The organism is Martelella sp. HB161492, from assembly GCF_013184775.1.
Taxonomy (GTDB): Bacteria; Pseudomonadota; Alphaproteobacteria; order Rhizobiales; family Rhizobiaceae; genus Martelella.
This window is the reverse complement of record NZ_JAATVV010000012.1, coordinates 1-209,202: the sequence shown is the minus strand read 5'-3', so window position 1 is coordinate 209,202 and position 209,202 is coordinate 1. Positions and strand designations below refer to the sequence as shown.

Below are 209,202 nucleotides of genomic sequence, written 5' to 3'. Positions count from 1 at the left end.
GTGCTCAAAGGATAACGCGGGGTGGAGCAGCCCGGTAGCTCGTCAGGCTCATAACCTGAAGGCCGCAGGTTCAAATCCTGCCCCCGCAACCAATGATCCCCGTCCAATAGACGGGGATTTTTTTTGCCCGGAAGCAAAGCGTTGTGCTCTCGATCCTGCTGACGGCCGTCCGCACTTGCGCGCCGGCGCAGCGGTTGCCGTCGCTCTGTCGCGGCGCTAATGTGGCGGGGCCTGAACGGTTTTCCGGTTTCAGCGCGAGATTGTCAGCGAGGTTGAATGACGTCCGGATCCTATGCGCAGCCTGTCGGGCCTTTCCGGCACGATTATGATCTCTCCCATTGCAATACGCTGAAGCTTGTTTCGCGGGCGCTGGGCGGTATGGAAATTACCGGCCTGGCGGATATCATGGCGCTGGATGAGCTGTCGGCGCGCCAGATGTTGCCGCTCTATATTCTTGGTGGCGGCAGCAATGTTGTTCTCGCAGAAGAGATTGACGGGCTCATTGGCCTGATGCGGATCCGCGAGCGGACGCTGCGGGAAACCGGAACACATTTCATCGTTACGGCTGGCGCCGGTGAAGTCTGGGATGACGTCGTGCGCTGGACCGTTGATCTTGGCATCGGTGGACTGGAAAATCTTGCCGGGATTCCCGGAACCGCAGGTGCGGCACCCGTGCAGAATATCGGCGCCTATGGGGTGCAGCTGTCGGATGTCTTCCATGAGCTGACGGCCTTCGACCGCAAAGCGCGCCAGCTGATCCGCTTTGACCGCCAAGCCTGCGCGTTTTCCTATCGGCACAGTGTCTTCAAGCATGAGCCCGGGCGCTATATCATTGTCTCGGTATCGCTGGCTTTGCCGCGCGACTGGACAGCCAATTGCCAATATCCGGGGCTTGAACAGCTGGGTTCAGCGCCTTCGCCGGCCGCTGTGTTTGCGGCAGTCACGGCCCTCAGGGGCTCGAAACTGCCAGACTGGAGACGGCTCGGCAATGCCGGCTCTTTCTTTCACAATCCGATTGTAGCCCCGGCCATTGCCGAGGCGATAGCCGGCGGGCCGCGTTACCCCCAGGATGACGGCCGGATCAAGCTTTCGGCCGGCTGGCTGATCGAACAATGCGGACTGAAAGGGACAAGGCTGGGGCCGGTCGGCATGTATGAAGGCCATGCGCTGGTTCTGGTCAATCATGGTCTGTCGACCACCCACAGGGATGTTGAGGCCCTGGCGCGTCTTGTCACGGAGCGGGTGCGGCAACGCTTCGGCGTGACGCTTCAGCAGGAGCCGGTGGTGTTCGGCAATCCTATGATGCCGAAAAGAGCCTGATCAGCAGCTGTCGCATCGCATCCATCGGGATGTCGGCTGCGCTGCTTGCCGGCACCATGCCGGCGGTGAAACCGTTTTTCTCGAAGCTGTCGACAAGCGGTGCGTCTCTGGTGATGACGTGAACCGGAACATCGCGTGATGCATTGTCGCCGGTAACGAGCGGTGCTGGCTGGTGATCGCCGAGAATGATGAACACGGCGTTGTCGCCATACCGGCTGATATAGTCGCCGATCGTCTGCATCGAATAGTCAATCGTCGCGATATAGTGGCGGCGGATGTCGTCAGGGTCGGACCAGACCTTGGCGGGTGTCTCGCCGCTGGTGGCCTGATCGTCAAAGACCCGGCCATCGCCGACGCTTGCCCAGTCGATCAGCCTCGGGACGGGGGTCCAGGGCGCATGGCTTGAAACAAGCGTCATTTCGGTCATTACCGGCCGGTTGTCGGTGACATCGCCGTGACGCACAAGACGGTCGAAAGCGGCAAGCGTGTATTGATCCGGCATGGTGACCCAGTTGAAGGGCTTGCCCTTATAGCCGAGATCGGCAGCGGTGAAGATGTCATCATAGCCAAAATAGGACGATTCCGGCCAGTTCGCGGTAATGGCGGGCATGACCGCGGCTGTCCGCCAGCCGGCCTCGTGAAACAGCCGGTTGAGACTGTCGCGGTCGCTGATCATCAGCCGGTCGTAGCGGGCCTGGTTATTGATCCACAGGCCGGACAGCAGCGTGCCATGGGCAAGCCAGCTGAGGCCGCCCATGGTCGGTGAAAGGCTCCAGCCGCTGGCCGAGGAAAAGCCGGCGCTATCGAGCTCTCGCTCGATTGCGCTCAGCCGCGGGGCGAGAACGGGCTTGTAGCGGGGGTCCTCAATGGCGCTGCGGCCATAGCTCTCGACGAAAATGACGACCACATCGCGGCCCTTGATCGCCTGGAACAGCTGATCGGTTGGTGGGAGCGCCTCCTGGCGCGACAGCGCATTCTCGAAGCGGCGCATATCTGCGACGGAACGCAGCACGAGCTGGATTCTTGCACTGACATAGGACGGTGTTCTGAGATCGGCAAAGGAGCGCACCGGGACGACCTGGCTCAGCATGATCAGCACGACACCGAGCGCGAGGATGGCGACAAAGGCCAGTGCGGTCACATGTGCCTCAACCCTGCCGGCGCCAGCCATGTGCTTCTGTGTCCGCCAGAAGAGATAGAGAATGGCGATATAGCCGAATATGGCTGCGCCGGTGACAAAGGCGGCCTTGAGTGTTCCGACCGCGCCGGACAGGACATTCCAGCCGTCAGCCAGCATCTTCAGATCTAGATAGGGATTGAAGGGGCGCCTGAAGGCGGTCTCGACGCCGAGATCGGCCAGCTTGAGAAAGAGCAGGATGGCAATCAGCAGGGTGAACAGGGCTGCAAGGGCGAGCGCTGTACGGCGCGGCAGCAGCAGCAGCAAGAGGCCTGCCAGCGGGATTTCCAGCGGAATCCGCAGGAAGGTGGCCGGCACCAGTGCCGCCGGATAATCAGGCAGCGTCAGCACGAAAAAGGTGATGACAACGAAGACGATCGCGGCGAGGCCGACGCTGCCAAAGGACCGCTGGCGATGGCTGTCGCCCTGATCAATCGTCATGATGAACTGTCCTCTGGCTGCCTTCAGGCACAAGTCGCTGCGATCGCATCAGATCGCTGCCCTGTCATTCTGGTGAAGCCGCATGCCTTTGTCGATTCTGGTTTCGTGCCGATCGGGCGATGTCCAAGGTTTCTTCAATAGGCTTTCGGTTCGCTCCGGATGCCGTGGTTTTTGCCGTGTGTGCCCGTCTTGTCAATCCTGATGAACGGGCATCCCGTCATCATCATGGCGATGGGCCAGCAGATAGGCCGTGTCCCGCGAGAAGGAAAAGACAAGCAGCAGGAGCGACAGGCCGGCAATCAGCGAAGAGACGGGCGGCATGACGGATGGCAGGAGAATGACGCAAAGGGCAGCGATCTGCACCACGCAGATCAGCTTGCGGGTGAAAGACGGCGGCAGCGGACGCCGCATGAACGGCGCGATCGATTGGCCGATGACGAATATATAGCGCATCAGCCCGATCAGAAGCACCCAGAAGCCCGTCTTGCCCAGAAGCAGGGCCGCTGCGGACAGGGTCAGGATCATCAGGGCATCGATTTCCATGTCGAAGCGTGCGCCGAAAGCGGACGTCTGGCGGAAGCGGCGGGCGAGCCAGCCATCGACGCCATCGAGGGCAAGTGCCGTGAGGATGATGGCAAGGATGATCTGCAAGGCAGTGCCATTGGCGTTCGGGATCTGGCCGATCAGCAGGACGGCGATGACAAGGATGGTCAGGGCCGCCCGGATGGCTGTGACGAGATTGGCATAGCCGAACCGGTCATGATCATGGGCGGCAAGTCCGAGTGGCAGGAGAACGAACAGCAGCAGCAGAGCGGCGGACGCCAGGGCCGTTGTTATCGCCGATACCGAAAGCCAGGCAGCAAAAACCAGATAGAAGATGACGGAGAGAATATAGATCAGGGCGAGCGAGAAGGCTGTGTCGATCAAAAGGGCGCGTTTCGTCGCTGCTGCGCTTTCACGCCGATGATCTGCGGCGGCTGGCCTTTGTCTGCCTCGTGTCATCCCGATGAGCCTGTTTTGCAAACTGTTTCAGCGAAGTGTCCCGTTTTTACGCGCAGGGTTTTATTCCGGGACGGTCAGGGCATCAGGGTACGAAATTTATGGGGACTGGCAAGTATATCGCAGCAGAATTCGCAGCCTTCAGTTGCGGAGCGGAAAGCTGCGTGACAGGCTGACTTGAGCAGGTGGACGTGACTGGCGGTACGCTGTTTGTGGCCGGCAGGAGGGGGTATCCGTGAATATCAGCCGGCAAGGCCATGGGGAAACGGCGCAGGCATTGTGGGTTGTCTCCGCCGGTATTGCGGAAATCCGCAGCGAAGATCTGGCGCCTGCCGATCAGCATGGCGCGGTGGTGCGTATGTGCTATTCCGGCATCAGCCGGGGCACCGAAGCGCTGGTTTTTCGCGGCGGTGTACCGGAAAGCGAGATGGAGCGCATGCGCGCGCCGAATATGGCCGGTCACTTTTCCTTCCCGGTGAAATACGGCTATTGCGCCGTCGGTCAGGTGGAGAAAGGTCCGCCTGACCTCGTGGGGCGCATGGTCTTCTGCCTTCATCCGCATCAGGATCGTTTCGTTCTGCCGGCGGCCATGCTGAATCCCTTGCCGGATAAGGTTCCGCCAGGCCGCGCCGTGCTGGCTGCCAATATGGAAACAGCGCTCAATATCATCTGGGATGCCGCAGTTCAGCCGGGTGACCAGGTGGTCGTCTATGGTGCCGGCGTCGTTGGTGCGCTTGTCGCCTTCCTCGCCAATGCGGTGCCCGGCACTGATGTTCTGCTTGTTGATGTCAATCGCGATCGGGCGGCGCTGGCCGCAAAGCTTGGTATTGCCTTCGGCACGGCAGATATGGCGTCGGGATTCGATGTCGCCATCAATGCCAGCGGCTCGGGCGAGGCGCTCGGAGAGGCCATCCTCCATGCCGGGCAGGAGGCGCGGATCGTCGAGGCGAGCTGGTTTGGCGACAGGCAGGTCTGTCTGCCGCTCGGCGGCCCGTTCCATGCACGGCGTCTCTCGCTCATCAGCTCGCAGGTTGGCGCCGTTCCGGCGAACCGCCGGGCGCGCTGGCCGTTGCAGCGGCGCATGGCAAAGGCGCTGACCCTTCTGGCCGATGACCGGCTTGAGGCATTGATTTCCGGCGAGACGCCGTTTTCGGCGCTGGCTGCGCATTACGCCGCGATCCTCACCGATCCGGCCACGCTTTGTCACCGTGTTGTCTATTGAAGGGGTAAGTCAATGTTTTCCATCGAGGTTCGCGACCACATCATGATCGCTCACAGCCTGCCAAGGCCGGTATTCGGCCCGGCGCAGGCGATGCATGGTGCGACCTTCGTCGTTGATGCTGCCTTTTTTACCAATGATCTTGATGAAGACGGACTGGCTGTTGATATCGGCGCGGCAACACGTGTTCTGTCTGCGGTGCTGAAGCCGCTCAACTATCAAAATCTCGACGAACGTCCGGAATTCACGGGCAAGGTGACGACGACGGAGGTCGTCGCGAAATTCATATTCGACCGTCTGCGCATGGCTGTTGACGAGGGGCAGCTTGGCGCAGGCAGCCATCGTATCTGCCGGATCCGGGTGACGCTGCATGAATCCCATGCGGCACGCGGATGGTATGAGGCCGATCTTTGAGAGGCACGGTCTATTTTGCCTATCCGGGGGAGCTGACATCCAAGACCGGTGGCTATGGCTATGATCGCCGGGTGATTTCCGGGCTTGAAGCCCTTGGCTGGCGGGTGCATCCGCTGGCGCTTGGCGCGGGCTTTCCGGCGCCGGATCATGGCGTGCGCGCTAGGGCCGAGCGGCTTCTGTCTGAGGTGCCGGACGACAGGCTTGTGCTGATTGACGGCCTTGCCTTCGGCGTGATGGGCGACTGGGCCGCGCGCGAGGCTTTGCGACTTCGCATCGTCGCGCTTGTCCATCATCCGCTGGCGCTTGAAACCGGCCTTGGACCTGACGAGCAGGCGAGGCTGTATCAGAGCGAGAGGATGGCGCTGCGCTACGTCCGGGGTGTGATTGCGACGTCGCCAGCAACGGCACGCCTGCTTGCTGGCGACTATGCTGTTGCGCATGGACGGTTGGCAGTTGCGATGCCCGGAACCGATCCGGCACCCTTTGCCGAGGCCGGTGAGGGCGCGCCGCATATCCTCTCTGTGGGCACACTGACGCCGCGCAAGGGGCATGATGTGCTGATTGCGGCGCTGAAGAGTGTTGAAGATCTCGAATGGAAGGCCACCATCATCGGCAGTGAAGCCTTTGACCGTCAGACGGCCGCCGCGCTGCGGCGGCTGGTGAAAAAGGCTGGTCTCGATCACCGCATCGCGTTCACCGGAGCGGTTGAGGCGCTGGAACCCTATTGGCAGAGCGCGCATCTCTTTGCGCTCGCCAGCCGGTATGAGGGCTATGGCATGGCCTTTGCCGAGGCGCTTGCCCATGGCCTTCCCGTGGTCGGCTGTGCTGCCGGTGCAGTGCCTGATCTGGTGCCCGATATGGCCGGGACGCTGGTGCCGGTTGATGATATTGTTGGCTTTGCGGCTGCGCTGCGTCCGCTTCTGCTTGATGCCGGACAGCGCCGCGCGATGGCTGAAGCCGCGCGGCAATCGAGCCGACATCTGCCGCGCTGGGAGGCAACGGCGGCAATCGTGTCGGATATTCTGGAGGGATGGGCATGAGCCGTTTTCAGATAGACTGGCTTGATCTGCGCGAGGCGGCGGATCGTACTGCGCGGGATCGCGATCTCATTGCCATGCTTGCCGGCCATATTGCGTCTTTGCCCGATCCGGGCGTTGTTGACCTCGGTTGCGGCACCGGCGCGACCTATCGTGCGCTCGCTCCGGCTTTGCCGGATGGTGCACGCTGGCTGATGGTCGACAATGACCCGGCGCTGCTTGCCGTGGCGCGGCGGCGGCTGGCCGGCGTGGCTGCGGCCGGCCGGTTTCTGCAGCATGATCTTGCCGATCCGGATGATCTGCCGCTGACCGGGGACGGGATTGTCACGGCCTCGGCGCTTTTCGATCTGTGTTCGGATGAGTTCTGTTCCAGAATAGCGGCGCATATCACGAGGACTGGCAGCACACTCTATGCCACGCTCACCTATAATGGCGCTGTGCACTGGTCTATGGCCCATCCACTGGATTGCCGGATCGTCGAGGGCTTCAACCGCCATCAGCGTGGCGACAAGGGGTTCGGTCCGGCGCTTGGCCCCGATGCCACCATGGCGTTGGCGCTCGCCCTGTCACGGCGTGGCCGAACGGTCTTCCTGCGCAAGAGCCCATGGGAGCTTGATGCCTCGATGGTGGCGTTGCAGCGGTCCTTTCTGGAAGGCTTCCGCCAGCCATTGCTGGAGATCGGCGCGATCGAGGCCGATGCTCTTGAAGCCTGGCTGTCCTTCCGGCTGGCGATGATCGAAAAGCCGGGAAGCGTCTGCCATGTGGGGCATTTTGACCTGCTCTCGCTACCGGCTTGATAACGGTTGCGGGCGCAGACAGCAGTCAAAAAGCGTGTCGCTGCCGAGATCATAGACCGTGACTGGCGGGCGCATGGCCTCAGCCAGAGTGGCGACAGCGGCAAGATTGATGCCGCTCGGCCCGGCGCCGATGATCAGCGGTGCGACAGCAACGTGCAGCCGGTCGACCTGGCCTTCGGCAATAAAATGCCGGATCGTTCCGGCTCCGCCTTCGACCAGAATACGGTTGAGACCGCGGCTATTGAGCCTTTCAAGCATCGTGCCGGTATCAAGGCCGCCGGAGGTGGGCTGAAGCCGGATCACCTCGGCATTGGCATAGGACCGCAAAGGGGCGTCGCTGCCCTGGAACACAATGACGTCAGCGCCATTGTCGCGGAACAGACCCTCGCTGCCATCAAGGGCAGCATGGCAGTCGACCACCACGCGGATGGGATCCTGCCCCTCCACAAGGCGAACGGAAAGGCGAGGATTATCGGCCTTGACGGTATTGATGCCGACGATCACAGCATCGGCCAGTGCGCGGCAGCGATGCAGGTGTTTCAGACCGTCGGGACCGGAAATATCGCGGGCATCGCCCGCTTCTGTTGCAACCCGTCCATCGAGCGACTGGCCGACCTGCGCCAGCACGAAAGGCCCTTTGGCATCGGCCAGCGGCCCGTAAAGGGCAGCCGCAGCATCAGCGCTCTCCGCCGGCTGTGTCTCGGGGTGGTTTTGGCGTGCAAGCAGCTGTGCCCAGCGCGCCGGCGCAATATCGACAGAATGCATTCTCGTCTCAGAGGATCTTGTAAAGGGTGGCATCACGCCGGATGAGGTGGTGGAACAGGGCCGCAGCAATATGCAGCCCGATCAGCGCCAGCAGGATCCAGGAGCTCCAGTAATGGATGCCGGAGAGCGTCCAGGCAATGTCCGGCGTCTTGCCGATCGGGCTCCACACCGGAATGACGCCAAACCACATCAGCGGGAAACCATGGGCATTTGTGGCCAGAAAGCCGCTGACCGGCATGATGATCAGGAACAGATAGAGCAGAAGGTGAACGGTTGTGGCCGCGAGACGTTCCAGCCCGGACCCTTCGGCGGCGGGGGAATGTGACAAAAGCCGGTTGCCAATCCGGATCAGCATCAGCCACAAAACCAGGAAACCGAGGCTTTCATGAAGGGTATAGAAGGTCAGCGACACTTCGTTTTTCACCAGATGAATCACAAAGCCAAGCGGCCAGATGCACAGGATGAGCGCCGCAATCAGCCAATGCAGAAGCCGCATCGCGGCTGGAAAACGCTCAACCTTGAGGCTGAGCGCGGTCGGGCGCAGCATTGTCATGCCGCGTTTCGGTCCGGTCGTGTCATGCATTCAAGCCTCCTGGCTTCTGTCGACTGGCCGGCGGACAATCCGCCGCAGCTACGGGTTGGATCCTTGTATTCGGCAACCTATGGTGGGACGATAGCAGTGGAGCGGTACAGCGTAAATCCACTTGTCGTGTCTACGGCCGATTATGCGAATCTCTGGACGGCTGATCGTCCGGTTCATTGCCCGCCATAAGCCCGAAGATGGCATGGTGACGATCTTTTAACTTGATTTTTCTTATCAAGAATGAGGAAATGTTGCCCGGAACGTGTCTTTTTGGAATTGTTCCAAACAAGGAAACGCGCTATAGAATGTAGAGACATTCTAGAAGGAGTTTGGCATGCGCCTGACAAAGCAAACCAACTATGCAGTCCGGATGCTGATGTACTGCGCGGCCAATGACGGTAATCTGAGCCGGATTCCGGAAATTGCAAAGGCCTATGGCGTCTCGGAACTGTTCCTGTTCAAGATCATTCAGCCTCTGCACAAGGCCGGAATCATGGAAACGGTGCGCGGTCGCAATGGCGGTGTACGGCTCGGGCGCCCGGCCGCAGAGATTACCCTGTTCGATGTCGTGCGCGTCACCGAAGAAAACTTTGCCATGGCCGAGTGCTTCGATGATTCCGGCGATGTCGACTGCCCGCTTGTGGATAGCTGCGGTCTCAACTCCGCACTGCGCGAGGCGCTCAACGCCTTCTTCGCCGTTCTCGAAAAATACACTGTCGCCGATCTTGTCCGCCGCCGTGCCGATATCTTCAAGCTCTTGAGCATTGACGAGACCGAGCGCAAGCATGCCGCCAAGCGCAGCGTCGAAACCACCGATGCCGAGAGCCTGGTCGGCTGATTGCAGCTTTGGCTGATTTTGAAGCCCTCGCCGTTTCACGGCGGCGGCTCGGGCTGCTGATATCCCTCGCCCCCTTTTGCTGACGTCATGCCTGTGCTTGTCACAGGCATCCAGACGACGCGCGTCTGTGCGGCGAAAGAACCCGTCTATTCAATGTCTTATGAAACTGGATCCCCGTGACAAGCACGGGGACGACGACGGGGGGGGCTATTCCACCTCGACCATGCATGATGAATGGCTTTGTCAGCAGTCTGAGCCCTCGCCGTTTCATGGCGAGGGCTTTTTGTTGTGGCGATGGCGCTCAGGTGAGCGGGCGAGGGGCAGGCGGCGGCTGAAACGCGCATTGTGTGGCCTTTTGGCGCGCGCTTCGATGGGCGCCCCGGAGACCGGACGCCAGGATGGACGCCGCGCTGGGCAGTCGCTTGCCGGCACATGATGATGCAGATCTTCAAGAACCTCTGAAACAATTCGAATATCCAGGCGTTATCAGAAAAAGGAGAATGATATGGCAACCATCTCATCACCTGAGAAGGGTGGCGCGCGCCTTTCTCTTGGCGCCTCCCTTGTCGTTCTGGCCGCAGCTGTGGCCTTGCTGCTGACCGGCTGGCGCTATTTTGCTCCGCTCTCCGGCATAACCGGAACGAGCGGGGCTTTGCTCGCGATGTTCGGCGCTTTCATGCTGATCCTTGCCGGCCTGGCTTTCTTTGTGCTTGAGCCTGGCCGATGGCGCACGCTGTTTCTCGTTCTCTCCTGGCTCGGTGCGATCCTGACCTTGATCGCCGAACTTTTCCTGCATGGCTGGGGATCGTCAGTCGCACTGGCCGTCTGCCTCTGCGCCATTGCCATTGAAACATTTGCTGCCCCATCCAGGAGGAGCGCATCATGAAACTGTCCCATACAGCACTTTTGACCGGCGTTATCCTGTGCACGGCGACGCCGCTTTTCGCGCAGCAGACGCCTGCTGCAACCGCATCATCCTCGAGCACTGCCGACCAGGGAAATAAAAGTCAGACTTACACGCCGCCGGCGCCAATCTTCGCTGACGGCAGCAGCACGACAGCCAATGACACGGTTTCGCCGGCAAGTCCGGACAGCTGGAATACATTTCACGGGCAGCTCAGCGCCCAGAAATATTCGCCGCTTGACGCAATCAACACAGGCAATGTGGGCAAGCTGAGAAAGGTCTGGGAGTACCATACCGGCGACATGGCGGACGGCAAGGGCAAGCTGCCGGAAACGGTATGGTCGGCAACGCCGATCTTCGCCAATGACACGCTCTACATCGGTACGCCATTTTATCGCATCATCGCGCTCGACCCGGCGACGGGGAAGCAGAAATGGGTTTTCGACACCAAGTCGACGCTGAAGGCGCTGACCCAGCCAGCGCTGAAATCGCGCGGCGTTGCCTATTGGCAGGCGAAAAATCCGGTGGCCGGCGAAGCCTGCCAGAAGATCGTCTATCTCGGCACCATGGATGCCCATCTCTTTGCGGTCGATGCTGACACCGGCAATCCATGCGCCAATTTCGGCAAAAACGGCGTTGTCGATGTTGACCAGTGGAACACGGAGAATGCCAAATTCCCGCTGTCCCTGCTGCAACCGCCGACGGTGGCGGGCAATCACCTGATTCTCGGCTGGGCTGGCAAGGACTGGGCCTATGAGCAGGCACCGCCCGGGTCTTTATTCTCGCTCAATGCTCAGACCGGTGCTCTGGAATGGACTTTCAAACCGATCCCGGACGCGATTGCCGCCAAGACAGGAACGGCGAACATCTGGACCGGTGTTTCCTATGACGACAAACTCGGTCTCGTCTACGTGCCGGTATCATCTCCCTCTCCCAATTACTGGGGCGGCAACCGGACCGAGCAGATCCCGCTTGCGACATCGACAACGGCACTGGATGTCAATACCGGCAAGGTCGTCTGGTCGCGCCAGTGGGTGCATCACGACATCTGGGATTACGACATCAATTCCGCCCCGACGCTGATGGATATCACCGTCAACGGAAAGTCCATCCCGGCGCTGATGCAGGCGAGCAAGATGGGTTTCCTGTTTGTCGTCGACCGGCGCACGGGCAAGGATGTCTGGCCGATCGAGGAACGCCCTGTGCCGCAGGGCGATGTCGCGGGGGAAGTCTATTCGCCGACCCAGCCTTTCCCGACCAAGCCAGCGCCGCTTCTCGACCAGTCGAAGAAACCGCCGATCTGGAATGTGGCCAATATCGTCGGCTTTGGTTCGTGCTCGAGGCTGTGGAAGAACCTGAATTATGATGGCATGTACACACCGCCGACAACCACGAAGGACGGTACGCTGACCTATCCGGACAGCGCAGGAGGCGTGCAGTGGGGCGGCGTTGCCTTCGACCCCAAGAACGAGACGGCCATCGTCAATACATCGCATATCGTGCAGGTGCTCAAGCTCTGGTCACGCGAGGATTACGACAAGGTCGCCAACGGTTCGGGGAACGAAAACGGTTTCTCCCCGCAGGAAGGTGCCCCCTTCGGCATGTCGTTGACCAATGCCATGAACTGGGCCGGAATGCCGTGCTGGGCACCGCCTTTCGGCGAGCTCGTGGCTATCGACATGCATGATGGATCGGTGAAATGGCGCAGGCCGATCGGTGCATCACAGCAATACGGCTTCTACATGCCCGAGAGCATGGGCTCTCCGACGATCGGTGGGCCTGTGGTGACGGCCGGCGGACTGATCTTTGTCGGCGCATCGATGGATGCGAAGGTTCGGGCCTATTCGCTCGACGATGGCAAGGAGCTCTGGTCGGACAATGTTCAGGCGCCTGCCGTTTCAATTCCGGCGGTCTATCAGTACAAGGGCCGCGAATATGTCGCCTTCACCGCCGGTGGCAATTCCATCCTCAAGGACCAGGTCGGCGATGAGGTTGTGGTCTACGCCCTGCCGTAATGCCGGACGCCATGACGCCAAACGATGCCGCGCATTCAGCCGCGGCATCGTGCATGTTTGAAGACCATGTGACCGGCCGGATATCAGCTTCGGCAAGATGGCAGGCCATGCACCGCCGTGTGAGGCCATGGCGATCGATCCCGGGCGGCGCCCTTCGCCTGACGCGCCCGCGCGGTCTGTGCCTCCAGCCTGTGCGGTGATTTCAAGCAAATCTCTGATTTTATAATCTTCTATGGCGATTTCGTTCTCAGGCAAGAAGAGCGCGCAAACGCAATCGCGCGAAACAGGTTCAGCCGACACTGCGGCGTGAAGCGCGTGCAAATCCCGGTCGTGTGAAGGAGAATGAGATGGCGCGCCCGACAGGATTCGAACCTGTGACCTTTGGAATCGGAATCCAACACTCTATCCAGCTGAGCTACGGGCGCATGTCCGGTGGAAGCCTCTCGGCAGACCGGGCTGTTGCCTGCTCTTTATCTCAGCTTCGGTCGGGCTTCAACCGCGAAAATGCCAGCCAGTGCAAAAAGCAGCTGTGCAGTGGCGTGCTCAGGCATGGCGGGCGGCACTCCTCAGGCTCGGTCAGCTATTACCTCTGATCGGCTCAGGTTGTCCTGGCGGCCTGTTTAATGTTGCAAGCTTTAGGCGATATGAATGCTTGATTTCTAAAGGATATAGCGAAACTGCTATATCAATATCGGTTTAATCCGTTTGACTTGAAACTGAATTCGACACAATTTCGCCACTGTCCTGCATCGGGAAATCGTGGCTCCGGAGGCTTTGGCGAGTTGCGATCCTTCACCTGATCGTCGTGGTGTGAGGCACTTTTCTGTCGGGTGCAGGGCCGAACAGCACTTGTTGCGACTCATGGGAGAGAGATATGAGAAGAGTGATTTCGGCTTTGGCCGTGGCGGCTGTCGCCGCGGCATCCTTTGCCGTACCCGTTTTTGCCGCCGGCGAGACCGTCGGCATCGCCATGCCGACAAAATCATCCTCGCGCTGGATTTCCGATGGTGAATCCATGGTGAAGCAGTTTCAGGAAGCCGGCTTCAACACCGACCTGCAATATGCCGAGGATAACATCCCCAATCAGCTCGCCCAGATTGAAAACATGATCACCAAGGGCGTCAATGCTCTGGTCATCGCCTCGATTGACGGCACGACCCTTTCCAACGCGCTGGAAAATGCCGCTGCTGCCGGCATCCCTGTGGTCGCCTATGACCGCCTGATCCGCAACAGCCCGAATGTCGACTATTATGCGACCTTCGATAACTTCAAGGTCGGCGTTTTGCAGGCCACCAGCCTTGTCGACGGCCTGAAGGAACGCTTCCCCGATGCCGAGACGTGGAATGTCGAACTGTTCGGCGGTTCGCCGGACGATAACAATGCCTATTTCTTCTATGATGGCGCCATGTCGATCCTGCAGCCGCTGATCGATTCCGGCAAGATCGATATCGTTTCCGGCCAGATGGGCATGAACCAGGTCGGCACGCTGCGCTGGGACGGCGCTGTGGCCCAGGCGCGTATGGATAACCTCCTGTCGGCCAACTACACCGACAAGACCATCAATGGCGTTCTGTCGCCCTATGACGGCCTGTCGATTGGCATTATTTCCTCGCTGAAGGGCTTCGGCTACGGTTCGGGCGACCAGAAGATGCCGATCATCACGGGGCAGGATGCGGAATTGCCGTCAATCAAGGCGATCATTGCCGGTGACCAGTATTCGACCGTCTTCAAGGATACCCGCGAACTGGCGAAGGTGACGGTTGGCATGGTTCAGGCGCTGCTTCAGGGCGGCAAGCCGGAAATCAATGACACGACCACCTATGACAATGGCGTCAAGGTTGTGCCCTCCTACCTGCTTGCTCCGGTGTCGGTCGATGCCTCCAACTGGCAGCAGATTCTGGTTGATCAGAGCCAGTATTATACCCTTGATCAGATCAAGAACTGATCTTTGCCAAGACCGGCCCGGTGCCTCTGGCGCCGGGCCAAACCAACAAATCTAAAGCGATTTAATGCGGCACTGCAAAATGGACCTCCGCGACGTAATTCTGGCTTGCTGCGGGTTGCGATGAGAAGGTCAGCCGTTCCGGCATGAAAAAATTGCACTGGTTTGTCCGAAGTTGAGTATAAAAGTCCGTACAATTCCCAAGCTAATGAAGAAAGTCTGGATCGAGCGCGTGATTTTGCAGTGCATTTAAACTTTAGTCTAAACTAAATTTTTGCAATGCGAAAAATAGTATCGAATTGTTGCGCAAACGAATTGACACACGTTCCTCACGCTGTATCGTCCGATCTGTCCTGCTGCTTCTTCTGAAACGGGAAATGGAGTGAAGATGAAGCGCAGGACTGTCCGGAAACCGTTTGGTCGATCTCCAGTGGAAGGAGTGGCGATGGTCCGGGCAACTGAAACAAAGTCTGATTGAAGTCTTTGATTTCAAACGGGAGAGAGACATGAAAACCATTACATCCTTGCTCGCGGCTACGGCAATCGTGGCTGCTTCTCTTGCTGTTCCGGCTTTTGCCGCGGACAAGGGCTATGTCGGCATCGCCATGCCGACGAAGGGACTTGACCGCTGGAACAAGGACGGCGCGTCCATGGTCGACCAGTTCCAGTCCGCTGGCTACAAGACCGACCTGCAATATGCGGATAACCAGATCCCGCAGCAGCTGTCTCAGGTTGAGAACATGATCACCAAGGGCGTCGACGTCCTCGTGATCGCGGCCATTGACGGCGGCTCGCTCACCAATCCGCTGGCCAATGCCGGCGCTGCCGGTATCCCGGTCATTGCCTATGACCGGCTGATCCTCAACACGCCGAATGTCGACTATTACGCGACTTTCGACAACTACAAGGTTGGCGTCATTCAGGGCGAAAGCCTGGTTCAGGGATTGAAGGAACGCTTCCCCGACGTTCATCCGTGGAATGTTGAACTGTTCGGCGGTTCGCCGGACGACAACAACGCCTATTTCTTCTTCAATGGCGCGATGTCTGTCATTCAGCCGCTGATCGACTCGGGCGATATCGTCGTCAATTCCGGCCAGATGACCATGGACAAGATCGGTACGCTGAACTGGTCCAATGCCGCTGCCCAGGCCCGCATGGATAACCTGCTCTCCGCTTTCTACACGCAGAAGGAAATCCAGGGCGTCTATGCTTCGAACGATGATCTTGCCATGGGCGCGATTTCCTCGCTCAAGAGCATCGGCTATGGTTCGGGCGACATGAAGATGCCGATCATCACCGGGCAGGACTGCAATATTCCCAACGTCAAGGCGATCATTGCCGGCGACCAGTATTCCTCGATCTTCAAGGATACGCGCCAGCTGGCAAAGGTTACCGTGGAAATGGTGCAGGCCATTCAGGACGGCAAGCAACCGGAAATCAACGACACCACGACCTATAATAATGGCGTGAAGGTTGTTCCCTCCTATCTGTTGGCACCTGTCGCGATCACCAAGGACAACTGGAAGCAGATCCTGGTCGACGACAGCGGCTACTACACGATGGACCAGATCGAAAACTAATCGGTCTGCCTGATGTGAGCGGGCCGCCCGACCTGCCTTTAGAGGCGGGCGGCCTTACGCAACTGCGAGTGAGGGTGCCATGTCCACATTGCTCGAAATGCGATCAATCACGAAGTCATTCCCCGGCGTTATGGCTTTGAAGAATGTTGATCTGACCGTCGAGGAGGGTGAAATTCATGCTCTCGTCGGTGAAAACGGCGCCGGCAAATCAACCTTGATGAAAGTCCTCTCGGGTGTCTATCCGCACGGAACCTATGGCGGCGATATCGTCTATGACGGTGAAATCGCAAGCTTCGGGCGGATCGTTGACAGCGAGAAAAAGGGCATCATCATCATCCACCAGGAGCTGGCACTCGTCCCGCAGCTTTCGATCGCCGAAAACATCTTCCTCGGCAACGAAGTGGCCAGGGGCGGCGTGATCGACTGGCCTGAAGTTTATCAGAAAACCGAGGCGCTGCTGAAGAAGGTCGGCCTGAATGACAGACCGGCGACGATGGTCGAGAAGATCGGTGTCGGCAAGCAGCAGCTGGTAGAAATCGCCAAGGCGCTTTCCAAGGATGTTCGTCTGCTGATCCTTGACGAGCCGACGGCTGCGCTTTCAGAGAGTGATAGCGCAAAACTTCTCAGCCTGCTTCTGGAACTGAAATCACACGGTATCACGTCGATCCTGATTTCCCACAAGCTCAACGAGGTCGAGCAGGTCGCCGATCAGATTACGGTCATTCGTGACGGCGCGACGGTGACGACGATTGATTGCCACAAGGAGGAGGTCTCGGAAGCGAGTATCATCCAGGCGATGGTCGGCCGCGATATGGAAAACCGCTACCCGGAACGCGAAAGTCACATCGGCAACATGCTGATGGAGGTCAAGGACTGGACCGTCTGGCATCCGGATCAGGCCGAGCGCAAGGTCATCAAGGGCGTGAACTTCAATGTTCGTGCCGGCGAAATCGTCGGGATCGCGGGACTGATGGGATCCGGTCGCACAGAGCTCGCCATGAGCCTTTTCGGCCACTCCTATGGCCGCAACATATCGGGCGAAGTGCATCTCGGCGGCAACCGGGTCGATACCTCGACCGTGCCGAAGGCGGTGTTTGCCGGTCTCGCTTATGTGACCGAAGACCGCAAAGCGCTCGGACTTATTCTTGAGGAGCCGATCACCAAGAATATCACGCTCGCCAATCTGAAGGGTGTTTCGCAATACGGGGTGATCAACTCGGGCGAGGAAGCCCAGCGCGCCGAGCACTACCGGCAGGCAATGAATATCCGCACGCCGAGTGTGGCGCAGAAGGTGATGAACCTGTCCGGCGGCAACCAGCAGAAGGTTGTTCTGTCGAAATGGCTGTTCACCCAGCCGGATGTGCTGATCCTTGATGAACCGACGCGCGGCATTGATGTCGGCGCCAAATACGAGATCTACACGCTGATGAACCAACTCGCGGCGGAGGAGCGGGGGATCGTGATGATCTCTTCCGAGATGCCGGAACTGCTCGGCATGTGCGATCGCATCTATGTCATGAATGAGGGGGAACTGGTTGCGGAGCTGACTGCTGAAGAAGCGAGCCAGGAGCGCATCATGTCCTTCATCGTCAGAAAATAGAAAGTTACGATGATGAATACACCCGTTGAAAATGAAGGCGTTGCGAAGTCGTCGATCCGGTCGTATCTGACGCTGCGCATGCGCGACTATGGCATCCTTCTGGCGCTGATTATCATCATCGCCTTCTTCCAGATCATGACCAATGGGGTGCTGCTGCGCCCGGTCAACATTACCAACCTGTTCCTGCAGAACTCCTACGTCACCATCATGGCGCTCGGCATGTTGATGATCATCGTTGCGGGGCATATCGACCTGTCGGTCGGCTCGATCGTCGGTTTCATCGGCGCGCTTGCTGCCGTGATGATGGTGCAGTGGGGCGTGCCCGTCATTCCGACCTTCATCGTCTGCATTCTCGCGGGCATGCTGATCGGCGCCTGGCAGGGCTATTGGGTCGCCTACTGGAAGATACCGGCCTTTATCGTCACACTGGCCGGCATGCTGGTGTTCCGCGGCCTGACGCTCTGGCTGCTCGACGGTCAGTCCGTCGGTCCGTTCCCGGGCGGTTTCCAGCTTCTGTCGACAGGTTTCATCCCGGATATCTTCGGGGTCGGACGTCCGAACATGACAGCTCTTGCCGCCGGTGTCGTTGCTGCGGCCGCCATAATCTGGCTTGCGGTCCGTGGACGTCAGCGCAACAAGGCTTACGGCGTGGAGGACGAACCTCTTTCATTCTTCATCGCCCGCAATGCCATTGTCGCCGCGGTTCTGATCTTTGTTGCCTGGAAGCTGGCTTCATTCCGCGGTCTGCCCAACGTGCTGATCACCATGGCGGTGCTGACGGTCATCTATGCCTTCATCACTGAAAAGACCACGTTTGGCCGTCGCGTTTATGCCATTGGCGGCAATCTGAAGGCAGCGCAGCTCTCCGGTATCAATACCCGCCGGCTGACCTTCCTGACCTTCGTGAACATGGGCATGCTGGCCGGTCTTGCCGGTCTGGTCTTCGCCGCCCGGCTCAATATCGCCACGCCCGGTGCCGGTAACGGCTTCGAGCTTGACGTCATCGCGGCCGTGTTCATCGGTGGCGCGTCGATGTCCGGTGGCGTCGGCAAGATCGTCGGTGCGGTTGTCGGTGCCTTCATCATGGGTATCCTCAACAACGGCATGTCGATCCTTGGTATCGGTATCGACTACCAGCAGGTCATCAAGGGCCTGGTTCTTCTCGCAGCCGTCTTCTTCGACGTCTACAACAAGAACAAGGCCTGATCGCCGGAGCGGCCCGGCGCTTGCGGAGGGGCAGGCGCCCGGCGCTTCGGTAACACCAATCGCCTCCACAATCTCCTTGGGTGGGCGGACCTGGGCGGGGGAACCTCAAAGGTTTCTCCGCTCTTTTTCTGCCGTGAGGGCACATGAAAAACCCGGCTCAGTCGGACTGAACCGGGGTCTTGGCTTGGCTTGCAAGGGCCAGAGCATCGGCTCGAAAATCGGAATTGATTTTCGAAAAGAACGATGCGCCGATTCAATAAGCTAGAGCGTCCTTGTGCGTCCAAGAGGACGCACGGCGCTCTAGATCGAACCGCAGAGGTTGACGGCGATGCCAAGCTCTGCAGCCAGAGCGGCACGGACGGCAATCACCTGCTGTGCGGCCGCCTCGCTTTCGGCATAGGCGACCTGCACGTGATTGGCCTTGTGGCGCCCCATCATCGTGTCGCGGCTGACCCCCGAAAGCGTGGCGCTCATGATCGGCCAGGGATAGTCCGTCGCCTTCGAGCGGCGTTCGCATTCTTCCGGCGGCAGTGTCACGGCCTTGCCGCGGCCGATATCCATGTGAAGCTTGCCGCCTTCGACAAAGATCCGGCTCCAGACGATATCGCCTTCCTTCGCATAGCCTTTGACCGTGCCCCCGCCTGCGGGGAAGAACATGGCCGGCTGGCGATAGCTTTCCGATCCGGCCCAGCCGCCGGGATGATGCGCAGGCGGTGCCGCGCCGGAGATTTCCAGCACCCAGACGAATTCATCAATGGTGCCGGAAAGATCGTCATCGCCCCAGCGGATATCGTGCAGCGTGGTTTCCACCGGCTGGCCGAGCGCAGCATGAACGCGGTTGATCATCAAGGCGTCGAGACCGGCGCATTCATCCACCTCGTTGAAGTGGATGACCGGTTCGCCGTCGCGGATGATGGAGCCATCGGCACGGGTGACGGGAGGCCGCTCCGCATTGTTCAGCATGCCTTCGATGAGATCGGAGGCCGGCCAGAGATCTTTCAGGCCCTGCTGATACTGAATGCCGATGGCCGCGCAGCCGAACTGGTCGGCAAGCCGGACGGCAGCCACATACATGCGGCACTGATCGATCACCTGATCTTCGGTGAGTTCCGTTTTCGGGTCGAAACCGAAATGGAAGGTCATGCCGCGATCGACCATCCACTGATAGGCGGCGCGGCCTTGTGCCACCGGAACCTGCGTTGCCGCATAATAGAGCGCCGACTGCGACAGCCGCTCCTTGAAGATGCCAAGCGGCATCAGAAGCTCGTCGGGGATGATGGCATTATACATGCCCATGCAGCCCTCGTCGAAAATGCCCATGATCAGCTTGTCGCTGCGCCATTCATCGGCAATGGCCTTTGCCGTGGCACGGGCGCTGTCAGGAGCACTGCTGCCATCATAGGCCTTCACATGAGACTGGTCATGGGCAAGCGTTCCGGTTTCAAGCCAGGTCTTCAGGCCGGAGAGGAAGAAGGCATCGTCGAAATCGCGGCTCCACAGGGTCGAATAGGCGATTCCGGCCTTGGTCAGCGATCCGTTGAGATTGAGCATGCCGACAAGGCCGGGATACTGGCCGGACCAGTTGGCAAGCGTCAGGATCGGCCCCTTGTGGCTGGAAAGGCCTGGCAGAACATGATGCGAATATTGCCAGACCGCTTCGGCAACGATCAGCGGCATGTCCGGATCAATGCCCTTGAACACGTCCATGCCTTCGCGCTGGGAGGCAATGAAGCCGTGGCCTTCCGGCTTGACCGGGTGGGCGCGCCACAATTCATGGCCCATGCCGGCGAGAACGGCAGCAAGTTTGTCTTCCATGGCCTTTTGTGCCGGCCAGCACGTGGTATTGGCGCTTTCGCGCAGGTCACCACTGACCACAAGAGCGATACGGGTCATTCAGATCCTCCATCAGGGCGGCGTGTGCCGCAGGCCTTCCATGGCTCCCCCCGGAAGGCCGGTATCGGGGTTGCCGCCGGTATCGCCGGCGGCAGGGCTGGCTGTTACCAGGCGGTGAAGCCGCCATCGACCACGACATTCGAGCCGGTCATGTAAGACGAGGCATCCGAGGCCAGGAAGCGGATCACGCCGTTATATTCGTCCACTTCGGCCTGACGGCCAAGCGGAACCCGCTCGAGAAAGGCATCGATGAACTCCTTGTCATAGGAGCCGGTCTTGACGCCGCCAAAGGAGACGATGTTGCAGCGAACCTTCTTCGGTGCCCAATAGGTCGCGAGATAGCGGGTCAGGTTCAAAAGGCCCGATTTCGAGGCGGCATAGGAGACGGCCTTGATGAAGGGCACGCCGTCACGTTCCAGCCGATAGGCATAAAGCGCCTGATTGGGCGACACCATGCCATACATGGAGCCGACATTGATGATCGAACCGCGCATCTCTTCGGCCATCTTGGTGCCAACGACCTGGCTGGTCAGCATGACGCCGGTGAGATTGGTGTCGATGATTTCGTCCCAGTATTTCTGCGGATAGACCTCGAAGGGGGCATTCTGGTCGGCGGAACCGTCGGGCTTGGAATCAATGCCGGCATTGTTGACGAGGATATGCGGCACGCCCCAGTCGGCGATCACCTGATCCGTTGCAGCGGCAAGACCGGCCTTGTCCGTGACCGAGGCTTCATAGACGCGGATATTGTCTTCGAGGCCGGGGAATTTCTCGGCAATCTGTTTGGCAGTGAAGGGGCGGCGCGAGTAGATCGCCACCTTGGCACCGGCAGAGGCCAGCGATTTTGAAAACTGGGTGCCGAGCTGGCCGAGGCCGCCGGTTACAACAGCGACACGTCCCTCAACGGAAAACATCTTGTCCATGGTTCGTCCTTTCATGTGATGCCGGGCGGATATGCTTCATCCAGCGCTCGGTTCATGCAGTTGATTGTGAGAGGGCTGTTCCGGCGGCATGGCGCTCCTGTCGTCGGCGCGTCGGGGGAGGTCTTTTCAGATGCCGCCGGAACAAACCTGTTCAAAGTGCTTCGTCAGCCAGTTCCTTCTTGTCCGGTACCGGTTCTCCGGCACGGCGATAGGTGAGGATCGACCGCACGGCTGTGGCGACAAGGATCGCGATGATGGCGATACCGAGCCCGCAGGCGATCGGGCGGTAGAAGAAGGCGAGCAGATTGCCATTGGCGATCTGCATCGACATGATGAAGTTGCGCTCCAGAACGGGGCCCAGTACCAGGCCGAGAATGACCGGAGCGATCGGGAAGCCGTTGCGTTCCATGATATAGCCGACAACGCCGGCTGCCAGCATGATCCAGACGCCGAACAGAGAATTGTTGACGGCGTAAGAGCCGAGGAAGCAGCAGATCAGGATGATCGGCACAATGACATTGCGCGGAACCGCCAGAACATGGCGGGCCAGCTTGATGGCCACGAAACCGAGCGGGAAGAGCAGCAGGTTCGAGATGAAGAAGGTCATGATGATCGCGGTCGGCATCGAGGGGTTCTCGACAAACAGCCGCGGCCCCGGATTGACGCCCTTCATGAAGAGCACGCCGACGGCGATTGCGGTGACGGCGTCGCCCGGAATGCCGAAGACCAGCGCGGGGATCCAGGCACTGGACAGGCCTGCATTGTTCGATGATGTCGCTTCGATCAGCCCTTCGGGGTGACCGGTGCCGAATTTTTCCGGCGTCTTCGACAGCCGCTTGCTCATGCCATAGGCAATCCAGGCAGCAAGGTCGCCGCCAATGCCGGGCAGAGCGCCGACCACGGTGCCAAGCGAAGCGCCGCGGATGAAGGAGAAGGGGTACTTCTTCAACAGGCCAAGAACGCCCTTGAAGGGGACGATCTTGCCGAGTGCCGGCATCTCGCCGCCATTGCCATGCTGATTGGTGGTGAAGCCGCGCAGGATCTCGGAAAAGGCAAACATGCCGATCATCACGGGAATGTAGGAAACGCCGCCCATCAGATCCATGCTGCCGAAGGTGAAGCGCGGCGCACCGGTGGTGATATCAAGGCCGACGGTCGAGATCAGCAGGCCGAACAGAAGTGAGGTGAGGCCGCGCGCGGCATCATTGCCGGAGACCAGAGCACAGGTCAAAAGCCCGAGAACGGCAAGCCAGAAGAACTCGAAACTGGAAAAGTTGAGCGAGATCTTGGCGAGCAGCGGTCCGGTGACAAGCAGCACAAGTGCACCGGTCAGGCCGCCAAGGGCGGAGAAGAAGAAACCGAGCGACAACACCTTGCCGGCCTTGCCCTTCAGCGTCATGCGGAAGGCTTCATCGGTGTAGGCCGCAGATGCCGGTGTTCCGGGAACACGCATCAGGGCACCGGGAATGTCACCGGCGGTAATGGCCATGGCAGTTGATGACACGATCAGGGCAATGGCCGGAACCGGTGCCATATAGAAGGTGACGGGCACGAGCAGTGCCGTCGACATGGTGGCCGTCAATCCCGGCAGGGCGCCGATGAAAAGGCCGTAGATGGCGCCCAGAACAAGGGCGATCAGAACATTGGGCTGCAGCGCTATGTCCAGCGCCTGGCCGATGACGTCAAGACTCATGGAAGGATACCTCCCAGAATGCCGGCGGGCAGCGGAACCATCAGCCCCTTGGAGAAGCCGTAATAGAGGATCAGCACCACAACCGGTGAAACAATGACCGTTGTCAGAATACGAGCGCGCATCAGAAGCATCAGCCCGGCCATATAGATGATGCCGATGAGCGGGAAGCCGACGGACTGGAACAGGAAAATGCCGATAACCAGACCGCCGAGCGTCCAGATGGCGGCGGCATAATTGCGCAGCGGCACACGCCACTCAGAAACGTCGAGGAAGGTTCTGCCCTTCTCGGTCAGAAAACCACCCAGCGCAATGGCAAGGCCGAGGCAGATGAAACCGATCCCGATCAGGGTCGGCATGAGATCCGCACCGAAGCGCACGCCCGGGACCGTGGGGAGCTGCATGGCCCCCACGATCACGACCGCTCCGAAGAGCGACAGAGCGGGCCCGGTGATCCGGTCGCTGATTTTCATGAGACTTACTCCTGCCGGCTTACTTCGCCAGACCCAGGACTTTCATGGTTGCCGCAAGATCATTGTAGTCGGTCATCACCGTCTGCTTGAACGTCGGCGCATCCTGATAGGCAACGGAGAAGCCCTGGGACGACATGAATTTCTGGAATTCGGGATCGGCGCAGATTTCCTCAAGTGCTGCGGAAAGCTTGTCGACCACCTCCGGCGGCAGGCCATCGGGTCCGGCAAGACCACGGAAGGGCAGCGGCGAGAACTTGATGCCGAAGACCGAATCCGTCGTCGGAATGTCGGGGAACAGCGGATTGGCCTCACTGGAAATCAGCGCCAGCGTCTTGGCTTCTCCGGCATCCACAAGCGCACGGGCTTCAGCGGGTGAGGTGGAGACAACATCGATCGCACCGGCAGCCAGCTGCTGCAGGGCCGGAGCCGAGCCGTCAGAGGCAACCCATGGGCTTGCATTGGGATCGATGCCGAGCGTGTTCAGCAGACCGGCCCAGGCCAGATGCGACAGACCGCCACGATTGGCGCCAGATGCCGTCACCGTGCCGGGATTGGCTTTGACGTCGTCAATCAGGGCCTGAACCGTGTCATAGCTGGAGCCGGCCTTGACATTGACACCAATCGCATCGGCATTGTAGCGGCCGATATAGTCGAAATCTTCAGGCGCAACGCCGGGCAGGCCTTGCGTCTTGTACATGGTGCTTTCGATGGTGATGACGCCGATTGTGTAGCCGTCAGGGGCCGCATTGGCGATGGCCGAATGGCCGACAAGGCCGCCACCGCCGGTGCGGTTGACAACATTGAAGGGCTCTCCGAATTTTTTCTGCAGATCGGCCGCAACTGCACGTGCGGTGGCGTCCGTGCCGCCGCCGGCGGACCAGGGAACGATAATGGTCACGGCGCGATCCGGCCATTCCGCATGGGCAGCACCCGCGAGCCCGAGAAGGGCCGCTGCCGCGACCGATGCCTGAATTACGTTCCTGATAGTGGATTTCATCACTTAACCTCCCGTTTGCTGTCTTGCCGGACGACGCCTCCACGCGAACCCGGTAAGACTTAACACTTGACTTATGACTCATGACATAAGTATTGTCAACACAGATCGAAACACCGGGGTGGCTGCTATGGCGAATGACGTTGAGATGACGGAAGGGACGGAATTTCCGCTGCGCCGGCGTGGGCGGCTGCATTCAGTCGTGTCTTCTGTCCTCGAAAGCCGGATATTGAACGGCGATCTGAAAGTCGGCGACCGGCTGGGGTCTGAAAGCGCGATTGCCAAGGAGTTCGGCGTCTCGACCCGTGCCGTGCGCGAGGCGGTTCAGGAGCTGGAGGTCAAGGGGCTGGTGCAGCGCCGTCATGGCGAGCGCACCGAAGTGGTGCGTGACGATGTCGACGGCTATCTCGACACGCTGGCGGTGACGGTCCAGCAGCGTTTTTCCACCGATCCGGATTATCTTCTGCAGCTGATGGTGGTGCGCCGGATGCTTGAAACGGAAGTGGTCGAGCTTCTGACGGAGCGTGACGCGCCGCTGACCGAAGACGTGAAAGACGCGCTTGAGGCGATGCGGGCGGCGCGGGACACGGAGGATTTCGCCGGTTTCGTCGATGCTGATGCCCGTTTTCATCTGGCGCTGGTGCATGCCACCGGCAACCAGATGCTGATGCTGATCTACGACAATCTCGCCGGTCTCATCAACAATGTGATTCACATTACAAGCCGTGTTCCGACCAAATCGCTGCAAGATGCGTATCAGGAACACGCCGACATCTATGACCTGATCATGAAGCGCGACAAGCAGGGCTCCAAGCTGAGACTGCGCGCGCAGATCGACAATTCTGCCGATTATCTGCGTCAGGCGATAGAGAAATCAAACCAGAAAAAGGCCAGAAAAGAGGATGAAAATGGCTGACTTTGATTATTCGGACACCGATTGGGAGGCAATCGAACGCCTGAAGAAGTGGTATTCCGGCGATATTCACGACAGCATGGAGGCGCTCGGCCTCTGGGGCTGCCTTGAAGGGATTTCGCTGCAGAGTGCACTGAAGCCAGGCGAGGTCATCTGCGGCCCGGCGGTGACGGTTCTGTTCGCGCCGTCCACCCGCAAGGGCGAGCCGCAGGATGTCTACCATAACGCCATCGACCGCGCGCCCAAGGGCGGGGTGATGGTATGCGACGCTTCCTGTGCACCGGGCTCCTGCTCGGGCGAACTGATGAGTTCCGGCGCCAAGACGCGCGGCCTGGCTGCAACGGTTGTCAATGGCACGGTGCGCGATCTCGCCCAGGTCCGCGCGCTCGGCTATCCGCTGTTCGGCACCATGCCAAGCCCGATCGGCGTGACCGGCAAGAAGGAACCGAAGGAAAGCCAGGTGCCGCTGACCATCGGCAAGGCGACAGTCAATCCCGGCGATGTGATCTTCGGCGACGTCGATGGCGTGGTCGTGATCCCGAAGGCTAAGGTCAAGGCGGTCGCCGATCAGGCCGACAAGCTTGGCCGCGAAGAGGCAAAGGCGCGCGACCGCATTCTTGCGGGCGAAAAGCTGCAAGAGGTCTGGCCGGTCGCCTGATCTCATCGTCCTGAATGAGGCATGTGAGAGCCGCGAGCCACAGGGTTTGCGGCTCAGACTGCTGACAAACCTCGCCCCTTTTTCTGATGTCATGCCTGTGCTTGGTCCACAGGCATCCAGCCGACGCGCGTCCGCGCGGCGAAAGACTCTTATAATCCAATGCCCAGAAGAGCCTGGATCCCCGTGACGAGCACGGGGATGACGACAGAGGGGGCGGCTATACCACCCCAAACAGGCAATCTGAATGGCTTTGTCCTGTTTCGGCCTTGGAGCCGGCTTGATTGTTGTCAAAGACAGGCGGTGGATTACAAGAGAAATGGAGGGAGGTTTTCTTGCGGCGCGAAGCGCTGTAAGGACTGGAGTATCGATCGAAAGAGCGGGCACCGGTTTTTCGATAACCCGATGCGTCAAAAAAACGATCTGATCGGCCCTCGGCGCCAAAAAGAGCGCCGGATCCGACAATGACAAACGCCGGAAGGACAGGAAAATGGCCAGTCTCGCGCTCAGCAAGCTCGTCAAGAAATATGGCGCCCGCGAAGTCATCCACGGTATCGATCTTGAGATCCGCGATGGTGAATTCGTTGTGCTGGTCGGCCCGTCCGGTTGCGGAAAGTCGACGCTGCTGAAGATGATTTCGGGGCTCGAATCGGTGACCGATGGCGAGATCCTGGTTGACGGCACGGTTGCCAACAAGCTGCAGCCGAAGGACCGCAACATTGCCATGGTGTTTCAGGATTATGCGCTCTATCCGCATATGTCGGTGCGCAAGAACATGGGCTTTGCCCTGCGCATGGCCGGCAAGGGCAAGGCTGAGCGGGACATCATGGTGGAAAAGGCGGCTGAAATGCTGGGCCTTACCGATGTGCTGGAGCGCCATCCGAGCGAATTGTCCGGCGGGCAGAAGCAGCGCGTCGCCATGGGCCGTGCGATCGTGCGCGAGCCGGAAGCCTTTCTGTTTGATGAGCCGCTTTCCAATCTCGATGCCAAGCTGCGTGGCCAGCTGCGCGCCGAAATCAAGGCACTGCATCGCCGCCTTGGCACGACGATGATCTATGTGACCCATGATCAGATGGAGGCCATGACCATGGGGGAGCGGATCGTGCTGATGAAGGACGGGCACATTATTCAGGTCGGTACGCCGCTTGATCTTTATGACCGGCCGGAAAATGTCTTCGCCGCCGGTTTTATCGGCGCACCGCCGATGAACCTTGTCGAGGGCGAGGTGGTGCCTGCGGATAACGGTCTGGCGCTGAAAACGGCAGCCGGAACGATCTGGCCGCTGCCGGTCACCGATGGTCTTGCCGCCGGCCGGCAGATTGTCATGGGGGTGCGCCCGGAACATGTGGCAATGGCCGATGACGGTGTTTCCGGCAAGGTCGACTTTACCGAAACCACTGGTTCTGAAACCCATGCGACGCTGACGGTCGGCGACGATCAGATCCTGCTGCTGACGGCCGAGCGGGTGATGTTCGAGCGTTTCGCACCGATCAGGATCGCCTGCGATACCGCCCATATGCATCTCTTCGACAAGGAAAGCGGCGACAGGATCAACTGAGCCTGCCCGCAGAGGCAATGGACGAACTCGACTCACTTTTCGGCCGGCTGTCTAAATCGCGCTTTCGCAGCCGCTTCCATCTGTCTGCGGCCGACAAGGCCTATGCGATGCAGAAGGGCAGAGCGGAGATCAACGATCATGTCGATGGTTTCATCCGTCAGCGGCTCTCGCCTGCCGACCCGGCCAATGATGGCAAACAGACACCGATGCGCGGCCATCCCTGTTTCGTCGCCCAGCATGCCACCGCCACCTGCTGTCGCGGCTGTCTGGAAAAATGGCATGGAATAGAAAAGGGGCGGGCACTCGATGAGGTCGAGATCGCCTATGTCTGCAGGGTGATTGACCGCTTCATCGTCAGTCAGATGCGCGGCAACGCTCTATGAACGGTGCAGTGCGTCGGCGAGATCGCGGCGGATATCAGCGAACATCGGATGATCACGCCGCATGGTCCCTGCCGGGCCAAGCGCGGGCCGGACGATCTGATCGATATGCCCCGGAGCGGGGCGCATCACCACGATCTGCTCGGCAAGGATCAGGGCCTCATCGACCGAATGGGTGACGAACAGGATGCGGCGTTCTTTCTCCGCATCAAGTACCCGCAACAGCTCGCTCTGCATCTCCTCGCGCGCCAGCGCATCCAGGCTTGCAAAGGGTTCGTCCATCAGAAGAAGCGGGGCGGGTGTCGCAAGCGCCCGCGCCAGTGCGAGGCGCTGCTGCATGCCGCCGGAAAGTTCTTCCGGGTAAAGATCGCCGGCGCCTTCAAGACCGACACGGGCCAGAAGTGCATCAGCCGTGTCTGCCCTGCCTGCCCCCGGCACGACCATGAGGTTCTGCCGCGCGGTTCTCCAGGGCAGCAGGCGGGCATCCTGAAACAGGAGTGCCGTGTCACGGCCGGGAACCGGCGGTCGGCCATCGATCATGACCGTGCCGCTGTCGGGCGCGATAAGCCCGGCGGCAATGCGCAGCAGGCTGGTCTTGCCGCAGCCCGACGGGCCGAGAATGACGGTGATCCGCTCCTTGTCCGCCACAAGCGAGATATCGGAGAGAACCAGCCGCTCTCTCCCGTAGCTGAGCGCAACATGATCAATGGCGAGTGTTTTCATCTCAATCAGCGCGAAATGCTGTCTCCAAGATCCGAGGGGCCGATCGCTTTCAATACGGCATCCATCGGGGCAAAATCGATCCAGTTGGCCGGGTCTACCAGATAGGCGGTATTGGTCGGCTCGCCCTTTTGATACCAGGTCTGGGCGTAGAGCAACTCGTCTTTCTGGAAACCGCCATTGACGGTCCAGCTGTTGGCATAGGCTTTTGCAAGCGCCTCAAGCGTTTCCGGGGCAATGTCGGGGCGGGCCTTTTCCATCGCCGTCACCCAGTGATCGGGATTTTCGGCAAAATCACGCGCCGCCAGCGTCAGCGCTTCAAGCACGTGCTGCAGATCGCCGGCACGGGTTTCAAGGGTGGGACGGCGGACAACATCCACCTTGGTGACCACCGGGGCGGCATCGAAATAGTCCTTCACATCCACCAGAATGTGCAGATTGCTCTTGTCCGGCAGCGCCAGATAGCTGCCGATGGAAAGCGTCGTCGCATCGACACGGCCCGCCATCAGCGCCTGACCGCGCACCGCCGGCTGGCCGAGCGGCATCAGCGTCATGGCCTCAAGGCTGACACCCTTGGTGCCGAGCACGGCAGACGACATGGTCGCGTCGAGGCTGTTGGGGCGACCGATGCCGAAGCGTTTGCCGGCCATGTTTTTCAGCGTCACGTCATCACGCCCGGCGATGATGAAGGGGATCGCCTTGTCGGAGGAATGGACCGCGACAAAATCGGATGCACCCTGGGCATGGAGATCAAGCAATGAAGACAGGGAGATATTGGCCATGTCGCCATCACCGGCCTGAAGGGCGGCGATCGCCATCGGCGTCTGCTGCACCGGCACCAGAGTGACGTCGACACCGGCGCGCTCGAAAAAGCCTTCCTGCTGGGCAAGGTAGATCAGCGAATTGGGGACCAGCGGCGCTTCCGTTTCGGTGACGATGATGCGGAAGGGATCGGCATGCGCCGAAGCGCCGGAGATCAGCAACGCGCCCATGGCTGCGAGAATGAATGTGCGGAACATGGTTTTTCCAGTCATTTCTAAAATTTCAGGAATAGAGCCGCCGGCGTACCGGTTTCGGCGTCAACAGGCGTTCGATGGCCGAGAGAAGCGCGGTCGTACCGACGCCGATGGCGGCCAGGGTCAGCATGACGATCAGATAGTTGCCCATCAGGAAGCTGTTGCCATAGGCAATCAGCAGCGCACCGAGACCGGTCATCGCCATGTAGATGTCGGCAACAACCGCGGTGACAAGGCCGGTTGTCGCGCCAAGTCTGAGGCCCGCCATGATGACGGGGAAGGCTGCGGGCAGCCGGACATGACGCCACAGGGCGATGCGGGAGAATCCATAGGCGCGGGCCATTTCATCCAGTTTCGGATCGGCATTGCGCAGCCCGGCATAGCTGTTGATGATCACCGGCATGATGGCGCCAAGCGTCACGATCAGGATTTTCGAGCCGTCGCCAAGTCCGAAAATCAGGATGACCATCGGCATCAGAGCGATCAGCGGCGTTGCCGCAAGCGCGTTCACATAAGGGGTGAAGGTGCGCCCCATCAATGGCACAGCCGCGAGAAACAATCCCAGCGGAATTCCGATCAGGGCGGAAATGAGAAGCCCGGTCCAGTAGACGTAGAGCGTATTGACGATGGCGCGCAGATAGAGCTGGCGAAAATCCTGAAGCATGTCTGCAAGGGCACGCGCCGTTTCGGTTGGCGTGGTGAAGAAGCCGCGCGGCAGATGCGCTGCGGTGAGCGACCAGATGAACCAGGCGGCGATGAGAACGCCGGCGCGAAGCCAGACATGCAGCGGCCGTCTGCCAACCCATTTCGCCGCTTCGACAATGCCATCGCCGAGATCTGCGATCTCGTGGCGCAGGCCTTTCAGCAGGCCGTCATTGCGGGCGGTCGGCGCGTTCCTTTTGCTGCTATCGTTCTCTTTGGTCATGATGGTGTGGATTTCTTGGTTTGGCGCATCGGTTTCGCCAGGGACCGGCGGTCGCTTTTGTCCAATGCTTTGAGGCCTTCCCGTCAAAAACGGGAAGGCCGGTTCTTTGAGGGATCAGTTCTGATCCGGCAGGGCGTAGGCGATGACGTAATCGCCGCGCTGCATGGACTGGCGGGCACCGCCGGCCGAAATCACGACATATTGCTTGCCGGTCTTCGGCGACTTGTAGGTCATCGGGCCGCCCTGGCTGCCGACGGGCAGGCGGGACTTCCAGATTTCCTTGCCGGTGGCCTCATCCCAGGCGCGCAGATAGAAATCCTGCGTACCGGCGAAGAAGACCAGACCGCCCTGGGTGACGAGCGAGCCGCCCAGTGTCGGCATGCCGACCGGGATCGGCATGCCCATCTTGATGCCGAGCGGGCCGGTATCCTGAACCGTGCCGACCGGAACCTGCCAGACGATCTTCTGGGTCTTCATGTCGATGGCCGAAAGCGTGCCGAAAGGCGGCTTCTGGCAGGGAATGCCAAGCTGCGACAGGAAACGGTTCTTGACGACGGCATAAGGTGTGCCGCCGAGCGGAACTTCACCCATGCCGGCATTCGGGCTCTCGCCGCCATCAGACAGGGCAGCCTTCTTTTCCTGCGGGAACATCTGTACCCACAGGCCAAGGCGCATGTCGTTGACGAAGATGAGGTCGTTGTTCGGATCCGTCGAGAGACCGCCCCAGTTCATGCCACCGAGCGAACCCGGGAAGCTGAGCGAAAGGTCGGTGCCCGGTGCCGTATAGAGCCCTTCATAGCGCATCGACTTGAAGGAGATGCGGCACAGCAGCTGATCGAACGGCGTCGCGCCCCACATGTCAGATTCATGCAGGAGCTGGTTGCCGATCTGCGGCATGCCGACCGAAACCGGCTGCGTCATCGCATAGGGCTCGTTGGGGATATTGGCGGCCTTGACCGGCTTTTCCTCAACCTTGGTCAGCGGCTTGCCGGTATAGCGGTCAAGCACGTAAAGCTGTCCCGACTTGGTGCCGATCACCAGGGCAGGAACCTTGGTGCCATCGGCTTCAGGGAAATCGATCAGCGACGGCGCCATGGGAAGGTCGAAGTCCCAGAGGTCGTTGTGAACCGTCTGGAAGTGCCACTTTTCCTCACCCGTGGTGGCATCAAGGGCCAGAACGGACGCACCATATTTGTGGTCGATATCGCTGCGGGTGACACCGTAAAGGTCAACCGAGGGCGAACCCAGAGGGAAATAGACCGTGTTCGATGCGGCATCATAGGTGCTGCCGGCCCAGTTGTTGGCCGAGGAGCGGGTGTAGTTTTCGCCATCCTTGAGCGCTGCGTTCGGTGTGGCCGAGCCGGTATCGAAGGACCAGCGCTGAGCACCGGTCATGACGTCGAAGCCGCGCAGAACGCCGCCGGGCATATCCACCTGGACATTGTCGGCAACGCGGCCGCCCAGCACGATCGTCGTGCCAGCCATGGTCGGTGCCGAGGTCATGGTGTAATAGGCCTTGTTGCCGAGCGGGCCCAGGCCGGTCTTGAGGTCGACAACGCCATTGGTGCCGAAATCGGTGCAGCTTTCGCCGGTTTGAGCATCGAATTCGTAAAGATTGGCATCGATCGAATTCATGATGATGCGGGTGGCGCAGACGGCGCCGTCCGGCAGGCTTGCCGGCGGAACCGGGGTCGAGCCGTCAACGTTCGGCTGGACAACAGGCTGCGTTGCATCGAAATAGGCCAGACCGCGGCAACGTTCCCACACGCCACCGACATTGGCGTTGACGTCGTGGCGCCAGACTTCCTTGCCGGTATCGGCGTCAAGGGCGATGACGTTGTTCTTGGCCGTGCACAGATAGACCTTGTCGCCAACCTGAAGCGGTGTCAGCTGGTCTTCGGCACCCGAACCCGTGGACATCGGAATGTCGCCGGTGTGGTAGGTCCAGGCAACCTGCAGATTATCGACATTGTCGACATTGATCTGGTCAAGAGCTGCAAAACGGCTGTTACCGGCCGTATTGCCATAATGGGACCAGTTCTTCTGCTCGGTTTCCGGGGTAACGGCGACGCGGCTTGCGGCGGGCTTTGCCGAGGTGATCTCCGGGTGGATGCTGAACATCGAGCCAAAGCCTGCAAGGCCGGCCACCAGGAACACGGCGGCGGCGGCCAGGCTCTTGCCGGTTGCAGCAGAACGGCCGGCCGCCCTGTTGAGAAGCGGCAGCGAGGCGGTGATGACAAAGGCGCCGAAGGTCATCGCCAGAAGGCGCGAGATCAGGCCCCAGTAATTGAGACCGACATCAAACAGCGACCAGATGATCGTTCCGGCAAAGGCGATGAGATAAAGCCAGGCACCGGCGGGCCGCTGCCTGAAAAACTGGATCGCGGCGAGCAGAAGCACGATGCCTGCGATCAGGAAGTACCAGCTTCCTCCAAGTGAGATCAGCTTTCCGCCGCCGATGACAAAGAACAACGCAGCTGCTGCCAGCACGACGCCGAGCAGCCACAGCCATGCCTTTGCCAGCGCGGAAAGCTTTTTTTCTGATTTTTCCATGGGGTTTCTTTCCTTTTTGCCTGCATTCGGGCGGCGAAAAGGCTTCCCGAGACAGGGCTATTTGCCGCACTTAGCGCTCATGGGAAATAAAGTCCATACCAGCTTGAAGATTGTTAGTTTTTGCTGCGACATAAAGAAAACACATAATTCATCAATATTTTCAATGACCTGAGTATTCGCGCCGTCGCTTTGGTGTCAAAAATGTGAACAAAGCGTTCTTTTCTCGATCCACAATGTGAACGCTATCTTCGGGTCGGCTTGCCTTCGCCCAGACGCTGTCGTGCCTGTCGGCTCGACGGGCTTTCGGCCTCCGGCGGCTTGTCTGCCAGGCTTGCGGATGGCACAGATAGAGCGTCCCGGTGCGTCCTTCTGGGCGCAACAGGACGCACTATCTTATTGAATTGACGCATCATTCTTTTCGAAAATCGATGCTGATTTTTGAGCCGATGCGCCAGGGCTGGGCTCCGGTCCGGTTACGCCGCCGGTTCAGCGCCGGATAATGATGATTTGTAGTGGAGGAGAGCGATTGAATGAGGTGACTGCCGGTCCGGCGCAGGAGGGCGACACAAGGCGGCGATTGCTGGACGCGGCGCTGCATGAATTCGCCCGTTTCGGTTTTGATGGTGCCAGGCTGGAACGCATCGCGGCTGAAGCCGGCTGTGCCAAACGGATGCTCTATTATTATTTCGGCAATAAGGAGCATGTCTATCTCGCCGTGCTGGAACGCGCCTATGACGATATCCGCGCGTCAGAAGACGTCCTGCATCTCGATGCGCTGGCGCCACGTGAGGCCCTGCATGCGCTGGCGCGGCAGAGTTTTCTCTACCACCAGAACAATGCCGATTTCACCCGGCTGGTGCTTCAGGAAAATTTCCAGCAGGGCACGATGCTGAATGCACTGCCGGGCGCGGCGCGCCTGCGCGATGCGGCCTTCGCTCCGCTGAAGCGCATTCTCGTCCGCGGTGCCGAAGCCGGCCTTTTCCGCCACGGTGTCGAGGCTGTCGATGTACACTTTCTCATCAGCGCCATTTCCAGCTTCCGTGTCGATCATGCCTATTCGTGGAACAATATGCTGCAGATTGATCTGCTCGCCGAACCCGTTGCGAGCCGGCATCTGGCGTTGCTTCTGGCACAGCTCGATGCCATGACGGGCTATCGGCAGCGTTGAAAGCGGCAGCAAAAAGCCGGTCTGCTTGCATGAGACCGGCTCAGATTGCTGACAAGCCTTGCCCCTTTTTCTGACCTCATGCCTGTGCTTGTCACAGGCATCCAGCCGACGCGCGTCCGCGCGGCGAAAGGACCTGTCTATTCAATGCATTATGAATCTGGATCCCCGTGACAAGCACGGGGATGACGACGGAGGCAGGGGATGACGACGGAGGCAGGGGCCGCTCCACCTCAAGCATGCAATATGAACGGCTTTGTCAACAGTCTGAGCCGGTCTGTTTGCGCGAGACCGGCTCCTGAAATCCGCTGCTGAAAACGAGGGTTAGTTGCCCGGCTCGAGGATCTCGCGTTTGCCGACATGGTTGGCCGGGCCGACCAGGCCATCCTGCTCCATGCGCTCGACCAGCGAGGCGGCACGGTTATAGCCGATCGACAGGCGGCGCTGGATATAAGAGGTCGAGCACTTCTTGTCGCGCTGGACGATCTTGATCGCGCGTTCGTAGAGATCGTCACCATCGTCGCTGCCGCTGCCCATATCGGTATTGTCGAAAACAGCCGTGTCGTCTTCGGCGTCGCCGCTGTCTTCCTCATCGGTGGTGACGCTGCCGAGATAGGACGGCGAGCCCTGCGTTTTCAGATGGGCGACGATCTTCTCGACTTCGTTGTCGGAAACAAAGGGACCGTGGACGCGGGAAATCCGGCCGCCACCCTTCATATGCAGCATGTCACCCTGGCCGAGCAGATATTCCGCACCCTGTTCACCGAGAATGGTGCGGCTGTCGATCTTGGTGGTGACCTGGAAGGAGATCCGGGTCGGGAAATTGGCCTTGATCGTGCCGGTGATGACGTCGACGGAAGGACGCTGCGTTGCCATGATCAGGTGGATGCCGGCGGCGCGTGCCATCTGGGCCAGACGCTGGATCGTTCCTTCGATTTCCTTGCCGGCGACCATCATCAGATCGGCCATTTCGTCGACAATGACGACGATAAACGGCAGGGCGGTCAGGTCCAGTTCCTGCTCTTCGAAAGTCTGTTCGCCGGTGGATTTGTCAAAGCCCGACGGCACGCTCAGCATGATCGTCTCGCCCTTGGCGCGGGCTTCGGCAACACGTTCGTTGAAGCCGTCAATATTGCGCACACCGAGACGCGACATCTTGCGATAGCGCTCTTCCATCTCGCGCACGGCCCATTTGAGCGCCAGAACCGCTTTCTTCGGATCGGTCACGACCGGGGTCAGAAGGTGGGGAATGCCGTCATAGACGGAAAGCTCCAGCATTTTCGGATCGACCATGATCAGCCTGCATTCATCCGGGCGCAGGTGATAGATCAGCGACAGGATCATGGTGTTGATGGCGACCGATTTGCCGGAACCCGTCGTGCCGGCGACCAGAAGATGCGGCATCTTGGCAAGCTCGGCAACGACCGGCTCGCCGCCGATCGTCTTGCCGAGGCAGAGCGGCAGCCGGAAATCCGTACCGACATAGGAACGGCTTTCGAACAATTCGCGCAGATAAACGGTCTCACGTTCTTCATTCGGCAGTTCGATGCCGATCACATTGCGGCCGGGAATGACAGCAACGCGGGCGGAGAGTGCCGACATGGAACGGGCAATATCGTCCGAGAGATTGATCACCCGCGAAGATTTCACGCCAGGGGCCGGTTCGAATTCATAAAGCGTGACCACCGGTCCGGGGCGGACATCGATGATCTCGCCCTTGACGCCAAAGTCCTCGAGAATGTTTTCCAGAAGGCCGGCACTCTGCTCCAGATGTTCCTGGCTCATTTCGGCGGCCGGGTTCGGACGCGGCGACTGCAGGAGGTCAATCGAGGGGAAAAGATAATCCTCCGTCGAGCGGTCACGATGCTTCAGCGCCAGCCGCCGTGCGGGGACAGGCACGGGAATGTCGATCGGCTCGGCCTCAGCCACGGTGTCGCTCGCGGTTTCGGCGTCGTGCGCGGCGGTCATGGTGCTTTCGGCTTCGGCGTCGCCGTCCGTCTCAGCGTCCATCTCTGTCTGATCGTCCGATGCGATAGGGTCGGCAGCGACATCATCGGTATCGGCCATCTGTGCTTCGGTGTCGGGGCTCTGTTCCGGCAGAAGACGCGGCGTGATCTGGCGATAGAGTGCGACCGGCGATGGGCTTTCAAGGCCGTCATCTGCCTGCGTGTCATCCTCGGCGTCAGCCGGAACATCATCAACGCTCTGAGCTGCGGCGGTTTCAGCGGCTATCGCATCGGCAGCTGCGGGGGCAGTTGTGGCCACCGGGGTTGCCTCGTCCAGGATCCCAAGCCCCATCATCTCCCAGACCAGCGCATCGGAAATGAAGCCGAAGGCGGACGGTGCCTCGGTGGCTGTGGCCTTTGAAACCTGCTCCGGCTCGGGCGCATCGGCGGTTTCTGTCGCGGCATGGGTGATCTCTGTGCGATCCAGGGGATGCGACAGGAAATCGACGGCTCTTCGTGACGGGGCCGGCGGTTGAGGAGCCGCCGAGACTGTCGCGGGTTCCTCGCTCAGTGCACGGGCAATGCGGCGCTGCAGATCGCTTGCGGGCGAGGGCGCGGCCCTGAGCTCGGCTGCGGGTCCTGCGGTCGTATCCCTGATGGAGGGGACAGCGGCCGCATCGGCATTTGGTGCCAGCATTTGCGGGGTATGGGGGGCGCGGGCCGGGCCTTCGGGCCGGATCTGCGGTGCCGGATAGGTCTGGCTTGGTGTCCGTGTGAAACGGACATTGGGTGCCAGAACAAACGGCCGCTGCCAGGTCGGCAGTTTATCGGGATCGAGAATGACGGCATTGGAAGCGTTCTGAGCCTCCTCCTCCCGGCGTTCCGCCAGGGCACGGTCATCCGTCTTGCCGCTATCGGCGGGGTTGGAATTCAGGCTGGGAAATCGGGAAAGAGGCATTGTGAGCCGAACCATCAAACACGCTGTGAAACACCTGACTATGAATAGAAAATAAACCTTAACCACTGGTTTCCGAACGCGTGAAAAGAGTGGCGGCCCCTCAGGGGGAGCCATCGGGAAACTCTAGTTAAGAGCATGAAATCTATAATTTTTCTGTCGTGATTGCGCTGTTTTGTTAAGACGCAAAAGGCCTGGCATTGCCGTTGCAATCGCGCATTTATGAAAGCCATCAGCCGGACATGTCGATCTTGCTGGAAAAGCTGTCGATCGGTTCCGGGCGGCCGAAAAGATAGCCTTGGCCGGTCCGGCAGCCGAGAAGCTTCAGGGCTTCGAGCTGTTCCTCTGTCTCGATGCCTTCGGCAACACAGTCGACGCCGAGCCGCTCGGTCATTGCGATGATCACGGCCGAGAGGTTCTGGTAGACCGATTCGACCGTGAGCGTGCCGATGAAGCGGCGATCGATCTTGATCGTGCTGATCGGCAGGCTGTCGAAGTAGCCAAGTGAGGAGTAGCCAGTACCAAAATCATCAAGGGAAATGCGAAATCCGTGTGCCGAAAGCTGTTCGATCTGTCGGGTTGCCACGGTCTCATGCATGGCGACGGCCTCGGTGACCTCGAATTCCAGCAGGTCGGGCGAAAGGCCGAGCGTGTGAACCCTGGCAATCAACCACTCTGCAAAAGCCGGAATATTGAGGTCGGCCATGGAAAGATTGACGGCAACCGGCGGCAGCCTGAGGCCTGCGGCACGGCGTATGCCTGCCCATTGAGCGATTTGGGTCAGCACAAAATCCGTCAATGGTCGGGTCATGCCGATCGTTTCTGCAATGGGAATGAATTCGGCCGGGGAGACGCTCTTGCCGTCCAGCGTCCATCGCAGCAAAGCTTCGGCACCGCATATCAGGCGGTTTTCAAGATTGACCTTTGGTTGAAGGAAGACTTCAAATCCGGCAAAGGCGCGGGTGTGATCCTTCAGGGCCATTTGCAGCATCTGCTGGCGCAGCACGGCTTGATGCTTTTCGGCATCATAAAGAACATGCTGTCCCTGATTGTTCTGCCGGACATGAATAAAGGCGGCTGCTGCCGATCGAGACGCCTGAACCGGGTCTGCCGGTAACTGCGAAAGTGGCACGATAACTGAGGTCGGCTGCGGCGCCAGCTCGACATCATCAATCCTGTAGGGCCGGTTCATCGCTTCAGCCAGCCCCTCCGGTGTCATGCGTCTTTCTTCATCGATGATACCAAGCGCGCCTTCGGCGACCAGCGAAATCCGGCAATAACCTTGGCCAAGCCTGTCCAGTCGCTGATAGGCTTCCTGCATCAGCTGAATTGCGGTCGAGCGCCCGAAGGCTGCGACAAGGGGCTGGAAGGCGGAGACCTTGATTTCGATGACCTGTCCGTCGCTGCCTTTGGCGATGGCCTGCTCCAGAGCCTGTTCAAAGGCATTCTGATTGGGCAGATCCAGCACCGTGTCGCGAAACGCCAGCCGGTCAAGCGCCTCGATCAGCGCCAGGTTCCTGAACCCGATGGATATATTGCTGGCAAACAGTCTCAGCAGATCGAGGTCCTCGTTGTCAAAGCTGCTGTCCGTTTCAAGAACGGCGAACATTTCGCGGCCATTCTCGTTGTGGAAATGGAGCCCCATATAGCCGTCGCTGAAAACCGGTTCATCGCTGCCGCGATGGGTCTCGAAAAGGCGCATCATGGTTTCTCCGGTATCGGTCAGGCGGGCGCCTGTCAGAGCGCAGAAATTGCCGATGCCCAGAATGACCTTCATCTCGGCACTGTCGCCGGACTGGAGGCTGACAAAACCTGACGGTTCCAGCCGGAGCAGGGCCGCGATCTGGGTCAATACACCCTGAGCGAAAAGCTCGAGGCTTGTGCGCTGAAAAATCTGGCGCGCACTCTTGATGATCTGTTCCAGCCCCTTGCGGCTTTTCGAGATTGCTTGAATACGGTCATAAGCGCGGATTGCCGTCGTCAGCACGGCGATCAGCCGCGTCCGGGTCAGCTCTTCCTTGGTGTGGTAATTGTCGATCTCATAATTGGTGGCCACAGAGATTTCCGGCGCATAGCCTGGATAGCCGGTGCGCAGGACAATCCGCATATCGCTCAGGCCGGCGCCACGCAGATCCTCAACCAGCCTGAGCCCCGCATCCTGCGTCTCCATGACGACGTCAATCATGGCTACGGCGATATCGTCGAGGGCGCCGATCTGGGCCTGTGCCTCTTTCCTTGATGCGGCGAAGATGAGCTCAAGTGGCCTGCCGAGAATGGTGAGGCCCCGAAGTGCGAATTTCGTTGCCTGATGCACGTCTTCATCATCGTCAACGATCAGGATCTTCCAGCGCCGCTGCGCCTTGGCGCTCCAGTCGCTCTCCTGCAGGTCATCATAGAGTTCAAGCGGACGTTCATCTTGTCTCATGGCGATCTTCCTCAACGGTATCGGGCGTGGGCGACAAGGGCATCACAAGTGGAATTGAAACGGTCACCGAGGTTCCGCGACCCTCCTGACTGGAAATCTCCAGCGAGCCGCCAAGAACCTCTGTCACGATGGTGTGGACGATTGAAAGGCCGAGACCCGAGCCGCCAGCCTGCGGGCTCGTGGTGAAAAATGGTTCGAGTGACCGGGCGAGGACTTCAGCTGTCATACCTTTGCCGTTGTCAGAGACAGTGATTTCGGCCGTCTTCTGACTGCTTTTGCGGGCCTTGATCGTAATCGTACCGGTGCCTTCGGCGCCAAATCCATGAATAAGAGCATTTTCGACCAGATTGCTGATCACCTGAGCGAGTGGCCCGGGATATCCGTCTATCGGCAATGGCTCGAGCTGATCATAGCGCAGCGAAACCGATCTGCCATTGAAAAGCGGTGACAGCAGATGAAGCGTATCAATGAGATAGCTGTCGAGCACGAAGCGGCGGCGGCGTTCGCTTGTCTGGTCTACGGCGACCTGCTTGAAGTTCCGGATGATGTCGGCGGCCCGAACAAGGGCCTTTTGCATCAAGTCTGTGCCGTCGGAAATTTCCGAGATCAGGCTTTCGATCCGGTTGCGCCCGATGCGTCCGCTGGCCGTTTCGGCTGAAAGCGCTCCAACGTGATCGGTTATGGTTGTCGAGATGGTGAGCGCATTGCCGATCGGGGTGTTGAGTTCATGGGCGACACCGGCGACAAGACCTCCGAGGCTTGCCAGCCGGGCTGACTGGGCCAGCTGTAGCTCGGCCTTGCGAACCTGTGCATCGGCGCGCTGGCTGGCTGAAATCAACCGTGCCACAAAGGCCGCGCTCACAAAGCTGCCGATGATGATCAGCAGAAAGCGCGGCCACATCTGCAGTGACCAGATGCCGGTGGGTTCTGCATAGGTGGTCAGAAGATACCAGCTCTGGTGATCGGCAGTATTGACGCCCACTGCGTTGTCGGACGGCGCCAGGCGGCGAAATACCGCGTACTGACCGGCGCTGAAGAACGTGCCGTCTCCCTGCGATGTCATGCTGGCCCACAAAGCCGGCTTCTCTGTCGCAAGCCTGTCATCGCGGTTGAACATGAAGCCCCACAGGTCTTCCTCTGGCGCGCCGGCCAGCCAATAGCCGTCAGCGTTCAGGAGGGCTATTTCTGAGAGCGGACTTGCGAGGAAGCGGTTCAGGCCGCCGATAATCCTGCCTGCATCGAGGTTGATGACGATGATTCCGGATGGTGCTCCATCGATAAAGTTCACGGGCATGGCGAGGCGCAGCATCGGCCGCCACGGGACCTCGATTGCCCCATGTTCGATATTGAGATCCAATGGCGAGACGTAGATACTGCCTGCCGGGAGCTGCAGTGCAGCAGAAACATAATAGCGCCCGATCTTGTTCTGCAGACCGTCAGGAGCCGTGGCGATAATGTCCGAGCCGCTGCGATCGATACGGACAATCTCGTCTCCGGCAGCATCAATATAGCGAAGCTGAACAATGTCGCGTTTGCTCGCGATCCATGCGGTGAAATTGCCGGCAAGGCGTGGTGGACCGTCCGGACCGCCTGAAACTGTCTTCAATGCGCTGCTGCCGGCGATGACTTTGAGATCCGCGGCATAGCCATCGACAAAGCTGGAAATCCAGAGGCTCGACTGATCAAGGGCTGCTGCTGCAACGAGCTCATCATGTTGCATACGCAATTCACTGTCGAATTGATGGGCCAGTTGCCAAATGATCAGCGCTGTCAGAGAAAATCCCACGAAAAGCATAGCGGTTAGCTTCATTTCGGAGGCAGTTGGAAGGCGAACGATCCGTTTGCTCGCCACGCCCCCCAGCTTGTGCGGGACGCTTGATCCAGAATTGAAGCGGCTAAGAATTTCTCCCATGAAAGTATAATATTATGTTTTCATGTAAGGTTGCAAACTGAATATCGGATTTTGCGTTTTTTTGAATTTAATTGACGTATTTTGTATGTATATTCATTTAGGTAGTTACTTAATATCTGGACTTTTCCTGGGAAAAATGTGTGCATTGCACGATTCCCGTGGAATGGCGGTTTCCGTGTGTGATCTACTTGGATGCCGTCTGGCAGGACTGTTTCGCGCCCGGGTTAATCTTTATCGGCGCAGAGCGGAAAGCTCACGGTCTGGCGCAGGCCGCCACTCTGGCGATTCTCGATCGTAATCGTACCGCCGAAGCGCTCGATGATTTCCTTGGCGATGGCAAGGCCAAGGCCTGCGCCGGGCAGGGTCTTGCGGCGGGCGAGATCGACCCGGAAGAAGGGTTCGAAGACATGGGAGAGCAACTCGTCGGGAATCCCCGGACCATTATCGTCGATCACCAGCCGGGCCGTTGACTGCTGGCGCTGAAGCGTGATGATTGCCCCGCCGCCATGGGTGGCGGCGTTGACGATGAGATTGGACAATGCGCGCTTGATTGCCAGCGGTGCGCCGGAGATCAGTATTGATTTCAGCGTTTTGGCCCTTACGTCCATGCCAAGCGGCTTCAACCCGTCGACCACTTCGTCAATGAGAGCCCCGAGATCGATATCCGTCAGGATGTCGGTGCTGACCTCTTCGCGCACAAGCCGGATGGCGCTGTCGGCAATGGAATCGAGCTCTTCGAGGTCGGAAAGCCATTTGGCCCGCTCCTCTTCATCCTCGATAAATTCTGCGCGCAGACGCATGCGTGTCATCGGTGTGCGCAGATCATGGCCGGCAGCGGCGACGACGCGCATGCGGCTTTCCGTTGCCGCCTTCAGATGCGCCGACAGGCGGTTAAGTGCCGTGGCCGTCATCCGGGTTTCCGTCGGGCCGATCTCCGGCACGTGCGGCAGCACCCCCTCAGGGCCGATGCGCTCGATCGCGGCCTGGATCAGGCGCAGCGGCCTGAGGATCATCGAGGCGGCGAAGACGGAAATCGCCGCGCTGCCCATGACGATCAGCGCCACCCAGATGGCCAGCACGATCAACGCATCGCGGGGCGGTCTGGTGTCGGGAATGGGCAGCACCAGCCACTGGTTGTCCTGCAGCTGCACAGCGGCCTCGAGGCTGGAATTATGCCGATTTTCGGAAATGGTGACCTGATTGGAAAGTCCCTTGTGGCGCATCGCCTTGGTCAGCATTTCGGAATAATGTTCGTCCATGGCGCCGTCAGGCGGCTGTGCCTCCAGCTTGATGCCGAGCTTGGCGGCCAGTTCTGGCTGTGACAGGGCGAGCGTCGAATCGATATGGATCTGATTGGCGATGGGACCGAAGACGGCGGCGGGAAAGGGATGCTCAAGGGCCTTGATGGCGGCAAAGGTGGCGAAGCCGACGACGGATACGATCGACAGGACCAGAAGAATGATGATGCGATTGCGCAGCCAGTTCATCGGTTGATTGCCTGGGTCCTGACCGGAAGCGTCAGCTGATAGCCGCCATTGCGCACGGTTTTGAAGATTGGACCGGCATCGCTTTCGCCCAGCTTGCGTCTGAGCTTGCTCATCAGCACATCAATGGAGCGGTCCAGCGGGTCGCGTTCGCGCCCCTGGGTCAGATCCAGCAGCTGATCGCGCGACAGAAGCCGTCCCGGACGGTCGAGAAACACCGAAAGCAGCTCGAATTCACCGCCGGTGAGCTCGATATCTGCACCGTCGCCGCGGGTGACGCGGCGCAGTTCCGGGTCGACGGTATATTCGCCGAAACTATAGAGCCTTGCTTCCTCCGACGGTGCCGTATTCTGCTGGCTGCGGCGCAGTACAGCGCGGATGCGGGCCACCAGTTCGCGTGGATTGAAAGGCTTGCCCATATAATCGTCGGCACCAAGCTCAAGGCCGATGATGCGGTCGACATCCTCCTTGAGGGCGGTCAGAAGGATCACCGGAATATGCGGGACGCGGCTGTAGAGGCTGCGGCAGATATCAAGACCGGAACCATCCGGTAACATCACGTCCAGAACGATCAGATCGGGGTTGCTGATCTCGATCTGTTCTTCATAGCCGCGCCGATCGCCGGCAAGGCTCACGCGGAAGCCCTGGCCGCCGATATAACGGGCCAGCAATCGGCGAATTTCCATGTCGTCATCGACAATCAGTATGTGCTCTTCCCTATGCATGTTCTTCGCTTGCCTCATTGCACGCGAAATAGGAAGCATTTCGCGTCGCCGAACCAGTGAATTCTTGCGACGAAACATTGCCGGCCGGCATCTGGCAAAGTTCAGTTACAAAAATGGCCGCTCCCGGAAACAAAACGAGAGCGATGGACCAATCGCAGTAACGTAGCCCCTCTAGCATCGAAAACCAATCGGGACCGGCCGGAACAGGTCCCGGTGCGGAGCGTTGTTGCGGATTTCTCGACCCCCCTCGGCAGATGTCGCAGCAACGCTCCACCTTGTTTTCTTATTCGACGAAGCGCCCCGCCGCGACTTTCCTGAATGTCAGCGCACCTGTTCTCGTCGTTGCCGTCCCTGCTGCCCGGCAAGGGTGGATGATCCATGGAGACTACTAGATGCGACTGACCCGATCGACCACACTCCTCGCAGTGCTGGGACTATGTGCTGCACTTGTCGGCTGCAGTGACCAGTCCTCGTCCAAGGTGGGAGCCGGAGCTGCGCCCAGCAAGACCCAGGTCAGCGTCGTGACACTGCACCCGCAATCGGTGACGATCACGGCAGAGCTTCCGGGCCGGACCAGTGCCTCGCTGGAGGCTGAAGTCCGTCCGCAGGTCACCGGCATCATCACCGATCGCCTGTTTGAGGAAGGCAGCGAGGTTGAGAAGGGGGCGGCACTCTACAAGATCGACTCGGCCGGTTACAAAGCCGCTCTCGATATCGCCAAGGCCCAGTTGCAGCAGGCCGAAGCGGCTGTGCCAAGCGCGCAGGCCAAGGCCGACCGCTACGCCAAGCTCTCCAAGAATGAGGCGATCAGCGAACAGGATGTCGATGACGCCAAGGCGGCGCTGGATGAGGCGAATGCCGCGGTTGCTGCGGCCAAGGCCTCTGTCGAAACCGCGAAGATCGATCTCGACCATACCACCATCACGGCGCCGATCTCGGGGCGCATCGACAAGTCATCGCTCACGGTCGGTGCACTGGTGACGGCAAGCCAGAGCGATGCGCTGACCACCATTCACAAGATCGATCCGATCAATGTGGACGTGACCCAGTCGAGCACCAATCTTCTCAACCTCAGGCAGGCGATTGCCGAGGGCCGGGTTCGCATCTCCGGAGACGGCGTCAAGGTCAAGCTGATGCTGGAAAACGGCATGGTCTATCCCGTCGATGGCAAGCTGGAATTCTCCGAATCGACGGTCAGCGAGACCACCGGCACCTACACGCTCAGGGCTGTCTTTGATAATCCTGACCGGCTTCTGCTGCCCGGCATGTATGTCCATGCCTTGGTCGAAGAAGGTGTTGCCGATAATTCCTTCCTGGTGCCGCAGCGCGCCGTATCCCGCAATACCGATGGCCAGGCGACGGCCTATTTCGTCAATGGCGATGGCAAGGTCGAGCAGCGTGTGCTCGATGTCGGCCGCAGCGTCGGCAATAACTGGCTGGTCAATGGCAGCGGCGTTGAAGATGGTGACCGCGTCATCGTCGAAGGCTCGCAATATGTGCGGGAAGGCCAGGACGTCGACACCGTCGAGGTCACGATCGATGAGACCACCGGTGAGGTGGAAAGCCGGGATCAGAGCCTGAACGGGACGGCCCAGTCGTCAAGCGATGTTGCCGCCAAAGCCTCGGCAACCGCAACCAAGGCGAATTGAGGTCCCCGATGTCGAATTTCTTTATCAGAAGACCGAACTTCGCCTGGGTGATCGCCATCATGATCATGCTGGGCGGTCTTTTGGCGCTCAATACGCTGTCTGTCTCACAATATCCCGATATCGCGCCGACGACGGTGCGTATCAATGCCAGCTATTCCGGCGCTGACGCCACAACGGTTGAGAATTCTGTCACCAAGATCATCGAGCAGGCCATGACCGGGCTCGACAATCTTGATTACATGACCTCGAGCTCGACCTCCTCCGGTTCGTCCTCGATCACGCTGACCTTCAACAATGAAGCCGATCCCGACGTGGCGCAGATGGAGGTGCAGAACAAGCTGCAGCTTGTCACCTCGCAATTGCCCGACGCGGTGGTCAATTCGGGCATTTCGGTCAACAAGTCGTCCTCCAGCTTCCTGATGATTGTCGGCTTCGTGTCGACCGATGGCCGCATGTCGGCGGAAGATCTGTCGGACTATGTCGACAGTACGTTGAATGACACATTCAAGCGTATCGATGGTGTCGGCGGCACCCAGCTGTTTGGCTCCAGCCATGCCATGCGCATCTGGCTCGATCCTGAAAAGCTGGCGAAATACCAGCTGATGCCAAGCGATGTGTCGTCAGCCGTTTCGGCGCAGAATACGCAGGTTTCCGCCGGCCAGCTCGGCGCCCAGCCTTCTGTCGCCGGCCAGCAGCTGAATGTCACCGTCACGGCAGCCAGTCAGCTGCAGACCGCCGATCAGTTCCGCAACATCGTGCTGAAAAGCACGACCGACGGTTCCGTCGTTCGTCTGAACGATGTCGCAACCGTGGAAATCGGTGCCGAGAACTACAACTTCACCAGCGGCTATAATGGTCTTCCGACCGCCGGCCTTGCCATCAACCTTGCCAATGGCGCCAATGCCATCAGCACCTCGAATGCGGTGAAGGCGGCGGTTGCGCGGCTTTCTTCGACGCTGCCGGCCGGTGTCGAAGTCGTCTATCCCTATGATACGACACCTTTCGTCGAGCTTTCGATCCATGAGGTGGTCAAGACGCTGATCGAGGCCGTTGTCCTCGTCTTCATCGTCATGCTGGTCTTCCTGCAGAGTTTCCGTGCCACACTGATCCCGACGCTGGCCGTGCCGGTCGTTCTGCTTGGCACGTTCGGGGTTCTGTCGATTTTCGGCTATTCCATCAATACGCTGACCATGTTTGCCATGGTGCTGGCGATCGGTCTTCTGGTCGATGATGCCATCGTTGTGGTCGAGAATGTCGAACGCGTGATGCGGGAGGAGGGGCTTGCCCCCCGTCAGGCAACGATCAAGTCGATGGGCGAGATCACCGGCGCGCTGATCGGCATTGCGCTGGTGCTGACGGCCGTTTTCATTCCGATGGCCTTCTTCGGTGGTTCGGTCGGCGTCATCTACCGGCAGTTCTCCGTCACCATCGTCTCGGCCATGCTGCTGTCGGTTCTGGTGGCGCTGATCCTGACACCGGCGCTCTGCGCCACAATCCTGAAGCCGCCGAAACATCACGCGGCAACCCGCGGGCCGTTCGGCTGGTTCAACCGGCTCTACGATGCCAGTGCCAACGGCTATTTCCGGGCCAATGCCGGCATTCTCAAGCGCTCCTTCCGCTTCTTCGTGCTGTTTCTCGTTCTGGTCGGCCTCATGGGCTTCATGTTCAACAAGCTGCCGAGCTCGTTCCTGCCGGAGGAGGACCAGGGTATCCTGATGGTCAGCGCCACGCTGCCGGTCGGGGCAACCAAGGATCGGACCGAACGTGTGCTGAAACAGGTCACCGATCATTTCATGAACGATGAAAAGGATGCGGTTGAGGGCACGATGACCATTATCGGTTTCGGTTTTGGCGGAACCGGCCAGAATGTCGGCATGGTCTTCGTCCGGCTGAAGGATTTCGATCAGCGCACCGATCCGTCCCTCTCGGCCCAGGCGGTTGCCGGGCGGGCCATGGGGGCCTTTGCCAAGATCAAGGACGCCAAGGTCTTTGCCATGGCACCGCCGGCCGTGCCGGGACTCGGCAATTCGAGCGGCTTTGACTTCTACCTTCAGGACGTCAATGGTGCCGGTCACGACAAGCTGATGCAGGTGCGCAACCAGTTTCTGCAGCTGGCGGGGGAGAGCCCGCTTCTGTCCGGCACCCGGCCGAATGGCCAGGAGGATACGCCGCAGCTGAAGGTCGAGATCGATCGCGACAAGGCGAGTGCGCTCGGCGTCAGCTTGTCGGATATCAACGACACGCTGTCGGCAGCCTGGGGTGGTCAGTATATTGACGACTTCAACGACAATGGCCGCATCAAATCGGTCTACATGCAGTCTGCGCCCGATTTCCGCATGCAGCCGGAAGATCTGGACAAGTGGCGGGTGCGCAATGACGATGGCGACATGGTGCCGTTCTCGTCCTTCTCATCGATGCGCTGGACCTATGGTTCGCCGAACCTGCAACGGTTCAACGGTTCGTCTGCCGTGGAAATTCAGGGTGGCACGGCCGACGGCGTTTCCTCCGGTGAAGCGATGGCCGAGGTCGCCCGTATCGTCGGCGAACTGCCGCCGGGCTATTCCTATGCCTGGGCCGGGCTGTCCTATCAGGAAGAACTGTCAGGCAATCAGGCTGGCGCGCTCTATGCCATCTCGGTTCTGGTGGTCTTCCTCTGCCTGGTCGCGCTTTACGAAAGCTGGTCGATCCCCTTTGCCGTCATGCTGTCGGTGCCGATCGGTGTGCTGGGTGCCCTTGGCGCGGCACTCCTCTTCGGCCAGACCAACGACGTCTACTTCAAGGTCGGTCTGCTGACGACCATCGGTCTGGCGACCAAGAATGCCATCCTGATTGTCGAGTTCGCGATCCTGCGGCAGGAGCATGGCGAAGGGCTGATCGAGGCGACGCTGAACGCTGCCAAGACCCGTCTGCGGCCGATCCTGATGACCTCCTTCGCCTTCATCCTCGGTGTGCTGCCGCTGGCAATCGCCACGGGGGCCGGCTCAGGCGCGCGCAATTCGATCGGTATCGGCGTCACCGGCGGCATGCTGGCGGCAACGGTGCTCGGCATCTTCTTTGTGCCGCTGCTGTTCGTGCTGGTCTCGAAGGTGTTCCGCCGAAAGGCCGGTCAGGCAGAAAAGCCACAGGATGACGGTGCGGGGGATGCCGCTTCCGGGCCTTCGCCTCAAGCCTGAGGTTACCGGTCAGCCCCGTTTGACCATACCCCTTCGCGCAGGCGCGCGAGGGGGTTTTTTGTGTTTCGGACGCTTCCGCGGTCTGCAGGCCTTGACGAATGCGATGTCAATGTCAGAAAAATGCATACTAGTTGCAGATCAGTCATATTAATGATGGTTTTGCTCTGTCATTTGTTCAACGAAAGCATTATGCCCTAACACGCGAAACTGTCGGCTATCACCCATGGGACCCGCAATGTGCGATCTGTTCACGAGAGCGTCATTGTCAGCCGGCGGAGGAGAAGCGGTCCCCCGAGACATTGTGGAGAGTTCGAAATGGATATCCGTTATTCCGTCAATCAGAAGGATTTCAAGCGTTACACGACCGAGGAAGTGCGCGATGAATTCCTGATCGAGAACCTTTACGTTGCCGATACAGTCGTCGCCGTCTACACGCACATCGATCGCATGGTGACGTTCGGTTGCATGCCGGTCAGCGAAGCTGTGTCGCTCGACAAGGGTATCGACTGCATGGGTACGTTCGGCACCAGCTACATTCTGGAACGCCGCGAGATCGGCATTTTCAACCTCGGTGGCGCTGGCTCCATCGAAGCCGATGACGAGACCTACACCCTTGATTTCCAGGATTGCCTTTATATCAGCCGCGGCACCAAGAATGTCGTGTTCAAGAGCGCTGATCCGGCCAAGCCTGCCAAGTTCTATATGGTTTCTGCTCCGGCGCATAAGGCCTGCAAGACCACCTTCCTGAAGATGGCAGACGCGAAGAAGGTTCCGATGGGCGATACCGCCACGTCGAACAAGCGCGTCATCAACCAGTTCATCCATCCCGACGTTCTGGAAACCTGCCAGCTTTCCATGGGCCTGACCCAGCTGGAGCCGGGCAATGTCTGGAACACCATGCCGGCCCATACCCATGAGCGCCGCATGGAAATCTACACCTATTTCAATCTGCCGGAAGATCAGTCCGTCTTCCACATGATGGGCGAGGGCAAGGAAACCCGCCATATTCTGGTGCAGAACGAACAGGCCGTGATCAGCCCGTCCTGGAGCATCCATGCCGGCTGCGGCACGACCAACTACACCTTCATCTGGGCGATGGGTGGCGAAAACCAGACCTTCAACGACATGGATGTCATCCCGATCAACCAGCTGCGCTGATCGCTGACGTTAATCGTCCATCCCACTGAAGATCTCTCAAGAACGGAAAGACCCGATCCATGAGTTTTGCAGACAATTTCTCCCTCAAGGGCAAGGTTGCACTGGTTACCGGCGCGTCCTACGGCATTGGTTTCTCCATCGCTTCGGCGCTTGGCGAAGCCGGTGCGACCATCGTCTTCAACGACATCAACGAAGACTTCCTCAAGAAGGGCCTTGAAGCCTACAAGGAAGCCGGAATCGAAGCCAAGGGCTATATCTGTGACGTTACCGATGAGCCTGCTGTGCAGAAGATGGTGGCCCAGATTGCCGAAGATGTCGGCCCGGTCGACATTCTTGTCAACAATGCCGGCATCATTGCCCGCACGCCGATGCACGAGATGGAAGCCAAGGATTTCCGCAAGGTTATCGACATCGACCTGACGGCCCCCTTCATCGTCGCCAAGGCGGTCCTGCCGTCGATGATGGAACGCCGCAGCGGCAAGATCATCAATATCTGCTCGATGATGAGCGAGCTCGGCCGCGAAACGGTTTCGGCCTATGCCGCTGCCAAGGGCGGCCTGAAGATGCTGACCCGCAACATCGCCTCGGAATATGGCTCCTACAACATCCAGTGCAACGGCATCGGCCCGGGCTATATCGAAACGCCCCAGACCGCACCGCTGCGCGAGCCCGGCCATCCGTTCAATTCCTTCATCCTGGCCAAGACCCCGGCAAACCGCTGGGGCACGACCGGCGACCTGAAGGGTCCGGCCGTGTTCCTCGCCTCGCAGGCTTCGGATTTCGTCAACGGCCACGTGCTTTATGTTGATGGCGGCATTCTCGCCTATATCGGCAAGCAGCCGTAACCGGTTGGCACCGTGAAAACGCGCGTTATATAGACGCTTTATCAATTGCAGGCGGCGGTTCGCGTCGCCTGCATTCTTTATATGGGAAGACCCGAATGCGGCCGTCTCGACGATGGCCAGAAGAGGAGCGGGAAGATGAGCAAGAGCGACACTGAGATTGAAGCGATTGCCGCAGCCTTTGTCGAGGCGCGGCGTCAGGCAACCAAACTCGATGATTTCCCCGGCGATCTGCCGGCCACGCTGGAAGAGGCCTATCGCGTGCAGGACAAGGCGCTGGAACTGGACATGCGCCCGATCGGTGGTTGGAAAGTCGCTGGCGTTCATCCTGATCTGCGGGCAAAGCTCGGCGCAACCCGCATTGTCGGCCCGATCTATGCTGACAACATCCGTCGTCTGCCGAAGGGCGGCATGGCAGAGGTCAGCGTCTTTGAAGGTGGCTTTGCAGCACTTGAGGCCGAATTCACGGTGGTCTTCGCCAAGGATCTCGAAGCCGGCCCGAACGGTTTCAGCGATGATGTTATTCTGAATGCCATTGGCGCGATCCATGCGGGTGCTGAAATTGCCTCCAGCCCGCTTGCAACGCTGAATGCGCTCGGCCCGACCGCCGTCGTCTCCGATCACGGCAACAATGCCGGTGCGGTTGTCGGACCGGTCATCGACGGCTGGAAGCGGCTGACTTTTGATGCGATGACCTCTCGGATGCTGGTCGATGGTGCTGTTGTCGGCGAGGGCTCTGCTGCCAAGGTTGCCAATGGTCCGCTCGAATCCGTCCGCCTTCTGGCTGAAAATCTCGCCAGCCGCGGCCGTATTCTCCATGCCGGCGATATCGTGCTGACCGGCATGACCACCGGTATTCACGAAGTGCTGCCTGGCGCCTGCGGCCGGGCTGAATTTGCCGGCGCTGAAGCTTTTGAGATCGTCGTCAAGGCTGCAATGCCGCGCGGTTGAACCCGGCATTTACCGCCCATTGAAAAGCCCGCCCGGTTGCCTCCGGGCGGACTCAGATTGCCGACAGGCCTCGTCTTCTTCTCTGGTGTCATGCCTGTGCTTGTCACAGGCATCCAGCCGACGCGCGCATCCGTTGCGGCGAAAGACTCGGCCTATTCAATTCCTTAAGGATATGGATCCCCGTGACAAGCACGAGGATGACGGCGGCGGCTATTCCATCTCAAACAGGCCATCTGATTGAGTTTGTCAGTCATCTGGGGCCGGAGCATCGTCTCCGGCCCTTTTGCGCAATCGGCAAAGGCGGCTCAGGCGGCCGGCATGTCCAGCGATGCCATGTCGATGACAAAGCGGTAGCGCACATCAGCGGCTTCGAGCCGCTTGTAGGCCTCGTTGATCTCGTCCATGCGGATCATCTCGCATTCCGGCAGAATGTTCTTGCGGCCGCAGAAATCGAGCATTTCCTGGGTTTCGCGAATGCCGCCGATCGGCGAACCGGCAATGCGCCGGCGACCGCCAAGCAGCGGCAGGCTGCTGAAGGCCGCCATGGGGCCGATCTGGCCGACGAGACAGATGGTGCCATCGACGTCGAGAAGCGGCATATAGGGCGAAACATCGTGCTGGACCGGGATCGTGTCGATGATCAGATCGAAGGAGGAGGCTGCCGCGCGCATCGCATCGGGATCGGCGGAGACCAGAAAATCATCGGCGCCGAGTTCCATGGCATCTGCCTTTTTCGACGGGCTGCGGGAGATCACCGTTACCTTGGCGCCCATGCCGACGGCCAGCTTGATCGCCATATGGCCAAGTCCGCCCATGCCGGCAACGCCGACACGGCTGCCGGGGCCGACATTCCAGGTTCGCAATGGCGAGTAGGTGGTGATCCCGGCGCAGAGCAGCGGTGCCGCGCGTGCGAGATCGAGATTGTCCGGCACGAAAAGCGCGAATTCCTCGCGCACGGTCAGATGTTTGGAATAGCCGCCGAGGGTGTTTTCGCCGGTCACGCGGTCGCGGCCATTATAGGTGCCGGTATTGCCCTGGCGGCAGAGCTGTTCCTCGCCCTTGCGACACTGGTCGCATTCCATGCAGCTGTCGACCATGCAGCCGACGGCCGCGTGATCGCCGACCTTGAACTTGCTGACGGAAGAGCCGACGGCGATCACCTTGCCGACGATCTCATGGCCGGGCATGGCCGGATAAACACTCCAGCCCCAGTCGTTGCGCGCGGTGTGCAGATCGGAGTGGCAGACGCCGCAATAGAGGATCTCCATGACCACGTCATTGGCGCGCGGCGCGCGGCGTTCGAAAGAATAGGGTTCCAGTGGCGCATCGGCCGAAGTGCAGGCAAAACCAATCGATTTCATGATGGGAAACTCTTCTTGACGGACGGTTTTCTGAAGGATGAAGCCGGAAAGCCGCCTGCATCCACGCAGCTAAGATAGGCCGAAATGGCGCGATGGGAAGCCCAGGCATCAACTGCTGCCCGGATGGCAGCACCGCGCACGCAAATTGCCGCAGGTTGTGCCCGTTTCGCAGGCTTGACAAAAGTTTAGGCAATTTTTAGCTTTGATCAACATCACATTCCGACTGCAATGGGTAAAAAGCTTGGCGCCGGAATCCGCTGTATCATCACGGAGTCCAATGCATGGCCAGGAACGGGCAAGCCTATCTCGACAAGATCAACAACGACAACCGCACCGTTTATATCGATGGGCGCAAGGTCGACAATGTCGTCACTGATCCGGCATTTCAGAACGCGGTAAAATCGGTCGCAGGCCTTTACGATTTTCAGGCGCAGCCTGAAAATCTCGAAGCGATGACCTTTTCGTCGCCGAAGACCGGTGAGCGTGTTTCGCAATCCTGGTTTCTGCCGACGTCGTGGGAAGAACTCGTCTTTCGCCGCAAGGCGCTGGAAAAATGGGCGGCGCAGACCTGCGGCATGATCGGCCGTTCGCCCGACCATGTTGCCTCGACGATTTCGGCTTTCCGGATGGGGCTGCCGGCCTTCGAGGAGTTCGATCCCAAGCGGGCTGCGGCGGTCAGATCCTATTATGAATATGCCCGCGACAATGATCTGTTTCTGTCTTACGTGATCATCAACCCGCAGGCGGACAAGGCGAAATCCGCCGGTGGTCAGCCCGATCCCGATCTGGTCTGCCGGGTCGTGGATGAGGATTCCGAGGGGATCACCATCCGTGGCGCCAAGATGCTGGCAACCAGTGGCGTTCTGGCGGACGAACTGCTGGTCTCGGGTTTCCAGGCCCTGCAGCCGGGGGATGAGGCCTATGCCTTCACCGCCGTGACGCCGATCAATGCCAGGGGGCTGACGCTGATGTCGCGCCGCTCCTATGAGAAGGACGCAACCTCGTCTTTCGACTATCCGCTTTCCAGCCGGTTCGACGAGAATGATGCGGTCGTCTATTTCGATGATGTGAAGATTTCCTGGGACCGCGTTTTCGTCAATCAGGATCTGAAACTGGCGCAGGCGCAGTGGCACAATACCCGTACCCATGTCTATCAGAACTACCAGTGCATCATCAGGCTGATGGTGAAGCTGCGTTTTCTGATCGGGCTGATGCGCAAGATTGCCGAGACCAACAACATCATCAACTATCCGCAGGTGCGTGAAACGCTCGGCCTGATGGCCGCCAAGGTCAATAATATCGAAGCGCTGATCACGGCGATGGAAATCTCGGGCGAGGTGCATAACGGCTATTTCGTGCCGGACCGCACCATGCTTTGCACCGCGCAGGTGATTGCCCAGACCACCTATCCGGAAGTGGTCGAGACCCTGCGTACACTCGCCGGTGGCGGTCTGATCATGGTGCCGTCCTCGGTCGAGGATTTCGACAATCCGATTACCGCAGCGATCATCGGCAAGACCCAGCGCTCGGCCATCTGCGACAGCCATGAACGGGTCAAGCTGATGAAGCTGGCCTGGGATGCCGTCGGTTCCGAATTCGGCTCGCGTCATCTGCAATATGAAATGTTCTATTCCGGCCCCGCCTTCGTCACGCGCGGCAATGCTTTCCGGTTCTACGACTGGGATGGTGTGAAGGGCTTTGTCGAGGATTTCATGGGTAGCTATGACCTCGCGACGCCGATCAGCGATGCGGCGGAGTGAGCTGATGCCGACGACTGACGCGATTGCCAGAAGCGCTTTCATCACGCGCTTCGACACTCCCATGACCAAGGGCAGGGTTGGCCCGCTTTCAGGCCTCAGCTTTGTCGCCAAGGACCTTTTCGATATCGAGGGCCATGTCACGGCCTGCGGCAATGTGGACCGTGCCCGCGACGGCAAGCCTTCGCTGTCGACCGCGCCCTCGGTGCTGACGGCGCTGATGAGCGGTGCAAGCCTGATCGGCAAGACCCACACGGATGAGCTGGCCTGCGGCATGTTCGGCATGAACCCGGCCTTCGGCACGCCGATCAATCCCGCGGCCCCGGACCGCGCGCCGGGCGGCTCGTCGTCCGGCTCGGCCGCTGCCGTCGGTGCGGGTATCGCCGATTTCGGCATCGGTTCGGATACCGGCGGGTCGATCCGCGTTCCGGCCAGTTTTTGCGGGCTTTATGGACTGCGCACCACCTTCGGCCGGATTTCCACCGCCGGCGTCATGGCCATGGCGCCGAGTTTCGACACGGTCGGCTGGCTGGCGCGTGATGCCAGCATGCTGGCGCGGGTCGGCGAGGCCTATTTCGGCGCTTTTTCGCGCGATAGGGCGGCACCGCGGCTGATGATTGCCCGTGATGCCTTTGATATTCCGGTCAACGGCATTGGCGAGACATTGCTGCGTGCGGCGCAGATGCTTGGCCCGGCGCAGGATATCACGCTCTATCAGGAGGGCGTCGAGCACTGGCTCGATACCTTCCGGCCATTGCAGCTCCACGATCTCTGGGCAACGCTCGGCAACTGGTGCATGGAGCCGGGCCGGGCGCTGTCGGAATCGGTCGACCAGCGCATCAACCTGTCGAGGACCGTCGATCCTGAAGCCCATGCGAAAGCGGTCGTCAATCGCGAACATCTGACGACGCGGCTTCTTGATCTGCTCGGCGATGACGGCATGATCGTCATTCCGACGGCCCATGATCTGCCGCCTTTCCTTGACGCCGATGTGTCTGCACAGATCGTCTTCCGCGAAAAGACACTGGCGCTGACCTGTGTCGCAAGCCTTTGCCGTCTGCCGCAGATCGCCATCCCTGCGGCCACGGTCGATCACTGCCCGGTCGGGCTGTCGGTGATCGCCGGTCATCGCGGCGAGGAGCGGCTGCTGGCCTTTGCCGAGGCGCTCGGACCGCTGGTGGAGCGCTCATGATCAACGATGGCGACCGCGATTTCATCGGCTATGGCAAAACCCCGCCGGACCCACAATGGCCGGGCGGCGCGCGCATGGCGCTTGTGGTCGTGCTCAATCTCGAAGAGGGGGCAGAGGCCTCCATTGCCGATGGTGACAGCGCAAGCGAGGTCGGGCTCACGGATGGCATTCCCGGCGAAGTGCCGGCCGGAACGCGCGATTTCGTCGCTGAAACGCTTTACGAATATGGCAGCCGGGTCGGCTTCTGGCGCCTGTCTGAGCTGTTCTTCGACCGGGGCCTCAAACTCACCGTCAATGCCTGTGCACGGGCGCTGGAAAAGACGCCGGAAATCGGCCGCGAGATCGCCGCCGCCGGTTTCGATCTCTGCGCCCATGGTGATCGCTTCGCCCGGCATTTCCTGATGACTGAATCGGAAGAGCGCAAGGTGATCGCCCGCACGGTGGAAAGCCTGCAGCGCACGGTCGGCATCCGCCCGCTTGGCTGGCAGAGCCGCTATTCGCCAAGCGCTGCGACCCGCAGGCTGCTGGTGGAACATGGCGGCTTTCTCTACGATGCCGATAGCTATGCCGATGATCTGCCCTTCTGGGTGAAAACGGCCGGTTTCTCGCATCTGGTCGTGCCGCATTCCTTTACCCATAATGATAACCGGCTTGCGACCGCGAAGCTTGGTACGGCCGAGGACATGTATGCGCATCTCGGCTCTGCTTTCCGTGTGCTTTATGCCGAAAGCGCCCGCCGCCCGCGGATGATGACGGTGAGCCTTCATGCCCGCATTTCCGGTCAGCCGTCACGGTTCGAGGCGGTGCAGCGTTTTCTTGATCTGGTCGGGCAACACCCCGATGTCTGGATCGCCGGGCGTTCCGAGGTCGCGCGTCACTGGATCGCAACTCATCCGCCGGAGGCAGGCGCATGAACGACACGGTGCTGATTTCCGGCGGGCTGGTCGCTGATCCCTTGTCCGGTACGGTCGAACATCGCGATCTTCTGGTCAAAGCCGGTCGGATTGATGCCATTGCCAGGCCCGGCACGCTTGTCGGCGAGACGGTGGTCGATGCCTCGCGGCGCATGGTGGTCCCCGGTTTGATCAACAGCCACACGCACGGACATATGAGCCTCAACAAGGGCATGGCCGAACGCTGGATGCTGGAGACTTCGCTCAGCCATGCATCCTGGCTTGCGGGGCGGCGCTCGCCCGAAACCATCTATGCCTCGACGCTTCTCGCGGCTGCCGAGATGCTGAAGAAGGGGGCGACGGCCTGTTTCGATCTCGTCTATGAATATCCGTTGCCGACGGTCGAGGGCTTTTTCGCCTGCGCCCGCGCCTATGCCGATGCCGGGATCAGGGCGCGGCTTTCGCCGATGATCTCCGATCTTTCCTTCTTTCAGGCGATCCCCGGCCTTGCCGATAGCTTGCCTGATGATCTGAAGGCCGCCGTTTCCGCGCCGATCGACGGCGCTGTGGTGCTGGATGCCGTGCGCGCCATCTTCGCCCGGCGCGACGAATTGCCAGCGGGCATTGAACTCGCCATCGCGCCAACCATTCCGCACCATTGTTCAGAGACATTCCTGCTGGCGTCAGCCGAAATCGCGGCTGAATTTTCGGTGCCGATCCATATGCATGTCGCGGAGAGCCGGTTGCAGCGGGTTACCGCCTTCCACAGATATGACATGTCGCCGATTGCCTATCTCAAGGATCTTGGCCTTCTGGGGCCGGAATTCGTGGCGGCCCACGCGGTCTGGCTTGATCCGGATGATCTTGACATGATTGCCGCAGCTGGCGCGAAGATCGCCCATGTTCCGGCAAGCAATATGCGTCTTGGCGTCGGCTTTGCCCATGTGCGGCCGATGCTGGAGCGTGGCATCACGGTCGGACTTGCCACCGACGGTGCCAACTCCTCCGATGCGCTGGACATGTTTCGCGCCATGCGGCTTTCTTCCTTCGGCGCCCGCCTCTATGGCGATCCGGCAGCGCACTGGCCAACCGCGCTGGAGACGTTTCGCATGGGCACCATGGCGGGGGCGGCGCTCATCGGCTGGGCCGATGCGGGCCGGATCGCCGTCGGCGCCGATGCCGACCTGGTTTTCCTCGATCTCGATCATATCGACTTCCTGCCGCTGAACGATCCGCTCAACCAGCTGATCACCAGTGCTGGCGCCGATACCATTACAGATGTCATGGTGGGCGGACGGTTCCGCCTGCGCGATGGCGTGCTGACGGCGCCTGTTTTTGATGATCTGTCGAACCGGGTTTCCGAGGCGGTTGCGCAGCTGCGGACCGATAATCGTGATCTTTCGGCACTTGCCAGCCGGCTCGCACCCTTTGCTGTTTCCCATGCGGAAAGGCTGATGAGCGCGCCGCTGGCCATCGAACGCTTCATCCGTCCGGAAAGGGGTTCGTTTGATGCCTGATCTCTCCCATGTGAGCCAGCCGGATCTGCGCCGCGCCCTTGGCCAGTTCGCCACCGGTATCGCCGTGGTCACCGCCCGCCATGAGGGGCGCAGCGTCGGCATGACGATTTCCTCCTTCACGTCGCTGTCGATGGAGCCGCCGCTGGTCTTGTGGAGCCTGCGCGACAATGCCCGTTCGCGCGCCGTCTTCGAGGCGGCGCAAGGCTTTGCCATCAGTGTGCTGTCGGAGAGCCAGAGCGGGATTGCCGCGCATTTCGCCCGTGGTCATGCCGATCCCTTTGCCGATGTGGAAACGATTGCGGCTGCAAGCGGCCTGCCATTGATTGCCGGGGCGCTCGCCCATTTCGACTGCAGGACCGACCGGATTTATGATGGCGGCGATCATCGCATTCTGATCGGCCGGGTCTCAGCCCTCAGCGTCGATGAGGGACGGCCGCTCGTTTTCTTTGCCAGCCGCTTTTCCCATGGCGTCGTCCCGATGGAGGTTGCATCCCATGCTTGAGCCTGTCCGAACCGGCTGGCGCCGGCTTTCCACCGATGCCGTGGCGGCTTCCGAGCGGTTGGACTACTGGCTCGCCGCGACCAATGCCGTCTTTCCGCCAACCGGCGTGCGGCGCAAGGATCCGGCCGGCTTTTATGGACGCCTCTCCTGGCTCACCTTCGGTGAGATCACCATGGCCGATATTGTCTCCAATGATCTGGTGGTCAGCCGTGCCGAAGAACATATTGACCGCGATGACCAGTGGTTTGAAGTGACGCTTCAGGTCGAGGGTGTCAGCGCCTTCAATCAGGGGGGGCGCGATGTGGTGACAACGCCGCGTTCCATGGTGCTTTATGACAGTCGCAGGCCCTATCGCATGGCTTTCGAGGGGCACTATCGCCAGATCTCGCTGAAAGTGCCGCGCCGGCCGATTGTCGATCGTATCCCGCATGTCGACAGGTTGCTGGCGCGCGCCATTCCGGCGGATCGCGTTCCCGGACGATTTTTCTACGATTTCGTCCTGGCGCTGGCCGATATGCGTCAGGACGAGGCAACAGCCATGCTGTCGGCCCGGATCGAGAGCCACGTGATCGACCTGCTGGCAACGGCACTGACCGGGTTTTCCGAAACCTTGCCGCTTTCGGCCGGGCGCGAGGCGCAGCTTGGCCGGGTCAAGACCTATATTCTTGATCATCTCGATGATGCAGCGCTGTCGCCGGCCGTCATCGCCAGGGCGGAAGGCCTGTCGCTGCGCTCGCTCTACGAGTTGTTCGAGCGCGAAGATGACCGGCTGGTGCCGTGGATCAAGGCCCAGCGGCTGGAGCGGATCCGCGCGGATCTCGCTGATCCGCTTCAGGCAGGCCTCCCCATCACCACGATCGCGCTCAAGCGTGGCTTCAAGGATTTTTCGCATTTCAGCCGCGCTTTTCGCAGTCGCTTCGACGTTGCCCCGAGGGACTACCGTCGCGCGCAACTTTGTTGCGTTGCAAAATAACATGGCTATGCTTTTCCGCACTGATGGACATGTCAGGAAACTGGAAAGCGGGCAGGGTGCAGGCATAGAGTTGGCACCATGTCATTCCGACCGGTTCTCGATGAGGGCATCAGCAACAACAGCAGGCACCAAGGCCATGGTTCATCCGGCTGACAATGGCGGAGAGACCCAGGCGCCCTTTTTCGAATCGCAAGTTTATGGGGAATGAAATCTTGAACGATCAGACCAGACTTTCACAATTGCAGGCCCGCGCCCGCCATGATCTGGAATGCACCGATTATCCGGCGCGTGAATGGGTCGCCCCGCGCGAATATCAGGGGCAGAAGGTCAAGGATGTCGTTATCATCGGCGGCGGTCAGACCGGATTGACGGTGGCTTTCAAGCTGATGCGCGAAAAGGTCACCAATATCGCCGTTCTGGAACGCAGTGAGGCCGGGTCCGAGGGGCCATGGTGCACCTTCGCGCGCATGATCACGCTGCGCACGCCGAAGACCGTGACAGGGCCGGAACTCGGTATCGGCTCGCTGTCGGTGCGCGCCTGGTGGGAAGCGAAATATGGCGTTGAAAGCTGGGATGCGCTCGGCAAGATCCCGAAGGAATTGTGGAGCGAATACCTGCTCTGGCTGCGCGAGACGGTCGGCATTCCGGTTCAAAATGGCGTTGAAGTCACCGATGTCGAGCCGCTCAGTGATGATCTCTTTGCCGTGACGACGAGGTCGGCTGAAGGCGAGAAGGTGCTTTATGCCCGCAACATCGTGCTGGCGACCGGCATTGACGGTTCCGGCCACTGGTCCGTGCCCGGCATCGTCTCTGAAAACCTGCCGCGCGAGGCCTATGGCCACACCTCCGAGATGATTGATTTCGAAGCATTGAAGGGCAAGAAGATCGCGGTCATCGGCGCGGGTGCTTCGGCCTTTGACAATGCCGCCGTCGCGCTTGAAACCGGTGCGGCAAGCGTGAAGCTCTTTGCCCGCCGCAAGCGTCTGCCCGTCGTCAATCCCTATCGCTGGATGGAATATACCGGCTTCCTGCGTCATTTCGGCGATCTCGACGATGCCCGCAAATGGCGCATCATGAAGACGCTGTTTGACCGCAACCAGCCGCCGCCCGCCGATACCTACAAGCGCTGCGCCGACTTTGCCAATTTTGCGCTGAAGCTCGGCAGCCCGATCGACGGTCTTGCCGAGAAGGATGGCAAGGTGCTGCTGACGACCCCGCATGGAACGGAAGAATTCGACTATCTGATCGTCGGGACCGGTTTCGTCAATGATTTCGCCGCCCGCCCCGAGCTTGCGCGTTTTGCCGAGAAGATTGCGGTCTGGGGGGATCGTTACACACCGGAAGCGCCGATGAAGGATGCGGTGATTGCCGGCTTCCCCTATCTCTCCGATTGCTTCCAGATGACCGAGAAGGTGCCGGGCACGGCCCCCTTCCTGCGCCATGTCTTCAACTACACCTACGGCGCCATGCCGAGCCTTGCCGGTGCGGCGGGTATCTCCTCGCTCAAATTCGGCATCGACCGGGTTTCACGCGGGCTGACCCGTGAATTGTTCCTGGCCGAGGCGGATGACCACTTTGAAGCCCTGAAGGCCTATGACGTGCCGGAGCTGGTTCTGCCGGAAGAAATGATGGAAGAACTGCCGGCGGCCAAAGCCTCATAAATGAAATGACGGATAACTGATGGTCTCGATTGAAAACCGTGAGCAGCGGATCGAAGAATCCAAGCGCAAGATTCAGGCTCCTTTCCATGTTGATCCGGAGCTGTGCATCTATTCCCCGCAGGATAATGTCGATGTGCTTGCCCATCCGCGGATCGCGGCATGGCTCGATTTCGTCCGCGACGAATATCAGCCCGACCTGCCCGAGGGGAAACGGCATATCCTGCTCTTCATGCCCTGCACGAAGACAAAGCCCTATCCCTTTTCAACCGAGCATCAGGCCATCAATCAGCGGCTGATCGCCGAAGGGTTCCGCCCGACCGATGAACTGAGCCTGCCGCAAGACCTCGTGGCGCGGCTTGAAGACGGCATTGCGCCCGAGGTGCTCAATCTGTCGCCGCTGAAAAACGACGCCGGCACGGTGATCCACCGCATGGTGATCTCCGAGCCGATGGGCGTCGTTCCCTATGAGCATATCGCTGATTACAAGGGCCTTGCCTCGCCGGCCTGCGCCTATGACGATCCGGGCCTGTTCGAAGGTCGGGGCAATGCGGTCTCGCCCTGGCGGGCCGACTGTACGGCGGTGAAGCTGTCGGAAACCAAATGGCGCTGGGGCGATGAGGAAAAGCGCCACTATGTGCTGATGCATAATGCCATGGCCGATGCCGTTGCCGCCGTCGTTGCCCGGATCGGCGGCAACTATGATGATGTCATTTCATGGGTCGCGCCCGGTCTCACCCATCGCTCCTTTGTCATCGCCGCCGATGAGCGGTCCGAAAACAAGGTTGTCGCCCGGCGCAAGATCGGCACGGTCTATCTGACGCTTGAAGGCGCCAATGATCAGTTGCCGAAATCCGCGCGGATCGAATGCCTGCCGACGCTGGATCAGTGCCGGGATGCCGTTCAGCGGCTGATGCAGCGGCTCGATATTTCCGAAAGCCATGCCCAGGCAATCTATGCCCGTGGTGGCGCCAACGCCACGCCGCTGGCCCTGCCGGAACTGCTCGACGTGCTGATGGCACGTCTTGGCCTTTAGAAGACGTCTCGACAACAATAAACCGGGGAACTGATGAGCGCATTCAAACTGAAGCTGGGGCTTTCCGACAGCGACCGCACCCGTCCGCTTGCCAATGGTGAGGCACCGATCGAAGGGATCGATACCGAGATTTCGATGATGGGGGTGCAGGCGCTGTTCAACCGCCAGCTCTCCACCCATGATTTCGACGTTTGCGAATTTCCGCTGGCCACCTATCTTCGAACGCTGGAAACGGCTGAAAGGCCCTATCTGGCGATCCCGATCTTTCCCTCGCGGCATTTCCGCTTTTCAAGCATTTATGTGAAGTCCGGCCGCGGCTTTGAAAAGCCTGCCGACCTTGCCGGAAAGCGCATCGGCATTCCGGTGTTCGATATGGCCGCCGCCGTCTGGCTGCGCGGCATATTCCACGATGCTTACGGCCTTGACCGGACATCGCCCACTTATGTGATCGGTGGCTTTGAAACACCGCGCACCGGCGATGAACATCCGCAGTTCTATCCGGGAAAATTCACCTTCGAGGACCGCCGCGACATGGGGCTGGCGCAGCTTCTGGCCAAGGGCGAAATCGATGCGCTTTATACCGCCCGGGCGCCGAGCACCTGGCCCTCTGCCGAGGTCGACCGGCTGTTTGCCGATCCAAAGGCCGCCGAGATAGCGTACTTCAACAAGACCGGCATCTTCCCGGCCATGCATGTTCTGGCGATCAAGCGTCCGATCGCCGAGGCCCATCCCCATGTTGTGCCAGCGCTCTTTGATGCTTTTTCACGGGCGCAGCAGATTGCCCGCGCCAGACTGTTCGAGGCCGCCGCCCTTTCCACCATGCTGCCCTGGCAGATGGAAGCGCTTCTGGAAACCGAAGCGGTGATGGGCAAGGATTACTGGCCTGCGGGCCTTGCCGGCAACCGGGTTATGCTGGAAACCATCATCCGTTACATGCTGGAAGACGGGCTGATCTCGACCGCTTTTGCTGTCGAGGACCTGTTTTCCGCCGATATGCTTGAAAGTTGAAATGATGCGCATCTGGATCAAGAACCCCATTGCCATGCTGGCGGAAAACGCCCCGGGCGGCCTGGTTGTCGAAGGCGGCAGGATTGTCGAACTGGTGGGCAATAATGGCCCGTCCGCCCCGTGTGACGAGGTGTTTGACGCAAGCCGCCACGTCATCATCCCGGGTCTCGTCAACACCCACCACCATTTCTTCCAGACGCTGACGCGCGCGCATCCCGGCGCCATCAACAAGGAGCTGTTTCCCTGGCTGAAAGTGCTCTATCCGCTCTGGGGCACGCATCTGAACCGCGACACCTTCCGGCTTGGCGTCCGGCTCGCGCTGACCGAACTTCTGATGTCCGGCTGCACCACGGCCTCGGATCATCTCTATGCGGTTGCCGCCGATATGCCGGATGCTGTCGATATCGAGGCGGAAGAGGCGGAGAAGCTGGGCATGCGCGTGGCGCTGACGCGCGGCGCGGTCAATATGGGCTCCAAGAGCGGCGGCATTGCCGATGAGCGGCTGATGCAGGATTACGATGTAGTGCTTGCCGATTGCGAACGTGTGCTCGGCAAGTTCCATGACCGCTCTGAAGGTTCGATGTCGACGGTCGCACTTGCACCCTGCGCGCCCTTCAATGTCACCAAGCAGCTGATGATCGATACCGCTATTCTGGCGGAAAAGCATGATTGCCGGCTTCACACCCATCTCGGCGAAACGCTGGATGAGGATGAATATTGCATGCATCACTTCCAGTGCCGCCCGGTCGATTATCTGGAGGAGGTGGGCTGGATGAATGACCGGGTCTGGCTTGCCCATGGCATCCATTTCACCGATGACGAGATCAAACGCCTCGGCCGCCATCGTGTCGGCGTCTGCCATTGCCCGACCTCGAACATGACGCTCGCCTCCGGCCAGTGCCGCACCAAGGATCTCGAGGCGGCTGGCGCAATCGTTGGCCTTGGCGTTGATGGATCCGCCTCCAATGACAATTCCAACATGATGGAAGGTGTGCGTCAGGCGCTGCTGCTTGGCCGGCTGACCTATGGCTCGTCTGCGATCACCCATCTCGACGTGCTGCGCTGGGCAACGGAAGGTTCTGCTGCCTGTATCGGTCGCAGCGATATTGGCAAAATTGCCGTCGGCTATCAGGCCGATCTCGCCTTCTTCACGCTGGATGAATTGCGGTTTTCCGGCGCCGGCGACCCGATCGCGGCGCTTGTTCTCTGTGGTGCGCATGCGGCGGACCGGATGATGGTGGCCGGCAAGTGGCAGGTCATCGACGGCAATCCGCTCGGCGTCGATGTCGGCAAGCTCAGGGAAGAGCATGGCAAGGCGGCAAGGCGTTTTCTGGAGGCAGCGACGTCTGCGTGATTGCCTTTTCGCGCTCTGCCGGACCATCTTTCCGGCAGATCTTCCCAGACGCATTCTCCGTCATGTTTTGCCGCTCTGAGCGGCCAGCCGCTTTGCTGGCGGTTGACGTGTGATCACGGCTAAATCGGTGAGAGGCCGCAGCAAGCGGCGAAACCGATTGAGAGTGCCCCATGAATACGTTGTCCCGCGGAACCGAAGCCTGGCAGGTCATGGACCGTGCCCACTATCTGCATCCCTTCACCGATCACAAGGCGTTGCGCCAGGCCGGCGCTCGCGTGGCGGTGAAAGCAGAGGGCATTTATGTGACCGATAGTGACGGCAACCGCATGATTGACGGGCTGTCCGGGCTTGGCAATGTCTGCCTTGGCTATGGCCGGCCGGAACTCGTCATCGCCGCCGCGCAGCAGATGACCGAACTGTCCTATTGCCAGTCCTTCTTCAACACGACCCATCAAAGCGCCGTTCTGCTGGCCGAAAAGCTGACCGGCATGCTGCCCGAGGGGCTGAACCATGTCTTCTTCCAGTGTTCGGGATCGGAGGCAAACGAAACGGCAATTCGCGCTGTCCGGCGGTTCTGGGATCTGGAAGGACGGCCGGACAAGCGGCTGATCATTGCCCGCGAGGCTGCCTATCACGGCTCAACGCACATGGCCGCAAGTCTCTCGGGCCTGACGCCGATGCATGGTGCCGGCGGCGATCTGCCGCTTGGCAATGTCCATCGGGTGAAGACCGCCTATCCCTACCGCAATGCCCCGGAAGGCATGGAGGCTGAGGCCTTTGGCGTTCTCGCTGCGTCCTGGCTGGAAGACAAGATTCTGGAACTCGGCGCCGATAATGTCGCCGCCTTCATCGCCGAACCGGCACAAAGCGCCGGCGGCGCCATCTGCCCGCCGATGCATTACTGGCCGGAAATCCAGCGCATCTGCAAGAAATACGATGTGCTGCTGCTGGTCGATGAGGTCGTCTGCGGTTTCGGGCGCACCGGACAATGGTTTGGCTGCGATTATTACGGCATCAAGCCGGATTTCATCCAGCTCGGCAAGGCGATTACCTCGGGCTATATGCCGCTGTCAGCCTCAGTCATGGGCGACCGGGTTGCTGACACGCTGATCGAAAAGGGCGGTGAATGGGCCCATGGCTATACCTATTCCGGCCATCCGGTGAGCTGTGCTGTGGCGCTTGAAAATATCCGCATTCTCGAAGAGGAAAAGCTGGTCGAACGGGCAGGGCAGGTGCTTGCTCCCCTCTTTGCTGCTGGGCTTCAGGCTTTTGCCGACCACCCGCTGATCGGCGATGTCCGCGTTGTCGGTCTGATGGGCGGGCTTGAAATCGTCGCAGACAAGAAAACGAAGGAGGCTTTTCCGGAGGCCGCGAAGATCGGTGAATATTGCAGCCAGGAAGCGGCCCGGCGTGGCCTTGCCTTCAGGGCCAACGGCGATACGATGAGCCTGATGCCGCCGCTGATCATCACGGAAAACGAGCTTGAGACCGTCTTCGCCATCGCCCGCGAGGCGCTCGATGCGACGGCGAAGGCGTTCGGGGTTCTCTGATGATGCGGTCGCGTTCCTTCTATATCGATGGCGCCTTCGTGGCGCCGCTTTCCGATGAAACCGGCGCGGTCGTCAATCCGGCGACAGAGGAGGTCGTCGAAACGGTTGCCTATGGCAATGCCGCCGATGTCGACCGCGCCGTTGCTGCCGCCCGCGCCGCCTTCCCGGTCTTTGCCGCAACGCCGAGGGCTGCGCGGGTGGCGCTTCTGCGACGGATCGCCGATCTCCTCGAGGCGCGCCAGGAGGCGCTGATGGCAGCCGTCACCATGGAAATGGGCTCGCCGCGCTGGCTGTCACGGGTGATGCAGACCGGTTCCAGCGTGATCTATTTTCGCGAGGCTGCCCGGGTGCTGGAGGAGCACGATTTCGAGCGCCAGCCGCAGACAACGCTTGCCACGACGAAGATCGTGCATGAGCCGATCGGTGTCTGCGGGCTGATCACGCCATGGAACTGGCCGCTGAACCAGATCGTCACCAAGCTCGCGCCGGCACTTGCCGCCGGTTGCACCGTGGTGCTGAAACCGAGCGAGATCGCGCCACTGAGTGCGCTGATGCTGGCGGAGATCCTGCACGAGGCTGGCGTACCGAAGGGCGTCTTCAACCTTGTCAACGGAACGGGGCCCGTGGTCGGGCATGCCATCGCCGCGCATCATGATATCGACATGGTGTCGTTTACCGGCTCGACCCGGGCCGGTGTCGCCGTGGCGATGGCCGCAGCACCGACGGTCAAGCGCGTGCATCAGGAACTCGGCGGCAAATCGGCTAATGTCATCCTGCCGGATGCCGACCTCGATCTCGCTGTCAGCGACGGTGTGGCGCGCTGTTTCATCAATTCCGGCCAGTCCTGCATCGCCCCAAGCCGCATGCTGGTGCATGAGAGCCAGCTGGAACAGGTGCTGGAAATGGCCGAAGCCGAGGCGCAGAAATACCGCGTCGGTGACCCGACGCTTGACGAGACGACAACCGGTCCGGTCAGCGGCATTGCCCAGTTTGACAAGATTGATGCGATGATTGCCCGCGGCGTTGAAGACGGCGCGCGGCTTGTTGCCGGCGGGCCGGGTCGGCCGGACGGTTTGAACCGCGGCTATTATGTGCGCCCCACCATCTTTGCCGATGTGACACCGGATATGGCGATCGCCCGCGAGGAGATTTTCGGGCCGGTCCTGTCGGTCATGACCTACCGGGATGAGGATGAGGCGGTTGCGATTGCCAACGGCACCGCCTATGGACTGGCGGCCTATGTCTATAGCCGCGATCAGGACCATGCCAATGCGATTGCCGGCAAGCTCAGGGCCGGCCGGGTCTTCATCAACAACCCGGACTTCGATTTCAATGCGCCCTTTGGCGGTTATGGCCAGTCGGGCAATGGCCGTGAGCTTGGAGAATTCGGCATGCTCGATTTCATGGAAGTGAAGTCGATCCTCGGTTTCAGGCCCGCCTGACTGATCAGTTGATCCGCTGCCAGCCTGCCGTCTTGCAGATGATCCGTCCGAGCAGGCAGCCCCGCGTTGTCATGCTGTCGTCCGAGGCGCTGATGCTCACGTCGATATGGTAGTTGAGCTTGCGCCGCACGTCGTGGGCCGAGCCTGCGTATTTTTCATCATCGACCGGCGCGACGTCCATCACCAGCATGTCGCCGACCCTTTCGCGCGCGGTGCCGGGCCTGACCCAGATATTGGTGGCGCAAAGCCCGCCATCACATGGTTTGACCTCGACATGCGCCTTGCCGTCATCGCGGGCCCAGGTGCCGGCCATGGCCTCGTTTGCGGTTTCTGCCTGGCCTGAACCGGCCGTGGTGATCAGGGCGAATGCTGCTGCAAGGAATTTCATGGCCGTCGCCTCCTGTGTTCGAACATGCGCTTTAGCTGTTCAAACGTTGAAAGTCGGCCGGCGGTTTGCCCCGGTCCTGCAAAAAAAAACCGGGGCACGGGGCCGCGTCAGTCGAGGCCGATCTCGGCGATCCATTGCTCGATCGTGTCGCCGCTCGACATTTTCGGTGCAATCAGCCCGTCGATCATGAAGGTGGGCGAGACGTGGATGCCGTTCTGGCGGGCATATTTCGCATGCCATTTGATTTCGGTCTCAAGGCCCTGCTGATCGAAGGCAGCCTTCAGCGGCACGCCGGAATAGGACTCGATCCGGGCGATGATGTCGTTCGGCGTAGCATCCATGTTCGGGCCGCGGGCGTGGCCTTCAAATTCAAATTCCATCCGGTGGTCGCCGACAGCGGCAAAGACCTTTTTCGCCATTTCACGGCCATCCGGCAGGGTGGATGCGGCAATGATGCAGCGGGTGATGACACCGGAAAACATGTGCCAGGGCTGTGATTGCAGCCGCAGTTTCACCGTCAACCGGCCTTCGCCGGCCGCCTCCAGCAAGGCATCCAGCTTGCTGAAGGTCTTGACGCAGAAGGGGCAGGTTGGCTCCAGGAAGATCTCGAGAACGCGTGGCCCGTGGCCAAATGTCAGCGGTTCTGCTTTCCAGGGCGTTGTCGTCATGATGGGATCCTTTTGTCAGTCGCACGTTTTGCTGGCGTTTGTGAGGGGCCGGGCGAATTTTTCGTGGTCTTTCGTTGAAGTCAAGCACGATAGCTGTACGAGACTGCGGGTTATCTTGATTTTGCATTGGCGTTGCAACTTGAAGAATAGGCCGTTCCCGGCCATACTCGGTCGTAATAGACGCACAAAAATCCGGAGGCCCGTTCCGCGCGGGCATGAGGAGCACAAAGTGCGCATCAGGGGAATGAGTATGACAGGCAAGGCAATTCGCTGTGTGCTTGTTGCGTTAGCGCTTGCTTTGGGCATGTCTGCCCGGATGGTGCCGGCGCAGGCAGACACGCTTTCCGATATCAAGGCTCAGGGCACGATCCGCATTGCCGTGCCGGAGGATTTTCCGCCCTTTGGTACGAAGGATCCAAGCGGGACACTGATTGGCTATGATATCGATGTTGCACACATCGTCGCCGATGATCTTGCCGTCGATCTGGAGCTGGTGCCAGTCGCCAGCAGTGACCGGATCGATGCCCTTGTCGATAAGCGTGTCGATCTCGTGATTTCCTCACTGGGCAAGACGGCGGAGCGAAGCCGGAAGATTGATTTTTCCCATGCCTATGCCCCCTTTTACAGCGGCGTTTTTGCGCCGGGCGATGTCAAGATCACCGATCCGTCGGATCTTTCCGGCAAGACTGTCGGGGTGACGCGCGGTTCGCTTGAGGAAACGGCGCTGGAAAAGATCGCCCCGGCCGGGGCCACAATCATGCAATACGATGACAATGGCGGCACGATCAGCGCCTTTCTGTCCGGCTCTGTTGATGCGATTGCAACCGGCAATATCATTGCCGCGACCATTATGGAGACCGGGCTTCTGCGCCGGCCGGAACCAAAATTCCTGATCAGCAATTCGCCTTGTTTCGTCGGTGTTGGCAAGGGAGAGCCGGCCCTGCTGAAGGCGGTCAACAGCAGCATCGACAAGGCGCTGAAATCCGGTGCGCTCAACGCCATTGCCTTGCGCTGGCTGCATGTGCCGCTGCCTTCGAAACTTTAGCGCATCGGCTCGAAAATCGGAATCGGTTTTCGAAATGAACGATGCGTAGTTTCAACAAGATAGAGCGCCGCGGGCCTGCCGGTCTCAAAGCTCGCTCTTCTCCCGACCCAGGCACATAATGAGCTGACTACAGTCCGAATATGGCGGGCCACCAGCCGAGCCCGACAAACAGGCTTCCGGCAATGCCGGGCAGAAGCGGCAGGATGCGACGCAGGGGGGAAACCTGCTGTCGCTCGAGAATGCGATAGCCGAGCCATATGCTCCAGATGAGCCCCGTCAGGAACAGCCCGCCACGGATGGCACCGGCACCAGCTTCGCCGAGGCCGGTATAGCGCAAGGGGTCGAGCAGTTCTGCGCCGAGGCCGATGATCAGGCTCATCAGCGCGACCGGGGCATATTGATAGCCAAGTTCGGTGAAGAGCTGGCTAAAGCCGGCATCCGCCCCGGCGCGGCGTGACAGCCAGGCACTTGTGCAGGTCAGTGTGGCCAGAACCGCCGTCAGCACCGCCATCACCGCCAGCATGAAGCCGACAATCATCAGAAAGTCGAGCCAGCGGAACACTTCCGCGCGCGCGGGGTGCACGCTCATCAGGAAAGCCGGCCCGACCTCGGTGACCCATGTCCAGTGATGGCGGATCGCGAACACGCCGAAAGCCTGGCGCCATTGCTGATATTGCGGCAGCACGAGCCAGAGGAAACCACCAAGGGCAACGCCAGTATCCATGAACAGGAACCAGGCTTCGGCGCGGTTGGCGCGGTGGTCGCGGATGTCCTCGATCTCGCGACCGGGACGGCGGATGTCGAGGCGGACGCTGCCGGCAGCATTGGGATGGACGCAGCGAAAGCACTCGATGCAATGGCGGCTTTCTGCCTTGCGGGGCAGGTCGATCATGGTCGGGCAGGCACCCTTTTGTGTGTAGGCATCGCCGCCGGGCAGCCTGATCTTGGGCGTGAACTGCACCGCACCGAGGCGCGAATACAGGCCGAGGACGCGCCCGATCGGACAAAGATGCCGGCACCATACCCGTTTCTTGCGGCCGTAAAGGCCACCAATCGCAATCGCCAGCAGCATGGTGCCGCCAAACAGGCCGGCTGCGGCCTCCGGGTGGTCGCGGACGCCAATGGTCTGGCCGTAGAGCGTCATGATGATGAAGCTCAGGGCCGGCGTTCCCTCCCACCTGATCCAGGCCGGGATCTTTGCCTGAAACCCGAAGCGGTTGGCAAGTTCCGAAGCTGCGCCCATCGGGCACAATATGCCGCACCAGGCGCGTCCGAAGACGATGACAGACAGAAAGACCAGCGGGAACCAGATCCCCCAGAGAAGATATTGCAGTGCAAGCGTCCAGTCTGAGAGCGGCGTCGTCTCCGGTTTCGGTTCCGGCAGGAAAAGCGGCGCGCCGAGCACAATGAGGAATACGACAAACATCAAGGCCTGAATCCAGCCGAAATGACTGCGCCAGCCTACGGCCAAGCCTTCCAAGCGCTCAAGCCAGAGCGGACGCGGGGGGAGGGCCGCGTCGACCGGCGGTTTCCTCACTGCGCGTCTCGGCTCGGGCAGGAAGTCCCGGTGATGATATATCTCTGTCATTTCAAGACTTTCGGCTGTCGGTCTCTACTTTTGGCAAGCAACGGTGCCGGTCGTGTCTTCAAGACGTTATGAAAACTAAATCAGGATAAACATTCTCATGTTTAGCACAGCGCACCAGTAAATGATTTGACAACCATCAAGTGTCGTGTCGGATATTTAAAACTTTCTTTATTGACTCCAGATTTCTTCGGGTGAAACATTTACTGCATCGACGTCATCAACCAGGAAACGCCAATGCACCGCAATATGTTGTTCCGGACCGTACTGCTGTCCTCCGCATTCACCGCCGCATCCGTTCTTTTCGCGGGCTCCGCTTCAGCGCTTGAATATCCAATCGGCGAGCCGCAGGAGGCTGGCGGCATGGAAGTCGCTGCCGTTTACCTGCAGCCGATCGCGATGGAGCCGCCCGGCATGATGCGCGCTGCCGAAGACAGCGACGTGCATCTGGAGGCTGATATTCATGCGGCACGGGATAATGAAAACGGCTTCGCCACCGGAGACTGGATGCCCTATCTGGTCATAAGCTACACTTTGACCAAGGATGGCGCGACGGTTTCCTCCGGGCCGCTGATGCCGATGGTTGCCTCTGACGGGCCGCATTACGGCGACAATGTCAAGCTGGATGGACCCGGCGAATATCATCTGGTCTTTGCCATTGCGCCGCCGGATGGCATGGCCTTTGGCCGTCACGTGGATGAGGAAACCGGCGTGGCGCCCTGGTTTGCGCCGTTCGAGACGACCTATGATTTTGTCTATACCGGGGTGGGCAAGAAGGGTGGCTACTGATCGTCTGCATCATAGGGGCCGGTTCCTCGGCAGCGGCCTTGTCGCTGCCGGCCTGGCAATTGCTGTTGCTGGATATTCAGGCCCGGCTGCAAGCGCCGATGATCCTGTTTTCACGATCACCTTTGATGACGGGGTTGTTGCCCCGCAGCGTCTCGAAGTCCCGGCTGAGACCCGGTTCGAGATCCAGCTGATCAATAACGGGGCCACGCCAGCGGAATTTGAGAGCATTCCGCTGCGCAAGGAAAAGGTGATCGGGCCGGGGGTCACGACCTTCATCGTGATCAAGTATCTCGATCCCGGCGAATATGCCTTCTTTGATGATTTCCACCCTGATGCCGCACCGGCCGTGCTCGTCGCGGTCGAACCGGAGGACTGACATGTTTGCATCCATTGCCTTTGTTGTCTGGCGTGAAAGCGTCGAGGCACTGCTGGTGATCGGAATTCTCGATGCCTGGCTGGTCAGTCAGCAGCTCGCGTCGCGGCAGCCGCGCCTTTATCTGTGGGCTGGTGTTGGCGCGGGTATCATCGTCGCCGGGCTGCTGGCGGCAGTGCTTCTCGTGCTGGGGGACGGTCTTTCGGACGATGCCCAGACCATCTACCAGACCGTGATCGTCCTTGTCGCTGCCGGATTGATCCTGCAGATGGTGTTCTGGATGCGCAGTCATGCCCGTTCCATGCGGCACGATCTGGAGACGTCGCTTGAAGGTGCTGTTGCCGCCAGGCGCTGGTGGGGCGTGTTCCTGCTGGCGCTGGTGGCCGTGGCGCGCGAAGGCAGCGAAACGGTTGTCTTTCTCTACGGCATCCTCTCCGCCGGCGTGCTGGGATCGGTTTTTTCGGGTATCCTTGCCGGGCTTTGCGGACTTGTGCTCGCCATTTTCACCTATGGTCTTCTGATGGCCGGCAGCCGGATCATTTCCTGGCGGGTGTTTTTCCGCGTCACAGAGATCCTGCTTCTGTTTCTCGCCTGCGGCCTGTTGATGACCGGCGTCGATGGTCTGATCGATCTCGGCTTGCTGCCGCGTCTGTCACGGAGCCTGTGGAACAGCAATGCGCTGCTGTCGGATGGCACATCGGCCGGCGGTTTCTTTGCCGCGATGACGGGCTACCGTGCCCGGCCAAATCTGATGGAACTGCTTGCCTTCTGCGCCTATTGGTTCGTTGTCATCGCACTTGTCTACCGTCCGCGCCGGCGGACTGCGATCGCCGGATAATCCTCTGAAGACGAGAGCAACAGGAGGCTGGCGCAGCAATGCGCCAGCCTTTTCGTGCGCCGTTCAATGCTGTGCCTGTCGAAAGAAGGCATGGAGGTGCTCGGCACGGCTGGTGCGGGACGGCGGCATCGCCTATAAAGCTGATAAACGCCAATTGATTTGGTCCTAAAGACATTTCCTGAATTTTGGGGGGCGGCATTGAAGGATATTCTCGTTCGCAACATCGTACCGATCGGCGGGATCCTGCTGTCGGCGGGCGCAATCTCGATTGGGTGGTACTGGGTTCTGATCCTGACCATCCCGGTCATCAGCCTGGCGGCCTATGACCTGTTTCAATCGCAGTGGACCATTACGCGCAATTATCCCGTGGCGGGGCGCATTCGCTGGGGCGCGCTCAAGCTCAGACCCTTTATCCGCGCCTATGCGGTGGAAGATGATACGCATGGTACGCCCTATTCCTATGCCGCCCGCCAGCTGATCAAGACCCGCGCCAATGGCGAACCCGATACGATCCCCTTCGGGACCGAGCGCGATACCTATGAAGAACCGCATCACTGGGTGTGTCATTCGATGAACCCGGAACCGGAGCCGGAACAATCGCCGCGTGTCCTGGTGGGCAATGAGCAGTGTTCCAAGCCCTATTTCGCATCCGTTCTCAATATTTCAGCGATGAGTTTCGGTTCGCTTTCTGCCAATGCGATCCGGGCGCTGAACATCGGCGCGCGTATGGGCGGCTTCTATCATGATACCGGCGAAGGTGGTGTCAGCCGCTATCATCTCGAACATGGTGGCGATCTCGTATGGGAAATCGGTTCCGGCTATTTCGGCGCACGCGACAAGGATGGCAAATTCGATCCCGCGATGTTTGCGGACAAGGCCAAGAATGACCAGGTCCGCATGACCGAGATCAAGCTGTCGCAGGGCGCCAAGCCCGGCCATGGCGGCATGCTTCTGGCGGCCAAGGTGACGCAGGAAATTGCGTCCGTGCGCGGTGTTCCCGCGCATGAGAACTGTCTGTCGCCACGCTCGCATTCGGCGTTTTCCACGCCGGCGCAGCTGCTGGAATTTGCGGCAAAGATGCGTGATCTTTCCGGCGGTAAACCGGTTGGCATGAAGTTCTGTGTCGGGCAGCCGCATGAACCCTTTGCGCTGGTCAAGGCGATGCACACGACCGGCATCTATCCCGATTTCATCGTTATCGATGGCGCCGAGGGCGGGACCGGCGCTGCGCCGCTGGAGCTTGCCGACTGGGTTGGCATGCCGCTCTGGGACGGGCTGCTTCTGATGCGTAACGCTCTTGTTGGCGGCGGCGTGAAGAAACATGTGCGTCTGGCGGCCAGTGGCAAGGTGTTCTCCGGCATGGGTATTGCGCATAATCTGGCGCTTGGCGCTGACTGGTGCAACGCTGCCCGCGCCTTCATGATGTCTGTCGGCTGCATTCAGGCGCAGCGCTGCCATGAGGGAACCTGCCCGACCGGTGTAGCAACGCAGGACAAGTGGCGCCAGCGCGCGCTGGTGCCGGAAGAGCAGGGGCGTCACGCGGCCCGCTTCCACAAGAAAACCCTTGAGGCGCTGGCCGATATCGTCGCGGCCGCCGGCTTCAAGCATCCTCAGGACCTGCAACCGCATCACCTGATGCATCGGGTCGGTTCGTCCGGAACGATCTCGCTCGACAAGCTGCATCCATTTCTGCCGGAAAATATCCTGCTGGAAGATCCGGACAGCACGATTTACGGCGACTGGTGGCGGGCGGCGAGTTCAGACAGCTTCCGCCCGGTCGAGGACCTCGTCAGCATCCGCGCCAGCGTTCAGGCATAATCGACACCGCATTGGGGGTGACGCCGCTGGCGCTGCACCCGGATCAAAAAAACGCGTTTCGGACGGTGCGTTCATCGAGCATGTCATGGCGCATTTTGGCGTCCGAACGGAAGGAAGGCACACGGGCCCGGCGAAGCGCATTCGCCGGGCATTTTGTTGCAACCCATGATATGAACGAAAATCTCGTTCTGATAAACCAAAGCGATTGACATATATCAGATACAACCAGAATAGTGGGGTCTGCGGCCACGCGATGTCGTGAGCAGGCCTAACAGGGGAGGCTGCCGCAAAACCAAGCGCGTAGAGCACAAAGGAGAATAATAATGGCAATGCGACGCGAAATTGGCCTGACTGGCCTGACATTTGTCGCTGTGGGCGGCGTTCTGGGATCCGGATGGTTGTTTGCACCGCTCGATACGGCGCAGATGGCCGGCCCCGCCTCCTTGATCTCGTGGTTGATCGGTGCGGTTGCAATGCTGCTGATCGCTTTGACCTATGCCGAGATTGCGACCCTCTTTCCGATTGCCGGTGGTCTGGCCCGTATTCCGCAATTCTCGCATGGGCGGCTTCTGGCGCTGGCCATGGGGTGGAGCGCCTGGGTGGGCTACTGCACCACGGCGCCGATCGAGGTGAAGGCCTCGCTCGGTTATGCATCATCCTACCTTCCGTGGCTCACCGATGCTTCCGGCAACCTGACGGTGGAAGGCATGCTGGCGGCGGCGGCATTTCTGGCGGTGCTGACCGTCGTCAACCTGTTTGGTGTCACCTGGTTTGCCCGGCTGAACACGAGCTTGACCTGGTTCAAGCTGATCGTGCCGCTGATTTTCATCGTCGTCTTGATTGCTTCACGCTTTGAGAAGGGCAACTTCGCCGATGCGGCGGCTGGCGGGTTTGCGCCCTTTGGTACGGCCGGGATTTTCTCCGCCGTTGCCACCGGCGGCGTGGTCTTTGCCTTTATCGGCTTCCGCCATGCCATCGATCTGGCGGGGGAAGTTCGCAATTCCCAGCGCGTCATTCCGCTGGCTCTGATCCTTTCGGTGCTGATCTGCCTGTTCGTCTATATCGGCCTGCAGATTGCCTTTATCGGCGCGCAGAGCCCGGCCGATATTTCCGGTGGCTGGGCCAAGCTTGAGGCCGCGCACCATCTCGGGCCTTTGGGCGCTCTGGCAACCTCGCTCGGCATTTTGTGGATGGTGAGCCTCCTGAATGTTGCCGCGATCATCTCGCCTGCCGGCAGTGGTCTGGTTTCGACCAGTTCCAATGCGCGACTGGCACTGGCCATGTCGAACAACGGCGTCTTTCCGCGTCTGATCGCCAGGCTGAATGTCTTCGGCGTGCCCGCCTGGGCGCTGCTGCTCAACTATGTGATCGCGCTGGCCATGCTGATTTTGCTGCCCTTCAACGCGATTCTGGCATTGAATGGCTCCGCCGTCGTGCTGTCCTTCATTGCCGGGCCTGTCTCCATGGTGGCGTTCCGCATGCTGGTGCCAGAGGCGCATCGTCCGTTCCGTGTTCCGGCTGTCAAGACGCTCGGCGGTGCGGCTTTCGTCATTGCCACGCTGATGATCTACTGGTCCGGATGGAGCACAATGTGGCTGCTCGATCTGCTTCTGGCTGTCGGTGCTGCATTGTTCTTCCTTCGCCTCGCCTTCATCGGACGTGAGGATCTGGAGCCGCAAAGTGCGATCTGGTTCGGCATCTATATGGTCGGCTTGACAGTGCTGTCCTATTTCGGCGGCTATGGCGGCGGCATCGGTGTTGTGCCGCATCCGCTCGACAGCACTATTGCCGGCGTCTTTGGGCTCGTGATGTTTTTCATGGCGGTGAAGGGGCGGATCACGCAGGACGTGTTCAACCGTTTCATCCATGAGCAGAAGGTCTATGAGCGAGAGGAATATGGCCGCGCTGATGTTGAAAACCAGATAGTCGGGCGCCGTTGACGGATGCGCTCTCCGGCGGCGGCCCGAATTGATCTTTTGGCCGCCGCCGGAACAAGGCTTCCCCTTAAGACGTTTTATCCTTCCACACGTAATCGATGCGGACATGCCGCCTGAAGGGAGGACTCTATGACCGGAAAACAGATCGTCAGTCAGGCTTGCCTGCTGATCACCGCGATTTTCCTCCTGTCGGCTTTTGCGCTTCCTGACGATCCGCCCATTCCGCAGCGGCGGCCCGCGCCGGAGACCGTCTCGCCACCAGCTGCCGCTGCAGACGATGCGGCGGTGACGCCGGAAGATACGCCGCCAGTGCCGGATGCGCGGGCGGACAATCCGCCGGAAAAGGCTTCGGAAACCGCCAAATCCGCAGCGCCGCCAGCCGAAGATCCTCAAGCCTATGCGGCCTGTCTCGCCGCTCTGTCGGCGCTTGGTGCCATCTTCGATGAGGCCGAACCGATCCGTGATGACGGCGGGTGTGGTATCGCCAGGCCGATTGTCCTGAAACAGGTGGCGCGCGGCATTGCCTTCAAGCCGGAAGGGCCGATGCGTTGCAAGACGGCACTGGCGCTGGCCGACTGGGCCCGCGGCTTTGTTGATCCGGCAGCCCGTGCAGCCTTCGGTCCGTCAGTGCAGCTGACCACGATCAATCAGGCTTCGACCTATGCCTGCCGCAGTCGCAACAGTGTGGCCGGTGCCAAGATTTCCGAGCACGCCAAGGGCAATGCGGTGGATATCCGATCGCTCGAATTCTCCGATGGCAGCGAGGTCATCATGAAACCGCGCAAAACCGACAGCGCCCTGATTGGCGCCTTTCAGCGCACGACGAGCGCGTCAGCTTGTCTCTATTTTTCGACGGTGCTCTCGCCCGGCAGCGATGCGACCCATCAGGATCACATGCATCTGGATGTGATGCCGCGAAAAGGCGGCTATCGCTATTGCCGCTGACAGCCCTCAGCTGGCGATGATCCACGCCTTGGCGTTGGCAATCTGTTCCATCGGAAAGATTTTGACCTTGGCAGGGATCATGAAGCCGAAAAGATGTGCGAGCCGGCCATAGGTCGTGTGGTCGGTGACGATGGCGACGCGCTCAAAATCAAAGAAATGACTGAGCCCATATTTGGTGTCGTCCCACAGGGCGCCTGCATCCGCACCTTCGAAGGTCTCAGCAATGACACAGAGAAGCCGGCCTTTGCCACGCGCAAGCATGCCGTCCATGGCGGGAATCAGAGCGTCCTCATAGTCGTCTGATGTCAGGGTGCCTGCCAGCGAAATACCAAGGCAGTTATCGGGCAGGTCGGGAATGAACGAAATCATCAGGCTATCCTCCAGCGTAATCCCCCGGTCCAGTATAGCCGGATTTCCGCGATTTTGGCGCAAATTCGCGGCGAAATTCAAACATGATAAAATTCCTCATCTTTATACTTTACCTTTTTAGTCAAGTTTTGTAGCCTCACATCATCGACATGAAATGCCGCAATGATGGAGGGCAGGATGGCGAAGAAGAACAAGCGCAGGGATGACATGCGCAAAGATGCAACGGAGCTGGTTGCGCCGATGGAGGCGACGGATGACGGGCTTTCCGGCCGCAGCTTTCTCTATGTTGGTGGACGCGACTGCCAGGTTGCCCATCTGCGCCAGATTGCCGAGAGCTTTGGCGCTGAGCTTCTGCATCACGACGGGGGGCTGCGCGAAGCCGTCTCGCGGATCGATCGCGTGCTGCCATCGGTCGATTGCGTTTTCTGTCCAATCGATTGCATCAGCCATGATGCCTGTGTCCGGGTGAAATCCGGCTGCAAGAAGTTCGGCAAGGCGTTCGTGCCGCTCCGAAACGGATCAAAATCCTCGCTTGAGCGTGCATTGCAGACCATGAGCGAGCGCAATAATTGATCCGGGCCGGCTGTGACGGGCACTCTGCCTGCCTGATTGGCCTGCACCGCGCGACCGGTTTCAATCAAGACGGATCGCTTGCGTCGCCCCTTCTTGGCCTTGCCGGGCACTGCGGATGCACCCTTCGGGCTTCGGCAGAGATTCTGGTCTTTCCGCCAGCCGGGCGGCGTCCTGTCCGGCATCTGGCTGGCAAGACGGCCGAGGTGATCGTCCTGAGCGCTGTGATGCCCGTCAGGCATTGCTCCGCGACGGGATCAGGGCCGCAACGGCAACCAGAACCCAACTCAAGATGACGGCCGTGCCGCCGATGGGCGCGGCCAGAAAAAACAGGCTGGTGCCGGCATAGGTCTTGGCGACAATGTCGCCGGCGAAAAGCGCTGTGCCGAAAATCATCACAATACCTGCTGCAAGCGCCGCTTTGAGACGTGCCGACAGCATTGCGAGCCCGATCAGAGCCGGACCATGCGCCAGACAGATGAGCGCCGCCGATTGCAGCATCGGATTGCTGCCATGATAGGCGGCGGCTGCAAGCGCGACACCCGATGCGCCAATGAGGCCGGCGAAAAACAACAGGATGCGGCCGGGAAGGGCGAGGCTTTGCATGCGGTCAGACCTTGTTTTGCATGTGATGGGCGAGCCGCTCGATCGGCGGCAGGATGATATCGTAGAGCCGCGGATTATCGACCACTTCGCCCAGCGCCTGACGGAAGCATAGCAGCCACTCATCGCGTTCTGCCGGCCCGATCGGCGCTGGCATATGCCGCATTCTGAGGCGCGGATGGCCGTGCTTTTCCGTATAGAGCGGCGGGCCGCCGAGATAGCCCGTCAGGTAATCATAGAATTTCGCTTCCGAACCGGCGAGGTCTGCCGGATGGATGGCGCGGCAATGCTGGGCTTCCGGCAGTGTGTCCATCAATTCGTAGAAACGTTTCGTCAGACGCCTGACGGCGGCTTCGCCACCGATTGCATCATAGAGACTGATGGTTTCCAGCTTTTCCATGTGTGATCCTGATTGATGAAGGATGTTCAGCCGGGCACACAATGAAGCGCTATCTGCTTTTCTTCAAGGTCTTCGCGCAGGCCGGGATCAAGTTCATCACCGGTGAAGACGGCGTGGAAGGTGTTGAGGCCGGTCAGGAAATGCAGGCCCGGCCGGCCGAATTTGGTATGATCGGCCATCAGGACGCAGCGCTCGGCGGATGTGACCATCAGCCGCTTTGTCTGCACCACTTCGGGGTCCTGGTGAAAGGCCTCGCCGCGATAGACGGCCGAGACGGAGATAAAGCTGAGGTCGGCCCTGAGCCCGCGCAGCGCGTCTTCGGTCAAGAGGCCGAAAAATCCGTTGAACTTGCCCGAATATTGGCCGCCAAGTGCCAGCAGCTCGATGCCGGCCATGCCGGCGAGGTCGGTGATGACGGTGAGATTGTTGGAGATCACGGTCAGGGGCAGGCGCTCTGCCATGTGGTGGGACAGATTGGCAGCCGTCGAACTGTCATCAATGATCAGCGTCATGCCGGGCTCAATCAGCCTTGCCGCCGCTTCTGCCAGTCGCGCCTTTTCGGCGGCAGCCATTTTGCGGCGATAGCGAAAATCGGCCTGGAACATCGCCGAAGATTGTACCGATGCGCCGCCGCGTATCTTGCGCAGCTGCCCCGCAGCCTCCAATTCGTCCAGATCACGGTGAACCGTCATTTTCGACACAGAAAAGCGCTGGGCAAGCGCCTCAATGGTTGCCGTTCCCTGTTCCATCAGCAATTCCATCATTGTTTGGCGGCGCTGCTCGGCTCTCAAAAACGGGCTCCTGTGTGACCAGATTTGATGTAACACGACATTAGCTGATAAATATCACATCAATAAACGGTTAAAATAACATGGAATGTGATATTTATAAAACCATATTGTGATTTTTATCCAAGACACTATTATTCTACAAGAATGCGGGTCCGCTCCGGGCAAGAATGGCAATCGGCTTGCCGATCCGGAACCGGGCAGGCGTACTCATTTCAGGAGGTCATTCAAATGGCACGCATCACACTCAGGCAATTGCTCGATCACGCGGCGGAATATGGCTATGGCGTTCCCGCCTTCAACATCAACGACATGGAGCAGGGGCTGGCCATCATGGCTGCGGCGGACAAGACCTCTTCGCCCGTGATCATCCAGGCCTCGCGCGGCGCCCGCGCCTATGCCAATGATGTGGTGCTGGCCAAGCTGATTGACGGTCTCGTCGAGATCTATCCGCATATCCCGGTCGTCATGCATCTCGATCACGGCAATAATGAAGCGACCTGCGTCACCGCTCTACAGCATGGGTTCACCTCGGTGATGATGGATGGCTCGCTCAAGGCTGACGGCAAGACGCCGGCCGATTATGCCTATAATGCCGGCATCACACGTCGCGTCTCGGATATGGCCCACTGGGCCGGCGCTTCCGTTGAAGGCGAGATCGGCGTTCTCGGATCGCTTGAGACCGGAGAGGGCGAGAAGGAAGACGGTCACGGCTTTGAAGGCAAACTCGATCACGATCAGCTGCTGACCGATCCGGCCCAGGCGGTGCAGTTTGTCAAGGATACGCAGGTCGATGCACTGGCTGTTGCCATGGGCACCAGCCACGGCGCCTACAAGTTCACCCGCAAGCCGGATGGCGAAGTGCTGGCCATGGATGTGATCGAGGAGATCCACCGCCGCCTGCCCGACACGCATCTCGTCATGCATGGTTCGTCGTCGGTGCCTGAGGAGCTACAGGAGATCATCAACAAATTCGGTGGCGAGATGAAGCCGACCTGGGGCGTGCCGGTGGAGGAAATCCAGCGCGGCATCAAGCATGGTGTTCGCAAGGTCAATATCGACACGGATAATCGCATGGCCATGACCGGCGCAATCCGCAAGGTCTTTGCCGAAAATCCCTCGGAATTCGACCCGCGCAAATATCTCAAGCCCGCCATGGAAGCCATGACCAAGCTCTGCATCGCGCGTTTCGAGGCGTTCGGCACGGCTGGCAATGCCGGCAAGATCAAGCCGATCCCGCTTGCCGATATGGCAAAGCGTTACGCCGACGGTTCGCTGGCGCCGAAGATCGGCTGAGGATTGCTTCCCTCATGGGTAAAACCCGTCATGCCTCGGCATGGCGGGTTTTTCATGGGCATATTCAGCAGCGCTTTGGTCGCGCATCCCTGGTGTCCGGCCGCTAGGCTCATGCGGCATCGGCATTGACTGGCAGGAATACCTGCACCAGCATACCTTCATTCGGCACGGCATGAATGGTGAAGGTGCCACCGATGCTCTCCACCAGCTGACGCGCATGGGCGATCCGGGCATTTTCCGGTTCGGATGTCTTGCCGCTTGCTGTTGCTGCGGCCGGGCGGCGGCGCACCGGGGCAATGCCATTGTCGCGAAACCGCAGCAGCGTTCCGCCATCCGGTGCCCTGGCTGTGGAGACGACGACCTGTCCGCCTGCGGGGGTGAAATGCACTGCTTCGTAAAGCAGGTCGAGCGCGATTTCCTTCAGCCGTCCGGCATCGGCGAGCGTGTCGGTCAGTCCGGGCGAAAGCGCTGCCCGGATGATGATCCGCCGGGCATTGGCGCGGGGCTGCACGATGCTCACGCTTTCGGCGATCACATCGTTGATGCCGGAAGCTGACATGGCCTCTTCCTCCGCGACGCGCGGCGCCGGCATCTCGCCGAGGATGTCGCCGACGACATTGCGGGCCTGCCGGCTTTTCTCCGAAACCGCCTGGGCGATTTCCTTGTAGCGCTGGTCGCCGAGCGCGCCGTAGGGTTCATGACGCAGTGTGTCGCCAAGCGCGATAATGGCATCAAGCGGCATCTTGAGCTCGAGCTTCAGCATGGTGAGGAAACCTTCCCGTTCCTGCTCGATGCGGGCCATGCTGCGGCGCGCGGCGCGCAGCTCATCCTCGTGGCGCTTCCATTCGGAAATGTCGCGCAGCACCGCGCAGGCGCCGCCCGAACGTGGCAGCCGGCCGAGCGTCATCACCAGTGGCAACAGGCCGCCACCGGCCTCGCGCCCCATGACCTCGCAGCCTTCATGCATCAATGCCAGTGATTGCCCGTCGATCACCCGGTCAAGATAATCCTCGATATCGCGGCGCGATTCTTCGGCAAAGAGTACGGTAAAGCGCTTGCCGCAGACGGTCTCGCTCTCGCGGCCGAAAAGGCCGAGGGCCGAAGCCGAGAGCGAGCTGATGCGTCCGTCAGCATCAATGATGACGATGCCGTCGGTGGTGGTGTCGAGAATGGCCTGCAGCGCTTCGCCATCTTCATCATTGGCGTCAAAAACGGCCGGAGCAGCCAGCGCGGGCGCACTGCCGGATAGGGCAAGAATTTCGTGATCGCTCGGCTCAGTCCGGAGCGTCATCGACAGGGCACGGCTGTCTTCAAAGCGGATGGACTGCAGCTGAAGCGAAACCGGCAGCACCGAACCATCGGCACGCATCAGGATCAGGTGGTTCTGGCCATCACGCTGGAGCAGCTGATCCGGCCCGCCGGCAGCGGTGATTTCATCGAGATTGTCATAGCCGCTGAGCGACATCATGTGCGGATTGGCATGGATGATCTGCTCACCGGACTGGATCAGCACGGCATCGGGAAGGGCATCGATGGCGCGACGGTCAAGCGTGGGTCTGTCGCTGCGCTTCTCCGGCGCGGGCGGGGATGCCTCGCTGACGGCTTCAGGCGTGACCGTGCGCCTGAGGACCGGAGAGCGCTTCTCCTTCATCTCTGGCGTTGCCGTCGGTGAACCGGAGAGTGTCAGCGCGATCTCATCAAAGGCCTGGCGCTCGGCGTCATTGAGGCCCGGAAGCGGCGGCTGTTCCGCCGTCACCAGCGCCAGTCCTGTTGCATCCGGGTCCTGTCGGGTGTCGCCGATCCGCGCGAGGCCAAAACCGCGATAACCATTGAAGATCCGGTCGCGGGAAAAGCTGGGCAGGGCGGCGAGGTCGATCGGAATGCGCCTGTCCGTTCCGGCGATGGGCCACTCGACCGTCTTGCCGGACCAGGTGCTGGCCTGTGGCAGCAAGCCGGCGATTGCCTTTGCGCCGCGCACTCCGAGCTGATCTTCGAGATCCTCAAACCGCAGGCCGATAATGTCGGCAGCGTCCACGCCAACGGCATCGGTGAGTTCACGCGAGACTTCGGTGAAGCGTCCTTCGGCATTGCTCTGCCAGACGAATCGCAAGGGGCGCCTGGCAACGACCGGGGCCTCAGCCTGTGGGGCGTCGCTCGTCATCGTGGCAAAGCCCTGGTCAATGGCTGCAATCATGTCGATGACCGAGCGGGACGCCGTTTCCTGCGGTTCCGGCGCGATTTCGAATGCCGGGACGGGGTCTGGTACGGGCTCGGCATGCTGGCCGGAGACATACAGCATCAGGCGTTCGTCATCGAGGCGGGCAAGGGTCGCGTGCCATATTCCGGCCGCAGAATCGGTGAGGCGCTGCAGGCTGGGGGCGTCGCTGTCCTGCAGTGCCAGCCGCATAGCGGCAAGATCGGACGGGTCGAGACTGAGTGCGGCAAAGCCCTGGCTCTCCTCGATGATCCGGCCATCATTGTCAAGGATTGCCAGCTGGGCGCCATCGTCGGAAAAGCCTGCTGTCAGCCTGGCATCGGTCTGGCCAAAATCGGCATCGAAAACAAACAGGTCTTCTCCCTCAAGCGAAATCCGGCTGGCGCGCGCGGGAACGGCCACGCGGCGGAAACCGTCAATACGGTGAATGGTGAAATCGCGCGTGTCGCCGTTATGGGCAAGGCTGCCGGCAGCAGCCGAGAACTGGCGGAGCATGATGCTGTCGGGTGCAAAGGGGGCGTCTGTGGCTGCCGCAATGGACTGATGGCCGAGCAGGCTGGCCCCAGCGGCGTTGCAAAAGGCGATGCTGTTGTCATCGCAATGGACGGCAAAAAGGGTGTGACCCGCCGCGAAGGCTGCACGGACCTGCGGATGAGTCGCGAATTCGACAAAGGCAATCGGCTCAGTGGTCATGCTTTGGCACCCATTTTCTGCGTTTCCGGACGTCATGCTGTCCGGAAGCGCTGTGTTTGCTCGCGGGCGGTCCGGGGACCGCCTCTCGCTTCTGTCAGTCTCTTAACACATTCTTAATAATAGCACGGAAAGGCCGGGTCCAGATCGACGCTCTTGCAATTGCTGGGCAAGGTTAACGTCATTCACTGTTTCAGCCGCTGCTGCAGGTCCGCCTAGAACCGGGCAATGGCGCGCCGGACTGGCACGTGATGCACAATGAATTTGGTTATATGATGATGAGGGGCTTGCAAAAAGTTTCAAGTCCCTCTATGTCAGCCCGCGATGCTTCATGCATCGCCCGTGTGCGGTTGTAGCTCAGTTGGTTAGAGCGCAGGTTTGTGGCACCTGAGGTCGGTGGTTCAACTCCACCCAACCGTACCACTTCATTTTTCAGGACATTGCTGAACTTTGCCTGAGCGTCTCAGGTTTGTGGTGCGCGGATCTGCGCCCCGGGATCGATGTCCGATGCTCCGGATGGCGTTTCCTCATGGCGAGGTCACGCCGTTGTCTGGCGGAGATACGAATTCAGTCCCTCGACGGGCATTGGTTTGCCATAGAGCCAGCCCTGGGCGACGAGCTCGGGATGCGCGGCTGACAGGCGATCCGCCTCGTCCTGCCGTTCAAGCCCTTCGCAGATCAGCTTGACGTCAAGGGCATGCGCGAGTTCGAAGATCTTGTCGACAACGGACATGCCGGCATCGTTGTGCATGGCCATCTGTACAAGCGACTGATCGATCTTGATTCCTGAAATCGGCAGATTGGCGATATAGGACAGGCTGGAATAGCCGGTTCCGAAATCGTCAATAAAGATCTGGAAGCCTGCCTGCCTGACCTCCTGCATTCTGATTGCGAGATGTTCGTGGCTGGCCGTCGATCTTTCGGTCAGTTCAAGAGCGATCTGGCCGGGCAGCACCGAATGGCGGGCGGCCTGCATCTGCATGAATTCCAGAAAGTCCTGCTGGAAAAAGTCATCGGCTGTGACGTTGATACTGACATAGAGATCCCGATCCGCCTGAAGATAGGGTTTCATCGCCGCCAGCGCCTTTTTGGTGACGCTGCGGGTGATCTGATAGGACAGGCCAAGGGATTCTGCCAGTTCGATGAAATGGTAGGGGGAAATCAAGGCGCCATCGATGTCGATCAGCCTCACAAGTGCTTCGGTGCCGACGAGCCGTCTGGTCCTTGACTGCACAATCGGCTGGAACAGGATGATGAGCCTGTCTTCCCTGATGGCGCGATTCAGCCTTTTTTGAACCGATGAACGCCCGTATTCGAGATAGGCAATCGCCAGTCCAAACCATCCGCCTGCCAGAATGCCGGCAAGGCCCACGCCCAGAACCTCGACCGTGCTGGCACCGTAAAACCCATCAAGCCGTGAGCGGGCGATAGCGCAGATATCGATCGGCGAACAGTTGTAGAAAAAACGGTCGCGGCCGAGGTCCAGCAGGCCGGAATTCTTGTCATGATCGACGGCGAGGTCGTCGGCTTTTCCAAAGCGTTGGAAAATATGTGATCCGTCACGGGTGAGAACAACGACACTGAGGCCGGACGGAAGCTCCTCCACCGAACTGAAAGCATTGGGAGCCGTGAAGACGGCGCTGTTGCCGCTTGCCGCTATATCGACGGCAAGGCCAGCCGGGAGGATTCCTGATTTTTCATGCCAGAGTTCGATGTGGCTTTCCGGAGCGATATGGTCAGGCGATGGCAGGGGAACAGGCTGATCGAGCCGTCCCCAGAGCGCTGTACATAGAAGATTGCCTGCCGAAATGCGGCCGACATCCTTCAGATATTCGGCTTGAAAAGCCACGGTTCGTAACATTGCGAGATCCGTGGCGGTGCAGGCTTCGGCTGTCTCGCTGTTCAGCGCCACCAAGGTGTCAGTGCTCTCTTTCCCGATCGAATAGGCAAGTCGCAGCACGTTGCTGCCATAATGGCTTATGATCGCGTCCGCTGTATTCATCCTCGACAAGGCAAAGGCGCAGAGAAAGAGGACAGCGCCTGCAAATGCGCAGGCTGCGATCAACAACCGGTAACGCCTTAAAAGCATCATCTGATCTGTTCCCCGTTCAGCCCCCCAAGCAAACCATGTCTGCACGCTTGCGCAAGGAGTTACAAGTTGTCCCGGGACGCATGTGTGGGTCATGCGGCCGATAAGGGCCTTGAACCGTGACAGCGGTGCCGCTGCATAGGGGCCGTTTCCGAAGATCGCGTCTCGCCGTTCAGCCTGTTCTGTTTACCAGTATAGGACGTCTCAAGCTCCGGAAGGCAGAGTTCCAACTCTCTATAGCTTAAGTGTCATTTTAATTGACTGTCTGAATTGCAATTAAAATTTAATATTTACATTTTTTCTGTTGCTGTATCGCTCCGGATTTATTTTAAAGTAATCACTCGTCGACTTTGGAGGGGGCATCCGGAGGTGGCCGGATCGCCAGGGGATGGGTGCATGATACATAGAAAAACACGTGGTGTTACTGTCCGAGATTGTGAAAAACCATTGCAGCAGCCGGAAAAGGCCAAGGTACGGTTTGTCGCTTCTTCGATACTCTTTCAGTCAACTGCGCTTCTCGGCACGCTGGCCGGGGTGCCACTTCCATTCTATTCGCGCGGCTACAGCCGTGCCTATGCACAGTCCAGCTGCACACCGTCCAGTGTGACAACGGAAACCGGTTCTAATATCGATACCGACCAGTTTAACCAGCGAAACAGTGACATTGCCGTCGAGACGATCACCTGTACGATTGATTCAGGGAGCCTGACGACATCGCAATATGCCTATGCCGGCTCCTATATGGCGGTGATCCGGCCCGGCGAGGGGGGCGGCAACAGCGATACCTATCGCGGTCACATCTATTCGGTTCATTCCAACTGGGGCTGGACCGGTCTCGGACTATCGATCACCAACGATGCCGATATTGCGGTGACTGAGGCAAGCTCCACCGAACTTCTGATGCAGCCGGGCGATGGCATTTCCGTCAGCGATCTCAAGATTGCAAAGACGCAGAGCGCCGGCCTCAGCGCCGTTTCGCTCGGCGCGCTCAACTGGAGCGGTTCGGACGACATGATGGAAACCGGCGCCGGCAATGGCGGTACCGTCAAGATTGTCAGCTCGGGGGATGTGTCGAGCACTGTCGGTGGCGGCATTCTTGCCCTGTCAAAGGGCGGGACGGCCAAGCACGCCCATGATACCGGGAAAAGCTATGGCGGATCGGCCGGGTCCGTGGTGGTTCGCTCGACCGGGGTTGTTTCCGGCACCACCTTTGGTATCGCCGCGCTCAGCATTGGCGGACCCTCCACCTATAGCAGCCATGACGATCTGTCCGGCAGCGGCATCGGTCACCTCGCCTCCGTTTATGTGGCCCAGTCAGTCTACGCCACCACCAGCGGGCCGGCCATCATTGCCGCGTCCTATGGCGGCAACACACCCTACAATACCAATCAGTTTGGCGATGATGTCTCCGGTGGCGACGGCGGTGGTGCCTGGAATGGTGATTTTACCGACCCGGTTGCCGTGATCACGCTTGGCTCTTCATCCAATGCGATGACGGGAACCATTTCGACGCAGTCGGCGGGCGCGGTGCGTTTTTCGACCGCCAACGGTTCGGTGCAATTGACGCGCGAAACCGGCGCTGCGCTGCTGGCGATCGCGCGCGGTGGCGATGGCCTGTCGCGCGGCGGCAAGCTGGCGCCATGGGGCGGGCTGGCGGGGCCCGCAAAGATCGACGTCTATGGTGCGTCATCGACAAGAATCCTGACCTATGGCGACAACTCGCCTGCGGTCCATGCCGTCAGTCAGGGCGGGACATCTTATCAAAGCGGTAAGAAGGACAACGAACAGCCGGGCGGCTATTCCTACGGTGCCAGCGTCAGCATCACCGGCGGCGGCCAGATCCAGACGTCGGGGGCCTATTCCTCGGGTATCATCGTCCAGTCGCTTGGCGGCGGCGGCACGTCCACCTACAAGCACAGCAAGGGCATTGGCGGCGCGGCCATGGCCGTCACGGTCACCAATGATTTTGCCATCACCACCAAGGGTGCGCATTCGCACGGCATCATCGCGCAGTCGGCTTCGGCGGTCGCCGGTGGCGGTATTCTCATCTACGCCAGCGACAATGCCATGACGCTCGGTGATACCAGCTCTGACGGATCTACCAGTGGCGACGTGACGGTCACCAATTCGGGCGTGATCAAGGTCTATGGTGTCGATTCCCATGGCATCGTCGCCCAGTCCATCGGCGGCGGCGGCGGCGCGTTGTCATCTACTGCCACGCTGGCGACGACCAGCTATTCCACCGGTGAGGCGGTGTCCGGCACGAGTGGCGGACAGACGATTGGCGGACAGAGTTCGGGCTCTGTTGCCGCGACGGTAACGGTCACCAACAAGGGCGCGATCTTCACCTATGGCGGCTATGCTTCGGCCAGTACCGCTGCGGCCAGCAGCGACTCCACGGATCTTGGCGGCGGCATCGCCATCCTTGCCCAGTCGATCGGCGGCGGCGGCGGCACCAATGATGGCGGCGGCGCGAGCGGTTCGATCGGCGCCGGGACGGGCGGCAGTTCGGACGGTGCGGGCAGTGATGGCGGCCATGTCTATATCCATAACTATGCCAATCTGACGACGGTTGGTTCCGAGGCCCATGGCATTGTTGCCCAGTCGGTTGGCGGTGGCGGCGGTCAGGGACGCAACAAGAAGGGCCTGTTCCACACGGTCGGCGGTGCGGGGGGGCCGGGCGGTGCCGGCGGGCATGTCTTCGTGCGTCTGGAAGCCGGTGTTGTCATTCAGACGAAGGGTGATTATGCCTCCGGCGTGATTGCCCAGTCCGTCGGCGGTGGTGGCGGTGTTGGCGGCCAGGCGACCGCTTGGGGTATCGGCATTTCCAGCGCCACGGGCGGTAAGGGGGGCGCAGGTGGTAATGGCGGCAATGCCCAGGTCACACAGTTCGGTTCGACCAGCCAGATTATCACCTCCGGTTATCATGCAACGGCAATTCTGGTTCAGTCGATCGGAGGCGGCGGCGGTGTTGGCGGCAATGCCAAATCCACCAGTGCCAGCGTCGGTCTCGGCATTTCCATAGCCCACGGCGGCGGCGGCGGACAGGGTGGTTATGGCGCTGAGGCGCTCGCCTATATCAATGGCACCGTGGCGACCAGCGGCATCGATGCCGATGCGATCGTCCTGCAATCGATCGGCGGCGGCGGCGGCAATGGCGGTCAGGCCTCGGCCAAGGCGATCACGGCGGGCGTTCCCATTGATGAAGAGGGCAACACAATCTCACTTTCGGTATCGGTCGCCCATGGCGGGTCTGGTGGTGATGGTGGTGATGGCGATGTGGCGCTGACACATGTCTACGAAACAGCTGTGGTCGATACCAAGGGCGACGGAGCGGCAGGCCTTGTGGTGCAGTCGATCGGCGCCGGTGGCGGCAATGGTGGCGATTCCACCGCCAGTTCGGTCGCGAGATCCATCACTTCCTGGCTGGCTGAAGGTGAGGAAGATGTCGGCGAGGGCGCCGATTTTGCAGTCTCTGTCGATGTGGCATTGGGAGGCAAAGGCGGCACGGCCGGCGATGGCGACTTTGCTGCAGCCTATATTTCTGGCCTGGTTCAGACATCGGGAGATTATGCCGATGGCCTCGTGGTTCAGTCGATCGGCGGCGGCGGCGGCAATGCCGGAACCGGCTCGGGATCAACCAAGGCGTCCAAGGGCATTAAAACGGCTGCGCTCAATATTTCGATGGGCGCGGATGGCGGTGCGGGCGGTTATGGCGGCACGGTCAATGTCGGTCTGGACGCCACCGCAGCAAAGGTGACGACCGCGGGGCATGTGTCGCGCGGCATTTTTGCACAATCCATCGGCGGCGGCGGCGGTGCATCCTCCGGCAGTGGCGGCATGGGGGATGCCGACTGGGCGTTGACCATTGGACTCGGTGCCAAAGGCTCCGACGGCGGTGACGGCGGAGCGGTCAATGTCTGGAGCAATGGGACGATTATAACCAGCGGCGACTGGTCGGATGCCATTCTGGCGCAGTCGATCGGTGGCGGGGGCGGCGCTGCCGGGTCCGGCAAGAGCTCTCTTTCGATCAAGCAGGATGAGGACGATGATGATGATGACGGTGGCGATGATGCAGAAAGCGCAGCCACCGCTACCGCCACCAGCGACGATGACGATGATGACGACAGCGACAGCACGCTGACCTTCAACGCCACCATCGGCACGTCCGGCGGGAGCGGCGGCAATGGTGGCACCATCACCATCGGCCGGGATATCGCCAATTCGAACGCCATCGTCGGGACGGGATCGATCCGTACCTACGGCACGATGTCTTCCGGTATCGTTGCCCAGTCGATCGGCGGCGGCGGCGGTGCCGTCGCTGTTTCGTCAGGCAGTGACGATTCCGATGATGCCGATACCGGCAGCAGTGCATCCGATTCGAGCAGCTCGACATGTGACACGTCGGATAGCTCCAGCACCGATGACGAGGACAGCTGCGTCTCCCTGACGATCGGCGCATCTGGCGGTGATGGCGGCAATGGTGGCGATGTCAGCATTCATGCCAGCAACATCTATACGGCCGGCTTTTCTGCCAATGGCGTCGTTGCGCAGTCGATTGCCGGCGGCGGCGGCGTCGGTCTTTCCTCGGGACTGGCGGTCTCGAAGGTCAAAATCACGTTTGGCGGAACTGCGGACGGGAATTCGGGCTATGCCGGTACCGTGACCGTCCAGACGCTTGCCGATACCCAGATCGTGACGAAGGGCGATGCATCGCAGGCCATCATCGCCCAGTCGATCGGCGGCGGCGGCGGACTTGCCGGCGTGGCGCTCGGCACTGAGACATCGGTCAATGACGACACGATCAAGGATGTTCTCAGCGTTACGCTCGGTTCCGACAGTGAAGCAGGCTCGGCCCATGGCAAGGCGGTGGTGATCAACCACTATGGCGCGATCCACACTTATGGTACCCGCTCGGCTGGCATCGTCGCCCAGTCGATCAGCGGCGGCGGCGGTTTCATCACGGCAGATGCCACGGTGATGGACAAGATTTCCTTCGTCAAGAAGCAGGCGCCCAACAGTGCCAACCATGCCTATGTCAACCTCAAGGGTGGAGCCTCGATTGTCACCAGCGGTGATGGGGCTTTCGGCATTCTGGCGCAGACGGTGAGCGGCGGCGGCGGCGTTGCCGCCGATCTCGCCCAAAGGCTCAATGCCTTCTACGGCTATTACAACAACTCCCATGCCAAGGGATCCGACTATTACTATAGTGACCATGGCACTTCGGAATCGGTCGGCGTCACGAATGTCTCGCTCGATGCGGATACAACGATTTCGACGACCGGAAAATATGCCCATGGCATCGTCGCCCAGTCCATCGGCGGCTCCGGCGGTATCTTCACGCGCAATGGCAAGACCTATGCCGGCACGCTCGGACGATTCAACAACAAGGAAGGCGGCAAGGCAGACGGCAATTCGCAGTCCGGCGGGGTGGTCGTCACCGTTGGCGGCACAGTCACGGTTGCCGACCCGACAGCCTGGGGTGTCTGGGCGCAGACCACGGGCGAAACGCTGACCATCAACGTGCCGGATGGCGGTTCGATTTCCGGTTCGACGGCCGGAGGATCGGACGGTGATTATACCGGCGGGGCGATCTACACCTCGGCGGCCCACAAGACGACGGTCACGATCAACAGTTTCAGCAATGTCACCGGCAATGTGGTGCAGCATAAATTTGACAGCACAAGTTCGGCAGCGAATGGCGTTGCGCAGACCGCGGCGCTTGCTGGAACCGCCATGTTCATCAATCAGGGGACAGGCACTTTCGTGACGGGGGCGATTGCCGATATCGATGCCGTCGTCAATGCCGGTACCATCGATCTGGGCGGTGAATGGAACACGGTTGAAACCCGGATTACCGGTGATCTGGTCGGTGTCGGTACGTCAGATCTCGGCAGCGTTTACGATGCCGCGAGCCTGGGACTGGCGACTGATTTCAGCGCCTTCAGCTATTATAGCGGCAATCAGGAACGGATCTGGCGCAGTGCGAAATCCAGCAGGGGCGGGCTTCTGGCCGGCCTTGATGTCGACATGGAAAAGGGCACAAGCGACAGGCTGCATGTGGAAGGCGACTTTGCCGGTCGCTGGGGCGTTGACGTCAATGCCAATGCACTGCTGCCCAACACGAGGGCTGAGTTCCTGAAAGTCGATGGCGCCGATCTTTCCGATATCTCGGTCCTGTCCTCGACGGTTTTCAGTTTCTCCGATGTGACGACGTCATCGGATGGCTGGGCCGGTTTCTCGGTCGCCAGTGCCGATTTCACTGGAACCGGGGTCACGCTCGGCCGCAACGCGACATCGGCGGCAGGTGCGCTGCAACAGGCCTGGGACAGGCTTGCTGATGGCCGGGCGAGCGAGGTTCAGTTCGCTGACGACAAAATCTCTCTCGGAGAGGTCTTCGGTGCCTTCCATCAGTCGACGCCGGAGAGCTTCTCCGACATGCTGCTGACTGTCGCATCGCAGACCGCCGCAGCACCGCTGGCGGATTCACCGGCGGCGGCAATCTCGGCGGCCAACAGTGTGCTTTCCTGTCCGGCTTTCGAGACATCCGGTGTCATGACCGACGAAGGTTCCTGTGTGTGGGCGCGGGTCACCGGTGGCGGCTCGACCCAGGACAATGATGGCGATCTGAAAGGCTATCAGAAGTCGACCAGCGGCTTTCAGGCTGGCGGCCAGGTCGATATCGGCGATGGCTGGTTCCTCGGCACCAGCCTTGCCTATGGCAATAGCTGGTTCCGCAATGATGGCGGAACACAGAAGCTGGATCAGGATTCCTTTACCGGCGCGATCGCACTGAAAAAGGAGATCGGCCCCTGGCTTTTCGGCCTGGTCGGCGGCGGCGGCTATAACTGGGGCGATTCAAAGCGCTATATCAACCTCGATACGTTGTCGGCGACGGCAAAGGGGTCGCCGGATTCGGCCATGTTCTTCGCCCGGGCCCGCGCATCCTATGAATTCGCCTTCAGTGACGCTTATTACATGCGGCCCAAGGTGGACTTCGACGTCATCAATATGCAGCAGTTCAGCTATCAGGAAACCGGAGCCGGTGCGCTCAATCTGATGGTTGATGGCAATTCCGATACCGCCTTCAGTGTCACGCCGGGCATCGAGTTCGGCGCGCGGATCGCCTTCCTGGATGATATGCCCGCCCGGCTTTATGCCGATCTCGGTGTTTCCTTCCTGTCCACCGATGAATGGGAGACGACGGCGCGCTTTGCCGGCCTCTCCTCCATGGACAGTTTCTCAACCTTCACCCCGATTGCCGATACGGTCGGTCGTGTTTCGCTCGGTCTTGATCTGGCCAAGCGGCAGGGCATGGAGGTCAAGCTGCAATATGATGGCAGCTTCGCCAAGGACTATCAGTCCCATATCGGGTCGCTGCGGTTCGGCTACCGTTTCTGATTTCCGGTTGTCTGGTGAACAGGACGACATTTTTCCATGTCCGGGATGCTATCCCGGACATGTGGTCCCTCACGGAAAGGAAACGGCAGGCCTTCGCTCAGAGAAACGGCGTTTCGATACAGTGCGATATTGCCCGGTCGGTGTATAAATATATCGTCTTCAATATTTTAAGGAATTCCATTACCTTTACTTGTGGTCGATGATCAGATCTGGGGGTCGCAATGCAGACGGAGCATGGCGTTTATCTGCCATTTTTCATAACCGGGCCGGGACAGACTGATGTTCTGCTCGTGGCAATGATCATTCTGACATTGGTGGTCGTGCTGCTGATTGGCGTATTCTACCTACATCTTCATGCACTGCCTGAACGGATGGCGCACAGAAGCAACAGCATCCAGCTGCAACTTGTTGGTATTCTTGCACTGCTGTCGCTGTTTACCCATAACAACATCTTCTGGGTTGCCGCGCTTCTGATTGTTGCGATCCGCATTCCGGACTTTCTAACCCCGATGGTCTCCATGGCGCGCTCGCTGAACCGCATTGCCCGGAGCAGGCCGCGTCCGGTGGTGGCGGCGGTATCGGCTGAGGCGGCGGCGCCAGAAGCGGCCACGCCTTCCGCTTCGTCCGCCCCTGTGGCTGATGATGCGGCTGGTGCACCGAAGGAGAACGATAATGCTTGAATTATTGTTCTGTTCGATCTTCACCATCCTGCCGGACTATCTTTACCGGCGTTACCGGCAGAACAAGCGCTTCGGCCACGAGATCAACCTCTTCACGGTCTGGTACGAGCTCAGATGGGGTATCACCGGCTGCGCCATGCTGACCGTCATCCTGATCGCCACGGTGTTCTTCTTTCACCCGACCTCGACTGCCGTGACCTCATTTTTCCGCACGGTGACGATCCTGCCGGACAGTCCCGGACGGGTGACGGCGGTTCATGTGAAAAGCGGCGATCTGGTGCATGATGGCGACATCATCTTCACACTGGACGACCGCAAGCAGCAGGCTTCCGTCGATGCCGCGCGTGAAAAGGTTGCCAATGTCGCAGCACAGCAGGTGGTCGCCGAGCAGGATCTTCAGGCTGCAATCGCATCCGTTGCGCAGGCCCGCAGCGTGCGCGCAAGAATCCAGACCGAGCTTGATCGCAATCTCGGTTTGCAGGCGAAGAATGCCAATGCTGTCGCCCAGCAGGTGATCGATACGCTGAGCGGCCAGGTTGAAGAGGCCGAAAGCGCCGTCGATGTGGCGATTGCCAGACAGAATGCGATCGAGGCGCATATCGAGACATTGCTGCCGACGGAAAAAGCCAGTGCCGAAGCGTCGCTTCGAGAGGCCGAGGTTGCGCTCGACAACCGCAATATCCGCGCAAGCATTACCGGGCGGATCCAGCAGTTCCAGCTTCGCCCCGGCGATGTGGTCAATCCCTTCGTCCGTCCTGCCGGTATTCTTGTGCCCGAGCAGCAGCAGGGCGGCCAGTTCATTGCCGGCTTCGCGCAGTTGACGGCGCAGGTCATTCATCCCGGCATGATCGGCGAACTGGCCTGTGCATCCCAGCCCTTTGCCATCATCCCCATGGTCGTCGACAGTGTTCAGGATGTGATTGCTGCCGGGCAGTTCCGTCCCACCGACGAGTTGCTGGACCCGACGGTGCGCACGGCCAATCCGGGTTCGGTTCTGGTGCGCATGCATGAGCTCTATCCCGGACAGGCGTCCAGGATCCCGCCGGGCAGCGCTTGTATTGCCAATGTCTACACCAACAACCACGATCTTTATGATGATCCCGCGATCGGTACGGGCAAGAAGATCCTTCTGCATGTGGTTGATACGGTTGGTGTGCTCCACGCAGCCATCCTGCGCATCCAGGTGCTCACGCTGCCCGTCAATCAACTGGTCTTTTCCGGGCATTGAGAGAGGCTGCAGCGGTTTGTTTCGTCGCCAGGCCTTTTGTTCGGGGCTGATGACGGATAAGCCTGTTGTGTCCCGTGAGGACAGGACGCATCGTCGGGCAGATCAGAAATCGGGAGGAATGAGCGATGGAACAGAAACTGCGTTGGGGGATCCTTGCAACGGGCGGGATTGCAGCCTCTTTCACCGGCGACCTGCTGGCATCGGGCCTGAGCGTTACAGCCGCGGGATCGCGCTCTGCAGACAAGGCGCGCGCCTTTGCCGATCGGTTCGGCATTGCCAAAGCCCATGGCAGCTATAAGGCTTTGGTGGCCGATCCTGAGGTCGACATCATTTATGTCGCGACCCCGCATCCCCAGCATGCCGCTGCGGCAATCCTGGCGCTTGAAGCGGGCAAGCATGTGCTGGTGGAAAAGGCCTTCACGCTGAATGCCGGGGAAGCGAAGACGCTTGCAGATCTTGCGCGTGAAAAGGATCTGGTGCTGATGGAGGCGATGTGGACGCGCTTTCTGCCGCATATGATCCGCATTCACGAGATCATCGATTCCGGTCTGATCGGGCCTGTGCGCTCGGTTCAGGCCGAGCACCGGCAGTTTCTCCCGACCGATCCCAGTCACCGTCTCAATGCGCCGGAACTGGGCGGTGGAGCATTGCTGGACCTTGGCATTTATCCCGTCTCGTTCGCCTTCGACATTCTCGGCGCACCGGAAGCGGTAAGCGCAATGGCACGTTTCACCGGGACCGGGGTTGATGCCGAGATTGCCGTCAACATGCGCCATGCGGGAGATGCCATGTCTTCGAGCGTCTCGGCGCTGGACTGTGCCGGGCCCAATACGGCGGTGATCTATGGCGAGAAGGGGCGGATCGAGATCGACAGCGTCTGGTACACGCCGTCCACGTTCAAGGTGGTCGATTACGCAGGCAGGCTGATCGAGACCTATGACGGCCGGGTGGAACATCGCGGCATGCAGTTCCAGGCCTTCGAGATGGAGCGGCTGATTGCCTCCGGTGCGCGGTCGTCATCGCGCATGCCGATTGCCGAGACCGTCGCCATCATGGAAACGCTTGATGCGATCCGCGCCCAGATCGGCCTCAGCTATCCCGGTGAAACGCCGGCGGCGTGAGGCCGGCGCTCAACTCATCGCGGCCTTGATGAAGGTCGGGCCGGGGGACGGGAACTTGTCGATATCGTCCTGCCTGAGCCCTTCATCGGTGATGATGATGTTGATCTTGTCGATTGCTGCGGTCTTGTGCAGGGCCCGTTCCATGAAGCGGCTTGAATCGGCCAGCAGGATCACCTTGCCGGCCGCTTCGATCATGGCGCGCTTGAGCTGGACCAGCTCCAGCATGGTTTCCGAAATGCAGGTTTCATCGACGGCCGCCGCGGACATGAAGAACAGGTCGCAGCGTATGTCGGCGAGAAAGCTCAAGCCCGGCTCGCCAAGCAGGCTGAAGGAACCGAAACGGCAGGCACCGCCCGGCACGATCAGCTTGATGTTCTGCTTGTAGGTCAAGACCTTGGCGACATAGAGATCGTTGGTGATGACGGTCAGCGGCAGATCGAGATTGGCGATCTCGTCGGCGAGCAGGTGGCAGGTCACGGCGCCGGTGTCGATCAGCAGTGCCTGGTCTGCCTCGATAAAGCGCAAGGCCTCGCGGGCAATGCCCTGCTTCTCCTCCAGCGCCGTGCGCCGCGCGAGGTCGGTTGAGGGTTCATAGGTCGCGCGCGACCGGATGCTGACCGCCCCGCCATGGGTGCGTTTCACCAGACCTTCTGACGCCAGAAGGTCGAGATCACGGCGGATGGTGGAAACCGAAATGCTGAACATCCGGGCCAGATCCTGGCTGGTGCCCGCCTTGTTGTTCTTGAACCAGTCAACAAGTTGCTGGCGTCGTTCGGCGGGCAGGAGCTCTTCGGCGTTGTTTTCGTCGGTCAAATTCAATTCTTCTTATCCGGTTTGAAAGCGCACGGCAGGATCGGAAAGCGCGATTATAACGTGTTCGGCAACCATAAAACAATCTGCGGGAAAACGGCGAGCAATGCTGTACCGATACAGAGCAGCAGGAAGAACGGCAATGCTGCACGTGTTGTTTTGCCGATGGTTTCACCAGTCAGCGCCTGAAGAATGAACAGGTTCAGACCAACCGGCGGCGTCAATGCGCTCATTTCGATCATGATGACGAGATAGATGCCGAACCACAGCGGATCAAAACCCGCATGAACGATCAGCGGCACGGCGATCGGCACGGTCATGACGGTCATCGAGGTGCCGTCAAGGAACATGCCGAGCACGATATAGAGCACGGCCAGGATCAGCAGCACGCCATAGGGCGACAGGTTCATCGCCGCAATCGACTGGGTGATCATGGTCGGCAGATGCAGATAGGCGATGGCCGAAGACAGAAAGGCGGACGCCGCAATCAGCATCAGGATCATCGAGGAGACACGGATGGTGTTTTTCAGGCTTTCCGCAAACAGCGACCAGGAAAACTGCCGGGTGACGAGGGTGATGATAACGGCACCGAAGACACCGACGGCGGCGGCCTCCGAGGGGGTGGCGATGCCGGTATAGATCGCGCCGAGCACGATGGTCATCAGGATCAGCACCGGAAGAAGATCGACAACACCCAGCAGGATACTGCGCCAGTCCACCGGCTCGCCATGCGGCGGCGCGACCGAGGGACGGATCAGCGACACGATGGCGATATAGCCGGAATAAAGTCCTGCCATCATCAGGCCGGGCAGCAGGCCGGCGGCAAAGAGCTTCGAAATCGAGACCTGTGCCAGAACGCCATAAACGATCATGGCGATCGATGGCGGGATCAGCAGGCCGAAACTGCCGGCGCCAGCCAGCGATCCGGAGGCAAGCGCCACATCGTAGCCGCGCGCCTTGAGCTCCGGGATCGTGATCTTGCCGACCGTGGCGGTTGTTGCCGTTGAGGAGCCGGAGATGGCGGCAAAAATGGTGCAGCCGATGACATTGGTGTGCAGGAGGCCGCCAGGAATGCGCGAGACCAGAGGCGACAGGCCGCGGAACAACCGGTTGGAAATATCGGTTCTGAAGATGATATCGCCCATCCAGATGAAGATCGGGATGGCGGCCAGCTCCCAGGAAACCGCAGAGGAGGAGACCACCTTGGTCGCGATCGAGCCGATGCGCGCCCAGCTGAAATCAAGGGCGAAATACATCGCCCCGGCGCCAACCAGCATCAGGCCGGCAAAAATCCAGGTTCCGGCGCCGAGAAACAGCACGAGCAGCAGCAGCAGAACGAGGATGGACATGGAGACTGACATGTTGTGTTCCTTCCCTCTCGCTCAAAGCGTCAGCGCACGCTCTTCGGCATGGCCGACGGCCAGAAGCCTGAGCAGGCGGACGATGATCTGAAGCGCCATCAGCCCAAGGCCGATGAGGAAAAAGCTTTCAGGAATAAACAGCGGGATCGGCAGATAGGTCTCGGAGACGGTGCCCCGGCTCCAGTATTTGTAGACGGTCTTCCACTGATAATGCGCCATGAAGAGGAGCAGCGCCTCAACCGCGATCAGGGTGAAGAATTCACAGGCCCAGGCGATCTTTGGCCCGACACGGTCCGTGATCACCTTCACGCGGATCATGAAACCCTCTTCCAGCGCCCAGGCTGCGGAGAGGAAGCAGACGGCGGCGACGCCATTGCCGACCAGAGCATCGGCCATGAAGGTCGATTTGGAAAACAGCCTGAGGCAGATTTCCAGAAGCGTGAACGCTGTCATGAAAACCAGAATGCAGGCAGCCGCGAAAGCTGCGATGCGATTGAGGACCGTCGACAGATGTGAAATGGCCCTGAGCCATTTCGGATCGTCAGTGGCCTCGGACAGACGGTGGGTGTGGTGTTCTTCAAGCGCCATGATCGCTCTCCAGGCGGCAGGCGCATCTGAAGGCGAGGCCGTCAGGGGCGTCTGCGCTGAATGAAATGCGGGTTGTGGGCGGCCTGCTTTTGATCGGGGCAGCAGGCCGCCGCGACGGGGCTGTTAGCCAGCCTTCATCGTATCAAAGGTCGCAAGAATGTCCGAGCCGCGCGATCCGGTCTTTGCGACCCAGTCATCGCGCACGGCGGCGCCTGCTGCATTGAGCGTTGCAAAGACGCTGTCCGGCACGTCGGCAGCCTTGGTGACGGTCATGCCGTTGTCGCGCAGGATCTTGTAAGAGGCCTCGATACTGTCGGTCATGATCTGCCAGTTATATTTGTCGCAGGCGTCGCCAAGGCCGAGCATGGCGCTCTGGACATCCTGAGGCAGCGCGTCGAAAGCATCCTTGTTCACATGGCACATGAACAGGCCCATGGCATAGTTCAGCTCGGTGAAATCGCTGAGGTAATCCCACAGCGACAGTTGAACGCCACCGTCGGCCGAGGTCAGAACGGCGTCAATGGCGCCGGTCGAAAGCTGCGGAATGAGGTCCGACCAGGCGATCTGCAAGGGGGCGGCGCCAGCCTTCATCAGCGTCTGGGTACCATTGACGTCATAGGTGCGGATGCGAAGCCCGTTCAGGGCGTCCTGGGAAATGATCGGCTGCTTGGCGAAAATGCCCGATGGCGGGTTCGGCATCGCCCAGAGCAGAACCATGTTATTGTCGGCGAAGATCTTCTCATATTCCGGCCGGGCGGCCTGCCACAGCTGATAGGCCTCTTCCGGCGTCTTGGCGATGAAGGGCAGGGATGAGAGGTTGAACAGCGGATCAACGCCACCAAGCTGGGTCATCAGGGTCACGGCGGTCTGAACCGCGCCGTCCTGGACCGCGTCAAACTGGTCGGCTGACTTGTAGCCGAGGGCGCCGCCGCCCTGATAGGTGATGGCAAGCTGGTCGCCGACCTGCTTTTTCAGTTCGGAAATGAAGTAATTGGCGGCTTTGCCCGAAAGGGCGTCGGCATTGTATTCATCCGCCATGTCCCAGCGGATGGTGTCGGCGGCAAAGGCGCTCCGGCCGAAGGCGCAAACGGCACCGGCCATGGCTGCATTGCGCATCAGGGCGCGTCTGGTGATGGTCATTCGGTTCCCCTTTCTTAAGGTTTGCACCCGCCCGCTCTCTTGTTTTGGCGGGGCTCCGAGACGTGTTCGTTTCTTCGGATTTGTCAAAGTAAGCAGCCTTCCCAAAAACTGTCAACTAAAAATGCATAAAAGATCATCAATCCTCCCAGAACGGTCAGTTTTGCTTACTGTTTATGCAGTTTTTTGCCGAAAATGGGCTTTGGATGCGAATTGACCGTTGCAAGCTTTCGTGAAATCGATCATAAACGATCATGTAAGTGCGCAAACATGCGGTATATTTCGTCATAACGTTGCAAGAGAATTTGAAAAATGCAAAATTCGTCACCGGATGCCCCGGTCATCATGATCTCGGGTGCAAATCGCGGCATCGGCGCCGCGATCGTCAGGGATCTTCTCCAGCACGGCTACCGGCTTTCGCTCGGCGCGCGCAACGTCGCCGCGCTGGAAGAGCAGCATGGCCCCGAGACGGAGATGGTGCGTTACCACCATTTCGACGCCTATGATCCGCAGACGGCGACGGATTGGGTGGCGGCGACGGCAGCGCATTTCGGCCGGATCGACGGTCTGGTCAATAATGCCGGCAATGGCGAGCATGTATCGCTGACGGATGACAACGAGGAAGCGCTGGACCGGCTCTGGGCGGTCAATGTCAAGGCGCCGCTGCGGCTGACCCGGCTTTGCCTGCCGCATCTGGAGGAGACCGGCCGCGGGCGCATCGTCAATATCGTCTCCATGTCGGGCAAGCGCGTGCGCAATGCCTTTGTCGGTTACAACATGACCAAGTTTGCCGTCATGGGACTGACCCATACCACGCGTCATGTCGCCTGGGAAAAGGGCGTGCGTGCAACGGCGATCTGCCCGAGTTTTGTGCGCACCGAGATGAGCTCCTATACCAGCAAGGTCAAGCCGGAGGACATGATCCAGCCGGAAACCATGGCTGAACTGGTGCGCACCGCGATCGAACTGCCGAACAATGCTGCAATGGCCGAAATGCTGGTCAATTGCCGCCTCGAAGACATGCTCTGAGGAGTTGTCCCCATGCCGCTTCCGAATTTGCAACGGCCGGGTTTTTCCGCTTCACTTCCCGAAAGCGCCGATGTTGTCGTCATCGGTGGCGGCATTGCCGGCGTTACCACGGCACTTTACCTGGCTGAAGCCGGGGTGAATGTCGTCCTGTGTGAGAAAGGCACGGTTGCCGCCGAACAGAGTTCGCGCAACTGGGGCTGGGTACGCCAGATGGGGCGCGACCCCAAGGAATTGCCGCTGACGATTGAAAGCCTCAATCTCTGGCGCGATATCGACCGGCGTTTCGGCATTGATACTGGTTTCAGGGAAACCGGTATCACCTATGTCTGCCGGACCAGGGCGGAGATTGCCGAGTTCACGGCCTGGGAAAAATATGCCCGCAACGCCGGCATGCCCTCGACGCTTCTTGATCCCTCAGGGCTGCAGAAAGTGCTGCCCGGCATCACCTCCCCCTATAAGCTTGGCCTTTATACCGCCAATGACGGGCGGGCAGAGCCGGAGCAGGCTGTGCCGCAAATGGCCGGTGCCGCACGGCGTCTCGGCGCTCAGATCGTCGAGAATTGTGCCGTGCGCGGGCTCGAGACGGCGGCAGGCCGCATCTCTGCCGTGGTCACCGAAAAGGGGACTGTCGCAACATCGAGCGTTGTCGTTGCCGCCGGTGCCTGGTCGCGACTCTTCCTTGGCAATCTCGGCATCGACTTTCCGCAGCTCAAGATCCTCGGCACGGCCGCGCGGATCGACGGTGTGGGCGCAGTCCCTGACATGCCGGTCGGCGGCGGCAATTTTGCCTTCCGCAGGCGCCTGGATGGCGGCTACACCATCGCCCAGCGCAACGCCAATGTGGCGCCGGTGACCCCCGACAGCTTCCGTCTGTTCTTCGATTTCCTGCCGACGCTTCTGACGAGCTGGCGTGAATTGAAGCTTCGGGTCGGCAGGCAGTTCGTGACCGAACTCAACATGCCGCGCCGCTGGTCGCTGGATCAGACAAGCCCGTTTGAGATGATCCGCATATTGGATCCGGTTCCGCATGAACCGTTCAACCGCAATGCGCTCGTCAATCTCGCACGCGCCTTCCCGGCTTTCTCATCAGCGCGCCTGACCCATAGCTGGGCCGGCATGATCGATGCAACGCCGGACGCCATTCCGGTTATCGGCCCGATTGAGGCGGTGCCTGGTCTGTTTCTGTCGTCGGGCTTTTCCGGTCACGGCTTTGGCAGTGGACCCGGTGCCGGTCGCCTGATGGCGGAACTTGTCCGCAATGAAAAACCTTGCGTTGATCCGGCTCCGTTCCGGTATGAACGCTTCTTGAAGAACGCTGCCAAGGCCGCCTGAAGAGCGGCGCAACGGCTGAGAGCGCGGGCAGAGAAAGTTGCAGGCTTTTTCGTTCGCAACGCGCGTAAAAACAAAAGGGAACATGATATGGCCTGGAGAATCGGCGTCGATTCCGGCGGAACATTTACCGATGTCTGCCTTTTCAACGATGAAAGTGGGGCAATCGAGATCTGGAAGGTCTCGTCCACCCCGGATGATCCGTCCCGCGCGATCGCGCAAGGGGTGGTCGAGGGGCTGGAAAAGGTTGGCGCAAACGCGGCCGATCTCACCTTCCTCGGTCACGGCACCACCGTTGCCACCAATGCGCTGATCGAGCTGCGCGGGGTCAAGACCGGTCTCGTCGTCTCCGACGGCTTCCGCGATCTTCTCGAGATCGGCCGGCAGAAGCGCCCCAATCTCTATGACATGTTTGCGGAAAAGCCGGAGCAGCTTGTTACCCGTGATCTGCGCTGCGAAGTGCCGGAGCGGCTGAAGGCCGATGGCAGCGTTGCCGTGCCGCTGGACGAGGAGGCGCTGCGCGAAGCCTTCCGCACGCTCGCGACGCAGGATGTGAAGGCGCTGGCAATCTGCTTCCTCTATGGCTTTCTCAATACGAAACATGAAGAGCGCGCGCTTGCGATCGCGGCGGAAGAGCTGCCGGATGTCTTCGTTTCGGCCTCGCATGCCGTTGCTCCGGAATTTCGTGAATATGAGCGTCTGTCGACCACGGTCGTCAATGCCTATCTCGGTCCGGTGATGCAGCGCTATATCCGCCGGCTGAAGGACCGGCTGGGGGAGATCGGCCTTCAGGTCGCCCCGCAGCTGACGCAGTCGAACGGTGGCGTGATCGGCTTCGATCAGGCCAGCAACCTGCCGGTGCGCACCGTGCTGTCAGGCCCCTCGACCGGCGTTGTCGGTGCGCAGGCGATCGGCAGGATGGCCGGTTTTGACAATATCATTACCTTTGACGTCGGTGGTACCTCGTCGGATGTGGCGCTGCTGCAGAACGGCCTTTGCCATCTGACCGGTGAGGCTGATGTTCACGGCTATCCGATCAAGGCGCCAATGCTGGATATCCATACCGTCGGTGCTGGTGGCGGTTCGATCGCCCATGTTGATACTGGCGGTCTGCTGAAGGTTGGCCCGCGCTCGGCGGGCGCCCATCCGGGGCCGGTCTGCTACGGGCTTGGCAGCGAGGAGCCGACAGTAACCGACGCCAATATCGTGCTGCAGACGCTGAACCCGGTTGAGATCCTCGGCGGCCGCATGAAGGTCCGCCGTGATCTGGCACTCGCAGCGATCCAGAAGCTGGCCGACAGGCTCAATGTCGATGTGATGGAAACCGCGCAGGGCATCATCGCCGTTGTGACCGCCAATATGGCCAAGGCGATCCGGGTGATTTCGGTGCAGCGCGGTCATGATCCGCGCGATTATGCGCTGATGGCGTTTGGTGGCGCAGGGCCGCTGCATGCGGCCAGGCTCGCGCGCGAACTGGACATGTCAACAGTGATCGTGCCGCTGACGCCCGGAACGCTCTGCGCCCTGGGCCTGTTGCTGACCGATCTGCGATCCGATTTTGCCCTGTCGCGACTGATGGAACTGTCAGACGCGGCCCGGTCCGCACTGGAAGACGGTTTTGCGGCATTGGCGGAACAGGCCGGTGTCTGGTTTGACGCCGAAAAGATTGCCGATGATCGCCGTGTGGTCACCCGGACGGTGGACATGCGCTATGCCGGTCAGAATTACGAGCTTTCGGTCACGGTTCCGGCGGGGCCGGTCACCGGTGAAACCTTCGCGGCGCTTGAAAAGGGCTTTGAGGCGGCGCATCGTCAGCGTTTCGGCTTTATCGCCGAGGGCGAGCCGATCCAGATCGTCACTCTGCGTGTCGAGGCGGCAGGCATTGTCGACAAGGCGGAATTCCAGAAGCAGGATGATGCCGGTCCTGATGCCTCGACGGCAAAGATCGGCGAGCGCGAGGTCTACATGTCCGAAGCCGGTGGCTTCGTCATCTGCCCGGTCTATGAGCGCAGCCTGATGAAGGCGGGCAATGTCATTGCCGGCCCTGCCATTGTTGAACAGATGGATACGACGACCGTGCTGCTGCCGGGCATGACCGGCAAGGTCGACCCCTATCTCAATCTCATTCTGGAGGTTTGAACGATGACCGCCATTGATCCCATTACCGTTGAAGTCATCGGCTCGGCCCTGCAGTCCATCGTCGAAGAGATGGGCGAAGCGCTGGTGCGTGCTTCCTATTCCACCAATATCAAGGAGCGGCGCGATTGCTCGACGGCGCTTTTTGACCGGAACGGCAACACGCTGTGCCAGGCCGAGCATATTCCGATGCATCTCGGTTCCTTTCTCGGCGTCATCAGCGCGATCTACAGCCGCTTCAGGATGGACGATATCAAGCCTGGCGATGCCTTCATGGCCAATGATGCCTATGCGGGTGGGGCGACCCATCTGCCGGATATCGTTCTTGCCGAGCCGGTTTTCGTTGATGCAACGCTGGTGGCCTGGGCGGTCAACACCGCGCATCACTCCGACTTCGCCGATCGCGGCCATGAGCATATCTATCAGGAAGGCCTGCGCATTCCGCCGGTCCGGCTTTATCGGCAGGGCGTGCTGAATGAAGACCTGCAGGAAATGTTCCTGCTCAATTGCCAGGTGCCGCGTGAGCGTCTGTCCGATCTCAGGGCCCAGATGTCGGCCAACCGGCTTGCTGTTCAGCGCATGCAGGATCTCTGCGGCAAATATTCAACCGAAAAGGTGCTGGCGGCAGGAGAGGCTCTGCAGGACTATGCCGAGCGCAAGATGCGCGCTGGCATTGCCGCTATCCCGGACGGAACATACAGCTTCTCCGATCAGTTCGATTCAAATCAGCGTGGCGACCAGATCAGGCTGTCGGTCGATATTACCATCTCCGGTGATGAGATGGTGCTGGCCTTTGATGGCCCGCCGCAGCTCAGGGCCGGTCTGAACCTGATCTACACATCATTGCTGGCGGCCAGCTATTTTGCGGTGAAATCGGTTGTCGATCCGACGATCCTGCCCAATGCAGGGCTTGCCCGTCCGCTGACGGTGGCGGCGCCGAAAGGCTCGATCCTCAATTGCGAACATCCCGCCGCCGTTGATGGCCGTATCGCTGCGGCACAACGGGTCTGCGATCTCGTCTATGGGGCACTCGCCAAGGCACTGCCGGGCAAGGTCATGGCTGCCGGAAACGGCTGCTGCACCGGTGCCATTTTCAACGGCACGCATGAGGACGGCTCGATCTGGGTCTATCTCGAAACGATCGGCGGCGGCGGCGGTGCGCGCCCGTCTTCCGATGGTCTCTCGGGCATCCATGTCAGCCTCACCAACACGTCGAATCTGCCGGTGGAATCGCTGGAACTTGAATATCCGCTGACGCTGCTGCGCTATGAGCTGGTGGACGATTCTGCCGGTGCCGGGACCTATCGTGGCGGCATGGGCGTGCGCCGCGTCTATCGCGCCGAAAGGGCCTGCCGCTTCACCGTCGAGGCCTCACGTGTTTCATCCGAACCCTGGGGGCTCGACGGCGGAACGGCGGCGCGCGGTACGGTGCTCGATTTCGGTGATGGCCGGACCGTGTTTTCCGGCATGGTTGACCTGAAGCCGGGCCAGATCGTGTCGATCACGACGCCGGGCGGCGGCGGCTATGGCGATCCGGCAGCGCGCGACCCGGCTGCCGTCCGCCGCGATCTTGCGGAAGGCCGTATCAGCGCCGATGTCGCTGAACGTCTCTACAAGCTCTAGGACCTATGCAGGGCCGGTCGGCGCCGGCCCCCAATCTCAATCGTCATCCTTTGCCATGCGGTCATGTGATCCTCGGCCGCATGCGCTCTTCCTTTGACTTTTTTCAACTTAAAACCGAACAGGAAAAATCATGGTCAAGATCACCAAAGTCAAATCCGGCTCCGTCTTTGAAACCAAGGAAAGCTATTCGCGCATCGTCTGCGTTGATGACTGGATTTTCGTTTCCAACACCGCTGGCCGCAACTACAAGACCCGCGAAATGTCGACCGATCCGGTTGAGCAGGCCCGCCAGTGCTTCGACAATATCGAGGGCGCGCTGAAAGCGGTCGATTCCTGCCTTGAGGATGTCGTCCAGTCGAAGATCTTCATTCCTTATGTCGATGATGCCAAGGCTGTGATGGCCTATGTTGGCGAGCGGTTCCGCGGCATCGATCCGCAGCGCACCGTCACCTGCTCGCCGCTTGGCGCACCGGACTTCAAGGTCGAGATCGAAGTCACTGCCTATCGCGGCGCCTCCAAGGCCGACGTCGAGGAAATCACCATTTCGCTTGGCTGACGGATCGCGGCAATTCCGGGGGTGAAACTGCGCCTCACCCCCGGTTTCTGGACTGGAGCGCCATGCGTCCTTTTGGATGTATGGCGCTCTATCTTGTTGAATCTACACATCGTTCTTTTCGAAAATCGATTCCGTTTTTCGAGCCGATGCGCTAGAGAAGCGCAACCTTGCCGGTGGCGATGTCGTAAACCCCGGCATAAGACTTGATTTTGCCGCTGGCGGCGAAATCAGACAGGATAGGACCGGTGCTGGCTGCTTTCGCGGCGTTCAGCCTGGCATTTTCTGCCGTGGCCGCGGCCAGGAGGTCCGGCGGGCTGTCCCCCATCACATCATAGACCGCCGGACGGATCGCGTTGACGAGGCTTGGAAGATGGCCGGGCGGCAGCTCATTGCCCTTGATCGACTTGATCGTGGCATCGACCGCACCGCAGCTGGTGTGGCCGAGAACCAGGATTGCCTGGATACCGAGAACTGCGGCGGCATATTCAAGGCTGGCAATGCCATCATCATTCAGAAAATTGCCGGCGACCCGCACGACAAAGATGTCACCTGGTGCCTGATCGAAAATCAGCTCCGGAACAACGCGGGAATCCGAGCAGCTGACAATGGCGGCGAAGGGCTGCTGCCCCTGGGACCGGCTGTAGCGGGCCGCCGAGTGATCGGTGTTGTTCGGCGTGCCTGCCGCGTAACGGCTGTTGCCCTCTGTCAGGCGCTGAAGCGCTTCTTCCGGCGATGCCGGCGGCATCATCTCGCTCTTGCTCATATCCTGTGCCAGAGCTCTCGCAGCAAAAGGGGCAGCGAGCGAAAGCGCAATGCTGCCTGTCAGTAGTCCGCGCCTGCTCATGATGCTGGTCGTGCAGTTTTCGCACATGGTATCCTCCTCCTATCCCATGGTTTGGCGGCTTTAGATTACACTGCAGTGAACGTAATACATATCTATATTTGAACATGTAATGAGATGCCTGTGCCGATGTCTCCGGCGCGGCGTTTCATCATCGAGAAAGCCGAGAGAAGACCGGACGGGTGCTTAGGCGACGATCAAGTCGCGGCGAGCGTGACATGGGTCCGCACTGCCGGGCTTGGCGGCGATATCCACGGCGCATTGAGAAAGGCTCGGTTGCCCTTTGGAAGGCCAGGATCGGTGCATCCGCTCTTGACGGTTATGCTGCCTGTTATCGTGTTTTTGGAAGTGACCATAAGCGGCATTCAATTTATCGATATCTGTCTATCATGTATTTTCTCGAATTATATTCAGATTATACATGTATATTATTGCTTCTTTGAAGCAATGCAACGTAAAACCGAACCCGATAGAAGGAAGGGCCATGTACGACATCTCAATGATGCCCGGGCAGAGTGACTCGCTCGCCAAAATGCTTGAAATGACACGTCTGCAGGACGCGCAGCAGCAGATGCAGACGCGCGAAACTGCCGCGCAAACGAGTCAGAATAGCAAGGAGATCAATGATCAAACCATCTGGATTATGAATTACGAGGCATCAAGATCGATGGCTAACGCCGAAAGTCAGCGTCTTCTATCGAACCTGAAGCAAGTTATGGGACTTATGTCAAATATAACAAGAAACATTAACTAGTTATATTTATTCAATATTATCATGTAAATAAAAACATCAAATAAATATTGAAAATATGTAATGAAATAAAATATAATTCCCTATAGGATTTGGCTGTGTCAGTTTGCAGGCAAGGTGTTACGGAAATGAATGTCGTGAAAGCAGAAACGCCTTTGAATTTGCTGCTGATGCTGACCGCGATCAGTTTGCGGTGTGGCTTTGTGCAAAAGGCTGTTGTCTATGGAAAAGCTGGTCAGCAGCTTTTCCCCGATGAAGCTCGGTTTCTGGAAATGCATGCCTACGGATTGCTGCTGGATGGCCGTCTCGACGATCTGGCTGTGCTTCTTCAGGATGTGGATCTGCAAACCCAAAATATCGCTTACCTGCGTGCTCGTCTGGCAATTGCCAACGGAGATGCGGAAGAGGCAGCGTCTCAACTTAAGGCCTATTGCAGGGCCTGATCGGTGTAGGAGTTTTTCGAAATGTCGATTGCAGATGTTAAAAATAAATCGGTGGAGACGACGGTTCATGCACGGGCACGCAAGGCCAGTGTGCCGGAGCCTTCGACTCCAAGCCCGGCGGCCCAGCTAAAGGAAGAGCTTGTTGCGCGCCGCGATACTTTTGCCGGTTCCTTCTCTGCCATGCTGTCGGAGGCTTATGACGGCGATACGGCGGAGCAGATGCACCTTCTGTCGCACGGCGTCGAAGGTCACGGGGATCACGGCAGCGAAGCTGTCGAATCCACTGAAGTCAGCGAGTCGGAGGAGCGTCCGCGGGCTCAGAAATCAGGCTATCTGGAGCGGAGCGAAGAAGCACTCCTCAACGGTTTGCGCCGCAAGAAGGAGGTGCAATCTGCAGAGAAGGCTGCACCGACCGACCTGCAGCAGGTGCCGGAGCGGTCGCTGGTGGCGGCGCATGAGCGGCTGATGCTGGCATCAACGCAGATGCAGATTTCCGAGGTCGGAACCCATGTCAGCGTGAAGGCTTTCTCGCGTCTCACCAATATCCTGGCCAGCCCTTCGTGGATGCGTGATCCGCACTTCACGGAAGCGCCGCTCAAGGCACATGCTGCGTGAGTGATCTTTAAAGGAGAGGGGGATGACCGGAAGGTTGGCTGCAGCAAAGAGAATTCCGTTGCCTGGCAAGGTGCTGTGTTTCAGCATACTCCTGCTTTATCTGTTGTTGGTGCATGAAGCGCGTGCTGCAGCCGATAGTCTTCTGGTGGAAGAGGGCAAGGGAGTTCTGGTGGGCGGTACCGCCCAGGCATCGGCTTTGTTCGTTGCCGATCCAAGCGTTGCCGATCTGCAGGGCGATCAGACCAGCGGCTATTTTGTCTATGGCGTGAGCAGCGGACAGACGACACTGATCGGAACTGATTTTGCCGGTAATCAGATCTTCAAGATCAATGTTGTGGTGGTGCAGAATCTCAGCGAGATCAATCGTCTCATCGCCGATCGATTTCCCGATTCCTCGGTGACGCTCAGGGCCTCGCGAGGCAGTGTGATGCTGTCGGGTGTTGTGCCTGATGATCGGGTGCACCAAGCTCTGCTTGAAAGTCTGAAACCGATCATCCCCGATGCGCTGATTGTCGATGATCTTGCGGAGCGCGGCAGCGGTATCATTCAGATTGATGTCAAGATCATCGATGTTCGGCGGAGCGGTGGCCGGTCTGGAAATATCAATGGCGCGCTGGGCCTTGCCTGGGGGTCGATGTCCGATGCGGCATCAGTGGTCGAAGGCATGCTGAATTCAGGGGCGGCGAGTGTCGTCAGTGAATCGACTCTGACAACAACCAACAAAAAGAAGGCGACGTTCAACGCCGGAGAGAAGGTTGCTGTCCCGACGGCAATCACCAATACGGGCTCCTATCCGCTTTATGGAGTCGACTACAAAAATGTCGGACTGACGATTGATGTTGCGCCGGACCTGCTGCCTGCTGATCGGATCGCACTTACGGTCGATACTGAAGTGTCCAATCAGAGCGGCACCAGTACAAATCTCGGAAACGGGGCGTCGGTACCCAATTTCAACACGCGTTCATTCAAGACCTCGGTCACGCTGAGGTCAGGGCAGGGCTTTGTCCTCAATACATTGAAGAATGCTCAGTATGAATCGTCGTTGAGTGGCGAAGTCCGGGGAGGGGTAAGTGGCTTTTCCAACTGGATCAGCGGCGCACTTGCGCTCATCTGGGGTGGGGCAAGCGCTTCAAGCAGCACATCAGACACAGAATTCATCATCCTTCTGACCCCCTATTTCGGTAAGGAGCGGCTGGCGCAGGAAATGGATCCGATCGGTCGCCCACAGAGCATTCTCGAAAATCTTTTGACGACCAAGCGGGGTGGCAAGGGCACCGCGGTGCGGCTCTATGGTAATCCGGGGTTTATATACTGATGTTGCAATGGAAGTACCAAAACAGCGCGGCCATGGGGCTTGTCCTGGTAGCTCTCGTATTCGTGCTGCCGGGTGCGCCTTGCACTGTATCGGCGGCACAGACGAACTCTGCCCGTTTGACGGCCAATGGCCGTCTTTACATTCCGCCGGAACTGCCAGATGCCGGAGCAACCTATAGTTTTGCGGGAACTGACCAGACATTGCCGACGGCCCTGAAATATTTTGCGCTGAATATCGGCGTGTCTCTGGTCATGGATCCCTCCGTTCCGGACGTCGGCAATAGCGATGAGCAGACCGGGCTGTCCAGGCTGGATTATATCAATTACCTGGCAGAAAAGTTCAGGCTGGTCTGGTATTTCGACGGAGCGACCCTCTATGTCGATACGACCGATCATGTTGAGCAGAAGGTCTTTTCGTTGCAGAAGGCCGACGGCGAGCGCGTTTTGTCGATTCTGCAGAATCTCGATCTGTTTCAGCCGAAATTTATCTTCAGCTATGACCTGCAAAGCAAGGTGCTTACGGTCTCGGGGCCGCCGAGTTATGTGGGGCTCGTGGAGAACACCGTGAAGGCTGTTGACGTTGCGGACGGGCGCTCGACGGTCGTGTATCGGGGGGCTACGGCGCGAACAGGCTTTGCAGGCGCAATGTCAAGTGCGCCGGGGATGACGTCACCCGCCACGACGGGGCTCGCTGGAAATCTCGAGACAGCCACTCAGCCAATTGCACCTCTCACTCTAGGCGGACAGTGATCTCATGAAAACCGCCAAACTAGGCCATGTGCTGAGCCAGCAGCGTGATATCCTTCTGGTTCTGGTCTTTGCGCTCGTTCTGTTGATGATGGTCTTGCCGCTGCCATCATTGCTGATGGATATCATGATCACGCTGAATATCAGCATCGCAGTGATCATTCTGCTGATGGCGATGCAGACTGAAACGGCCCTGCAATTTTCGACCTTTCCGACGATCTTGCTGGTCACCACGCTGTTCAGACTGTCGATCTCGATCTCGACAACACGTCTGATCCTGCTCAAAGGCGACGCGGGGCGGGTCATTCAGACCTTTGGTGAGGTTGTCGTTGGTGGCAACCTTGTCGTCGGACTGGTCATCTTTCTGATCATTACCGTGGTTCAGTTTCTCGTCATCACCAAGGGCGCTGACCGCGTTGCCGAAGTCGGTGCCCGCTTCACCCTGGATGGCATGCCTGGCAAGCAGATGAGCGTCGATGCTGACGTGCGGGCGGGCAATATGGATCATCAGGACGCCACGATCGCCCGGCGTAACCTCGAGCAGGAGGCCAAGCTCTTTGGCGCCATGGACGGGGCGATGAAATTCGTGAAAGGGGACGCGATCGCCGGCCTGATTATCACCGCGATTAACCTTTTCGGTGGCATATTGATCGGCATGATGCAACGCGGGATGTCGTTCGGTGAGGCCGGGCATGTCTACTCGCTGCTGACCGTCGGAGACGGCCTGGTGGCGCAGATACCTGCGCTGATGATTTCGGTTGCCGCGGGAACGATGGTGACCCGTGTGACGAGTTCGGGCGGTCTCAATCTTGGCTTCGAAATCGTTCAGCAGCTGATTGCCAATGGCCGCACCATTATCATTGCCGGGGTGCTGATCTCACTTTTCGGGTTCATTCCCGGCTTTCCGACGACGATTTTCTGCTCCGTTGGTCTGGGGATGATCGGGGGGGTTGTCGTAACCGGGCGACGGCGACGGCGCTCCATGGTGCTGATGGTTCACGACTGGCGTGCGCGTATCGATTTTCTCAAAGAGGAAGCGCGGCAGCTCGCCCGGAAAGGAACGCGAACCGACATTGTCAGTGTCATCCTCCCAAACACCTTCTGTAGCCAGAATGTCAATGAGTTCTGCGTCATCTTCGATGGCATCCGGGATCGCACCGCTGAAGATTATGGCGTGCCTGCAGGCTTTTGGCGATTTGACGTTAACTGGGGCGATAGCAATGAGTATCGCATCCTCATTCGCGGCGAAGAGGTTGCGCGCGCCGAATACAGAACCGATTGCCTGTTCGTTAAGGCTCATTCCAGCTATCTCGATGCGATCGGAATTCCCTGCCTGGCAACCTACGGTTTGCGTGAAGGCGTGCTCGTATCGACGGAATATGCAGACAAGCTCAGCGAATTCGGCATCGCCTCATGGAACGCGATGGACCTGTTCCTGATGCATCTGAGGCGCGCCGCCGCCGAACATCTCGAGGTCTTCGCCGATTTCCAGGGCACCTTCCGCATCTTGAACGATATGTCGACGGAGCATTCAGCTCTGGTTGCCGATTTGCGCGAAGCCATGCAGAACAATCATGTGAGCCGGATTCTGCAAATGCTTCTGAGGGAGCGTATCCCGATTTCCAGTCGCGTGAAGATCATGGAGGCTATTCTCAAATGGTCGGAGCGCGCCCAGGATCCTGGTTTCCTGCTGCAGAAGGTTCGCAATGACCTCTCGGAGTTTATTACCCGGCGATATGCCAGCGATGGGTTGCTGCAGGTCGTCGTGGTCGCGCCGACGATTGAATCGCTGTTGCGCGAGGGGATACGCAGCACCAATGAAGGAAACTTCCTGGTGCTCGAGCCGCAGCTTTCCAGCCATGTCGCAGCGCAAACCCGCAGGCTGATTGGCGAAGAATATCAACGTGGCCGGCACCCCGTGCTTCTGACGCAGCAGGATATTCGTTTCCCGCTTCACACATTGCTGTTCGAGCAGGGCGTTTACATTCCCGTACTGGCTTATTCGGAATTGCTGCCGGCGACCGTGATATATCCGGTTGGCGTCATCACGGCCGATGCGCCGGAAGAATGACGTCGACACAGGAGTAAGCGTCACGCTTCGGCCTGGTCATCCGGCCCCATACCCGGCTGCCGGGAGCGCAAGAGCGAAAAGCGGACGCAAGAGATGAACGTCCTGCATCCGCTTCGGATCAGGATGGGCGCGAGCAAGCGCATCGGCTCGACAATCGGAATCGATTTTCGAGCCGATGCGTAGATTCAACAAGATAGAGCGTCCGTTGCGTCCAAGAGCACCCGCGGCGCTCTAGATGGCGACGACGCTGTTGCGCGAGATTTCCGAGAAAGTGATGACGTCACGTTCCTGATCGATGAGCTCCAGCAATTCAGCTTTCAGATCCTCATCAAGATCAGATCCGTCGATATGAAGGCTGAGTTCAGTCATGGCGTCGATCATTTCTGAATTTGTCGGAAATCGCTTGTTTATATTTTCGGTATCGATGATATCAAATTGAAAAACGTTTTTCACAAGATTCATATATTCCGGAAATATATCTATTGATATCTCGTTTTTCTTTGGCGCCATGATTAGTCTCCAATGTAATGATTTCGTATTATATTTCAACTTTGCGTATTTAAAAAATAGTTTTTTGTTATGTCTCTATAGGTATATTAATTGTAAAAAAAATAATATTTACAATGATTTGATATCTGTGGAATGGTTAATGGAAAGTTAGTATTGTTTCGGCTCTGCGTCGTTGATTTTTGAGACTATTTTCGCGATCCAATCGTTTCGGGAGAGGTGGGTAAAACATATGGCCTCACAGTTGGTGTGGCGTCGTAAGATGGCGTCTTGTTTTGTCAGTACGATTGCGATTTTCAGTCTCATGACTGGCTGCGCGGGCCCGAACAGCACCTATTCAGCTGTTTCGGACCAGATTGCCGCGGGTGAAAGCGGCTTGAACTCCGGCGCTTATGATCAGGCCTATGGCATTCTTGACGGGGTTGCCCAAGGCAATCCGCGGTCGGAAAAGGCCATGCTGATGCTCGGCAGCGCCTATTTTACCGAAGGCGCCTATCTCAAGGCGCGCACCTATTATCAGCGGGCCGCAGCCCTCGGCGCAACACGTGAAGGCGGGATCGGCGTGACGCGGGTTCAGCTGGCACAACGGGACTATTCCGGCGCGCAAGCCTCGATCGACGCCTTGCTGAAGCGTGTGCCCGGAGACATTGTCGTGCTCAATCTTCAGGGGGTCTTGTTCGATTCCCTGAGCCAGCACGCGCAAGCGCAGCAGATCTATCGCTCGATACTGGCAGCGCAGCCGGACAACAAGAGCGCTCTTAACAATCTCGCACTGTCCTTGATGCTGACCGGTGCCTACACGTCAAGTTATACACTTGAGGCCGAGCTCTATCGCTCAAACCGCAATGATGACAAGATCAGACAGAATCTTTCGCTGATGGCTTATCTCAGCAATGAGAAAGATGAAGCAAAGGCGCTGGCCGTCCCCTTCATTACGGAAGACCAGGCCGAGAGTAACTTCAAGATGATCGAATTCCTGCGGCGATAGGCTGGCCTTGAGCAGGCAAGGGGCTTCAGCTCATCCCGGTCTGCTCAGACGTCACGGCGGACTCTGCCGGATTTAGGACGTCGCTGCCGGCTCAGCACTGCTGGCTGCGCGCTTGTCTTCAATCTCCAGTACCTTTGCCATACCTTTCATGGAGGGGCTCGGCATGTATTGGTAGGGACGGCCCATACGATAGAAATCATAGGCGACGGAGGGCAGGTTAAAGAGCTTCAATTTGGTTGGCTTCAGTTTGCGGACAAGGGTTTGTACCTGAGGGCCGCTGTATTTGGCGATAACATAGGGCTTCATGTTGGAGTTGCGGTAGTAGATGACCGCGACCAGATGGCTGTCGCTGTAGATAACATGCGTGGCCTGGTTGATGCTCGGGGCGTCGGCATCCGAACGCGCGATGGAATTGCGCTCGGCTTTGATTTCCGGGTTGCCTTCCTGATCCTTGTATTCCCGTTTGACATCGTCCTTTGACATCTTGTTCTGCGAGAGAAACAGCTTGGACTGAATGAGGTAGTCGACTGCAGCCAGTACCAGAAGCAGGGCGAGTATCGTGTAGATCAGCCATTTCAGAATGGCGATCAGGAGGGGCGCCTCGCATTGCAACTCGCAATAGCTGGCCTGCAGCACATTGTTGATATTGTAGCGAATGAGGGCGTAGGTCAGATAGCAGACGGCCGAAAAATAGATCAGCATGCGGATAAAACTATAGAGGTTGGATTTGGCGAAGATCGACTTCAGCTTGGTGACCGGATTGAACTTTGAAAACTTCGGCGTGAGCGGTTTTATCGAGAAGTTAAAACGATTGAGAATCAGGGTGATGAACACCGTGAAAGCCGCACTGGCACCGCAGATGGACAATGTCAGATAGATGACCTTCATAAGGGCGCTATAGGTTGTGACACTGGGTGTTTCGGCATTTGTCGAAACGTCGGTCATCACGCTTGTCGCCAGATCCATCAAGGTTCCGATCATAGTGGGCATCAAGCCGATGATCATGAATGTGGTGAAGCTCAGAAGGGCAAACTCACCGACATTCTTGCGGGAGGGAACCTGTCCTTCCTGGCGAAGCTTGCGCAGCTTTTGCTGTGTTGGCTGTTCGGTCTTCTCGCCGCTCATGGTTGGAACACCTTAGCCAACATGTCCAGAGACTGAGAGAAGACTTCCATGGTGCGTGGAAACATAATGCCGCAGTAAAACAACAACATGGTGAGAACGATCGCCGATTTGACAGGCATGCCGAGCGTAAGCGCATTGAGGCTCTGGGCGCTGCGCGCCAGAAAGGCGATAGCGATATCGGCGATCAGCATGAAACCGGCGATGGGCGCGACCAGAACGATGGCCGAAAAGAAGACATGGCCCGCCATCTGCAGGTAGAGTGCCACATGTTTCTCGTCGATGGCTGGAAAAGGCTGGAAGACCGGCCAGATTACGAAGCTTTTGTACATGGTCGCCAAAACCAGCAGGAAGCCGCCACAGGCGAAAAAATAGCCGGAAAAGATCTGTGCCAGAAGGATTGCCGTGGGTGTTGTCTGCTCGGAGAAGATGGGATCGAAGGACTGCGACTGAGTGGCGCCGCGCTGTGTGTCGATGATCACGCCGGCTATTTCAAGCCCGCGCACCGGGAGCCATGTCAGGATGCTCAGGAAGAATCCCAATGCCAGTTCCTTCAGGGCAAAGGCCAGTTGCATCGTCGGGCCGTCCTTCATCGCCATGGCCTCCGCATAGGCCGAGGGGACAACGATGATACTCACGCAGGCAATGATGCCCATGCGCACAAAGCCGGTCATCGCATATTTGCTGAAAAAGGGCGAAAGCGCGAAGAAGGCGTAGAATCGGAACATCACCAGCACGAGGCAATAGACAATGGTGTTGAGCTGGCTGCTCAATGCGTCATTCAGTTGCTGCAATCCCGCCATGGCTCTGCACCTCAGAAATTCGGGATGTTGTTGAATGCCTCTTTGGCGTAAGTCTGCATGGCGCTTGACATGCCCGCACCGGCCACCATCAGGATGACCACCACGGCAGAGAGTTTTGCCGCGAAGGCTACGGTTTGCTCCTGCACCTGTATCAGGGTTTGAATAATGGCGATAACCAGACCGACGGCCGTGGCTGCCGCGATGATCGGCATGGAAAGGTAGAATGTCAGAGCCAGAGCATTCTGGGCGGCGGTAATGACGTCATCTGGTAGCATGGTCCTATCCTCCTCTTTTCATGTTTCTCTTTTCTCCGGGCCTGAATCCATTTCATCGTGCATAGCTCAGCACCAGATTGTGCAGCAGCAGCGTCCAGCCATTGACGGAAATGAACAGCAGCAGCTTCACCGGGAGCGAGACAAGCATGGGCGGGACCATCATCGCGCCCATTGCCAGCAGGACATTCGATACGACCATGTCGATGACCACAAAGGGCAGAAACAGCAGAAATGCGATCTGAAAGGCGCGGGTCAGCTCGGATGTCAGATGTGCCGGCAGCAGGATAAGCATATTGGTGTCAGAGATTGTGTCGTCCAGGCTGGCCGGCCAGATCTTTTTGGCAGCATCCTTGAAGAAGCCGAGCTCGCTCTGATTGGTGAATTTGAGCAGGTAGTCGGAATAGCCCTTCGAAACGACATCATAAGCCTTGACCGTGCTCTCCCAATCTTCGACGCGGATGTTTGAGGCCTGCAGATCGACAAAGATCGAGTTGGCAACCGGCACCATGATGAAGACTGTCAAAGTCAGGGCGATTGCGTTGAGAACCAGTCCGGACGGTGCCCCCTGAATGCCGAGCGCGTTGCGCAGGAGCACCAGCACGATCGAGATCTTGGTGAAGGACGTTCCCATGACAATCACGAATGGCAAGAGGCTCAACGACATGACCAGAATGGCTGTCGGCAGCAGGGGGGCAAATTTTCCCGCCAGTTCGTCCATTTCAATCCCCTTTCGGCCGCTTGCCCGGCCAACTGTGGATCTGCACCGCAAGCTCGCCATCCACAATCACCAGATAGCCGCTTGCCATCGCCCGCCCGTTGGCCCGGATTGTCACCAGGTCTGTCAGCTGTCCTCCAAGCGGCAGCGTGGCTCCCGGACCGAGCGTCTGCAGTTCGGCGAGGCTGACACGAGTTTCCGCGAGCTGGACATCGATGCGGATTGGCAGCTCGCCAAGGGCGTCCTCTGTCTCCTGCATGGCCGGGCCGCCGTCACCAAAATCCATCTCCTCCGGCTCCATGCCGTCGTCCAGAGCAAAGTCGTCTTCGTCTTCCATTGGTGTCATCTCCCTCGGAGCTTCGTTCAATGTCACGATCCCGTCCTCATCGATCAGTGCTGTTGCTGTGCCTGCGCCATGGATATGCACGGATGCGGAGATACCCTCATCGCTCAAAGGCACCATGCGAATAAGGTCACCAGGGCCGATGCGCCTCCACTCACTGGCAGGCAGGACGATGTGCGGCAGTGTGATCCTGCAGGCGAAATCCGGTGTGAAAGTGCCAAGCATGGCAACGGGCGGGATCTGATCGAGAAAGCTGAGTGTTTCCGGGTTGAGTTGTTCGATATTGATCAGTCCGAGGAATTTGTGTTCCTCAACAATGAACTGAAAGGCAATGTACGGGCCGGCACCCTTGGGAGTCGGATCGGTATCCTGACTGCCGATTTGAAGATTGTGGATTGTATCGATCAATCCCAGTTCTTTCAGCCAGTACTCGAAACTGAGAACAAGCCGCCAGCGTGTCGGCAGATTCTCGCGCTTCTCTTCGCGCCATGCCGGGAGCATGATGTCGCCGATCAGATCGCAGAATTTCGACTCGATCAGCAGGGTGAAACGGCCCGCATTGCAATTCATCGTCAGAGTTGTGAATGGGCCGACACCTTGGCGGTGCCAGGGTTTGAACGCGACCATGATTGCGAGGAGATCTTCAAGCGAACCCTTTATCGGCAGCTGCCATTGCCGGGCCGACAGACGGTTCAGCAGCAGCGTCGCGGCCGGATCAATGCTGGGCAATGTTGCCAGAAGCGCAGATGAATGCGGCATCATGCCCCCGAACGCTGGCGGTTGAAGGCCATTTCGCTAAATTCATCCATGAGTGCATCTTCGGCAAAGGTCTGCTCGCGGCGGCGCTCCGCAGCAAATTCGCTTTCCATTTCTTCGCTCTTGTTGAGCTTCAGCGTTGCGGCGACCCTGAAGGCCCGCCGCTGCTCGAGCCTTTGCTTGTCTTCTTGCTCCGTGTTCTTGCAAACCGTGACCTTGTCGACGAGTTCCTGCGCTTTCTTCTGGGCGGCCTTCAGCTGAACTTCGACGTCCAGAAGGTCGTTGATGGTGACAGCGTGACCGATAAGTCGCTTCAGCAGATCCCATTCGAGGGTCTTCGTCTCCTCGCGAAACGCCTCAACCGCCTTTTTGGCTTCGATAACTGCCGCGCTGCTTTTCTCCAGCTCCTGGCGGGCATGCGCCTCGTTGCGCCGGGCGCGCTCGGTCCGCTGTTTGCGCAGGGTCACGATCTGTTGGAAGTTATGCATCGCCGACGGTCTCCTTAAGCATGTTCAGTGTGTCGTCGAAGTCGGAAAAATCTTTGGTCGACTGACGCAGGAAGCGGTCGATCGCGGGCTTGCGCTCCAAGGCCTCGTCGGCGAGCGGGTCGGCGCCGGCGGCATATTCGCCAATCCTGACCAGAAGCTCGATCTCTTCATATTTGGCCATAAGCCCGCGCAGTTTCTGGATTGCGCTCAGATGCGACGGGCTGACGATATTGTTGAGAACACGGCTCGCGCTCTGGCTGACGTCAATCGCCGGATAATGACCGGCGCTGGCCAGCTTGCGGGAAAGAATGATGTGCCCGTCGAGCAGTGACCGCGTTTCGTCGGCGACAGGCTCGTTCATATCGTCGCCCTCCACCAGAACTGTATAAAGTGCGGTAATCGAGCCGCGCGGGGTCCGCCCGGCGCGTTCCACAAGGCCAGGAAGCTGTTCGAAAACCGAAGGCGGGAAGCCCCGGCGTGTCGGCGGTTCGCCCGCAGCAAGACCGATCTGGCGCTGCGCGCGGGCAAAACGCGTCAGGCTGTCCATGATGAGGAGAACGCGCCCGCCCTGATCCCGGAAATATTCGGCAATGGCCGTGGCTGTATAGGCGGCCTTGACCTGCTCGACGGCCGGCCGGTCCGATGTGGCAACAATGACAACCGCCCGGGCCATACCCTCAGGCCCCAGCTGATGTTCAATGAATTCACGAACCTCACGGCCGCGTTCACCGATGAGGGCGACAACGCAGCGATCATAGCGTGCAAAGCGGACCAGCTGGGAGACGAGGGTCGATTTTCCGCCGCCGGCGGCGGCGAAAATGCCCATGCGCTGGCCTTCGCCGCAGGTGAGAGTGCCATCAAGAGCACGAACGCCGAGATAAAACGGCTTGTCGATCGGCGGACGTGTCATCGGGTCCGGGGGCGGGCGGTTGGCCGGGTAGCGATCGCAGGGTCCCAAAGGCGGGCCGTTGTCGACCGGGCGCCCGAGCGAATCCAGGACGCGGCCGACGATGCTCTCGCTCACGGGCACCTCGAATTCGCTCATGACCGGTTCGATGACTGAAAAATAGGAAATGCCGGCCGTGCGGCCATAAGGCGTCAGGATGGTTTCATTGGCATCAAAGCCGACGACTTCCGCCAGAACGGGAGCGCCGTTGCTGCGTGAAATTGAACAGATCTCGCCAATGCCGAACTGGCCGGTGGCCCGAAGCAGTGGCCCGGTCACCTTGGTGACGCGTCCGCGTCGGCGAAATGGCTGGGCCAGTCCGGCGAGCGCTGGTGCTTCATCAGCCTCTGTGCTTTTGGGGCGCCGTACCATTCTACCGCTTCCCTCTGGTGGCTGTCTTGTTCGCGGGTGTGGCCTCGAGTGTCAGGGCCGCAATCATTTCCTGCGCGATGGTCGGCACAGCGATGTCAATGACATCCGGCCCCGCATAGACAAGGCAATCGGTCGTTGACATATAGGGTTCCGCCGTAACCCGGATCGCTGTCCGTGCCGGCCGGGTTGCGACGAAGCTGTTGACTGCAGTTTCAAAGGCAGCGCGATTGTCGGGATGAACCATGAGGCGGATATCGAGCTCGTCCTCATAATCTTGAAGGACGTTTTGAAGGATCGCCGGCACGCGCATCTCAACCGGTATGGTCCCCAAGACATGTTCCAGGCACTGCTGCAGAATCGGACGCAGCTGGCCAGCGAGTGCCTTTCTTTCATCATGCAATTTGGCGGTGGCGTCTGCCAGCAATGCCAACCCTTCAGCGATGCCTTTCGGGCGGCTCGCCTCAAGGCATTGCGCCGCATCCACTTCTGCCTGACGCTTGATCTGTTCGGCTGCCTGCCTTGCGTCTTCTTCGATATGGCGCGCCTGCGCGCAGGCTTCGATCACCGCTGCGGGAATGACGGGTCCTGGCGGAAGCTGTTTTAGGGGCCTGAGATCAAGACTGGGAAGAGCCATCATCGTCCTCCTCTTCGTCTGTCTGTTCAGCCGTTGGCCAAGCCTGGCGGAGAATTTCCAGGAAATTCGCCATGTCACCGTCGTGCAGAATTTCGGCTTCGGGCAGTTTGTCCTCACCGAGCATCATCACGAAGCGTGCGCGATGGGCAGGGTGAAGCAGGCCCAAGAGAAGGCCGAGAACGAGTTCGTTGAAACTGTCCAGAAGGTCATTGTCGAGATTTGAGAGCGGCGAGACTGTCGCCAGCGGGACCGTGTGGCTGCGGATGACCCGGCGCAGGAAGGCTTCGTCACCAACCCATTCGCTCAGCATTTTAAGCTGTTGTCCCGCTGTCGTCATCAGGATTGCCTGACGGTTGATCAGCAGTGTGATCCGTCGTGCAATCAGGTGAAATTGCGCAGCCGACAATTGCGAAAAAAGCTCATAGTTACGCTGTTGCGCAAGGGGAATATTCCTTGGCAGAGGCGGCAGGCGACTGTTGATGCAGGCCGCAAGCTCGTCGTGCAGCAGCCTGCTTGCGGCTAGGGCCGAGAGGATGTGAGGCTTGCTGATGCCTGTGATCCGCGCCAGTACCTCAGGTCTCATCAAGGTTGTATCTACCGTCAACGCGCCATAGGGCTGGTTCATCATTGCGCGTTCCTCTTGCTCTTGCGGTTCCAGAAATACAGTCCGGCAGCGCCGATACCGCCGCCGATGAGCGCACCGGCGGCCGCGATCAGCAGAGAAAGACGCAATGCGCCAGACAGGGAGCCCGCAGCAACGGAGATACCGGCAAAATTCTTCAACTGTACCGGCGGCGGCGCGGGCGGCGTGATTGGCGAGATGACGACGCCGATATTGTCGTAGCTGATATTGTCAACGCTGTTGGCGACGAGCTTTTTGATCTGGGGCACCAGATCGGGGCTGATATTGTTTTTGTCTGCCAGCACCAGAACGGCGACATTTGGCTTCGGCTTGTCCTCAAACGGGTTGGTCTGACGAGGATTGGCGAGCTGGACCTTGGCGCTGGTAACGCCCGGGATCGTCGCGATCATCGATGCCAGCTCCTGAGACTGGGCGAAATTGAGCTTGGCCCATTCCCGTGTTGGCGAAGAAACCAGACCATCCTTGTCGAACATCTGGCTGACATCGGTGAACTTCTGTTTCGGCAAACCATAGCTGTCGAGCAATTGTACCGCATAGGCAAACTGGTCGCGCTCGACGAGAATTTGCGATGTGCCATCCTTGGCCTGGGTCTTGCTCGCGTCGATATTATACTGAATCAGAGTAGACAGGATCTGGTTGGCCTCGCTTTCGGAAAGGCCTGTGTTCAGAACCTCCTTGCAGGATGTCAGAACCAGCAGCATAAGGATGAGGGCTGCGATACGCCTTGTCATTCTGTGAACCCTTGCAATGGTTTGGCTGAATGCCGGAGTCTGAAATTCTACTGCGAGGAAAGCAGTTGCTGTATTCCTGCCATGGTCTTGCTCACGGCTTTGAGCGACAGCTGGATCTTCTGGGAGGCGATGTTGCGCGAGAAGGATTGCTCCAGGATATCGTTCTGTCGCGCATGGATATCGAGCGTATTCTTCTTGATGGTCTCGAATATTTTCCGCTGTTCAGGGGTGGTGGCCTGACTTTCCATCCGGTTCAGCATCTGCTCTGTCGGCAGCGGCAACCGCACAAGCCCGTTATTGGGATTAAGAGCCTGGGAGACGTCCCCTACCATGTAGTTTTCGGTCGCTTTCAGACCGGTGCTGATTTGTTCGGCCACGCCCTTCAGGCCGGTCGGAGCATGATTTTGAATCGGCGGAGTGGTGATCGCGAAAGCTACGGCCATGATTTTTATCCTCTATTGGTACTGGTCTGTTCATCAAGCAGGGTACCGAGCGCCTTCTCGCACTCAGTGGTGACGAAGCGTGCGGCCTCGATGGCGGATTTCGATTCAATGAGCCCTTCTTCCAGATAGGCGGTGCCTAGTCTGACAGCACGCTGCAACTGGCCGTCCTGCTGGAGCAGGTAAAGATGGAATGCGAGGGCCTCGTCGCGGTTTTTTTCCGCTTCAAAGGCGCCACAGTTTTCCAGCAGCGCAAGCGCTGCCTGCTTTTTCCCGATCGATAGCAGATACATCGACTCAACGATGAAGGCGGCGGCATTTTCTGGCCGGTGTTGCTGCACCAGCTTGAGAAGCGGCAGAGCCTGTTCGCCGATCCCTGTCCTGACCGCCAGTGATGCTATGTTGCCGAGTATGAAGAGATCGTCATTGGTGTAGTTCATCGGTGGTGTTGTCATTCACCTCAATCCTTTTGTTTTGCCCGTCCAGATCCACAATCAGCGCATTTTTTTCGACGCCAATCAGTGTTGCACTGTCATTGATCGGTTGCCCTGGTCTGATGATCTTGTCGCCGGTGAGGAGGACGTATGGGAAGGAGCCGCTCCAAAGTCCGCTGATCTGCTTCTTGATTGCTGCGATCTGCTCGGCGTCATCGTGGTCGAAGACGACCTCGGCCATGTCGCTGACATCGCCTTGAAGTGTCGCGATGATCTTCTGCTGTTCGGCCGTTTCCTCCGGGCCTTTAAGCGTGACAACGCCGGAATGCACGGAGACGAGTTCGGCCTGGCTCTGCATGTTTGTCAGTGAGGTCTCGACCGCTGTTGCGAGATCACTGTCCAGAATAATGTCGGCTGAGAGCGGAAGGTTCAGTGACGCCAGCGTTTCTCTGACCTTTTCGCGGGCCGCATCGTCGGGCACATACAGTGTGAAAGACCATAGGCCGTTGCTCTCCTCGAGGTCTTTCGGCGAAATTCCCTTGCTGGCCAAAGTCTTTTCCAGCGAGGCTGCCGTCAGTGCCGTATCCTGAGACGGTACCGGCGCGCCTGGCGCATCCGATGTCAAATGGGCTGGATCCGTCTCGCTTGCTTGTGTTGGCGCCGGCGCGGTTCGTGCGGATGACGGGCTGTCGCTTGCCGACGAGAGGCCGATTGCCAGGATAATGCCGCAGGCGACACCAAGACCGGCCAGTATCGGGACCATCCACTTCAGCGAAATCAAGGACATGGCGCGCCGTGCCGGCGACGCCGACTGTGCCGATTCCGTTACCGGTGCGATACCGCTGAAGGTGATCGTGATGCCGTCAATGCCCAGCATGTCGTCATTCCCACAGCTGACCCATTCTTGCGCGCGCAGATAGATAGGCTCTTCCTTGCTTTGATGGCGCTGAAGAAAGGCGTTGGCTGCAGGCATCAGCATCAGTGCAAATTGATTGGCCTCCACGCGAAAGGTCAGATGCTGTTGCTGAATTTCGTCATCAAGGAGAACGATGTCGCAATCCAGACCGGAGCCAAGCGTCGACAGCCCGTCCTCAATCGAGAACAGCCGGTCTTCCAGTCCTTCCTTGCCTACGCGGGCGAGAATCATCGTTTGTTCTTCTTTCAGGAGTGCATGACTGATGCCCCTCGATCTGAAGGGCAGAGGAAGGCGCTGTGCGCTGTCATTCCCTATTCGGGCTGCAGCTTCAGCACTTCTTCGAGCAGGTTTGTGGCGCGCTCCAGCATATTGACGGCGATCAGATATTCGCTTGGGTCTCCTCCGGAATTACTTATTCTCGAAATTTCACGAGTAATAATACCCTTGCGCGCATCCATGTATTTCTGAATGGACGCAAGTCCGCCGAGCGAATTTTTGAATATTATGTCGTCAAAATCGATGTTTTTGTTCGCGTAAAGATCACTGTCTGACATGTTGTATTCCGTGTTCGTTCGTTGTGAGCATTATATCAAAAATTTTACTATAGTTGATTCAATATTTTTAATTTTGAAAATAATTAAAAATCTGTAATATTGATCATGAAGAGAGGGGAATGTTCGATTCAAGGGGCTTGCGGAAAATTTACATTGTGGTGTTGGTGCATCATGGCGAATTCCTCGGGGGCTTGCGCAGATCGACCGACCTGTGGGGGTGTCTGTCTGTAATATTCGGCTGGTTGGGGGCTGCTTCCGCGGCGGCGACGGCTCCCTGTTAGCTCAGGCTCTCCGACAAGATGAGTTCGGCGGAGGCTTTCTCGCTGAAGAGCTTTCGCAGGCTGTTGCCGTGCGGGATATAAAGCCCGAGCGGGACGAAAACCTTTGAGGAGGAGAGCGGCAGATACCTGATTTCTCCAGGGCCGGACGGGATGAGCGAGCGTGGAACGAGCGCCGGCAGGTTGCTCTTTTCCAGGCAGCTTCTCAGAACGCTTGTGGAGCCGATCTCTGTGAAGTTCATGGACAGGTGATTGGCGGCGCGTAGACGGCTGTAGACCTGTTGCAGTGTCTGCGGACAAATGCCGGAAAAAATGATCGTGTTTTCGGGGATGTATTCCCAGTCGATGTCGCGCGCGTCGTTCAGCGCCGGGTCACTGGAGTGCTGCGGCAGGGCGAGTACCATTTCGATCTGACCGAGGGAGATGAACTCACCGTGTTTGGGTTTGACGTCACCATCAAGCAGGGCGATACAGTCCTGCCGGTCTTCGAGTGCGTTGATGATGTCGCGCCAGCTTCCCTGTTCGATCATCAGCCGCGTCTGCTGTTCATTTTGCAGGACCTCGTTCAGCCAGGTTGCCGATACAATGTCGACATAGGGCGACTGAATCATGATTTTCTGCTTTTTAAGCTTGCGATCTTCTGAAAGCAGCGTCGAGAGGGCCTCGTCATAAACGGTCAGGGCCCGGACGAACACGTCATAGGCTTCCTGCCCCTTCTCCGTGAGAATGGCGCGTCTATTCTTGCCATTTCGTACGAAGAGCTCCTTGCCGACAGTCGATTCGATTTCATCTATGATGCTGGCGGCGGCCGGCTGTGTAATAAACGCATTCTTTGCGCCCTCTGAAAAACTTCCAGAGTCGACAACGGTTACGAATACCCACATTTTCTTTATGCTTATTGTGTTCATCGGTATCCTACGAATTGTTATATGCGCGATATAATCGGCAAAACCTATTGGAACTGTCCTTTCGTGTCGGACTCAGGTATCATTTTCAGAAATAATGGGCGAAATCGTGATCGAAAATAAACTAAAACATGTACAATACATAATGAAGCCCAAAAATAAGCTGGCATATCTGCATCAATATTATAACATTATAATAAGAATATCTGGGATGCTGCCAGCGCGATCCGTATGGGCGAGACTGTCGGACGAGGCGGGCTGGTTTCGGGGTGAAGGTGCACGCGGCCATGTCTGCTGTGTGTGCATATGCGCGGGCGAGGAGGCGACGTTGTCGCAGGGCCAGAAACTCATCGCCACGGCGGGTTAAGTCGTAAGCAGTCGTTTTCGCAATTGCGGCCCTGGATCGTGTGCCTGATGCCACGGCTCTCCATCACGGTCCGGCGGCGCATCCTATACCTGCGTGCCGTCGGTCTTCTGTCGCGGCAATTGCGCGTCAATCTGGAAGCGCCTGCCGTGACCTGGCCATTCGTAGGTGGCTGGAGGCGGGTGAGGGGCGGTGGCAGATATGGGGGAATTGATGCCTTGATTTTGCCATTGGCAGAGCGATTGCTGGCTGGATTGGCGTGATGTATTTCGTCCTGATCATGGTTGCGCATCATTGAATCTCTGTTTGTAGTTGGTGACGCTAGGAATCGTCTAGTTGCTGAGATTGCGATACTGAATTCAGTTTTTTTGAAATAGTGAGGTGGGCTCTGGAACGATAATCGTTCGCACACCATCTGGGTCTTGCCGTCATCGCTGGCTGCGTTGAGTGGGGCGTTGCTGTTGACTTACCTGAAATGTCTTGCGTTTTGGGCGGTGGGCCTTTCCTCCCGGTTGTGTTCGGTTGAGTTGAATTTTGACCTGCAGTGCACCTGAATTGTCAGGGGTGTGAAAGTCATGTGGTACCCCTATTGAGGGCGATTAAACCAGTAAAGTTATAATCGTTAAAGTTGTCTTGATGCAATGCGCGTTTTGTCCATTAAGTTCGAATAAAATTTCCTGAATTTCGAAATAAGTAAAATAAAATTGTACGAAAATTAGGCTTCATTTACCCGTAGTCTCCAAGAAAAAAAGTCGCAACTTGGAGAGATTTATGTCCGGTTACGGAATAATACGCGATATACGAGTATCAAATAAAACGAATCAGTCGCGCTGGCGGCAGCTGAAATCGGCCGCCCTGAAAGGCTCGGTTTCTGCGTTTGCTCTCACGATGGCTGCGCTCACTCTGGGGGGCTATGATGATGCTCGCGCCGGGGAGTGCCGTGCTCGGGATGTTGTCGATTGCCGCAATTTTGATGGGAAGGGAGACAATGGCTCTGGCTCCGATCAGCGTGGCAATGTGGGGACAGTGCCCTTCCTGGCCGACAAGACCGGGTCTTCAACAGCCTATGTCTCTACCGTCAATAAAGATGACAAATTTGGCATAAATAAGTCATATTCTGCTAACGTAAAGCTCTTCAATGCGACTGCAATGTCATCGCTCTCGGATGTCGGGCGGGATGACAAGCCGGTGCGCTTTGAGGTTCGGCCCCGTAATGGCGGGGACATGACGCTGAATCTGACAAACATGAACACGTCTCTCAACGGGCCGCAATATAACACCGCCTTTTTGGTGGGGGGCGAAGACCTGGGCGCCGGATCGCGCACGATCACCGTTTCGGATTCGGTGATAACCCTGGGGTCGAGTGACCCGATTGCCGGGCAAACCATCTTGAAGACCGTCACGTCGGACATTTCGACTGGTCTCGACCGGGCTGTGATCGTCATTGGCAAGGGGAGCGAGCTGACTGCTTTTGGTCCGGATGCGACGATTGGTATTGCCGAGGCCTATGGTGACTCATCCGCTGAGGTTGATTTGAATGGCGGATCGGTTGTCCTGGAAGGCGATTCCCCTGTCACGGATCCGACGACGGGCAGTGCACTGATCGCAAATGCGCTGGGCACAGGCTCGGCCTATGTCTCCATGACTGATGGGCTTGTTGTCACCAAGGGGGACAATAGCAGCGGCCTGGTGTCATCGACGTCGAAGCAAAGCCGCACCGGCGCGACATCGAGAATCGATTTTTCCGGCGGCAGCATCGAAACGCAGGGCGACGGTTCAAATGGTGCCTTTGCCGTGGTTTCCGGCAAGGGCGATGCGGTCATCGTCATGGGGGATGCTTCCGCAGACGCAACGGGTTCCGCCGCTTCCGTGTCAACCAAAGGTGATTCAAGTGCCGGTCTCTACGCTCGGGCAACCGGTCAGTCGAATGCGTGGATTGGCCTGGTGAGCGGAACTGTTACCACACTTGGCGAAAATTCAACAGGTATCAGGTCTGCGATCGAGGACAGTAAAGATGATGGCGATGCCTTTATCCATATAACGGGCGGCAGTGTCGTGACCTATGGAGACAGCCAGTCCGCCAATGGCGGTGGTGCCTATGGCGCTTCGGCCTATAATCTTGGCAGCGGCGATGCGGCGATTGCTATGGATGGGCCGGACGGCTCCATCAGAACCTCCGGCAAGAATTCGGATGGCCTGTTTGCGCTCACCAACGGGGGAGGCGTTGCCAAAGTCCTGATGCGCGGGGGAAGTGTCGAGACCTATGGTGACGGCGCGAATGGTATTTCCGCCACGTCCAGCGGCAATCTCGGGCTCGCGCTGGTATCCATGTCCGGTGGTTCGATCAAGACCACCGGGAACGGTTCAAATGGAATTTACGCCGAGGCCAGCGGTCTGGGCAGCATTGAGATCGATCTGCAGGGCGATGCGCAAAATGACGGTGTTATCGAGACGGAAGGTGATGACGCCGCTGCCGTCTACGCCCTTCACAAAGGCGCATCCGGCATCAAGATCAAGGCTCCTCAGCTCAATATCAAGACCGAGGGTGAGCACTCGGCTGGTATCAAGGCGGATGCCGGCAGCTACAATCCCATCGACGCTCAACTTGCCGGGGTGATGATTGAGACGCAAGGCGATCAGTCCAGCGCCATAGCGCTTTCCAACACGGGGGGCGACGTCAATCTCTCGATTGGCCGGAATGATCAGGGCGGTGTCGCCGATATCCGCACTTCTGGTGCGCAAAGCCATGGTGTCGACGTCAATACCGATGATCACGGCATTGCCTATGTCACGATGGATGGCGGGTCGATCGCCACGAGCGGGGATGGTGCCGACGGCATTCATGTCACCCATGACGGGCGAGGCAATGGCGGCATGGTGGAGATAGATTTTCTGGATGGTTCTATTTCCACCCAAGGGGCGGGGGCCGACGGGATCAGCTTTGTATCGAACGATAGCGCCGGAATTGATGCCATCACCGTCGGCGATTATGGCGGACAAGGCACGCCAAAGGTGACTGTGTCCGGTGCGGGCTCGTTCGCGTTGACGGGATATGGCGATACGAATGATCGGCCCAATATGACGTCGTCCACGTCAATCTTTGTTAACAGTGGTGAGGTGATCGCAACCGGTGAGGCACAGGCGGCGGTCGGGTTCCGGCAGACACCGGTGGGGTCGACGGCGCTCAACGCAACAGTCGCAGTCGGACCAAACGGCACGATCGACGGGTCTACCTCCACGCACCATTTCGCGATCTGGAATGGTGCGGAGCGTGCGGATAGCCTCATAACAGTGTCGACATCGGGCACCATCAAAGGTGATAGCATGCTCGGGGCGGGGAATTCGCAGTTCTTCCTCCGCGATGGCATCGTCACCGGCAATATCTATGCGGACTATGATCCGAACGACACCGGTTCGCACGATCAGGGCGACGACACTTTCTATTGGTACAGTGGCCAGCTGCATGGCAATTATTATGGTCAGGGTGGCAATGACACCGCTTATGTCTATGTCGGCAATGTCGACGGCTTCTCAGACGTGATTTTTGATGGCGGCGAAGATGAGGACGCAGGCGGCAATGCGGCCAGTGGCAGGAGCAACAGCGATGTCGATGCAATCACCTTCACATCGACGGTGAATGACGGTCTTGTTGGCGCCCATATCATCAACTGGGAAAAGTTTACCGCCGATAATGCCGATCTGACCTTCACGGACAACGGGCTAGTTCTCGACGGCTATGCCGGCGGCAACCCGAATGGCTTTGGCGACTTCACGCTGAAAAACAATTCTATCGTTCAGGTCGGCAAGGCCGGTGATTTCGATCTTGTCGGCAACGTCAACATTGCCGATGCCGGAAGCGCCTTCATTTCTGTCGGCTCCGGTCGGACCCGGGTTTCCGGCGATGTTTCAAACAATGGTATCCTGTCGATGCAGGATGGCTCTGCCGACGGACGGCTTGCAGTCGGTGGCAATTATTCGGCAAAGGGCGGCAGGCTTGCGGTGGATGTTGATTTCGGCGCAAGCAAGAGCGACCTCACCACCATTGGCGGCAGCATAGACGGCGATACGACCATTGAAGTCGCCGATCTCGGCGCTGCGGCAAAGCCGGCTCCGGTTCTGCTCGTCAATCATGCCGACAACTCAAACGTCGATAGCAGCCATTTCTCACTCGGATACAAGGGCGAGATTGCGTCCGGCAAATATTCCTATGTGCTTTCGAATGATGCGGGTAAAGGCTTTGATCCGGGGCTTTATCTCGTTTCCGAGCAGGGCGACGGTGGCGACGGCGACGGCGGCGGCGGTGATAGCGGCGGCGGTGGCGATAACGGCGGTAACGGTGGCGGCGGTAACGGCGGCGGTGGCGGGCAGCCTGCGCTTCAGCCCTTCCTGCCGGTCTATGAGGCCTATATGCCCATTCTTATGGAAATGTCGCGGCTGCCGACCCTGCGTCAGCGAACCGGCCAGCGACAGGGTTATGAGATGGCCGGTGCCGTCGACCCGGGAACGCTCCCGGCCTCTGATGGCATCTGGCTGCGCATGGTCGGCGGGCGCAGCCATGTCAATCCAGCCTCCAGTGTGACGGGCTATGATTACGATCTTTCGCAGTTTGAAACCCAGCTTGGTGTCGATGGTCTGTTCTACGATGGGGCCGAAGGCGTATTGCGTGCCGGTGTGACCGGGCAATACCGTCTGGCCACTGGCCGGATCGGCTCGAAATACGGCGCCGGCGACATGCTGCCATCCGGTTACGGCGTCGGCGGAAATCTGACGTGGTACGGAACCAACGGTTTCTATGCCGATGCGCAGACGGAAACGACCTTCTACACGAGCAATCTCAAGACAGATGATCTGTCGCGCCACGTGAATGGAACGGATGCAACGGCCATTGCGTTTTCGCTCGAAGCAGGGCAGCAGTTCGATCTCGACAGTGGCTTTGCGCTGACGCCGCAGGGGCAGCTCTCCTACACCAATGTCAATGCGGATGATTTTACCGGGGCCTATAACGACAGTGTCGATTTCAAGAATGCCGAAAGCCTGCTCGCGCGCATGGGGGTCTCACTTGAGAAGTCCAATGTCTGGAAGGATGATGGCGGCTTTGCCCGCAGCACCAACGTCTACGGCATCGCCAATCTCTATTACGAGTTTCTTGGCGACAGCGAGGCCGTCCTGGTCGACATGCCGAGTGTAAGCAAGCCAAACCGCTGGACCGGTGAAGTCGGTCTCGGCACGTCATACAATTGGAAGACAGAAAATGTCGACTATGCGCTTTATGCCGAAGTCAGAGCCTCGTCGGCCCTTGCAGATTTCGGCAACAGTTACGGACTGGGCGCCAATATCGGGCTGAAGCTGCGCTGGTAGCAGGACGAGCCTGATGATGAGGGGGAGAGGCCGGCGTTACGCCGGCCTTTCGTCATTATGAGCCTCTCTCGAGCGCGCAAAGATGTTGAAGCTTGCTGTCTTGACTTGATTCAATCGTGATTTGCCGGAAAACTCGTCCTCCGCGATGACCTCCGGAGAGGAAGGACTGCCCATGGACCGCGCCCATGATCCGAGCCAGATTGAAATGGTTGTTCTGATGACGCCTGATATGGCGAACTTCTCCGGCAAGGTGCATGGCGGTGCGCTGCTGAACCTTCTGGACCGGGTGGCTTATTCCTGTGCGGCGCGCTTTTCCCAGGTCTATGCGGTTACGCTGTCTGTCGATCAGGTCACCTTTCGCCAGCCGATCCAGGTGGGTGAACTCGTGACCTTCCGCGCTTCGGTCAATTATGCCGGGCGAACTTCGATGGAAATCGGAATCCGTGTCGAGGCCGAGAATATCCCGACTGGCGAACGCCGGCATACCAATTCCTGCTATTTTACCATGGTTGCTGTCGATCATTCCGGCACGCCGACCCCGGTGCCGAAGCTTGATCTCAATTCGCCGGAAAAGGAGCGCCGTTACCGTGAGGCAGAACTGCGCCGCGAGCTGCGCCGTGAATATGAGCACCGCTTCAACACGCTGACGGCTGAACCGAAATAGGCTGACACGCGCAATGCGTCAGCCATTTTCGAGAATGACGGCGAGGAAAGCTTCGCCGTAGCGCTCCAGCTTTGACGGTCCGACGCCGGATATTTCCAGCATCTCGTCTTCGTCCGATGGGCGTTCGCGAGCCATGGCAACCAGTGTTGTGTCAGGAAAGATGACATAGGGCGGAACGGCATTTTCCTTCGCCAGCGCCATGCGGGTGGCGCGCAGTTTTTCAAACAGTTCGCCATCCTTCTGATCCAGCGTATCTTTGGCACCGGACGGGCGGTGGTTGGCGGTGTTGCGCGCTTTTTCGCTGCGGTCCCTGCGCAACAGGACCTGCCGCTCATGCCGGAAGACCGGGCGCGAAGCCTCTGCGTCAAGTTTCAACGCGCCATGGGCTTCATGGTCGACATGGATGAAGCCGGCGGCCAGAAGCTGGCGATAGACCGAGCGCCAGACGGTGGCGGAAAGGTCGCTGCCAACGCCGAAAACCGGCATGTCCGTATGGCCGAAGCGGCGGGTCTTGTCGTTTTCCACACCGCGCAGCACATCCACCAGATGGCCGGCGCCGAAGCGTTCGCCCGTGCGGTAGATTGCGGCAAGTGCCTTGATCGCAGCTTCCGTCCCGTCCCAGGTTTCAACCGGGGTCAGGCAGGTATCGCAATTGTCGCAGCGTTCGGGTGCCTTTTCGCCGAAATGGGCCAGCAGTGCCTGGCGCCGGCAGCCAGCGGTCTCGCAGATGGACAGCAGAGCCTCCAGCTTGGCGCGCTCCACCCGTTTCACCGGATCGGGCGCGTTGCCCTGATCGATCATCCGGCCGCGCTGGATCACATCGGCCATGCCATAGGCCATCCAGACTTCTGACGGCAGGCCGTCGCGGCCGGCACGTCCGGTTTCCTGATAATAGGCCTCGACCGAACCCGGCAGATCCAGATGGGCGACATAGCGGACATTGGGTTTGTCGATGCCCATGCCAAAGGCGACGGTGGCGACAAGGCAAAGCTCATCTTCACGGATGAATGCATCCTGATGCCGGTCGCGCAGATCCCTGTCCATGCCGGCATGATAGGCAAGGGCACGGATGCCCTTCGCGTTCAGCCATTCGGCGGTTTCCTCCACCTTGGCGCGCGACAGGCAATAGACAATGCCGCTTTCGCCCTTGTGACGGCCGAGAAAACGCAGGAGCTGATCGCGTGGCTGGTTCCGCTCGACAATCTCATAGGAGATGTTCGGCCGGTCGAAGGAGGTGGTGAAGACATCGGCCCCCTGCAGTCCCAGCCGGGCAATGATGTCGTCGCGTGTGTGCGGATCGGCGGTCGCCGTCAGCGCGATCCGCGGAACGCCGGGAAAGCTATCCGTCAGTTCGCTGAGGCGGGCATATTCGGGACGGAAGTCATGGCCCCACTGCGAGACGCAGTGCGCCTCGTCAATGGCGATGACGGAAAGCGGCCTGCCACCGATCAGGCTCTGAAAGCCGGGGGTGAGAACCCGTTCCGGCGTAACATAGAGAAGATCGAGCGCCTCGCTGGCGATGGCGCTGCGGATATCGGCAAATTCGTCCTGGCTGAGGGTCGAGTTGAGCGCGGCGGCCCTGATGCCAAGTCCCTTGAGCGCTTCCACCTGATCGCGCATCAGCGCAATCAGCGGCGAGATGACAATGCCGAGGCCGGGCCGGCAAAGGGCGGGGATCTGATAGCAGAGCGATTTTCCGGCGCCCGTCGGAAACAGCACCACCGCATCGCCACCGGCCACCAGCCGGTTGATCACCTCCGCCTGACGGCCACGAAAAGCGGGATAGCCATAGACGTTGCGCAGAATATCCAGCGGTTCGGCAGCGCTTTGGAACAGGGCGGCGGTCTGGTTCGGCATGGGGAGGCTTTCGTTTCTCATGCCGCCATTATGGCACGGGGCGTGGCCGAATGGCGGCGGGATCGCGGTTTATCCACCCCTGATCGCAGGGAAAGGGCCGGGCGAAAACGGAAACGGGATGGAAAGCCATGCCTTCCATCCCGCCTTCATGCATTGCGCAATACCTGTGATCTCTATTCGTCGCTCATCTTCAGCGCGGCGATAAAGGCTTCCTGCGGAATCTCCACCTTGCCGAACTGGCGCATGCGCTTCTTGCCGGCCTTCTGCTTTTCCAGGAGCTTGCGCTTGCGGGTCGCGTCGCCGCCATAGCATTTCGCCGTCACGTCCTTCCTGAGCGCCGAGATGGTTTCGCGCGCAATCACCGTGCCGCCGATCGCGGCCTGGATCGGGATCTTGAACATGTGCTTCGGGATCAGTTCCTTCAGCTTCTCGCACATGTCGCGGCCGCGCTTTTCTGCCGCCGTGCGGTGCACGAGCATCGACAGTGCATCGACTGGCTCGCCATTGACGAGGATCGACATCTTGACGAGATTGCCGGCGCGGTAGTCGGCGAGATGATAGTCGAAAGAGGCATAGCCCTTGGAGATCGACTTCAGCCGGTCATAGAAATCGAACACGACCTCGTTGAGCGGCAGATCATAGGAAAGCATCGCCCGGTTGCCGACATAGGTGAGATCGGTCTGGATACCGCGGCGATCCTGGCAGAGCTTCAGGATACTGCCCAGATAGTCGTCGGGCGTCAGGATCGAGGCCTTGATCCAGGGCTCGCGGATCTCGCGGATTTTGACCACTTCCGGCATGTCCGCCGGATTGTGCAGCTCGATTTCCGAGCCGTCGGTCATGGACATTTCATAGACAACCGATGGTGCGGTGGCGATCAGGTCGAGATCGAATTCGCGTTCCAGACGTTCCTGAATGATTTCCAGATGCAGGAGCCCGAGGAAGCCGCAGCGGAAGCCGAAGCCAAGGGCGGCGGAGCTTTCCATTTCAAAGGAGAAGGATGCATCATTGAGGCGCAGCTTGCCGACGGCGGCGCGCAGATCCTCGAAATCGTTCGCATCGACCGGAAACAGGCCGCAGAACACCACAGGCTGGGCCGGCTTGAAGCCCGGCAGCATCTTCTCCGTCGGGCGCTTGTCTTCGGTGATTGTGTCGCCGACGCGGGTATCGGCCACTTCCTTGATCGAGGCGGTGATCACGCCGATCTCGCCGGGGCCGAGTTCGTCAACGACCAGCATTTTCGGCGTCAGAACGCCGACGCGCTCAACCGGATATTTGGCATCCGTACCCATCATGCGGATCACCTGGCCCTTTTTCAGCACGCCATCGATGACGCGCACCAGAACCATGACGCCGAGATAGGTGTCATACCAGCTGTCGACCAGCAGCGCCTTCAGCGGGGCATTCTCGCCCTTTTCCGTCTTCGGCGCCGGCAGGCGGTGAACGATGGCTTCCAGCACGTCGTGAATGCCGAGCCCGGTCTTGGCCGAGATCATCACGGCGTTGGAAGCATCAATGCCGATCACATCCTCGATCTGTTCCTTGACGCGCTCGGGTTCGGCGGCGGGCAGGTCGATCTTGTTGAGGACGGTGACCAGTTCGTGATCGTTGTCGATGGCCTGATAGACATTGGCGAGTGTCTGGGCTTCGACGCCCTGGCTGGCATCGACCACCAGAAGCGAGCCTTCGCAGGCCGAAAGCGAGCGCGATACCTCATAGGCGAAGTCGACATGGCCGGGCGTGTCGATCAGGTTCAGCACATAGGTTTCACCATTGTCTGCCTTGTAGTGCAGGCGCACGGTCTGGGCCTTGATGGTGATGCCGCGCTCGCGCTCGATATCCATGTTATCGAGCACCTGGGCGGACATTTCACGCTCTGCCAGCCCGCCGCATGTCTGAATCAGGCGGTCGGCAAGCGTCGATTTCCCGTGGTCGATATGGGCCACGATGGAAAAGTTGCGGATATGGTCCAGCGGGATGCGATCGTCATTTGTGCTCATGCCCGCGCATATAGCAGTGGATGCAGCGTGTTCAAAGCGAAATTGCGCGGGCGCCGCTGCTGTTCTTCACTATCTGACGGCCGATGAACGCTATTCTCCTGAATTTGCCAGACAGGGAACGCCGGGGGAGCTCGATCAGGTCTCTCGCGCCGTGCTCGATGCCACCGGTCACTGCGGTGATAAGGCCTGGCGGAAGGCGTGAGGCCGACATTTCGGGGCATGGGCCGTTGACCATATTTCTCACAAATCTGCGCTTGACTCTCAAATAGTAGAAAAGCATGATCTTATCATGGAAGATCTGGATCACAATTTTGACCACGCCATCGGTGTGAACCTGAAACGGCTGCGCAATCTGCGCAGTCTGACGCTTGACCAGCTGGCGGATGTCTCCGGCGTCAGCCGGGCGATGATTTCGCGGATCGAGCGGGCTGAGGCCTCACCTTCGGCACTGCTTCTGGCCAAGCTTTGCGCGGCGCTCGGCACGACTTTGTCCGATTTCTTCGCCGATGCCGACCGGCCGGTCGATCCGCTGTCGCGGCACGGTGATCAGCCGGTCTGGCGCGATCCGGAAACGGGTTATATCCGCCGTGCGGTGTCACCGTCCGGCGTCGGGTCGAATGTCGATATCGTCTCGGTCCGTTTTCCGGCCGGTGCGCGCATCTTCTTCCCGCCGGAGCCGGGGGCTGTGGGCACGCGGCAATATCTCTGGGTCCTGGAGGGCGTGCTTGCGGTGCGTGTCGGGGATGCGCATTACCGCCTTGAGACGGGGGACTGTCTCTTCATGGACATCGCCATCACCCATGCTTTTGAAAACCTGACTGCCGAAGATGTGCGCTACGCCGTGATCATCGAGCGTGGCGCGTGAAGGAAAGGGACCGTCATGACGGCTGAAATTCGTCTTCTTGATGCCGAAACTGCCGTTAATGCGGTGCCGGGGCTGGTCACGCTGCTGGAAGACAGCGTCGAGGACAACGCCTCGATGGGGTTCATGGCGCCCTTCGATGCCATTGCGGCGGAGAGGTTCTGGCGCGAAACGGCCAGGGGCGTTGCGGCTGGCAGTCACATCCTGCTGATTGCCGAAGATGCCGGGCAAATTCTCGGCACGGTGCAGATCGGTTTTGCCCAAAAACCCAATCAACCGCATCGCGGTGATCTGATGAAGCTGATTGTGCTGCGCTCGGCGCGCGGCCGCGGCCTTGCCCGGGCATTGATGGCTGCTGCGGAAGCCGAAAGCGCGCGGCTGGGCCGCTTCCTTCTGGTGCTTGATACGGCGACCGGCTCCACCGCCGAAGCGATCTATCCCGGGCTTGGCTGGACCCGGGTCGGCACGGTTCCCGATTACGCGCTCTACCCGGATGGCGGCTATTGCGGAACGACATTCTTCTACAAAAAGCTTGAGGTTTGATGGAGGTCTTTACCCCGTGGCCCCGCCGGTTCTAGAACCGGTTGAACAGGCGTTCGCACAAGAGGGGAAAGATGCGCGTATTTTATTCCGAAGATCACAAGTTCCGCGATGCGAAGACGGAGCTTCACGGCGGTGAACTGGCAAAACCCTTCGAGGGGCCGTTTCGTGCCGAGTGGATCCTGGCGGCGGTGCGCGAAAAGGGCTTTGCCGATGTCGCCGCACCGGCGCAATACGACCTCTCCGTGCCGCTGAAGCTCCATGATGCCGGCTATGTCGATTTCCTGCAAAAGGCATGGGTGCTCTGGCGTGATGCCGGTTTTGCCACCGAGGCGATCCCGGTTTCGCTGCAGGTGCGCCGTTCCGATCACGCCCGCCCGCCGAAAAACATCGACGGCATGCTCGGCTATTATGCCAATTCCTGCGAAACCTCGATTACCGAGGGAACCTGGCGGGCGGTTGCCGCTGCCAAGGATTGCGCGCTCTCTGCTGCCGACTGGCTGGCCGCGTCCAATCGCTTTGCCTTTTCGCTCAGCCGTCCGCCCGGCCATCATGCCGGCATTGATCTGTTCGGCGGCTATTGCTTCCTGAACAATGCCGCCATCGCGGCCCAGCGTCTGCTGGACAAGGGCGCGGACAAGGTGGCGATCCTCGATGTCGATTTCCACCATGGCAACGGCACCCAGGATGTCACCTATGCCCGCGGCGATATTCTCTTTGTCTCGCTGCATGGCGAGCCGGAGGATGCCTTTCCCTATTTCTGGGGGTTTGCAGAGGAGAAGGGCACAGGCGCCGGTCTCGGTTGCAATGTCAATTATCCGATGCCCCGTGGAACGGGCTGGCCGGCCTATCGCGAAACGCTGGCACTGGCATTGAAGCGCATCGCCGGCTATGGCGCGGATGCGCTTGTCCTGTCGCTTGGTGTCGATACCTTCGAGAAAGATCCGATCTCCTTTTTCAGGCTGGCAACAGACGATTATCTGGAGATGGGAGCGATGATTGCAGGGCTTGGTCTGCCGGTCGCCGTCGTGATGGAAGGCGGCTATGGCGTGGCGGAGATTGGCTATAATGTCGCCAATGTTCTGATCGGGCTGGAACAGGGCTCGTAAGGCGCTGGATATGCGCTTATGCCTTGTGCTAGGTTTCTCATAATGTTCGTTGGTATGTGGAGCGGGACGTGACCTATCGCTATAAGATTGCAACGCTATCGGCTGTTGCGACAATTTTCGTATTTCAGGCCGGTGCTGTTTTCGCCATGTCTCCAGTCGGAGTGGTTTTGCAACCTGAAGTCGACGACACGCTGCATACGCGCGTGCAGGCCGGACCGCCCGGGCCTTGCGGTGATGCACCGCTGCCGCCCTGCAATGCGGAAACGGACGATACGCTGCCACCTGTGGATGGCGTTGACGTCAAAGAGGATGACGATGAGGGTGACATGCCGGGCGAGCCGAAGGGCACGCTGCTGAAGGAAGTCGAGCAGACACCTGAGGCCCAGTCGCTGGAAAAGAACCTGCAGGACACCGAAAAGAAGGACGGCGACTGAGGGTCAGCTGTAAAAATCGACAATGCGCCGTCCGCCGAAATCGCGGACGGCAAATTGCGTATCGAAAATCGCTTCCAGCACGTCTTCCCGGACGATCGCGTCGGGCGTGCCTTCCGCGAAGAACCGGCCATCGCGCATCGCCACGAGCCTGTCGGAATAGGCCGCGGCGAAATTGATGTCGTGCACCACAAGAACCACCGTCTTGCCAAATTCGCCCGCCATGCGGCGGATCAGCCGCATGGTCGCGACGGCATGTTTCATGTCGAGATTGTTGAGCGGTTCGTCGAACAGCATCACCTCGGTATCCTGCGCCAGCACCATGGCGAAAAACGCGCGCTGGCGCTGACCGCCGGAAAGCTGGTCGAGATAGCGGTCCGCGAACGGGGTCAGGTCAGTCACAGCCATGGCACGGGCAACGTGATCGCGATCCTCGGCCGTCATGCGGCCGCGTGACCAGGCAAAGCGGCCAAATCCGACGAGGTCCTCGACCGTCAGCCGTGCCGCAATGTGATTGTCCTGCCGCATGATCGACAGCGTGCGGGCGAGCTTGCGATCATCGCTTTCAAAGACATTCAGACCACTGACGGTGACGTGGCCCGTATCCGGTTTCAGCAGGCGTGCAACAATGGCAAGCAGGGTCGATTTTCCGGCACCATTCGGCCCGATAATACTGGTGACGCCACCTTTGGGGATCGCAAGCGTGACATCGTCGAGCACCTTCGTTTCACCGTAGCTTTTGCTGATGCGGTCAATGGTGATCATCGTGCCACTCCCTTGAGCAGAAGAAGGATGAAGACGATCCCGCCGGCAAATTCGATGATGATCGAAAGGGCGGAGTTGAAATCAAACACCCGTTCCAGCAGCGTCTGACCGCCGACAAGCGTCAGTGCCGCGATCAGTACCGCCGTCGGCAGCACCAGCCGGTGTCTTCCGCCCGGCAGGATGATATAGGCCAGATTGGCCACCAGCAGACCGAAAAACGTGACGGGCCCGACCAATGCGGTCGAAACCGAGACTAATACCGTCACAACGATCAGCGTGATCGTGACAAGCCGGTCATGGGCAATGCCGAGGCTGATTGCCGTCTCGCGGCCGGTCAGCAGAATGTCGAGTTCGGGCAGAAAACGGAAAGCGATCAGTGAGGCGGCAAGGATGGTGATGGCGGAAATGCCAAGCAGACTGGCATCGACGCCATTGAAACTGGCGAAGAAGCTGTCCTGCAGCACCATGAAATCGGTCGGTTCGATCAGCCTTTGCAGAAAGCTTGCCAGGCTGCGGAACAGACCGCCGAACAGAATGCCGACCAGCATGATGAGATGCAGGCTGCGGCGCGTTCCGGCAAACAGGAAGCGGAACAGCAGCAGTGAAAACACCAGCATCGCCGCCGTTTCGACGAGGAAGAGCAGCCTCGGATCCAGCGTGGAGAAGCCCGCCGCCCCGAACAGAAACACCAGGACGGTCTGCAGCAGAACATAGAGCGCGTCAAAACCCATGATCGCCGGCGTCAGGATGCGGTTGGCGACGACCGTCTGGAACAGCACGGTCGAAACGGCGATGGCATAGGCGACCAGCAGAAGGGCCGCGAGTTTCTCGCCACGGAAGGCCAGTACAAAGGACCACGACCCTTTTGCACCCAGCGTCATGAACAGTGCAATGGCAATCAATGTCGCCACGCCCAGCAGGCTGAGGGTGATGATGGCTTTGCGGCGGCGCGGATCAGCCAGCATGGGCACCTCGCCGCAGCAGAAGATAAAGGAAGGTCATCGAGCCGATAATGCCCATCATGGTACCGACCGGGATCTCATAGGGGGCGATCAGCAGCCGGCCGAGGATATCGCAGGCAAGCACCAGCGCTGCCCCGCCGAAGGCGATGATCGGCAGCGTCTTGCGAAGATTGTCGCCAAAGATCAGGCTGACGACATTGGGCACGATCAGGCCGACGAAAGGAATGGTGCCGACCGTGACCACCACGGAAGCGGAGGCGAGCGCGACGATGGCGAGGCCAATCAGCATGGCCCGGCGGTAATTGAGACCGGCGCTGACGGCCACCGCTTCGCCGAGCCCTGCCAGGGTGAACCGGGCTGCCGTGAAATAGGCGAGAATGGCCAGCGCCAGTCCGATCCACAGGAGTTCGTAGCGACCGCGCAGAATCATGGAAAAATCGCCGTTGGACCAGGCACCAAGCGATTGCAGCATGTCGAAGCGATAGGCCAGAAAGCTCGTCACTGCGCCGATGATGCCCGCCAGCATGATGCCCGTCAGCGGCACCATCAGCACTGAGCGGGCGGGAATGCGGCGTACCAGCTGCAAAAACAGCGCGGTACCGGCCAGCGCGAAAAGCGCGGCAAAGACCATTTTCCCGATCACCGGCATGCCCGGGAAGATCAGCATCGCTGTCAGCATGCCAAGAGCGGCTGATTCCGTCGTGCCTGCCGTCGATGGCTCGACGAAACGGTTTTGTGTCAGCATCTGCATGATGGTGCCGGCAATCGCCAGACTGCCGCCAGCGAGGATCAGTGCCAGCGTGCGCGGCAGGCGGCTGGCAACGAGGATCAGGGCAGTGTTATCACTGCCGCCGGCAAGAAGCGAGGATAGCGATACCGATCCCGCGCCGGTCAGCAGGCTGGCGGCGATCAGGATCAGTGAAAGCGGAACGGCGATCGAAATTCTGAGCATTGAAGTCAACTATTTTCGTCATCTTATGGATATAAGATGGCAACAGGTCAAGCACATCTCAGGAGATCGTGTGTTGCGAGCAGGGGAGACCGTATGGGGCTGAGCATATCATCGGGGCGCACGCGCCTGATCGGAAGTCTGGCCGTGGGGCAGCTGATCGGCTGGGGCGCGGGCTTTGACATGTTGTCCGTTACGGCGCGCCCGATGGGCGAAGCACTCGGTATCGCTTATGACCTGCTTTTCGGCGGGCTTACGCTTTTCATGCTGGTTCTGGCTGTCGCCGGACCACCGGTCGGGCGGCTGGTTACACGTTATGGCGCAAGGCCTTTCCTGTCGGCGGGTGCGGTGGTGATGGCGCTGGGCCTTGTTCTGCTCGCAGCCTGCCATGGCCCCATTGGCTATTTCGCCGCCTGGGGGGTGATCGGACTTGGTGGAGCCTTTGCGCTTTCCAATCCTGCCTATGCCGCGATTGTCGAGCGGGAGGGTCGCCATGCACGGCGCGCGATCGGGCTGATGATGATTGTTACCGGCATGTCGGCCGGGTTTGCCTGGCCGCTCTTCAGCTTCGTCGTTGAAAATGCCGGTTGGCGAACGGCGCTTTTTGTCGGTGCAGGGCTCCTGCTTTTCATCGCAGCGCCACTCAATTTTTTCGGACCGGGCCCCCGTCCGGCAAGGACAGCGGCGCAAGGCCGCGATGCTGCCCAGATGCCCTTATTGCTTCCGGCACGAGAAAAGCGGCGCGCCTTTGTGCTGATCGCCCTGTTCTCAACGGCCTTCAGCATTATCGGTTTCGGTATTTCACCGTCGCTGATCGAACTTCTCGGCCTTGCTGGCGCAGGTCCGGCGCTTGCGTTGTCGCTCGCCTCCATGCGTTCGTTTCTCGGTATTTCCGCCCGCGCTGCCGATCTTTTCATCGGGCGCAATGATGATCCGCTGCCGGCGGCCTTTCTGGCGGGATCTCTGCCGCTTCTGGGGGGCGTGGTCGCTATCGTCCTCGCGCCTTCACCAGCCGCAGCCATAGCCTTCGTGCTGCTTTACGGTTTCGGTTCAGGCATGGGGGCGGTCTCGCGGGCCGTTCTGCCACTCGGCTTTTTTGCCCCGGGTGAATATGCGCTGATGGCCGGGCGGATTGCTCTGCCGCAAAATCTTGCAACGGCAGTGGCGCCGCTGCTTTTCAGTCTTTGTCTTGCCAGACTGGGTTTCGTGGTGGCTCTGGTCGCTGTTGTCATGTTGGCACTTGTTGCGCTCACCGCCGTCTGGTGTCTGGCTGGGCTCAGGGCACGTTCCGCCCTCAGACCGGGCACGCAAATGTGAGGTGAAAAACGGATCTCCGATCTTGCCTTGTTCATCGGTTTCAATATGTTGATGAATAAAGTCAAGAATAGGAGAAGCACCCTTGTCCCTGATACCGTCTGCCCTCAGCCGCCTGTCTCTTGCGGCGGCCCTTTGGGCCTTCACCGCGCTGCCCTCGCTTGCTGAAATGATCTCGGTCACCCATGCCAGTGGCACAACGCAGGTCGAGCGTGATCCCAAGACTGTGGTTGTTTTCGATCTTGCCTCGCTGGACACGCTGAATGCACTGGATGTGAAAGTGGCCGGTGTCCCGAGTGCACCATTGCCGGACGAACTGAAGCAATATGCCGGCGATGATTATGACAAGGTCGGCTCGCTGTTCGAACCGGACTTCGAGGCGGTCAATGCGCTTCAGCCGGATCTCATCATTGTCGCCGGCCGTTCGCAGCCGAAATATGCCGATCTGGCGAAGATTGCACCGACCATCGACCTGACCATCGACAATGCGCACTTCCTTGACAGCGTTGAGGCCAATGCCCGCACGCTCGGCCAGATCTTTGACCGCCAGGACGAGGTTGAGGCAAGGATTTCGGCGCTTGAACAATCCGTGACCGCGCTGCAGGGACTGACGGAGAATGCCGGTACGGCACTGGTGCTGCTGACCACCGGCGGCAAGGTCTCGGCTTTCGGGCCTGGTTCGCGTTTTGGCAATGTCTATGATCTCTATGGCTTTGCGGCTGCCGATCCGGGCCTCGATGTCGGCACGCACGGGCAGGCGGTTTCCTTCGAATATATTCTGAAGACCAATCCGGACTGGCTCTATGTCCTCGATCGCGACGCCACGATCGGCCAGACCGGCACTGCGGCTTCGGTGCTGCTCGACAATGATCTCGTCGACCAGACCACCGCCTGGAAAAAGGGGCAGGTCATCTATCCCGATGGCGGTCTGCTTTATCTGACGACAGGTGGACTTTATGCGGAACAGGCGCTGGTGGATCAGGTCGCCGCACGGCTGAAGGGCGAGGCAAAAGACTGACCGGCCATCACCGCCGACAGTGCAGACAGCCAGGGAGGGCGTCGCCGAAGGGTGGCGCCCTTATTGTTTCCTTATATTTCATCAATGCCGGGAAAAGGCCCGCAATTCGTCTGCTTAGGTCGCTAGAGCCGAGCTGGAGCCGGTTCCTTTGCTGATCTTGTCGTGAGGCAGACGCGCCGGTCTCTTCCGCCAGTCGCGGATTGTGCTTTCATCTCTCGAACCGACGGACCATTGATGATGACCGGAAATGCAGCAAGATCTCTCATTGGCGGCTTGGCGCTGGTGTTCGTCACGCAGACCACGGCGCCAGCCCAAGCAATGCCGCTCGCCGCGGCGCCTGGCACTGGCAGCGCTCAGCATGTGATCAAGGTACAGTCGCGGGGCGGCTATTGGTACGACGGGCCCAGGGCGGGCTACTGGTATGAGGAGCCGGGCTACTATTACTACGAGGACGACTATTATTACCGCGATCTTCCTCCACCCCCGCCCGAACGGTACAGAAGCGACGGCAGAGATGATGACTGGGTCCCCGCTGCCGTGCTGGGGGCGGGTGCACTGATCCTGGGCGGTGTCATCGCCGCATCGAACAACACCAGCAATCAGTTCACCGCGCCGATCACCAGCGGCATCAATCCGCGTCACTACGACTGGTGTGCCGAGGCCTACCGGTCCTATCGCCCCGCCGACAATACGTTCCAGTCCTATGGTGGTCCGCGGCAGCAGTGCTTCTCACCCTATTACTAGGAGCATGGCGCGCGCCGGGCGCTGCCCTTCGCGCCGGCCACACAAGGGAGGTGTCACCATCTCTATTCTGCGCCTCTTGCTTTGCCGGCAATGCCCTGTCGTTCCGGCTCAGCCCGTCATTTCTCTACAAGGCCCCCGTTAAGTTCCGGTTCAGCTCGCTTTTGCTAGATCAGGACATCGAGTGGCGGACCGGCAGTGTTTTGCTGGAACCGGGTTACCGCCGTAGCGTTTATCTCCGATGAATAGGAGTAGGACCATGCGTGGATATGTGAAGAACACTGTGATCGGTCTGATGTCAGCCGCTCTGGTGGCTGCTGCCACCTTGCCGGCAAATGCCATGCCGATCTCGGCACCGGATCACCACGGTGCCATTGTGAACGTGCAGGGCCCGCCGCCCGGCCGCGGATGGCATGGCGGTCCGCCGCCGCGCGGAGGCTGGGGTGGCCCGCCGCCGCGTGGAGGCTGGGGCGGCCCACCGCCGCGTGGTGGCTGGGGTCCGCCGCCTGGCCCGCCGCCCTATAATGGCTGGGGCTGGAATGGCAATGGCTGGGTGCCTCTGGCTGCCCTGGGCGCGGGCGCGCTGATCATCGGTGGTGCGATTGCGGCCGGCAACAACAATAACGGCTATGCCGCGCCCGGAGGCAACATCAATCCGCGCCATTACCAGTGGTGCGAGGACCGCTATAAATCCTATCGGGCCTATGACAACAGCTATCAGCCCTATAACGGGCCGCGGCAGCAGTGTTACTCCCCCTATTACTGACCGGGGACAGATGCGAAGAAGGCCGGAACGCGTTTCCGGCCTTTTTCATATGTGCATGGAACGGGCAGCCCTTCATGCATCGACCGTGTAAACGGCGCGCTCGGGCCATCGATGTTAATTTGCGGTTCAGAAAGCATTTGTTAGCTTTCTTGCAGCAACGCAGATTCAGCATCTTCCCTGGAACCGATGGCTGACATATGCGTTTGTTATCGGTCAAGAGGAGTATGAGAATGCTCGATTACGCAAAAAAGACCCTTGTCGGTGCCTTTGCCATGGTCTGTGTTGCTGCGGTTGCCGTGCCAGCCAGTGCCATGCCGGTCATCGCAACACCCGTTTCCGGCGATCAGCCGAATATTATCACGGTCCAGGGGCCACCGCCCGGCCATGGCGGCTATCGCCCGCCGCCAGGTCCGCCCCCGCACAGCAACTGGGGCTGGAACGGGAATGCCTGGGTTCCCCTGGCAGCGCTCGGAGCCACGGCGCTGATCATTGGCGGAGCGGTTGCTGCAGGAAACAATGCCAATAATGCTGCGCCCGGAGGCAACATCAATCCGCGCCACTACCAGTGGTGCGAGGATCGCTACAAGTCCTATCGGGCCTATGACAATAGCTATCAGCCCTATAACGGGCCGCGTCAGCAGTGCTATTCGCCCTATTACTGAATAGCCGATATCGGATGTGAAATGGGCCGGAGCAACGTCTCCGGCCTTTTTCTTTGCCTCAGACCTGTTTCGTGAGGCAGGCAACGGCCTCGACATGGGGGCTCCAGAGGAACTGGTCGATCGGGGTGATGCTGTCGACCCGATAGCCGCCAGCAACAAGGATCTCCAGGTCGCGGGCGAGGGTCGCCGGGTTGCAGCTGACAGCAACAATCTTCGGCACGATCGAACGGGCCAGTTCTTCCGCCTGTTCGCGGGCGCCTGCGCGTGGCGGGTCGAAGACGACACCGTCAAAGATTTTCAGTTCCTGCGGCATCAAGGGCCGGCGGAAAAGATCGCGCCGCTCGACGCTGACCGGCTTGAGCCCCTGCTGGTTGCGCGCGGCGTGATCGAGTGCGCCAAGCGCCGGAGCGCTCGATTCCACCGCGTGAACGCGCGCCTCGCGCGCCAGTCGCAACGCAAATGTACCGAAGCCGGAAAATAGATCGGCAACCCGTTTCGAACCGGCAAGGTGTGCAAGAACGAGTCGTGCCATCGTCTCCTCGGCGGTGATGCTGGCCTGACTGAAGGCTGCCGGCGGCGGCACCAGCGCGACACCGTCAATGGCAAGGGTCGGCTTGTCGGGTTCCACGAGGATTTCGTCGTCGATCGACAGCCGGGCAATGCCCTTCAGGGTCAGCGCCGCCTTGATGGCCGCCTGACGGCGTTTCTCCGAAGGCTTTTTCAGCCCCGAAAAGGCGATATCGAGACCTGTTGCCGTCTCCAGAACCGCGATGCGGAACGGCTCGGCACTGGAGGCAAGGATACCTGCCAGCAGCTTGAAGGCAGAAAAGCGTGCCACCAGCGAGGGCAGCAGGACCGGACATTCCTCAATGGCAACAATGTGATGGCTTGAAGGGCTTGAAAAGCCGAAGACAATTCCTGTCTCCGTCTTCCGTCCGGCAAAACTGGCCCGCCGGCGCTCACCCGGTGCCGCCTCCACCAATGGTTCGACGGGACAGTCGATATGGTGAAAGGCGAGGGCATCGGTGACAAGTGCGGTCTTGAACGCCCGATAGCCCTCAGGCCCCAGATGCTGCAGCGAACACCCGCCGCAGGTGCCGTTCGTGCCATCCGGGCCGAAGTGCCGACAGACCGGCGCAATGCGCTCCGGTGCGGGCGTCTTCAGCGCCAGCAATGTGCCGTGGTCCTTGTTTCGGGCGATCATCACCTCTTCGCCCGGCAGGGTGAACGGCACGAAGACGGGTCCCCTGGCGATTCCGTCACCCTGGCTGCCGAGCCTCTCGATCGTTACGGTTTCAGCGCTCATGCTGTCTTTATGTCCTTTCAAGACTTTCTGCCGCCGAGCAGATATTCGATATTGCCGTCGCCGCCTTCAATGGGGGAAGTGGTCACTCCGAGACTTTTCCAGCCGCAGGTCTGCACCAGCCAGCTCTCCAGATCTTTTGCCACCGCTGCGCCCAGAGCCGCGTCCTTCAGCAGACCCTTCTTGCCGATCGCCTCGCGTCCTGCCTCGAATTGCGGCTTGACCAGCAGCACACAGCAGGCCCCCGGAGCGGCGATCTCCAATGCCGGCGGCAACGCCAGTTTCAGCGAAATGAAGGAGACATCGGAGACGATGAAATCGAAAGGGCCATCGCCGATATCCGTTCGCGCAAGTTGACGGGCATTCAGCCCCTCAAGATTGGTGACGCGCGGGTCATCGGCGATTTTCGCGGCCATCTGGCCGTGTCCGACATCGACAGCCGTCACATGTGATGCTCCGGCCTCCAGCAGAACCTGCGTGAAACCGCCGGTCGAGGCGCCGATATCAAGCCCATGGCAGCCTTCCGGCGACAGGCCGAAATGCTCAAGGCCATGGACCAGTTTCAGTGCTGCCCGCGAGACATAGCGGCTGGCCGGATCGTCGATGGTGATGTCGGCATCCGGCGCCACCGTTTCGCCGGGCTTTCTGGCAATCCGGCCGTCAACCTGCACGGTGCCGCGCTGGATCGCATCGCGCGCCCGCGAGCGCGTGTCGAAACGGTTGAGCGCGACCAGAAGCTGGTCAAGGCGCATTGGGGTGAGGGATCCGGACATAGGCGGTCCTTGAACGGTTTTTCTGCCCGGCGCAAGCGCTTTCGGCGTCAGCCATTCAGCCGATCGTGCCCGTGGCAATGCGGGTCTGGCCGAGGGCTGCAAAAACCGTGTCGACAATCCCTTCCCGATCAAGCCCGGCACGGGCATACATGGCTTCGGGCTTTGCCTGTTCGACCCACAGATCGGGCATCACCATCTGCCGCACCTTCAGGCCGTGATCAATCAGGCCCTCATTGGCGAGGAATTGCAGCACATGGGCACCAAAGCCCCCGGCGGAACCTTCCTCGATCGTCACCAGGACTTCATGGTGGCGGGCCAGCTGGCGGATCAGATCAAGGTCCAGCGGCTTGGCAAAGCGCGCGTCGGCCACCGTGGTCGAAAGGCCGGCGGCATTGAGCAGCTGTGCCGCCTCAAGGGTTTCGCCAAGGCGTGTGCCAAAGGACAGGAGCGCCACCTTGGTGCCCTCGGTCATGATGCGGCCCTTGCCGATTTGGAGGATTTCGCCGCGGGCGGGCATCTCGATGCCGCGGCCTTCGCCGCGCGGATAGCGGAAGGAAATCGGCCCTTCATCATAGGCGGCAGCGGTACGTACCATATGTTTCAGCTCTGCCTCGTCGGCAGCGGCCATGACAACGAAACCGGGCAGGGTGGCAAGGTAAGTCGTATCGAAGGAGCCGGCATGGGTTGGCCCGTCGGCGCCGACAAATCCGGCACGGTCGATGGGGAAGCGCACGGGCAGGCCTTGCAGCGCCACGTCATGCACCACCTGGTCATATCCGCGCTGCAGGAAGGTCGAATAAAGTGCGCAGAAGGGTTTCATGCCCTCGGTGGCAAGTCCTGCGGCAAAGGTGACGGCATGCTGTTCGGCAATGCCGACATCGAAGATCCGCTTCGGAAATACGTTCTGGAACTTGTCCAGACCTGTGCCTGACGGCATGGCAGCGGTGATGGCGACGATCTTGTCATCATGCGTTGCCTCCTGCACCAGTGCTTCGGCAAAGACGCTGGTATAGCTCGGCGCGTTCGGCTTGGCCTTGGTCTGATGACCGGTCACCACATCGAAACGGCTGACGGCGTGGCACTTGTCGGCTGCCGCTTCTGCCGGGGCATAGCCCTTGCCCTTTTGCGTGACGACATGGATCAGAACCGGGCCATGGGCATTGTCACGGACATTGCGCAGCACGGGCAGCAGGTGCTCGAAGGAATGGCCGTCAATCGGGCCGATATGGTAGAAACCAAGCTCCTCGAACATGGTGCCGCCAGTGACAAACCCACGGGCATGGCCGACCACGCGCGAGATCGCCTTATCAACGGACTTGCCGAGATACTGGGTCAGCCGCTTGGAGAAATCACGGATTTCGAGATAAGCGCGCCCCGAGGCGAGACGGGCGAGATAGGCGCTGAGCGCGCCGGTTGGCGGCGCAATCGACATGTCATTGTCGTTCAGAATGACGATCTGGCGTGCGCCGAGCGCACCGGCATTGTTGAGCGCCTCGAAGGCCATGCCGGCAGACATGGCGCCATCGCCGATGACGGAGATGACATTGCGCGTCTCGCCCTTGAGATCCGCCGCAACGGCCATGCCGAGCCCTGCGGAAATCGAGGTGGACGAATGGCCTGCGCCGAAGGGGTCATATTCGCTCTCGGCGCGGCGGGTGAAGCCGGAAAGCCCGTCTTCCTGGCGCAGAGTCGTCATCCGGTTGCGCCGGCCGGTCAGGATCTTGTGCGGATAGCACTGATGACCGACATCGAAGATCAGCCGGTCTTCAGGCGTGTTGAAGACCTTGTGGATTGCAAGCGTCAGTTCGACCACGCCCAGTCCGGCTCCAAGATGGCCACCAGTGCGCGACACAGCGTCGATCATCGCCTCGCGAACTTCCTGAGCCAGCTGCGGCAGCTCGCGATCATCGATCGCGCGGAGGTCGGACGGGACGTTGATCTTGTCGAGCAGGCGCGTTTTTGACGGTACCGTCACTGTTTCTTGCCTCTTGGTGGCCGTATCGCGGTCACTGTTTCTGGTTTTGCATCGCGCTGACATCTTAGGGTCGGCTTACACGGAATATAAGATTTCTTCTTAACCAATTTCAGTGGCCGGGCAAAGGAACAAATTCTGTTTCGTCTCCCGCGACCAGTCCGAAACGCTTCTGTTTCCAGTCTTCCTTGGCCTGTTCTATCCGTTCCCTGGAGGATGAAACGAAATTCCACCATATGTGGCGGGGGCTCTCCAGCGCTGCACCGCCAAACAGCATCAGCCTGCATCCGGCGGGGGCGCCACCTGTGAGCGTGACCGTATCGCCTGGTCTCAGCACCAGAAGCTGTTCGGGCCCGAACATGTCATCGGCAATTTCGAGATTGCCTGAAAGAATGTAGATCGCCCGTTCTTCATGCGCTGCAGCAAAGGAAAGCCGTCCGCCCGCTTCCAGTGCGAGATCGACCATCAGCGTGTCGGAAAATGTGGCGACCCGGGAGGCGAGGCCGGCGAAATTGCCGAGCACGACCCGGCCGGAAACGCCCGTGTCGCTCAGTTCGGGCAGCTGATCCCGCTCGGTATGGCCGAAGCAGGGATCCATCTCTTCCTTTGCTTCAGGCAGCGCCAGCCAGGTCTGGACACCGGAGAGCGTGTGGCAGGCATCGCGCAGATCTTCCGGTGTGCGCTCCGAATGGGCAATGCCTTTGCCGGCCGTCATCAGATTGACGTCGCCGGGCCGGATCACCAGCTGGTTTCCCAAGGTGTCGCGATGCTTGATCTCGCCTTCGTTCAGATAGGTCACGGTCGAGAGGCCGATATGGGGGTGCGGCTTCACGTCCAGAGCATTGAGCCCGGTAATACGGGCGGGGCCCATGCGGTCGAAGAAGATGAAGGGGCCGACCAGCCGCCGCTTGATGGTCGGCAGCGCCCGCCTTACCTCGAAATCGCCGATATCGCTGGTGCGCGGGATGATCAGCTGGCTGATCGCGTCACAGGATGGTGCGTCGCCCGGTTCCGGATCCTTGCCTGGAAAAAAAGACATCGGCGCCTCCTTGCTGGGTTCAGGCCTCGTCGAGCGGTTCGGCCCCGGCTGGTGTGCCGGAACGATCGAGGCGGATCTTCTCGACTCGGGCTTCTGCTGCATTCAGAAGCTTTTCGCAATGCTTTTTCAGCTCTTCACCGCGGGCGTAGATGGCAATCGATTCGTCCAGCGCCACATCGCCGCGCTCCAGCCGTGCGACGATGCGTTCCAGCTCCTCGACGGCGCGCTCGAAGGTCATGTCGGCGATCTTTGCGGGTTTGGCGGCATCGGTCATGGTTGTCCTCTTTCGTCATTCTCGGCCATTCGGGCCATTTCTGCTTGGCGGGGATCATAGCCGTCTTCGGCGGCTCTGACGAGGTAGAGGCGGTCAAAAGCCACTGCTCAATCTCGAGATCCCCTGGCATCGGTGCTGCGTCGTCGTCGCGCAATGCAATGCAGGCATGGTCTTGACCTTGCAAAGGTTCTATAGATTGAGTTTAAGACCGCTGCCGGCAAAGATTTCCGGCGGTTCCGGAGCCTCCTGGCTTCGAAAGGCGCCCGGCGTTTCAGGGTGCTTCAGTTTAAGAAGGTTTGCGCGATGGACGAAAGACATCCTGAGAGGAGCGAGTTCAGGGTTCCTTACCGGGATATCGATATGCATGGGCGCATGCATACCGCTGCCTATATCGAACATGCTGAGGAAGCGCTGGCCAATTTCTGGCGCTACCGCCCGGAAGTGGCCAAGGAGCCTGCTTATGTGGTGCGTAAGGTCAGTTGTACTTTCTATCGCGGCCTGCGCAACGGCGAAATGGCGCGTCTGACGGTCAGAACCGCCAAGATTGGCGGCAAGACGGTGGGTTTCAACGTGGTGATGGAAGCGGGAAACGAGATTGCCGCCGAGGTCGATCTCCTCTGGGCCGCCGTCCAGTATGAAACCGGTGAATCGGCACCGCTGCCGGAGGCGACGCGCGACTGGCTCTATTCTTTCCTCGATTGAGGACCTTACGTTCCTCAATGGCATTTCAAGCGGGCGGGACAGTGATGTCCCGCCCGCTCTGTATTTCAGGCGCGCCGTGGCAGCAAGGGGTAGCCGATCATGACTGCGCGGGCGGCAAGGGCGGCAAGCCCCGCCTTGATCAGGTCCCCTGGAATGAAGGCGAGGCCGGACACGAAGGCGGCAGGCAGGCCCATGCCGACACCGAAGGCCAGCCAGGCCATCCCGCAGGCATAGACCACGACAATGCCGCCAATGGCAGCGGCGGCGAAGAAACCCGTCAGCTGTGCGATCGGGCGGCTATTGCGGGCAGCGCGTTCGGCGATCAGGCCTGCGACAAAGGCGCCGGGGATCCAGCCGATCAGATAGCCGACCGTCGGGCCGGCAAAGACGGCAAGGCCGCCACGGCCACCGGACAGAACCGGCAGGCCGATCGCGACGAGCAGAATGACCAGCAAAATGGCAAGCGTCCCGCGTTTGGCGCCGAGGATCAGCCCCGCCAGCATGACGCCAAGCGTCTGTGCCGTGATGGGGACGGGAATGAAGCCAAGCGGGATCGGCGGCAGGGCGCCAAGCGCAACAATGATGGCGGCAAACAGGGCCACGAGAACAAGATCGCGGGTGCTCATTCGGTCTTCCTTCTTTTTTGCGGTCTGCGGATGCCGCGCGCATCAATGGCTGCAGCAACCTGATCCGCATCCTTCAGGGTCAGGATCAGGAGCGGGATTATGACGCTTCCGGTTTTCGGCGCAAGGCCACGGGCGCGATGGGCATCGCGGATCGCGCCATAACGGGTCAGAATTTCGGGGACAAAGCGGATCACAAGGCCGACGGAAAGGCCGATATCGGCGGCATTGACGAGACCTATGCGTTCCAGCGGCCTTGCCCAGCGGGTGATGACGTCGATGAAGTCGGCAATCGTTGTCGTCGCCGTCACCGTCGCGCCAAACAGCATCAGAGCGGTCAGCTGCGATACCATGACCGCCGTTGGCACAGGGCCGGAGAAAATCAGGTTCACAATGCCGACGAGAAGGATGGCACCGACGATCGGCAGCAGCCGGGCGATCGAGGCTTTCAGGCCAAGCGGCAGAATGGCGTAGCTTATCAGTGCCAGGAGCAGAAGGGCGGCGAGGGCTGCGGGACTGGTGCTGGCGAAAAGCGCTACCGAGAACGCCACCAGCCCGGCGATTTTCACACCCGGTGAGAAGCGGTGAAAGATCGTATTGCCGTCGACAAAGAGCGTCTGCATCAGCCATTCATCTCTTCATAGCGCGCGATCACGCTGTCAGGCGCGCCATCGGCGACGATGACGCCCTGGTCGAACAGCAGGACGCGCTGCATATCCGCCATCAGCGCCAGATCGTGGGAAATGACGATCAGATCTTCGGCGAGCGTGTTGATGGCGGTGCGGACGATGGCGCGGTTCTTGAGATCGAGCTGGTTGGTCGGCTCATCGAGGATGACGAGCGAGGGGCGCGGCGCCAGAACGGCAGCAAGGGCAGCAAGCTGCAGTTCGCCGCCGGACAGTTCATGCGCGCGGCGATCGGCAAGATGGGCGATGCCAAGCCGTTGCAGCGTCTCGGCAATGCGCAGATCGATCATCTCTTTCGCAAGGCCACGGGCCTTCAGGCCAAGGGCGATGTCGTCCTTCAGGATTGGCAGAATGATCTGGTTCTGCGGGTTCTGGAATACAAAGCCGGCATCGGCCATCACCGTCTGCCTGTCCTTGACCGTATCGTGGCCATTGACAATGACACGACCGGCCGTCGGAGCGGAAAGTCCGTTGATCAGCCGGGCAAATGTGGTTTTGCCCGAGCCGTTGAGGCCGATAATGCCGATCCGGTGCTCGCCGAGCGACAGCTTCAGCGGGCTCAGGATTGTTCGCCCCTCAAGTTGCACCGCTGCATCTTCAAAGATGATCTGCACATCCGCCTCCGTGTCCGTTGCCGGTTCTTATAGAGGCCTGCCGATGGTTTCGAAAGCCGCAGGCAGCGCTTTGAACAGCCAAGCCGGCGCGGTGGCCGCCTTTCGAAGAAAATCCGGATGCGTTGTTCACCTTTTGTCCGAATCGGGCTAACGTCGCTCCATGATCACCACTATCGCCAACGAAGATGCGCGGCGCATCTTTCTCGCCCGCCAGGGGCTTTGCGAACGGATCCCGGCAGGTGCCGGGCGGCAGGGGCTTTTGTCGCTGATCGAGATGCTCGGTTTCGTGCAGGTTGATTCCATTCGCACCGTCGAGCGGGCGCATGACCTGATCCTGTGGTCGCGCTTTCCCGGCTATCGCCACGCCCAGCTTGCGGACCTCTTGGAAAAGGACCGGTCGCTGTTTGAGCACTGGACTCATGATGCGGCGATCATCCCGACGCGGTTCTATCCCTACTGGAAGCATCGTTTTGCCCGCGAGCAGGTCCGGCTTCTGGAGCGCTGGCGCAAATGGCGGGCGGCGGGCTTCGAGGAGGTCATCGAGGAAACGCTGGCGATGGTGCGTGATAGCGGACCGGTCATGGCGCGGGACCTGAAGTCAGACGAACATGTCTCCGGCGGCTGGTGGAACTGGCATCCGGGCAAGACGGCTCTCGAATATCATTGGCGCACCGGAAATCTTTCCATCTGCCATCGGGTCAATTTTCAAAAGGCCTATAATCTGTCTGAACGGGTAATCCCGGATGCGTGGCGAAATGCCAGTGTCGACCATGACGCCTTTGTTGACTGGGCCTGCCGCGCAGCGCTGACCCGGCTCGGCTTTGCCACGCCGGGTGAGATTGCCGCCTTCTTCGATATCATCACGCCGCAGGAGGCACGGGCCTGGGTCGAGGCAAACCGCGACGGGCTGGCCGATGTCGAGATCGGGCTGGCGGAAAAGGGCAAGAGCCGACAGGCGGTAGCGCTGGCCGAGGACGTCGCCAGCCTTCACGATGTGCCGGAGCCGCCATCACGCGTCAGGGTGCTCAGCCCCTTCGATCCGCTGTTGCGCGACCGCGCCCGCATCGAGCGGCTGTTCGGCTTTTTCTATCGCATCGAAGTCTTCGTGCCGGAGCCGAAACGGCAATATGGCTATTACGTCTTTCCGCTGCTCGAAGGCACGAAGCTGATCGGCCGGATCGACATGAAGGCGGAGCGCAAGCGGGATGCGCTGGAGGTCAGGCAGTTGTGGCTGGAGCCGGGCGTGAAGGCGAGTGCCGGACGTCTGGCAAAGCTTGACGCCGAGCTTGCCCGGCTTGCCCGCTTCACCGGTGTCGCCCGGGTCGAATATCTTGATGGCTGGCAGCCCGGCTGATCAGTCGAGTCGTCCGGTCTGACCGCGATCGCGCAGATAATGGTCAGCGACGGCGCAGGCGAGCATCGCCTCGCCGATCGGCACGGCGCGGATGCCGACGCAGGGGTCATGGCGGCCCTTGGTTCTGAGATCGACATCATGGCCGTCACGGTCGATCGTGCGGCGTGGCGTCAGGATCGAGGAGGTCGGCTTGATGGCGAAACGCACGACAATCGGCTCTCCGGTGGAAATGCCGCCGAGAATGCCGCCGGCATGGTTGGACAGAAACAGCGGCTTGCCATCATTGCCCATGCGCATTTCATCGGCATTTTCCTCGCCGGTCAGCTCTGCGGCGTTGAAACCTTCACCGATCTCGACGCCCTTGACCGCATTGATCGACATCATCAGCGCGGCAATATCCTGATCCAGCTTGGCGTAGATCGGCGCGCCAAGGCCAGCCGGCACGCCTTCGGCAACGACTTCCACCACGGCGCCGACGGAGGATCCGGCCTTGCGGATGCCGTCGAGATAATCTTCCCATACGGGCACCATCTCGGGGTCCGGGCAGAAGAAGGGGTTGTTGTCGACTTCGTTCCAGTTCCAGTTGGCACGGTTGATCCGGTGCTTGCCGATCTGGGTCAGTGCCGCGCGATAGGTCACGCCAGGCAGCACCTTGCGGGCGATTGCGCCAGCGGCAACGCGGGCGGCGGTCTCACGGGCGGACGATCGTCCGCCGCCGCGATAATCGCGGATCCCATATTTGACGTCATAGGTGTAATCGGCGTGGCCGGGGCGGTATTGCCGGGCGATCTCGCCATAATCCTTCGAGCGCTGATCGGTGTTTTCGATCATCATCGAAATCGGCGTGCCGGTGGCAATCATCGTCACGCCGTCCTCATCCATCATCACGCCCGAAAGCACCTTCACTTCATCGGCCTCGCGGCGCTGGGTGACGAAACGCGACTGTCCTGGCTTGCGGCGGTCGAGGAAATGCTGGATTTCGGCGAGCGTGAATTTCACACCGGGCGGGCAGCCGTCAACGACGCAGCCGAGCGCCGGACCGTGGCTCTCGCCCCAGGTGGTGACACGGAAGAGGTGACCGAAGGTGTTATGCGACATGAAAGCCTTCTCCAGCGCGGTTCCTTGATGAACGCCGCAACGCTGTAAAGCAATTGGCGCCTGAGGGAAAGGCTTTGCCGCGTGATTGGCTCAGTCCAGCCAGTCGATCGTGTTTCTGGCAAGATCGATCTTCAGCACCTTGTCCTGCGGAATATCGGTCATGGCGGCGGCATCGGGTTCAAGGCCGGCAATTAGGCGGAACATGGCGCGGATCACGCCGCCATGGCAGACACAGACCGTCGGGCCGACGACATCCTTCATCCAGGCTCCGATCCGCCAGGATAGAATCTCATAGCTTTCAGCGCTTGTCCCGGGCGGCACAAACGCCCATTTGTCGTGCTCGCGTTCTTCGATCAGTTCGGGATAGTCGACGGCAAGCTCCTTCAGGGTGCGGCCTTCCCAGTCTCCGAAGGAAAGCTCCTTCAGCCGTTCATCGGTGCGGTAGAGTTCCGGTGTCAGCCCCATGGCAGCGCGGGCGCGCTCCATCGTCTCGCGGGTTCTGGACAGAGGGCTTGCGACAAAATCGAAAAGGCCGGTATCGGCACCGAGGATCGCTTTCAGCTTGACGCCATTGCCGCGGGCCTGTTCCCGGCCGATATCATTCAGCGGAATGTCTTTCTGGCCCTGCATACGGGCCTCGGCGTTCCAGTCCGTCTGGCCGTGACGGATCGCATAGATCAGCAATGTGCTTGTCCCCGGTAAGGTCTTGCCCGGCAGGAGCCGGTAAATCTATCATCGCTTAAAACAGTTTCGGCGCGGATCTGGTTCCGCGCCGAGAAAAGATGATCAGTCCTTGGCAACCGAAATATCCGGCGCATCGACCGACTTCATGCCGACGACGTGATAGCCGCTGTCGGCGTGGAGCACCTCGCCGGTGATCGAGGTCGACAGGTCCGACAGCAGGAAGAGGGCGGAATTGCCGACTTCCTCGATCGTGACATTGCGCTTCAGCGGCGAATTATATTCGTTCCACTTCAGGATATAGCGGAAATCGCCGATGGCGGAGCCTGCCAGCGTCTTGATCGGACCGGCGGAAATGGCGTTGACGCGAATACCGCGTCCGCCGAGATCGACAGCCATGTAGCGCACACTGGCTTCAAGTGCTGCCTTGGCAACACCCATGACGTTGTAGTGTGGCATGACCTTTTCCGCACCGTAATAGGTGAGGGTGATCATCGAGCCGCCGTCATTCATCATCTTCTCGGCGCGGTGGGCAACGGCGGTGAAGGAGTACACCGAGATGTCCATCGAGCGGGCGAAATTGTCACGCGAGGTGTCGATATAACGGCCGGTCAGCTCTTCCTTGTCGGAAAAGGCGATGCAGTGGACGACGAAGTCGATCTTGCCCCAGGCGGCTTCGAGGTCGTCGAAAACCTTGTTGATGGTGTCGGGGTCGGTCACATCGCAATGGCCGATCAGCAGGGCGTCAAGCTCTGCCGCCAGGGGTTCGACGCGCTTCTTCAGGTTGTCACCCTGCCAGGTGAGCGCGATCTCCGCACCTGCATCACGACACGCTTTGGCAATACCCCATGCGATCGACCGGTTGTTGGCGACACCCATGATGATGCCGCGTTTGCCTTTCATGAGGCCGGATGCTTCAGCCATATATCGGTGCTCCTTGAGACTGTCTTCCACTTTGCCTATGGCATAGGCAGCAATGCGGTTCAAGCAGTGTGAACCCCGTGGCGATCGCTTTAGCCCTGGAAAAGCCTATTGCCAAGCCCCTGTGAATTGTGCTCACTCGCTTTGAACCTTCGGGGCGTCGGATTGCTTTTGCAAGTGAGTCCTTTCAGGCCGGTTCGCTTCTTTGTCGTTGTTCTTGCGCCAGTCGTTCCGATAAGGCAACGCTTTTATTCCAGGGAGTAGCACCATGGCTGATGTACAAGGGAACGCCGCTGATTTCACAGCGGAAAATGACCCGTTCGAACTTTTCGGAAAATGGCTGAAAGATGCCGAAGCCAGCGAGGTGAACGACCCGAATGCTGTCGCTATCGCGACTGTGGATGAGAACGGCCTGCCCAATGTCCGCATGCTGCTGATGAAGGGCTTTGACCTCAACGGTTTCGTCTTTTACACCAATTTCGAGAGCCAGAAGGGTCGGGAACTGCTTGGCCAGCCAAAGGCCGCCATGTGCTTTCACTGGAAATCGCTGCGCCGGCAGGTCCGGCTGCGCGGCCCTGTGGAAGTGGTCGCCGATGCCGAAGCGGACGCTTATTTCGCCTCGCGTGCCCGTGGCAGCCGAATCGGTGCCTGGGCTTCGAAGCAGTCGCGGCCGCTGGAAAGCCGGTTTGCGCTGGAAAAGGCCGTTGCCCAGAATACCGCCCGCTACGGCGTCGGCGAAATTCCGCGTCCGCCCTACTGGTCCGGTTTCCGGCTGAAACCGGTCTCGATCGAATTCTGGCGCGATGGCAAGTTCCGTCTGCATGACCGGATCGAGTTTCGCCGCGAAAATCCGGAAGGCGGCTGGCAGAAGGTGCGGATGTATCCGTAAAAGGTCAGACAGGATCTATCGAAGGGAGGACGATATGGCAGTTGCAGAATTGACCGAAGCCGAGGTGGCCGCTCAGGAGGAACGGCTGGTCTTTTCCGAATTCACCGAGGTGACCGCCTTTGATGTCGGCTGCCGTCTGGTCGAGCGGGCGCGCGCGGAGAACGCGCCCGTGGTGATCGATATTCGCACGCCCGACCGGACCTTGTTCCACGCCGCGCTCACCGGGGCGACGCCTGCCAATGATATCTGGGCGATGCGCAAATCCAATGTCGTCTTCCATTTTCACCGCGCCTCCATGGCCATCCAGCTGATGCATGCCCGAAAAGGGGCGTCAATCGGCCCGCAGATCGGGCTCGATCCGATGGATTATGCTGATCATGGCGGCAGCTTTCCCGTCCGTGTCGTTGGCGCCGGGGTGATCGCCGCCATCACCGTATCCGGCCTCGCCAGCGCTGAGGATCATGGCATGATCGTTTCGGTATTTGAGGGGCTTGAGCGCTGATCAGACGGCCGGCGTCCAGCCGGTCTGATCGCCGGTGGTCCGGGCCCTGACTTCCGGGGAGGCGAGGCAAGAGGCAAAGGCCTCATAGCCGGTGGCGCCGCGGAACGGTGGCACGATGATCGGCGGTGCGTGATTGGCCGGACACAGGATCAGTGCTTCGGCCGGTGTCACCGCGTCGAGATCAAGCATGGCCGTCGAGCGCGTCATCAGGAAGAGCGCAGGCGCGGAAGCCGGGCGCTGACGCAGCCAGGCGGCGAGCGCCTCCTGGGTCGGGTGATCAAGTGCCTCTTCGACCAGGTCCACCACCAGAGCGGAGGGCTGTTCCTGGCAAAGGGCGGTCACGAGGCCGAGCAGGGCCGGCGATGCCGTGGCACCGTCGGAAACGAGGGATCCGACAATGGTTTCGGCGCGTGACGCCGAGCCGGGCTCTGCCTCTATCCTGCGATCGAGCCGGACCTCCAGCGCGCCGAATAAGGTCTGGGAAAGGGTGCGCAGGAAGCGGGTCTTGCCGCTGCCGAGCGGACCGGTGACCCAGGTGATCGGCTTCATGTCGGCCAGCTCGAACAGTTCGCCATCCCATGGCCAGGGCAGCGGAAAGGCAATCGCCGGCTCGGTGCGTGTTCCCGTCAGCCTTATGACGGCAGCAATGTCGGGGCTGACGCCGGATGCGATGTCGCTGCGAAGTTCTGCGAGCCGTGCGATTGTGTCTGCAAGGCCTGCAAGTTCAGTTTCGAGCGTCCGTTGATGGCGCGCCAGAACCGGCTCCAGTTCCGCGCCGTCTCCCGTCATGATGCGGCTTATGGCGGCAAGGCCAAGACCAAGCGCACGCAGCGCGGCAATTTCGCGGGCGCGGGTCATGTCGGCGGGACCGTAGACCCGCCAGCCGGAGCGGTTGCGGCCCGGATGAATCAGTCCGCGCTCCTCGTAAAGCCTGAGCGCCTTGATCGAGGTGCCAAGCCTGAGGGCAGCCTCGGAGGGGGAGAAGAAACGTGACGATTGCGGCATGGAATCACTCCTGAAGGCTTGGGTCCCGTCCTAGATGGGGCCGTCCCCGGGGTACGGGTCAAGGCCTTGTTCGGGTGTTCATGCCTGTCCGCATGTTAGCGCATCGCGGTCCGGATTTGCCCGCGCAAAACGCCGCGGTCCCGGGGTTGTCATGCCTTTTTGCATCAGGATCAGTGCAAAGGGCAGGCCATTATCGTCTGTTTCACGGCGGCGGATACCGCAAAAGCCGTGCCGCCGGTAAAAGGCAATCGCGCGCTCGTTGCGGGCATAGACTTCCAGCGCCAGCCTGCCGCGCAGCGACAAGGCATGATCGAGAAGCGCCGAACCGATGCCATGGCCCTGGACATGTGGATCGACAAACAGGCCGCCGACAAAATCATCGATCAGTCCGATGAAGCCGAAGGGCGTTTGCCCGCAGGCGGCAACCCAGCATTCGGCTTCACCGAGAAAGCGCTCGGCGATAATGCGTCTCTGATCGGCAAGGAGATCCGCAGGCAGAAAGGAATGCGACCGGATGGAGGCGTCATGCCAGATCCCGCACAGGGCTTCTGTGTCGGTGGCGAGAAGGCGACGGATTTCGAAAGGTTGACGGGTCATGTGAGATCAAAAAACAGCTACGCGATACTTGCCCGCATTCAGCAATCAAAGCGGTAAAGAAACCGCTAAGGCGCGAAAAACTGCAATACGCATTTTTTCGTTTCCGAAAATACATAACAAGGTATATAACTGGTTATGTAAAAGGAGACGGGATGTGACGGATATTGTCAGGGAATTGGGCTATCTGACCCTTGGAACACGATTGCGCCGCCTTGGTGAACGGTTTCAGACCGAGACGCAAAAGATCATGGATGATGCCGGGCTGGCGATACAGGCAGCGCAGTTTCCCTATCTCGCAGCTCTCGATCGCGCCGGACCGCTGAGCGTCGGTGATCTGGCTGCTGCACTTGGAACCAGCCAGCCCGGCGTAACGCGGACATTGGCGCAGCTTGAGCGGCATGGTCTGGTGGAGGCGGTGGTTTCGAAGGAGGATCAGCGACGGCGTGTGGTGGCGTTGAGCCGCGAGGGCAGGGTGCTGGTGGATTTTGCCAGAGACCAGGTCTGGCCGCGGGTTGAGGCCGCCGTTCGCGGGCTTTGCCGCGATCTGGAGGGGCCGCTTCTCGATCAGCTCGCCGGTCTGGAGCAGGGGCTGGAGGCGATCTCGCTCGCCCGGCGCGCCGACATGCAGGAGCCGCACTGATGGAAACGCTTGATCGCCCGGTCTGGAATGCACTGACATCCCGTCACGCCCATCTGGCACAGGGAGACGGGCAGGCACTGCGCTATCCCGCCTCCATCATCCCCTTTGCCGCGATGCGTGACACGGATATCCGTTCGGCGCAGGCACTGACGCAGATGCTTGTCCCCGGTGAGACAGTGATGCTGGTCGAGCGCGCGCCGATCACCGTGCCGGATGGCTGCACGCTTTTGAAGCGCGCACGGATCACCCAGATGGTCGGCACGGGTGAGTTTGCGCCGGTCAGCGATCAACGGATCGCGCTTCTGGGCCCGCAGGATGCAGGGGAGATGCTGGAACTGGCGCTGTTGACCCGGCCCGGGCCCTTCACCCTTGACGCCCAGCGGCTTGGTCCGTTCTGGGGCGTGCGGATCGATGGCCGGCTTGCCGCCATGGCGGGGCAGCGCATGCATGTGGATGGCTTCGTTGAACTGAGCGGGCTTTGTACCCACCCGGATTTTCGCGGGCAGGGGCTTGGCCGTCACCTGCTGTGCCACGCGGCCGGCGCGATCACGCGCGCCGGCGGACAGGTGTTTCTCCACACCTATGCCGACAATGAAACGGCGATCGGCCTCTATGAACGTTCTGGTTTTCACCGTCGGGCCGAACTTCACGCATGTCTGATCGAGCGTCGCTAGCGCACCGGCTCGAAAACCGGAATCGATTTTCAAAAAGAACGATGCGTCGATTCAATAAGATAGAGCGTCCTGGTGCGCCCTAAGGCCCGGATGTCAGGCCTTGGTGCCGCCGACCGTGACCTGATCGAGCCTGAGATGCGGCTGGCCTACGCCGACCGGAACCCACTGTCCTGCCTTGCCGCAATTGCCGATGCCATTGTCGAGCTTCATGTCGTTGCCGACCATGGAGACCCTTTTCATCGCGTCGGGTCCGTTACCGATCAGCATGGCGCCCTTGATCGGCGCGCCGATCCTGCCGTTTTCAATCAGATAGGCCTCGGTGCAGGAGAAGACGAACTGGCCGGAGGTGATGTCGACCTGGCCGCCACCGAATGCGACTGCATAAATGCCCTTCTTGACCGAGCCGATGATCTCTTCCTTGGTCTTGTCCCCGCCAAGCATGTAGGTGTTGGTCATGCGCGGCATGGGCAGTTCCGAATAACTCTGCCGGCGGCCGTTGCCGGTCGGCTGAACACCCATCAGTCGGGCATTCATGCGGTCCTGCATGTAGCCGGTCAGGCGGCCGTTTTCGATCAGGACGTTATAGCCGGACGGCGTGCCCTCGTCATCGATGGAGATCGAGCCGCGCAGGTCCGGGATCGTGCCATCGTCGACAATGGTCACGCCGGGGGCTGCGACCATCTCGCCCATCAGGCCGGAAAAGGCGGAGAGCTTCTTGCGGTTGAAATCGCCCTCAAGCCCATGGCCGACCGCTTCGTGAATCATCACGCCGGGCCAGCCATTGCCAAGCACCACATCCATGGTGCCGGCAGGCGCCTCGATGGCTTCAAGGTTGACGAAGGCCTGGCGCAGGGCTTCTTCGGCGCCGCTCTGCCAGTCCTGACGGGCGAAGAGATCGGCAAAGCCGATCCGGCCGCCAAGACCGAAAGAGCCGGTTTCCTGCCGGTCGCCCTCGCCGACGACAACCGAGATGTTGAGGCGCGTCATCGGCCGGACATCGCCGACCCTGTAGCCATCGGCGCGCAGGATTTCGACCACCTGATGGCTGGCGGCCAGCGAAGCTGAGACCTGGCGCACGCGCGGATCGCGGTCGCGGATATAGGCGTCGATCTCGCCGAGCAGCTTGACCTTGGCTTCGAAAGTCGGTTCACCGATCGGGTTTTCAGCGCTGTAGAGCTTCGTATTGGTGCCGCGCGGCGGCTCGGCATAGGTGCCGGAATATCCGCTGGTCACGGCCTTTGCCGTCGATGCTGCGCGCTTCAGTGCCGAGACCGACAATTCGCCCGCATGGGCAAAACCGCTGGCCTCACCGGCAACGGCACGCAGGCCGAAGCCGTGGCCGGTGTTGAAGGAGCCGCTTTTCAGCCGGCCATCGTCAAAGCTCAGGCTCTCGTTCTGGGCATATTCGACATAGAGTTCGCCGTCGTCCGCATCCTTCAGCGTATCGGAAACGAGGGCGCGGACGGTTTCCTCATCGGCATCGAATTGGCTGAGCAGGTCGCGATCGGTCATGGCGGACTCCGGAAGGTTCAAAGGGGCTTATTTCACCCATATAGGGTGTCAGGGCAGCGCATCATAGCCCTCGGCAAAACCGGTCAGGTCCACCGGAATGCCGATCATGTCCTCGTCAGCGGAGAAACGCAGCGTGAAAATGGCTTCCTTGCCGTTGCGCAGCACCTTCATCAGGTCGTCATCAATCTGCACTTCGACATAGCAGCCATCGAGATAGCAGCGTGAGAAATAGGCCTTGCCGATATTGGCGCCGTCCACATAGAGCCCCATGCCATCGGGGATCAGCACGCCGAGCGGGGTCAGGATGCGCAAAAGCTTCGACTGGCGGTCGGCGGTCTTCAGAACGGCAATTGAAAGGCCGACTTCGGGGCGGTCATCGGCCATGACATTCTGCATCAGGGCACACTGGTCGATGCTGGAACCCGGCGGCTTGTCGCAGATCAGCGACCAGGCACCGTGATTCTCCTTCACGATACTGGTCTGGGTGGTGTCGGAACCGGGCAGGACCGGGCTGTCTTGCGACGGTGTGGCGGTGGCCGCGTTGTCACCCGGTGCCGGCGTTGGAACGGGTGCGCTTTCCTGTGCAAAAGCCGAACCGGACAAAGCAAGAAGCGCAAGCCCCGTCAGCGCAGCACGCAGTCCGCCTGAGCTTACTGTGACAATGGGCGCCCGGGCGGGGAAGCGGGAGTGGCTGGCCATGATTCGAATACGTCCTGACTGGTTGAAATGCGGCGCAATGGCGATTACGCGATAACGGTCTTACCAATGAATGGCGGAGACTTCAAAGCCGTTCGTGACAGATCGGTTCGGACATTTTAGGGCAGAAAATTCAGCTTGAGACGATTTGACGCTGCAAATGTTGGCTCGCTATGGCATAATTGTGACGGAGGAAATGAAATCAGGATCGCTGAAAGCAGCCACAGATCCATGACAGGAGGCAGGGGACGGCCTTTCTGTGCTATCTGCTGTTTGAGCCTGTTGGCCCTGATACCTTGATAGCAGTGATCTGGCGATCCCGGTTTGATTGAGGTCAACTGAAGGAGGGAGAGATGATCGCATTGCGCCGGGCTTTTGCCGCCGTGGCGGGACTGGTCTGTCTTTCGGCAGCTGGCTTTGCGCGGGCCGCGCAGCCGAAGCCGTGGGAGACTGATCTGCAGCCTGCCGCGTCACCGATCATGCATCAGATTCGCTGGTTTGAGCATTACACGCTCTGGTTCGTCGTGCCGGTGGTGCTGTTTGTGCTGGCGCTGCTGGTGATCGTTATTCTGCGCTTTCGGGCCGGCCGCGGTCATGAAGCCTCGCGCACCAGCCATCATACCGCGCTGGAAGTGGCCTGGACGGTTCTGCCGGTGGTGATCCTCGTCTTTATCGCTGTTCCGTCCTTCAAGCTTCTCGACGATCAGCTGATCATGCCTGAGGACCCGGGTCTCACGGTCAAGGCGACGGCAACGCAATGGCTGTGGTCCTATGATTATCCGGAGATCGAGGATGGCGACATTTCCTATTCCTCCTATCTGCTGACGGATGGCCAGCGTGCCGAATATGGCAAGGAGGACCGGGCTCTTTATCCGCGTCTGCTGGCGGTTGACAATGAGATGGTGGTGCCTGTCAGCACGACCGTGCGCCTGCTGGTGACGGCAGCGCCGACAGATGTGATCCACTCCTTCGCCATGCCGGCCTTCGGCATCAAGGTCGATGCTGTGCCGGGGCGGCTGAACGAGACCTGGTTCCGTGCGGAAGCGGAAGGAATTTATTACGGACAATGCTCCGAACTGTGTGGCAAGGACCATGCATTCATGCCGATCGCGATCCGCGCGGTGAGCAAGGAGCAGTTCGAAAACTGGACCTTGGCGGCAAAGACGGATATCGATGCCGCCAACAGGGCGCTGATGGCGTCGATCAACAGCAGGAAAGGCGAGGGCCAGGTGCTGCTCGCCGACAGCGAATAGGCGGCGGGAGGCGAGCATGGCAGGAACAGACATGACTGGCGATCACGCAGGCGACCACAAGCCGTCCTTTTTCAAGCGGTGGTTCTTTTCGACCAACCACAAGGATATCGGCACGCTTTACCTGATTTTCGCGATCTGTGCGGGCATTATCGGCGGCGCGCTGTCGGTGGCCATGCGCATGGAGCTGCAGGAGCCCGGCATCCAGATCTTCCACGGTCTGGCTTCGATGCTTTACGGCTCAAGCGGCGATGCCGCAATTGATCAGGCCAAGCACCTCTACAATGTCTTTACCACGGCCCATGGCCTGATCATGATCTTCTTCATGGTGATGCCGGCGCTGATCGGCGGTTTTGCCAACTGGATGATCCCGATCATGATCGGCGCACCGGACATGGCCTTTCCGCGGCTGAACAATATTTCCTTCTGGCTGCTGGTTCCCGCCTTCATGCTGCTGATCCTGTCCATGTTTGTCGAAGGACCGGCTGGCGGTTACGGCGTCGGTGGCGGCTGGACGCTCTATCCGCCCTTCTCGACGACGGGACAGCCGGGCCCTGCTGTCGATCTGGCGATCTTCGCCCTGCATGTGGCCGGCATTTCGTCGATCCTCGGCGCGATCAATTTCATCACCACGATCCTCAACATGCGCGCGCCCGGCATGACGCTGCACAAGATGCCGCTGTTTGCCTGGTCGGTTCTGGTCACGGCCTTCCTGCTGCTGCTGTCGCTGCCGGTGCTGGCGGGCGGCATCACCATGCTGCTGACGGACCGGAATTTCGGCACCACCTTCTTCTCGCCCGATGGCGGCGGTGATCCTATCCTCTATCAGCACCTGTTCTGGTTCTTCGGGCATCCGGAAGTCTATATCCTGATCCTGCCGGCCTTCGGCATCATCAGCCAGATCGTTGCGACCTTCTCGAAAAAGCCGGTTTTCGGCTATCTCGGCATGGCCTATGCCATGGTGGCGATCGGCGCGGTCGGCTTCATCGTCTGGGCCCATCACATGTATACGGTCGGCCTGTCGCTGCAGACCCAGCGCTATTTCGTCTTTGCCACCATGGTGATTGCGGTGCCGACAGGCGTGAAGGTGTTTTCGTGGATCGCCACCATGTGGGGCGGCTCGATCTCCTTCCGCGCGCCGATGGTCTGGGCGATCGGTTTCATCTTCCTGTTCACCGTCGGCGGTGTCACGGGCGTGCAGCTGGCCAATGCCGGTCTCGACCGTTCGCTGCATGATACCTATTATGTGGTCGCGCATTTCCATTATGTGCTGTCGCTTGGCGCGGTCTTCGGCATCTTTGCCGGCTGGTATTACTGGTTCCCGAAGATGTTCGGCTACATGTACAACGAGCGGCTCGCGATTGCGCATTTCTGGATCATGTTCATCGGCGTGAATCTGGTTTTCTTCCCGCAGCATTTCCTCGGGCTTTCCGGCATGCCGCGGCGCTATATCGATTATCCGGATGCCTTTGCCGGCTGGAACTTCGTGTCCTCGATCGGTTCTTACATTTCTGCCTTTGGGGTAATCGTGTTCCTCTATTGCGTCCTTGACGCTTTTTTGAAAAAGAGAGTGGCCGGAGCCAATCCGTGGGGCGAGGGCGCCACGACGCTGGAATGGCAGCTGTCATCGCCACCGCCTTATCATCAGTGGTCGGAGCTGCCGCGGATCCGGTAACGAAGACCATATACGGGGTTTGGGAGAGCCCTTTTTGCGACCGAGTTGAAGAGAAAAGAATGACGGTAATCGATAGTGATGCATCGCTGACATCAGCTGAAATCGGATTTTCCGAGGCCTCGCCGCGTGATTATTTCGCGCTACTGAAGCCGCGCGTGATGTCGCTGGTCGTCTTTACCGCCTTTGCTGGCCTCTATCTGGCGCCGGGTCATATCAATCCGGTGATCGGGCTGATCGCGGTTCTGTGCATTGCTGTCGGGGCGGGCGCGTCCGGTGCGCTCAACATGTGGTACGACGCCGATATCGATGCGGTGATGACCCGCACGGCCAATCGTCCTATCCCTGCCGGGCGGGTCTCGCGGCCGGAAGCACTCGCCTTCGGTATCGCGCTCTCCTGTTTCTCGGTCGCGGTCCTGGGGCTTGCGGTCAACTGGGTTGCTGCCTTCCTGCTGGCCTTCACCATCTTCTATTACGCCGTGATCTACACGATGTGGCTGAAGCGCTCGACGCCGCAGAACATTGTCATTGGCGGTGCTGCCGGTGCCTTTCCGCCCATGGTCGGCTGGGCCTGCGTCACCGGTAATGTGTCGCTCGACAGCATCATCCTGTTCTCGATCACCTTCCTGTGGACGCCGCCCCACTTCTGGGCGCTGGCGCTGTTCAAGATGCGTGATTATGGCGATGTCGGCATTCCGATGATGCCCAATGTCGCGGGTGAGAAATCAACCAAGCGGCAGATGCTGGTCTATGCGGTGCTGACGGCCATCGCCGGCGCGGCGCCCGCCATGACCGGTCTTGCAAGCCCGGTCTATGCCGTGTTTGCCACGCTTATGGGCGTCTATTTCGTCTATGCGACCGTGAAGGTCTGGCAGATGCCGGAGGGCGACGAAAAGATGGTGCCGGCCAAGAAGCTGTTCGGCTTTTCCATCCTTTATCTCTTTACCATCTTCCTCGCGCTGATCGCTGATCGCGCGGTGATGCAGTTTGTGATGTGAGGATACATGGTCGAAACCGTCCGGCTGAACGAGAATCAGAAAAAGGCCCGGCGCGGGCGTAATATCGCGCTTGGTCTGGTCCTGGCCGGGCTGGTGGCGCTGTTCTACATCATCACCATTATAAAATTCGGACTGAGGTAGCAGGGGAATGTGCAGCCAGGGAGGAGACAATGGCTGGTGAGGCGGGCGACGAGGGCAGCAAGGGCCGCAATCAGGCGGTGGTCTTTCTGTGTCTCGTCTTCGTCTTCGGCATGGTCGGGATGAGCTTTGCCGCCGTTCCGCTCTACCGCATCTTCTGTCAGGTCACCGGCTATAACGGCACGGCCCAGCGGGTCGAGCAATATTCCAACACCGTTCTCGACAAGCGCATCCGGGTGACCTTCGATGCCAATGTGGCACCGGGTCTCGACTGGTCGTTCACACCGGATCAGAAATCCGTCGATCCGCGCATTGGCGAGACGGTCAGGGTCTCCTTCACCGCCGTCAATCGGGGAACAGCGCCGGTCACGGGACAGGCGATCTTCAACGTCACACCGCTGTCGGCCGGCGCCTATTTCAACAAGATCGAATGCTTCTGTTTCACCGAGACGGTGCTGCAGCCGGGCGAGACGCTCGACATGCCGGTCGTGTTCTTCGTCGATCCGGCGATTGCCAGCGCGCCGGAGACGAAGGATATCCGCGTTCTGACGCTGTCCTACACCTTTTTTGAGCATGCAGGCGCCACGAGCGCAGGGGCGGAGCCGGCACGGTCGGCGGCGGCACTTTGAGAGAAAATGCGCGGGGGGATTGAAAGGCCGGGAAATTCAACGCACTCTGCTTTTTTAAAGGGAGAGGCGGGAGAAGAGGGACGGGGACAGATGGCTGAGGCAAAGAACCACGACTACCATATTATCGAGCCGAGCCCATGGCCGCTCGTCGGCTCCATCGGCGTGTTTCTGACCGCCTTTGGCGGCGTCTGTTTCATGCGCTACCTGAGTGGCAGCTCGTTCAAGCTTTTGGGGCTGGAACTGGCGCAGCCCTGGATCCTGCTGATGGGGATCGTCGTTGTCGGCTATGTCATGCATGGCTGGTGGTCGGATACGATCCGCGAGGGGCAGGAGGGGCATCACACGCCTGTTGTCTCGCTGCATCTGCGCTATGGCATGATCATGTTCATCGCCTCGGAGGTGATGTTCTTCGTTGCCTGGTTCTGGGCCTTTTTCGATGCCTCGCTGTTTACCGGCGAAGCCATTCAGGCGGCGCGCGTCGAGGCCACAGGCGGCACCTGGCCGCCAGCGGGTATTGCGGTCATCGATCCCTGGCATTTCCCGCTCTACAACACCATCGTTCTGCTCTTGTCGGGAACAACGGTCACCTGGGCCCATGGCGCGCTGCTGAAGGGCGACCGCAAGGGCCTCATCCAGGGGCTGACGCTGACCATTCTGCTCGGCGTTCTGTTTACCTGTGTGCAGGCCTTTGAATATTTCGAAGCGCCGTTTGCCTTCAAGAATTCGATCTATGGGGCGACCTTCTTCATGGCGACCGGTTTCCACGGCGCGCATGTCATCATCGGCACGATCTTTCTCTTTGTCTGTCTGATGCGTTCACTCAACGGTGCCTTCACACCGGAAAAGCATTTCGGGCTGGAAGCAGCAGCCTGGTACTGGCACTTTGTCGATGTCGTCTGGCTGTTTCTGTTTTTCGCGATCTATATCTGGGGCGGCTGGGGTGCGACGCTGGCGGAGACCGGACATTGACTGTTTGAAACCTGAAAGGTGGAACATCGTGAATATCTCGGAAGAAAAATCGGCGGCCGGCGGGCGTTATGTCACCGTCGTCGACGGTCATGAGGCGGAGATGCATTATTCCCGCGCTTCCGAAAAGCTGATCATCATCGATCATACCGGCGTGCCGGACGCGTTGCGTGGCCTCGGCGTCGGTGTGGCACTGGCCGAACGCGCCGTGGCCGAAGCGCGTGCCGGCGGCTGGAAGATCTTTCCGCTCTGTCCCTTCTTCAAGGCGCAGAGCCTGAAGCATGCCGAATGGGATGACGTGATCTCGGGCGGGCCTGTCCGCAAACAGGCTTGAGGGGGCGGGCATGGCGGAGCATGAAACAGGAACGTTTCCGCCATTTTCGACCGGCCTTGCCGGGCGATGCCCGCATTGCGGCAAGGCCGGCATGTTTTCCGGCTTTCTGACGCTCAAACCGCAATGCGAGGTCTGCGGCCTTGATTATGGCTTTGCCGACAGCGCTGATGGACCTGCCGTGTTTGTCATCCTGATTGTCGGCTTCATCGTGATCGCGCTGGTTCTGTGGGCGGAGGTGAGCTACCAGCCGCCACTCTGGCTGCATGCCGTCATCTTTCTGCCGCTCGCGGTTCTCCTGTCGCTTGGCGGGCTGCGTCTTGCCAAGGGAGTTTTGATCGCGCTGCAGTTTTATCACCGGGCTGGCGAGAGCCGGCGAGACGATGGCCGTTAGCCTGGGCCGAAGCCGGTTCTGGACGGGCGCCGGGCTGGCACTCGCCCTGATCGCCTTCGTGTCGCTGATCCTGCTTGGCAACTGGCAGCTTCGCCGCCTCGCCTGGAAGGAGGATCTGCTCGCAACCATCGATGCACGGCTTGCCGCCCTACCGGTGCCGCTTGCCGCTATCGAGGCCATTCAGGCAGCGAAAGGGGATATCGAATATCGCCCGGTCACGGCTTCCGGCACTTTCGAACATGATGGCGAGCAGGATTATTTCGCCACTTACGAAGGCCAGTCAGGCTATTACATCTACACACCGCTGCGGCTGGCGGATGGCCGCGCCATTTTCGTCAATCGCGGATTTGTGCCCTTTGATCGGAAGGAGCGCGCCGGCCGGGCGGAGGGGGCGGTTTCAGGACCGGTCAGCATAACCGGCCTGGCGCGGGAAGCGCCGCAACGAAAGCCGTCCTTCCTTGTGCCGGAAAATGATCCGGCACAGAATATCTTTTACTGGAAGGACCTTGCCGCCATGCGGCAGGCCGCGGGGCTGGATGCGGCTGAGACCGTGCCTTTTTTCATCGATGCCAATGATGCGCCAAATCCGGGTGGCCTTCCGGTTGGCGGGGTGACGCGGATCTCCTTCCCCAATGATCACCTGCAATATGCCATCACATGGTATGGGCTGGCCGCCGCGCTCGCGGTGATTGTCGCGCTTCTATACGGGCGGGGACGGCGGTCCTGAACGGTTGTTTTCGCCCTGTCTTGCGTCTAAATGTGTCTGCGAACGGGGTTGTCCCCGATTGAGCATTCAAGCCAGGCAGGTCCGATGACAGCATCAGCCGAAAAACCGGCGCTTACCATTCGCCTCTGCGGTCCGCGCGGTTTCTGCGCCGGGGTCGACCGCGCCATCCAGATTGTGGTGCTGGCGCTGAAGCGCTACGGGGCGCCGGTCTATGTCCGCCACGAGATCGTGCATAATCGCTATGTGGTCGAGGGGCTGGAGCAGAAGGGCGCAATCTTTGTCGAGGAGCTTGATGAGATACCGGCCGAGCATCGCGATCAGCCGGTGGTCTTTTCCGCCCACGGCGTGCCGAAATCTGTGCCCGCCGATGCGCAGACCCGCAATCTTTTCTACCTTGATGCAACCTGCCCGCTGGTCTCGAAGGTTCACAAGCAGGCCATGCGGCATGAACGTCTCGGCCGTCATGTCATCCTGATTGGTCATGCCGGGCATCCGGAAGTGATCGGCACGATGGGGCAATTGCCGCAAGGGGCTGTGTCGCTGGTGGAAACCGTTGCCGATGCCGAAGCCTATCAGCCGGAAGATCCCGACAATCTCGGCTATGTCACCCAGACGACGTTGTCGGTGCAGGATACCGCCGACGTGATCGCGAAACTCTCCGAGCGCTTTCCGAAGCTGACGCCGCCATCGGCCGATTCGATCTGCTATGCCACCACCAACCGGCAGGAAGCGGTTTCGGCCGCCGCTCCGGGCTGTGATCTCTTCATCATTGTCGGTGCGCCGAATTCCTCCAATTCCCGGCGGCTCGTCGAGGTGGCGGCACGGGCCGGGGCGAAGCGCTCCATGCTGGTGCAGCGTGCCTCAGAGCTTGATTTCGATGCGATCGGGCCGATCGCAACGCTTGGCATTTCCGCTGGCGCCTCGGCGCCGGAAGTGGTGGTCAACGAAATTATCGAGGCCTTCAAGGCACGTTTTGCCGCGAAGGTCGAGCTTGCCGTGACGACGGTCGAAGACGAGCATTTCCTCGTCAATCGCGAGCTGCGCGATGTCGAACTGACCGTCGATGATATGGCCTTTGTGAACGGAAAATAATCCTGTGGCTGTCTATACCGAAATCAACGAGGTCGATCTCAAGGACTTCCTCAAAGCCTATGAAGCGGGTGAGCTTCTGTCCTTCAAGGGCATTGCCGAAGGCGTCGAAAATTCCAATTTCCTGCTGCACACCACCAGCTCGCCGCTGATCCTGACGCTGTATGAAAAGCGTGTCGATGAGGGCGATCTGCCCTTCTATCTCGGGCTGATGCAGCATCTGTCGGATCGCGGCCTGTCATGCCCGCTGCCGCTGCCGCGCGCAGACGGGGCGCTTTATGGCCGCCTTTGCGGCCGTCCGGCGGCGCTGATTTCCTTTCTTGAAGGCATGTGGCTGAGAAGGCCCGGCGCCGAACATTGCCATGAGCTTGGCATGGCGCTGGCGAAGATGCATCTCGCCGGGCAGGATTTTGCCATCCGGCGCGCGAATGCGCTCTCGCTGAAGGGCTGGGTCGAGCTGTGGGACAAGGCCGGCCCGCGCGCCGATGAGATGCAGAGCGGGCTGGAACAGGAAATTTCCGAGGAACTTGCGTTTCTTGAGGATCGCTGGCCGGTCGATCTGCCGGAAGGCGTGATCCATGCCGATCTCTTTCCCGATAATGTCTTCTTCATCGGCGACCGGCTTTCGGGTCTGATCGACTTCTATTTCGCCTGCAATGATTTCCTTGCCTATGATCTGTCGATCTGCCTCAATGCCTGGTGCTTTGAGAAGGATGGGGCTTTCAACGTCACCAAAGCACGGGCGCTGATTTCCGGTTATCAGAGCGTGCGTCCGCTCTCGGACGACGAGGTCGAGGCATTGCCGCTCTTGTGCCGCGGGTCGGCGCTGCGGTTTTTCCTCACCCGGCTCTATGACTGGCAGATGACGCCGCCCGGCGCCTTCGTGGTCAAGAAGGATCCGCTGGAATATCTGCGCTATTCGCGCTTTCATCGCTCGGTTGCCCATGCCAGCGAATACGGGCTGGAGCGATCATGAAAGAAGTCGAGATTTTTACCGATGGCGCCTGTTCCGGCAATCCCGGTCCCGGCGGCTGGGGCGCGATCCTGCGCTATGGTGAGAAAGAGCGGGAGCTTTTCGGCGGCGAAGCGGCGACGACCAATAACCGCATGGAACTGATGGCGGCGATTGAATCGCTGAAAGCCCTGAAAGAGCCCTGCAAGGTCGCGCTCTATACCGACAGCGTCTATCTGAAGGACGGGATATCCAAGTGGATCCACGGCTGGAAGAAGAATGGCTGGAAAACCGCCGCAAAAAAGCCGGTCAAGAATGTTGAACTCTGGCAGGCGCTGGAAGAACAGCGAAACCGGCATGACGTCGATCTGCACTGGGTCAAGGGCCATGCCGGCCATGATGAGAATGAACGCGCTGATGAACTGGCGCGCAAGGGCATGGAGCCCTACAAGAAATAAGCGTGTCCAGCGGATACGCGGAAACGGACGCTGCGCTGCACCGTCGGGGGAGGACAAGCATGATATTGCATTGTGTATTCATTCGCTTCAGGCCGGAAATCGACCGGACAGCGAAGGCGGATATCTATCACGAGATCGAGATGCTGGGGCCGCTCGTCCCCGGCATGGTCGAGGTCAAGGCCGGCGAGAATGTCTCGCCGGAGGGGCTTCATTGCGGTTATGATGATGGCTTCATCGTCACCTTTGAAGACGCCGCCGCCCGCGATGCCTATCTGGTGCATCCGGCGCACAAGGAGGTGGGCGCCAAAATCGTCGCCGCAGCCGTCGGCGGCACGGCCGGTCTTCTGGTCTTTGATCTGAAGGCCTGATCAGGCAAGGCTGCGGGCAAGCATCCGCCCAAGCGGCAGAAGCGCAAACCGCCAGGACAAGCGGATGGCCTTGAAGCCGAACCAGGCGGCACCTGCCAGCCAGGTCAGGAAGGTCGCGCTCCAGCCTGCCGCCGCGGTCAGCCAGCCAAAGCCTGCAATTGCGCCGGAGCCGAGCAGGGCCAGTACCGCGCGGAACCTCTTGCCGAAGCCGGAGGATAATTTGCCAAGCTTGGCAATATCGGCCGGCTTGTCGGCGATCTTAAGAACGTCGGTCCCGGCGCGCACACCGTTCTTGGTCATCACCGTACCGAGTTCGGTTGCGGATTTCTGCATGGTGGAAAGCGGTGCAGCATTGAAGGCGCCACTTGCCACCTTGCTGGCGCGCGAAAAGTCCCCGGCCTTGAGCAGCGGCAGCGTCTCGCCAAGCGCCTTGGTGTTGACGGTTCTGGTGGTCAGCCGCGCGAAGGATTTCAGCAGCGATTTGTTGATCTTGCCCGCTTTGCCAGCGGCCTTGATCGCGGCAACGCCGATCCGCGGCGGTGAGGCAGTGCCCACCGAAAGCATGACCGCGCCGGTCATCGTCAGGCCGGCAATGGACAGGCCGAGGATCAGCGGGTCGAAATGTTCGCCATTGAGATAGGCCTCACCCTGCATGAGAATGTCACGGACATCGCCGATGGTGGTGAAATCAAGCGCCACCGCGCCAGCAAGCCCTGCTGCGCTGTCGGCCTTGCCGGTGATCGCGCCGTTCCAGATTTCGCCGAGCTGGTAGGTGAGCCCGCTCTTTTCCGCCGTTTCTGTATCTACCCGATCCAGAAGACTGCCGGGAAGCGCAACTTGGCGCTGCTCGGCGAGATCGACAAGGCTTGCGGCGAGGTCGGTGTCGCCGTCCTGCAGTGCCTCGTCAATGGCGGTTTCATAATCGGCGGGCGTGAGGCGGGCCAGGCGGATGTCGGCGAATTTCACCGGATCCTGACGCGCGGCGATGAGCTGCAGGGTCTCGATGCCATTGGGAACGACAAAGGGTGCGGACATCACCAGAATGGCGGCAAGTCCGGCTGCCATGCTGCGCTTGACCTTTGCTGTCCGTAGCGTCTCTCTTATGGATCGCACTGTCACGATAGGCCCGTTGATTGCGTCTTGTTCCGGCTCTCAGACGTTATAGGTAAAAATCGAGTGGCTTGCCAGAGGCGTCACTGGACTTGCCGTTCATCTTATTGGGTAAGTCCTTGGCGTTATATCAGTTTTTCTTGAATTTCTATGTCTTTTATAAAATTGAATTCGCATCTCGCTGGAAACTATAGAATTCAACTTCTGTAACAACGAGGTTTTTGTCGATGAAGAAATTGTTACTGGCCTTGTGCCTTGCAACATCCTTTCATGCCGTGGCACGTGCTGAGACGCCGCAAGCCTCGACGGACTGGATGGACATCCAGACCAAGCTGCCGACCGCGCATGCGGATTTCATGTCGATGTCCGGTGAGACGATTGGCCAGGCGAGGCTGATCGACACCGGGAGTGGCGTCCTTATCCTGGTCGATGCCACGGGGCTTGAACCCGGGACATGGCAGGCTTTTCACGTTCACACCGTCGGGACATGCGACCCGGATACGGGGTTCAAATCTGCGGAGGGGCATTTCAACCCCGACAACAGCGAGCACGGCTTTCTCGTCGACGGGGGGCCTCATGCCGGTGACATGCCGAACCAGTATGTGCCGGAGGACGGACATCTGCGCGCTCAGATATTCAACCCGATGATTTCGCTTGATGATGCCGTGACGGGTGTCCGGGGACGGGCGCTGATGTTCCATGAAGGGGCCGATGACTATGTCAGTCAGCCAGCCGGCGATGCCGGTGGCCGGATGGCCTGCGCGGTCATCAAGTAGAGGCAGAAGCGCGGCGGCCCTCTCAGGCGGGCCGCCGCATTGCAATCAGAGCTGGCCGAGAATGGTGGCGGCGGCCGAAACCGTTGCCTGGCCGGAATTCTCTTCAACATTCAGCTGCTTGACCACGCCGTCTTCGAGCAGCATGGAGAAGCGCTTGGAGCGGATGCCGAGTCCGCCGCCGGAAAGGTCGAGTTCCATGCCGATTGCCTTGGTGAAGGCGCCATCGGGATCGGCGAGGAAGCGGATCTTGCCTTCACCGCCGGTTGCTTTCGCCCAGCCGCCCATGACAAAGGCGTCGTTGACGGAAATCACGGCGATTTCATCAACGCCGCGTGCCAGGATCGCATCGTAATTTTCCAGATAGCCCGGCAGGTGGTTCAAAGAGCATGTCGGGGTGAACGCGCCCGGCACGGCAAACAGGACAGTCCGCTTGCCCTTGAAAACCTCGCTGCTGGAAAGCTTGACCGGCCCGTCTTCGGTCTTTTCCATCAGCGTGACGTCGGGAAGAGTGTCTCCAATTGCGATTGCCATCGCTTCAATCCTTTTCGGTTATGAAAAACTGCTGAGCGGAGTCTAGAATTGCGTCCTGCTAAAAACAAGCAGGCATTCGCGGCGATCTCGTGTCATCCCTTCGCTGCGGTTACAACAGCGATGATCGGGCCGAGCGGAAACAGCCGGTCGTTGCGGCCGAGCTCTGGCGCATAGAGGCTCGAGATCGTGCCATCGAGAAACAGCGCATTGTCGCAGCCAAGGTCATCGCGGAAGACAAGCGCAAAGTCATAAAAGCTGACCGCCTGGCGCGAGATCACAAGCACAACCTTGCCATCGGCATTAACGCCGACGCCATTGCGGCGCTTGAAGCTGTCGCTGTCAGGCAGAAACCGCGGGTGAAGCTTGCCGTCAATGACCAGCATCGGACCTGATTGCGTGGCAAAATCGGCTTTGAATCCGGAGGCAAGATAGGCTCGAGTTTCCTCGACCACGGCCTTGCCGCCGCCAAGGGCAAAAACACCGTTCGGCAGCAGATGAAAATTGCCATAGCCCTTGCGGGTCGAAGCGGGCTTCAACGTCGTTCCGTCTTCGACATAGAGCCCGATCGGCCTGCCATCGTCGTCATACATGCCGCCATTCATGGCAAAGGCGAGATCAAGCCCCTGCGTTTCAACGGCCTTTGCAACATTGCCGAATGAGCGATAGGGCTCTCCGCCTGCATCAAGACTGAAAAGCCTGATATCATCAACCGCCGGATCAAAGGTGCAGACAACATAATCACGGCCGCTGTGGCTCTCATTGTCGCAGGCCGCTTTCGCCGGTGTCGCTGCTGCAATAAGCACGATCAAGAGGCCGAGCCAGCCTGCCAGCCATGCCGGTCTGTTGCCGCAGCGGGTCATTACCATCGCATATCGCTCCGTATCGGAATTCAGTTCTGTTGTGGTGCTGCCGACAGTGAAAACGCGGTTTCCATTGCCCGCCCATCGCTCTTGGCCAGCAACTGCCACGCACCATCCTCGGCCTTGAAGGGCGCAGGAATGGCAGACAATGGCACCGTGACGCGATACTGACCATCTTCGCTCCAGACGCCCTGTGGCGCTTCAATGACAAAGCCCTTCGAGTTGGCCAGGATCAGCTGTGGCGCGGCATTGCCTGCCGCTTTCGGCATGGTCAGCGCGATCGCGATGGAACTGCCATCGATCGCGGCACTTGTGACGGCGAAATCGGCGGTGCTTTTTTCCGGAAGTGTGCTTTCCGCTGCAGCCATGATCGCCTTCAGCACGGGGGTTTCGCTGTAGCTGTCGCTGTCCGGTGCAACCTTGAAGTCGGCCTGGAAGGGAATGCAGATGTCATGGCAGAGCCCAAGAAACACGGCGACATCAAGGGACGGCAGCGTGCCGGCGTCAGCAGTGAGCGTCAGCGGAAAGGTAACGGGTGTATCATAGCCCATGTCCCAGCCGCCGGCGATGTCGAGCCTTTGAGGCACGGGGAAATCGATGCGCTGCAGCGCTACGCCATCGCTGCCGGTGACCGTCACGCTTGGCGGAATGCCGCTGTCACCCGGCTCGCGCCAATAGGTGATCCAGCCGGGTTGGGGCTCGACCTGCAGCGCAGCGCGGATCGTGCCGTCCTGTTCCGGAGGCAGAACAATCAGCCGCACGCGGCCGCCTTCATCCGAAACCCAGTCGGTCGGTGCAGCAAAAGCCGGCGCTGCGGCAGACATAAGCAGGCAGAGTGTCGGGGCCAGTCCGAGGATAAGATTTTTTTTCATCGCGATCGTTTACAGTGCACTTTTGTTTTCTGCCACTCTGTGTGCATTATTTTAAGGACAAATTGAGTTGAACATAGCGTGAGGCACGCCATACTTTAAGAAATGAGCAATTTTGATAACCCCAAGAGAAACGGCCCGGAGGCGCCTGTGCTGACAAATCTGACGACCCGACGTGAACGCGGTCCATTCGACGGCCAGTTTCTCATCGCCATGCCGCAGCTGGAGGATGATCATTTCCAGCGCAGCGTTGTCTATATCTGCGCCCACTCGCCGGAAGGGACGATGGGCTTTGTTCTCAACCGGACGCTTGATGTCTCCTTCTCCGAAGTTCTGGCCCAGGTGAAGCTGACGGATGGCCTGCAGGCTCAGGGCGTGCCGCGCCATATCGCGGATTTCAAGGTCCAGTTCGGCGGTCCGGTCGAGCCCGGACGCGGTTTCGTGCTGCATTCGGATGATTATTCCTGCGACACCAGCATACCGGTGAGTGACGATCTCTGCCTGACGGCAACCCTTGACGTGTTGCGCGTCATCGCCGAGGGACGCGGACCGGCGCGGGCCGCCCTCTATCTCGGTTATGCCAGCTGGGGCCCCGGGCAGCTGGAGGCGGAAATCGCCAATAATGACTGGCTGACATGCCCGGCCACCGACAGCATCATTTTTGATGATGATTTCGACAGCAAATATGAGCGTGCGCTGCTCGCCATGGGTGTTGAACCCTCGCTGCTTTCGAGCAAGATTGGCCACGCCTGAATTTGCCCCTTTTGGAACATGCGTGGCAGGACATGCGTTGTTCGAGCGTGTTTTCTCAGCATGTGCGGACCTGATGCCCCGGCGCTAAGGGGCTCAGGGCCAGTCAGGGCAAGCGAGGGGCGATGAAGCTTTTTTCCTGTGACCATTGCGGTCAGACAGTCTATTTCGACAATCAGAACTGCGTTGCCTGCGGTCATCGTCTGGGGTTCGATCCAGAGGAAATGCGCATGCATGCTCTGGAAGGCGCGGATGAAGGCCGGTGGAAAAGCCGCTCGGCCGCGGGGGAGATGTTCCGCTTCTGCGCCAATGCTGATGCCGGCGTGTGCAATTGGCTCGTTCCAAGCGAGGGCGCGGAGAGCTATTGCCGTGCCTGCCGCCATAACCGGCTGATGCCCGACATCGCAACAGAAGAGGGGCTGACACGCTGGAAGCAGATCACGGCCGCCGAGCGGCATCTGTTCTACTCCCTGATGCGTCTCGGCATTCAGACGCCGACGCTTGCGGAGGATGCCGATGGCGGTCTGGTTTTCGATTTTCTCGAGGATAGCGTCAATCCGGATGGCTCGGTCACTCCGGCCATGACCGGGCATGATGACGGGCTGATCTCGCTGCGCGCGGCCGAAGCGGACGATGTCGTCCGCGAGATTGCCCGCAGCCAGATGGACGAGCCCTACCGCACGCTGCTTGGGCATTTTCGCCACGAGGTCGGGCATTATGTCTGGGACAGATTGGTTCGGGACAGGGGGCATTTTGACGAATTTCGCGCCGTTTTCGGCGATGAGCGCGCGGATTATGCGGCAGCGCTCGAACGTCACTATCATGAGGGGCCGCCACCGGGCTTTCAGGAGCACTTCGTCAGCGCCTATGCAACGACCCATCCCTGGGAGGATTTTGCCGAGAGTTTCGCGCATCTTCTGCATATTGTTGACACGCTGGAGACGGCGCAATCTTTCGGCCTGTCCGTTGATGGTGCCGAAGAGCCGATGGGGGATCCCTATCTCTGTCAGGACGCAGCCAGGCTGGCTGCCGCCTGGGTGCCGCTGACACTCGCCATGAATGCCATCCACCGCAGCATGGGAGAGAATGATTTCTATCCTTTCGTGCTGACGCCGGACATTGTTGGAAAACTTGGCTTCATCAGGATGCTGCTGCAAAAAACGGCTTAGAACATCGTTCTTTTCGAAAATCGGAATCGATTTTCGAGCCGATGCGTAGATTCAACAAGATTGAGCGTCCTACCGCGCCCTTCAGCCGCAACGACACACCGTTGCTTTGCTTCCGCGCGCTTGCGACTGGAAAGCCGCGACAAACCTCCTGTCGCGACTGAGCCGGTCAGCACGTCTTGCTGCGGCTGAGCGCTATTCCGCCGCGTGGTAGGCGTCGCGGTCTCTCAGCAATCTGAGCGCCTGGCTGGTGCGCACGGCGGGGCCATAAAGCGGCCCCTGGGCGAAGGCGCAGCCGGCATCGGACAGGCCACGGGCCTGAAGCTCTGTCGTGACATCGAGTATGCTGACGCGGATCCCCATTTTCTCGGCCAGTGCGACAAAGGCCCTGGTCAGCTCATAGCTGTCATCAGTTTCCCGGTCGAAAAGATTGCGCTCCACCCTGACAAAATCGAACGGGAAGCCGTTGAGGAAGGATAGCGAGCCATAGCCGTTGCCGAATCGGTCAAGGCCAAGGCCAATGCCAACGGCGCGCAGCTGCTCGAGCGAACGGCGGGCCTGTTCCGGCGCCTCAAGGATGATGTTTTCCGGCATTGTCAGCATGAGCTGGCGCGGCGACAGGCCGGATCGGCGCACCATGCTTTCAATTTCGTTGAGCGTGCTGGTCCGCAGCATGTCCTTGGTCGCCAGATCAATCGAGACAAAGGCTCTGGCACCCGGCATGGCGCCCTGAATGGAAGCCAGATCCACCAATGCCTGCTTTAGTGTGAACAGAACCAGATCCGGCAAAAGCCCGGCCTCGGCCGCCATGGTCTCGACCTCGCCAGCGGCGATCTCGCCACGGCGCGGATGCTGCCAGCGCAATTGGCATTCAAAACCCGAAACGGCGAAACTATCGAGCCGGACGATCGGGCGATAAAGCACATTCATCTCGCTGCGTTCGATCGCGTGGCTGAGATCAGTCTTGATCTGCAGGCGTTCGGCACCGAACATGCGGAAGGAGGACTTGAAGGTTTCAACCCGGTTGCCGCCAGCGCGTTTGGCACGGTACATCGCCAGGCGGGCATCTTCGAGGAAGCTTTCCGCATCCTCATGCTCGTCATGCCAGGAGGCAATGCCGATCGAGGCGGTGAGCTGGATATCGCGTTCACCGAAATAGACCGGCATGGCGATGGCCGCTGTCAGCCCATCGGTGAATTCGGCGATCCGCACCGGATCGTTTTCCGACAGCAGGATGATTGCGAAACTGTTGCCGGAAAGGCGGGCCAGCGTGTCCTCCGGCTTCATCAGGCGCTGCATGCGTCTTGTCAGTGCGATCAGGATATTGTCGCCCGCAGCGATGCCGAGCGTCTCGTTGATGTCGGCATAGCGGTCGATGTCGGCGACGATAACGGTCGGCTGCAGCGAGGTGAGGCTTTCGGAAATGGCCATGACCGATTGCAGCCGGTCGAGGAAGACAGGGCGGTTTACGAGGCCTGTCAGATTGTCCTGGACGGCATCCTGCAGCAGGCGCTGGCTGCTGGCTTTGAACTCGGTCAGATCGGTCAGCGTGCCGACACAGCGGACGACTTCGCCATTTGCGCTCAGCACCGGCCGGGCGCGGATCAAAAGCCAGTGATAATGGCCATCATCAGCGCGAATGCGGAACTCCAGCTTCAGCCGGCCGCGGCGCCATTCAAGCAGCATGTCGAGCGTGGAACGGAACAGGTCGCGGTCATCGGGGTGCAGCAGCGGCAGCCAGGAACGTGCGGGTCCACTCAGCATGCCGGCCGTGAGGCCAAGTTTTACGGAAAAATCGGGCTCGGTGACGATGCGGTCGCGGGCAACATCCCAGTCCCAAACGGTACCATCGGCGCCGATGAGTGCGAGCGCCTGTCGTTCGAGATCGGAAAACAGCCCGGATTGGTAGGCGCCGCCGGCAAAGGCATGCTGCATCACGGTAAAGCCGAGCAGCAGGACGATGAGCACGAGGCCGCCAGCAAGCGCCGGCTGGACAATATCATTGTCAATCCTGCCGGTTACGGTCAGCCAGCCGGCGAAAAGCCAGGCAACGATCAGCGCCCATGCCGGCATCAACAGGATTGCACGGTCGTAGCGGCGGATACTCAGATAGATGATCAAGACGGTGCCGAGTGCCACGGTGGCGGCAAAGGAGATCCGGGCGATGCCGGTGGCAACGGACGGATCGAAGATGGCGACGCCGAAAAGCGCCATGACCGCCAGGCCCCAGGCCGCTGTCGCATAGCCGAGATGGACATGCCATCGCGACAGATTGAGATAGGTGAACAGGAAGACGACAAGGCTGAAGGCAACCGCAACATCGGCTGACGCTCGCCATATTCGCTCGTCTGTTGCTGTCAGTGGTATGAGTTTCTCGAGAAAACTGAAATCGATCGCCACATAGAGCAGCACGGACCAGGCGAGCATGGCTGTGGCCGGCAGCATCGATGTGCCCTTGACGACGAACAGGATTGTCAGAAAAACCGCCAGAAGACCGGCAATGCCGAGGACAATGCCGTGATAGAGGGTGAAGGCGTTTTCCGTATCCTTGTAGGCATCGGGCTGCCAGAGGTAGAGTTGCGGCAGGGTCGGGCTGGCCAGTTCCGCCACGAAGGTGACGACAGAACCGGGATTGAGGGTGATGCGGAACACATCGGCATCATCGCTGTCCTGCCGCTCAAGCGTGAAGCCTTCGCTGGGGGTGATGGCAACAACACGCTCTGAGCCGAGATCAGGCCAGAACAGCCGCGAGCCCGGCAGGCGGAAATGCGGCGCAACGATCACCCGGTCGATCTGCTCGTCAGACACATTGGCCAGCGAGAACACAGCCCAGTCACCCAGGTGATTGCCGTTGGTCGCCCGGACTTCGATGCGCCGCCGGATGCCATTCGAATCAGGCGCGGTGGAAACCTGGAATGTCTCGCCCTGATTGTCATAGATATCGACACTGTTGGTCAGGTCGATCGCCAGATCCCCGCGTGATACCTCGACCGGTTCGGCAGCCTGAGCAGCAGTCTCTTGCAGGATGAAAACCGCAAACAGCAGGGTGAGCAGCACAAGCAGTCTGGAACGAAGCGTGGGGCGTTGCGTCATGTCTGGCTTTCGGTCCCTTTATCTGTCTTGTTCCAGTCGTCGGCGAGAAGAGCATAAAGATGATGATCCCGCCAGACACCATTGATACGCAAATATTCGCGTAACAGGCCCTCCTGATTGAAACCGGCTTTCTGCAGCAATCGGGCGCTGCGTTCATTGGTCGGTATGCAGGCAGCCTCGATCCGGTGCAAACGCATCTCACTGAAGATGTAAGGTATTACAAGGCTGAGTGCGGCAAACATGTGGCCCTTGCCGGCAAATTCTTCGCCCATCCAATATCCGAGTGTGCATTTCTGCGCCACGCCGCGCTGAATGAGGCCGATGGTGATGCCGCCGGCAAGTGTTTCGGTTTCCTTCAGGAATATGAAAAGCTGAATGCTGGTACCGGCATCGAAATCGCGGTTTACGCGGTGAACCCGCTGGCGGAACGCGGGTTCGGTCATGTCCTGCACATTCCACAGCGGCTCCCATGGCTGCAGGAAGGCGCGGCCGCGCGTGCGCAACGCGCTCCATGCAGCAAAATCGGATATGCGTGGCAGGCGCAGGACATGCGTTTGCGAATGCAGTGCGAAGCTGCGGCGTCTGAGCGCCTTCGGGCTTAGAAACGGCTGCAGCATCGGGTCACTTCCGCTTGCGCGGAAGGCTCCCCTCTGCTGGCGTCACGGACCTCTTTGCGCGCTGCATGACTGTTTCAAAGCCCCGCCGATGCCTTCCTTCGTTCCCGGAACGAAAGGTTGTGGATGATGTCGTCAATCGGTGCAAGGCTCCCGATCGGCCCGATCGCGGAGATCGTCGGGCGCGTGTCATAGAAGGTGCGGCCGGCAAGATCGGTGAGGCGACGCGGCGTGATGTTTTCCAGGCGCATCATCATCTCCTCATTCGGGATCGGTCGTCCCCAGAGCATGATCTGACGGGCGATCTGGCCCGCACGGGCGGCCGCACTTTCCTGCCCCATCAGCAGCTGCGCACGGATCTGGGCGCGGGCGCGGTCGATTTCCGAACGGTCGACGCTTTCGGCGACACGATGCAATTCGTCGATTACCACCGGTACCAGCTCGGTCAGCTGTTCGCCACCCGTTGCCGCGTGAACGGCAAAGACGCCCGAATCGGAAAAGCCCCAGTGGAAGGCATAGACCGAATAGCAGAGGCCACGGATCTCACGGACTTCCTGAAACAGGCGCGAGGACATGCCGCCGCCGAGCACATTGGCAAGGATCTGCGAACAGTAGAAGTCATGGGCGTGATAGGCCGGGCCCTCGAAGCCGAGGATGACCTGGGCATCGGAAAGATCACGCGAAATGCGCACATCACCGCCGGTATAGGACGCCTCTTCCATGAAGGGCGGGGTTTCGGGCTGACGCGGCAGGCTGTCAAACTTGATCTCGATCTCGCGGACAAAGGCGTCATGGTCGATCGCACCGGTGCCGACGATGAAAATCCGGTCGGTGGTGTAATTGCGGGCCATATAGCGGCGGATGTCGTCTGGCCGAAACGCCATCACGGTATCGGGCGTGCCGAGGATCGGCCGGCCGATGGTCTGATCGCGAAAGGCGGCGCCGGCGAAATTGTCAAACACGACATCGTCGGGAATATCATTGGCGGCGCCAATTTCCTGCATGATGACGTTTTTCTCGCGCGCCAGCTCTTCCGGGTCGAAGACGGAATCGGTCAGGATGTCGGCAAGAATGTCCACGGCCAGCGGTAGGTGATCCTTCAGGACGCGGGCATAATAGGATGTCGTCTCCGTCGATGTGGCGGCGTTGACTTCTCCTCCAACATTCTCGATTTCCTCGGCAATCTGCCTGGCAGAGCGCCGGTTCGTTCCCTTGAACGCCATATGTTCGAGCAGGTGGGCGATACCGTGCTCGTTTTCGAGTTCATTGCGCGCTCCGGATTTGATCCACGCGCCGAGAGCGACGCTTTCGATATGCGGCATGTTCTCGGTTACGATCGTCAACCCGGATGGAAGCCGGGTGTACTCTACGGTCATGCGTACCTGCTTTCCTCGTTATGAACGTCCGACCCGCGCGGACGCACGGATATAACTCTCGACCTCTTCGAGGTTCGGGGAAAGGACATGGAACTGCTCCTCCCTGTCCATCAGATCAGCAAGCCATGATGGAAGCGCCGGGTCAATACCGCAAGCCGAATTTACTGCGTCTGGGAATTTGGCCGGATGGGCGGTGGAGAGCACGACCATCGGATTTTCGGCGCGCATATGCTGTCGGGCGACATAGAGACCGACGGCCGTATGCGGGTCTGCCAGATAACCTGTTTCCTTCAGTGTACGGGCGATCTCGCCCTTCACCTCGTCTTCTCCCGCGCGTCCGGCGGCAAAGTCTTTCCGGATCTCCGTCAGGGTTTCGGCCTCGATGTCGAAAGCGCCGGACTGTTTCAGGCTTGCCATGGCACGGCGCACGGCGCCGGCATCGCGGCCGCCAGCTTCAAACAGCAGCCGCTCAAAATTGGAGGAGATCTGGATATCCATGGATGGCGAGGTCGTCGCGGCAACGCCCTTCATCTCGTAGCGCCCGGTGGCAAGGGTGCGGGCCAGAATGTCATTGGCATTGGTTGAGATCACCAGACGGCCGACCGGAAGCCCCATGCGCTTGGCGACATAGCCGGCGAGGATATCGCCGAAATTACCGGTCGGAACGGTGAAATCGATCTCACGATCCGGTGCGCCGAGTGAAAGCGAAGCCGTGAAATAATAGACGACCTGGGCCATGATGCGGGCCCAGTTGATCGAGTTGACACCCGAAAGCTTGATGCCGGTGCGGAAGGGCGTGTCGTTGAACATGGCCTTGACGAGGTTCTGGCAATCATCGAAATCGCCTTCGATCGCCAGCGCATGCACATTCTCGCCCTTCGACGTCGTCATCTGGCGCTGTTGCACCGGCGACACCTTGCCGTGCGGAAACAGGATGAAGATATCGGTCCGCGCACTGCCGGCAAAGGCATCGATGGCGGCGCCGCCGGTATCGCCGGAGGTGGCGCCGACAATGGTGGCGCGCTCGTTGCGCTCACCAAGCACATGATCCATCAGCCGTGCCAGAAGCTGCATTGCAACATCCTTGAAGGCGAGGGTGGTGCCGTGGAACAATTCGAGGATGAAGGTGTTTTCGCCACTCTGGACGAGGGGAGCGACCGCTGTGTGACGGAAGGTCGCGTAGGCATCGTCAATCATGGCCTTCAGCACGTCATCGGCGATTTCGCCATCGATGAAGGGCTTGATGACCGCAAAGGCGACCTCGGCATAGGGCTTGCCGCGCAAGGCGCGGATCTGCGCTGCCGAAAACTGCGGAAAATCCACCGGCAGATAAAGGCCGCCATCGGAGGCAAGGCCCGCGAGAAGCGCATCGGAAAACTTCAGTGAGGGGGCTTCGCCCCGCGTTGAAACATATTCCACGGACAACCCCTTCGTGCTTGCCACGTTTACCTGATCATACCAGACTGTTAGCGCATCGTCTGACTGCTGGCATGTGTGATCGGGTTTTGGTAACGGTCTTGCGCGTGTAATGCGCTAGACAATCGATTTTTGCTGCGGGCGCTGATATAGACCAAAGCGGATTGGGTTGAAAAGCCCTGCTTACCGGAATGAACCGATGAAAGGGATGTTTGTCGTGCCAAGTCGCTCCTTGAGCCGTTTTGCGGCGGTGCTGGTATTTCCTGCACTTGTGGCCTGCTCCACCACGAAACAGGCCGAACCTGAAGCCAAACCTGCTGAAACCGTCACGGCCGGCGTTAATTTGACCGCGCTCGCGCGCATCTGCCCGCCGGTCATGCTTGACGACGATCACGCCTTTATCCGGGTCTACTCCCCGGCCAGCTCGACCAAGCCGGATGATCTCGTCTATCAGGTCTCGCTGGGGGCCTATATCCGCAGTTGCGATGTTGCCGCGCAGGGTGAGGCGCTTTCGCCCAATATTGCTGTCCAGGGCCGCATTGTCGGAGGCCCCAAGGCAAAGGCCGGAACCATCAATGTTCCGATCCATGTCGTGATGAAGGACAGCAAGACAACCTTCTACGATCAGGTCGTTACGCAGCCGGTGGACCTGCCTGCCGATACACTGACGACTCAGTTCATCTTCAAGAAGACGGATCTCATATTGCCGCCGACGGCCGGGCCGCTTGCCCGCATCTATGTCGGTGTCGGCAAGTAGCATTGATAAAGGCCGGTCCCTTCGGAGCCGGCCTTTTCTCTGTTGTTCAAATAAGCGTTTTTACAGCGTGCCTGACCACTCCAGGAGCGCGGTGGCAACGGCTGGAAGGTCGTTCATTCTGGCGATGACGGTTTCGGCGCCCGCATCGGTCAGCCTGTCCGCATGGGAGGGATAGGTGTGGGAGCCGCCGGTAAAGCCGACAACGCGCATGCCCGCGGCCTTTGCGCCCATGACGCCGTGAACCGAATCCTCGATCACCAGGGTCTTCTTCGGGTCGGCGCCCATCTTTTCAGCGCCAAACAGGAAAATGTCCGGCTTCGGCTTGACCCGGTCAGGGCCGAGGCTTTCGGCGGAAAAGATATTCGGCTGGAACAGGTCGATCAACCCGACCTTGGTCAGCATCATGTCGAGGCGTTCCAATGTCGAGTTGGAGCAGATGCAGCGCGGCTCGGACAGCTCCGACACGGCCTCGCGAATGCCAGGAATGGCTTTCAGTTCGCGTTTCAGCCGCTCATCCAGAATGACGTAGGACTGATCGATCAGATTTGCCTGCAGCGGAATGCTGGCTTCCTTTTCGACGGAGAGCAGGATGTCGCGCCAGGTCATGCCGGCGAAGCGTTCGCCGATCTCTCCCGCGGTAATCGGATAGCCGGCCTCTGTCAGCAGTTTTGATTCTACCTGGGCGGCGAGAAATTCCGAATCCACCAGAACACCGTCACAGTCGAAAATGATCAGATCAAAGCTGCTCATGCAAAATCCGCTTTCGTTGGAAAATAGGGCCAGAACATAGCGTCTGACTACATGAAGCATGGCCAAAGGACAATGCGTGAGCCGTGCCAATCGCGAAGCCCGGCCATGCAGGATGCGATTTTCTCACGCCGCATTCAGGCTTTGGTAACCAAGTTCAACGACATTCATGTGTGTAAGTCTGTGTCGAGTACGAGTTGAGGCGAGTATCTTATGGTTCCGGTTACGGCCCTTTCCGCGCATGTCAAAAATGCATCCAGCACCTCGTGGATCGATACGATCATCAAGGGTGATTGTGTTGCCGCTCTGGAAGCGCTTCCCGACCACTCGGTCGATGTCATCTTTGCCGATCCGCCCTATAATCTGCAGCTTGGCGGCACGCTTCACCGGCCGGATCAGTCCAAGGTCGATGCCGTCGATGATGCCTGGGATCAGTTTGCCTCGTTCGAGGCCTATGATGCCTTTACCCGCGCCTGGCTTCTGGCCTGCCGCCGCGTGCTCAAGCCAACCGGCACGATCTGGGTGATTGGCTCCTATCACAATATTTTCCGCGTCGGCGCCATGCTGCAGGATCTCGGCTTCTGGATTCTCAACGACATTGTCTGGCGCAAGACGAACCCGATGCCGAACTTCAAGGGCCGTCGGTTCCAGAATGCTCATGAGACCATGATCTGGGCGTCACCCTCCGCCGATGCCAAGGGCTATACCTTCAATTACGATGCGATGAAGGCCGCCAATGACGATGTGCAGATGCGCTCCGACTGGCTGTTTCCGATCTGCAACGGCGGCGAACGGCTGAAAGGCGAGGACGGCAAGAAGGTGCACCCGACCCAGAAGCCCGAAGCCCTGCTGGCCCGTGTCATTCTGTCATCGACAAAGCCGGGCGATGTGATCCTCGATCCTTTCCTTGGTTCCGGCACGACGGCGGCCGTTGCCAAGCGGCTGGGTCGCCATTTCGTCGGGATCGAGCGCGAGCAGACCTATATCGACGCAGCGCGTCAGCGCATCGATGCGGTTGAGCCGATGGCGGCGCCGATGCTGAAGCCGCTGCCAGGCAAGAAAGCGGAACCCCGCGTTGCCTTCGTCACGCTGGTGGAAAGCGGAATGGTGTCGCCGGGCCAGGTTCTGGTCTCGGCCAATGGCCGCTACCGCTCGGTGGTGCGCGCCGACGGCACGCTTGCAAGCGGGGCCGATGCCGGTTCGATCCACCGTCTTGGCGCGAAGGTTCAGGGGCTCGATGCCTGCAATGGCTGGACCTTCTGGCACTTCGAAGAGGGTGGTGAACTGTTCCCGATCGATCGTCTGCGTGCTGAAGTTCGCGCCGAAATGGCCGCAGCATCACTCTGACAGCGCCCGTTTCCCGTTAACCGGGACGGGTTTTCAAAAAAGATATCCCTGCCAGCCGCGTCAAAGTTCATGACCTCCGAACCACGCACGGCCGACGCTCGGGCCCGGATCAATCCGGGCCCGATGTCTTTTATCGCGGAAAGAAAGTGATCTAGAGCGCCGTGTGTCCTTTTGGACGTACCAGGACGCTCTATCTTGTTGAAACTACGTATCGTTCTTTTCGAAAATCGATTCCGGTTTTCAAGCCGATGCGCTAGTAGCGGATTCCGAGCGCCTCGAAATCGCGTTTCAGGGTTGCAGCGTCGGTGAACTGCACCGCCTGCCAGCCGGCGGCCCTGGCACCCTCGACATTGACCAGCGTGTCGTCGATGAACAGCGTAGCTGCCGGATCCAGCCCGAAGCTTGCGACGTGATGATCGAAGATATCGCGGTCGGGCTTGACCATGCCAATCTCGCCGGAAACGGTGATGCCGCGCGACAGTTCCAGGAACGGATAGCGCTTGCGGCATTCCTTGAAGGTGTCGGGTGCGAAATTGGTCAGCATGGTGATGTCCCAGCCGCCCGCCAGCAGCGCTTTCAGGATCTCGACGCTCTCATCATAGGAATAGGGCAGCATTTCGTGCCAGTATTTGCGGAAAGCGCGGATATTGTCTTCTTCGTCCGGAAAGGCGGCAATGGCGACAGCCTCGGCTTCGGCCCAGGATCGGCCGCGGTCCTGCTCGTGATTCCATTCATGGCTGCACACATTGGCGAGAAACCATTTGCGTTTTTCCTCATCCGGAATGATGTGCTGAAAGGGCAGGGTGGGATCGTAATGCACCAGCACCTTGCCGATGTCGAAAACGATGTGGCGTATTTCGGTTGTCATTTCACTCGTCCTCACTGGTCACGCGACCTTACTGGGCCTTGAAAATATCCGGAATGGCCTGGGTGATCGCCTTTTTCATCACGCTTGGCAAGGCCTGATCACCGATATCGCGGCTCGCAACCCAACGGCCGCCCTCGACATTTCGACGCGGGGTGGCCGCGCGGAAAACCGAAAGCCGCAATTCGAAATGGGTAAAGACATGGATGACCTCGCCGCAGGGCAGCCAGCTTGCGGCAAACGGGGCGGCGGCCTTTCCTGTTTCGCCGTCACGCCGTGAATTCCAGGCCGTCGTCGGCACTTCATCCATGCCGCCGAGAAGTCCGGTCGCAGGTCTCGTCTTCAGCAGGATCGCGCCATCTGGGGCGATCGCCACAAAGGCTGCACCGCGCCGGACCGGGCGGTCAGCCTTCTTCGCCTTCAGCGGAAAGCGCTCGGGATCATCGGCTTTCAGCGCCCCGCATTCACCGTTCAGCGGACAGAGCGCGCAGGCCGGGCGTTTCGGCGTGCAAATCGTTGCGCCGAGATCCATCATTGCCTGGGCGAAATCACCGGGGCGGGTTTCAGGCGTGATCTCCGCCGTTTTTTCACGGATATCCGGTTTTGCCGCAGGCAGTGGCGTCTCGATGCAAAAGAGCCGGGTCACGACCCGCTCGACATTGCCGTCGACCACGGGTTCCGCCCTGTCGAAGGCGATGGCGGCAATGGCGGCTGCGGTATAGTCGCCAATGCCGGGCAGGGCCTTCAGCCCGGCAAATGTATCGGGAAAGGTTCCGCCATGCGCGCTTGCAAGCGTTTCCGCGCATTTCTTGAGATTGCGGGCCCGGGCGTAATAGCCAAGTCCCGCCCAGGCGGCCATGACGCTGTCGGTCTCGGCTGAAGCGAGATCGCCAACGCGCGGCCAGCGCTCGAGAAACTTGGCGAAATAGGGTTTTACCGCCTGAACGGTGGTCTGCTGCAGCATGATTTCCGACAGCCAGACATGATAGGGGTCGGGGCGGATGCCGCGTGCCTTGTCGCCGGGGCCGATCCGCCAGGGCAGGACACGGTGATGGCGGTCATACCAGTCCAGAAGCTTCTGTGCGATGACATTCATGAAGAGCTCAAGCGTTTCCTTTTGCCGCAAAACGCCCTATGTTTGTCGCGATTTTTGACGGCGAAGCCATGGTTTTGCCGGAATATGGGGAATGATCGGGGCGATGAAGCACGGCCGCAGGGATAATGTCAATCAGATCGCCGATGTGGCCAATGCACTCATCGATCCCATTCTGGCGCGCCGCGCCGGCATCAGTACCTCACTGCTGAATGCCTGGGAAGAGATCGCCGGCGACGCCTATGCCGATTATTCTCGGCCCGAGAAAATCGTCTGGCCGCAGCGTTCGCAATCCTATGACGATACCTTCCGTCCCGGCACGCTGACGATTGCCTGCGAAGGCGCGCGCGCGCTGTTTCTCTCCCACGGGCAGGACGAACTGATCCACCGCGTCAATGGCTTTTTCGGCTTTGCCGCCATTGACCGCATCCGCATCGTGCAAAAACCGGTTCAGCCGGCCGGTCCGAGCCGGCGCAAGCTTCAGCCTCTTTCAAAGGCCGAGCGGATGAAATTGGACGAAAAGCTCGCCGATATCGAATCGGACAGGCTCAAGGCCGCCATTTTGCGGCTTGCCACCGGCGTCAAGGACGACGAGCGGCGGCGCAAATTGACCGAAAACAGAAAGAGGGGCCTGACGCCCCGCAGCCTGACATGACGGTCACGTATCTTTGAAGATCGTTGTTCGGCAAGCACTTGTGCACTGGCAGATTGACCGATATCGCAATTTACAGACCAACCTTACTGACGAGAGACATGACATGCCTGAAATCCAGATGACGAAGCGGACGCTGCTTGGCGGCCTTGCCATGGGCAGCCTTGGAACCGCTCTTCTTTCGACCGGCGGTACGGCCTTTGCCGAAGATGCGAAGCTGCCGGACAGCATCGGCAAGGTTGACATGGCCGAGGCGCTGAAGCCGGGGCCGCTGCCGGAAATTACCGAGGGTGACGAGAACGCGCCGGTCAAGATCATCGAATATTATTCGCTGACCTGCCCGCATTGCGAAAACTTCCAGAAGGTCACCTATCCGGCGATCAAGAAGGATTATATCGATACCGGCAAGGTCTATTATATCTTCCGCGAATTCCCCTTCGACCCGCGTGCCATGGCCGGCTTCATGCTCGCCCGCTGCGCCCCGAACGGCAAATATCTGCCCTTCGTTGACCTGATGTTCTCGCAGCAGCGCACCTGGGCCACGGCCGAGGATGGTTCGGCTGCAATGCTGCAAATGGCCAAGCTTGCCGGTTTTACACAGGAAAGCTTCCAGGCTTGCTTGACCGATCAGAAACTTCTCGATGATGTGAACACCATCAGAGATCGCGCCGAAAAGGAATTTGGTGTCAACGCGACCCCGACTTTCCTGATCAATGGCGAAAAATATGCGGGAGACATGCCGGTTGACACAATGTCAGCCCTCATTAACAGCATGCTCTGAACACGCGTCAGTCACCACGCCGGCGCGCGGCCGATATCGTGCGCCGGTCTTTCGGCCGGCAAGAACCGGGACGGGCCGGTTTGCGCATGCCTCCACCTTCTTTCTTTCGAACACAGCAAACGAGCAATTTCGTGACCCTGCCTGCCGGCTGCGCCCCGAGATCATGGGGGTGGGACGGTCATGAAATTCAATCGGCTTCGCCTTGTCGGCTTCAAATCCTTCGTTGAGCCCAGCGAGTTCGTGATCGAGCCGGGCCTGACTGGTGTCGTCGGCCCGAATGGCTGCGGCAAATCCAATCTGGTTGAAGCGCTGCGCTGGGTGATGGGCGAAAATTCCTACAAGAATATGCGCGCCTCCGGCATGGATGACGTGATCTTTTCCGGCTCGGGCAACCGTCCGGCGCGCAATTCTGCCGAGGTCGGTCTTTCGCTCGACAATTCCGATCGCACGGCACCCGCCGCCTTCAACGATAGTGACGAGATCCAGGTCTCGCGGCGCATCGCCCGCGAACAGGGATCGGTCTACCGCATCAATGGCAAGGAAGCGCGCGCCAAGGACGTGCAGCTGCTCTTTGCCGATGCCTCCACCGGCGCGCGTTCGCCCTCGATGGTCGGTCAGGGGCGGATTGGCGAGCTGATCCAGGCAAAGCCGCAGGCACGACGCCAGCTTCTGGAAGAGGCTGCGGGTATTTCCGGCCTCTATTCGCGCCGTCACGAGGCGGAACTGCGCCTGCGTGCAGCCGAAACCAATCTCGAACGCCTTGATGATGTGACTGCGCAGCTCTCGACCCAGATCGACAGTCTGAAGCGCCAGACCCGTCAGGCCGTGCGTTTCAAGGCGCTTTCGGCCGATATTCGTGCCCATGAGGCCATCCTTCTGCATCTGCGCTGGGCCGATGCCAAGGCGCAGGAGGGGGAGGCTGAAAGCCTGCTCAACCAGCTGACCGTTCATGTTGCGGAAAAGGCCAACCGGCAGATGGAGGCGGCGAAAAATCAGGCGGTCGCCGGTCTTGCCATGCCGCAGCTGCGTGATGCGGAAGTCGCAGCCGCCGCAGCCATGCAGCGCCTTGAGATCGCACGCCGCCAGCTGGAGGAAGATGCCGGCCGGGTGTTGCGAAGGCGCGATGAGCTTTCACGGCGGCTGGTGCAGCTTGACGAGGATATCCGCCGCGAACAGGCGATGATCGATGACAATGCCGCAATCCTTGCGCGGCTGGCGCAGGAAGAGGCCGAGCTGACCGAGGAGATCGGCTATTCCGGAGAGGCGCTTGAAGAGGCTCGCTATGCCATGGACGACGCTGCCACCGCGCTGGCCGAGGCAGAGCAGCGCTTTTCGGCGCTGACGGCCGAACGTGCCGAGGCGCAGGCCATCCGCGCCGAGCGCGAGCGGGCACTTGCCGATCTTTCAGCGCGGCGTCAGCGGCTCGATCAGCAGCTTCGGCAGGGCGAAGCAGAACTCGCCGCCATTGCCGGGCAGATTGCCGCCCTGCCGGATCCTGAGGCCCGGCGCGACGCCCTGGAAGCGGCGCAATTTGCCGAAGAGGATGCGCATGCGGCGCTTGAGACGGCCGAGGCGAGGCTCGCCGCTGCGCGGCAGCGTGAAATAGCCGCCCGCGCCCCGGTCGAAGCGGCAAAGGCGCGGCTTGCCGCGATCGAGACCGAAGCGAGGACCATTTCGTCCATGCTGGCGGCCAGTGCTGCATCGGGTGCTTTCAAACCGCTGGCCGAGCTGATCAGCATTCGCCCCGGCTTCGAGACGGCGCTTGGCGCGGTGCTGGGCGATGACCTGGAATCGCCGCTCGATCCGTCGGCAGCTGCTTTCTGGCATGGCAATGGTGCAGGCGATGAGGATCCGCCTCTGCCTGAAGGGGTAAAGAGCTTTGCCGGCCTGATCGAAGGACCGGAAGAGGTGCAACGCCGGCTTCGCCAGATCGGTCTCATCGAGGATGGCCAGGGCGAGGCGCTGATGGCGATCCTGAGGCCGGGCCAGCAACTGGTGACGAGAAGCGGAGCCGTCTACCGCTGGGACGGCCATGTTGCCGGGGCCGATGCGCCGAGTGCGGCAGCGCTGCGGCTGGCGCAGCGCAACCGGCTCATGGCACTGGAAACCGAAGGCGATGAGGCGGAAATCGCGCTGGAAGAAGCCGTCAGCCTGCAGGATGCCGCCGCACAGGCGGCGCTTGTGGCTGAGCAGGGTCTTGGAAACGCACGTGAGCGGCTCAGGGCGGCATCCCGGATGACGGCGGATGCACGGCTTGCGCTTGGCGAGGCGGAGAAGGCCGCAGGGGATCTGCTGCGCCGCCGCGATGTTGTGGCTGAGACCGTCAGCCAGCTCACCCTTCAGGCTGAGGATCTTGCCGCGCGGATGGAAACCGTGTCCGAAGCGCTGGAAGACGCTGGCGATTTCTCGGCGCTGGACATGAGGCTTTCGGCGGCGCAGGCCGAGGTGACGGGATTGCGCGGCGCTTTGGCGGAAACGCGGGCGCGTCATGACGGGTTGATCCGCGAGAATGATGCGCGCAAACGCCGTGTCGCATCGATCGCCCAGGAACGGAGCAGCTGGCAGAACCGTGCGAAAAGCGCTGAAAACCAGATCGCGACGCTCAAAGCCCGTTCGGCCGAAGCGCATGACGAGCTGGAGCAGCTCCAGGAAGCGCCGGAAGCAATGGAAGAGCAGCGCTACACCCTGACGCGCGAGCTTGAGAAGGCCGAGAAAACACGGCGCGATGCCGCCGATCGGCTCGCCGAAGCCGAAACCCGGCAGCGTGAGGCGGACCGGGTTGCCGCGCAGGCGCTCTTAGAACTGGCCGAAGCGCGCGAAAAGCGCGGCCGTGCCGAGGAGCGGCTGGTTTCCGCCCGGCAGCGCCGTGAAGACAGCGAAGCGCGCATTCGCGAGGCACTTGAGGTGCCGCCCCATGAGGCTTTCCGCCTGACCGGGCTTGGACCCGATCAGGCTATGCCGGAACCGATCACCGTTGAGCGCGCACTGGAACGTTTCAAGGTTGAGCGTGAGCGGCTTGGCGCCGTCAATCTGCGCGCCGAAGAGGAGCAGGCCGAGCTTTCGAAGGAATTTGAACGTCTTGTCGGCGAACGTGACGATGTGATCGACGCGATCCGCAAGCTGCGCGGTGCGATCCAGAGTCTCAATCGCGAGGGACGCGAGCGGCTTCTTTCAGCCTTCGATCAGGTCAATGAGCAATTTCAGCGCCTGTTTACGCATCTTTTCGGCGGCGGCACGGCGGAATTGCAGCTGATCGAGTCCGATGACCCACTGGAGGCCGGACTGGAGATCCTCGCCCGCCCGCCGGGGAAGAAGCCGCAGACGATGACGCTTCTGTCCGGTGGCGAACAGGCGTTGACGGCGATGGCGCTGATCTTCGCCGTTTTTCTCACCAATCCGGCGCCGATCTGCGTGCTGGACGAGGTTGATGCGCCGCTCGACGATCACAATGTCGAGCGCTACTGCAATCTGATGGAGGAAATGGTGAATTCGACCGAAACCCGTTTCGTGGTCATCACCCACAACCCCATCACCATGGCACGGATGGACCGGCTGTTCGGCGTCACCATGGCCGAACAGGGCGTGTCGCAACTGGTCTCGGTCGATCTGCAGACCGCCGAACGCATGGTCGAACAGGATCAGCCGCAGGTGCTGAATCTATAACGATTTCTGATTTTTAAATTACATGTCAGTTTGTGATGCTTGACGGTGCCGGCCGGGCGGTCGGGCAATGCTGCCGACCGCAGGAGGGGCAGCCGCCCGTTATCGGCCGATATCCGGCTGGATCGCGAAACTGCAAGTGCAGAGTGCAGTCCAATCACAGGCCATCGCGGGAGAGGTGGCCACGAGTGCCGCATGAACCCCATCGCGCGGCTTTTTCAAGGGAGGAAATACATGGCAATTTCACCAGCAGGTACTGGCGCGTCCAGTGGCTATCTGTCTCAAGGCAGCAATGCGAGTAGCCGCGCGCCATCACCGCCGCCGCAATCTCCGGCAGTGCACACAAACCCGTCGCCGATCGTATTGCAGGATCCGCCGGCCAATCGTGAGGAAGCGCAACAGCGCTTTAACCAGGAACGGGAACGCTTTGCGGCATGGCATCATGGTTCGAAGCCAAGCGGCACAGATGACAAGCAGTCCGACAAATAGCGGTCCTGCACCATTTTGACGTTGCGGCCTCCGGCTGGCACTGTCCGGCCGGAGGCGTTTGCGTTGGGAAGCGGTGATTTACTGCGCGGCCGGGGTCCACGGATCGAGCGCATCCATCTTGTCCTGACGGCGCTGATCGGGCGACTTCGACCAGTCGCCACCAAAGGCGGCCGACTCCCATGATCCGTATTCAGGGTTGGGAAGCATGATCCAGTCGTGGCCCCAGTGATCCGCCGACGCATCGAAGAAGGCCTGGCGCTCTTCGAGCGTGCCCTCTGCCTTGTCCGTGAAATCGCCGAGATTGTCGCCCATCAGCATGACGACCCGATAATCCTTGGCAACGTAGTCGATGCGGCTTTCCTTGGCCGAAGTCCACTCTTCCTTGTCCCCGCGCAGGAGCACGGTGTCGACATTGCCGCCCATCGGAAAGCCGAGCTTTTCGAGATTGGCGACGGTGCCGTCTTTCTCGATCGCCTTTCTGTTGGAGACGTAGAAAATCTTTACGCCCTTGCTGTCGGCATAGTTGAGGAAGTCGAGTGCGCCGGGAACGGCCTTGGAGGTCTGGCTGTTGACGTAGTCGGTCCATTCCTTGGAGCTGTAACTCGTGCCACGCGTGACCAGTGAGGCTTCATAATTGCCGTTGTCGAGCATGGTTTCGTCCAGGTCCGTTACAATCGCAACCGGCAGATCGGCATAACCTTCCGGCTGCTTGTCGGCGACAGCCGTCCAGCTGGTATCGGCCAGCGCATCGCCCAGCTGCATCTTGGCGAGCTTGAAGATCTCGCTGACGGTGGCCTTATATTCGACAGAGGTTTCCATCCATACGGTCGCGTTCAGAAGATCGTTCTGAGGGACGGTGGCATCCTGAGCCGATGCCGGAGCTGAAAATGCAAGAAATGCGAGTGTGAGCGAGGTGGCGAGACCGGAAAATACGGTCGCCGAACGGAGGTTTGACCTGGACATGAAATTTCCCCTTGCTGGAATCTGGTATCGTTGAAGATGACAAGTTTGTGACAGTGTTTCGGCAAGGTCAAGCGTGGCCTTCAGGCCATCCGCTTGCCATGTTCCGGCATCTGTCTGACCCCGGTGCGGCATTGGTCTTTCGGGGGAGGAGGGAAAATTTCCCTGCAATACCAATTCTCATTTCGACCATGATGCACTAACGTCGGCGCAAAAGGGTTGAATGGCATATCCGGCGGCATGGCTTCCGGATCGGGCGGTCATATGGCGAATTGGGTTTTTGGTTTCGGTGCTTCCGAAACGGATGGACGAATCATCGATCGGGACAGGCTGGGCGGCAAGGGCGCCGGGCTTGCCGAAATGGCGTCACTTGGCCTGCCGGTGCCGGCCGGGTTCACGATCATTGCCGATGTGTGCCAGTACTTCTACGATCACGCCAAGACCTTTCCCGATGGTCTGGCAGACGAAGTCGTGTCGGGGATCGCCTCTATCGAGAAGATTGCCGGGCGCCGCTTCGGCGATTTCAAGCAGCCATTGCTGCTGTCAGTGCGTTCTGGTGCGCGCGTCTCCATGCCCGGCATGATGGATACGGTGCTCAATCTCGGTCTGAACGATGAGACGGTTCAGGCGCTTGCCGCCGACACCGGCGATGCGCGTTTTGCCTGGGACAGTTACCGCCGTTTCATCCAGATGTATGCCGATGTGGTGATGGGGCTCGACGCGGAGTTTTTCGAGGAGCTGCTGGAAGAGGCGGTTGACGCCTTTGGACATCAGAGCGACACGCAGCTTTCGGCCGCAGAGCTGAAGGAGATTACCGAACGCTACAAGGTGCTTCTGGAAGAAGAGCTGGGCGAAAGCTTTCCGCAGGATCCGATGCTGCAGCTCTGGGGGGCGATCTCGGCTGTTTTCTCCTCCTGGACCAGCGCCCGCGCCACCACCTACAGGGCACTGCATTCCATTCCCTTCGAATGGGGAACGGCGGTCAATATCCAGGCCATGGTGTTCGGCAACCTTGGCAATGATTCCGCCACCGGCGTTGCCTTCACCCGCAACCCTTCGACCGGCGAGAAGGCGCTTTACGGCGAATTCCTCGTCAATGCTCAAGGGGAGGATGTCGTTGCCGGCATTCGCACGCCGCAAAGCGTTACCGAGGCGGGCCGCATCGCCTCCGGGGGAGAAAAGCCGTCGCTGGAAAAGCTGATGCCGGTTGCCTTTGGCGAACTGGTCAAGGTTGCCGGTAGGCTGGAGCGCCATTATGGCGACATGCAGGATCTCGAATTCACCATTGAGCGCGGGCGTCTGTGGATGCTGCAGACCCGGGCGGGCAAGCGCTCGGCCCAGGCTGGCATGAAGATCGCGATGGATCTGGCCGATGAAGGGCTGATCACCCGCGAGGAGGCGATCGAGCGGATCGATCCGGCGACCCTGGATCAGATGCTGCATCCGACGATAGCGCCGGAATATAAAGGCAATCTGATCGGCAGCGGATTGCCGGCCTCACCTGGGGCGGTGACCGGCCAGATCGTGTTTTCGGCCGAAGAGGCGATTGCCGCCGATGGCGAGGGCCGCAAGGTCATTCTGGTGCGCACCGAGACCAGCCCGGAAGACATTCACGGCATGACGGTTGCCGAAGGCGTGCTGACCACGCGTGGCGGCATGACCAGCCATGCGGCCGTCGTTGCCCGCGGCATGGGCGTGCCCTGTGTGACCGGAGCCGGCACGATGCGGGTCGACCGCCATGCCAATATTCTCTATGGCCTGGGCGGTGTTGCGCTTCATGCCGGTGATCTGATCACCATCGACGGTTCGACCGGCCGGGTCATCAAGGGCCAGGCACCGACGCAGAAACCGGCGCTTTCGGGTGATTTTCGCCGGCTGATGGAATGGGCTGACGCTGCACGGCGGATGAAGGTGCGCACCAATGCCGATACGCCGGGCGACGCCCGGGCCGCACGCGAATTCGGCGCCGAGGGGATCGGCCTCTGTCGCACCGAGCACATGTTCTTCGATGGCGGTCGCATCCATACGATGCGGCGGATGATCCTGGCCGAGACGGCGGAGGGGCGGCGGCAGGCGCTTGACCAGCTGCTGCCGATCCAGCGCGGCGATTTCGAAGCACTGTTCGCCATCATGCATGGCCAGCCGGTAACGATCCGTCTGCTTGATCCGCCGCTGCACGAATTTCTGCCCAAGACCGATAGCGAGCTGGAGGATGTCGCCGTCGCGCTGGATATGGAAACGCCGGCGCTCAGGCAGCGCATCGATGCGCTTTACGAGTTCAATCCGATGCTGGGTCATCGTGGCTGCCGGCTGGCAATTTCCTATCCGGAAATCGCCGAGATGCAGGCGCGTGCCATCTTCGAGGCTGCCGTTGCCGCGGCACGGACAACGGGCGAACCGGTGGTGCCGGAAATCATGGTGCCGCTGGTCAGCCTTCGCGCGGAGCTTGACTACGTCAAGGCGCGCATTGACGAGGTCGCGCGCCGCGTCATGGATGAAAGCGGCATGGAGATCGATTATCTGGTCGGCACCATGGTGGAACTGCCGCGCGCAGCACTCCGCGCCCACGAGATCGCCGAAACGGCTGCGTTTTTCTCGCTTGGTACCAATGATCTGACGCAGACCACATTCGGCCTGTCGCGTGATGATGCGCCCGCCTTTCTGTCGACTTATCAGAAGAAGGGCATCATCGAGCGCGACCCCTTCATCTCGCTTGATTTTGACGGTGTCGGCGAATTGATGCAGCTGGCGGCCGAGCGCGGCCGTCAGACCAAGCCGACGCTGCAGATCGGCATCTGCGGCGAACATGGCGGCGATCCTGCCTCGATCAGCTTTTGTGAAGGCCTCGGGCTCGACTATGTGTCCTGTTCGCCGTTCCGTGTGCCGACGGCAAAGCTTGCCGCAGCCCAGGCCGCGATCCGAAACAGGCGGCGCTGACTGCGCTCAGCGCTACGCCGTCAACCGGTAGGAGCCGGCAATGGACGGGTTGCCTTCGGTGACAACCGTGCCGCTTTCGACAAGCGCTTCGAGGTGGGCGAAAACCGACATGGCCGCCGCCCCGTGCAAGGCGCGGTCCGTCGAGCGGTAGAGCACCTCGACCATTTCGGCGATGAACCGGTCACCCGCTTCCAGCCGCGCCAGAATGGCCCTCTCGCGCATCCGGCGATGCGAGCGAATACCGCGAACAAAGCTTGCCGCATCCTCGACCGGGCCGCCATGGCCGGGGAGGTAGCGGCTCTCGGAGCGCGCCAGCAGCTTTTCCAGCGACATCATGTAATCCGCCATCGCGCCGTCAGGCGGGGCAACGACGGTGGTCGACCAGGCCATGACATGGTCGCCGGAGAACAGGATCGGTGTCCCGACAAGGGCAAAAGCGGCATGATTGGCGGTGTGGCCGGGCGTGAGAACCGTTTCCAGGACGAATTTGCCCGTCCCGATCCGGCTCGCATCCGTGAGCATGATATCAGGAACGAGCTCCATATCGGCACTTTCGGCAAAGGCATTGCTTTCGCCCTGATGAAGCGGCCGGGCCGGACGGTGACCGCCTTCGGCTGCAACCGGTGCGCCGGTCACAGCCTTCAGGCGGGCGGCCAGCGGCGAGTGATCACGATGCGTGTGGGTGACAACGATATGGCTGACGCGGCGGTTTCCGATCGCAGCCAGAAGCGCGGCAAGATGGGTCTCGTCCGCCGGGCCGGGGTCGAGCACCATCACCGTTTCGTCACCGATGATATAGCTGTTGGTTCCGGTAAAGGTAAAAGGCGAGGGGTTGTCGGCGGTAACCCGAAGGATCCCGTCAGCAACGGCAACAGGCTCTTCATGGCGTGGCGCAAAACTGCGCTCGAAGATCGGCTCGGTCATGACCATCCTTTCAGCGGGTGCGGTCTGTGTTATGAAGGTGCGCCGTGGTAGAAATCAAGCTTGCGCAGCAATCCTTTATACAAGTGATGCGTTGTCGGACGGACGGTGCCGAATTTCTGTCCCAAAAAGCCGAATAAAGATTGTCGTTCTCTGGAAGCTTTGCTATGAGGCGGCGGTTGTCGCGGCCTGTCCGCGCAATAGTGCTGGGGTGTAGCCAAGCGGTAAGGCACCGGTTTTTGGTATCGGCATGCGCTGGTTCGAATCCAGCCACCCCAGCCAACTCTTTCATCACGTCATTGAAATCATTTATGATTCACTGGGTATATCGGTGCAGGTGTTCGGCTGTGTCGCACAAGACTGTCGCACAGCGCGACATGAGGCTGGTTCACGGACGTCTATCTGTCCCGAGAAGAAGACGATCGCGCCGATCCGTCAGCTCCGCGGACCGCGCGATTTCCCCGCGTTCGGGTCCGCGCCAGGAGGGACGCCCGTTCACTCGGCGGCATCGACCCCGGTGACCTGAAACGGGGCCCAGGCGGATGGATGGGCGAGCGAATGTCCCTCCGCATCTGTTGCGGGGTCGTTCATCACCTGCACCATCGCGCGCCGCAGCGCTTCGGCATGCGAGACATGCTCGCGTTCCGCCTCGGAGACGGCAAGGGGCGTCAGCTTTGAAGCCGCATCATCGCGCACCGGCCAGTGCGACACCAGAAGCGAACGCGCCCCGGCGTAGAAGAAGGCCCGCGCCAGACCGGAGAGCCCCTCGGCATCCGGTGTCTGATCTTCACCCGCTGCGGTGTCGCAGGCAGACAGGATCACCCAATCTGCATCGAGAGAGAGCCGGGTCACCTCGGAGGCGGTGAGCAGCCCGTCATCGATCCAGGGGTCGTCGTCAGCGCCCGCTTCGGCTGCCGCAGCGTCATCGGCGGCAATCGTGGCCGCGCCGGAAACGGGTGGGCTGAGCGCAAGCGCCGGCTCGGTGAGCCCGCCAAAGGCGCCGGCCATCAGACCATGCGTCGCCATCACCACCACACGCGCATGCGGCAGCAATCCGTCTTTCTGGGCGCGGGCGAGGCCAGATTCGGAAGCTTCCTGTCCCAGCAGCAAAGCGTCCCCGGAGGCGCCGAAGACAGAGGCGAGTTTTTCGATTTCACGACGGGTTTCGGGCAGGCGCGGCAGGCGGCGCACGATATCGGGATTGGCGACGGCCGAGCGGAACAGATCACCGTTATCGTCTGCTTCTTGGCCACGGTCAGCGCCAGAGCGTCCGCCAAAGGCAGGGTCCCCTAGCCCGAAGAATGACCGGTCGGCGCGGGGCGGGGGATTTTCGGCGGCAGGGGGCGTGGCCTGGCGCAATGCGCGCAGCGACGATATGGCGGGAATGACCGAGAGCGCGTGACGGGCCCCGAGCCATTGTGTGGACCGAAGGGCGGCGGGATCGGCATCTCCGGCTCTCCCGCCTGGCGGTGGCGCGGTCACCAGCGGCGCGAAGGGCAGGCTGAGCAGCATCCCCTGTGGCGCAAGGATCCAGTCGGGCTTGTCCGCGATCACAGCTTGGAGCGCGGGATCGCCCAGCAGCTTCTGATAGAGCCGATAGGCAAAATCACGGTCGAAACCTGCAACCCCTTCGCTATCCTCTTCAAGGCTGAAGGCACCCCGCGCCCGCATTGCGACGACATCGGGCCGGGTCGCCCCACTGCCGCTGAGCATTCTGTGAAAAAGGCTCAGATCGGCGCGCAGCTCGGATTCACGGACGCTGATCGGGGCCCAGGCCAGCTTGTCGCGGCTGACCGTCCAGACAAGCCCCGGCTTTTCGTCATGGGGGGGCATCAGCAGGATCAGCGCCTCGGTTTCCCGCAGCAGCGGCGGTGCACCGTCCGTCCCGCGGATCTCGGCGATGCGAACCGGCTGCGGCGCCAGCATGTCGAAGAACCGCGGAAAGTCGGTGGCGAGCGCCTCGGCGCGGGCGTTGACCGTCTTCACCGCCGCGTCGCGCTGATCTTGCAGGCGCCGGATCTCGTCCTTGTCGATCTGATCCCCTGCGGCGCGGCGGTCGAGAGCCCGGTCTGTGGCCTCGGTCAGCGCCAGTACCCGTTTCTGTGCAGCCTCGAAGGCGCTGAAGCCTGTCTTCAGCGCCGCAGTCTGCAGCGCCAGCCGCGCGGTGGAACGGGCCACGGCAAGTGCCGCGCCGCTTTGCCCGAGCTGAACTGCGTGAAATGCTTCTTCGGCCGAAAGATCTGCATCCTGCGGATTGTCCTGTCCTTCTGCTGGCCCGGCGCTGGTATCGGCTGCGCCGTCATGCAGGGCGTCACGCGCGGCCCAGATCGCGTCGGCCGTCGCTGTTCCTGCCGCGCGGGCCTCGCCGATGACTGCCCGGCGCAGCACCTCGTCCATGGTTGAACTGAGCAGCAGGCGTTCCTGCTGCGCCGCGACGATGTCGCGCCGCACCGCCAAAGCCTCGGCATGGCGGCCACTTGCTTCGAGCAGCGCCGCGCTCTTGCCGAGCATATAGATGTATTTCGGGCTGGTTCGCCCGTTTTCCCGGAGACTGTCCGCCGCCGCCGAGCGGAACAGGCTGATCAGGCCCGCGTCCGGCTGATCCGTATTCAGTGTCATGACCTGGGTACCGAGCGCCGTTGTCACCAGCGATGAGTCCGCGCCATAGACGCGGGTTGCTGTGGCTATCCCGTCGAGCAGGATACGATAGCTCTCCGCCTGTTCGCCCCTGGCAGCGAGGATCGCCGCCAGCGTTCCCACCCGGATCAGGGTCGTTTCAGATGTCGGGCCGAGAACCCGGCGCGAGCGCTCCACTGTGTCGCGGCTCAGTTCCAGCGCTTCGTCGTTGCGGCCGGCATGGTGCAGCGCCACCGCATAGCTGCCGGCGAATTCGAGCGACCGTGGATGATCGGGGCCGAGGAGCTGCCGGCTCAGCCCGGTGCCACGGCCAAAGATCGCGCGCGCCTCTTGCTCGAGTTGCGGGACATGAAATTCTGGATCGCGTGTCAGGACGAGCGCGATGTTCCAGAGCGGCTCGAGAACGGCCTTGCCGTCGGTGCCCTCAGCCTTTTCCGCCGCGCGCAACTGCTTTCTCCAGAAGAACAGCGCTCTCTCAGGATTGGTTTTCATCCCCGCTTTTTCGGCACGCTGATACCAGTCCGCGGCCGCGGTGGCGTCCCTGGTCACACCCTGTCCGGTCTCGTACAGGAGCCCGAGCTGGGATTGCGCTTCCGCATTGCCCTGCTCGGCGGCGCGGTGATACCAGAGCGCGGCTTGCGCGGGATCGGCGGCCTGGCCGAGGCCATGGTAAGCGAAGAAGCCGAGCCGGACCTGCGCTTTCTGCTCGCCCTGCCGGGCCGCCAGCTGATACCAGTGCATGGCCTGCACCACATCGCCATCGGTCTCATAATCTCTGCCAAGCTCATATTGGGCTGCCGCGTCGCCCTGATCGGCTGCGCGGCGCTGCCACTTGCGCGATTCCGTCATATCCTCGGGCACACCGTTGCCGATCGAATAGTTGAGGGCAACGATCCGTTGCGACAGGACATCGCCCTGTTCGGCAGCCAGCAGATACCAGCGCATTGCCTCGGCAATGTTCTTTGGTACGCCGAAACCGTTCTGATAGAGATAACCGAGCGTCGATTGCGCCTGCATATGCCCCTGCTCGGCAGCCATGCGATACCAATACGCGGCGCGGGCGAGGTCCTGCCTGCCGGAGGATGCATCGCGATAGAGCACGCCGAGCGCAAATTGCGCCGGGGCATGTCCCTGTTCGGCGGCCTTGAGAAACCAGCTTTCGGCTCTGGTCATATCCTTCGGCACGCCGCTGCCATTGTAATTCAGGGCGCCGAGCACGAATTGCGCATCCGGTTCGCCCGCTTCGGCCAACGGGGCCAGTTCCTGCAGGGCCGTTGCAAAGTCACCCTGAATGGCTGCGGCATAGCCCTTGTCGAAATCCTGAGCCTGAAGCTGCTGCGGGACGCTGCTGCCGATCCACAGCGACAGGATCAGGATCGACAGTCCAGGGCGGGGCAGGGAAAACGCAGGGCAGGGCAAGGTGATCATGAGCCGGGCTCTTCGCGGAACCTAGGATCAGCCAAATCTAGAGCAACTTCTCCGCTGGCGCAAACATATCGAATAGACAGCGACCCGCAACGGTAGCGGGTCGGGTTCGCCCGCGAGGCGTCGCTTTCGCAGATCGAGGGCGGCCCTGGCAAAGCAGAGCATGACCATTGCCTCTATCCCGCCTGTTTTCTCAGAACCGGTAACCGAGCCGGATGGAGCCGACATGGGACTGGTAGCCATCGGCGAAGCTGCCGTCATATTCGAGCTTCACCTGCAATCCGTG

Annotated in this window: 182 protein-coding genes and 4 tRNA genes; 102 read left to right on the top strand and 84 right to left on the bottom strand. The window is 59.8% G+C overall.

From position 1 onward, the window contains the following. The first annotated feature begins 15 nt into the window (after positions 1-15). Positions 16-92: transfer RNA gene (locus tag HCK86_RS19315), tRNA-Met, on the top strand. Between the two features lie 184 nt (positions 93-276). Further along, positions 277-1,320 carry a UDP-N-acetylmuramate dehydrogenase gene (murB, locus tag HCK86_RS19310; RefSeq protein WP_176086111.1) on the top strand — a complete coding sequence of 348 codons (1,044 nt, stop codon included), beginning with the start codon at positions 277-279 and terminating at the stop codon, positions 1,318-1,320. Here murB and HCK86_RS19305 read toward each other — a convergent pair. Further along, positions 1,298-2,938 (bottom strand): sulfatase-like hydrolase/transferase, encoded by a 1,641-nt coding sequence (locus HCK86_RS19305; RefSeq protein WP_210259967.1) that lies wholly within the window; start codon positions 2,936-2,938, stop codon positions 1,298-1,300. The genes murB and HCK86_RS19305 overlap by 23 nt on opposite strands. Before the next feature lie 192 nt (positions 2,939-3,130). Beyond that, entirely contained in the window at positions 3,131-3,865 is a 735-nt protein-coding gene (locus HCK86_RS19300) for a CDP-alcohol phosphatidyltransferase family protein (protein ID WP_176086110.1), read from the bottom strand. 307 nt (positions 3,866-4,172) lie between these two features. Between HCK86_RS19300 and HCK86_RS19295 the strand changes: the two genes are divergently transcribed. Genes HCK86_RS19295 through HCK86_RS19280 form a run of 4 tightly spaced genes read left to right on the top strand, consistent with a single transcriptional unit; the run spans position 4,173 to position 7,404 of the window. Further along, positions 4,173-5,159, top strand: a complete 987-nt coding sequence (locus HCK86_RS19295) for a zinc-binding alcohol dehydrogenase (RefSeq protein WP_176086109.1) — start codon at positions 4,173-4,175, stop codon at positions 5,157-5,159. A 12-nt stretch (positions 5,160-5,171) separates the two neighbouring features. Next, positions 5,172-5,570 (top strand): 6-carboxytetrahydropterin synthase, encoded by a 399-nt coding sequence (locus tag HCK86_RS19290; protein ID WP_176086108.1) that lies wholly within the window; start codon positions 5,172-5,174, stop codon positions 5,568-5,570. Next, complete coding sequence (locus HCK86_RS19285; RefSeq protein WP_176086107.1) at positions 5,567-6,610, top strand: glycosyltransferase family 4 protein; 1,044 nt, start codon at positions 5,567-5,569, stop codon at positions 6,608-6,610. The genes HCK86_RS19290 and HCK86_RS19285 overlap by 4 nt, the downstream gene beginning before the upstream one ends. Beyond that, the gene (locus tag HCK86_RS19280; protein WP_176086106.1) at positions 6,607-7,404 is read left to right on the top strand and encodes a class I SAM-dependent methyltransferase; all 798 of its coding nucleotides are present in this window, start codon (positions 6,607-6,609) and stop codon (positions 7,402-7,404) included. Before HCK86_RS19285 ends, HCK86_RS19280 begins: the two co-directional genes overlap by 4 nt. On the opposite strand, the gene HCK86_RS19275 is transcribed toward HCK86_RS19280, so the two are convergent. Continuing rightward, positions 7,393-8,169 (bottom strand): RibD family protein, encoded by a 777-nt coding sequence (locus tag HCK86_RS19275; protein ID WP_176086105.1) that lies wholly within the window; start codon positions 8,167-8,169, stop codon positions 7,393-7,395. The genes HCK86_RS19280 and HCK86_RS19275 overlap by 12 nt on opposite strands. 7 nt (positions 8,170-8,176) lie before the next feature. Continuing rightward, on the bottom strand, positions 8,177-8,752 hold the full coding sequence (locus HCK86_RS19270; protein WP_348641102.1) for a cytochrome b: 576 nt from the start codon (positions 8,750-8,752) through the stop codon (positions 8,177-8,179). Positions 8,753-9,086: 334 nt separating this feature from the next. Here HCK86_RS19270 and rirA point away from each other — a divergent pair, with 334 nt between their 5' ends. The 3 genes from rirA (at position 9,087) to HCK86_RS19255 (ending at position 12,509) form a co-directional block, all read left to right on the top strand. After that, positions 9,087-9,590, top strand: a complete 504-nt coding sequence (gene rirA / locus HCK86_RS19265) for an iron-responsive transcriptional regulator RirA (protein ID WP_176086104.1) — start codon at positions 9,087-9,089, stop codon at positions 9,588-9,590. Positions 9,591-10,095: 505 nt separating this feature from the next. Next, entirely contained in the window at positions 10,096-10,476 is a 381-nt protein-coding gene (locus tag HCK86_RS19260; protein WP_176086103.1) for a hypothetical protein, read from the top strand. After that, positions 10,473-12,509: a pyrroloquinoline quinone-dependent dehydrogenase gene (locus tag HCK86_RS19255; protein ID WP_176086102.1), complete on the top strand. Its 2,037-nt coding sequence runs from the start codon at positions 10,473-10,475 to the stop codon at positions 12,507-12,509. Before HCK86_RS19260 ends, HCK86_RS19255 begins: the two co-directional genes overlap by 4 nt. A gap of 348 nt (positions 12,510-12,857) precedes the next feature. Here the strand turns inward: HCK86_RS19255 and HCK86_RS19250 are convergent. After that, a tRNA-Arg gene (locus tag HCK86_RS19250) sits at positions 12,858-12,934 on the bottom strand. 449 nt (positions 12,935-13,383) lie between these two features. Between HCK86_RS19250 and chvE (HCK86_RS19245) the strand changes: the two genes are divergently transcribed. The 4 genes from chvE (HCK86_RS19245) to mmsB all read left to right on the top strand — a co-directional run bounded on the left by chvE (HCK86_RS19245) (position 13,384) and on the right by mmsB (position 18,837). Beyond that, positions 13,384-14,454 carry a multiple monosaccharide ABC transporter substrate-binding protein gene (gene chvE, locus HCK86_RS19245; protein ID WP_176086101.1) on the top strand — a complete coding sequence of 357 codons (1,071 nt, stop codon included), beginning with the start codon at positions 13,384-13,386 and terminating at the stop codon, positions 14,452-14,454. Between the two features lie 503 nt (positions 14,455-14,957). Further along, positions 14,958-16,031: a multiple monosaccharide ABC transporter substrate-binding protein gene (gene chvE, locus HCK86_RS19240; protein WP_176086100.1), complete on the top strand. Its 1,074-nt coding sequence runs from the start codon at positions 14,958-14,960 to the stop codon at positions 16,029-16,031. A 79-nt stretch (positions 16,032-16,110) separates the two neighbouring features. After that, positions 16,111-17,631, top strand: a complete 1,521-nt coding sequence (gene mmsA / locus HCK86_RS19235; protein WP_176086099.1) for a multiple monosaccharide ABC transporter ATP-binding protein — start codon at positions 16,111-16,113, stop codon at positions 17,629-17,631. A gap of 9 nt (positions 17,632-17,640) precedes the next feature. After that, positions 17,641-18,837 carry a multiple monosaccharide ABC transporter permease gene (gene mmsB, locus HCK86_RS19230; protein ID WP_210259966.1) on the top strand — a complete coding sequence of 399 codons (1,197 nt, stop codon included), beginning with the start codon at positions 17,641-17,643 and terminating at the stop codon, positions 18,835-18,837. A 300-nt stretch (positions 18,838-19,137) separates the two neighbouring features. Here mmsB and HCK86_RS19225 read toward each other — a convergent pair whose 3' ends face one another. From HCK86_RS19225 to HCK86_RS19205, 5 genes are all read right to left on the bottom strand, one after another. Continuing rightward, on the bottom strand, positions 19,138-20,730 hold the full coding sequence (locus HCK86_RS19225) for a fucose isomerase (protein WP_176086098.1): 1,593 nt from the start codon (positions 20,728-20,730) through the stop codon (positions 19,138-19,140). Positions 20,731-20,834: 104 nt separating this feature from the next. Further along, the gene (locus HCK86_RS19220; protein ID WP_176086097.1) at positions 20,835-21,653 is read right to left on the bottom strand and encodes an SDR family oxidoreductase; all 819 of its coding nucleotides are present in this window, start codon (positions 21,651-21,653) and stop codon (positions 20,835-20,837) included. Positions 21,654-21,804: 151 nt separating this feature from the next. After that, complete coding sequence (locus HCK86_RS19215) at positions 21,805-23,346, bottom strand: tripartite tricarboxylate transporter permease (RefSeq protein ID WP_176086096.1); 1,542 nt, start codon at positions 23,344-23,346, stop codon at positions 21,805-21,807. Then, complete coding sequence (locus HCK86_RS19210) at positions 23,343-23,816, bottom strand: tripartite tricarboxylate transporter TctB family protein (RefSeq protein ID WP_176086095.1); 474 nt, start codon at positions 23,814-23,816, stop codon at positions 23,343-23,345. The genes HCK86_RS19215 and HCK86_RS19210 overlap by 4 nt, the downstream gene beginning before the upstream one ends. Positions 23,817-23,835: 19 nt before the next feature. After that, positions 23,836-24,813, bottom strand: a complete 978-nt coding sequence (locus HCK86_RS19205) for a tripartite tricarboxylate transporter substrate binding protein (RefSeq protein WP_176086094.1) — start codon at positions 24,811-24,813, stop codon at positions 23,836-23,838. A 127-nt stretch (positions 24,814-24,940) separates the two neighbouring features. On the opposite strand from HCK86_RS19205, the gene HCK86_RS19200 reads away from it, so the two are divergent. From HCK86_RS19200 to HCK86_RS19185, 4 genes are all read left to right on the top strand, one after another. Beyond that, positions 24,941-25,726, top strand: a complete 786-nt coding sequence (locus HCK86_RS19200; protein WP_176086093.1) for a FadR/GntR family transcriptional regulator — start codon at positions 24,941-24,943, stop codon at positions 25,724-25,726. Then, positions 25,719-26,381 (top strand): RraA family protein, encoded by a 663-nt coding sequence (locus HCK86_RS19195; RefSeq protein WP_176086092.1) that lies wholly within the window; start codon positions 25,719-25,721, stop codon positions 26,379-26,381. Before HCK86_RS19200 ends, HCK86_RS19195 begins: the two co-directional genes overlap by 8 nt. A gap of 487 nt (positions 26,382-26,868) precedes the next feature. Continuing rightward, a complete protein-coding gene (ugpC, locus tag HCK86_RS19190; protein ID WP_176086091.1) occupies positions 26,869-27,936 on the top strand; it encodes a sn-glycerol-3-phosphate ABC transporter ATP-binding protein UgpC in 1,068 nt (355 codons plus the stop codon). Positions 27,937-27,953: 17 nt separating this feature from the next. Further along, positions 27,954-28,319 (top strand): DUF4186 domain-containing protein, encoded by a 366-nt coding sequence (locus tag HCK86_RS19185; RefSeq protein ID WP_176086090.1) that lies wholly within the window; start codon positions 27,954-27,956, stop codon positions 28,317-28,319. Here the strand turns inward: HCK86_RS19185 and HCK86_RS19180 are convergent. From HCK86_RS19180 to HCK86_RS19165, 4 genes are all read right to left on the bottom strand, one after another. Continuing rightward, positions 28,314-29,039 carry an ABC transporter ATP-binding protein gene (locus HCK86_RS19180; RefSeq protein ID WP_210259965.1) on the bottom strand — a complete coding sequence of 242 codons (726 nt, stop codon included), beginning with the start codon at positions 29,037-29,039 and terminating at the stop codon, positions 28,314-28,316. The genes HCK86_RS19185 and HCK86_RS19180 overlap by 6 nt on opposite strands. Before the next feature lie 5 nt (positions 29,040-29,044). Next, positions 29,045-30,055 carry an ABC transporter substrate-binding protein gene (locus tag HCK86_RS19175; protein ID WP_210259964.1) on the bottom strand — a complete coding sequence of 337 codons (1,011 nt, stop codon included), beginning with the start codon at positions 30,053-30,055 and terminating at the stop codon, positions 29,045-29,047. A gap of 25 nt (positions 30,056-30,080) precedes the next feature. Beyond that, entirely contained in the window at positions 30,081-30,977 is an 897-nt protein-coding gene (locus HCK86_RS19170; protein WP_176086089.1) for an ABC transporter permease, read from the bottom strand. Positions 30,978-31,091: 114 nt separating this feature from the next. Further along, positions 31,092-33,530 (bottom strand): membrane-bound PQQ-dependent dehydrogenase, glucose/quinate/shikimate family, encoded by a 2,439-nt coding sequence (locus tag HCK86_RS19165; protein WP_176086088.1) that lies wholly within the window; start codon positions 33,528-33,530, stop codon positions 31,092-31,094. A gap of 535 nt (positions 33,531-34,065) precedes the next feature. On the opposite strand from HCK86_RS19165, the gene HCK86_RS19160 reads away from it, so the two are divergent. Further along, the gene (locus HCK86_RS19160; RefSeq protein WP_348641103.1) at positions 34,066-34,698 is read left to right on the top strand and encodes a TetR family transcriptional regulator; all 633 of its coding nucleotides are present in this window, start codon (positions 34,066-34,068) and stop codon (positions 34,696-34,698) included. 321 nt (positions 34,699-35,019) lie between these two features. Here the strand turns inward: HCK86_RS19160 and HCK86_RS19155 are convergent, their stop codons facing one another. The 5 genes from HCK86_RS19155 to HCK86_RS19135 all read right to left on the bottom strand — a co-directional run bounded on the left by HCK86_RS19155 (position 35,020) and on the right by HCK86_RS19135 (position 44,142). Further along, positions 35,020-37,599, bottom strand: coding sequence for a DNA translocase FtsK (locus HCK86_RS19155; RefSeq protein WP_176086086.1), 2,580 nt, complete (start codon positions 37,597-37,599; stop codon positions 35,020-35,022). 229 nt (positions 37,600-37,828) lie between these two features. Then, complete coding sequence (locus tag HCK86_RS19150; protein ID WP_176086085.1) at positions 37,829-40,021, bottom strand: EAL domain-containing protein; 2,193 nt, start codon at positions 40,019-40,021, stop codon at positions 37,829-37,831. After that, positions 40,008-41,741, bottom strand: coding sequence for a HAMP domain-containing sensor histidine kinase (locus HCK86_RS19145; RefSeq protein ID WP_176086084.1), 1,734 nt, complete (start codon positions 41,739-41,741; stop codon positions 40,008-40,010). Before HCK86_RS19145 ends, HCK86_RS19150 begins: the two co-directional genes overlap by 14 nt. Positions 41,742-42,157: 416 nt before the next feature. Next, complete coding sequence (locus HCK86_RS19140) at positions 42,158-43,420, bottom strand: ATP-binding protein (protein WP_176086083.1); 1,263 nt, start codon at positions 43,418-43,420, stop codon at positions 42,158-42,160. After that, positions 43,417-44,142: a response regulator gene (locus HCK86_RS19135; RefSeq protein ID WP_176086082.1), complete on the bottom strand. Its 726-nt coding sequence runs from the start codon at positions 44,140-44,142 to the stop codon at positions 43,417-43,419. Before HCK86_RS19135 ends, HCK86_RS19140 begins: the two co-directional genes overlap by 4 nt. 392 nt (positions 44,143-44,534) lie before the next feature. Here HCK86_RS19135 and HCK86_RS19130 point away from each other — a divergent pair, with 392 nt between their 5' ends. From HCK86_RS19130 to HCK86_RS19110, 5 genes are all read left to right on the top strand, one after another. Then, positions 44,535-45,791, top strand: coding sequence for an efflux RND transporter periplasmic adaptor subunit (locus HCK86_RS19130; RefSeq protein WP_176086081.1), 1,257 nt, complete (start codon positions 44,535-44,537; stop codon positions 45,789-45,791). An 8-nt stretch (positions 45,792-45,799) separates the two neighbouring features. After that, positions 45,800-48,964 carry an efflux RND transporter permease subunit gene (locus tag HCK86_RS19125; RefSeq protein ID WP_176086080.1) on the top strand — a complete coding sequence of 1,055 codons (3,165 nt, stop codon included), beginning with the start codon at positions 45,800-45,802 and terminating at the stop codon, positions 48,962-48,964. Between the two features lie 315 nt (positions 48,965-49,279). Then, a complete protein-coding gene (gene kduI, locus HCK86_RS19120; RefSeq protein WP_176086079.1) occupies positions 49,280-50,122 on the top strand; it encodes a 5-dehydro-4-deoxy-D-glucuronate isomerase in 843 nt (280 codons plus the stop codon). Positions 50,123-50,181: 59 nt separating this feature from the next. Beyond that, positions 50,182-50,967 (top strand): gluconate 5-dehydrogenase, encoded by a 786-nt coding sequence (locus HCK86_RS19115; RefSeq protein ID WP_176086078.1) that lies wholly within the window; start codon positions 50,182-50,184, stop codon positions 50,965-50,967. A 135-nt stretch (positions 50,968-51,102) separates the two neighbouring features. After that, positions 51,103-51,915 carry a fumarylacetoacetate hydrolase family protein gene (locus tag HCK86_RS19110; protein ID WP_176086077.1) on the top strand — a complete coding sequence of 271 codons (813 nt, stop codon included), beginning with the start codon at positions 51,103-51,105 and terminating at the stop codon, positions 51,913-51,915. Positions 51,916-52,220: 305 nt separating this feature from the next. Here HCK86_RS19110 and HCK86_RS19105 read toward each other — a convergent pair whose 3' ends face one another. Further along, entirely contained in the window at positions 52,221-53,276 is a 1,056-nt protein-coding gene (locus HCK86_RS19105; RefSeq protein WP_176086076.1) for an NAD(P)-dependent alcohol dehydrogenase, read from the bottom strand. 281 nt (positions 53,277-53,557) lie between these two features. On the opposite strand from HCK86_RS19105, the gene HCK86_RS19100 reads away from it, so the two are divergent. The 12 genes from HCK86_RS19100 (at position 53,558) to HCK86_RS19045 (ending at position 68,158) form a co-directional block, all read left to right on the top strand. Then, a complete protein-coding gene (locus HCK86_RS19100; protein ID WP_176086075.1) occupies positions 53,558-55,036 on the top strand; it encodes a 4-hydroxyphenylacetate 3-hydroxylase N-terminal domain-containing protein in 1,479 nt (492 codons plus the stop codon). 4 nt (positions 55,037-55,040) lie between these two features. After that, positions 55,041-56,225, top strand: a complete 1,185-nt coding sequence (locus HCK86_RS19095) for an amidase (protein ID WP_176086074.1) — start codon at positions 55,041-55,043, stop codon at positions 56,223-56,225. Continuing rightward, entirely contained in the window at positions 56,222-57,139 is a 918-nt protein-coding gene (locus HCK86_RS19090) for a polysaccharide deacetylase family protein (RefSeq protein WP_176086073.1), read from the top strand. Before HCK86_RS19095 ends, HCK86_RS19090 begins: the two co-directional genes overlap by 4 nt. After that, the gene (locus HCK86_RS19085) at positions 57,136-58,635 is read left to right on the top strand and encodes an amidohydrolase family protein (RefSeq protein WP_176086072.1); all 1,500 of its coding nucleotides are present in this window, start codon (positions 57,136-57,138) and stop codon (positions 58,633-58,635) included. The genes HCK86_RS19090 and HCK86_RS19085 overlap by 4 nt, the downstream gene beginning before the upstream one ends. Continuing rightward, positions 58,628-59,137 (top strand): flavin reductase family protein, encoded by a 510-nt coding sequence (locus tag HCK86_RS19080; RefSeq protein WP_176086071.1) that lies wholly within the window; start codon positions 58,628-58,630, stop codon positions 59,135-59,137. Before HCK86_RS19085 ends, HCK86_RS19080 begins: the two co-directional genes overlap by 8 nt. Continuing rightward, entirely contained in the window at positions 59,130-60,110 is a 981-nt protein-coding gene (locus HCK86_RS19075; protein ID WP_176086070.1) for a helix-turn-helix domain-containing protein, read from the top strand. Before HCK86_RS19080 ends, HCK86_RS19075 begins: the two co-directional genes overlap by 8 nt. A gap of 212 nt (positions 60,111-60,322) precedes the next feature. Then, positions 60,323-61,771 (top strand): NAD(P)/FAD-dependent oxidoreductase, encoded by a 1,449-nt coding sequence (locus tag HCK86_RS19070; RefSeq protein ID WP_210259962.1) that lies wholly within the window; start codon positions 60,323-60,325, stop codon positions 61,769-61,771. 19 nt (positions 61,772-61,790) lie between these two features. Further along, positions 61,791-62,804, top strand: coding sequence for a hypothetical protein (locus HCK86_RS19065; protein WP_176086068.1), 1,014 nt, complete (start codon positions 61,791-61,793; stop codon positions 62,802-62,804). 33 nt (positions 62,805-62,837) lie between these two features. Then, entirely contained in the window at positions 62,838-63,812 is a 975-nt protein-coding gene (locus HCK86_RS19060) for an ABC transporter substrate-binding protein (protein WP_176086067.1), read from the top strand. A 1-nt stretch (position 63,813) separates the two neighbouring features. Continuing rightward, complete coding sequence (locus HCK86_RS19055; RefSeq protein ID WP_210259961.1) at positions 63,814-65,166, top strand: 8-oxoguanine deaminase; 1,353 nt, start codon at positions 63,814-63,816, stop codon at positions 65,164-65,166. A 170-nt stretch (positions 65,167-65,336) separates the two neighbouring features. Further along, positions 65,337-66,716 carry an aminotransferase gene (locus HCK86_RS19050; RefSeq protein ID WP_176086066.1) on the top strand — a complete coding sequence of 460 codons (1,380 nt, stop codon included), beginning with the start codon at positions 65,337-65,339 and terminating at the stop codon, positions 66,714-66,716. Further along, positions 66,716-68,158, top strand: a complete 1,443-nt coding sequence (locus tag HCK86_RS19045; protein ID WP_176086065.1) for an aldehyde dehydrogenase family protein — start codon at positions 66,716-66,718, stop codon at positions 68,156-68,158. Before HCK86_RS19050 ends, HCK86_RS19045 begins: the two co-directional genes overlap by 1 nt. Positions 68,159-68,162: 4 nt before the next feature. On the opposite strand, the gene HCK86_RS19040 is transcribed toward HCK86_RS19045, so the two are convergent. Both HCK86_RS19040 and HCK86_RS19035 read right to left on the bottom strand, forming a co-directional pair. Beyond that, a complete protein-coding gene (locus HCK86_RS19040; RefSeq protein ID WP_246739676.1) occupies positions 68,163-68,546 on the bottom strand; it encodes a DUF2147 domain-containing protein in 384 nt (127 codons plus the stop codon). 107 nt (positions 68,547-68,653) lie between these two features. Next, a complete protein-coding gene (locus HCK86_RS19035) occupies positions 68,654-69,214 on the bottom strand; it encodes a thioredoxin domain-containing protein (protein WP_176086064.1) in 561 nt (186 codons plus the stop codon). A gap of 250 nt (positions 69,215-69,464) precedes the next feature. On the opposite strand from HCK86_RS19035, the gene HCK86_RS19030 reads away from it, so the two are divergent. After that, a complete protein-coding gene (locus HCK86_RS19030; RefSeq protein ID WP_176086063.1) occupies positions 69,465-70,259 on the top strand; it encodes a transporter substrate-binding domain-containing protein in 795 nt (264 codons plus the stop codon). Positions 70,260-70,386: 127 nt separating this feature from the next. On the opposite strand, the gene HCK86_RS19025 is transcribed toward HCK86_RS19030, so the two are convergent. After that, positions 70,387-71,685 carry a 4Fe-4S binding protein gene (locus tag HCK86_RS19025; protein WP_210259960.1) on the bottom strand — a complete coding sequence of 433 codons (1,299 nt, stop codon included), beginning with the start codon at positions 71,683-71,685 and terminating at the stop codon, positions 70,387-70,389. Positions 71,686-72,081: 396 nt separating this feature from the next. Between HCK86_RS19025 and HCK86_RS19020 the strand changes: the two genes are divergently transcribed. From HCK86_RS19020 to HCK86_RS18995, 6 genes are all read left to right on the top strand, one after another. Continuing rightward, positions 72,082-72,633 (top strand): iron transporter, encoded by a 552-nt coding sequence (locus HCK86_RS19020; protein ID WP_246739675.1) that lies wholly within the window; start codon positions 72,082-72,084, stop codon positions 72,631-72,633. A gap of 52 nt (positions 72,634-72,685) precedes the next feature. Further along, positions 72,686-73,009: a cupredoxin domain-containing protein gene (locus tag HCK86_RS19015; RefSeq protein WP_246739680.1), complete on the top strand. Its 324-nt coding sequence runs from the start codon at positions 72,686-72,688 to the stop codon at positions 73,007-73,009. 1 nt (position 73,010) lies between these two features. Further along, complete coding sequence (locus HCK86_RS19010) at positions 73,011-73,844, top strand: FTR1 family protein (protein WP_176086060.1); 834 nt, start codon at positions 73,011-73,013, stop codon at positions 73,842-73,844. Positions 73,845-74,042: 198 nt separating this feature from the next. Then, on the top strand, positions 74,043-75,662 hold the full coding sequence (locus tag HCK86_RS19005) for an FMN-binding glutamate synthase family protein (RefSeq protein ID WP_176086059.1): 1,620 nt from the start codon (positions 74,043-74,045) through the stop codon (positions 75,660-75,662). Positions 75,663-75,985: 323 nt separating this feature from the next. Further along, positions 75,986-77,602 (top strand): APC family permease, encoded by a 1,617-nt coding sequence (locus tag HCK86_RS19000; RefSeq protein ID WP_176086058.1) that lies wholly within the window; start codon positions 75,986-75,988, stop codon positions 77,600-77,602. A gap of 126 nt (positions 77,603-77,728) precedes the next feature. Continuing rightward, positions 77,729-78,544, top strand: a complete 816-nt coding sequence (locus HCK86_RS18995) for an extensin family protein (RefSeq protein ID WP_176086057.1) — start codon at positions 77,729-77,731, stop codon at positions 78,542-78,544. Positions 78,545-78,550: 6 nt separating this feature from the next. Here the strand turns inward: HCK86_RS18995 and HCK86_RS18990 are convergent, their stop codons facing one another. Beyond that, positions 78,551-78,913 carry an STAS/SEC14 domain-containing protein gene (locus HCK86_RS18990; RefSeq protein WP_176086056.1) on the bottom strand — a complete coding sequence of 121 codons (363 nt, stop codon included), beginning with the start codon at positions 78,911-78,913 and terminating at the stop codon, positions 78,551-78,553. A gap of 207 nt (positions 78,914-79,120) precedes the next feature. Here HCK86_RS18990 and HCK86_RS18985 point away from each other — a divergent pair, with 207 nt between their 5' ends. After that, positions 79,121-79,486: a DUF2325 domain-containing protein gene (locus tag HCK86_RS18985; RefSeq protein WP_246739679.1), complete on the top strand. Its 366-nt coding sequence runs from the start codon at positions 79,121-79,123 to the stop codon at positions 79,484-79,486. A gap of 231 nt (positions 79,487-79,717) precedes the next feature. Here the strand turns inward: HCK86_RS18985 and HCK86_RS18980 are convergent, their stop codons facing one another. Genes HCK86_RS18980 through HCK86_RS18970 form a run of 3 tightly spaced genes read right to left on the bottom strand, consistent with a single transcriptional unit; the run spans position 79,718 to position 81,277 of the window. Further along, positions 79,718-80,089: a DUF423 domain-containing protein gene (locus tag HCK86_RS18980; protein ID WP_176086054.1), complete on the bottom strand. Its 372-nt coding sequence runs from the start codon at positions 80,087-80,089 to the stop codon at positions 79,718-79,720. Positions 80,090-80,093: 4 nt separating this feature from the next. Continuing rightward, the gene (locus HCK86_RS18975; RefSeq protein WP_176086053.1) at positions 80,094-80,486 is read right to left on the bottom strand and encodes a group II truncated hemoglobin; all 393 of its coding nucleotides are present in this window, start codon (positions 80,484-80,486) and stop codon (positions 80,094-80,096) included. A 26-nt stretch (positions 80,487-80,512) separates the two neighbouring features. Next, positions 80,513-81,277, bottom strand: coding sequence for a DeoR/GlpR family DNA-binding transcription regulator (locus HCK86_RS18970; RefSeq protein WP_176086052.1), 765 nt, complete (start codon positions 81,275-81,277; stop codon positions 80,513-80,515). A 228-nt stretch (positions 81,278-81,505) separates the two neighbouring features. Between HCK86_RS18970 and fba the strand changes: the two genes are divergently transcribed. Beyond that, a complete protein-coding gene (gene fba / locus HCK86_RS18965) occupies positions 81,506-82,570 on the top strand; it encodes a class II fructose-bisphosphate aldolase (protein WP_176086051.1) in 1,065 nt (354 codons plus the stop codon). A 109-nt stretch (positions 82,571-82,679) separates the two neighbouring features. Here the strand turns inward: fba and HCK86_RS18960 are convergent, their stop codons facing one another. After that, positions 82,680-85,478, bottom strand: a complete 2,799-nt coding sequence (locus tag HCK86_RS18960; RefSeq protein ID WP_176086050.1) for a PAS domain S-box protein — start codon at positions 85,476-85,478, stop codon at positions 82,680-82,682. 343 nt (positions 85,479-85,821) lie between these two features. Here HCK86_RS18960 and HCK86_RS18955 point away from each other — a divergent pair. Continuing rightward, a tRNA-His gene (locus HCK86_RS18955) sits at positions 85,822-85,898 on the top strand. A 115-nt stretch (positions 85,899-86,013) separates the two neighbouring features. On the opposite strand, the gene HCK86_RS18950 is transcribed toward HCK86_RS18955, so the two are convergent. Continuing rightward, positions 86,014-87,567 (bottom strand): EAL domain-containing protein, encoded by a 1,554-nt coding sequence (locus HCK86_RS18950; RefSeq protein ID WP_176086049.1) that lies wholly within the window; start codon positions 87,565-87,567, stop codon positions 86,014-86,016. 393 nt (positions 87,568-87,960) lie between these two features. On the opposite strand from HCK86_RS18950, the gene HCK86_RS18945 reads away from it, so the two are divergent. The 4 genes from HCK86_RS18945 (at position 87,961) to HCK86_RS18930 (ending at position 97,994) form a co-directional block, all read left to right on the top strand. Next, entirely contained in the window at positions 87,961-94,965 is a 7,005-nt protein-coding gene (locus tag HCK86_RS18945; protein ID WP_246739674.1) for an autotransporter outer membrane beta-barrel domain-containing protein, read from the top strand. Between the two features lie 221 nt (positions 94,966-95,186). Beyond that, positions 95,187-95,645, top strand: a complete 459-nt coding sequence (locus HCK86_RS18940; RefSeq protein WP_176086048.1) for a hypothetical protein — start codon at positions 95,187-95,189, stop codon at positions 95,643-95,645. Continuing rightward, entirely contained in the window at positions 95,638-96,873 is a 1,236-nt protein-coding gene (locus HCK86_RS18935) for a biotin/lipoyl-binding protein (protein ID WP_176086047.1), read from the top strand. Before HCK86_RS18940 ends, HCK86_RS18935 begins: the two co-directional genes overlap by 8 nt. A gap of 125 nt (positions 96,874-96,998) precedes the next feature. Continuing rightward, complete coding sequence (locus tag HCK86_RS18930; protein WP_176086046.1) at positions 96,999-97,994, top strand: Gfo/Idh/MocA family oxidoreductase; 996 nt, start codon at positions 96,999-97,001, stop codon at positions 97,992-97,994. 9 nt (positions 97,995-98,003) lie between these two features. On the opposite strand, the gene HCK86_RS18925 is transcribed toward HCK86_RS18930, so the two are convergent. From HCK86_RS18925 to HCK86_RS18910, 4 genes are all read right to left on the bottom strand, one after another. Next, positions 98,004-98,807, bottom strand: a complete 804-nt coding sequence (locus HCK86_RS18925) for a DeoR/GlpR family DNA-binding transcription regulator (RefSeq protein WP_176086045.1) — start codon at positions 98,805-98,807, stop codon at positions 98,004-98,006. Positions 98,808-98,860: 53 nt separating this feature from the next. Next, a complete protein-coding gene (locus tag HCK86_RS18920; protein WP_176086044.1) occupies positions 98,861-100,165 on the bottom strand; it encodes a TRAP transporter large permease subunit in 1,305 nt (434 codons plus the stop codon). Positions 100,166-100,186: 21 nt separating this feature from the next. Continuing rightward, positions 100,187-100,753, bottom strand: a complete 567-nt coding sequence (locus HCK86_RS18915; protein ID WP_176086043.1) for a TRAP transporter small permease subunit — start codon at positions 100,751-100,753, stop codon at positions 100,187-100,189. A 123-nt stretch (positions 100,754-100,876) separates the two neighbouring features. Further along, positions 100,877-101,893, bottom strand: coding sequence for a TRAP transporter substrate-binding protein (locus HCK86_RS18910; RefSeq protein WP_176086042.1), 1,017 nt, complete (start codon positions 101,891-101,893; stop codon positions 100,877-100,879). A gap of 309 nt (positions 101,894-102,202) precedes the next feature. On the opposite strand from HCK86_RS18910, the gene HCK86_RS18905 reads away from it, so the two are divergent. The 5 genes from HCK86_RS18905 (at position 102,203) to HCK86_RS18885 (ending at position 108,563) form a co-directional block, all read left to right on the top strand. Then, positions 102,203-102,919 (top strand): SDR family NAD(P)-dependent oxidoreductase, encoded by a 717-nt coding sequence (locus HCK86_RS18905; RefSeq protein WP_176086041.1) that lies wholly within the window; start codon positions 102,203-102,205, stop codon positions 102,917-102,919. Between the two features lie 12 nt (positions 102,920-102,931). Further along, positions 102,932-104,251, top strand: a complete 1,320-nt coding sequence (locus HCK86_RS18900; RefSeq protein ID WP_176086040.1) for an FAD-binding oxidoreductase — start codon at positions 102,932-102,934, stop codon at positions 104,249-104,251. 87 nt (positions 104,252-104,338) lie between these two features. Continuing rightward, the gene (locus HCK86_RS18895; protein ID WP_176086039.1) at positions 104,339-106,387 is read left to right on the top strand and encodes a hydantoinase/oxoprolinase family protein; all 2,049 of its coding nucleotides are present in this window, start codon (positions 104,339-104,341) and stop codon (positions 106,385-106,387) included. A gap of 3 nt (positions 106,388-106,390) precedes the next feature. Then, positions 106,391-108,007 (top strand): hydantoinase B/oxoprolinase family protein, encoded by a 1,617-nt coding sequence (locus HCK86_RS18890; RefSeq protein WP_176086038.1) that lies wholly within the window; start codon positions 106,391-106,393, stop codon positions 108,005-108,007. A 130-nt stretch (positions 108,008-108,137) separates the two neighbouring features. After that, the gene (locus tag HCK86_RS18885) at positions 108,138-108,563 is read left to right on the top strand and encodes a RidA family protein (RefSeq protein ID WP_176086037.1); all 426 of its coding nucleotides are present in this window, start codon (positions 108,138-108,140) and stop codon (positions 108,561-108,563) included. A 151-nt stretch (positions 108,564-108,714) separates the two neighbouring features. Here HCK86_RS18885 and HCK86_RS18880 read toward each other — a convergent pair whose 3' ends face one another. Then, a complete protein-coding gene (locus tag HCK86_RS18880; RefSeq protein ID WP_176086036.1) occupies positions 108,715-109,434 on the bottom strand; it encodes a carbonic anhydrase in 720 nt (239 codons plus the stop codon). Positions 109,435-109,888: 454 nt separating this feature from the next. Between HCK86_RS18880 and HCK86_RS18875 the strand changes: the two genes are divergently transcribed. From HCK86_RS18875 to HCK86_RS18850, 6 genes are all read left to right on the top strand, one after another. Next, complete coding sequence (locus HCK86_RS18875; RefSeq protein WP_176086035.1) at positions 109,889-110,158, top strand: hypothetical protein; 270 nt, start codon at positions 109,889-109,891, stop codon at positions 110,156-110,158. Between the two features lie 125 nt (positions 110,159-110,283). Then, on the top strand, positions 110,284-110,598 hold the full coding sequence (locus HCK86_RS18870) for a hypothetical protein (RefSeq protein WP_176086034.1): 315 nt from the start codon (positions 110,284-110,286) through the stop codon (positions 110,596-110,598). Positions 110,599-110,619: 21 nt separating this feature from the next. Then, positions 110,620-111,213, top strand: coding sequence for a hypothetical protein (locus HCK86_RS18865; RefSeq protein WP_176086033.1), 594 nt, complete (start codon positions 110,620-110,622; stop codon positions 111,211-111,213). A gap of 22 nt (positions 111,214-111,235) precedes the next feature. Continuing rightward, a complete protein-coding gene (locus HCK86_RS18860) occupies positions 111,236-112,528 on the top strand; it encodes a pilus assembly protein N-terminal domain-containing protein (RefSeq protein ID WP_176086032.1) in 1,293 nt (430 codons plus the stop codon). After that, the gene (locus HCK86_RS18855) at positions 112,528-113,277 is read left to right on the top strand and encodes a secretin N-terminal domain-containing protein (RefSeq protein ID WP_176086031.1); all 750 of its coding nucleotides are present in this window, start codon (positions 112,528-112,530) and stop codon (positions 113,275-113,277) included. Before HCK86_RS18860 ends, HCK86_RS18855 begins: the two co-directional genes overlap by 1 nt. A gap of 4 nt (positions 113,278-113,281) precedes the next feature. Then, the gene (locus HCK86_RS18850; RefSeq protein ID WP_176086030.1) at positions 113,282-115,345 is read left to right on the top strand and encodes a flagellar biosynthesis protein FlhA; all 2,064 of its coding nucleotides are present in this window, start codon (positions 113,282-113,284) and stop codon (positions 115,343-115,345) included. A 231-nt stretch (positions 115,346-115,576) separates the two neighbouring features. On the opposite strand, the gene HCK86_RS18845 is transcribed toward HCK86_RS18850, so the two are convergent. Then, positions 115,577-115,855 (bottom strand): hypothetical protein, encoded by a 279-nt coding sequence (locus HCK86_RS18845; RefSeq protein WP_176086029.1) that lies wholly within the window; start codon positions 115,853-115,855, stop codon positions 115,577-115,579. 172 nt (positions 115,856-116,027) lie between these two features. Between HCK86_RS18845 and HCK86_RS18840 the strand changes: the two genes are divergently transcribed. Continuing rightward, on the top strand, positions 116,028-116,840 hold the full coding sequence (locus tag HCK86_RS18840; protein WP_176086028.1) for a tetratricopeptide repeat protein: 813 nt from the start codon (positions 116,028-116,030) through the stop codon (positions 116,838-116,840). A 72-nt stretch (positions 116,841-116,912) separates the two neighbouring features. On the opposite strand, the gene HCK86_RS18835 is transcribed toward HCK86_RS18840, so the two are convergent. The 15 genes from HCK86_RS18835 to HCK86_RS18765 all read right to left on the bottom strand — a co-directional run bounded on the left by HCK86_RS18835 (position 116,913) and on the right by HCK86_RS18765 (position 128,198). Further along, complete coding sequence (locus HCK86_RS18835; protein ID WP_176086027.1) at positions 116,913-117,965, bottom strand: EscU/YscU/HrcU family type III secretion system export apparatus switch protein; 1,053 nt, start codon at positions 117,963-117,965, stop codon at positions 116,913-116,915. Beyond that, positions 117,962-118,765, bottom strand: a complete 804-nt coding sequence (sctT, locus tag HCK86_RS18830; RefSeq protein WP_176086026.1) for a type III secretion system export apparatus subunit SctT — start codon at positions 118,763-118,765, stop codon at positions 117,962-117,964. The genes HCK86_RS18835 and sctT overlap by 4 nt, the downstream gene beginning before the upstream one ends. 11 nt (positions 118,766-118,776) lie before the next feature. Then, on the bottom strand, positions 118,777-119,040 hold the full coding sequence (locus HCK86_RS18825) for a flagellar biosynthetic protein FliQ (RefSeq protein WP_176086025.1): 264 nt from the start codon (positions 119,038-119,040) through the stop codon (positions 118,777-118,779). A 52-nt stretch (positions 119,041-119,092) separates the two neighbouring features. Beyond that, positions 119,093-119,758, bottom strand: coding sequence for a type III secretion system export apparatus subunit SctR (gene sctR / locus HCK86_RS18820; RefSeq protein WP_176086024.1), 666 nt, complete (start codon positions 119,756-119,758; stop codon positions 119,093-119,095). Between the two features lies 1 nt (position 119,759). Further along, positions 119,760-120,827, bottom strand: coding sequence for a FliM/FliN family flagellar motor switch protein (locus HCK86_RS18815; RefSeq protein WP_176086023.1), 1,068 nt, complete (start codon positions 120,825-120,827; stop codon positions 119,760-119,762). A 29-nt stretch (positions 120,828-120,856) separates the two neighbouring features. Further along, positions 120,857-121,342, bottom strand: a complete 486-nt coding sequence (locus HCK86_RS18810) for a hypothetical protein (RefSeq protein ID WP_176086022.1) — start codon at positions 121,340-121,342, stop codon at positions 120,857-120,859. Then, a complete protein-coding gene (locus HCK86_RS18805; protein ID WP_176086021.1) occupies positions 121,335-122,660 on the bottom strand; it encodes a FliI/YscN family ATPase in 1,326 nt (441 codons plus the stop codon). The genes HCK86_RS18810 and HCK86_RS18805 overlap by 8 nt, the downstream gene beginning before the upstream one ends. Position 122,661: 1 nt before the next feature. Next, entirely contained in the window at positions 122,662-123,294 is a 633-nt protein-coding gene (locus HCK86_RS18800) for an HrpE/YscL family type III secretion apparatus protein (RefSeq protein ID WP_176086020.1), read from the bottom strand. Beyond that, the gene (locus HCK86_RS18795) at positions 123,275-123,922 is read right to left on the bottom strand and encodes a hypothetical protein (RefSeq protein WP_176086019.1); all 648 of its coding nucleotides are present in this window, start codon (positions 123,920-123,922) and stop codon (positions 123,275-123,277) included. Before HCK86_RS18795 ends, HCK86_RS18800 begins: the two co-directional genes overlap by 20 nt. After that, complete coding sequence (gene sctJ / locus HCK86_RS18790; protein ID WP_176086018.1) at positions 123,919-124,668, bottom strand: type III secretion inner membrane ring lipoprotein SctJ; 750 nt, start codon at positions 124,666-124,668, stop codon at positions 123,919-123,921. The genes HCK86_RS18795 and sctJ overlap by 4 nt, the downstream gene beginning before the upstream one ends. A gap of 47 nt (positions 124,669-124,715) precedes the next feature. Beyond that, on the bottom strand, positions 124,716-125,111 hold the full coding sequence (locus HCK86_RS18785) for a hypothetical protein (protein ID WP_176086017.1): 396 nt from the start codon (positions 125,109-125,111) through the stop codon (positions 124,716-124,718). A gap of 5 nt (positions 125,112-125,116) precedes the next feature. Next, positions 125,117-125,563 (bottom strand): hypothetical protein, encoded by a 447-nt coding sequence (locus HCK86_RS18780; protein WP_176086016.1) that lies wholly within the window; start codon positions 125,561-125,563, stop codon positions 125,117-125,119. Continuing rightward, on the bottom strand, positions 125,532-126,689 hold the full coding sequence (locus tag HCK86_RS18775) for an FHA domain-containing protein (RefSeq protein WP_176086015.1): 1,158 nt from the start codon (positions 126,687-126,689) through the stop codon (positions 125,532-125,534). Before HCK86_RS18775 ends, HCK86_RS18780 begins: the two co-directional genes overlap by 32 nt. An 80-nt stretch (positions 126,690-126,769) precedes the next feature. Then, the gene (locus HCK86_RS18770) at positions 126,770-127,012 is read right to left on the bottom strand and encodes a hypothetical protein (protein ID WP_176086014.1); all 243 of its coding nucleotides are present in this window, start codon (positions 127,010-127,012) and stop codon (positions 126,770-126,772) included. Positions 127,013-127,289: 277 nt separating this feature from the next. After that, positions 127,290-128,198 (bottom strand): LysR family transcriptional regulator, encoded by a 909-nt coding sequence (locus HCK86_RS18765; protein WP_176086013.1) that lies wholly within the window; start codon positions 128,196-128,198, stop codon positions 127,290-127,292. 1,585 nt (positions 128,199-129,783) lie between these two features. Between HCK86_RS18765 and HCK86_RS18760 the strand changes: the two genes are divergently transcribed. Further along, on the top strand, positions 129,784-133,917 hold the full coding sequence (locus HCK86_RS18760; RefSeq protein WP_176086012.1) for an autotransporter outer membrane beta-barrel domain-containing protein: 4,134 nt from the start codon (positions 129,784-129,786) through the stop codon (positions 133,915-133,917). Positions 133,918-134,089: 172 nt separating this feature from the next. Further along, complete coding sequence (locus tag HCK86_RS18755; protein WP_176086011.1) at positions 134,090-134,581, top strand: acyl-CoA thioesterase; 492 nt, start codon at positions 134,090-134,092, stop codon at positions 134,579-134,581. Between the two features lie 18 nt (positions 134,582-134,599). Here HCK86_RS18755 and recQ read toward each other — a convergent pair whose 3' ends face one another. Both recQ and lepA read right to left on the bottom strand, forming a co-directional pair. Beyond that, positions 134,600-136,438, bottom strand: coding sequence for a DNA helicase RecQ (recQ, locus tag HCK86_RS18750; protein ID WP_176086010.1), 1,839 nt, complete (start codon positions 136,436-136,438; stop codon positions 134,600-134,602). 173 nt (positions 136,439-136,611) lie between these two features. Further along, entirely contained in the window at positions 136,612-138,438 is a 1,827-nt protein-coding gene (gene lepA, locus HCK86_RS18745) for a translation elongation factor 4 (protein ID WP_176086009.1), read from the bottom strand. Between the two features lie 286 nt (positions 138,439-138,724). Between lepA and HCK86_RS18740 the strand changes: the two genes are divergently transcribed. From HCK86_RS18740 to HCK86_RS18725, 4 genes are all read left to right on the top strand, one after another. After that, positions 138,725-139,303: an XRE family transcriptional regulator gene (locus HCK86_RS18740; protein ID WP_176086117.1), complete on the top strand. Its 579-nt coding sequence runs from the start codon at positions 138,725-138,727 to the stop codon at positions 139,301-139,303. Between the two features lie 15 nt (positions 139,304-139,318). Continuing rightward, positions 139,319-139,843, top strand: coding sequence for a GNAT family N-acetyltransferase (locus HCK86_RS18735; RefSeq protein WP_176086008.1), 525 nt, complete (start codon positions 139,319-139,321; stop codon positions 139,841-139,843). A 71-nt stretch (positions 139,844-139,914) separates the two neighbouring features. Then, positions 139,915-140,949 (top strand): histone deacetylase family protein, encoded by a 1,035-nt coding sequence (locus tag HCK86_RS18730; RefSeq protein WP_176086007.1) that lies wholly within the window; start codon positions 139,915-139,917, stop codon positions 140,947-140,949. Between the two features lie 68 nt (positions 140,950-141,017). Beyond that, positions 141,018-141,383, top strand: a complete 366-nt coding sequence (locus HCK86_RS18725; RefSeq protein ID WP_176086006.1) for a hypothetical protein — start codon at positions 141,018-141,020, stop codon at positions 141,381-141,383. A gap of 3 nt (positions 141,384-141,386) precedes the next feature. Here HCK86_RS18725 and HCK86_RS18720 read toward each other — a convergent pair whose 3' ends face one another. The 3 genes from HCK86_RS18720 to HCK86_RS18710 are packed head-to-tail and all read right to left on the bottom strand — an operon-like array spanning position 141,387 to position 144,059. Further along, positions 141,387-142,145: an ATP-binding cassette domain-containing protein gene (locus tag HCK86_RS18720; protein ID WP_176086005.1), complete on the bottom strand. Its 759-nt coding sequence runs from the start codon at positions 142,143-142,145 to the stop codon at positions 141,387-141,389. Further along, the gene (locus tag HCK86_RS18715) at positions 142,142-143,110 is read right to left on the bottom strand and encodes an iron chelate uptake ABC transporter family permease subunit (protein ID WP_176086004.1); all 969 of its coding nucleotides are present in this window, start codon (positions 143,108-143,110) and stop codon (positions 142,142-142,144) included. Before HCK86_RS18715 ends, HCK86_RS18720 begins: the two co-directional genes overlap by 4 nt. After that, positions 143,100-144,059: an ABC transporter permease gene (locus tag HCK86_RS18710; protein ID WP_176086003.1), complete on the bottom strand. Its 960-nt coding sequence runs from the start codon at positions 144,057-144,059 to the stop codon at positions 143,100-143,102. Before HCK86_RS18710 ends, HCK86_RS18715 begins: the two co-directional genes overlap by 11 nt. A gap of 93 nt (positions 144,060-144,152) precedes the next feature. Here HCK86_RS18710 and HCK86_RS18705 point away from each other — a divergent pair, with 93 nt between their 5' ends. The 5 genes from HCK86_RS18705 to HCK86_RS18685 all read left to right on the top strand — a co-directional run bounded on the left by HCK86_RS18705 (position 144,153) and on the right by HCK86_RS18685 (position 148,557). After that, complete coding sequence (locus HCK86_RS18705; RefSeq protein ID WP_176086002.1) at positions 144,153-145,373, top strand: MFS transporter; 1,221 nt, start codon at positions 144,153-144,155, stop codon at positions 145,371-145,373. 82 nt (positions 145,374-145,455) lie between these two features. Next, the gene (locus HCK86_RS18700) at positions 145,456-146,388 is read left to right on the top strand and encodes a siderophore ABC transporter substrate-binding protein (RefSeq protein WP_246739673.1); all 933 of its coding nucleotides are present in this window, start codon (positions 145,456-145,458) and stop codon (positions 146,386-146,388) included. A gap of 360 nt (positions 146,389-146,748) precedes the next feature. Continuing rightward, complete coding sequence (locus tag HCK86_RS18695; RefSeq protein WP_246739672.1) at positions 146,749-147,132, top strand: BA14K family protein; 384 nt, start codon at positions 146,749-146,751, stop codon at positions 147,130-147,132. Between the two features lie 256 nt (positions 147,133-147,388). Next, positions 147,389-147,895, top strand: coding sequence for a BA14K family protein (locus HCK86_RS18690; protein WP_176086000.1), 507 nt, complete (start codon positions 147,389-147,391; stop codon positions 147,893-147,895). 230 nt (positions 147,896-148,125) lie between these two features. Further along, entirely contained in the window at positions 148,126-148,557 is a 432-nt protein-coding gene (locus HCK86_RS18685; RefSeq protein WP_246739671.1) for a BA14K family protein, read from the top strand. A gap of 58 nt (positions 148,558-148,615) precedes the next feature. On the opposite strand, the gene HCK86_RS18680 is transcribed toward HCK86_RS18685, so the two are convergent. The 5 genes from HCK86_RS18680 to HCK86_RS18660 form a co-directional block, all read right to left on the bottom strand. Then, entirely contained in the window at positions 148,616-149,863 is a 1,248-nt protein-coding gene (locus HCK86_RS18680; RefSeq protein ID WP_176085998.1) for a class I SAM-dependent RNA methyltransferase, read from the bottom strand. Between the two features lie 17 nt (positions 149,864-149,880). After that, a complete protein-coding gene (locus tag HCK86_RS18675) occupies positions 149,881-150,633 on the bottom strand; it encodes a TlyA family RNA methyltransferase (protein WP_176085997.1) in 753 nt (250 codons plus the stop codon). A gap of 55 nt (positions 150,634-150,688) precedes the next feature. Then, positions 150,689-152,608 (bottom strand): 1-deoxy-D-xylulose-5-phosphate synthase, encoded by a 1,920-nt coding sequence (gene dxs, locus HCK86_RS18670; protein ID WP_348641100.1) that lies wholly within the window; start codon positions 152,606-152,608, stop codon positions 150,689-150,691. Positions 152,609-152,717: 109 nt separating this feature from the next. Then, a complete protein-coding gene (locus HCK86_RS18665; RefSeq protein WP_176085995.1) occupies positions 152,718-153,644 on the bottom strand; it encodes a pirin family protein in 927 nt (308 codons plus the stop codon). A gap of 19 nt (positions 153,645-153,663) precedes the next feature. Beyond that, positions 153,664-153,918: an exodeoxyribonuclease VII small subunit gene (locus HCK86_RS18660; RefSeq protein ID WP_176085994.1), complete on the bottom strand. Its 255-nt coding sequence runs from the start codon at positions 153,916-153,918 to the stop codon at positions 153,664-153,666. 303 nt (positions 153,919-154,221) lie between these two features. Here HCK86_RS18660 and HCK86_RS18655 point away from each other — a divergent pair, with 303 nt between their 5' ends. After that, on the top strand, positions 154,222-154,620 hold the full coding sequence (locus HCK86_RS18655) for a thioesterase family protein (RefSeq protein ID WP_176085993.1): 399 nt from the start codon (positions 154,222-154,224) through the stop codon (positions 154,618-154,620). Positions 154,621-154,685: 65 nt separating this feature from the next. Here the strand turns inward: HCK86_RS18655 and HCK86_RS18650 are convergent, their stop codons facing one another. Genes HCK86_RS18650 through HCK86_RS18640 form a run of 3 tightly spaced genes read right to left on the bottom strand, consistent with a single transcriptional unit; the run spans position 154,686 to position 156,543 of the window. Continuing rightward, positions 154,686-155,246, bottom strand: coding sequence for a biotin transporter BioY (locus tag HCK86_RS18650; protein WP_176085992.1), 561 nt, complete (start codon positions 155,244-155,246; stop codon positions 154,686-154,688). Next, positions 155,243-155,866, bottom strand: a complete 624-nt coding sequence (locus HCK86_RS18645; RefSeq protein WP_176085991.1) for an energy-coupling factor transporter transmembrane protein EcfT — start codon at positions 155,864-155,866, stop codon at positions 155,243-155,245. The genes HCK86_RS18650 and HCK86_RS18645 overlap by 4 nt, the downstream gene beginning before the upstream one ends. After that, positions 155,866-156,543: an energy-coupling factor ABC transporter ATP-binding protein gene (locus HCK86_RS18640; RefSeq protein WP_176085990.1), complete on the bottom strand. Its 678-nt coding sequence runs from the start codon at positions 156,541-156,543 to the stop codon at positions 155,866-155,868. The genes HCK86_RS18645 and HCK86_RS18640 overlap by 1 nt, the downstream gene beginning before the upstream one ends. Before the next feature lie 160 nt (positions 156,544-156,703). On the opposite strand from HCK86_RS18640, the gene HCK86_RS18635 reads away from it, so the two are divergent. After that, positions 156,704-157,897, top strand: coding sequence for a winged helix-turn-helix domain-containing protein (locus HCK86_RS18635; protein ID WP_176085989.1), 1,194 nt, complete (start codon positions 156,704-156,706; stop codon positions 157,895-157,897). Here HCK86_RS18635 and aroC read toward each other — a convergent pair whose 3' ends face one another. From aroC to fabI, 3 genes are all read right to left on the bottom strand, one after another. Beyond that, positions 157,898-158,995 carry a chorismate synthase gene (gene aroC / locus HCK86_RS18630; RefSeq protein WP_176085988.1) on the bottom strand — a complete coding sequence of 366 codons (1,098 nt, stop codon included), beginning with the start codon at positions 158,993-158,995 and terminating at the stop codon, positions 157,898-157,900. Between the two features lie 90 nt (positions 158,996-159,085). Next, positions 159,086-159,679 carry a histidine phosphatase family protein gene (locus tag HCK86_RS18625; protein ID WP_176085987.1) on the bottom strand — a complete coding sequence of 198 codons (594 nt, stop codon included), beginning with the start codon at positions 159,677-159,679 and terminating at the stop codon, positions 159,086-159,088. Between the two features lie 102 nt (positions 159,680-159,781). Beyond that, positions 159,782-160,600 carry an enoyl-ACP reductase FabI gene (fabI, locus tag HCK86_RS18620; RefSeq protein WP_176085986.1) on the bottom strand — a complete coding sequence of 273 codons (819 nt, stop codon included), beginning with the start codon at positions 160,598-160,600 and terminating at the stop codon, positions 159,782-159,784. A 265-nt stretch (positions 160,601-160,865) separates the two neighbouring features. Here fabI and pdxH point away from each other — a divergent pair, with 265 nt between their 5' ends. Further along, positions 160,866-161,486, top strand: a complete 621-nt coding sequence (gene pdxH / locus HCK86_RS18615; RefSeq protein WP_176085985.1) for a pyridoxamine 5'-phosphate oxidase — start codon at positions 160,866-160,868, stop codon at positions 161,484-161,486. Between the two features lie 34 nt (positions 161,487-161,520). Beyond that, positions 161,521-161,988, top strand: coding sequence for a heme-degrading domain-containing protein (locus tag HCK86_RS18610; protein ID WP_176085984.1), 468 nt, complete (start codon positions 161,521-161,523; stop codon positions 161,986-161,988). Here the strand turns inward: HCK86_RS18610 and HCK86_RS18605 are convergent, their stop codons facing one another. Both HCK86_RS18605 and HCK86_RS18600 read right to left on the bottom strand, forming a co-directional pair. Then, positions 161,989-162,993, bottom strand: coding sequence for a MerR family transcriptional regulator (locus tag HCK86_RS18605; RefSeq protein WP_176085983.1), 1,005 nt, complete (start codon positions 162,991-162,993; stop codon positions 161,989-161,991). It abuts the gene before it with no gap. Positions 162,994-163,071: 78 nt separating this feature from the next. After that, positions 163,072-163,590 (bottom strand): GNAT family N-acetyltransferase, encoded by a 519-nt coding sequence (locus HCK86_RS18600; protein WP_176085982.1) that lies wholly within the window; start codon positions 163,588-163,590, stop codon positions 163,072-163,074. Between the two features lie 154 nt (positions 163,591-163,744). Here HCK86_RS18600 and HCK86_RS18595 point away from each other — a divergent pair, with 154 nt between their 5' ends. Beyond that, positions 163,745-164,230, top strand: coding sequence for a MarR family transcriptional regulator (locus HCK86_RS18595; protein ID WP_348641099.1), 486 nt, complete (start codon positions 163,745-163,747; stop codon positions 164,228-164,230). Beyond that, positions 164,227-164,904, top strand: a complete 678-nt coding sequence (locus HCK86_RS18590; RefSeq protein WP_176086114.1) for a GNAT family N-acetyltransferase — start codon at positions 164,227-164,229, stop codon at positions 164,902-164,904. The genes HCK86_RS18595 and HCK86_RS18590 overlap by 4 nt, the downstream gene beginning before the upstream one ends. Positions 164,905-164,997: 93 nt before the next feature. On the opposite strand, the gene tldD is transcribed toward HCK86_RS18590, so the two are convergent. Together tldD and HCK86_RS18580 are read right to left on the bottom strand one after the other, a co-directional pair. Then, positions 164,998-166,416, bottom strand: coding sequence for a metalloprotease TldD (gene tldD, locus HCK86_RS18585; protein WP_176085981.1), 1,419 nt, complete (start codon positions 166,414-166,416; stop codon positions 164,998-165,000). A gap of 48 nt (positions 166,417-166,464) precedes the next feature. Next, entirely contained in the window at positions 166,465-167,115 is a 651-nt protein-coding gene (locus HCK86_RS18580) for an invasion associated locus B family protein (protein WP_176085980.1), read from the bottom strand. Positions 167,116-167,465: 350 nt separating this feature from the next. Here HCK86_RS18580 and coxB point away from each other — a divergent pair, with 350 nt between their 5' ends. The 13 genes from coxB to HCK86_RS18520 all read left to right on the top strand — a co-directional run bounded on the left by coxB (position 167,466) and on the right by HCK86_RS18520 (position 177,084). Continuing rightward, entirely contained in the window at positions 167,466-168,365 is a 900-nt protein-coding gene (gene coxB, locus HCK86_RS18575) for a cytochrome c oxidase subunit II (RefSeq protein WP_176085979.1), read from the top strand. Between the two features lie 16 nt (positions 168,366-168,381). Then, positions 168,382-170,037: a cytochrome c oxidase subunit I gene (gene ctaD / locus HCK86_RS18570; RefSeq protein WP_176085978.1), complete on the top strand. Its 1,656-nt coding sequence runs from the start codon at positions 168,382-168,384 to the stop codon at positions 170,035-170,037. 59 nt (positions 170,038-170,096) lie between these two features. Further along, positions 170,097-171,032, top strand: a complete 936-nt coding sequence (locus HCK86_RS18565) for a heme o synthase (protein WP_176085977.1) — start codon at positions 170,097-170,099, stop codon at positions 171,030-171,032. Between the two features lie 6 nt (positions 171,033-171,038). Next, positions 171,039-171,173, top strand: a complete 135-nt coding sequence (locus HCK86_RS24245) for a hypothetical protein (protein WP_281409617.1) — start codon at positions 171,039-171,041, stop codon at positions 171,171-171,173. 29 nt (positions 171,174-171,202) lie between these two features. Then, the gene (locus tag HCK86_RS18560) at positions 171,203-171,799 is read left to right on the top strand and encodes a cytochrome c oxidase assembly protein (RefSeq protein ID WP_176085976.1); all 597 of its coding nucleotides are present in this window, start codon (positions 171,203-171,205) and stop codon (positions 171,797-171,799) included. 90 nt (positions 171,800-171,889) lie between these two features. Then, positions 171,890-172,768, top strand: a complete 879-nt coding sequence (locus HCK86_RS18555; protein ID WP_141148265.1) for a cytochrome c oxidase subunit 3 — start codon at positions 171,890-171,892, stop codon at positions 172,766-172,768. A 28-nt stretch (positions 172,769-172,796) separates the two neighbouring features. Continuing rightward, complete coding sequence (locus HCK86_RS18550) at positions 172,797-173,099, top strand: GNAT family N-acetyltransferase (protein ID WP_176085975.1); 303 nt, start codon at positions 172,797-172,799, stop codon at positions 173,097-173,099. 10 nt (positions 173,100-173,109) lie between these two features. Continuing rightward, a complete protein-coding gene (locus HCK86_RS18545) occupies positions 173,110-173,490 on the top strand; it encodes a DUF983 domain-containing protein (RefSeq protein WP_176085974.1) in 381 nt (126 codons plus the stop codon). Then, entirely contained in the window at positions 173,480-174,217 is a 738-nt protein-coding gene (locus HCK86_RS18540) for an SURF1 family protein (protein WP_176085973.1), read from the top strand. Before HCK86_RS18545 ends, HCK86_RS18540 begins: the two co-directional genes overlap by 11 nt. A gap of 84 nt (positions 174,218-174,301) precedes the next feature. Then, positions 174,302-175,309: a 4-hydroxy-3-methylbut-2-enyl diphosphate reductase gene (gene ispH / locus HCK86_RS18535; protein ID WP_176085972.1), complete on the top strand. Its 1,008-nt coding sequence runs from the start codon at positions 174,302-174,304 to the stop codon at positions 175,307-175,309. A gap of 4 nt (positions 175,310-175,313) precedes the next feature. Then, the gene (locus HCK86_RS18530) at positions 175,314-176,282 is read left to right on the top strand and encodes a homoserine kinase (protein WP_176085971.1); all 969 of its coding nucleotides are present in this window, start codon (positions 175,314-175,316) and stop codon (positions 176,280-176,282) included. After that, positions 176,279-176,716, top strand: coding sequence for a ribonuclease HI (rnhA, locus tag HCK86_RS18525; protein WP_176085970.1), 438 nt, complete (start codon positions 176,279-176,281; stop codon positions 176,714-176,716). The genes HCK86_RS18530 and rnhA overlap by 4 nt, the downstream gene beginning before the upstream one ends. Before the next feature lie 59 nt (positions 176,717-176,775). Then, a complete protein-coding gene (locus HCK86_RS18520) occupies positions 176,776-177,084 on the top strand; it encodes a Dabb family protein (RefSeq protein WP_176085969.1) in 309 nt (102 codons plus the stop codon). Here HCK86_RS18520 and HCK86_RS18515 read toward each other — a convergent pair whose 3' ends face one another. Continuing rightward, entirely contained in the window at positions 177,085-178,149 is a 1,065-nt protein-coding gene (locus HCK86_RS18515; protein WP_176085968.1) for a hypothetical protein, read from the bottom strand. 272 nt (positions 178,150-178,421) lie between these two features. On the opposite strand from HCK86_RS18515, the gene HCK86_RS18510 reads away from it, so the two are divergent. Next, the gene (locus tag HCK86_RS18510; RefSeq protein WP_176085967.1) at positions 178,422-178,970 is read left to right on the top strand and encodes a superoxide dismutase family protein; all 549 of its coding nucleotides are present in this window, start codon (positions 178,422-178,424) and stop codon (positions 178,968-178,970) included. Positions 178,971-179,015: 45 nt separating this feature from the next. On the opposite strand, the gene HCK86_RS18505 is transcribed toward HCK86_RS18510, so the two are convergent. The 3 genes from HCK86_RS18505 to HCK86_RS18495 form a co-directional block, all read right to left on the bottom strand. Further along, entirely contained in the window at positions 179,016-179,501 is a 486-nt protein-coding gene (locus tag HCK86_RS18505) for a peroxiredoxin (protein WP_141148274.1), read from the bottom strand. Between the two features lie 92 nt (positions 179,502-179,593). Next, positions 179,594-180,367: a phosphodiester glycosidase family protein gene (locus HCK86_RS18500; protein WP_246739670.1), complete on the bottom strand. Its 774-nt coding sequence runs from the start codon at positions 180,365-180,367 to the stop codon at positions 179,594-179,596. A gap of 23 nt (positions 180,368-180,390) precedes the next feature. After that, positions 180,391-181,233: a protein-disulfide reductase DsbD domain-containing protein gene (locus HCK86_RS18495; RefSeq protein ID WP_176085966.1), complete on the bottom strand. Its 843-nt coding sequence runs from the start codon at positions 181,231-181,233 to the stop codon at positions 180,391-180,393. A gap of 102 nt (positions 181,234-181,335) precedes the next feature. Here HCK86_RS18495 and HCK86_RS18490 point away from each other — a divergent pair, with 102 nt between their 5' ends. Together HCK86_RS18490 and HCK86_RS18485 are read left to right on the top strand one after the other, a co-directional pair. After that, positions 181,336-181,983 carry a YqgE/AlgH family protein gene (locus HCK86_RS18490; RefSeq protein WP_176085965.1) on the top strand — a complete coding sequence of 216 codons (648 nt, stop codon included), beginning with the start codon at positions 181,336-181,338 and terminating at the stop codon, positions 181,981-181,983. Positions 181,984-182,105: 122 nt separating this feature from the next. Continuing rightward, on the top strand, positions 182,106-183,149 hold the full coding sequence (locus HCK86_RS18485; protein ID WP_176085964.1) for a putative zinc-binding metallopeptidase: 1,044 nt from the start codon (positions 182,106-182,108) through the stop codon (positions 183,147-183,149). A gap of 192 nt (positions 183,150-183,341) precedes the next feature. On the opposite strand, the gene HCK86_RS18480 is transcribed toward HCK86_RS18485, so the two are convergent. The 4 genes from HCK86_RS18480 to thrC all read right to left on the bottom strand — a co-directional run bounded on the left by HCK86_RS18480 (position 183,342) and on the right by thrC (position 189,648). Further along, entirely contained in the window at positions 183,342-186,239 is a 2,898-nt protein-coding gene (locus tag HCK86_RS18480) for an EAL domain-containing protein (protein WP_176085963.1), read from the bottom strand. Continuing rightward, positions 186,236-186,856 (bottom strand): GNAT family protein, encoded by a 621-nt coding sequence (locus HCK86_RS18475; protein ID WP_176085962.1) that lies wholly within the window; start codon positions 186,854-186,856, stop codon positions 186,236-186,238. Before HCK86_RS18475 ends, HCK86_RS18480 begins: the two co-directional genes overlap by 4 nt. A gap of 74 nt (positions 186,857-186,930) precedes the next feature. Beyond that, positions 186,931-188,229, bottom strand: a complete 1,299-nt coding sequence (locus tag HCK86_RS18470) for a pitrilysin family protein (RefSeq protein WP_176085961.1) — start codon at positions 188,227-188,229, stop codon at positions 186,931-186,933. Positions 188,230-188,247: 18 nt separating this feature from the next. Next, complete coding sequence (gene thrC, locus HCK86_RS18465; protein WP_176085960.1) at positions 188,248-189,648, bottom strand: threonine synthase; 1,401 nt, start codon at positions 189,646-189,648, stop codon at positions 188,248-188,250. A 196-nt stretch (positions 189,649-189,844) separates the two neighbouring features. Between thrC and HCK86_RS18460 the strand changes: the two genes are divergently transcribed. Then, positions 189,845-190,402 (top strand): hypothetical protein, encoded by a 558-nt coding sequence (locus tag HCK86_RS18460; RefSeq protein WP_176085959.1) that lies wholly within the window; start codon positions 189,845-189,847, stop codon positions 190,400-190,402. Positions 190,403-190,462: 60 nt separating this feature from the next. Here HCK86_RS18460 and HCK86_RS18455 read toward each other — a convergent pair whose 3' ends face one another. Further along, the gene (locus HCK86_RS18455; protein ID WP_176085958.1) at positions 190,463-191,152 is read right to left on the bottom strand and encodes an HAD family phosphatase; all 690 of its coding nucleotides are present in this window, start codon (positions 191,150-191,152) and stop codon (positions 190,463-190,465) included. Between the two features lie 210 nt (positions 191,153-191,362). Between HCK86_RS18455 and HCK86_RS18450 the strand changes: the two genes are divergently transcribed. After that, on the top strand, positions 191,363-192,496 hold the full coding sequence (locus HCK86_RS18450) for a site-specific DNA-methyltransferase (protein WP_176085957.1): 1,134 nt from the start codon (positions 191,363-191,365) through the stop codon (positions 192,494-192,496). 253 nt (positions 192,497-192,749) lie between these two features. Here the strand turns inward: HCK86_RS18450 and HCK86_RS18445 are convergent, their stop codons facing one another. After that, a complete protein-coding gene (locus tag HCK86_RS18445; protein ID WP_176085956.1) occupies positions 192,750-193,364 on the bottom strand; it encodes an HAD family phosphatase in 615 nt (204 codons plus the stop codon). Positions 193,365-193,392: 28 nt separating this feature from the next. Further along, positions 193,393-194,457 carry an A/G-specific adenine glycosylase gene (gene mutY, locus HCK86_RS18440; protein WP_176085955.1) on the bottom strand — a complete coding sequence of 355 codons (1,065 nt, stop codon included), beginning with the start codon at positions 194,455-194,457 and terminating at the stop codon, positions 193,393-193,395. Between the two features lie 91 nt (positions 194,458-194,548). Here mutY and HCK86_RS18435 point away from each other — a divergent pair, with 91 nt between their 5' ends. From HCK86_RS18435 to HCK86_RS18420, 4 genes are all read left to right on the top strand, one after another. Continuing rightward, positions 194,549-195,109, top strand: coding sequence for a DciA family protein (locus HCK86_RS18435; protein ID WP_246739669.1), 561 nt, complete (start codon positions 194,549-194,551; stop codon positions 195,107-195,109). Positions 195,110-195,212: 103 nt separating this feature from the next. Next, on the top strand, positions 195,213-195,887 hold the full coding sequence (locus HCK86_RS18430) for a DsbA family protein (RefSeq protein ID WP_176085954.1): 675 nt from the start codon (positions 195,213-195,215) through the stop codon (positions 195,885-195,887). A 180-nt stretch (positions 195,888-196,067) separates the two neighbouring features. Next, on the top strand, positions 196,068-199,550 hold the full coding sequence (locus tag HCK86_RS18425; protein ID WP_176085953.1) for a chromosome segregation SMC family protein: 3,483 nt from the start codon (positions 196,068-196,070) through the stop codon (positions 199,548-199,550). Between the two features lie 192 nt (positions 199,551-199,742). Further along, the gene (locus HCK86_RS18420) at positions 199,743-200,036 is read left to right on the top strand and encodes a hypothetical protein (protein ID WP_176085952.1); all 294 of its coding nucleotides are present in this window, start codon (positions 199,743-199,745) and stop codon (positions 200,034-200,036) included. A gap of 78 nt (positions 200,037-200,114) precedes the next feature. Here HCK86_RS18420 and HCK86_RS18415 read toward each other — a convergent pair whose 3' ends face one another. Then, complete coding sequence (locus tag HCK86_RS18415; protein WP_176085951.1) at positions 200,115-200,999, bottom strand: 5'-nucleotidase, lipoprotein e(P4) family; 885 nt, start codon at positions 200,997-200,999, stop codon at positions 200,115-200,117. Between the two features lie 261 nt (positions 201,000-201,260). Between HCK86_RS18415 and ppdK the strand changes: the two genes are divergently transcribed. Further along, complete coding sequence (ppdK, locus tag HCK86_RS18410; protein ID WP_176085950.1) at positions 201,261-203,933, top strand: pyruvate, phosphate dikinase; 2,673 nt, start codon at positions 201,261-201,263, stop codon at positions 203,931-203,933. Positions 203,934-203,945: 12 nt separating this feature from the next. On the opposite strand, the gene HCK86_RS18405 is transcribed toward ppdK, so the two are convergent. After that, positions 203,946-204,857 carry an MBL fold metallo-hydrolase gene (locus tag HCK86_RS18405; RefSeq protein WP_176085949.1) on the bottom strand — a complete coding sequence of 304 codons (912 nt, stop codon included), beginning with the start codon at positions 204,855-204,857 and terminating at the stop codon, positions 203,946-203,948. A 204-nt stretch (positions 204,858-205,061) separates the two neighbouring features. On the opposite strand from HCK86_RS18405, the gene HCK86_RS18400 reads away from it, so the two are divergent. Beyond that, positions 205,062-205,136 (top strand) — tRNA-Gln (locus HCK86_RS18400). A gap of 213 nt (positions 205,137-205,349) precedes the next feature. On the opposite strand, the gene HCK86_RS18395 is transcribed toward HCK86_RS18400, so the two are convergent. Next, a complete protein-coding gene (locus tag HCK86_RS18395; protein WP_176085948.1) occupies positions 205,350-208,919 on the bottom strand; it encodes a CHAT domain-containing protein in 3,570 nt (1,189 codons plus the stop codon). Between the last annotated feature and the right edge of the window lie 283 nt (positions 208,920-209,202).

Coding starts and splice junctions, on each gene's coding strand:
- murB (WP_176086111.1), top strand. CDS start 277: ATGACGTCCGGATCCTATGCGCAGCCTGTCGGGCCTTTCCGGCACGAT.
- HCK86_RS19305 (WP_210259967.1), bottom strand. CDS start 2,938: ATGACGATTGATCAGGGCGACAGCCATCGCCAGCGGTCCTTTGGCAGC.
- HCK86_RS19290 (WP_176086108.1), top strand. CDS start 5,172: ATGTTTTCCATCGAGGTTCGCGACCACATCATGATCGCTCACAGCCTG.
- HCK86_RS19280 (WP_176086106.1), top strand. CDS start 6,607: ATGAGCCGTTTTCAGATAGACTGGCTTGATCTGCGCGAGGCGGCGGAT.
- HCK86_RS19275 (WP_176086105.1), bottom strand. CDS start 8,169: ATGCATTCTGTCGATATTGCGCCGGCGCGCTGGGCACAGCTGCTTGCA.
- HCK86_RS19270 (WP_348641102.1), bottom strand. CDS start 8,752: ATGCATGACACGACCGGACCGAAACGCGGCATGACAATGCTGCGCCCG.
- rirA (WP_176086104.1), top strand. CDS start 9,087: ATGCGCCTGACAAAGCAAACCAACTATGCAGTCCGGATGCTGATGTAC.
- HCK86_RS19260 (WP_176086103.1), top strand. CDS start 10,096: ATGGCAACCATCTCATCACCTGAGAAGGGTGGCGCGCGCCTTTCTCTT.
- HCK86_RS19255 (WP_176086102.1), top strand. CDS start 10,473: ATGAAACTGTCCCATACAGCACTTTTGACCGGCGTTATCCTGTGCACG.
- chvE (WP_176086101.1), top strand. CDS start 13,384: ATGAGAAGAGTGATTTCGGCTTTGGCCGTGGCGGCTGTCGCCGCGGCA.
- chvE (WP_176086100.1), top strand. CDS start 14,958: ATGAAAACCATTACATCCTTGCTCGCGGCTACGGCAATCGTGGCTGCT.
- mmsA (WP_176086099.1), top strand. CDS start 16,111: ATGTCCACATTGCTCGAAATGCGATCAATCACGAAGTCATTCCCCGGC.
- mmsB (WP_210259966.1), top strand. CDS start 17,641: ATGATGAATACACCCGTTGAAAATGAAGGCGTTGCGAAGTCGTCGATC.
- HCK86_RS19225 (WP_176086098.1), bottom strand. CDS start 20,730: ATGACCCGTATCGCTCTTGTGGTCAGTGGTGACCTGCGCGAAAGCGCC.
- HCK86_RS19220 (WP_176086097.1), bottom strand. CDS start 21,653: ATGGACAAGATGTTTTCCGTTGAGGGACGTGTCGCTGTTGTAACCGGC.
- HCK86_RS19215 (WP_176086096.1), bottom strand. CDS start 23,346: ATGAGTCTTGACGTCATCGGCCAGGCGCTGGACATAGCGCTGCAGCCC.
- HCK86_RS19210 (WP_176086095.1), bottom strand. CDS start 23,816: ATGAAAATCAGCGACCGGATCACCGGGCCCGCTCTGTCGCTCTTCGGA.
- HCK86_RS19205 (WP_176086094.1), bottom strand. CDS start 24,813: ATGAAATCCACTATCAGGAACGTAATTCAGGCATCGGTCGCGGCAGCG.
- HCK86_RS19200 (WP_176086093.1), top strand. CDS start 24,941: ATGGCGAATGACGTTGAGATGACGGAAGGGACGGAATTTCCGCTGCGC.
- HCK86_RS19195 (WP_176086092.1), top strand. CDS start 25,719: ATGGCTGACTTTGATTATTCGGACACCGATTGGGAGGCAATCGAACGC.
- ugpC (WP_176086091.1), top strand. CDS start 26,869: ATGGCCAGTCTCGCGCTCAGCAAGCTCGTCAAGAAATATGGCGCCCGC.
- HCK86_RS19185 (WP_176086090.1), top strand. CDS start 27,954: ATGGACGAACTCGACTCACTTTTCGGCCGGCTGTCTAAATCGCGCTTT.
- HCK86_RS19180 (WP_210259965.1), bottom strand. CDS start 29,039: ATGAAAACACTCGCCATTGATCATGTTGCGCTCAGCTACGGGAGAGAG.
- HCK86_RS19175 (WP_210259964.1), bottom strand. CDS start 30,055: ATGTTCCGCACATTCATTCTCGCAGCCATGGGCGCGTTGCTGATCTCC.
- HCK86_RS19170 (WP_176086089.1), bottom strand. CDS start 30,977: ATGACCAAAGAGAACGATAGCAGCAAAAGGAACGCGCCGACCGCCCGC.
- HCK86_RS19165 (WP_176086088.1), bottom strand. CDS start 33,530: ATGGAAAAATCAGAAAAAAAGCTTTCCGCGCTGGCAAAGGCATGGCTG.
- HCK86_RS19155 (WP_176086086.1), bottom strand. CDS start 37,599: ATGCCTCTTTCCCGATTTCCCAGCCTGAATTCCAACCCCGCCGATAGC.
- HCK86_RS19150 (WP_176086085.1), bottom strand. CDS start 40,021: ATGAGACAAGATGAACGTCCGCTTGAACTCTATGATGACCTGCAGGAG.
- HCK86_RS19145 (WP_176086084.1), bottom strand. CDS start 41,741: ATGCAACATGATGAGCTCGTTGCAGCAGCAGCCCTTGATCAGTCGAGC.
- HCK86_RS19140 (WP_176086083.1), bottom strand. CDS start 43,420: ATGAACTGGCTGCGCAATCGCATCATCATTCTTCTGGTCCTGTCGATC.
- HCK86_RS19135 (WP_176086082.1), bottom strand. CDS start 44,142: ATGCATAGGGAAGAGCACATACTGATTGTCGATGACGACATGGAAATT.
- HCK86_RS19130 (WP_176086081.1), top strand. CDS start 44,535: ATGCGACTGACCCGATCGACCACACTCCTCGCAGTGCTGGGACTATGT.
- HCK86_RS19125 (WP_176086080.1), top strand. CDS start 45,800: ATGTCGAATTTCTTTATCAGAAGACCGAACTTCGCCTGGGTGATCGCC.
- kduI (WP_176086079.1), top strand. CDS start 49,280: ATGGATATCCGTTATTCCGTCAATCAGAAGGATTTCAAGCGTTACACG.
- HCK86_RS19115 (WP_176086078.1), top strand. CDS start 50,182: ATGAGTTTTGCAGACAATTTCTCCCTCAAGGGCAAGGTTGCACTGGTT.
- HCK86_RS19110 (WP_176086077.1), top strand. CDS start 51,103: ATGAGCAAGAGCGACACTGAGATTGAAGCGATTGCCGCAGCCTTTGTC.
- HCK86_RS19105 (WP_176086076.1), bottom strand. CDS start 53,276: ATGAAATCGATTGGTTTTGCCTGCACTTCGGCCGATGCGCCACTGGAA.
- HCK86_RS19100 (WP_176086075.1), top strand. CDS start 53,558: ATGGCCAGGAACGGGCAAGCCTATCTCGACAAGATCAACAACGACAAC.
- HCK86_RS19095 (WP_176086074.1), top strand. CDS start 55,041: ATGCCGACGACTGACGCGATTGCCAGAAGCGCTTTCATCACGCGCTTC.
- HCK86_RS19090 (WP_176086073.1), top strand. CDS start 56,222: ATGATCAACGATGGCGACCGCGATTTCATCGGCTATGGCAAAACCCCG.
- HCK86_RS19085 (WP_176086072.1), top strand. CDS start 57,136: ATGAACGACACGGTGCTGATTTCCGGCGGGCTGGTCGCTGATCCCTTG.
- HCK86_RS19080 (WP_176086071.1), top strand. CDS start 58,628: ATGCCTGATCTCTCCCATGTGAGCCAGCCGGATCTGCGCCGCGCCCTT.
- HCK86_RS19075 (WP_176086070.1), top strand. CDS start 59,130: ATGCTTGAGCCTGTCCGAACCGGCTGGCGCCGGCTTTCCACCGATGCC.
- HCK86_RS19065 (WP_176086068.1), top strand. CDS start 61,791: ATGGTCTCGATTGAAAACCGTGAGCAGCGGATCGAAGAATCCAAGCGC.
- HCK86_RS19060 (WP_176086067.1), top strand. CDS start 62,838: ATGAGCGCATTCAAACTGAAGCTGGGGCTTTCCGACAGCGACCGCACC.
- HCK86_RS19055 (WP_210259961.1), top strand. CDS start 63,814: ATGATGCGCATCTGGATCAAGAACCCCATTGCCATGCTGGCGGAAAAC.
- HCK86_RS19050 (WP_176086066.1), top strand. CDS start 65,337: ATGAATACGTTGTCCCGCGGAACCGAAGCCTGGCAGGTCATGGACCGT.
- HCK86_RS19045 (WP_176086065.1), top strand. CDS start 66,716: ATGATGCGGTCGCGTTCCTTCTATATCGATGGCGCCTTCGTGGCGCCG.
- HCK86_RS19040 (WP_246739676.1), bottom strand. CDS start 68,546: ATGAAATTCCTTGCAGCAGCATTCGCCCTGATCACCACGGCCGGTTCA.
- HCK86_RS19035 (WP_176086064.1), bottom strand. CDS start 69,214: ATGACGACAACGCCCTGGAAAGCAGAACCGCTGACATTTGGCCACGGG.
- HCK86_RS19030 (WP_176086063.1), top strand. CDS start 69,465: ATGACAGGCAAGGCAATTCGCTGTGTGCTTGTTGCGTTAGCGCTTGCT.
- HCK86_RS19025 (WP_210259960.1), bottom strand. CDS start 71,685: ATGTTTGTCGTATTCCTCATTGTGCTCGGCGCGCCGCTTTTCCTGCCG.
- HCK86_RS19020 (WP_246739675.1), top strand. CDS start 72,082: ATGCACCGCAATATGTTGTTCCGGACCGTACTGCTGTCCTCCGCATTC.
- HCK86_RS19010 (WP_176086060.1), top strand. CDS start 73,011: ATGTTTGCATCCATTGCCTTTGTTGTCTGGCGTGAAAGCGTCGAGGCA.
- HCK86_RS19000 (WP_176086058.1), top strand. CDS start 75,986: ATGGCAATGCGACGCGAAATTGGCCTGACTGGCCTGACATTTGTCGCT.
- HCK86_RS18995 (WP_176086057.1), top strand. CDS start 77,729: ATGACCGGAAAACAGATCGTCAGTCAGGCTTGCCTGCTGATCACCGCG.
- HCK86_RS18990 (WP_176086056.1), bottom strand. CDS start 78,913: ATGATTTCGTTCATTCCCGACCTGCCCGATAACTGCCTTGGTATTTCG.
- HCK86_RS18985 (WP_246739679.1), top strand. CDS start 79,121: ATGCGCAAAGATGCAACGGAGCTGGTTGCGCCGATGGAGGCGACGGAT.
- HCK86_RS18980 (WP_176086054.1), bottom strand. CDS start 80,089: ATGCAAAGCCTCGCCCTTCCCGGCCGCATCCTGTTGTTTTTCGCCGGC.
- HCK86_RS18975 (WP_176086053.1), bottom strand. CDS start 80,486: ATGGAAAAGCTGGAAACCATCAGTCTCTATGATGCAATCGGTGGCGAA.
- fba (WP_176086051.1), top strand. CDS start 81,506: ATGGCACGCATCACACTCAGGCAATTGCTCGATCACGCGGCGGAATAT.
- HCK86_RS18960 (WP_176086050.1), bottom strand. CDS start 85,478: ATGACCACTGAGCCGATTGCCTTTGTCGAATTCGCGACTCATCCGCAG.
- HCK86_RS18950 (WP_176086049.1), bottom strand. CDS start 87,567: ATGATGCTTTTAAGGCGTTACCGGTTGTTGATCGCAGCCTGCGCATTT.
- HCK86_RS18945 (WP_246739674.1), top strand. CDS start 87,961: ATGATACATAGAAAAACACGTGGTGTTACTGTCCGAGATTGTGAAAAA.
- HCK86_RS18940 (WP_176086048.1), top strand. CDS start 95,187: ATGCAGACGGAGCATGGCGTTTATCTGCCATTTTTCATAACCGGGCCG.
- HCK86_RS18935 (WP_176086047.1), top strand. CDS start 95,638: ATGCTTGAATTATTGTTCTGTTCGATCTTCACCATCCTGCCGGACTAT.
- HCK86_RS18930 (WP_176086046.1), top strand. CDS start 96,999: ATGGAACAGAAACTGCGTTGGGGGATCCTTGCAACGGGCGGGATTGCA.
- HCK86_RS18920 (WP_176086044.1), bottom strand. CDS start 100,165: ATGTCAGTCTCCATGTCCATCCTCGTTCTGCTGCTGCTGCTCGTGCTG.
- HCK86_RS18915 (WP_176086043.1), bottom strand. CDS start 100,753: ATGGCGCTTGAAGAACACCACACCCACCGTCTGTCCGAGGCCACTGAC.
- HCK86_RS18910 (WP_176086042.1), bottom strand. CDS start 101,893: ATGACCATCACCAGACGCGCCCTGATGCGCAATGCAGCCATGGCCGGT.
- HCK86_RS18905 (WP_176086041.1), top strand. CDS start 102,203: ATGCAAAATTCGTCACCGGATGCCCCGGTCATCATGATCTCGGGTGCA.
- HCK86_RS18900 (WP_176086040.1), top strand. CDS start 102,932: ATGCCGCTTCCGAATTTGCAACGGCCGGGTTTTTCCGCTTCACTTCCC.
- HCK86_RS18895 (WP_176086039.1), top strand. CDS start 104,339: ATGGCCTGGAGAATCGGCGTCGATTCCGGCGGAACATTTACCGATGTC.
- HCK86_RS18890 (WP_176086038.1), top strand. CDS start 106,391: ATGACCGCCATTGATCCCATTACCGTTGAAGTCATCGGCTCGGCCCTG.
- HCK86_RS18885 (WP_176086037.1), top strand. CDS start 108,138: ATGGTCAAGATCACCAAAGTCAAATCCGGCTCCGTCTTTGAAACCAAG.
- HCK86_RS18880 (WP_176086036.1), bottom strand. CDS start 109,434: ATGTGCGAAAACTGCACGACCAGCATCATGAGCAGGCGCGGACTACTG.
- HCK86_RS18875 (WP_176086035.1), top strand. CDS start 109,889: ATGTACGACATCTCAATGATGCCCGGGCAGAGTGACTCGCTCGCCAAA.
- HCK86_RS18870 (WP_176086034.1), top strand. CDS start 110,284: ATGAATGTCGTGAAAGCAGAAACGCCTTTGAATTTGCTGCTGATGCTG.
- HCK86_RS18865 (WP_176086033.1), top strand. CDS start 110,620: ATGTCGATTGCAGATGTTAAAAATAAATCGGTGGAGACGACGGTTCAT.
- HCK86_RS18860 (WP_176086032.1), top strand. CDS start 111,236: ATGACCGGAAGGTTGGCTGCAGCAAAGAGAATTCCGTTGCCTGGCAAG.
- HCK86_RS18855 (WP_176086031.1), top strand. CDS start 112,528: ATGTTGCAATGGAAGTACCAAAACAGCGCGGCCATGGGGCTTGTCCTG.
- HCK86_RS18850 (WP_176086030.1), top strand. CDS start 113,282: ATGAAAACCGCCAAACTAGGCCATGTGCTGAGCCAGCAGCGTGATATC.
- HCK86_RS18845 (WP_176086029.1), bottom strand. CDS start 115,855: ATGGCGCCAAAGAAAAACGAGATATCAATAGATATATTTCCGGAATAT.
- HCK86_RS18835 (WP_176086027.1), bottom strand. CDS start 117,965: ATGAGCGGCGAGAAGACCGAACAGCCAACACAGCAAAAGCTGCGCAAG.
- sctT (WP_176086026.1), bottom strand. CDS start 118,765: ATGGCGGGATTGCAGCAACTGAATGACGCATTGAGCAGCCAGCTCAAC.
- HCK86_RS18825 (WP_176086025.1), bottom strand. CDS start 119,040: ATGCTACCAGATGACGTCATTACCGCCGCCCAGAATGCTCTGGCTCTG.
- sctR (WP_176086024.1), bottom strand. CDS start 119,758: ATGGACGAACTGGCGGGAAAATTTGCCCCCCTGCTGCCGACAGCCATT.
- HCK86_RS18810 (WP_176086022.1), bottom strand. CDS start 121,342: ATGCATAACTTCCAACAGATCGTGACCCTGCGCAAACAGCGGACCGAG.
- HCK86_RS18805 (WP_176086021.1), bottom strand. CDS start 122,660: ATGGTACGGCGCCCCAAAAGCACAGAGGCTGATGAAGCACCAGCGCTC.
- HCK86_RS18800 (WP_176086020.1), bottom strand. CDS start 123,294: ATGGCTCTTCCCAGTCTTGATCTCAGGCCCCTAAAACAGCTTCCGCCA.
- HCK86_RS18795 (WP_176086019.1), bottom strand. CDS start 123,922: ATGATGAACCAGCCCTATGGCGCGTTGACGGTAGATACAACCTTGATG.
- sctJ (WP_176086018.1), bottom strand. CDS start 124,668: ATGACAAGGCGTATCGCAGCCCTCATCCTTATGCTGCTGGTTCTGACA.
- HCK86_RS18785 (WP_176086017.1), bottom strand. CDS start 125,111: ATGGCCGTAGCTTTCGCGATCACCACTCCGCCGATTCAAAATCATGCT.
- HCK86_RS18780 (WP_176086016.1), bottom strand. CDS start 125,563: ATGACAACACCACCGATGAACTACACCAATGACGATCTCTTCATACTC.
- HCK86_RS18775 (WP_176086015.1), bottom strand. CDS start 126,689: ATGATTCTCGCCCGCGTAGGCAAGGAAGGACTGGAAGACCGGCTGTTC.
- HCK86_RS18770 (WP_176086014.1), bottom strand. CDS start 127,012: ATGTCAGACAGTGATCTTTACGCGAACAAAAACATCGATTTTGACGAC.
- HCK86_RS18765 (WP_176086013.1), bottom strand. CDS start 128,198: ATGAACACAATAAGCATAAAGAAAATGTGGGTATTCGTAACCGTTGTC.
- HCK86_RS18760 (WP_176086012.1), top strand. CDS start 129,784: ATGACGCTGAATCTGACAAACATGAACACGTCTCTCAACGGGCCGCAA.
- HCK86_RS18755 (WP_176086011.1), top strand. CDS start 134,090: ATGGACCGCGCCCATGATCCGAGCCAGATTGAAATGGTTGTTCTGATG.
- recQ (WP_176086010.1), bottom strand. CDS start 136,438: ATGCCGAACCAGACCGCCGCCCTGTTCCAAAGCGCTGCCGAACCGCTG.
- lepA (WP_176086009.1), bottom strand. CDS start 138,438: ATGAGCACAAATGACGATCGCATCCCGCTGGACCATATCCGCAACTTT.
- HCK86_RS18735 (WP_176086008.1), top strand. CDS start 139,319: ATGACGGCTGAAATTCGTCTTCTTGATGCCGAAACTGCCGTTAATGCG.
- HCK86_RS18730 (WP_176086007.1), top strand. CDS start 139,915: ATGCGCGTATTTTATTCCGAAGATCACAAGTTCCGCGATGCGAAGACG.
- HCK86_RS18720 (WP_176086005.1), bottom strand. CDS start 142,145: ATGATCACCATTGACCGCATCAGCAAAAGCTACGGTGAAACGAAGGTG.
- HCK86_RS18715 (WP_176086004.1), bottom strand. CDS start 143,110: ATGCTGGCTGATCCGCGCCGCCGCAAAGCCATCATCACCCTCAGCCTG.
- HCK86_RS18710 (WP_176086003.1), bottom strand. CDS start 144,059: ATGCTCAGAATTTCGATCGCCGTTCCGCTTTCACTGATCCTGATCGCC.
- HCK86_RS18705 (WP_176086002.1), top strand. CDS start 144,153: ATGGGGCTGAGCATATCATCGGGGCGCACGCGCCTGATCGGAAGTCTG.
- HCK86_RS18690 (WP_176086000.1), top strand. CDS start 147,389: ATGCGTGGATATGTGAAGAACACTGTGATCGGTCTGATGTCAGCCGCT.
- HCK86_RS18685 (WP_246739671.1), top strand. CDS start 148,126: ATGCTCGATTACGCAAAAAAGACCCTTGTCGGTGCCTTTGCCATGGTC.
- HCK86_RS18680 (WP_176085998.1), bottom strand. CDS start 149,863: ATGAGCGCTGAAACCGTAACGATCGAGAGGCTCGGCAGCCAGGGTGAC.
- HCK86_RS18675 (WP_176085997.1), bottom strand. CDS start 150,633: ATGTCCGGATCCCTCACCCCAATGCGCCTTGACCAGCTTCTGGTCGCG.
- HCK86_RS18665 (WP_176085995.1), bottom strand. CDS start 153,644: ATGTCTTTTTTTCCAGGCAAGGATCCGGAACCGGGCGACGCACCATCC.
- HCK86_RS18660 (WP_176085994.1), bottom strand. CDS start 153,918: ATGACCGATGCCGCCAAACCCGCAAAGATCGCCGACATGACCTTCGAG.
- HCK86_RS18655 (WP_176085993.1), top strand. CDS start 154,222: ATGGACGAAAGACATCCTGAGAGGAGCGAGTTCAGGGTTCCTTACCGG.
- HCK86_RS18650 (WP_176085992.1), bottom strand. CDS start 155,246: ATGAGCACCCGCGATCTTGTTCTCGTGGCCCTGTTTGCCGCCATCATT.
- HCK86_RS18645 (WP_176085991.1), bottom strand. CDS start 155,866: ATGCAGACGCTCTTTGTCGACGGCAATACGATCTTTCACCGCTTCTCA.
- HCK86_RS18635 (WP_176085989.1), top strand. CDS start 156,704: ATGATCACCACTATCGCCAACGAAGATGCGCGGCGCATCTTTCTCGCC.
- aroC (WP_176085988.1), bottom strand. CDS start 158,995: ATGTCGCATAACACCTTCGGTCACCTCTTCCGTGTCACCACCTGGGGC.
- fabI (WP_176085986.1), bottom strand. CDS start 160,600: ATGGCTGAAGCATCCGGCCTCATGAAAGGCAAACGCGGCATCATCATG.
- pdxH (WP_176085985.1), top strand. CDS start 160,866: ATGGCTGATGTACAAGGGAACGCCGCTGATTTCACAGCGGAAAATGAC.
- HCK86_RS18610 (WP_176085984.1), top strand. CDS start 161,521: ATGGCAGTTGCAGAATTGACCGAAGCCGAGGTGGCCGCTCAGGAGGAA.
- HCK86_RS18605 (WP_176085983.1), bottom strand. CDS start 162,993: ATGCCGCAATCGTCACGTTTCTTCTCCCCCTCCGAGGCTGCCCTCAGG.
- HCK86_RS18600 (WP_176085982.1), bottom strand. CDS start 163,590: ATGACCCGTCAACCTTTCGAAATCCGTCGCCTTCTCGCCACCGACACA.
- tldD (WP_176085981.1), bottom strand. CDS start 166,416: ATGACCGATCGCGACCTGCTCAGCCAATTCGATGCCGATGAGGAAACC.
- HCK86_RS18580 (WP_176085980.1), bottom strand. CDS start 167,115: ATGGCCAGCCACTCCCGCTTCCCCGCCCGGGCGCCCATTGTCACAGTA.
- coxB (WP_176085979.1), top strand. CDS start 167,466: ATGATCGCATTGCGCCGGGCTTTTGCCGCCGTGGCGGGACTGGTCTGT.
- ctaD (WP_176085978.1), top strand. CDS start 168,382: ATGGCAGGAACAGACATGACTGGCGATCACGCAGGCGACCACAAGCCG.
- HCK86_RS18565 (WP_176085977.1), top strand. CDS start 170,097: ATGACGGTAATCGATAGTGATGCATCGCTGACATCAGCTGAAATCGGA.
- HCK86_RS24245 (WP_281409617.1), top strand. CDS start 171,039: ATGGTCGAAACCGTCCGGCTGAACGAGAATCAGAAAAAGGCCCGGCGC.
- HCK86_RS18560 (WP_176085976.1), top strand. CDS start 171,203: ATGGCTGGTGAGGCGGGCGACGAGGGCAGCAAGGGCCGCAATCAGGCG.
- HCK86_RS18555 (WP_141148265.1), top strand. CDS start 171,890: ATGGCTGAGGCAAAGAACCACGACTACCATATTATCGAGCCGAGCCCA.
- HCK86_RS18545 (WP_176085974.1), top strand. CDS start 173,110: ATGGCGGAGCATGAAACAGGAACGTTTCCGCCATTTTCGACCGGCCTT.
- HCK86_RS18540 (WP_176085973.1), top strand. CDS start 173,480: ATGGCCGTTAGCCTGGGCCGAAGCCGGTTCTGGACGGGCGCCGGGCTG.
- ispH (WP_176085972.1), top strand. CDS start 174,302: ATGACAGCATCAGCCGAAAAACCGGCGCTTACCATTCGCCTCTGCGGT.
- rnhA (WP_176085970.1), top strand. CDS start 176,279: ATGAAAGAAGTCGAGATTTTTACCGATGGCGCCTGTTCCGGCAATCCC.
- HCK86_RS18520 (WP_176085969.1), top strand. CDS start 176,776: ATGATATTGCATTGTGTATTCATTCGCTTCAGGCCGGAAATCGACCGG.
- HCK86_RS18515 (WP_176085968.1), bottom strand. CDS start 178,149: ATGGCAGCCGGACTTGCCGCCATTCTGGTGATGTCCGCACCCTTTGTC.
- HCK86_RS18510 (WP_176085967.1), top strand. CDS start 178,422: ATGAAGAAATTGTTACTGGCCTTGTGCCTTGCAACATCCTTTCATGCC.
- HCK86_RS18505 (WP_141148274.1), bottom strand. CDS start 179,501: ATGGCAATCGCAATTGGAGACACTCTTCCCGACGTCACGCTGATGGAA.
- HCK86_RS18500 (WP_246739670.1), bottom strand. CDS start 180,367: ATGGTAATGACCCGCTGCGGCAACAGACCGGCATGGCTGGCAGGCTGG.
- HCK86_RS18495 (WP_176085966.1), bottom strand. CDS start 181,233: ATGAAAAAAAATCTTATCCTCGGACTGGCCCCGACACTCTGCCTGCTT.
- HCK86_RS18490 (WP_176085965.1), top strand. CDS start 181,336: ATGAGCAATTTTGATAACCCCAAGAGAAACGGCCCGGAGGCGCCTGTG.
- HCK86_RS18485 (WP_176085964.1), top strand. CDS start 182,106: ATGAAGCTTTTTTCCTGTGACCATTGCGGTCAGACAGTCTATTTCGAC.
- HCK86_RS18480 (WP_176085963.1), bottom strand. CDS start 186,239: ATGACGCAACGCCCCACGCTTCGTTCCAGACTGCTTGTGCTGCTCACC.
- HCK86_RS18475 (WP_176085962.1), bottom strand. CDS start 186,856: ATGCTGCAGCCGTTTCTAAGCCCGAAGGCGCTCAGACGCCGCAGCTTC.
- HCK86_RS18470 (WP_176085961.1), bottom strand. CDS start 188,229: ATGACCGTAGAGTACACCCGGCTTCCATCCGGGTTGACGATCGTAACC.
- HCK86_RS18460 (WP_176085959.1), top strand. CDS start 189,845: ATGAAAGGGATGTTTGTCGTGCCAAGTCGCTCCTTGAGCCGTTTTGCG.
- HCK86_RS18455 (WP_176085958.1), bottom strand. CDS start 191,152: ATGAGCAGCTTTGATCTGATCATTTTCGACTGTGACGGTGTTCTGGTG.
- HCK86_RS18450 (WP_176085957.1), top strand. CDS start 191,363: ATGGTTCCGGTTACGGCCCTTTCCGCGCATGTCAAAAATGCATCCAGC.
- HCK86_RS18445 (WP_176085956.1), bottom strand. CDS start 193,364: ATGACAACCGAAATACGCCACATCGTTTTCGACATCGGCAAGGTGCTG.
- mutY (WP_176085955.1), bottom strand. CDS start 194,457: ATGAATGTCATCGCACAGAAGCTTCTGGACTGGTATGACCGCCATCAC.
- HCK86_RS18435 (WP_246739669.1), top strand. CDS start 194,549: ATGATCGGGGCGATGAAGCACGGCCGCAGGGATAATGTCAATCAGATC.
- HCK86_RS18430 (WP_176085954.1), top strand. CDS start 195,213: ATGCCTGAAATCCAGATGACGAAGCGGACGCTGCTTGGCGGCCTTGCC.
- HCK86_RS18425 (WP_176085953.1), top strand. CDS start 196,068: ATGAAATTCAATCGGCTTCGCCTTGTCGGCTTCAAATCCTTCGTTGAG.
- HCK86_RS18420 (WP_176085952.1), top strand. CDS start 199,743: ATGAACCCCATCGCGCGGCTTTTTCAAGGGAGGAAATACATGGCAATT.
- HCK86_RS18415 (WP_176085951.1), bottom strand. CDS start 200,999: ATGTCCAGGTCAAACCTCCGTTCGGCGACCGTATTTTCCGGTCTCGCC.
- ppdK (WP_176085950.1), top strand. CDS start 201,261: ATGGCGAATTGGGTTTTTGGTTTCGGTGCTTCCGAAACGGATGGACGA.
- HCK86_RS18405 (WP_176085949.1), bottom strand. CDS start 204,857: ATGACCGAGCCGATCTTCGAGCGCAGTTTTGCGCCACGCCATGAAGAG.
- HCK86_RS18395 (WP_176085948.1), bottom strand. CDS start 208,919: ATGATCACCTTGCCCTGCCCTGCGTTTTCCCTGCCCCGCCCTGGACTG.